This is a genomic window from Oerskovia sp. PE-21s, from assembly GCF_056158145.1.
In genome coordinates this window covers 56,219-273,984 of the sequence record NZ_JBUXJM010000007.1, presented here as the reverse complement: position 1 = coordinate 273,984, position 217,766 = coordinate 56,219, and the positions used below count along the sequence as shown (strand labels likewise).

Genomic DNA, 217,766 nt, shown 5'->3' with positions numbered 1-217,766 from the left:
GGGTTGCCTCCCCTGATCCACGTGGATCAGGGGCCTCAACTCACTTCTCGGCGTAGGGAGGCTCTTGCGCGCAGGCCGTACTCCTGGCAGGCTACAAAGTAGTTTGCAGCACAAACCACGATCCTCGTGGAGGAGGAGCCCCTGTGCCGGACCAGATGCCCGACCAGACGTCCGACCGGCCCGCCGGACCCGCCCAGGGGCCCGACGACGACCAGCCGCTCGACCCCGCCGCGAGCCTGCGCCTCATCGCGGCCCAGCAGGAGAAGGCCAAGGACGTCGAACCCGACGGCCGGGTCCTCTACGGCGTCTGGGGGCTGGCCTGGCTCCTGGGCTACACGACGCTCTACGTCAGCTCGCTGCGCTCGGCCGCCCCTCCCGCCACGGCGACCCTGGAGATCGGGGCGAGCGACGTCGTCGGGCAGCCCGAGCCCTGGGCCCTCCTCGCCTTCACCTTCCTCATCGTGGGCGCCGTGGCGATCACGATCGTGCACATCATGACCCGCGTGAGCGGCGTGCGCGGCGCGAGCGCCCGCTCGGGCGCGCTCTACGGCTGGGCCTGGTTCATCTCGTTCGCAGCCATGAGCATGGTCCTGGGCGGGCTCGCCCGCGCCGGGGCGAACCCCGAGGTCATGTCCCTCACGAGCAACTCCCTGTCGTGCCTGGTCGTCGGGATCATGTACCTCGCAGGCGGGGCCATGTGGCAGGAGACGCGCCTGTACGTCCTGGGCGTCTGGATCCTGCTCGTCGCCGGGGCCGCGACGATCGTGGGCCTGCCCGGCCTCTACCTCGTCATGGCCGCCGCGGGCGGCGGCGGGTTCCTGCTCATCGCGCTCGTCGAACAGGTCCTGCGCCTACGGACCCGGCGCCGGATCGCGGGAGGGGCTCGTGCCTGACGTCGAGCTCGACCCGGTCATCCACGCCCAGGCGCGGCTTCGCGTCGTCGCGACGCTCTCGGCGCTGGGCGCGGGCGACCAGATCGCGTTCCCCAAGCTCCGCAAGCTCCTCGACATGACCGCAGGCAACCTCTCGACGCACCTGCGCAAACTCGAGGACGCCGAGTACGTGACCGTCACCAAGACCCACGAGGGCCGCACCCCGGCCACCTACATCAGCCTCACCCCCCGCGGGCGCCGCGCCTTCGAGGTCTACACCGAGTCCCTGAGCATGCTCCTGAGAGGAGCCGGATCGTGACCAGCCAGCACTCAGCCGTCAGTCCGGGGCGGGCTGCCGCCGCGACACGAGGAGGCCCGGCCGTGCCGCACGGGTCCCTCGTGTCCGCGCAGCACGTGACCCGCCGCTTCGGCGAGGTCGTCGCGCTCGACGACGTGACCCTCGAGGTCGGGGCCGGGGAGCTCGTCGGGCTCCTGGGCCCCAACGGCGCCGGGAAGTCGACGCTGCTCTCGCTCGTGAGCGGGCAGCGCAAGCCGGACTCGGGCGTCGTGCGCCTCTTCGGCGGCGACCCGCGCGACGCCTCGTCCCGCCAAGGCCTGGGCCTCACGCCGCAGGAGACAGGCCTGCCCGCGACGCTCAAGGTGCGCGAGGTCGTCGACTTCGTCGGCAAGCACTACGCGAACCCCGTGCCCACGGGCGAGCTGCTCGAGCAGTTCGGGCTGTGGGACCTCGCCGGGCGCCAGACCGGGGCCATGTCCGGCGGGCAGAAGCGACGCCTCGCGGTCGCGCTCTCGCTCGTCGGGCGCCCGCGGGTCGTGCTGCTCGACGAGCCCACCACGGGCCTCGACGTCGGCGCACGCCAGGCGCTGTGGGCCGCGATCCGCGAGTACCACGCGGGCGGCGGGACCGTGCTCCTCACGAGCCACTACCTCGAGGAGGTGCAGGCGCTCGCGCAGCGCGTCGTCGTGATCGACCAGGGCGTGGTCAAGGCCGACGACACGCTCGACGCGATCCTGCGCCGCGTCGGGCTGCGGCGCGTGGTCGTGCGCAGCACCGCCGACCTGGGGACCGACCTGCCGGGCGTGGTGCGATCCGAGCGCGCCGCAGACAAGGACGCGGGGGAGTCCGGCGCCTGGCGCTACGAGCTGTACACGGCCGACGCCGACGAGCTGGTCCGCACGCTCGTGACGTCGGGCCTGCCGTTCCACGGGCTCGAGATCCGGGGCGCGAGCCTCGAGGAGGCGTTCGAGCAGATGGTCTCGCGCGCAGCACCCACCGACCACGGCGAGGCCGGGAGCCCTGCGGGCGCGACGCCGTCGGGCGCCCCGGACCAGCAGACCTCCGAGGAGGAGAGCGCGCGATGAGCACCCACGCAGCCACCACGACCCCGGGCGTGAGCGGGCGCCCGCCCAGCGCCGCGACCCTCACCTGGATCCACCTCAAGTACCAGTTCCTCGAGACCGTGCGCGTGCCCATCGCGGTCCTCGGGAACCTGCTGTTCCCTGCGCTCGCGATGTTCTTCTTCGTCGTGCCGCAGAAGGAGGTCGCGGGCGACCCCGTCGCGGCGACCACGGCCGTCGCGTCGCTCGGGCTGTTCGCGATCTGCTCCGCGAGCCTGTTCACCTACGGGCTGGGCGTCGCGGAGGACCGGGCGCTGCCGTTCGACCCGTTCCTGCGCTCGCTGCCCGCGGGCCCCGCGCCGCGCATGGTCGCGCGCATCCTCAACGGCGGGGTCTTCTCGCTGTTCGGGCTCGTGCCGCTCATCCTCATCGGGTGGCTCCTGACCGCTGCGAGCGTCACGTGGCCCCAGCTGCTCGCGGGCGTGGGGACGGTGCTGCTCGTGTCGGTGCCGTTCGTGCTGCTGGGCATCGCGATCGGGTACTCGCTCTCGGCCAAGGCCGCGCTGCCCGTGGTGCAGGTCATCCTGTTCCCGCTCGCGTTCGCGGGCGGGCTGTTCCTGCCGCCGTTCCTGTTCCCGCCGTGGCTCGACGCGATCTCGATGGCCACCCCGACGCGCGCCGGCCGCGACCTGCTGGTCCAGGCGCTCACGGGCGAGCCGGCGTACGCGCTCGCGTGGGTCGTGCTGCTGGGGTGGACCGTGGTGTTCGCGGTCCTGGCGGTGTGGGCTTACCGCCGTGACGAGGGCCGCCGCTTCAAGTAGGCCCCGCGTCCGCCCCCTCCGGGCGCCGAGCATGCGGTGGGCGTCGTGAATCCCGTGATTCGCGACGCCCACCGCATGCTCGCGCAGCGGTAACCGCATGTTCGGCGCCGACGGCGATGCGCACCTCGATTCCGTCCGCCGCGTTAATGTGATATCACTTTGATAGACGCGGGGCGCCCGGCACCCGTCAGCGACGAGAGGAACACGTCATGACCGACACCACCGTCCCCCCGCAGGAGTCCCTGGGCGGAGAGCCGAGCGGACGCCCCGTCGGGCACGACGGCACCCGCGTGGACGTCACCGAGCAACCCGCGTGGTCGCTCGGCGCCGGCGGAGGTGGCCTCGCGATCCTCCTCGTCCTCGCCCTTCTCGGCGGGTCGGTCCCCCTGTTCATGAGCAGCACCCCGGTCGGCACCCTGCTCGGCGTGGTCGCGATCGTGCTCGGCCTCCTCGCGCTCACCGCCGTCAAGGTCATCAACCCGGGCCAGACGCTCGTCGTCCAGTTCTTCGGCCGGTACCTCGGGACGATCCGCCGTACCGGGCTCGTCGCCACCGTGCCGCTCTCGACACGCAAGCGCGTGTCCGTCCGCGTCCGCAACTTCGAGACGAGCGAGCTCAAGGTCAACGACGCCGACGGCAACCCGATCAACATCGCAGCGATCGTCGTGTGGCAGGTGGCCGACACCGCGAAGGCGAGCTTCGCCGTCGAGGACTACACCGACTTCGTCCGCGTCCAGGCCGAGTCGGCGCTGCGTCACGTGGCCATGTCCCACCCGTACGACGACGCCGAGGCCGGCGAGCAGTCGCTGCGCGGCGCGACGGAGGTCGTGTCGGCGGAGATCGCCGCGGAGGTCGCCGCACGTGTCGTGGTGGCGGGCGTCGAGGTCATCGAGGCCCGCATCTCCAACCTCGCGTACGCCCCCGAGATCGCGCAGGCCATGCTGCAGCGCCAGCAGGCCGGGGCGATCATCGCGGCCCGGTCGAGGATCGTCGAGGGTGCCGTGTCCATGGTCGAGGACGCGCTCCAGCGCCTCGAGGCCGAGTCGATCGTCACGCTCGACGACGAGCGCCGCGCCGCCATGGTGTCGAACCTCCTCGTCGTGCTGTGCAGCGACAGCCGCGCGACCCCCGTCGTCAACGCCGGGTCGCTCTACTCGTGACCCCCGAGGTCCCGGCACCCGCCCCCGGCGGGTCGCCGGGGGGCGGCGCGCAGGAGCCCGACGGCGGAGCGGACGTCGGGCGTGAGGGTGCGCCGCGCGTGGGTGGGCCCGACGCCGGAGCGGACGCCGGGCGTGAGGGTGCGCCGCGACGCCCCCGGACCGACCGGAAGCAGGTCCTGCTGCGCCTCGACCCGGCGGTTCACGACGCGCTCGCGCGCTGGGCGTCGGACGAGCTGCGGAGCGTCAACGCGCAGATCGACATGGTGCTGCGCCGGGCACTCGACGCCGAGGGGCGGCTCCCACGAGACGTGCGTCCGCCGCGCCGCCCGGGCCGCCCGTCGGCGGACTGACCGGCACTCGCTGCCGAGCATGCTCGGGACCGGGAGCCGGGCCGGATGGGGAGTCCTCCCCGTTGAGCCGTCGGGGGCACGACTACTAGGGTTCCCAGGCGGTGGTCGTCGGACTGCCACGACGAGAGGTGGTTCCCGTGGCGTGGTGGGAGGACGAGAAGCCGAGCCTGGCCGACCAGCTCGCTGACACGAGCCGGCCGACGAGCCCGGCCTCGCGGTACACGACAGATCACTCGCGCAGCTGGGCGACGCTGCCCCTGTGGCTGCTGCTCGGGTCGGCCGTCACGGTCGTGGGCGCTGCCGTGCTCTGGTCCGCACGGTCGGGGGTGACGGTCTGCCTCGGCGTGACGGTCCTGGCCCTCGGCCTGTTCTACCTGAGCCAGTACGGGGTCCTGGCCTTCTACACCCTGCAGGTCGGTCGGCTGCGGGAACGGCGGACGGCTGCGGCCCTGGCGCACGAGCCCCCTCCGGCCCTGACCGACCACGACGTCCGCCAGTTCCACGTCCCCGTCCGTCCGTCCTACGCCGGTCCTGCCCGTCTGGGACTCCTGGACCCGGGGGAGGGGCCGACACCTCCGGCGATGCGCGTAGCCCGGATCGTCGGCGGGTCCTGCACGGCGGTCTTCATGGTGGGGGCGGTCGTGACGATCGTGGTCGGTTGGGCGTCGCGGTCCTGACACCCGAACCCTCCGCCTTCCCTCTCCGGTGCCGAGAACGAGGTTGAGGTCGCCATCCTCACGATGACGACCTCAACCTCGTTCTCGGCAGCCGGGGGCAGCCGGGGGCAGCCGGGGGCAGCCGGGGGCAGCCGGGTTCAGCCCGCTCGGCGCAGGCGCAGCGAGTTGCCGACGACCAGGACCGAGCTCATCGCCATCGCGGCCCCCGCGATCATCGGGTTGAGCAGCCCGGCGGCGGCGAGCGGGATCGCGGCCACGTTGTAGGCGAAGGCCCAGAACAGGTTCTGCTTGATGACGCGCAGCGTCTGGCGAGAGAGCCGGATCGCCGTCGCGGTCGCGCGCAGGTCGCCGCGGACCAGCGTGATGTCGCTCGCCTCGATCGCGACGTCGGTGCCCGTGCCCATGGCCAGGCCGAGGTCGGCCCCGGCGAGCGCGGCGGCGTCGTTCACGCCGTCCCCGACCATCGCGACGACCCGACCTTCGGCGCGCAGGCGTGCGACGACGTCGACCTTGTCCTGCGGCAGGACCTGCGCGATCACGTCCTCCTCCGCGATGCCGACCTGCCGGGCGGCGACCCGCGCCGCGCCCGCGTTGTCGCCCGTGAGGAGGATCGGACGCAGGCCCAGCTCGCGGAGCTCGGCCACGGCCTGGGCCGAGGTCTCCTTGACGGGGTCGCGCAGGACGAGGACGCCCTGGGCCGTGCCGTTCCAGGCGACGACGACGGCGGTCGCGCCCGTGGCCTCGGCCTCGTCGAACGCGCGGCGCAGGTCGGTCCCCGCGTCGTCAGTGCGGGTGTGGCCCTGAGGCCTCGCTGGTTCTGGCACGTCGAACGCGACGCCCTGCTCGGCGAGCCACGCCGGGCGCCCGACCAGGACCCGCTGCGCGTTGAGCGCGCCTGCGGGGGACAGGCCCGAGTGCGCGGTGCGGACCAGGCCGCTCACGCCGCCGCCAGGGGAGCTCACGAAGTCGAAGACCTGCGCGGAACCGATGACGACGCCGTCGGCCCCGGTCTCGACGGGCGCACCGGACGGGGTGTCGTCGACGCTCCCTGAGACTCGCGTCGCAGCAGAGGCGATCGCCTGCGCGATCGGGTGCTCGCTCAACCCCTCCACCGCGCCGGCGAGGCGCAGGGCGTGGTGAGCGGCGCCGTCGGGCCGTTCGCTCGGCGAACCGGCGCCAGCCCTCGCCGCGTCCGAGGACAGGTCGAGCGTGCCCTCGCGCGTGACCACGCGCTCGAGGGCCATGCGCCCCTGCGTCACGGTGCCGGTCTTGTCGAGCACGATCACCTCGACGCGGCGCGTGGACTCGAGGACCTCGGGGCCCTTGATGAGGATCCCGAGCTGGGCGCCACGTCCCGTGCCGACGAGCAGGGCGGTCGGCGTCGCGAGGCCCAGGGCGCACGGGCACGCGATGATCAGCACGGCCACAGCGGCCGTGAACGCGAACTGCGTGCTCGCCCCCGCGAGCAGCCAACCGCCCAGGGTGAGCACGGCCAGGACCAGGACGATCGGCACGAACACCGCCGAGATCCGGTCCGCGAGGCGCTGCACGGGAGCCTTGCCCGTCTGCGCCTGGCTCACGAGGCGCCCGATCTGCGCGAGCGTCGTCTCCTCGCCCACGCGCGTCGCCCTGACGAGCAGGTGGCCCGAGGTGTTGACGGTCGCGCCCGTGACGTCGTCGCCGGGCGTCACGTCGACGGGCACGGGCTCGCCCGTCAGGAGCGAGGTGTCGACGGCAGAGCTGCCCTCGACCACGACGCCGTCGGTCGCGACCTTCTCGCCCGGACGGACCGTGAACAGGTCGCCCTCGCGCAGGGCTGCGACGGGCACACGCTCGGTCACGCGCTGGCCGTCGGGGCCGGTCCTGACGCGCTCGGCGTCCTTGGCGCCCATCGCGAGCAGGGAGCGCAGCGCGTCGCCGGCCTTGCGGCGCGAGCGGTGCTCGGACCAGCGGCCCGCGAGGAGGAACGTCGTGACGACGGCCGCGACCTCGAAGTAGAGCTCGGGCATGGCGCCGAGGGCACTGTGTGAGCGCTCCGGTACGAGCGACACCGACATGCGCATGCCGATCTCGCCCGCGCCGCCCAGCAGCAGGGCCCACAGGGACCACAGGGTCGCGGCGACCACGCCGATCGACACGAGCGTGTCCATGGTCGAGGCGCCGTGGCGGGCCGCGCGGAAGGCGGCGGTGTGGAAGGGCCACGCACCCCACGTGACGACGGGCAGCGCGAGGGCCGTGACGACCCACTGCCAGCCCGGGAACTGCAGGGCAGGGACCATCGACAGCAGCACGACCGGCAGCGTGAGGACCGCGGCGACCTTGAGGCGGCGCCCGAGGTCGGCGCCGCGGTCGCGCGTGGGGGCCGAGGTGTCGGTCGCGGTGGGCGCGGTCCCGGCCGCCGCCGGGTCGTCGGAAGCCGGGTCGTCCGAAGCCGGGTCGTCAGAACCAGCGTGAGCCGGGGGACTCGCTGGTTCTGACACGACGGCGACAGGTTCGGGCGCAAGCGCCGCCCCGACCGCGGGTACCGCCCCGACCGCAGGCGCAGCCGCGCGACGCCCCGTGACCCGCGCCTGGTAGCCGGCCTTCTCGACGGCAGCGACGAGCTCGGCGTCCGTCACGCCCTCGGGGAGCACGACGTGCGCGCTCTCGAGCGGCAGGTTCACGGTGGCCTCGACGCCGTCGACGCGGTTGAGCCGCTTCTCGACGCGCGCGACGCACGACGCGCACGTCATGCCCTCGATCGCGAGGTCGACCTCGACGAGCGTCGGGCCGGCGGTCAGGCCGGTGGGGGTGGTCATCGGTGCTCCTCGACAGTGTGGTGCGACCGGCGGTTCTCGCCGGGTGGGGTGCTCCGTCGCGCCCGCGGCCCGCGGCCCGCGGTCGGCGGGCGGTGGGTGCGGTCCGAGCGGTGCCCGACGACGGAGCGGCGGCCGGGAGTCCGGCCGGTGCTCCGTCGTCGGGCGGGTCGAGCGGTCAGGCCTGGGGGACCTGGAGGTCGTACGTCTTCTGGGCGGGCGCGGCGTCCGCGGCGGAGTCCGTGCCGCAGCCGCAGCCGCAGTTGTGGGCCTTGCGGTCGGCGGCCTGCTCGGCCGACTGCGCGGCCTGGGCGTCGAGCTGGACGTCGTAGCTCACGACCTCGTAGCCGGCCTCGTCGACGGCCTCGCGCAGCGCGGCCTCGTCGAGCGGGTCGTCCGAGAAGACGGTGACCTCGGAGGCGCCGCCGACGTTCAGGTCGACGCTGATGTTCTCCACGCCGGGGACGGCGCCCACGTCCTTGGTGACGTGCGAGACGCAGTTGCCACAGGTCATGCCGGTGACGCCGAGGGTGGTGACGGTGCTCATGGTGCTCCTTGGGGAGGGGTGGGGTGTCAGCTGCGGACGAGACGGGCGATGGCGTCGGACGCCTCGCGGACCTTGGCGGCGCCCTCGGCCTCGGAGGACCGGGCGGCGTCGACGACGCAGTGGCCGAGGTGGTCCTCGACGAGTCCGATGGACACCGCCTGGAGAGCCTTGGTCACCGCGGAGACCTGGGTGAGGATGTCGATGCAGTAGACGTCCTCGTCGATCATGCGGGCGATGCCGCGGACCTGGCCCTCGATGCGGCGCATGCGCTTGAGGTAGGCCTCCTTGTCGGAGGCGTACCCGTGGGGGCCGGTGTGGGCGGGGGCAGGGCCCGGCTCGACCGGGCGCTGGGTGGTCGTGTCGCTCATGCTGGGCCTCCGTGTCACTCGCTCGGATACCCCTACTGGGTACCAACCCTCCAAGGTACCCCGGCGGGGTATCGCCTTGTCAAGGGGGCGAAGGTCCCTCCGCGACGAATGCGCGGTTCGCCACGACATGCGGCCGTTTCGGGTGTTCGATGAGAGTCGAACAGCCCGCACGGACGGTGCTCCAGCGTTCCTGGCGGGACACGACACGACGTCAGGAGCCCGCCATGACCACGCAGGACCCGATCCTCACCGCCTTCTCCACCACCGCCAAGCAGGTCTGGTACTGGCCAGTGATCCGCGGCGTCGTCGCGATCCTCTTCGGCATCGTCGCGCTCGTGTGGCCCGAGATCACGGCCGTCGTCTTCATCTGGATCGTCGCGATCTTCACGCTCGTCGACGGCCTGTTCGAGATCGTCGAGGGCATCCGCCGTCGAGGGACCGGCGGCACGGCGGCCCTGGTCACGATCGGCCTCGTGAGCGTCGCGGTCGGCATCGTGCTGCTCGTGTGGCCCGGCAAGACCGCCGAGGTCCTCGTGTGGATCATCGGTCTGTGGGCCGTCGTCCTGGGCATCTTCCAGACGATCGCGAGCGTCGAGCTCCGCAAGGTCCCCGGCAGCGGCTGGGGCTGGGGAGTCTTCGCGGGTCTGCTGTCCCTCGTCTTCGGTGTCCTGGTCCTGTTCAACGTGGGCGCAGGCGTCGTGTCGATCGTGTGGATCCTCGCGATCGTCGCCCTGGTCTGGGGCGTCGCGCTCATCGCGTTCGGCTTCCAGATCCGCAGCCTGGGCAAGAAGGTCGGCCAGATCGGCTACTGACCGAGCCGGAGCCGCCTGCCGAGCCGTTCACGACGGCGCGGTCGGGCGTGAGGTGAGCGGCGCCGTCGGGCACGGAGGAAGGTGCCCGACGGCGCAGCTCACCCCGCCGGGCACCTCGCCCCGTGCGAGGTCTAGCGCTGGGCGCGTGCCGCAGCCCTCGCCCCGGCCGGGAGCGCGGCGAGGATGCGCTCGACCGCGTCGTCGTCGTGCGCGGACGACACGAACCACGCCTCGAAGACCGACGGCGGCAGGTTGACCCCCGCCTCCAGCATCGCGTGGAAGAACGCCTTGTAGCGGAACACGTCCTGCGCCTGGGCCTGCGCGTAGGTGCGCACCCCGGCCGCGGCGGCGAAGTCGCCGAACATGATCGAGAACAGGTTCCCCGAGCGCTGCAGGGCGTGCGGCACCCCCTCGGCGGCGAGGGCCGCGCTCGCGGCGTCCCCCACGACCTGGGCGACGTGGTCGACGCGGGCGTACACGGCGTCGTCGGCCAGGCGCAGCGTCGCGAGGCCCGCCGCGACCGCGACCGGGTTACCGGACAGGGTGCCTGCCTGGTAGACCGGGCCGAGCGGCGCGAGCTGGTCCATGATCGCGGCCGGACCACCCAGGGCCGCGACGGGCATGCCACCGCCGACGACCTTGCCGAACGTGAACAGGTCCGGCGTGTACGAGGGCTGCTCGCCCGCGGTCACGCCCGCCGCTGCACCCGACTCCAGGCCCCACCAGCCGCTCGGCCCCACGCGGAAGCCCGTGAGGACCTCGTCGAGGATCAGCAGGGCGCCGTGCTCGGCCGTGATGCGGCGCAGGCCCTCGTTGAAGCCCGGGCCGGGCGGCACGATGCCCATGTTCGCCGGTGCCGCCTCGGTGATGACCGCGGCGATCTCCGAGCCGCGCTCGGTGAACGCACGCTCGACGGCCTCGAGGTCGTTGTACGGCAGGACCAGGGTCTCGGCCGCGCTGGCCTCGGTCACGCCGGCCGAGCCGGGCAGGGCGAGCGTCGCGACGCCCGAGCCCGCCTCGGCGAGCAGCGCGTCGACGTGCCCGTGGTAGCAGCCGGCGAACTTCACCAGCAGGTTGCGACCCGTGACGCCGCGCGCGAGGCGCACCGCGGTCATGGTCGCCTCGGTGCCCGTCGAGACCAGGCGGACGCGCTCGGCCGCGGGGACCCGGCGGCGGACCTCCTCGGCGAGGTCGACCTCGCCGAGCGTCGGTGCGCCGAACGACAGGCCGCGCGCCGCGGCGTCCTGCACCGCCGCGACGACCGCGGGGTGAGCGTGCCCCAGCAGCGCTGGGCCCCACGAGCACACGAGGTCGACGTACTCGCGGCCCGTCACGTCGGTGACGTACGCGCCGCGCGCGCTCGCGATGAAGCGCGGGTCGCCCCCGACCGAGCCGTAGGCCCGCACGGGCGAGTTCACGCCGCCCGGGATCGCGCCCTGGGCGCGCACGAACGCCTCGTGGTTGTCGTGGAGGGTGGTCGCGCGCAGCGGCGAACCGGTCGGGTGGATGGTCATCGGTGTCACCGAATCCATTCTGCGATCTCGAGGGCCCAGTAGGTCAGGACGATGTCGGCGCCCGCGCGCTTGATGCCGAGCACGGACTCCAGGACGGCGCCGCGCCGGTCGATCCAGCCGTTCGCGGCGGCCGCCTCGATCATCGCGTACTCGCCCGACACCTGGTACGCCGCCACGGGGACGTCGCTGCGCTCGGCGACGGCCGCGAGCACGTCGAGGTACGAGCCCGCGGGCTTGACCATGACCATGTCGGCGCCCTCGGCCAGGTCCAGGTCCGCTTCGCGCAGGCCCTCGCGGAAGTTCGCCGAGTCCATCTGGTAGGTGCGGCGGTCCCCCTGGAGCGTCGAGTCGACGGCCTCGCGGAACGGCCCGTAGAACGCGCTCGCGTACTTGGCGCTGTACGCCAGGATGCTCACGCCCGTGTGCCCGGCGTCGTCGAGCGCCTCGCGGATCACGGCGACCTGGCCGTCCATCATGCCCGACGGCGCCACGACCTCCGCGCCCGCCTCGGCCTGGGTGAGTGCCATCGACGCGTAGCGGACGAGGGTCGCGTCGTTGTCGACGATCACGTCGCCGTCCGGGCCCGGCGAGAGGACGCCGCAGTGCCCGTGGTCGGTGAACTCGTCGAGGCACAGGTCGGCCATGACGACGGGGGCGGGACGGCCCGTGCCCGCGGCGGCGTCCCGGGCGGCGTCGCGTGCGATGCGGATCGCACGGTTGAGGATGCCGTCGGGGGCGTCCGCCTGCGAGCCGGTCGCGTCGCGGTGCGCGGGGATGCCGAACAGCATGACGCCGCCCAGCCCGGCCGCGGTCGCCTGCGCGACGGCGCCTGCGAGGCTCTCCTCGGTGTGCTGCACGATGCCGGGCATGGACCCGAGCGGCTTGGGCTCGGTCAGGCCCTCCTTGACGAACAGGGGGAGGACCAGGTCGGCGGCGTGCAGCCGGGTCTCGGCGACGAGCCGGCGCATCTGCGGGGTCGAGCGCAGGCGGCGGGGACGGATCACGGGTGGTTCCTGCCTTCTGTCGGGGATGAGTCGTCAGGACGAGGTTCTGACGGGTGGGCGGCGACGCGCAGCACGGCCTCCGCCAGGGAGTCGTCGGTCGCCTGGGCGGCGACGGCGTCGATCCGCAGCCCGACGGCGTGCGCGGCCTCCGCCGTCGGCTCGCCGATCGCGACGCCCGCGACGTGCGGGTCCGCACCGAGCTGGGTCGCGACCTCGCGCGCGACGCTGCCCGACGTCAGCACGACCACGTCGACCTCGCCCGCGCGCCACGCGTCCGCGACCTCCGGGGAGAGCGGGTGCGCGACCGTCCGGTACGCGGTCACGACGTGCGGGACCCAGCCGCGCTCCCGCAGGCCGTCGGCCATGGTGGGCTTCGCGAGGTCGCCCTGCGGGAGCAGGACGTGCCGCGTCGCGTCGGCGGCCGGGTGGTCGAGCGTGGTCCGGGCCTCGGGCCCGTGGTCGGGGGCCTCGGTGAGCGCGTCGAACGCCGCGAGCAGCCCGCGCGCCGAGTTCACGCCCGCCTCGAGATCCACCTGGACCCCCGCGGCCTCGAGCGCTCGCCGAGTCGCGGGCCCGACCGCGGCCCACCTCGTGCCAGAACCAGCGCGCGCTCCGGTCCTCGCTCGCTCTGACAGCTCGGCGAGCGTGCTGCCCCGGCGTGCGGCGCTCGCGATCAGCTCGTCGATCGCGTTGACGCTCGTGACCACGACCCACGCGAAGCCCGCGAGGTCTGCCACGGCGGTGTCCATCGCCGCGGTGTCCTCGATGGGGGCGCGCTCGATCGCGGGGCTCACGAGGACGGTCGCGCCTTGGGCGCGCAGCCGCGCCGCGAGGGGAGCGGCACGCTCGGGGGAGCGCGGCAGGAGGACGGTGGTCCCGGTCAGCGGCCCGGAGGTCGCGGTGTTCGCGGCGGCCGGGGCCGGGCCTGCTGGCGGCAGGGCGCGACCGCGCTGCGGGTCGCGCAGTCGGCCTGGCATCAGCGCCGCTCCGAGCGCACGGGGGCGTCGGTGCCGCCGACCGTGGGCTCGTCGTCCGAGCCGTGGGCGTCGTCCGAGGGCGCGGTGCCAGGGGCCCAGAGCGCAGGCGCCTCGGCCTGGGGGAGCGAGCCACCTCCTGGCCCGGTCGCGCGCAGCGGCGCGAGCTCGGCGGCTCCGGCGGCCAGCAGCGCGTCGGCGACCTGGACCCCGAGCCCCCTCGCGAGCGCGTCGGTGACGTCGCGCCCCTCGGCGGACGGACCCCCAGCCCCAGCGGCCCTGCCTGCGACGCCCGCAGGTGACGGCAGCGCGACCCGCGCCGAGTGCGTGAGGACCTGCCCGCCGTCGAGCCGGGCGACGACGGCCGAGAGCCGGATCTCGTCGTCCTCGACCACGGCGTGCGCTCCGACGGGGGCCGCGCAGCCCGCTTCGAGGCGTGCGAGGAGAGCGCGTTCGGCGAGCACCGCGAGGCGGGTCGGGAGGTGGTCGAGGCCCGCGACGACGTCGGCGAGGTCGAGCGGACGGTCCGTGGCGCCGTCGGGCCGGAGGTCGAACGAGGACAGCGGCGAGAGGTCCGCGGTCCGGACCTCGACGCCCAGCGCCCCCTGGCCGGGGGCCGGCGCCATGACCCGCACGTCGATGACCTCGGAGACCGCGTCGAGGCGGCCGAGGCGCGAGAGCCCGGCGTAGGCGAGGACGACCGCGTCGAGGTCGGCGTCAGGGCCGAGCGCCCGTGCGAGACGCGTGTCGACGTTGCCGCGGATGTCGAGCACGTCGAGGTCGGGGCGCACCGCGAGGAGCTGGGCCGCGCGGCGGGGCGAGCCTGTGCCGACCTTGGCACCGCGGGGAAGGGTCTCCAGCGTCCAGCCGTTGCGTGCGCACAGCACGTCGCGCGGGTTCTCCCGCTCGGGCGTCACGAGGGTCAGGCCCTCGGCCGCGCCGGTCGGGAGGTCCTTGAGGGAGTGCACGGCGACGTCGCAGCGGCCGTCGAGCAGAGCCTCGCGCAGCGCGGTCACGAACACCCCGGTGCCGCCCATCTGGGCGAGCGAGCCGGTGCGGACGTCACCCTCGGTGCGGACGCGCACGATCTCGACCGGCCGTCCGGTCAGGGTCTCGATGCGCCTGGCGACCAGACCCGTCTGGGTCGTCGCGAGGGCGCTGCCACGGGTTCCGACACGAATGCTCACGCTTCCAGTGTCCTCTGCCGGGCGGTGATGTCGAAATGCGCACCAACCCGTCCGGTGCGGATTTCCGGGGAATTGTCCACCGAGTGACATCGACCTGACATGAAGTCATGACAAAGCGACGAATTGTCAGCACGTCGGGAAATGTCGCCGACGCGACAAATGCTCAGAGCTGCTCGGCGGACTCCTGCGCGTGGCCCACGATCGCCGCGAGCCCCGTGCCCGCGATCCAGCCTCCCGTGACCCCCAGGCCGTCGACGTGCGACACCCGCTCCACGAACGCCGCGACCTCGCGCCGGTACACGGGCGTGGGCGGCGGGAGCGACCCGTTCCACCGCGTCGACAGGTGCTCGCGCACCTTGCCCTCCAGGTCCACGCCCAGCAGCACCGACGCGTCGCGGACCACCTGGTCGACGGTCGGCTCGACCGTCTCCCCGATGCGCCCGTAGCTCAGGCGCACCACGTGGTTCCCCGGCCCGACGGCGTCCGCCACCCGGGCGGCCAGCCACGGCCACTTCGCGGTCGAGTGGGTCAGGGCCTTGGCCTGGACCGGGTCGTGCGCGCCCGCCCGGTGGTTCTCGTCGCGCGTCGACCACGTGCGCGGCTTCGGGGCGACCAGGAGGCCGCTCCCGCGCGGGGCCGCGTCGAGCGCGGGGGCCTCGAGCAGCAGCGTCACGAGCCGGATGTCGGCGCCCGGCTCGGGGTCCGGGACCGGGTCGGCAGTGCGGCCCGCGAGCGGGGACACGAGGTCCACGACCGCGGGGGTCGTCACGAGCAGACGCGGGGCACGGAACGTCACCGGGCCGCTGGGGGTCTCTGCCTGGACGTTCCAGCCCCCGCCCACGGCGCGGCTCAGGTCCACCACCTCGTGGCGCGTGAGCAGCACCCCGGCAGGGCCGGTGCTCCCGGCCGGTGCGGCGCCGTCGGGGCCCTCGCTCGTCACGGCGAGCACGAGCTCCTCGACCAGGCGGTGCATGCCGCCCTCGATGCCGCGCACCGCCGAGCCGGCCGGCGCCTGCGCGCGCATCGCCGCGACCGCGCGCGTCAGCGAACCCTCCCGGGCGTACGCCTCGCGCAGGCCCGGGGCGACCGCGTCGACGTCGAGCCGCTCGAGCGGAGCCGAGTGCACCCCCGCGGCGACCGGGGCCACCAGGCGCTCCGCGACACGGCGCCCCAGGCGCGAGCGCGCGAACGTCTCGAGGTTCTCCTCGTCGACCCAGCGGCGCGGCTTGACCCGGTCCAGCCCGGCCCGCAGAGCACCGGGCCAACCCACCGCGCGCCGCACGTCCGCCGCGAACGGGTGGGCCGGGATGCCCATGATCCCGGCCTTCGGCAGCGGGAACGCGCGACTCGCGGCGTAACCCCACGCGCTGAGCGGAGCGGGCTCGACGACCGTCAGACCCAGGCCGGTGACCAGGTCGCCCACCGCGGAGCCGCGCGCCGCGAACGACTCGGCTCCCACGTCGACGGACAGGCCGGTCGAGCCGAGCTTGTCGCCGTGCACGGGCCCGCCCGGCCGGTCGGCCGCCTCCAGGACGAGGACCCGCAGGCCGCGACGGCGCAGGGTGCGCGCAGCGGTCAGACCGGCGATGCCGGCGCCGACGACCACGGCGTCGAACGAGCCGTGGGACGAGGCGTCAGACGTGGCGTCGGACGACGGGGAAGGGCCGGACGATCCATCAGCAACGGGGTGCACACGTCAAGTGTGCCCCCGCTGCGAGGGTGTGTCAGACCGTGCGTGACCCTGAGGTCACGCAGGTTCTGACACGTTCCGGACGGAATGGACCAGCTCGACCACGCGGGTCAGGACCGTCGGGTCCGTCTCGGGCGGCACGCCGTGACCGAGGTTCACGACGTGCCCCGGAGCCGCGCTGCCACGACGCAGCACGTCGCGCACGTGCGCCTCGAGCACGGGCCACGGCGCCGCGAGCAGCGCCGGGTCGATGTTGCCCTGGACCGGCACGTACCCGCCGAGCGTGGCCGCGGCCTCGTCGAGCGGCGTGCGGTAGTCGACGCCCACGGTCGGGTGCGTCACGCCCGCCTCCGTGAGCGAGTCACGCATGGCGCCCAACAGGTGCCCCGTGCCCGTCCCGAAGTGGATCGCGGGCACGCCCAGGTCGCTGACCTGCGACAACGCGACCGTGCTCCCCGGCTTGGCGCCCGCGAGGTAGTCCTCCAGGGACAGGCTCCCGGCCCACGAGTCGAACAGCTGGGCCGCGCTGGCCCCCGCGAGGACCTGAGCGCGCAGGAACGCGCCCGTGATCTGCGCCGTCCACGCCGTGAGCCGCGCCCACGACTCGGGGTCCGCGTGCATGAGGGTGCGCGCCGCGAGGTGGTCGCGCGACGGCCGCCCCTCGACCAGGTACGCCGCGAGCGTGAACGGCGCCCCCGCGAAACCGATGAGAGGAGTCGACCCGAGCGCCGCGACCGTGAGCGCGACCGCCTCCGTCACCGGGGCGAGCGACTCCGGGGTGAGCTCGTGCTCCACGAGGCGCGCGACGTCGTCGGGCGTCCGGTACGCCTGGCCCATGACCGGGCCCACGCCCGGGACGATGTCCACCTCGACCCCCGCGAGCTTGAGCGGGATCACGATGTCCGAGAAGAAGATCCCCGCGTCCACGCCGTGCCGGCGCACCGGCTGGAGCGTGATCTCGCTCGCCATGTCGGGGCGCAGGCACGAGTCCAGCATCCCGATGCCCTGGCGCAGCTCGCGGTACTCGGGCAGCGACCTCCCGGCCTGTCGCATGAACCACACGGGAGTGGTCTCCGGGCGCTCGCCGCGCAATGCGCGCACGAGCGGAGAATTCGTCGTCCGACCGTCGACGAGAGGGTGGTTGTCGGAAAGCGCGGTGAACGTCACAAGAACCGATTCTGCCTTGTGCCCGACGCGGTGATTGAATCGGAGCACTGTGGTTCTCCTGTCGATGACTGCAAGTCACCACGAGCTGGACATGTCCACCCTCGAGCTCCTGTCCACCGGAGCCGGGTCGGTCGGACGGGCAGCCGTCGCGACCTGCGAAGCGATCACCGGTGCCGTCGTCGTCTCGACGTGCAACCGGTTCGAGGTGTACCTGGACGTCGAGTCGCCCGTCGACGGCTGGGGCGTGCAGCACGCGTCGCACGAGGTCGCGCGCCTGGTCGCCGCGGCGTCGGGCGTCAGCGAGGACGTCGCGGTCCGCGCGTTCTCGACCCGCACCGGGCCCGACGTCGCCGCCCACCTCTTCGAGGTCGCCGCGGGCCTCGACTCGATGGTCGTGGGCGAGCGGGAGATCGCCGGGCAGGTCAAGCGCGCCCTGGAGGAAGCACGCGAGGGCGGCGTGACCTCGTCCACGCTCGAGCTCCTCTTCCAGACCGCGTCGCGGACCTCCAAGAAGATCAGCAACGAGACGACGCTCGGGGGCAACGGCCGGTCCGTCGTGTCCCTCGGGCTCGACCTCGCGAGCGCCGAGCTGCCGCCGTGGCGCCAGGTCCGCGCCGTGCTCATCGGCACCGGGTCCTACGCCGGGGCGTCGCTCGCGGCGCTGCGGGCCCGCGGCTGCGACGACGTGCGCGTGTACTCGGGTTCGGGGCGCGCCGAGCAGTTCGCGGCCGACCGCGGCGTCGCCGCCGTGACCGACCTCGTGGCGGCCCTCGAGGACGCCGACCTCGTCGTGTCGTGCAGCGGTGCGCGGGGACGGGCGCTGGCTGGTGCTGGTGGTGTTGCTGGTGCGCCGACGGTGACCGGGGTGGGTGCCGAGGGTGACGCGCTGGGCCACGTGCTCGACGCCGCCGCGGTCGTCCGCGCCCGGTCCCGCGCCGCGGAGGCCGCCGGCGACGAGGCGCCGCACCGGCCCATGGTCGTCCTCGACCTGGCCCTTCACCGCGACGTGGACCCGCGGGTCGCGGACCTCGACGGCGTCCTGCTCTACGACCTGGCCTCCCTCAAGGCGCACTCACCCGCCCTGGGGTCGCTCGTCGTCGGGCAGGCGCGGACGATCGTGGACCGTGCGACGCAGGACTTCGAGGAGACCCGCCTGGGGCGCGCGGCCGACACGGCCGTGGTCGCGCTGCTCGACGACGCCGACCGGCGCATCGCGGCCGAGGTCGCCGAACGTGTGGCCGAGCGTCGGGCCGCGGGCGGCGAGGTCGACGATGCAGACACCGAGGCGCTCGCCCGCTCCGTCCGGCGACGCGTGCACGCCGAGTTGCACGACGCGATCGTCGCGGCACGGGCGTCGGCGCTGGCCGCGGCCCGCGAGGAGGCCTCGGCCGTGGTGGCCGACGCCGAGGCGGCGATCCTGGGTGCGGACGTGTCGGGCCGCGACGAGGTGCGCGCCGGCCGCTGAGCCGACCTCTCGGTGCCGAACATGCGGTCGGCGTCGCGATCGGGCCGGATCCGGACGCTGACCGCATGCTCGGCGAACGGCAACCGCATGTTCGCCGCAGGCCCGCTCGGCTGGCCCGCTCGGCTGGCCGCTCGACTGGCCGGCTCGGCTGGCCCGCTCGGCTGGCCGGCTCGGCTGGCCCGCAGGGTCAGGCCGCGAGCTCGCCGGTCGCCGCCAGGCGCTCCAGGACGATCCGGCCCGCGGGCGGCACCCGGTGCGCGTCCTGCGCACCGACCCAGGTGAGCTCGCCGACCTCGGCACGGGGTGCCGGCTCGGGGGACCCGGGCAGCGGCTCGGCGTAGAGGCAGTGCATGTGCACGAGCCGTCCGCCCAGGCCGTGACCGGGCGCCTCGGCGACGAACCCGGACCGCACCGTGGCCGGGTCGAGCAGCACGCCGAGCTCCTCCTCGATCTCCCGGACCAGTGCCTGCTCGTCGCTCTCGCCGGGATCGATCTTTCCGCCCGGCATGAAGAACAGGTCGTTGTCCCGGCTGCGGACGACGAGCAGCCGACCGTCCACGACGTGGATCCAGCCGACGGTCTTCAGGGGTTCTGCGAGGGGGGAGGGGGAGGTCACGGGGAACATCCTGTCATCCGGCGCGTCACCGTCGGCGGGCTGGTCGGTCACCATCGGCGGTCGGGCGCGTCACCGTCGGCGGTCCCGTGCGTCACCCTTCGACCGCAGCACGGGACGAGTGGTCCCGTATCCACGCGATCGTTCCGTTCCGGGGCAGAACTCCGATACTGTGCGGGTCGCGGGCGGGCCCCCACGGCCCGACGCGACGAACACAGGTCACGCGCGGCGCCGTCCGCCCGATCGGACGGAGAGCTCGATGGGATTCATCAAGGCCTTTGCTGGTGCCCTCGGAGGCACGCTCGCGGACCAGTGGAAGGACTTCCTGACGCCGCCGACGAACCTCGCGCCGACCGCCGCGCTCTTCCCGGCCGTCGCGCAGGGGCGCAACGCCGGGCGCGGGGCGAACACCAAGGGCTCGGCGAACATCATCACCAACGGGAGCCGCTTCGTCGTCCCCGAGGGGTACGGGCTCCTGACCTTCCAGGACGGTGCCCTCACGGGCTTCGTGGCCGAGCCGGGCGGGTACCTGTACACGTCCGACGACCAGAACTCCCAGTCGATCTTCGCCGACAACGGCTTCCTGAGCCCCCTGATCAAGACCACGTGGGAGCGGTTCAAGTTCGGCGGGCAGCCCGGGTCGCAGCAGCTCGGCTTCTACGTGAACCTCAAGGAGCTGCCGAACAACAGGTTCGGCACGCAGTCCGAGATCTACTGGGACGACGCCTACCTCGGCGCCCAGGTCGGCGCGATCACGCGCGGCACGTACTCCCTGCGCATCGTCGACCCGATCCTCTTCGTCAAGCAGTTCGTGCCGCTCACGTACCTCGGGGCGAGCGCGAAGGTCTTCGACTTCTCCGACCTCGACAACGACGCCGCGAGCCAGCTCTTCACCGAGGTCGTCGGCTCGCTCGCGGCGGCCTTCTCGAGCTACACCAACGACCCCGACAAAGGGAACCGGATCACCCGGATCCAGAGCGACTCGGTCGGCTTTGCGCTCTCCTTGGCGGGGGCCGTCGAGGAGGGCTACCAGTGGACGTCCTACCGCGGACTGTCGATCGTCAAGGTCGCCCTCGCCGCGATCGAGTACGACGACGACACGCGCGCGCTGCTGAGTGACGTCAAGAAGGCCGACGCGCTCGCAGGGGCCCGTGGGAACTCGTTCCTGCAGCAGGCCGCCGCGCGCGGCATCCAAGCCGCGGGGGAGAACCCGGGCGGCGCCGCGAACATGGCGATCCTCGGCATGGGGATGAACGCCGCCGGCGGCGCCCTGTCCGGTCTGCAGCAGCCCGTCGTGCCGGTCCAGCAGGTCCCGGTCCAGCAGGCGGCGGCGCCGGCCGCGCCCGCCCCGGCCGCGCCCGCCGAGGACCCGGTCGCGAAGCTCACCCAGTTCAAGTCGTTGCTCGACCAGGGCCTCATCACCCAGGCCGACTACGACGCCGCCAAGGCCAAGATCCTCGGGTTCTGAGGCCATGACCGTTCACGAGCCGCAGTCGGCTCCCGTCCCCGACGGCCCGCCCCCGCCGGGAGCCGGCCCGACGGCGACCGCCGGGCCTCCGTCGGCTGGCGGCCCGGCGGGTGGCCCGACCGTCGTGCGGACCGACACCGGCGCGACCGACGGCCTCGTCAAGTGCATCCGGTGCGGCGCGACCGAGATCGCGTACGACGTCGCCAAGGCGACGCTGCGGTGCGGGTTCTGCCGCTACGAGTGGGTGAGCACGGTGACGCTCGCCGACCTCGGGCTCGACGGGAACATCGGCGGGCTCGAGGGCGTCGTCCTGGGCTCGGGCAGCGCCGACATCGTGCCGTCCGCCGAGGAGATCCTGACGTTCCGCTGCGCGGGCTGCGGGGCCGACGTCGTCGTCGACACCGCGCACGGCACCCAGGCCCGCTGCCACTGGTGCCGCAACGTCCTGTCGGTGAACCAGCAGGTCCCCAACGGGGCCGTGCCCGACGTCCTGCTGCCGTTCCGCCTCCCCAAGGAGGACGCGGTCGCGGGCATCCGGCAGTTCGTCGGCCGACGCCAGTTCTACGCGCACCCCCGGTTCCGGGCGGAGTTCAGCCCGGAGAACGTCGTCGGCGTCTACCTTCCGTACCTCGTCGCGGACCTCAATGCGAAGGCGCGCCTCGAGGGGCAGGGTGAGCACCTCGTGCGCAGGTACACCGTCACCGTCCGGGGCTCCGACGGCAAGGACACGACGGAGACCCGCTACGACTACGACCTGTACGACGTCGTGCGCGAGTTCGACCTGCACGTCGACGACCTCACGATCGAGTCCTCGGCCGACCGGCGAGACCACGGCGGCAAGGCCCGGACGAACAACGTCATCAACACGATCCTGCCGTTCGACGTCGAGAACGCGGTGCGCTACGACTCGAACTACCTGTCGGGGTTCACGGCCGAGCGCCGCGACAGCGACGTCGACGACCTGCGCGATCCCGCGTTCGCGCAGGCGAAGGAGATTGCCCGGTTCCGGGCGCGCGACATGATCGACTTCTACGACCGCGGGGTGCGGTGGGACCGCGAACGGCTCGACGTCGTCGGGCAGCGGTGGGTCGCCGCCTACCTGCCCGTGTGGTTGTACTCGTACCACGAGGTCCGCAAGAACGGGTCGTCGCTGCTGCACTACGTCGCGGTCAACGGCCGCACGGGCGAGACCATGGGGTCTGTCCCGGTCAACCACCGCCGCCTGCTGGCGGTGTCCGTCGTCGTCGAGGCCGTGGCGGCCGTCGCGGCCCTCTTCGTCATGATCGGGTTCTGATGCACGCGCTCGCCCTGGACGCGCTCACCGTCGCCTCCTCCTCCGGGGAGGAGGAGGCCGTGAAGGCCGTCGTCGTGGTGGTGCTGCTGCTCGCAGGGCCGCTGTTCTACTGGTTCACGTGGGCGCGGTACCGCAACACGGGCAAGCGGCACGACCACCGCCGGGACACCAAGTCCGTCACGCTCGACGAGCGCGGGTCGGATGCGCACGTCAGGCGCGTCACCGGCCGGTCGAACAGCTCGATGAACGACGCCAACCACCTGACGTAGACGCCGCCACCAGCCGCTCCGGCGGCACTGGCGGCACTGGTGGCTCGTGCGACGGGGAGGACCAGGCCCGGCGACGCCGGCGCGCGGCTGGTGTCATTCCCAGGAGCTGACGCGCACGATCTGGTCGAAGAGCCCCGTGAGCGGTTCCTCGAGCTCGCCGGCCGGAGTGCTGAAGGCCACGAGGACGAACCGCTTGGTGCCGGGGACCGTCATCCAGTACTCGACGGCGACCGTCGGGAGGGTCTCGTCGCTGTCCGGGTCGACGAGGACGTGCCTGCGCGTCCGCCGGGCGACCTCGGAGGGACCCGCCGTGAAGCGGTGAAGCGCCCCGGCCCCGCCCGGGGTGAGGTCCGCGAGGCCGCGTTCGAGGATCGCCATGGTCGCGGTCGCGCTCGTGCCGACCGCGGGTGTGAGCTGCTGCGCGGGGAGCGAGACCATCGCGGTCACGGGGATCGGCGCCCCCGGGACGATCGACAGGGCCACGTGGAACGCCTGTCCGTCCCCGTCGATGGCGTCGTCGAGCGCTCCCAGGACGCGCCGTTCGAGCTCGATCCTCAGGGCGGCACGGTCGTCGGCGGGGCCCACCGTGGCGGCGACCAGGCGTCGCACCGAGGCGCGCGCCTCGGTGCGGTCGTGCAACGGGACCTGCCACCAGTTCCCCGGCAGGCGCAGGCGAAGCCGCGGGAGGGGAGCGGGCACAAGAGGCTCGTGCGGGGCGGACGGGCCGGTCGTCGCGGCGCTCATCGTGGGTCTGCCTCGTCTCGGGTCGTGGTGCGGACGCTCAGCGCGTGGTGGGTCACGGGGCCACCTGCGGTCCGTAGCGTTGCGCGAGTTCGTGTGTGGGAACGGACAGGGTGAACCTGTAGGCGTCGTTCTCGAGTCCGAGGGACGTGTCGAGTGCTCTGCCTTCGAGCCGGATGCGGAGGTTGTTGACGAAAACGTCGGCGCTGTATCGCACCATGGCGTCCTCGACGCCGGGGGCGTCGTCGATGAGGGCTTCCCGGATCGTCTCGGCGTCCTTCTCGGAGGAGCCTGAACACCCGGTCAGGAGCAGGAGCGCGGCGAGGACGACACCGGTCGTGGTGCGACGCTGCTGGTCACGACGGACGTCGCTGCGACCGGTGCCATGGATGAGATGTGCGTGACCTGGACGAACACTGCGAGGCAGGCTTGGGCGGCTTGACTGGTTGACGCTCACGAGCCGTCCCGTGGCCCGAAGCGCTCGGTCAGCTCTTCCGTTGAGACGGTCAGGACGTCCCAGGACACGTCGGAGTAGAGGCCTAGCGCCTCGTCGACTCCTCGGCCGTTCAAGGTGACGGCAGTTGGATCTCCGATGCGGTCGCCTTCGGCGAAGGGGACGACGCTGACACGGACGCGGATGTTCGAGGGTTCCGAGGGTGAGGTGTTCCAGGCCTGTTCAAGGGTTTCGACGATGGCGGTGGTCAGGGCTTCGTCGTCTGTGCTGCTTGTCGTGGGCATGGAGAGCTGGATGCTGAGGTTGTTGGTGAAGATGTCGGTGTTGTAGCGCACGATGGCGTCCTCGACGCCGGGGGCGTTGTCGAGGACGGCTTCGCGGATCTTCTCGGCGTCCTTCTCGGAGGAGCCCGAGCAGCCGGTCAGGAGCAGGAGTGCGGCAAGGGCGACACCGGTCGCGGTGCGACGCCGAGGTGAGAAAGTCACTGTTCGCGTCCTTCGTAGGTGTAGTAGGTCTCGGTGTCGGCGAAGAACATCGCCTGGTCCGCCCTGATGGCCTCGAAGGTCGACTGGGTGGCGGACGAGACGTAGCCGCCATCGTGAAGCGACCCGTTGGAGAGATGCTCGGCAGTGGTGGAGTACTTCGCGGCGTCGTGGCGACCTGCGTCGAAGAACGGGCTGGATGCAGGTGCGGTGGGTCCCGCCCACGTGTCCGTCTCTACTGTGGCCCAGTTGTCGTGCGGTGGGGGCGGTGCCATCCCGTCCAGTCGGTGAACCGGGTCGCCCCGGTGCTGGAGCGAGACGACAGAGACGTCCGAGGGGATGCCCATGGCGTCGATCGGCGCTCCCGCCACGACGATGGCCTCGATGTTGTACGGGAGGTCCGGATCAGCGGCGAACTTGCCGGCCAGGATGCCGCCCTGGCTGAAGCCGACCATCATGACGTGGTCCTCCGGCCCGATACCGGCCTTCTCCATGGCCTGCAGCACCATGCGCTCGTACGCAGCCTTCTGGTCAGGAGCCAGCATGAGGGTCAGGTTGGACCCCAGGTCGTTCGCGGCCCCCGTGTCGCTGCCCAACTCCCAGTCCTGCGTGCTGGGCGGGATCACCCGCCAGATGGGCAGGCCGTCTGGCCCAGTCCCGACTCTGACGATCTGAACGACCGTCGTGTCGGCTTCGCCGAGTTCGTCCACGGTCGCGGCGTCCTCGAAGGCGCGGTAGTACGGGTCGTTCGTGGGCGACTTCGCCGTCGCCCCCGTGAGCCGCATCTCCGGCGTCGGCTTGCCCACCTCGGTCTGCAGCACGGGCACGAGGATCGGCGCGAGCCCCTTGAGGAAGAGCATCGTGGCGCCGATCCCGGCGTCGAGGACCTGGTCCCAGGTCATCACCCCGAACAGGACCGAGAGCGAGTACAGGACGAACGCGGTCACCAGGACGGTGAGGGCGAGGACGACGATCACCAGGTCGGACAGCCACTGCAGCACCTGCTCCAGGACGCTGTCTATCCACGTGTCGATCATCGCGAGGAAGTCCCCGACGGGGGCGAAGAACGCCCCGACCTTGTCCGCGAAGCTGTCGTTGAGCTGGTCGAGGACGGGCCGGATCGCGTCGGCGGCGCGGCGGGCCGCGAGGTCCTTCGTCTCCTCGGCCTCCGCGAAGGCGTGGAGCGCGACGTCGAGCGACGCCTCGTGCTCCTGGATCTGGAGGGTGAGCCCGCGAAGGGCGTCGTACAGGGCGTCCACGACGTGCGCGGGGGCGCCGGAGGCCGTTGCGTCGCGAAGGTCCGACTCGGCCTCGTCGCGCTTCGTGTACAGGGGCCACAGCTGGGTGCGGGCGTCCTCGACGACGACGAGCGAGGCGTCGGCCTGGGCCTGGGAGTCGCGGAGCACGACCGCGTACTCCTTCATCGCGTGCGCGGTGGTCTCGTAGCGGGGGACGGTCGCGTCGATGTCGTCGGCGAGATCGAGGGCCCGGTCGTCGAGGGCGTCCGCCGCCCGACCGAAGGACTCGCTGCGGTCGGCGAGGTCGGCGAGCCCGCGGCTCACCGCCCGGATCTGTTCCGCGACCGACAGGTAGCGGTCCGCTGCCAGGGCAAGCGTGTCGGGCTCTCCTGTGAGCGGCGGCATGAGGTGGACGGCTGAGGCGTGGACCATGTCAGAGCTCCACGGTGCGCAGCTGGGCGGCCATGGCGGCGTCGACCTCGTGGAACGTGTCGCACACCGCTTGCGTCAGGTCGGCGACGGCCTGGATCTCCTCGCCGAGCTGCTCGCGTCGCACGTTCCACGCGCTCGCGAAGTCGCCGATCGCGCCGCTCAGGTGCCAGTGTCCTGCGGCGTCGGCGAGGCCGCGGTTGAACTCCTCGGCGGCGAGGAACTCCTCGCGCAGCCTGCGCAGGAGGGTCGCGGTGTCCGCCATGGCGGCGAGGTCGAGCTGGATGTCGGGCATGCCTACTTCGTCTCTCGGTGCTGGATGGCGGGCCACACCCTAGCGGACGGGGCGTAGGCGTCGACAGGGAGAGAACTCCCCATGTGGGGCGGCAGCCGCGGTGCGGGCTCCCGCGTGCCCCAGGCGGGGGGCGGCTACCGTGGGCGGATGCGACTGGGAGTGCTCGACATCGGTTCCAACACGGTCCACATGCTCGTCGTGGACGCCGAGCGGGGTGCGCGTCCGGACCCGGCGGCGTCTGGCAGGTCCGTGGTCCGCCTCATGCGGTACCTCCAGCCCGACGGCTCGATCTCGGCCGAGGGGGTCGACGCCCTCCTGGAGGCGGCCGACAAGGCTGCGGCCCTGGCCCGCGAGTACGAGGTCGAGGAGTCGTTGGCGCTCGCCACGTCGGCGCTGCGCGAGGCGAGCAACGGCGCCGAGGTGCTGGCCGCGATCGAGGAGCGCGTGGGCGTGCCGATCGAGGTCCTCTCAGGGCCCGAGGAAGCGCGCCTGACGTTCCTCGCCGCGCGCCGCTGGCACGGCTGGGCGTCGGGTCGGCTCATGGTCCTGGACATCGGTGGGGGCTCGCTCGAGATCGCGTCGGGCCTCGACGAGGAGCCGGACGTCGCGGTCTCGGTGCCGCTCGGCGCCGGCCGGATGACGATCGAGTTCCTGCCGGACGACCCGCCCTCGGCCAAGCAGGTCGCCGCGCTCCGGGCTCATGTCCGGGAGGTGCTGGCCGGGGCGCTCGGCGAGGTCAAGCGGCTGCCGCGCCCGGACCACGTGGTCGCGACGTCCAAGACGTTCCGGTCGCTCGCGCGGCTCGCGGGCATGAAGGTCGCGGTCGTCGGGCCGGAGGAGCGCTGGCGCATGGAGCGCTCGCAGCTCTCCGACTGGGTTCCGCGCCTCGCGCGCATCCCCGCCACGGGCCGCACCGAGCTGCCGGGCATCACGGCCGAGAGGACCTACCAGATCGTGGCCGGAGGCGTCGTCGCGGAGGAGACCATGAAGGCGCTCAAGGTCGCCGAGGTCGAGATCTGCCCGTGGGCCCTGCGCGAGGGCGCGATCCTGCGCCGCCTCGACCAGATCTGACCCCACCGCGGCGAGTCGCCCCCGCGTCCTGGCGACGGTGCCGCCCGGGGCGAGCGGCGCCGTCGGGCCTGGAAGAGAGCCCTGGCGTCAGACGCCCAGGACCGCCTCCACGTCGCCCGCGGCGATCGCGTCCACGAGCGCCCGGTGGTCCAGGGCGTTCTGGTCCGCGTAGCGCTTCGCGAACTCGGCGAACGAGCGGTCCGCGACGTCGCCCTTGCCGAGGTACGCGCTGATCGCGAGGGCGTCGCCCGAGCGGGCGTGCCCGCGCGCGAGGACCCACGCGCACATCTGCGCGTACGCGGCCATGGCGACCGGGAGCATGGTCTCGAGGTCGGCCGAGACCTTCCAGTCCCAGAGCTGGCGGAAGTAGTAGTCGTGGCGACGGTCGTCGGCGCCGTGCACGGTGTTCCAGCCCAGCAGGGCGTCGCTCGTCGCCTGCAGGAGGCGCTGCCCCTCGACCACGCGCCGCCCGTTCTCGGGGTAGGGGCTCGCCAAGGTGTACGGCTCGAGCACCGACGGCTCGGCCTCCTTGACCTGCAGGAACAGCGGGTCGTCGTTGTCCCGGCCCACGAGCAGCGCGACCCAGCAGCGCGTCCCGACGCTCCCCACCCCGACCACGCGCCGCGCCAGGTCGACCAGGCGGTAGCGCTCGAGCAGGATGCGGCGGGCTCCCGTGAGCGAATCGCCGTACGTCGCGAGGGCCGTGGTCACGACGCCGAGGAGACGGGCCTGCTCGTCGGCGTCGAAGAGCTCGCGCACGGGCACGAGCAGGGGCGGGTTGCTCTGGAAGCGCAGCTCGCCGTCGTCGTGGAGGACCGTGAGCCGACGGCGGGCCTTCTGCCGGTCCTTCGTGCGCGCCTTCCGCAGGGCCTTGCGGAGGTTCTCCATGACGGCCGGCGGGACCGAGCCGCGCCACCTGTCGACGATCTCGTCGCCACGCAACTGCACGTGCCACAGGTCGAGGTGGCCCAGGTCCGCGAAGGACCGCAGGGTCTCGCGGTAGGCGCGCCCCGCGCCCAGCACGATCCGCTCGCGCTCGTGGTGCGACATGCCGCGGTGACGGCCCGCGATCTCGAGGCTCGCGACGAGCCGTTGCACGTCCCACTCGAAGGGGCCGCGGTGCGTCTCGTCGAAGTCGTTGATGTCGAACACGAGCGAACGCTCGGGCGACGCGAAGCCGCCGAAGTTCGCGAGGTGCGCGTCGCCGCACAGCTGGACGGTCAGTCCCGTCCTGGGCCCGACCCCGAGGTCGGCCGCCATGACCGCCGCGGCCCCGCGGTAGAACGAGAACGGCGTCGCGGCCATGCGACCCATGCGCAGCGGGACGAGCTCGGGGACGCGGCTGGCGTTCTGGGCCTGGAGGATCGCGACGGGGTCGCGACGGTCGGCGGCAGGCTCCCAGGAAGCGGTCCCGCGGCGGTGCAGGAGCGCGCGAGCGGCGCGGCCCTCTTCCTTGCGCTGCTCGGGGGACGGCGTGCCCCGCAGGGGCGGGCGGCCGTCGGGCCGGGTGGGGGGCTGGGGGGTGGGCTGGGTGGGGGGCTGGTCCGTCGCGGGGTGGGGCATCGTCGCTCCTCGGGTCCGGGGCGTGCGGTGCGCCCTCGCTCATCATGGCGCGCGGGGTCACCGTGCGCGCGGTCACCCTGGGCGCGGGGGAGCGTCACCGTCGGCGGACGTTTCGGGCACCCTGGGCGCAGGCGGGCGTCACCTCGGCGGACATTTCCGTCACCCTCGGCGGACATTTCCGTCACCCTCGGCGGACATGTCACCGGGAGCGCTCCCAACCCTCTCTCTGGGGTAGCGCTGCTCCGCGCTCCCATCGTCCGAGAGGGACTTCCATGACTGCCCACGAGACCACGCAGGACGTCGTGCTCGCCGCGCTCGCACAGGGCGTGACCGGCCGGGTCCTCGCCGGCACCGACCCCGACGCGCGGCTCTCCGGGATGAACGTCGCGGTCGAGCACCGCCCCGACTACGTCGTCCACGCCACGTCCGCCGACGACGTCCAGGCGACCGTCCGCACCGCCCAGCGCTTCGGCCTGCCGGTGACCGTCTTCAGCACGGGTCACGGCTTCGCGCGCGGGATCGACGGCGGCATCGCCCTGAGTACCGCAGGCCTGACCGGCGTCGAGGTCGACGAACCGGCTCGCACGGCCCGCATCGCCGCAGGATCGAGATGGAGGGACGTGCTCGACGCCGTCACGCCGCTCGGTCTCGCGGCCGTCACGGGGTCGTCCCCCGACGTGGGAGCCGTCGGGTTCCTCCTCGGCGGCGGGATCGGGCCGCTCGCGCGCGAGGTCGGTTTCGGGTCGAACTACCTCGTCGCGGCCGACCTCGTCACGGGCGACGGCTCCCTGCTCCACGTCGACGACGAGCACCACCCCGAGATCCTGCGGGCGCTGCGTGGCGGCAAGTGGGGGCTGGGCGTCGTGACCTCGGTGACGGTGCGCCTGCTGAACCTCGAGACCGTCACCGGCGGGAGCTTCTTCGCCCTCGGGGACGACGCCGCGACGCTCTTCCGGACCTACGCCGACTGGGTCCAGAGCGCGCCGTCGGACATCACGACGTCTATCGCGCTGCTGCGCCTGCCTCCGCTCGACTTCCTGCCCGAGCCGCTGCGCGGCCAGTACGCGGCGAACCTCCGCGTCGCCTCGACCCGGCCTCTGGCCGAGGTCGAGCGGGCCATCGCGCCCTTGCGCACCGCGGTGCCGATCCTCCTGGACTCGATCGCCGAGATCCCCTACGCGGCGATCGGGGGAGTGCACGCCGACCCGACCGACCCCATGCCGATCCTCGACGGGTCCACCCTGCTGCACACGTTCGGTCCGCAGACCGCCGAGGCCGTGCTCACGGTCGCGGGGCCGCAGTCGCAGGCCCCGCTCATGATGACCGAGATCCGCCAGCTCGGCGGGGCGCTCGCCGACGGGTCGCACGGCGCCGACTCGGTCACGGGGCGCGACGCCGCGTTCGCGCTCTTCACGATCGGGCTCCCCGTCCCCGAGCTCTTCGAGACGGCCGTCCCGGCAGCGATCAACGGCCTGCTCGAGGCGGCGCAGCCCTGGTCGCTGGGGCGCACCCAGGCGAACTTCGCCGGCGCGATCAGCGAGGCCGCGCCGATCGACCTGTGGTCCCCGGCGGACCAGGCGCACCTGGCGACCGTGCGCCGCGAGCTCGACCCCGACGGGAGGTTCGCGCTGCCCGCCTGAGGCGGCGTGACCCGCCCCGATGCCGAGGGAGCACCGTGCTCCCTCGGCATCGTGGAGCGGGACGCCAGGGTCAGACCGACCAGCGGACCTCGCTCGGCCGCGACTCGTTCCACAGCCGGTCGAGCGCCGTGACCACGTAGGTGTACTTCTTGCCGCGCAGCGCGGTCTCGTCGAGGTAGTCCTGCAGGATCCGCCCCTCGGCGCGCTGCGTCGCGACCAGGTGCGCGGGGTTCTCGACGTCGACCTTCTTGACCCATCCGTCGACGCGGTAGATCGCGAACGAGGTCGCGGGGAAGCGGCGGCCCCCGGCGTCGGTCCAGTGGACGCGGACGCCGTCGTCGCGCCACCCGGCCCATGCGAGCACGGGGGTGCGCAGCGGCTGCGCGGGCAGCCTGGGGGAGGCGGGCACGAGCGCGGGGTGGCGGTAGTGGTCCTCGAGCACGCGGCTCATGGAGCCCTGCGGGTCGGCGGGCACGTGCTTGGCCGAGAAGTAGACGTTCCCGAGCACGGGGCCGACCTCGGCGTCGACCTGCTGGCTGAACGTCAGGTGGTTCGACATCTCGGCGGGGTCGGTGAAGACGCCCGACGTGACCTTGTAGAGCGCCTCGCCGACGAAGAGCTGCGTGCCGGACTGCGCCGCGACCTCGGCCCACCACGGCACGAGCTTCGCGTAGTCCGCGACCGCGAGACCGATCTGCCAGTAGATCTGCGGGTTGATGTAGTCGAGCCACCCCTCGGTGACCCACTTGCGCGTGTCGGCGAACTGCATGTCGTACGACTGCGAGCCGCTGGTCGCCGAGCCCCGCGGGTCGGTCGAGGCGTTGCGCCAGATCCCGAACGGGCTGATCCCGAACTTGACCCACGGCTTGACCTGCTTGATGCGCTGCGAGATGGACTGCACGAACGTGTCGACGTTGTGGCGGCGCCACTCCTCGACCGTCGCGAAACCCGTGCCGTGCGTCGCATAGGTGTGCGCGTCGGGGATGGTCTGCCCCGCGACCGCGTAGGGGTAGAAGTAGTCGTCGAAGTGCACGCCGTCGAGGTCGTAGTTCTCGACCGAGTGCAGGATCGCGCGCTGGATGTGCTCCTGGGCCTCGGGCAGGCCCGGGTCGAAGTAGAGCTTGCCGCCGTAGGCCCACACCCACTCGGGGTGCTGGCGGGCGGGGTGCTCGGGGACGAGCTGGGCAGGGTCTGCCTGCATCGAGACGCGGTACGGGTTGTACCAGGCGTGGATCTCGATGTTGCGCTTGTGCGACTCCTCGACGACGAACGCGAGCGGGTCGTAGCCGGGGTCCTTGCCCTGGGTGCCCGTGAGGTACTGCGACCACGGTTCGTAGGGGCTGGGCCAGAACGCGTCGGCCGTCGGCCTGACCTGCACGAACACGGCGTTGAGCCGGTACTGCTCGGCGACGTCGAGCCAGTGCAGGTACTCGGCCTTCTGCTGCTCGGCGCTCAGCCCGGGGGCCGAGGGCCAGTCGATGTTGACGACGCTCGATATCCACATGGCGCGCAGCTCGCGCTTGCGCGGCACGGGGCCCGACGGCGTCGCTCCCGTCGCAGGGACGGGTGCGGCCGCGGCGGGGGAGAAGGAGCCGATCGTCACGCTCAGCGTGCTGGCCGCGACGCCGGCGGTCGCGAGCGTGAGGAAACCGCGGCGGCCGAGGCCCGGGGTCTCGGGCGAGGGGGTGGTGGGAGCGGGGGCGACCGCGGTGGGGTCGCTCGGGTGGTGCGTCATGTCCATGCCTCCGTTGGTACGGGTCCGATGCATGGAAGAGAATTTCACAGTTCCGCTTGATTGTGAAGGAATCTACCGCGTGAGGCTGTGTCGAGAAGTGAGCAGACGCCCCTGATCCGACGGGATCGGGGGCGTCTGCTCACTTCTCGGCGCTCGGCGCCATCGGAGTGTCGGCGTTCATAGGTTCGTGACGAGAGTATGTTCCTCGGCATGGCATCCAAACCTCTCCAGGAACCGGCGTTCCTCATCCTGTCGGCGCTCGCTGCCGGCCCGCTGCACGGCTACGGCATCGCCAAGGACGTCGAGGCCAGCTCGGACGGTCGCATCACGCTGCGCGTCGGCACCCTCTACGGCGCGATCGACCGGCTCGTCGCGGCGGGTCTCGTCGAGGTCGACCACGAACAGGTCGTCGACTCCCGACTGCGCCGGTACTACCGGCTCACGGCCGAGGGCGGCGTGCGGCTCGAGGCCGAGGCGCACCGGGCCGAGGCGCAGGCACGACGCGCCCTCGCACGACTGGCCGCCCGGGAGCCGCGCGCGAGCGCGCCCGGTCGCTCGACCGGAGCGGCGCCGTCAGGCCTGGGTGCCGGTCCGGTGCCCGCATGACCGCCGACGGCCCGCAGCAGGCGGGATCCGCCGACGAGGCTCTGCCCGTCGTGCCCGTGCTCGTCCGCGACTACCGCCGCCTCGTGCGACTCTTCCCGTTCGCCTACCGCCGCGAGCACGAGGCCGAGATGCTCGGGCACCTGCTCGACGGTGCGCGCCCCGGGCAGTCGCGTCCGTCGTCGGCCGAGCGCCGCGACCTGGTGCTGGCCGCTGTGCGCGAGTGGGCGGTCGTCCCGCTCGGACCGACCCCGGGACGCCGACGATCGGCCGCGACGTTCCTCGTGCTCGTGCTGCCGCTCCTGCTGATGGTTCCGGCCGCCAAGACCTTCGTGGCGGCCGCCGTCACGTTCGAATACCGCGGCCCGTGGCTCGCCGTGTCCAGCCACCCGTTCGCGCCGGGGTGGGTCCTGTGGGGGGCGGGCCTCGTCCTGGTGCTGTGCGGTCTCGTCCGTACCGGCCGGACCCTCGTCGTCGCGGGAACCGTCGTCTCGACGGTCGCGCTGGGTGTGATGATCTGGCAGGACGCGTTGCAGGCGGCCTATGTCGAGGCCGTCTGGGTCGTGGGCATGGCGGCGTTCGCGCTCGCCCTGGTCGAACGGACCCGGACGGGCGAACGGCCGTACGGGTGGCGCTGGTGCATCGCTCCAGCCTGTATCGCCGCGCTGCTCGCCGCGCTGACCTGGGGCGAGTTCACGGGGGCCGGGCCGTCGTGGCGATACGTCTCACCGTTCTGGCACCTCACGACGGGCACGATCGTCGTGCCGGTGGTCGTGGGGCTGGTCGTGCTCGTGGTGATCCCGGCGACGCGCGACGCGGTGCCGTTGCTCGGTGGGATCTTCGCGGCGTTCATGATCGGGCGCGTGGGGATCTTCGGGTCGCGCACCTACCCCTTCTACGGGTACGAGCGCGTGGACGTCGTCGTCCTGCTGCTGGTCGCGGCCGCGACGTTCCTGGCACTGCGCTGGACGGTCGACCGGCCCCACCCCGGCCTGACGCTGCGGGTCAGCACCAGCCCCGTCGAGAAGTGAGTAGATGCCCCTGATCCGGCGGGATCAGGGGCATCTACTCACTTCTCGGCGAACGAGCCGAGGCTCAGTCCAGGTAGTCGCCCACGAGCTGCTCCGCGATGCCCGTGTACGTGCCCGGGGTGAGGTCGGTGAGGCGGCGCGTGACGTCGTCGGGCAGGCCGAGGCCCTGGACGAACTCCCGCATCTCCTCGCCCGTCAGGCGGTGCCCGCGCGTGAGGTCCTTGAGGCGCTCGTACGGGTTCTCCATGCCGGGGACGCCCGCGACCGACGCCGCACGCATGGCCGACTGGATGGGCTCGCCGAGCACCTCCCAGTTGGCGTCGAGGTCCGCGGCGAGCAGGTCCGCGTTGACCGCGAGGGCGCGCAGGCCGCGCGAGACGTTGTCCACCGCGAGCAGCGAGTGGCCGAACGCCGGGCCGATGTTGCGCTGCGTCGTCGAGTCCGTGAGGTCGCGCTGCAGGCGCGAGGTCACGAGCGTCGAGGCGAGCGTGTCGAGCAGCGCGCAGGAGATCTCGAGGTTCGCCTCGGCGTTCTCGAAGCGGATCGGGTTGACCTTGTGCGGCATGGTCGAGGACCCCGTCGCGCCCGGCACCGGGATCTGCTTGAAGAAGCCCAGCGAGATGTACGTCCACACGTCGGTGCTGAGGTTGTGGAGGATGCGGTTGAAGCGGGCCATGTCGCTGTAGAGCTCGGCCTGCCAGTCGTGCGACTCGATCTGCGTCGTCAGCGGGTTCCACGTGAGGCCGAGGCTCTCGACGAAGGACCTCGAGACCGCGGGCCAGTCGACGCCGGGGACCGCGACCGTGTGCGCCCCGTAGGTGCCCGTCGCGCCGTTGAGCTTGCCGAGGTACTCGGCGCCCTCGATGCGGCGCAGCTGGCGGCGCAGGCGGTGCGCGAGCACGGCAAGCTCCTTGCCGAGCGTCGACGGCGTCGCGGGCTGGCCGTGGGTGCGGCTCAGCAGCGGGACGGCCGCGTGCTCGCGAGCCATCTCGGCGAGCTGGTCCGCGAGGGCCGTCGCGGCGGGCAGCCACACGTCACGCACCGCACCCTGCACCATGAGCGCGTACGACAGGTTGTTGATGTCCTCGCTCGTGCACGCGAAGTGCACCAGCTCGCCCGCCGACGGCAGGACCGTGCCCTCGCCCAGGACGCTCGGGGCGGCCTCGAGGCGACGCTTGATGTAGTACTCGATCGCCTTGACGTCGTGCACCGTGACGCGCTCGATCTCGCCCAGCTCGGCGATGCCCGCGGCGTCGAAGTCCGTGACGATCGCGCGCAGGTACGCCTTCTCGGCGTCGCTCAGCGAGGGCGCGCCCGGGACCACGGGGCCCTCGGTGAGACGGATGAGCCACTCGACCTCGACGTGGAGACGCTCGCGGTTGAGCGCGGCCTCGCTCAGGTGGTCGACGAGGGGCGCGACGGCGCCGCGGTAGCGCCCGTCGAGCGGCCCCAGGGCGATGGGCGGGGTGATGTCGGCGAGCGTGGCGCGCTGGGTGGTGGTCACAGGCGCGGCGGAGTCGGCGGAGTCCGTAGGCATGGCGCCATTCTCCCACGGGCGCCCGACGGCGGAGCGGGCGTCTCGCGGTCGTCGCGTCGCTCGGAGGGGTCGGGGGTGGGGCGGCCCGGCTCGTCTCCGGCACCTGCGCGGCGCAGGAGTCCTGGCCGTGCACAGGCACGGCCCGCGGACGGCTGCCCACAGCCGCGCGCGCGGGCCGGGCGGGACCTCGCGGACCTTCCCTACGGTCGTGCGCATGTCGACCTCCTTCGCCCTCGCCGGCGCCGCGTCGGGCGGGTCACCCGCCCTCGACGTGGTCGATCCACGACCCGAGCTGCGCCGCGCCGCCGACCTCGCCGCGGAGGCGATCGCGATCGTCCGCCGGACCGCGGGCATCGCGTGGGAAGGGCGGGCTTCGGACGGGTACCGAGACCTCGTCGTCGACGCGGTCCACGAGCTGTACCGGACGGACCTCGCCGCCGACCGGGCCGTGGGGGCCGCGGCGCGCTACGTCAGGACGGTCGAGGCAGCCAACGCCGAGGCGAGCCTGCGATGAGCAGGCCGCCGGACCCGACCGCGGGCATCGTCGTCTCCGGAGGAGTGACCCGGGTCGAGACAGCCCACCTGGTCGAGGCCGCCGCCACCGTCCTCGAGGCGGCGCTGCACGTCGAGGCCGCCGCCGACGAGAGCCGGCGCGCGTACGGGCTCGTCAGCGGTCTCGTGGACGGGCCGTCGTCGTCGGTGCGGTGGGTCGGTGGGATCGCGGCGTGCTACAGCACGCTCGGTACGGGGACCTCGTCGGCGTGGGTGCCCGTCCCGCCCGAGGTCGTCGCCGCCCGCTCCGCGCTGCTCGACGAGACCGTGGCCTACACCGACGCGCTGCTCCGGGCGCAGGAGGTGCTCCTGGGGCTGTGCGACCGGCTCCGGAAGGCCGCCGGGATCTACGAGGAGGGCGAGTCGGGCACGGAGGGCTTCCTCTCGTGGCTCGCGGGCATCCCCGGGACCGGGGTCGGGCTGACGGTGGGAGCAGGGCTCGCGGACGTCGCGGTGTGGGCGGCCGCGGGGCGCGGCGTCCGCTGGGACCGGTTCGTCAGCGGATCCGGGGCGTATCACGACGAGGCCGTCCGTGACCTGGGCACCGTCCTCACGGTCCTGAGTCCTGTGCCGGACCTCGCGGGGCGCTCGGACGTGGGAGAGGCCGCGGGCATGCTGCGCGGTGTGTCCGACGCCTACCGGCGGAACTTCGCCGCGGAGGTCGTCACGACCGAGCTGACGGAGGACACCCTGCCCGACGGCTTCAGCAAGCCCGCCGCGCGCAGCGCGGAGGATCTCCTGTCCGGGATCGACGTGGTCTACGGCAAGGGCAACGACCTCCCGGACTCGGTCGTCTCGGTCGAGAAGTACGTCGGTGACGACCAGCGGGCGACGTGGGTGGTGACGGTTCCCGGGACGCAGCTCGGCAGGCTGACGACCCCGTTCAGCATGACGTCGAACTTCGACCTGGTGCAGGGGGAGCCCGCCGACAGCACCGCGCACGTCCTCGACGCGATGCGCCAGGCCGAGATCCCCGAGGGGGAGGAGGTCGTCCTGGTGGGCCACTCGCAGGGTGGCATGGTCGCGATGGCCGTCGCGGCGGCGGCGACCGGTGCGAGGGGGGCTGCGGGCTCGGCAGGGGCCGTGCCCCGCTACGACGTCCGTCAGGTCCTGACCGCCGGGGCGCCGGTCGGGCTGGCGGCCTTGCCCTCAGGCGTCCGCGCCACGCACGTCGAGAACGAGCAGGAGGTGGTCTCGCAGCTCGACGGCACCGACAACCCGGTCGGTCCGCACCAGGTCACAGTCCGCGCGGACCTCGACGCCCCGGGCGCGCCCAGGAGGCAGGACGGCATCCCGCACGGCGTGCCGCACCACGTCGACGTCCTGAGCCGCGCCCGGGAGATCGGCCACCCAGGCCTCATGGACAACCTCGACGCGCTCGAGAAGGCCGTCTCGGGTGACCGCGTCGAGGCGCGCTACTTCCGTGGGGCGCTCGACCCGCTGCCGGTCGCGCCGCGATGACCTGCCGGCCGGGGCCAGCGAGGGCAGGGAGCGTCGGCACGTGTCCTCCCTTCGGAGGACCCCGCGTCGCCCCGGATCTCGTCCCTGTGGACGTCCCTGAGGTGACGTCTCCGCTCCTACGTTGAGGACGTCACGAAGGAGGACACACATGATCCAGGCAGCAGGCCTGACGAAGAGGTACGGGGACACGACGGCCGTCGACGGCGTCTCGTTCACCGTCCACCCCGGGGTGGTCACGGGGTTCTTGGGACCCAACGGTGCGGGGAAGTCGACGACCATGCGGATGATCGTCGGGCTGGACCGGCCGACCGCAGGCACGGTCACGGTGAACGGTGCACCGTACGTGCGGCACCGCGCCCCGCTGGGCGAGGTGGGCAGCCTCCTCGACGCGCGGGCCGTCCACCCGGGCCGGTCGGCCCGTGACCACCTGCTGGCGCAGGCGAGGACGCACGGCCTCGGCCGCCGCCGGGTCGACGAGGTCATCGAGGCCACCGGGCTCGGAACGGCCGCCCGTCGGCGTGCGGGAACGTTCTCGCTCGGCATGGGGCAACGACTCGGCATCGCGTCGGCCCTGCTCGGTGACCCCCGCACGCTGATCCTCGACGAACCGGTCAACGGGCTCGACCCCGAGGGTGTCGTGTGGGTGCGGACCATGCTCCGGGGCCTGGCAGCGGAAGGGCGGACCGTGCTCCTCTCCTCCCATCTCATGAGCGAGATGGCGCTCACGGCCGACCACCTCATCGTCCTCGGTCGGGGCCGCGTGATCGCGGATGCACCTCTGACGGAGATCGTGGCCCGCGCCCAGACGTCCTCCGTCAGGGTCAGGACGCCCATGAGCGCGGAGCTCACGCAGGAGCTGCGTCGCCGAGCCGGGGTGAGCGTCACGACCGTGGAGCACGACGTGCTCGACGTGTCCGGCTGCACGGCGCCGGAGATCGCCACCGCCGCGAGCGTGGCCGGGGTCGTCATCCACGAGCTGGCCCCCGTGCGGACCTCGCTCGAGGACGCCTACATGCGATTGACCTCGGATGCGGTCGAGTACCGCTCGACCCCGGTCCCGGGCGCGTCCACGTCCGACCACTTCACTGTCGGAGGCCCCCGATGACCACACCAGCCACCTCTTCCGTCGTGCCCGCGGTCGGTACGAGCTCGCCCGCCGTCGCGGCGCACCGACGGGTGGACGTCCGGCCCGTGACCTTCGGCCGGCTCGTCGCGGCCGAGTGGACCAAGTTCCGCTCGCTCCGGTCGAGCTGGTGGGTCCTCGGGATCGGCCTGCTGTTCCTGCCCGCGCTCGCGGTGTCGAGGATGATGAGCATCGCCCAGGTCCCGGAGGCCGTCGGGAGCCCGGGGATGGTGGCCGCCGTCTACGTCACGTCGGGCGTCGCGCTGACACAGCTGGCCTTCTGCACCCTCGGCGTCCTGGCCGTCACGGGAGAGTACGGGACAGGCCAGATCCGGTCGACGCTCGCGGCCGCCCCCGCACGCACGTCGGCACTGGGGGCGAAGCTCCTGGTGACCGTGGGGTCCGTGGTGCTGGCCTCGTTCGTCGGGCTGGCGATGGCGTGGGCCGGGAGTGCGGCGTGGTTCGAGCGCACGGGGATGTCGATCGATCTCGCACGGGCCGAGGACGCCCGCATCGTCCTGGGGGCCCCGCTCTACCTGGCGGCCGTCACGGCTCTCGCGTTCGGCATCGGCACGATCGTGCGCAGCTCGGCCGCAGGCATCGCGATCGTGCTCGGCCTCCTGCTGGTCGTGGAGAACGGCCTCGGTGCCATCCCCTGGGAGCCTGTCCAGACGTTCGTCACGTACCTGCCGTCGAGCGCCGGCAGCCGGTTGCTGCAGTCCGACGCGGTCGGTTCCGTGATCACGACGTCGAGCGGCACGGGCCTCTCGCCCTGGGGCGGCTACGGTGTACTGCTCGCATGGGTGGTCGCGGTGCTCGTGGTCGGGGCGGTGCTGCTGCGTCGCCGGGACGCGTGAGGACGGCCCTGACGCGTCCAGCCGGGAGCGCCGACGAGGAGGAAGCATGAGCAGCGAGCCACCGAGCCCCGCCCCGGTCTTCACCGAGCTGTCCGCGCGCCGGGTCGGACCTGTCCGGCGATACCTCGCCCGGCGCCCGGTGATCATGGACGCGTTGCTCGTCGCCGGCTTCACGGGATGGGCGGTGCTCATGGGGGCGGGGGCCGACTCCATGTACGCGCTCCACGCCTACCTGGGCGGGGAGCAGGTCCTGCAGATGCAGTACGCGTCTCTTGCGTTGACGGTCGGCGGGGCGGTGGCCCTCTTCTGGCGTCGGCGACGTCCGGTCCTGGTCGCGCTGGTCATGGGTCTCCTGGGGGTCGTCGCGCTCGCGACCACGGGGGCGACGTCAGGTTTCGACGTCGGGCTCGCGATCGCGCTGTACGCGGTCGCCCGGACCGAGCGACCGGCCGTGACGTGGGCGGTGTGCGCCGGGACGGTCGCTGTCCTGCTGGTCGGCGCGCGGGTCTTCCCGCTGGTGGCGACCGTGGGCAGCATCAGCCTGGGGCTCGGTCCGGCGGACGCGGACGACCTCGCGGCTGTCGCGGGCGCCGGGGGCTTCCTCCAGAGCGCGGTCTGGTACCAGACCGCGGTGCCGGTCCTCGTGCTGTCTCTCGTCGCGGTGGCGCTGGGTACGAACGTGCGCAACCGCAGGCTGCACGTCGCGGCGTTCGTCGACGCGGCCAACGCGCTCGCACGGGACCTGGAGCAGCGCGAGCGCCTGGCGCAGGCGGCCGAGCGAGCGCGCATCGCCCGGGAGATGCACGACGTCGTCGCCCACTCCATCTCCGTCATGGTCGCCCTGGGCGGCGGCGCGGCGGCCGCGATCGACTGGGCACCGGACCGGTCCCGCGCGGCGCTCGGCGAGCTGGTCTCGACGGGGCGCTCGGCGCTCGGCGACATGCGGCGCGTCCTCGGGGTGCTCGACGACGGCGGCGGCGAGGACCTGGGCGACGGACCGCGTACGGCGGGGGCGGAGGAGGTCACCGGAGCAGCGCCCCTCGGGCCCCAGCCCGGCACCCTCGACCTGGCTGCGCTCGTCGACCGCTTCCGCGCCGCAGGGTTGCCGGTGACGACCACGGGGCAGTCGGACGACGGGCTCGGCGACCTCTCTGCGAGCATGCAACTCACGGTCTACCGGATCGTCCAGGAGGCGCTGACCAACGTGCTGCGCCACGCACCGGGCACGCCGTCGGTCGAGGTGTCCGTGCTTCGCCGCACTCGTCAGGTCGAGGTCGTGGTGACCGACGGTGGTCCCACGGTCCCGGTCGAGGCGACCTACGGGTCGGGACGGGGGCTCGTCGGCATGCGCGAGCGTGCGGCGGTCTTCGGGGGGACGGTCGAGACGGGGCAGCAGGGGGCAGGGTGGCAGGTCCGGGCGGTCCTGCCGCTGAACGAGGGAGACGTATGACGAAGGTCCTGCTGGTCGACGACCAGGCGCTGGTCCGCATGGGGTTTCGGCTCTTGCTCGAGAGCGCGGACGGCATCGAGGTCGTCGGGGAGGCTGCGGACGGGGGCACCGCGATCGACCAGGTGCGTGCCCTGCGTCCGGACGTCGTCGTCATGGACGTGCGCATGCCTGGTGTCAACGGTATCGACGCGACGCGCGACATCGTCGCCGAGCACCCGGCCGTCCGGGTCCTCGTCCTGACGACCTTCGACCTCGACGAGTACGCTTTCGCGGCACTGCGCGCGGGGGCGAGCGGCTTTCTCCTCAAGGACGCGGGTCCCGCCGAGCTCGTGGCGGCGGTCCGCACCGTGGCGTCGGGCGACGCCGTGGTCTCGCCGCGCGTGACGCGGCGCATGCTCGACCTGTTCGCGGGGAGGTTCCCGGAGTCCGGCGCCGCCCCCGAGATCGACGCACCGCACCCGTTGCTGGGGGATCTCACGCCGCGTGAGACGGACGTGCTGCACAGCATCGCGGAGGGCCGGTCGAACGCCGAGATCGCCGAGCTGCTCTTCCTGTCGGAGACGACGGTCAAGACGCACGTCGGGCGGATACTGGCCAAGCTGGGCGTCCGGGACCGCCTGCAGGCAGTCGTGCTGGCCTACGAGTCAGGGCTCGTGCGGACGCGCACCGACTGACCGCGGCCTGCCTGCGGTCGACGACGGCGCGCAGGACCGCTCCGGGTCAGACCCGCGACTTGGGTGCGACCACCGCGGAGATCGCGAAGTTCAGGACGCCGATGATGAGCGCGGCCAGCAGCGCCCACCAGAACCCACCCTCGATCCGGATGCCCCAGTCCGTCTGCTCGGTGATCCACGCCGTGAGCATCAGCATGAGGGCGTTCACGACGAGCGTGAACAGTCCCAGGGTGAGGATGTAGAGCGGGATCGAGATGATCGCCACGATCGGCTTGATGATCGCGTTGACCAGCGAGTAGATGAGGGCCACGGCCAGGACGATCACGATCTGGCCGCCGACGGTGTCGGAGCCGACGATCGAGAAGTGGTCGTCGATGAACAGGCTCGTGAGCCAGATCGCGATGCCGGTGACGATGACGCGGATGACGAAGCTCATGCGTGTCATCCTGCCACCGGCTGGCGTGGGTCGGCATCCACACACGCGGTCTCCGTGCGAAGCGCGCACCCGGCCCACGACGTGAGCGACGCCGTCGGGCGGCGAGGGACGGTGGCATCCTGGTGGGCGTGACCAGCCCCGCGCCCTCCGTGCCCACGCCCCCCGCCGCAGGCGTCCCCCTCCGTCCCGCCGTCGCCGCGCTGCCCGCCTACGTGCCGGGCGCGCGCCTCGCTCCCGGGTCGAGCGCGTTCAAGCTGTCGTCCAACGAGAACCCGTACCCGCCGCCCGCCGCGGTCGTCGCGGCCATCGTCGACGCTGCCGCGGACACCAACCGCTACCCGGACATGTATGCGACGGACCTGACCGAGGCGCTCGCGACCGACCTGGGCGTGGACGCGGCGCAGGTCGTCGTGGGCAACGGGTCGGTGGCCGTGCTCGCGCACATCCTGTCGGCCGTCGTGGACGCGGGGGACGAGGTCGTCTACCCGTGGCGCTCGTTCGAGGCGTACCCGATCGCGGTCGCGGTCGCGGGCGGCACGTCGGTGCGCGTCCCGGTGACCCGGGACGGTCGCCTCGACCTGCCCGCGATGGCCGCGGCGATCAGCGACCGCACGCGCGTCGTCCTGGTCTGCACGCCCAACAACCCGACGGGCCCCGTGGTGCACGCGGGCGAGCTCGACGCGTTCCTCGCGGCGGTCCCGACCGACGTCCTGGTGGTCCTCGACGAGGCCTACCTCGAGTTCGTGCGCGACCCGCAGGCGCCCGACGGCCTCGCGGTCCTCGCGGCGCACCCCAACGTGGTCCTGCTGCGCACGCTGTCCAAGGCGTACGGGCTGGCCGGGCTGCGGGTCGGATACGCGGTCGCCGAGCCCGCGCTCGCGGCGGGCGTCCGCGCGGTCTCGACGCCGTTCGGCGTCTCGCACGTCGCGCAGCGCGCGGCGCTCGCGGCCTTGTCAGTCAAGGGCGAGCTGCTGGAGCGCGTCGAGCACCTGGTCGCGCGGCGCGAGCGCCTGGTCGAGGGGCTGCGGGACCAGGGCTGGGACCTGCCGGAGACGCAGGCGAACTTCGTGTGGTTCCCGCTCGGCGGCCCGACGGCGGAGCTCGCCGCGGGCGCTTCAGCGGCAGGTCTCCTGGTGCGCCCGTTCGCGGGCGAGGGCATCCGGGTGAGCGTGGGTGAGGAGGAGGCGACCGAGGCGTTCCTGAGGGTCGCGGCCGGCTGGAGGTAGCGGCACCGGTACCTGTTGCCGGAGCGGGCCCCTGGGAGAAGACTCCCGGTATGGACACTCCCTCGTACGACCAGCTCCAGGACGACTACGGCTGGCTCTTCGGCACGGCGGCGCTGATCGTCTGGGCGGCCGTCGCGATCATCTTCCTGATCGCCTACATCCAGATCATCCGAAAGGCCGGCTACTCGGGCTGGTGGGTCCTGGTGGGGATCGTGCCGCTGCTGAACGTCGTGATGTTCCTGGTGTTCGCGTTCTCGACGTGGCCGGTCGTCCGGGAGCGGGACGCCCTCCGCGCGAGGGCGGGGTACACCGGACCGTATCCGCAGGGCTGACCCCCGAGTCCCGTCGTGCGGACGCGCGGTGCGGGCGGCGCTTGCGGTGGCCGTCGTGCTGCGGGGCTCGCCTGTTCTGAGGGGTTGCGCCAACGGATCCGTCCGCGACGCCCTGGTTCCTGGCGAGACGTGGACGTGCAGTTGGAGGGAACCTCCAAAGACGACCGGGGAAGGTTTGTCCTCCAATGGCGCAGGAGGCCACCCGCTCGTAGCCTACGCTTGCGTAAGCTACGGTGTCGTAGGTTCGGTCGGGAACGGCCGAGGACCGCCCCCGAGCGACCCGGGCTCACGCCTCGGGCCGCACCGAAGGAGAACGCGTGAACCAGCAGCACACGGCCCCTGCGGCCGACCTCGCAGCCGAGCCTGCCGGCGGTCCCCTGGCGGCCTCGACGGACCCCGGTACGACGGACACCGGGGCGACCCTCCCCGTCGACGCGGACCTGCTCCAGCTCCTGACCCCGACCGGTGTGCGGGTCGAGACCCCGGAGAACGCGGCCTACCGCGAGCGCGTCGCCCACCTGGACGCCGACGCCCTGCGCGGCCTGTACCGCGACATGGTCCTGACCCGCCGCTTCGACGACGAGTCGACGTCGCTCCAGCGGCAGGGCGAGCTCGGGCTCTTTCCCCAGGCGCTCGGCCAGGAGGCCGCGCAGATCGGCTCGGGTCGGGCGCTCGCCCCGCAGGACTACGTCTTCCCGTCTTACCGCGAGCACGGGGTCGCGTACACGCGCGGCGTGGACGTCGCCGACATCCTGCGCCAGTTCCGCGGCATCGACCACGGCGGCTGGGACCCGGAGGAGCACAACTTCCACCTCTACACGCTCGTGATCGGCTCGCACACGCTGCACGCGACGGGCTATGCGATGGGCGTCCAGCGCGACGGGCTCGTCGGCACGGGCGACCCGGCCAAGGACACCGCGGTCGTGACGTACTTCGGCGACGGCGCGACGTCCCAGGGCGACGTGAGCGAGGCCCTCGTCTTCGCCGCGGTCAACGAGTCCCCGGTCGTGTTCTTCTGCCAGAACAACCAGTGGGCCATCTCCGAGCCCACGACCAAGCAGTCGCGCGTGCCGATCCACCAGCGGGCCCACGGCTTCGGCATCCCGAGCCTGCGGGTCGACGGCAACGACGTCCTCGCGTGCTACGCCGCGACGGCCGAGGCGCTCGAGCGCGCGCACTCGGGCGGCGGCCCCACGTTCATCGAGGCCTACACGTACCGCATGGGCGCGCACACGACCTCGGACGACCCCACCCGTTACCGCACCTCCGAGCAGGAGGAGCTGTGGCGCCGTCGGGACCCGATCGACCGCCTGCGCCTCCTCCTGGAGGCCGAGGGTGCGTGGGACGAGCAGTGGGCCGCAGACCTCGAGGCCGAGGGCGACGCGCTCGGCGAGCGCCTGCGGACGTTCGTGCGCGGCCTGGGCCGCCCGTCGACCGAGTCGATGTTCGAGCACGTGTACGCGACCGAGCACGCGGTCGTCACGACCGAGCGCCGGTGGTTCGAGGAGTACGAGGCGTCCTTCGCGGACGAGGGAGCCTCGAGGACGCACGACCAGCACGGAGGAGCACGATGAGCGCGCCGACCACCCCCGCACCGGCCACGGCGACCGGCACGGCCCGCCTCACGCTGGGCAAGGCCATCAACGAGGGCATGCGCGCCTCGCTCGCGAGCGACCCCAAGGTCCTGCTCATGGGCGAGGACATCGGCAAGCTCGGCGGCGTCTTCCGCGTGACCGACGGGCTCCAGGCGAGCTTCGGCGAGGACCGCGTGGTCGACACGCCGCTCGCCGAGTCGGGCATCGTCGGGACCGCGATCGGTCTGGCCCTGCGCGGCTACCGGCCCGTGTGCGAGATCCAGTTCGACGGCTTCATCTTCCCGGCCTACGACCAGATCACGACGCAGCTCGCCAAGATGCACTACCGCTCGCGCGGTCGCCTGAACCTGCCCGTGGTCATCCGGGTGCCCTTCGGCGGCGGGATCGGCGCGGTCGAGCACCACAGCGAGAGCCCCGAGGCGCTGTTCGCGCACACCCCCGGGCTGCGCGTCGTCTCGCCGTCGACGCCGCAGGACGCGTACACGATGATCCGCGAGGCCATCGCGTCCCCGGACCCCGTGCTGTTCTTCGAGCCCAAGGGTCGCTACTGGGACAAGGGCGACGTCGTGCTCGACGCTCCCGTCGGCGACTCGACCCTCAACTCCGCGGTCGTGGTGCGCGAGGGCACGGACCTCACGCTCGTGGCGTACGGCCCCACGGTGCCGACCGCGCTCAAGGTCGCCGCCGCGGCAGCGGCCGAGGGCCGGTCGATCGAGGTCGTGGACCTGCGCGCCATCTCCCCGCTCGACACCGCGGCGGTCGTCGCGTCGGTGCGCAAGACCGGGCGCTGCGTCGTCGTGCACGAGGCCGCGACGTTCCTCGGCTCGGGCGCCGAGATCGCGGCCCGCGTGACCGAGGAGTGCTTCTACGAGCTCGAGTCGCCCGTGCTGCGCGTCGGCGGCTTCCACACGCCGTACCCCGTCGCGAAGCTCGAGCACGAGTACCTGCCGAGCCTCGACCGGGTGCTCGACGCGGTCGACCGCGCCATGGCGTTCTGACGGCCCCGCGCCGCACCCGACCTTCCGACCCGCAGACCAGTTCACACGAGGAGCAGGCAGTGCCCACCTTCGAGCAGTTCAAGCTCCCCGACGCCGGCGAGGGACTCACCGAGGCGGAGATCGTGCAGTGGCACGTCGCCGTCGGCGACGAGGTCACGGTCAACCAGACGATCGTGGAGATCGAGACCGCCAAGTCGCTCGTCGAGCTCCCTTCGCCCTACACGGGCGTCGTGACCGAGCTCCTCGCGGCCGAGGGCGACACGGTCGAGGTCGGCGTGCCGATCATCGTGGTCGACACCGACCCGACGGGCGGGCCGTCGGCTCCCGCCGCCCCCGCGGAGCAAGCCCCCGCTGCCGAGGGCAGCGGTGCGGTCCTGGTCGGCTACGGAGTCGCCGAGCAGGCGAGCGCGCGTCGCCCGCGCCGCGGCGCCGCGACGGCCTCCGCCGCAGGCCCGACGGCGCAGCGCCCCGCTCCCGCCGCCGCGCCCTCCGCTCCGGCGACCCCGGCGCCCGGCGCACCCGCGCAGGCGACGCGACCGGCGCCGTCGGGCCCCATCCGTGCCCTGGTCTCCGCCGCGACCGCCGGACGGACCGTCCTCGCCAAGCCCCCCGTGCGCAAGCTCGCGCGCGACCTGGGCGTCGAGCTCGCGTCCGTGCCCGCGACCGGGCCCGGCGGGATCATCACGCGCGAGGACGTGCTCGCCTACAACGCGCGCTCCGAGCCGCGCACGCTCGCGACCTACGCGGGCGACGACTCGCCCTGGCTCAACGACGCGGGCACCGGGTCGTCCGTGACCCCCGACGGACGCCAGACCCGCGTGCCCGTGAAGTCCGTCCGCAAGCGCACGGCCGAAGCGATGGTCCAGAGCGCGTTCACGGCACCGCACGTGACCGAGTTCCACACGGTCGACGTCACCAAGACCATGAAGCTCGTCGCGAGGCTCCGCGAGGACCGCGAGTTCAAGGACGTGCGCGTCACACCCCTGCTCATCACGGCCCGCGCGCTGCTGCTCGCGGTGCGCCGCCACCCCGACATCAACGCGAGCTGGGACGAGGCCGCGCAGGAGATCGTCTACAAGCACTACGTGAACCTGGGGATCGCGGCCGCGACGCCCCGCGGGCTCGTCGTGCCGAACATCAAGGACGCGCACCGCCTCGACCTCAAGGGTCTCGCCCAAGGGCTCTCCGACCTCACGGCCACGGCCCGCGCGGGTCGCACGTCGCCCGCCGACATGTCCGACGGGACCATCACGATCACCAACGTGGGCGTGTTCGGGATCGACACGGGCACCCCGATCCTCAACCCGGGCGAGGCCGCGATCCTCGCGTTCGGCGCGATCCGCGAGCAGCCCTGGGTCCACAAGGGCAAGATCAAGAAGCGCTGGGTCACGCAGCTCGCGCTGAGCTTCGACCACCGCCTGGTCGACGGCGCGCTCGGAGCGTACGTGCTGAGCGACGTCGCGAAGATCCTCGAGGACCCGGCGCAGGCGCTCGTCTGGGGCTGACGGCCCCGCCGGGCGTTGCGGAGAGACCGCCGACGCCTCAGCGGATGCACGACGATCGGTGTGCCGTCGGGCCGCCCCCCGCCGCTAGGGTGTGCGCATGCTAAGTCGCTCAGGCCTGGTGATCGGTGCGTTGTTCGTGGCCCTCACGATGACCGGCTGTGCCGCCCCCGCCCCCGCCCCTGCCCCCGCCGCCGGTGACGACGGCGACGGCGGGCCGGCGACCCCGGGCCCCGTCGCCGTCACGTCGAGCGGTGAAGCGACCTCCGCACCGGGGGTCGACGGTGCAGCAGCACGCGAGCGGGCCCAGGCCTGGCTGGACGCGGCGGTCGTGCCGCCCGGAGCGATCCGGTCCGACTCCAGCGTCGCCACCTTCACCTCCTTCACCGGCTGGTCGTGCGGCCCGGTCGAAGAGCTCGAGGCGTTCTGGAAGATCCCTGGTGCGACCGTCAGCGAGACGGCCAACTGGCTGAGGGAGAACCCGACCGCTGACCTGGTCACGACAGCCTGGGCGCCCGTGCCCGACGATCCGCCGGTCGACTCCGCGATGGTCGGCAACGCGCCTGCGTCGAGCTCGCACGAAGGAGTCGTCTACACCGTCATGAGGACAGGCGACGGCGTGGCGGTGCGGGCCGAGATCGCGGCGCTCGTCGCCTCCGGCCCCTGTGCCCCGCCCCCTGGCGGAGGGACGTGGGGAGCACCCGGCCAGGGGTAGGACCTCACGGTGGCCGGGAGCGGCCGGGTGTGGCAGGTGGTGCGGGGAGGCGTCAGTGACGCGCGGCGCTCCAGCGGTCCTGCGTGTCCGACGGCAGGCCGTCGTCGTAGGTCCAGCCGGCGGGTCGTCGCGTGGGGTCGAACCAGACGTGGCCCCCACGGGTCCAGCGGCGGCGGTAGTCGATGATGCGCTCGGGGGTCGTGTCGTCGATCCCGCTCTCGGACCCGCAGCAGTCGCAGATCGTGTGGGTGGGGCCGTCGAGCGTCCAGCCCGGCTCGTCGAGGTACCAGGCGCACACGCGGCACAGGGCCGCGCTGTGATCGACGTCCTTCGGTGCGGACGCACTCGTCAGGCGGACGAGCGCGGCGAGCGCGCGCAGCGGGTTGACCGCTCCGGATGCAGCGGTGCTCTGTCGCGGCATGCGTGGATCCTTTTCTCGAATCTCAACCCCTGGACGTGGGTCCAGCGGTTCGCCCCGTCGTGCAGCGGTCGGAGCGCGCCCAGCCCGGCCGCCGTCGAAGGGACTGGCGCGAGTCTAAACCGGGTCGGTCGGGCTCGGGCAGGATGAAACGCCGGACGGCCCGGATATCACCTGACGGTTTGGTCACGGTGCGCGCCGACCGTCCCGCGGTGCGTGAGCGGGATGCCCGCGAGCGCCGGCAGGTCGTCAACGGTCATGAGCCCCTGGGCGTGGTCGCGCTGGCCGCGGTGCGCGACCGCACGGCTACCCTGGTGATCCTCATGGGAGTGTCGATGCTGAGCGAGATCACGGACCAGGCGGTCACCGCCGGGGCCGACGTCGCCACGCCCGTCGCCGTGGTCGAGTCCGGTTCCACGCAGCACCAGCGGGTCACGCGCGCCACCCTCGGGACGCTCGTCCGCCGCGCGGCCGACGCCGGGATCCGCGCGCCGGCGGTCGTCGTCGTGGGCGACGTCGCGGCCGAGGGGCTGCTCGTCCCGGACGCGACGACGCCCCTGCCCGGCCTGTCCGTGCTCGTGCCGGAGCCCGCCCTGTGACGGGGCAGGTCACGGATGTCGCCGATGCCACGGACGAGCCCACCGGCGAGCACCGGCCCGCGCTGGGCCAGGTCATGGCCGGCTGCACGGTCCTCGTCACGGCCGACCGCCGTTCGGCCGAGCTCGCCGCGGCCCTGTCCCGCCGGGGCGCCGAGGTGCGGCACGCGCCGGCCCTGAGCATGGTGCCCAACGAGGACGACGAGGCGTTGCTCGCGGGTACGCGCGACCTGATCGCACGCCCGCCCGACGTCGTGGTCGTGACCACGGGCATCGGTTTCCGCGGCTGGATCGAGGCCGCCGACGCGCACGGCCTGGCCGACGAGCTGCTCGACGTCATGAGCCGCGCCCGACTGGTCGCGCGCGGTCCCAAGGCGCGCGGCGCGATCCAGGCCGCAGGACTCCAGGCCGACTGGGTCGCCGAGTCGGAGACGTCGGGCGAGATCGCCGACGTGCTGCTCGGGGAAGGGGTCGACGGGCTGCGGATCGCGGTCCAGCACCACGGGGCGGGGGCCGACGGCCTCGACGTGGTCTTCGCACAGGCGGGGGCCGACGTCGCGAGCCTCATCGTGTACCGCTGGGGGCCGCCGCCGGACGAGACCGCGCTCCGGTCGTCGGTCCACGCGGCAGCGGGCGGCGAGATCGACGCGGTCGTCTTCACGTCGGCCCCGGGCGCCGAGGCATGGCTCGCGGCGGCCGAGTCCGCGGGCGTCGGCGACGCGGTCGTGGCGCGGTTCACGCGCGGCGCCATGATCGCGGCCGCGGTCGGCCCCATCACGGCCCGACCCCTCGCGCACCGCGGCATCCCGACGCTCCAGCCGGACCGCGGCCGCCTCGGGGCGCTGGTCCGCACGCTCGTCGGGCACTACGAGCACGCCGAGACCCTGGCGCTCGTGACCGTCGCGGGCAACCTGCAGATCCGCTCGCGCGTCGCGGTGCTCGACGGCCGCGTCCTGCCGCTCTCGCCCACGGGCCTCGACGTACTGCGCCTGCTGGCCGCCCGTGCCGGGGACATCGTGACGCGGGACCAGGTCCTCGCGGCCCTGCCCGGCGACTCGCGCGACCCGCACGCCGCCGAGGTCGCGGTCGCCCGGCTGCGCGAGGCGGTCGGTGACCGCACCCTCGTCAAGACCGTCGTCAAACGTGGCTATCGACTGGAGCTGGCATGAGCACGGAGATCCTGGGTTTCCCCTCCGACGCGACCGAGGGGAGCGCGCCGTCCGCAGCCGCGGGCAGCGGTGCGAGCGGCGTGGGCGCAGCCGTGCTCGTCGGCTGCTCGCACGGCACCAACAACCCGGACGGTCAGGCCGCGATCCGCGCGATCCTCGCGGACGTCCGCGCGACCCGCCCCGACCTCGACGTCCGCGAGGCGTTCGTCGACGTCCAGCAGCCCGAGGTCGCCGACGTCGTCACGCAGGCCGTCGCGCCGCCCGCCACGGGCGCGGGCCCCGGCGGGGCGGCCGTGGTCGTGCCGCTGCTGCTGTCCACGGGCTTCCACGTGGACGTCGACATCACCGAGGCCGTCTCGCCCGCGCACTCCGGTCGCGGCCCCCAGCACGGACCCGCGACCGCGGCCCGTGCGCTCGGCCCCGACCCGCGCCTCGCCGAGATCCTCGCCGACCGCCTGGCCGAGGCCGGGGTCCGCCCGCACGACGCCGTGGTCCTGGCAGCGGCCGGGTCGAGCAAGGCGGGCGCCGCGCGCGACGTCGAGGACGTCGCCGAGCTCCTGCGCGCGCACCACGACGGCCCCGTCACGGTCGGGTTCGGCGCCATGGCCACCCCGTCCGTGCGCGAGGCCGTCGCGTCCGCCCGCGAGACGCTCGCCGCGACGCCTCCCCGGGGTCGGACGACCACCGCCCCGGGCGAGCCCGTCGACGACGACCTCGCGGCGTCGTCGGGCAGCGAGCCGACCGACGTCCCGCGCGTGGTCGTCGCCGCCTACCTGCTCGCCCCCGGCTTCTTCCACGACCGCCTCCTCGAGACCGGTGCCGACCTCGTCACGGCCCCGCTCGCGCCCGACGCGCGCCTGGCGGCGATCGTGCTCGACCGCTACGCCGAGGGCGCCGCGGCGCTCGCGGGCGGTGTCGACGACCCGCGCTGACCCGGCAGGGCGTCGAGAAGCCGGTCGGCTCAGGCCGGGACCCGGGTCCGCGGTGACACGAACGCCGCGAGCAGCGCGATCACGACCATGACCCCGAAGCACACGACGTACGCCCCGAGCCCCAGGGGCTCGCGCAGCACGACGAGCATCGACCCGGCCACGGCGAGGGCGATGGCCGCGGACAGTGCGTCGGACACCTGGAGCGCCGAGCTGTTCGCGCCCTGCTGGTCCTCGGGGGACAGTGCGAGCGTGAGCACCGAGAGCGTCGGATGGACCAGGCCCATGCCCAGGCCCGCGAACGTCCAGGCGAGCATGCCGACGATCGGCGGCACCGCGGCCCAGGCGAGCAGCACCGTGCCGGAGATGCCGCCCGCGACGAACAATGACCCGACGAGGACGAACCGCGCGTGCGACCAGCCCCAGTGCGCCTTGCCGCGCAGCCACGCGCCGACCGACCAGCCGATCGCCCCGAAGGTGAGGATCCCGCCGGCCTGGGTCGGGGACAGGGCTCTCTCGGACTGGAGGAGCAGGGGCAGCAGGACCTCGGTCCCGGTGAACGCCGCGGCGACCAGGCCGCGGATCGCGATGACCGACGGGAGGCCTCGGGCGGCACGGGCCGTGCCGCGCGGGAGCAGGCGCGGGACGGCGACGACGACGAGCGCGAGCGCCACGACGAGCGGGACGTACAGTCGCGCCCCCTCCTGCTGACCGGCGAAGTGCAGCAGCCCGATGCCCACGGCAGCGGCGACCGCCCACCACAGGGCGGCGTTCCCGGACGTGTCGGGGGCGACCTCGCGGCGGTCCTGGTCGACGGCGCGTAGTCCCGGGCGCATCATGAGCACTGCCGGGACGGCGAGCACGGGGACGGCGAGGAAGACCCAGCGCCACCCGAGGTGCTGGACCATGAGCCCCGAGATCACCGGGCCGACGAGCGAGGGCACGACCCACGCCGCGGCGAAGGCAGCGAACACCGCGGGCCGACGGGCCTCGGGGAAGACGCGGGCGACGAGCACGTACAGCGCCACGATGTACATGCCGGTGCCGAGCCCCTGCACCACGCGACCCGCGACGAAGACCTCCATGGTCGGGGCGAGCCCCGAGACGACCAGGCCCGCGAGGAACATGCCCACGCCGCCCCACAGCGACGGGCTCGGTCCGAACCGGTCGCTCCAGCGGCCTGCTGCGACCATGCCGACGACGCTCGCCGCGATCGAGCCCGCGAACGCGACGGCGTAGAGCGCCATGCCGTCGAGGGCCGTGGCGACCGTGTGCATCGCGGTCGCCACCGCGAGGGCCTCGAACGCCCCGAGCAGCACCAGGGCCACCATCCCGACGAGGACGGTGCGCTGGGTCGCGGGCGACAGGCCCGCGCCGGCGGGGGCCTGTGCCGCAGAGGTGGCGGTGGACGGTTCGGTCGGTGCGGACGTCCCTGCGGTCGACGGGGGAGCGGTCGGCGTGCGGGCGTCGCCGATCGCGGCGGCGACCTCGGCCTCGGGGGCCTCGGGGCGTGGCGGTTCCATGTTTCCTCGCAGGGGTGGGCGCGGCCCCGTGGGGGCTGCGCGGTGGGGTGTGCTCGAACGAGCGCTTCGACTAGTCTCGAACCTCAACCATTGTCGAGGTCAAGTGCTGTTCGTCTCGTCGATGGACGGATTGACGAATGCCTGGAGCAATCATGCCTGACGACGGGCCGCACCCCGACGACGAGCTCACGGTCGGCGAGCTCGCACGCCGCAGCGGCGTCTCGGTGTCCGCCCTGCACTTCTACGAGCGCGAAGGCCTGCTCACGTCCCGCCGCACGCCCGGCAACCAGCGTCGCTACCCCCGGGAGACCTTGCGCCGCGTCTCGTTCATCCGCGTCTCGCAGCGCGTCGGGATCCCGCTCGCCCTGGTCCGCGAGGCCCTCGGCACGCTCCCGCAGAACCGCACGCCGACCGCCAAGGACTGGCGACGCCTGTCGCGGATGTGGCACGCCGACCTCGACGCCCGGATCGAACAGCTCGTGCGCCTGCGTGACCACCTCACGGACTGCATCGGGTGCGGGTGCCTGTCGCTGCGCAAGTGCGTCCTGGCCAACCCGCACGACGTGCTCGCGGAGGAGGGCCCCGGTCCACGGACCCTGCTCGTCGAGGCGCTCGACGACTGACCACCCGACGACCTACGCCGCGAGACCCTCACCAGTTCTTGGTGGACCCTCCGGAGTCGCCCGGCCCGCCGGCCGGGTCGTCGCCGAAGAACTCCTGGTACTCCTGCCGGCTCTGGTCCTCGTCGTCGCGGGCCTCGGAGTTCTGCTGCTGGAGCATCTCCTGCCGCTCGGCCTCGGCCCGCTCCTGCTCGCTCTGGTCGGTCTCGGGCGGCGGCTCCGCACCCTCGGTGCCGCCCTGCGGGTCCTGGGGCTGCTGCGGCTGTGCGTCCTTCGCCTGCTGCTGCTTGTCCTGCAGGCGCTGGACCGACGCCTCGTTCTGCTCCTTCTCCGGGGGCGGCTGCTCCTCGCAGCCCGGCCACCCGCGGACCTGCTCGGCCGTCGCGTAGGAACGCTCGGCGTACGAGAACCACTGGGCGGCCTGGTCCTGGAGGTCCTGGGGGACGAGCTCCTCGCCCGTGCCGTACGGGTCGATGAGGTAGGAGTTGTAGTCCTGGCCCGCCGCCCGCGCGGCGAGCGCCTCCTCGAGCGCGGCCTTCTGCGACAGGTAGTCCTCGCCCGTGGTCGACTCGTAGTCGCCCGCGGTCTCGTAGGAGATCGACAGGTTGACCTGGATCTCGCAGCGGACCATGGGCGCCTCGCGCTCGGCGAGGTCGTAGGCGCGGTGGAGCTCGGAGATGGCGGCGGTGTCGTCGCCCGCCCGGTGGTTCGAGGTCCCCGTGTTGAACCACGCCTTCCACGGGTCGACGACGTTCATCGTCTTCTGGAGGCCGAAGTTCGTGGCGGCCTCCGAGAAGTCGCTCGCCTCGTACCGGCCGGACGCGTAGGACGCGATCACGGGGAGGAAGGCCAGCTTGGTGCCGAGCACGAGCGCGGCGACCAGCAGGGGCAGGGGCAGCAGGAGCATCAGTGCCCGACGGCGCAGCCGCCGTCCGCGCAACGCCGCGGCCTGGGCAGAGCGTTCGCCGGGCCGCGGGGGCAGGCTCTTGTCGGTCATGCGCGCACCCCCACCCGGCGCGACGCCGACCGGCCCGCGGCCCACGCCTCGAACCCGAGCAGGGCGGCGCCCACGAGCGCGAGAGGCCACACGACCGGACGGTACGCCGTGACCAGGCGCCTGCCGTCCGCCGCGACCTGCTGCGGGTCCACGCCCGCGACGAGCTCCGCCGTCGGGCCCGTGGTCTCGCGGTGCACGTACGGCACGCCGAGCTGGGTGGCGACCGCGCGCAGGTTGTCCTCGTCGATCACCGAGAGCGCGTCGGGCGACTCGGGGTCGTCGAGGGTCGCCCGGGACGGGTCCTTGAGGTAGGCGGCGTCGGCCGGGTCCTCGTCGGGCGCGTACTCCTTCATGCGTCCACCCTCCGGGGTGCCGTAGCCGAGGACGGCGCCACCGTCGACGAAGGGCGCGAGGTCCTCGTACGAGCGGGGCTCGCCGTCTGCGGTCTGCTCGCCGTCCGACAGGAAGAAGACGAGCCGGACGTTCGACGGGTGGTCGGTCGCTGCGCCCTCGAGCGCGGAGCGGAGCGCATCGAGGGGCCGGTCGGTGAGCGACCCCTTCGAGTAGAGCGTGATCTCGCGCTTGAAGGTGTCGGCCCAGGACGTGACGGCCCGGGCGTCGGTCGTGAGCGGGACCTGGCGACTGGCCTGGGAGTCGAACGAGATGATCGAGTAGCGTGCGCCCGGGATGTCGGCCGTGAGGCTCGCGACGTCGTGCCGGACGCCCACGAGGCGCTCGTCCGTGCCGTCGAAGTCCTCGGCCGCCATGGAGCCCGTGCGGTCGACCACGAAGAACATGTCCACGTTCGCGACCGACGTGTCGCGGTCCGTCACAGGGACCGAGGGGCCGAGCCCGATCACGGCGAGGACCGCGACGAGGGCCGTGCGCCGGACCCACGCACCGCGCGGCCCGACGGGCACGCCCTGACCGGCTGCGCCGCGCGACGGACCACGGAGCGCGACGACGAGCTGCCACCCGGCGAGGCCGAGCAGCGGGACGAACACGACGGCCCACGCCCACAGCGGGATCAACGGCTGGAAGGTCATTCGCGCAGCCTCCAGGCGACGACGACGAGCAGGGCGGCACCGGCGGTCGCCACGAGGAACCAGATCGTGGGCAGGTCCGTCACGACGACCTCCGGGCTCGCGTCGAGCTCGACGGCCTGCTGCGCGACCACGTCCTCGACCATGCCCTCGACGGCCCGCGGGTCGCCCGCGAGGAAGTACAGCCCGCCGCCGGCCTCGACGACCTCGCGGTACTGCGTCTCCTCGGGGGTGCCCTCGTAGAGCTCCGAGCCGCCGTAGATGCCGTGCAGCGTGATGTCGCGCGAGGCGACGAGCGCCGAGGCCTCCTCGAGCGAGTAGATGGGCTCGCCCGCGACGTAGTTGTCCGTCGCGAGGATGATCGAGCGCGACCGGTCGGTGGTCTCCTCGTCGAACTGCAGCGCGCAGTTCGCGAGCCCGTCGCCGATGAGGCTCGCCGCGGACTCGTTCGCGAGGGTCCCCGCGGTGTACGTGAGGAACTCCAGGACGTCCTTCTGGTCGCGCTCGCTGCTGAAGTCGAGCGTGCTGGGGTCCTTGTCGAACGCCGCGATACCCGCCGCGAGCTCCTCCTGGACCAACGTGTAGTCGTCCGTCAGGGGGAACACGGTCCTCGACGTCGAGTTGAAGATCGACAGCGCGATGCGCTCGCCCTCGAAGCTGTCGACGAGCTCCGAGTACACCTTGAGGATCTCGCCGTCGTACGCCGTCATGGACCCGGACACGTCGAGGCACAGGACGATGTCCCGCGTCCCCAGGCGGTCCACGACCAGGTCCGTCTCGACCGGCCGGGCGGCGACCGCGCCGACGCCGACGAGCGCGACGAGCAGCCCCGCGAGCCCCGCGACCTGGAGCCTGCGGTAGCGGCGCACCCACGCCGCGAAGGCCGGGACCTGCGCGAGGTAGGAAGAGTTCGCGACCCACGTGACGTCGTCGGGCTGCGCCTTGAGCGCCCGTGCCCGACGACGGCGCGCGAGCCACCACGCCGCCGCACCCGCGGCCAGGACCAGGACCACGACCGCGGCGAGCAGCCACGGCCACAGGATCGAGGCGCCCTGCGGCCCCGGCGTCACCACGTCCTCACCACCGAGCGGGCGCGGTCGATCGACTCCCGGCCGTCGGGCGAGCCGCCCTGCTCCGGCCGGGACGACGCGTCGAGGGCCTCGTCCTCCGCGAACGACGGGTGGTAGTACCGCGCGATCAGGCGCGTCAGGTGCGCCGTGCCCGTCATGCGCTCGATCTCGGACAGGGTCAGCACCGAGGCGTCCACGCCCAGACGGCCCGACGCGAACCCGCGGACCTCCTTCGACAGCGCCAGGTGCAGCCCGCGCTCGTCGAGCCCACCCGCGAGGTAGGCCGCCTCGACCGCGTCGAGGTGCGCCTCGAACTCGGTCCGCAGCCCCGCGTACGGGTCGAGGGCACCCGTCGCCCACGACGGCCTGAACCGCAGGGCCTTCTCCTCGGCCGACGCCCGGGTCGAGCGGAACGCGAGCACGACCCACGCCACGACCAGCAGCACGATCACCACCCCGAGGGCAGCCCACCAGCCGCTGTAGAGGGCCGGCGCGTAGAGCTCATCGTCGGGCACGCTTCGCCCTCCCCAGCAGCTCGACGAAACGAGGCACGACGTCGTCGGTCCCGGTGACGCTCACGGCCTCCACCTGGAGGGCGCGCAGCAGGTCCACGACCGACGCCCGCCGGGACACGGCGGCCTGCGCCGCGCCCGCCACGATGTCCGCGCGCCCCCGCAGGAACGGCGGCAGGTCGAGCGTGCCGTCGACGTCCGCGACCTGCCCGGGGGCGCGGTGCGCCGCCGCGGCGCCGCCCGGGGCCGAGGCCGGGGTAGGGACCCCGACGGGCGACAGGTCCGCGACCGCGACGACCATGACCTCGTGGCGCACGCGCAGGCGCCGCAGCAGGGCCTCGTGCTCGGGCCCCGGTCGTGCCTCGTCCGTCACGACGACCATGATCGAGCGGCGTCGGAACGCGTTGAGCGCCCGGTCGAGCGCCCGGTTCAGGTCGCTCGGCGGGGCCTCGACCCGCAGCTGCCGCTCGACCGTGCGGAGCAGGAGCTCGAGGTCCTGCGTGCTGGCCCGAGGCGGGAGCTGCACGAGGCGCTGCGCGTCCCCCGCGACGAGCGCGACCCGGTCCCCGCGGTCGCGCGCCAGGTAGGCCACGAGCGCGCAGCAGAAGCTCACGACGTCGGCCTTGGGCTCGCCGCTCGCGGCCGTCGCCCCCATGTTGCGGCCCGTGTCCACGACGAGGACCAGGTTGACGTTGGACTCGCGCACGAACCGGCGCACCACGGGGATGCCCGCGCGGGCGCTCGACTTCCAGTCGATGTCGCCCACGTCCTCACCCGGCGCGTACAGGTGGAGGTCGTCGAAGTCCTGCCCGTGCCCCTTGAGGATCGAGCGGTGCCGCCCCTCGAGCAGCCCCGAGGCCCGCCGGGCCAGCGGGAGCTCGAGCCTGGCCCGGACCTGGGCCAGTCGCGACACGTCGGTCATGGGCCGGGCCTACGGGGTCGGGACCGCGTCGAACACGGCGTCGATGAGCTGCTCGGGCTGCACGTTCGTGGCGAGCGCGTCGAACGTGCGCACCAGGCGGTGGCGCAGGACCGAGTAGCGGACGGCCTTGATGTCGTCCGGGACGACGTACGCGCGCCCGGCCTGGATCGCGAGCGCCTGGCCCACGCGCATGAGCGCGATACCGCCGCGCGGGCTCGCGCCGACGCGCACGTGCTGGTCGAGACCAGGGACGGGCCGCGGGCCCGACAGGCGCGTCGTGTTGATCAGGTCGACGATGTACCGCTTGATCGACTCGTCCACGTACACGTCGTCGACCAGTTGCTGGAGGAAGACCACGTCGTCGATGCTGATCGGCTCGGCCGTGATGGGTGCCGTCATGCGGCCCGTCGAGATGCGGTCGAGGATCTCCAGCTCCTGCGCCGGGGCCGGGTACGTGAGCACCTCCTTCATGAGGAAGCGGTCCATCTGGGCCTCGGGCAGCACGTACGTGCCCTCCTCCTCGATGGGGTTCTGCGTCGCGAGGACCATGAACGGCGAGGGCAGCGGGAAGTTCTCGCCGCCGATCGACGTCTGCTTCTCCTGCATGGCCTCGAGCATCGCCGACTGCGTCTTGGCGCTCGACCGGTTGATCTCGTCGAGCAGCACGAGGTTCGCGTGCACGGGCCCGAGCTGCGTCGTGAACGACCCGGTCGCGTAGTTGTAGATCTGCGTGCCCACGATGTCGTTCGGCATGAGGTCCGGCGTGCACTGGATGCGACGGAACGAGCCGTTGATCGCGGACGCGAGGGTCTGTGCGGCGGTGGTCTTGGCGAGCCCCGGCACGGACTCCAGCAGGATGTGGCCACCCGCGAGGAGCGAGCTGACCAGGGCCGTGCGCAGCGCCTCCTGCCCGACGACCCGCTGGTCGAACACCTGCTCGACACGCTTGAGCAGGTGACCCGCGCGGTCCAGGTCGGTCGTGGAGATGCTGCCGTGACCTGTGGCCATGGTGAGGTCCTTCGCGTGTGCTCGGGTTCTGCCGGAGATGTCGTCACGGCCGTCCCTCACGAGGAGGACGCCGTGCGAACCCGGCCCAGTATGCCAGCGGCACCTCTCGGCACGCCGCTCTCTCCACAGCCGAGCCATGGGGAGAGGTGCCCACCGCGCGGCCCGACGCCGCTCCGACGGCTCCGCGAGGGACCCCGCTCCCCGAGGGGAATACCGCGATGACCCGCATGCCGCCTACCCTGGTCGGGTGACCGCCACCGCCCCCCGCAGCACCTCAGGAACCGCGCCCGACCGGGCCGCGCAGCCCCCCGGTCGGGGCGCTGCCGACGCTCCCCGCAACCCCTGGTGGCTCGTGCTCGCCGGACCTGCGGCCGTGGTCGTCGCGATCCTCTCGGTCGTCGCCGCGGGAGCCTTCTCCGGGGCGTTCCAGCCCCTCGCAGGTTTCGCCGACCCGGGGGCGCTCGCTCGCTGGGGGCTGCCGGTCTCGACCACCTTGACCGAGCTCGCGATCGCCCTGACGATCGGCTCGCTCGTGCTCGCGGCCTGCGTGCTGCCCGCCGGACCGCCGCTCCGCAAGGCCCTCGGGGTCGCCGGGGCCGCGTCGGCCGTGTGGGCCGTGCTCACCGTGGTCCAGACGGTCCTGCGCTACTCGGTCCTGTCGAGCATGCCCGTCACGAGCATCGGCTTCGGTGAGCAGCTCGCGGCGTTCGTCACGCAGATCTCGCTGGGCCGCAGCCTCCTCGGCGTCATCGTCGTCGCGGCCCTGACGTCGGCGTGCGCGTTCGCGGTCCGCACCGCGACCGGAGCCCTGTGGACGGCCCTGCTCGCGATCTCGGCCCTCGCGTTCCAGGCCAACACCGGTCACACGGCAGGCGCCGCGAGCCACGAGCTCGCGATCTCCTCGATGTTCCTCCACCTCGGCGGGGCGGCCCTGTGGATCGGTGGGCTCGGGGTGCTCGCGATCGTGCGGCTGCGCGGCGGCCTCGACCGCACGGCCTTCGCGTCCTCGGTCGCCCGCTACTCCTCGATCGCCGGCTGGTCCTTCGTCGCGGTCGCCGTCTCCGGCGTCGCCAACGCCTGGATCCGGCTCGGCGGCGTCGCCGGGCTCAGCACCGACTACGGCGTGCTCATCCTCACGAAGGTCGGGCTCATCGTCGTGCTCGGAGCGATCGGGTTCGCGCACCGCGAGCTCGTCGTCCGACGGCTCCAGGGCGTGGGCGGTCCCGCCCGCGGCCCGCGCACGACCACCACGTCCGCCGGGACGGCCACCGCGGCGGGCGAGGCCAGGACGGGGGGAGGCTCCGGCGTCGGGCACGAGGACGCCGGGAAGCGTCCGGCCGCCGCGGGGAAGGGCGGTGCGGCGGCCGCCACCGAGAAGGCCGCGACGTGGCTGTTCTGGCGGCTCGTCGCGGTCGAGCTGCTCGTCATGGGCGCGGTGTCGGGCGTGGCCGTCGCGCTCGGTTCGACGGCGCCCCCCGTGCCCGACGAGCCGATCGCGCTGCCGACGCCCGCCGAGCTCGTGACCGGGCACCCCCTGCCCCCCGAGCCCGACCTCGGGCGCTGGTTCTCCGAGTGGCGCTGGGACCTGCTGCCCGCGTTCGCGTGCGTCGCGGCCCTCGTCGTGTACCTGCGCTGGGTCCGGCGGCTCGCGAAGCGCGGCGACAGGTGGCCCGTCGGGCGGACGATCTCGTGGACGCTCGGCATCGTCGTCCTGTTCTGGGTGACCAACGGTGGGCCCGCGGTGTACGGGCACGTGCTGTTCAGCGCGCACATGGTCCAGCACATGGTGCTCGCGATGGTCGTGCCCATCTTCCTCGTGCTGGCCGCGCCCGTGACCCTGCTGCTGCGGGCCGTGCCCGTGCGCAAGGACGGCTCGCGCGGACCGCGCGAGTGGGTGCTCGCGCTCGTGACCTCGAAGTGGGGGCAGTTCTTCGCCAACCCGATCGTCGCCGCGATCAACTTCGCAGGGTCGATGATCGTCTTCTACTACACGCCCGCGTTCGAGCTCGCGATGACGACGTACATCGGGCACCTCGCGATGCTCCTGCACTTCACGCTCGCCGGGTACCTGTTCGCGAACGCGCTCGTCGGGATCGACCCCGGGCCGCACCGGCCCGGCTGGCCCCAGCGGCTCCTGCTCCTGCTCGTCACCATGGCGTTCCACGCCTTCTTCGGCGTGTCCCTCACGACCGGGACGCAGCTCCTCGTGCCCGAGTGGTTCGGGCTCATGGGGCACGACTGGGGGATCACCGCGATCGCCGACCAGCAGCGCGGCGGCGGCGTCGCGTGGGGCATCGGGGAGCTGCCGACGCTGTCGCTCGCGATCGTCGTCGCGGTCATGTGGGCGCGGTCCGACGAGAAGGACGCCAAGCGCCGCGACCGCCGGGTGGACAAGGACGGCGACGTCGAGATGGACGAGTACAACCAGATGCTCGCGAAGATGGCGGAGCAGGACAAGGCCTGAGCGGCGCTCTCCCGGTGCCCTCGAGGTGCCCGGTGCCCGGGTGCCGAGCACGGGGTTGAGGTCGTCATTCGCTCGATGACGACCTCAACCCCGTCCTGGACCGCGCGGTTTCCCGTGTTGGCGGTCGTCCACAGGGGGCCAGCCAAGAGGGCCGTCCACAGTGCACCACCGGGCGGCGGCGCATGGTCGGCGTCACCTGCTGGGATGCCTCGATGCGCCACCTGTCGCCGGTACCTGAGGAGCTGCTCGTCGTCGCGCGCCGTCAGGAGGGGCTCGTGTCGGCGGCGCAGTGCGAAGAGCACGGACTCCGTTCGCACCGACGCTCTCGGCTCGTCGAGCAACGGCGATGGACGCAGGTGACACGTGGTGTCTACGACATCGACCCGGTGCCACCGGCCCGCCGGGAAGGGCCGGGGGTCCCGGACCATCGCCGTCGACGCGCCGCCTGGGCAGGTCTCCTCGCCTTCGGGCCGGAGGCGATCGCGGTCGGCCCGTGCGCAGTGGCTCTGCTCGGCATCCAGGGACTCCCGCTGCAGATCACTGCGCAGGCGGCGCTCCCGGGCGGGCGGGCGACAGGTTCACGGGACGGCATCCTGCTGAGGCAGTTCGACGACGGGATGACCGTCACGCGCGTCGCCGGGCGGTACGTCGCCACCCCGGACTGGGCGCTCGCCCAGACCGTCCCGGAGGTCGGGCGTCGCACCGCGGTCGCCCTGATGGACAGTGCGCAGCACCGCGGCCTGCTCGACGTCCGTGGACTCGACCGCGCGCACGACATGGCCCGAGGTCGACGAGGGGTCGCCAGGACGCATTCGTGGTGGGAGATCAGCGACCGGCGCGCCGAGTCCCCGCTCGAGACCCTTGCCCGGCTCGACTGCCTCGACGCCGGTGTCCCGCCCGACGAGCTCCAGGTGGTGATCTCGGGCGACGAGGGTCAGTTCCTGGCCCGGGGCGACCTGGGCTGGCGCCTCCCGGACGAGCGGTGGTTGATCGCCGAGGTCGACGGGGCCGAGGTGCACGGAGCTCCCGAAGCCCTGTTCGTCGACCGTCGACGGCAGAACCTGCTCGTCGCGTCACGAGGCGTCGCGTTGCTCCGCTTCACGGCCCGGGACCTTGCGGTCGTGGGGCGGGTGGGGCTGGAGATCCGCGCCTTCCTGGACCGAGCACGACGTTCCGTGCGATCCAGAACGGGGTTGAGGCCGCCATCCGACGGATAACGACCTCAACCCCGTGCTCGGCACCGACGGCTGGCCTCAGACCGCGATCCGCGCCCTCGCCCACGACGAGAAGCGGTCCACGACCCACACGAGCACGAGCACCATGAGGATGTAGGTCAGCATCTCGTCGAACCGGAACAGCTTGATCGACTTGTTGATGAGGAACCCGATCCCGCCCGCGCCCACGAGCCCCAGCACGAGCGAGGACCGCACGTTGACGTCGAACCGGTAGAGCAGCAGCCCCAGGAACTGCGGCACGACCGCGGGCAGCACCGCGTGCGTGACGACCTGGGTGCGGCCCGCACCGTTGGTGCGCAGCGCGTCGGCGGGCCCGGGGTCGATCTCCTCCATGGCCTCGGCCCACAGCTTGCCCATGACGCCCGTGTTGTGGACGACGAGCGCGAGCACCCCCGCGAACGGCCCGAGCCCCACGGCGGTCACGAAGATCAGGGCGAACACGACGTCGGGCACGGCGCGGAAGAACGACAGGATCGCTCGCGACCCCTGGTACCAGACCGACCCCGGCGTGCTGCCGCGCGCGGCGAGCACCGCGAGCAGGAGCGACAGCGGGACGGACAGCGTGGTCCCGAGCAGCCCGATCCACAGGGTCACGAGCGTGGCCTGGAGGCCGGGGGCCACGACGGTCGACCAGTCGAGGTCGGGCGGGAACGCCTCGCCGACGAACCGGGCCATGCCCTCCCCACCGCCCACGAGCGCGCTGATCGAGAAGCCCGTGCCCTGCCAGGCGAGGACGTGCAGCCCGAGCAGCACCGCGCCCGCGGTGACCCAGGTCGTGACCTGTCGGCCCGAGCGGTGGGCCGTGGGCACGACGACGTGCGCGAGCGTCTCGGGCGACGGCCCCTCGGTCCGGGCGGGGGAGCCGCCGCGCGGGGAGCGGGGCGAGCGGGTGGGGGCGGTGGCGGTCATGCGGGGACCCTCGTTCCGACGGTCGTCCGGGTGACGGTCACGGTCGCCGTCTCGGCCGAGTACAGGTGCTCGACGGCGTCGCGCGTCACCGCGTCCGGCGCACCGTTGAGGCGCTCGCGTCCGGCGACCATCCCGACGAGACGGTCGGCGTGCTCGCGTGCGAGCTCGGGGTCGTGGAGGACGGCGACGACCGCGAGCCCCTCGTCGTGCGCGAGGGTCGCGAGCAGCTCCATGACCTGGGTCGAGGCGGCAGGGTCGAGGGCCGAGGTGGGCTCGTCGGCCAGCAGGACGCTCGCTCGCTGGCACAGGGCGCGCGCGACGGCCACGCGCTGCTGCTGGCCGCCCGAGAGCTGGCCGACCCGGTCGAGCGCGCGGTCGGCGAGGCCGACGCGGTCGAGGCAGAGCACGGCCTCGGCGCGCAGCTCGCGGGGGAACAGCGACGCGACGAGCGACCGTCGCAGCGGAAGCCGCCCGAGCGCCCCGGCGCACACGTTGTCGAGCACGGTGCGTCGCCGCACGAGGTTGACCTGCTGGAAGATCATCGCGACCCGGCGCCTGGCCTCGTGCTGCTCCGCCGCCGAGGTCCGGTGGTGGGGGAGGACTTGCTCGCCGTCGACCCACACCTCGCCCGACGTCACGGGCGCGAGCCCGATCACGGACTTGAGCGTGGTCGACTTGCCGCAGCCGTTGGCGCCCAGGATCGCGACGAGCTCGCCCGCCGCGACGTCGAGGTCCATGCCGTCGACCGCGCTGCGCAGCACGGCGTCGCCGGTCTCGGAGCGCGTGCTGAACTGGACCCGCAGGTCACGGACGTGCAGACCGGGTGAGCGGACGCCGTCGGGCAGGTGCAGCACGCCCTCGGCTGCGCCGTGGTGTGAAGCCATCTGGAACAACTCCTTGCTGGAGCGGGACGCGAGCCCGCGAGGGAGAGAGGGCGGTCGACCGGGATCGCGGCCGACCGGACGGGACGAGCGGGGTGGGCCGCCGGGCCCGGTGGACCCGGCGTCCACCCGCACCGTCCGCGAGGGGTCAGACGTCGTCGGCGGTCAGCTTCAGCGTCTTCGCGAGGTCGAACAGCGGCTGGTACGTGTCGACGTCGACCTCGACGAGCGGGCCCGCCGGATCGACGTCGAGGAACGCGCCGATGGCCTCGACGTCGGCGGTGTCGAGCGTGAGGAGGGCCTCGTGCACGGCGTCCTTGAACTCCTGGCTCTGCGACCCGGCGACCGTGATGGGGTCGTTCGGGATGGCGTCGGACTCCCACACCTGGCGGAACGTCGAGGAGTCGAACGTGCCCTCGCGCTCGGCGGTCGCGAGCGTCTGGGAGTTGATCTGCGCGGCGTCGACCTGGCCGTTGGTCAGGGCGAGCAGCGCCTCGGGGTGGCCGCCCGCATAGGTGATCTCGACGTCGGTCTCGGCGAGACCCGCGTCGAGGATCGCGAAGCGCGGCAGCGCGTCGCCCGAGGTCGAGCCGGTCGAGCCGAGCGCGAGCGAGTGGCCCGGCAGGTCCTCGATGCTCTGGATCGGGGAGTCGACGGGGACCCAGATGCCCGCGGTGTAGCTCGAGAGCGAGCCGTCGGCGAGGCCGAACGAGGCGAGGGGCTCGGCGTCGGCGCGCTCGCTCGCGAACACGAACCCGAGCGGGCCGAACTGCGCGAGCTCGAGCTTGCCGTTCTCCATGGCGAGGACCTCGGCCGAGTAGTCCTCGACGATCGTCAGCTCGACGGGGCAGTCGAGCTTCTCCGACAGGGCGTCGGCGAGGTGCTGGTAGGCGGGCTCGAGCTTGGCGGGGTCCTCGTAGGGCTCGATGCCGAACCGGATCGCGCCGTTCGGGCACGTCGCGGACGCGGCACCGTCGGTGCTGGTCCCTGCGTCGGCCGTGCCGGTCGAGCAGGCGCTGAGGGCGCCGAGGAGCAGTGCGGCGGCGAGGACCGAGGTGGCCTGGCCGGTGCGGCTGCGGTGCATGTCTTCTCCTGGGGTGGGGGTTTCGCGAGAGAGGCTGGACTGGTCGGAGGGGCGAGAGAGAGGGGCGTCTGTCAGAGGAAGCCGTCGAGCACGCGCGGGGCGAGCCCGAGCGCGGTGGTCATGCCGATGCCGGACGTGACCGACACCGCGCGCACGCCCGGCATGGGCGTGACGTCGAGGAACGGCGCGGGCGCGGAGGCGTAGACGCCCTGCCAGCGCTCGCGGACCGTGAGGGGACCGCTGCCGAGGAGCCGCGCGGCCTCGGTGAGCAGGAGCTCGTCGAGGGCCTCGGGGTGGAACGGCCCGGGAGTGGTCGCGTAGGCGTGCGTGTCGCCGAGCGTGAGCGTCCCGTCGGGGCGCTGGGTGATCATGAGGTTCACCGCGGCGTCGATCAGGGCGGGGTGCTGGGCCCTCAGGCGCTCGCGGACGGCGGCGGTCGCGGGGGAGTGGCGGAAGCCGTCGTAGCGCAGCAGCGAGGTGCCGGTGAAGATCGCGGGGTCGATCTCCCGGGGGCCGCCGTCTGCGCCCGCGGGGGCGTCGACGCGCAGCATCTGCAGCGTGCACCGCTGGATGCCCGCGGCGGCGGCGGTGTCGGGGAAGAACCGGTCCACGTCGTGTCCGACGGCGAGGATCACCTTGGTCGCGACGACGTCGCCCCGGGAGGTGCGCACGAGGGTCACGCCGCTGCCTGCCTCGAAGCCCTGGACGGTCGTGGACCAGGCGAGGTGCGCGCCGCGCTGCTCGGCGTACCAGCGGGCGATCGCGGGGACCGCCTCGCGGGGGTCGACGCGGATGTCCTGGGACAGGAACGCGCCGCCGACGACCTCGGCGGGGTCGCCCGGGACGCGGTCGAGGACCTGGTCGCGGTCGAGCAGCCGGACGTGGCCGTCGCGGCCGTGGGCGAAGTCCTCGAGGACCTGCCGCTCGTCGTCCGCGCGGGCCACGACGACGGTCCCGGACTCGCGCAGCCAGAAGTCGGCCTCCTGGGCGAGCTGGAGCCAGCGCTCGCGGGCCGCGAAGGCGTACGTGAGGGCCGTGCCGTCCTGCGCGGTGAAGCAGCCGTGCCCGAAGTTGCGGACCGAGGCGCCGACGGCGCGGTCGTCGCGCTCGACCACGAGGACGGAGAGGCCGCGGCCGACGGCCTCGACGGCGTGCGCGAGGCCGACGATCCCGGCGCCGACGACCACGAGGTCGACGCGGGCGGGGAGGTCGTTCCCGGTGGACGGGCTGCGCGTGCCGGGGTGGCCGGCGGGGAGGGCGTGGGTGCGGCCGGACGGGGCCGGGCGTCGAGGTGCTGTGCTGCTCACGACACGGACACTGCCGTGCAGAACGAGCACGGAGCAAGCGATTCCAGGACTTGTCCAGACAAGTTTCCGGAGTGTTCACCTGGCGTTGACGCTCCGTGCGCGGGGTTCACGCGGCCGTCATCGGTACACCGTTCTCGGTGCGGGAGCGGCCTGTATGGTCAAGTCATGGCTCCGTCCTCGTCGTCCCCGCGTACCGCTCCGTCCCCGCCGAACCAGCAGGCCCGGCCGTCGTCGTCAGCCCGTCCGCCCCACCCGCCCCAGCCGTCGAACGGCCCGCTGCACCAGCACGTCCTGGGCGAGCTGCGCCGTCGGATCGTGTCCGGCACCTACGCGATCGGCGACTCCCTGCCGTCCGAGTCCGCGCTGTGCGCCGAGTTCTCGATCTCGCGCGGCACGGTCCGCCAGGCGCTCGGGACGCTGCGCAGCGAGGGGCTCATCGGCGGGGGACAGGGACGCCCGCCGGTCGTGCGCTCGCGCGCGGTCCCGCAGCCGTTCGAGACGTTCCTGTCGTTCAGCCGCTGGGCCGCGGGGGTGGGGCGCGTGCCCGGGCAGCGGACGGTCGAGGTCGCACGACGCGGTGTGCACGGCGTCGCGGCCGACGCCCTGGGGCTCGAGGAGGGCACGCCCGTGGTCGAGGTGCTGCGCCTGCGCCTGCTCGACGGGGTCCCGGCGATGGTCGAGCGCGACACCTTCATCGAGCCCGTGGGGCGCCTCATCTTCGAGTTCGACCCGGACACCGGTTCGATCTACGACCACCTCATCTCGCGCGGCGCGGACCTGCACGCGGCGCGCCACGTGATCGACGCCGTCGCGGCCGACGAGACCGACGCCGACCTGCTCGAGGTGCCCGCGGGCGCCCCGCTGCTGCGCGAGCGCCGCACCACGCGCAACGCCGCGGGCGTCCCCGTCGAGTACGCCGACGACCGCTACCTGCCCGAGCTCGCGGCCTTCACGATCGACAACACCCAGGACACGTCGCTCTCGATGGTCCGCTTCCCGACGGCGTCGGTCGCCGCGGCGTCCCTCGTGTCGCCCACCACCGGCACCACCGAAATCGAACCGACCCAGGAGCCCTCCGCATGACCAGCAGCAGCACCAGCACTCCCGGCACAGTGCCCGCCCCGCGCCCGCCCCTCGCGATCGAGCTCGTCGCGCTCGACGTCGCGGGCACGACCGTCGAAGAGGGTGGCGCGGTCTACGACGCGCTGCACACGGCGGTCCTCGAGCACGGGAGCCGTGCGACGTCGTCGGACATCCAGCACTGGATGGGGGCCGAGAAGCGCGCGGCGATCACCGCCCTGCTCGCGATCGGTGCCAGCACCTCCGGCGCGGCGGGGGACGCTCCCGACGACGCGACGGTCGACGCCGCGTTCGCGCGCTTCACCGCGCTGCTCCACGAGGCCTACCGGTTGAACCCGCCGACCCCGGTCCCCGGCGCGCCCGAGGCCTTCGCGGCCCTGCGCGCCGCAGGCGTCAAGGTCGCGCTGACCACGGGCTTCACGCGCGACGTGACCCGAGGGATCCTCGACGTGCTCGGTTGGACCGTCGCGTCCGGCCCCGAGCAGTGGCTCTCGCCCGAGGTCACGCTCGACGCCGTGACGTGTGCCGACGAGGTGCCGCTGGGCCGCCCGGCGCCCTACATGGTCCACCGCGACATGGAGCGCACGGGCGTCCTCGACGTCGCGCGCGTCCTCGTCGCGGGCGACACCGTGCTCGACCTGCGGTCGGGGGTCAACGCTCGCGCAGGGGCGGTCGTCGGGGTGCTCACGGGCAAGCTCGGCGCGGCGGACCTGGGGCGCGAGCGCCACGACTTCCTGCTCGACTCGGTCGCCGACCTGCCGGAGCTCGTGGCGCGCCTCAACGCCTGACCCCCACCCGGCACCCCGGAGCGCGGGGGTCTCAGCCCCGGGTGACGACCCAGCCGTCGCCCGTGCCGCGGGCGACGTGCAGGCTCGCGCCCGGGCTCAGGACGCGGTTCGCGATCGAGAGGTCCTCGGAGCACACGTCGGCCTGGGCGAGCCGCAGGTCCGCGACCTGCGCGACCTCGTCGTCGTTGACGAACACGAGGTAGCCCGTGCCGACGTCGACCGTGCTCGGGAGCTCGCCCTGCACGGGGCCGTCGGCCCCGGCTGCCTCCGCGACCTCGGTCGGATCGTCACCGGGGCACACGATCACGGCCTTCTGCCAGTCGAAGTGGGTCGTGGAGATGAGGTCGAGGTCGCCGTCCGCGCGGCCGGCGGCGGCGATCCCGGCGAGCACGGTGTCGTCGAGGTCCTGCGCGGGCTCGGACCCGCATCCGGTCAGGAGCAGCCCGACGACGGCGCTCACGGTCAGGGGGAGGAAGGGAGCCTTGGGCACGGGTCCAGTATGCGCTGCTCGGCACCGAGGGCGGGGCGTCGTGATAGGACGGTGCAGTGACCACTGACGACGCAGACTCCGTCCCGACCCCCTTCCACGACCTCGACCGGTACGTCGCGATCCCCCGCACGGGCGGCCTCGTGATGTCGCCCGACGGGCGGCGCCTCGTGACGAGCGTGTCGACGCTCGACGCCAAGCGCACGGCCTACGTCTCGGCGCTGTGGGAGGTCGACCCGACGGGTCAGTCGCCCGCCCGCCGCCTGACGCGCAGCACCAAGGGAGAGTCGGGCGCCGCCTTCACGGCCGAGGGGGACCTGCTCTTCACCTCCGCCCGGCCCGACAGCGACGCCTCGGCATCGACCGAGGGCGACCCCACGTCGGCCCTGTGGCTCCTGCCCGCGACGGGTGGCGAGGCGCGCGTCGTCGCCTCGGCCCCCGCCGGGGTGTCGGCCCCGCTCGTCGCGCGCAGCGCGCCCGTCCTCTCGCTCGCGGCCGACGTCCTGCCGAGCGCGCGCGACCTCGCGCACGACGCCGAGCTGCGCACGGCCCGCAAGGACAAGAAGGTCGCCGCGATCCTCCACACGGGCTACCCCGTGCGGTACTGGGACCACGACCTGGGCCCGTCCGAGCCGCACCGCTTCGTCGCCGGCCTCTCGCACCTGACCGACGAGCCGGCCCGTCCGCTCCCGGCGGACGACAGCACCGCCGAGGACACCGCCCCCGACCTCCCCGCAGGACGCGTCGAGCTGCGCGACGTGACCTCCGCCGTCGGGCCCGCGCTGCGCGAGCACTCCGCGGACCTGTCCGCGGACGGGACCACGCTCGTGACGACCTGGACCGTCGCCGGACCGGGCGCGTCCCAGCGCTCGATCCTCGTCGCGATCGACACCTCGACCGGGGAGCGCCGCACGCTCGTCGACGAGCCCGGCGCCGAGGCGTCCTCGCCCGTGATCTCGCCCGACGGTGCGTGGGTCGTGTTCGTGCGCGAGACCCTCTCGACCCCGCAGGACGCGCCCGAGCAGGGCCTCGCCGTCGTGCCGCTGCGCCCGGGCGACGGCTCGGACGGCGACCCCGACGACGGTGGCGCGAACCACGGCCTGCGCTCCCTCGCGGCGAGCTGGGACCGCTGGCCCACGTCGGCCGCGTGGCTGCCGGACGGCTCGGGCCTCCTCGTGACGGCCGACGACGACGGGCGCGGCCCGGTCTTCCACGTCGCGTTCACGCCCGACGGGTCGGGGGCCGACGGCACCGTGTCACGCCTCACCTCGGACGACGCGACGTTCACCGACGTCCGCGTCGCCCCCGACGCCTCGGCCGCGTACGCCCAGCGCACGAGCTACCTCGAGCCCTCGCACCCCGTGCGGATCGAGCTCGCGGACTTCCTCGCGGCCCCCGCCGGCGAGCGCACGCCCGTCGCGGCGACCGCGCTGCGCGGGCCCGTGGAGAGCCCGGACCTGCCCGGCACGCTCACCGAGATCGAGACCGCGGCGTCGGACGACGTGCGCGTCCGGGGCTGGCTGGCCCTGCCGCACGGCGCGAGCGCCGAGAACCCCGCGCCGCTGCTGCTGTGGATCCACGGCGGGCCGCTCGGCTCGTGGAACGCGTGGAGCTGGCGCTGGAACCCGTGGATCCTCGTGGCCCAGGGCTACGCGGTCCTGCTGCCGGACCCCGCGCTGTCGACGGGGTACGGGCAGGACTTCGTGCAGCGCGGCTGGGGGTCGTGGGGTGCGGCGCCCTACACGGACCTGCTCGCGATCACCGACGCGGCCGAGGAGCTGCCCGAGGTCGACGAGACCCGCACCGCCGCGATGGGCGGCTCGTTCGGCGGGTACATGGCGAACTGGGTCGCGGGACACACGGACCGGTTCAAGGCCATCGTGACGCACGCGAGCCTGTGGGCCCTGGACCAGTTCGGTCCCACGACCGACGCGTCGTACTACTGGCAGCGGGAGATGACGCCCGAGATGGCGGCCGAGCACTCCCCGCACCGCTACGTCGGGGACATCGTGACGCCCATGCTCGTGATCCACGGCGACAAGGACTACCGCGTCCCGATCGGCGAGGGCCTGCGCCTCTGGTACGAGCTGCTGTCGGCGTCGGGGCTCCCCGCGGCCGCGGACGGGAGCACCGACCACCGGTTCCTGTACTTCCCCGACGAGAACCACTGGGTGCTCCAGCCGCAGCACTCGATCGTCTGGTACCAGGTGGTGCAGGCGTTCCTGGCCGAGCGCGTGCTCGGCCAGGCCCCGGGCGAGGGTACGGCCCGGCTCCCGTCGACGCTGGGCTGACCGGGTACCCGCGGCCGCGCGAGGTAGGACGTGCTGGGGCGAGGCAGGGCGCGTCGCGCCCTGCCTCGCGCGGCACGTCCTCCCTCGGCGGGGCGCCGGCCGTCTGCGACCCGACCTCGCGGTCAGTGCGACAGGCGCCGGTGCGGCGGGAGGCGCCGGTCGTGCGCGGCACGGACCAGCTCGACGACCATGAACACGATGATGGACGCGACGAGCACGATGCCGAAGAGCAGGAACCAGTTCGCGGGGCCCGACCCCGTGGGCACGTAGACCGCGGCGTCGACGCTGGCGGCGAGCGTGAGACCGGACATGACGTTCCTCCCTGAGCGGGGAGCTCCGGGGCGGAACCCCTCCCTTCCAGGATGCACCCGTTCGGCGGTGCTGCACCCGGTGAGACGGCTCGGCCCCGGAACGGCTCGGGACTACGCCCTCGCCGCCCGGACGATCTCGGACGCGAGGTCGGCGGGCCGCGAGAACATGGGCCAGTGCCCGGTCGGGAGGTCGACGTACGTGACGTCGAGCTCGCCGAGCTCGGTGTGCAGGGGCGGCCCGGGGTGCGCCATCTGCTTCAGCACCTCCGAGGGCAGGCTCGTGCAGATCGCGGTCGCCGGGACGTCGAGCCGCCCCGGGTCGCTCACGTGCACCCGGCCGCCGGCGACGCCGCCCGGGTGGGGGACGGCCCGTGCGCGGAACCGGGCGAGCCCGGCCTCGTCGATCCCGTCGAGGCTCGACCCCGCGGCCGCGAGCTCGTCCCACGAGGGCAGGGGGACCTCGACCGTCCCCGCGGGCAGGTCCGGGGAGAGCGACGCGCCGTCGACCAGCGGCCCCGTGTCGACGTGGACCGTGCGACGGATGCGCGCGGGGTCGCGGTCGACGACCTCGTGGATCACGGGCCCCCCGCCGCTGTGCCCCACGAGCACGACGTCCCCGTCGAGGGGCGCGATCACGTCGCGCACGGCCTGGACGTGGTCCTCGCGGGTGAGGTGGCTGCGGTCGGTCGCGACGTCGTCGAGCCCGGGGAGCGTCACGGCGTGCGGTACGAGGCCCGCGGCCTCGAGGTGGGGGACGACGTCGTCCCACGCCCACGCCCCGAGCCAGAAGCCCGGGACGAGGACGACGTGGACCTGCTGGTCTTCGCTGTGCTGTGTGGTGGTCATGCCCCCAGCCTGCCGGGGCGCTGGTGACACCTGTCTGTCACCATTGTTCGAGGGGTTCCGGGCGAGATGCGTCCGCGGCCCGGACCCGACGGAGGCGGCACGTGAACAAGACCGAGCGGCTCTACGCCGTGGCAGAGGAGCTGCGCCGCGCAGGGCTCGGCGGGACCACGGGACCCCGGCTCGCACGCCTGCTCGAGGTGAGCGAGCGCACGATCAAGCGCGACGTCTCGGCGCTCCAGCAGGCCGGACTGCCGATCTGGGCGCAGGCCGGGCCGGGCGGGGGCTACGTGCTCGACCCGTCCGCGTCCCTGCCACCCGTCAACTTCACGCCGCAGCAGGCGGTCGCGGTCGCGGTCGCGCTCGCCGCCCTCCCGCCCGGCAGCCCGTTCGCGGTGGACGCCGCGGCCGCACAGGGCAAGGTCTGGGACGCGCTCGGTCCGCAGGCGCGCGAGCGGGCAGCGGCCCTCGCGGCGAGGGTGTGGATCGACCGGGGTGCCGGGGCGCGGCCTGCCCCGGACAGGACGATCCCCCCGCCCGGCGGCGCGACGACCGACGGCGACGGCACGACGGGCGGACCCGTGCCGCGCGCCCGGGTGCACCTGCAGGTCCTGCGTGCGGTCGAGCAGGCCCTCGCGCGGTCGCTCGTGCTCGCGATCCGGTACCGCGACGCGCGCGGCCACGAGTCGGCCCGCCGGGTCGAGCCCGTGATCCTGGCGCACAGGGAGGACGCGTGGTACCTCGTCGCCTGGTGCCGGTCCCGGGACGCCGTCCGCTGGTTCCGCCTGGACCGTGTCGAGCGCGCGGACCTCACGGGCGAGACGTACGTGCCGCGGCCGGTCGCGGAGGTGGGGACCCCGCCGTCGGGCGCGGCGCCCGTCGCCTGAACGGTCGAGGGTTTCGCGTTCCGGGAGTCCGCGCGATGATGGCCACCTGCCGACCCCGAGGAGACCTGCCGTGAGCACCGACCGCACCCGCGCCTTCTTCGACGCCCAGGCGCCCGACCTCACGGTCCTCGACACGGGCGAGGACACCGCGACGGTCCAGATGGCCGCGGCGACGCTCGGGGTCGAGCCGGGGCAGATCGCGAAGACGCTCGCGCTGCGCGACGGCGAGCGCAGCTTCCTGCTCGTGACGCGGGGCGACGCACGGGTCGACAACGCGAAGTTCAAGGCGACGTTCGGGACCAAGCCGCGCATGCTCGACGCCGAGAGTGCGACCGCTCTGACGGGGCAGCCGATCGGCGGGGTGGGGCCGTTCGGGCACAGCGGGCCCGTGACGGTGTACTGCGACGTGTCGTTGCAGGGCTTCGAGACGGTCTACCCGGCGGCGGGCAGCCCGACGAGCGCGTTCGCGATCACGCCCGGACGGCTCGCGGAGCTCGCCGGGGCGCAGTGGGTCGACGTCAGCCGGTAGACGGCGGAGGTCAGAGGACCTTGTCGCCCAGGAGCCGGTTCACGGTGTAGATGTCGACGCCGCGCCCGAACTCGAGCGTGACCCTGCCCAGCCCCGAAAACCACAGGACGAGCTCGGAGTCGAGGTCGATCGTCCCGGCGGTCTCGACGGAGTACGCCTGGATCTTGCTGTACGGCAGCGTCGTGAAGTCCTTCTTCCTGCCCGTCATGCCCTGGACGTTGAGCGCGAGGATGCGCTTGCTCGTGAACGTCACGGAGTCACGGATGCCCTTGAAGGCCAGGTAGACCTGCTCGTCGGCGTGCAGGATCTGCTGGAGGTCCTTCTGGGCGCTCGTCAGGTCCCAGGGGCTGAGCTTGACGAACGAGGCGTTGTCGAAGTCGATCACGCGGTCATGCTGCCATGGCCAGGGAGCTGGTCATGACGGACGACACGGCCGAGGCCTCGAGCCAGCGGCGCACGAGGCGGGCGTCCGCGGCCCGGCGCACCGGGCTGCGCAGGTTGAGGTGCGCGTAGGCCCGGTGCTCGACGAGGGCGGCACGGTCGTGGTCGAGGGCCCAGAGGATGGCGCAACGGAGCTCGTCGGTCGAGGGCCGGAACGCGTGGTCGAGGTGCATGATCACTCTCAAGGTGAGGGCCGCGGGTCTCGCGGCGGAGAAACTGTGTACACCTCTCAAGAGGGGCGAACCCGGACTTCATGACGCGACTTCACGGAAGAAGTTTTCCTGACAGTCTGTTTTGTGAAGCGAACGGCCTCAGCGACACGGTGACGCTCGTCACGTGCGTGTCGGTGGACCGTGCCACTCTCGACGCATGGACAGGGACGAGGCACGGGAGATCAAGAGCCAGCTCGCGGACTTCGCGCGCGATCTCGCCGCGGGCACGGACGCGACGGCGAGCGCGGCGCAGCCGGCCGGTGACGGAGAGCAGGAAGCACCCGACGGCCGGGACGCGCGGGTTCCCACGCTCGCGCTCGGGCTGGCGCCGCGCGAGGGCGGCGGGTACGGCATCGCGGTCCGCTACCGCCTGGGGGTCCCGGCCGTGCGCAGCATCGCCCGACGCGTCGCGTCCGAGGCGGGCCCGGTCGTGGACGTCCGTCGGACGGGGCGGATCCGCGCGCTCTCCCGGTCGACGGGCACCGGCCCGCGTCCGCCGGTCGTGACCGCCTTGGCGGCGGGGGAGACCGGCCGGGTGCGGCCGTTGCGCCCCGGGGTCTCGATCGCGCACGTCGACGTCACGGCGGGCACGCTCGGCGCGTTCGTCCTCGTCGGGGACACGTTGCACGCCCTGTCCAACTACCACGTGCTCGCGGGCTCGCCGCGCGCGCAGGTCGGGGACGCCGTCGTGCAGCCCGGGCCCGCCGACGGCGGACGCGCCCCCGCCGACCAGGTCGGCACGCTCGCCGCGACCGTGCCCCTCGCGCGCGGGCGGACCGCGACGGTCGACGCCGCGATCGCCCTGCTGGACGACCCCGACGTCGACCTCGACTACCCCGTGGGCCTCATCACGACCACGGCCGTCGCGCTCGGCGGCGAGACGGTCGGCAAGATCGGCCGGACGACCGCCGTCACCGCGGGGCGTGTCACCGCGATCGAGCTCGACGACGTCGTGGTCGGCTACGGCGAGGACCTCGGCGCCTTGCGCTTCGACGACCAGATCGAGGTCGAGTCGACCGGTACCGGACCGTTCTCGCGCGGCGGCGACTCGGGGTCGCTCGTGTACCGCGCGGACGGCGTCGCGCTCGGGCTGCTCTTTGCCGGGTCGGAGACCGGGGGAGAGAATGGGACCGGGCTGACGTACGTCAACCCGATCGACACCGTCCTCGCCGCGCTCGACGCCCGGCTCGCGCGCTGAGCCCGCCTCGCCCCGCGGCGGACGGTCGGAGGGTGGTACCGGTGGCGAGCATCGAGCAGGCCCGGGTGGCCAAGGCCGCGCTCAAGCAGGCCCTCGCGGGCCAGGACGGCGTGACGGGGATCGGCCTGAGGCACGAGGGGGCGGGCGCGGCCGGTCGCACGGGTGACGCGGGCCCACAGGCCGAGGCCGCCGACACCTGGTGCCTCCAGGTCAACGTCGTCGACGCCGCCGCGACGGGCGACGTACCGCAGGAGGTCGACGGCGTCGCGGTCGTCGTGCGCGTCACGGGGCGGATCGACCGATCGGGCTAGGGCTCGTACTGCTCGCACGGGGGTAGCAGCTGCCGACAGGGCGAGGTCGAGTGCTGCCCGGTGTGCGAGCAGAATGGTCCGGTGACCTCCACGACCCCCCACGCCCGCCTGCCCCGCGTCCGCGCCTCCGAGCTCGTCGGCCGGGGGTGGCTCAACACCGGCGGCCGCGACGTCTCGCTCGCGGACCTGCGCGGGGGGGTCGTCGTGCTCGACTTCTGGACGTTCTGCTGCGTCAACTGCCTGCACGTCCTCGACGAGCTGCGCGAGCTCGAGGAGGCGCGCCGCGACGACCTCGTCATCATCGGCGTCCACTCGCCGAAGTTCGAGCACGAGGCAGACCCGGTCGCGCTCGCCGCCGCGGTCGAGCGCTACGAGGTGCGCCATCCCGTCCTCGACGACCCCGAGCTCGTCACCTGGTCCGCGTACACCGCGCGGGCCTGGCCGACGCTCGTCGTGATCGACCCCGAGGGCTACGTCGTCGCGCAGATGGCGGGCGAGGGGCACGCGTCGGCGCTCGCCGCGCTCGTCGACGAGCTCGTGACCGAGCACCGCGCCAAGGGCACGCTGCGGTCCCTCGCCGCCGGGAGCGACGACGTGTACGTGCCTCCCGCCCCGACGTCGGGCACGCTGCGCTTCCCCGCCAAGGCGATCGCGCTCCCGGGAGGCAACCTTCTGGTCGCGGACGCCGGGCACCACTCGCTCGCCGAGCTCGGGCCCGACGGCGAGACGCTCGTCCGGCGCATCGGCTCGGGCGAGCGCGGGCTCGTCGACGGCGGGCCGGACGTCGCGCGGTTCAGCGAGCCCAACGGGCTGTGCCTGGTCCCGACCGAGCTGCGTGCGCACCTCGGCTACGACGTCCTGGTCGCGGACACGGTCAACCACGCGCTGCGCGGGGTCCGCCTCGCGGACGGCCGGGTGACGACGGTCGCGGGGAACGGCCAGCAGTACATGGTGGGGGCGGTTGACAACGTGCTCGCGGCCGCTGACGGTGGTGCGCCGGTCGGTGGGACGCTCGCCGAGGTCGACGGTCCGTTCGGGTCGCGACTCACGGTCCTCGTCGGCGCGAACACGCCGGAGCAGCCCAGGCCCGCGGGCCTGCCCGCGACGATCGAGAACGCGGGCGGCGCGGTGCTGCAGAAGCTGTCCTCGCCCTGGGACGTGGCCTGGGTCGAGCAGATGGGGGCCTTCCTCGTCGCGATGGCGGGCAACCACTCGCTGTGGGCCTTCGACGGCGAGCAGGGATCGATCGACCTCGTCGGCGGCACCATGAACGAAGGTCTGCTCGACGGGCCGCTCGTCGACGCCTGGTTCGCGCAGCCGTCCGGGCTGGCCGTCGGCCCGGACCGGCGCGTGTGGGTCGCGGACTCGGAGACGTCGGCGCTGCGCGTGGTGACCCCGGTCGCCGGGACGACGCAGGGAGAGGTGAGCACCGCCGTCGGGCAGGGGCTGTTCGACTTCGGGCACCGCGACGGGGCCGCCGACCAGGCGCTGCTCCAGCACCCCCTCGGGGTCGCGACGCTGCCCGACGGCAGCGTGGTCGTCGCCGACACCTACAACGGGGCGATCCGTCGCTACGTCCCGCCCGCCTCGCCGGACGTGTCAGAACGAGCGAGCACCCCGGGCCTCGTTGGTTCTGACGCGAGCGTCGGCCAGGTGACGACCCTGGCGACGGGCCTCGCGGAGCCGAGCGACGTCGTCGTGCTCGTGGACGGGGAGCCGTGGGCCCCCGGTGAGGCCACCGAGGCGGGGGCGCGCGTCGACCTGCTCGTCGTGGAGTCCGCCGCGCACCGCGTCACGCGCGTCGCGCTCCCGGCGACGCTCGCGGGAGAGGTGCTCGACGGCGGCGCGCACCGCACGCAGCGACCCGTCACCGACGTCGTGGCCGGGGAGCTGCGGCTCGACGTGCCGTTCTCGCCCGCACCCGGGCAGAAGCTCGACGACCGGTACGGGCCCTCGACGCGCCTGACCGTGAGCGCGACGCCGCCCGAGCTGCTGCTCGACGGCGCCGGGACGGGGACCGACCTCGTCCGAGCCCTCGTCGTGAACCCTGCGGTGGGCGAGGGCGTGCTGCACGTGACCGCCCAGGCCGCGTCGTGCGACGTCGTGCCGCTGCTCGACGACGGGACGCCCGACCCCGACGTGTTCCCTGCCTGCCACCTCGCGCAGCAGGACTGGGGCGTGCCGGTGCGGGTCGTGGACGGTTCCCCGGACGATCGGGTGCTGACGCTCCCGCTCCGGGGGTGAGCCCGCGCCGTCGGACAGGCTGAGATCGGACGGGGACACGCCCGGGGCCGGGCTTCGGCGACGAAGCCCGGCCCCGGGGATGAGTACGTCAGAAGCAGCCCGGCGTCCACTTGTGGCTCAGGATGTGACCCGCGGTGCTGAAGGTCTTGGACTGGCCGCTGTTGACGGCATAGGTCGAGTTGAACGGGCCGCCACCCCCGGCGTTGACCCAGGTGACCACGAGAAGACGGCAGCTCGAGGCCGTGTTCGTGTACGTCTTGGTCTCGGCGGCGTTGGCGGCGGTGGGTGCTGCCAGCATGAGTGCGGCGGTCGTGGCGATGACGGCGATGGCCTTCTTGAACTTCATCGTTCTCCTTGAAGGGTCGTGATGCACGAGGCATCGTGACACCATGCTCGCCCCCTGTGGACGTGGCGTCGATCACAGAGCCTGGCATATGGAAGGACCGCGCACCATTTATAGGCGCGCGACCGCACGACCGCCGGTCCAGCGCCACGGGCGCGGACATGCCAGAACGAGCGTGACCTCGAGGTCACGCTCGTTCTGACGCCAGCATCACTCCCAGATCAGGAGCTCTTCGCCGCGCGCGACCCAGGTCCCGACCGGGGCCAGCGGGGTCACGGCGTCGGGCTTGCCCTCGAGCGCGACGACGGGGCAGACGGCCGAGCGGCCACCCTCCTCGATCGCGGCAGGGTCCCAGGTGACCAGCGTCGTGCCCTGGTGGACCACGTCACCCTGGGCGACGTGCAGCGTGAAGCCCTCGCCCGCGAGCTGGACCGTGTTGATGCCCAGGTGCACGAGCACGGCCTGGCCGCTGTCGTGCTTGATGACGAACGCGTGCGGGTGGACCTTGACGACCGTCCCGCTGACCGGGGCCGACACGAGGCCGCCCTCGGCGGGGTCGGGGGCGATCGCGGTACCCGGACCGACGAGTCCCGCGGAGAACACCGGGTCGTCGACGTCCGACAGGGCGACGACGGTCCCGGTGACCGGGGAGAGGACGGTCAGGGGCGCTGCGGTCAACGGAGGTCCTCGATGTCCGAGGCGAGGTTGTCGGCCTCGGGGCCGACGATCACCTGGATCGCGTTGCCCGTCCGGACGACCGCGATGGCCCCGGCGCCCGTGAGGGTCTTCTCGTCGACCAGGCTCGGGTCCTCGACCTCCACGCGCAGACGCGTGATGCAGGGTTCGAGGTCGAGGATGTTCGCATCCCCGCCGAGGCCCTTGAGGATCTGCTCTGCCTTGCTCATGTCGTGCTCCTTCGTGTGCTGGTGCGGACGTACGTCGAGGTGCCCGCGGACAGCGGGCACGGGGTCACATGAGGTCTGCGAGGTCCGAGGCGATCGTGTCGACCTGGGGGCCGACGACGACCTGGACCACTCGTCCCGTCGTCATGACCCCGAAGGCGCCGGCGGCGCGCAGGGCGGCCACGTCGACGAGGCTGGGGTCCTTGACGAGCGACCGCAGTCGGGTGGTGCAGGGGTCGATCTCCTCGATGTTGCTCACCCCGCCGAGGCCGGCGAGTATCGCGGCGGCCCGTGCTGCATCGGCTGCAGTCATCGTTGCATCCTCTCTGGTGCGTGGGTCGTGGGTACGGCGTCGGTCGCGCCGGTCGTGGGGGTCATGCGGTCTCGGCCGTGCCGGACCCGGAGGTGGGCTCGGCCTCGAGCTCCGGTGCGGGGGCGGGCCGGGGGACGATCGTGGGCCGCGCCTCGCGGAGCGGGACGACGACCGAGTACCGGTCGCCCCGGTAGCACATCTGGGAGTACATGCAGGCGCCGTCGTCCGAGTAGGTCTTGCGGTGCGCGCGCAGGACGGCCCGGACGCTCGTCATGGCGAGGATCGTCTGCTCGGCCGCGCTGGCCTCGGCCGCCATGATCGTGTCCTCGCCCCACGTCGGGGAGTGGCCGCGCTCGCGCAGCGCGCCGTACAGGCTGTCGGGGACACCGTTGTCGAGCAGGTCGGGGGCGAGCGTCACAGGCACCCACGCGCGCTCGACGGCCATGGGCGTGCCGTCCGCGAAGCGCAGGCGCTCGACGTAGTGCACGCGGTCCTCGGGAGCGATGCCGAGGGCCTCGGCGACGACCCGGCCCGCGGCGAGGGTGTCGCTGTCGATGACCTGGGTGCTGGGCACCAGACCGAGACGTCGTGCTTCCTCGCCGAACGTCGTCAGGCGCATCTCGAAGTCGGTGTGCTGCGGGGCGACGAACGTGCCGCGGCCCTGCTCGCGCTGGAGGACGCCGTCGGCCACGAGGGACTCGAGGGCCTGGCGGACCGTCATGCGGGAGACGCCGAACTTCTCGGTGAGCACGCGCTCGGAGGGGACGGCGTCGCCGATGGTCAGCTCGTTCGCGATCAGGTCGCTCAGGTAGGCGCGCACGATCTGGTGCTTGTGCCCGCCTTTAGGTGCTCTGGCCTGCGTCGTCGCTGCCACGTGTTCCTCGCTCTCGGTCGCTCCGGGTTTGCCGGGGCTTGACACATCATGATGTCTAGACCACTCTGTCCGCAAGTGGTCCAGACAACTATCCCACCACAGACGGTGGCGATGGCTCGGGTTACAGCAACGACGCGCTCCACAGTCCGGGCCGGCGTCGTGATCAAGGCAGTTCCCAGTTCAAGCGGTGCGGTCCGACGGCCTCGGATGCACCCGATCAACGAGGAGTGAACATGACGTCCGTGGCCGAAACACCCAAGGTGAAGAAGGGGATTCCCGGCTTCGCCCAGCTGCAGAGGGTCGGTCGATCCCTCATGCTGCCCATCGCCTCCCTGCCCGCCGCAGCACTGCTGCTGCGTCTCGGGCAGGCCGACATGCTCGGCGCCGACGGTGCCGCGGGCACCTTCCCCTGGCTGCAGCCCGTGGCCGACGTGTTCGCGTCCGCCGGTAACGCGCTGTTCGCGAACCTCGCACTGCTCTTCGCGGTCGGTGTCGCGGTCGGTTACGCCAAGAAGGCCGACGGCTCGACCGGCCTGGCCGCCGTCATCGGCTACCTGGTGTTCAAGGGTGTGAGCGACGCGCTCTCGCCGTACGTGCTGGGCAAGCCGGACACCCCGGCCGAGTGGCTGGCGGGCGCCAACCCCGACGCCATCACCGCGGCGCAGGACGGGAACTTCCTCGACCTGGTCACGGCCGCCATCACGGGCGGTCCCGAGCAGAAGCTCATCAACTACGGCGTCCTCGGCGGCATCGTCATCGGTCTGACCGCCGCGATCATGTTCCAGAAGTACAGCCGCATCAAGCTGCCGCCCTACCTGGCCTTCTTCGGCGGTCGCCGCTTCGTGCCGATCGTCACCGCGGGTGCCGCAGTCATCATCGCCGTGATCGGCGCGCTCATCTACCCCTGGTTCGACGCGGGCTTCACGGCCGTCGGCGACTGGGTCACGGGCTCCACGGTCCTCGGTGCGTTCGTCTACGGCACGGCCAACCGCCTGCTCGTCCCGATCGGCCTGCACCACCTGCTCAACTCGCTGCCCTGGTTCCAGTTCGGCAGCTACACCGACGCGAGCGGCGCGGTCTGGCACGGCGACATCGCGCGCTTCCTGCACGGCGACCCGACGGCCGGCACCTTCATGACCGGCTTCTTCCCGATCTTCATGTTCGCCCTCCCGGCGGCCGCGCTCGCGATCATCCACACGTCGAAGCCCAAGAACCGCAAGCTCATCGGCGGCATCATGGGCTCGGCCGCGCTCGTCGCGTTCGTCACCGGCGTGACCGAGCCCCTCGAGTTCGCGTTCGTCTACGTCGCCTACCCGCTGTACGCGATCCACGCCGTCCTCACGGGCACCTCGCTCGCCCTCGTCAACGCCCTGGGGATCAAGTCCGGCTTCGGGTTCTCGGCCGGTGCGATCGACTACATCCTGAACTTCCGCATCGCGACGATGCCCCTGTGGATCATCGTGATCGGCCTCGGGTACGCGGTGATCTACTACTTCCTGTTCCGGTGGGTCATCACCAAGTGGAACCTGCGCACGCCGGGCCGCGAGGACGACGACTCGGCCGTGGGCGCCGACCCGACCGCCGACCCGGTCCTGGTCGCCGAGGAGAAGAAGGCGGCCGAGGCCGACCTGTCTCCCGCGGAGCTCGATGCCCGAGGCTCCGGGGCGAAGGCCGACGGCGGAGGCGGCAGGTGACCTCCGTCCTCGACGGTGTGGGCGTCAGCCCCGGGCGGGGGGCCGGTGTCGTCGTGACGATGCCGGCCCCCGTGCCCGAGCCCGCCGCGGCGACTCTCGGGCCGGACGCGGACGTCGAGGCGGCGGTCGCCGCGATCGACGACGCGGTCCGCAGCGTCCAGGCGGACCTCGCGGCACGCGCCGCGAGGGCGACCGGCACCGCCGTCGAGGTCCTCACGGTCACTGCCGCCATGGCCGCCGACACCACGCTGTCCAAGGAGTCCGCCCGCAAGGTCCGCGACGAGCGGACCGTCCCCGAGAGGGCCGTGTGGGAGGCGGCCGGTGACCTCGCGGCCCGCCTCGAGTCGCTCGGCGGCATGATGGCCGAGCGCGCGCACGACGTCCGTGACGTGCGCGAGCGCATCGTCGCGGCCCTCACGGGCCGCCGGGCGCCGGGTGTCCCGGACCTCGACCACCCGTTCGTGCTCGTCGCGACCGACCTCGCGCCCGCCGACACCGCGACCCTCGACCCCGCGCGGGTCCTCGCGATCGTCACGAACGGAGGAGGCCCCACGTCGCACACCGCGATCCTGGCCCGCTCGCTCGGGATCCCGGCGGTCGTCGCGGCGCCTCGAGCCACCGAGCTCGCGGACGGCGAGACCGTGCTGGTCGACGGCTCGCAGGGCACGGTCGAGCGCGACCCGTCGCCCGAGGACGTCGCCCGTGTGCTCGACCGCCCGCGCGGTCCGCGTGCGTTCGACGGCCAGGGCAGGACGGCCGACGGCGTGCGGGTCCAGCTCCTCGCCAACGTCGCGGACCCGGCCGGGGCCGAGGCCGCGGTGGCCGCAGGGGCGGAAGGGGTCGGTCTGTTCCGGACCGAGTTCTGCTTCCTGGGACGCACCGAGGAGCCCGGTGTCGACGAGCAGGTCGCGGCGTACCGGGCCGTGCTGAGCGCGTTCGGGGGCCGCAAGGTCGTCGTCCGCACGCTCGACGCGGGCGCCGACAAGCCCCTGCCGTTCGTCACGGCCGACGACGAGCCCAACCCCGCGCTCGGCGTCCGTGGGCTGCGCACCGCGGTGCGCCACCCCGAGGTCCTGGCGCGCCAGCTCGACGCGATCGCCCAGGCCGCTGCCGCCGAGGAGGCCGACGTGTGGGTCATGGCCCCCATGGTCGCGACCCCGGACGAGGCCCAGGAGTTCGCGGCAGCCTGCCGTGAGCGGGGTCTGGCGACCGCGGGCGTCATGATCGAGGTCCCCGCCGCGGCCATCCAGTCGCGCTGGGTCCTGGAGCGGGTCGACTTCGCGAGCATCGGCACGAACGACCTGACCCAGTACACGATGGCCGCGGACCGGGAGACGGCGGACCTCGCTGCGCTCTCGACGCCGTGGCAGCCCGCGGTGCTCTCTCTCGTCGGTGCCGCGTGCGCGGGCGGGGCCGAGCACGGCCGCCCGGTCGGGGTCTGCGGGGAGGCCGCGGCAGACCCGGCGCTGGCGCCGGTCCTCGTGGGCCTCGGGGTCACGTCGTTGTCGATGACGCCGCGCGCGCTCGGCGACGTCGCGGCCGTCCTCGCGGCGACGACCTCCGAGCAGTGCGCGGCGCTCGCGAAGATCGCGGTGGCCTCGCCGACCGCGTCGGCCGCTCGCGACGCGGTCCGTGCGCAGCTGCCCGTGCTGGAGGAGCTGGGGCTGTAGCCCTGCGGCGGTGCTGCCTCACCGTCCGCCACGCAGCACTCAGCCCGTGCCACCTCGGACGAGGGGCCACGGGCTGAGTGCTGTCGTGCGTGGGCCCGGCGACGGCGCCGGGACGAGAAGGTCAGACCGTCTCGCGCCCGAGGAACTCGGCGAGGGCGTCGAGGGCCGCCTCGGCCTCCGCGCCGTCGGTCTCGGTCGCGAGCACGACCTGGTCGCCTGCTGCCGCGCCGAGCGTCATGACGCCGAGGATGCTCGCGGCGTCGACGGTCTCGGCGCCTTCCTTGGTGAGGGTCACGGCGACGGGCTGCTTGCCCGCCTCGGCCACGAAGAGCGCCGCGGGGCGTGCGTGGAGTCCCTCGGCGATGGCGACGGTGACGGTTCGTTCCATGACGTGCTCCTCCTGGAAGTGGTATAGACCAGTCCACTGTAGCGGAGGTGGACGACGGCGGCGGCCGGAGCCCGGCCCGACCCGCCCGCTCAGGCCGAGTCCTGCTCCAGGTACGCCACGAGCGACTCGAGGGCGGCGAGCGCGCGCGCGTCGTCGGTCTCGGTCGAGAGGACGACGTCGTCGCCCGGGCCGAAGCCTGGACGCGTCGTACCGACGGTCGAGGACGAGACGGCGTCGGGACGGTCCATGCGCACTCCAGTGCTCCGGGAGGTTCGGTCGAGCAGCATCCTGCCAGAGTTCGAGCGGCGCCCAGGACGCCCTGTGAACACCGCTCACCCGCTGGGTCTAGGGTGTCGGACATGCGTGAAGCGACGACGCCCGACGCCCAGCCGCCCGCCCAGGGCGAGGCCAGAGGGGGTGAAGCAGGCAGGGGAGAGGAGCCCCGGATCAAGGTCACGCTGTCCAGCGCCAGCGTCTACCCGCGCAAGGCGCCGTTCGCCTTCGAGGCCGCAGCCCACCTGGGCTACGACGGCATGGAGGTCATGGTCTGGTCGGACACGACCACGCAGGACGCGAAGGCGCTCGGCAAGCTCTCGGCCGACGTCGGCATCCCCATCCGCAGCGTCCACGCCCCGACGCTCCTCGTGAGCCAGCGCGTGTGGGGACGGTTGCCCGGACCCAAGCTCGAGCAGACCGTGGACCTGGCGCTCGAGCTCGGGGCGCAGACCGTCGTCGTGCACCCGCCGTTCCGCTGGCAGGGCCTGTACGCGCGCGGCTTCGCCGACCACGTGCGCGAGCTCAACGCCGCCACGGGTGTCACGGTCGCGGTCGAGAACATGTACCCGTGGCGTGGGCGCAAGCGAGAGGTCCAGGCCTACCTGCCCGGCTGGGACCCGACCGACCACCCCTACGACGCCGTGACGCTCGACCTCTCGCACGCCGCCGTCGCGCGCCAGAACAGCCTCGACCTGCTCGACGTGTTCGGTGATCGGCTGGCCCACGTCCACCTCGCCGACGGCACCGACTCCATGAAGGACGAGCACATGGTCCCCGGGCGTGGCACCCAGCCGTGCGACAAGGTGCTCGGCGAGCTCGTGCGCCGCGGCTGGGAGGGGGACGTCGTCGTCGAGATCGCGACACGGCGCGCCCGCACTGCCGCAGAACGCTACGAGGACCTCGCGGCGTCGCTCGCGTTCGCGCGCACCTACCTCCAGCCCGAGCCGCACGCCGACTACCAGCCGCCGCCCGGCCACGAGCACCGGCACCTCGACGCCTGGTAGGACCGACGTGCCGAGCACGGGGTCGAGGTCGTCCTGTCGCCGATCCCGACCTCAACCCCGTGCTCGACCGCTCACCCGCCAACGGGCTCGACCGCTAGCCCGCAGGGGTCGGCCCGGCGAGGGCCGCCTTGGCGTCCTTCGCAGCCGTGCTCTGCGCGAACGCGGCCACCAGGATCACGACGCCCGTGACGACCAGGTACAGGCCCAGCAGCACCGTGATGGTCTGCAGCCCGGTCACGGGGCTCACGAGCACCAGGACGCCGAACACGACCCACAGCGCGGCCGTCGCGAGCTCCCAGTCCCAGCCGGGCTCGCGCGTGCGGCGAGCGCGCAGCGCCCCGACCAGGCCGATCACCCCCGCGACGAGCGCCCAGACGCCGACGAGCCGCAGCACGAGCGTCACGCTCGCCGACGGCCAGAACGCGAGGACGAGACCCACGACGATGCTCAGGCCGCCCACGACCCAGCGCCACACCGCGCCCTCGCCGTCCTTGCGCTGCCGCCTGGCCTCGACCAGGAAGAGGATCCCCTGGAGGACGGCCATCGCCGCGACGAGCCACGTGAGCCACTGGATGCCGCGGTCCGGCGCGACGAACAGCACGACGCCGATCACGAGGAACAGGGCTCCGCGCAGGTAGGCCAGGCCCCACAGGCGTCGGGCGATCTTGGTGGTGCGTCCGGTGAGCGTCTCGTCCTGCTCGGTCATGGGATCCACCGTCCTCGCGCGGCCGGCCCCGCAGCGGGTCCGTGGGGCGTCGCAGACCTCGTCCTCGGAACGTAGCGCGCGGGTGCGGCGGGCGCGCGGCGGACCCGTCGAAAGCTTGCCTCGCCGAGCCTGAGGTTCCCTGCGGTCGAGAACGGGGTAGAGGTCGCTACGGACGCCAGGACGACCTCAACCTCGTTCTCGGCACCCGGGTCAGGCCCGGTCGATCGTCATCTCGACGCCGTCGAGCAGCCGGTCGAGCGACGCGTCGAACGGGTCGCTCGGCGCGTGGAACCCGCCCGCCTCCCAGATGCGCGTCATGACGGGGTAGCGCTCGACGTCGAACCAGTCGGCCCAGAAGCTGCTCATCGACGTCCAGTATTCGTCGCTGCTCATGCCGCTCGCGTCGTTCTCGACGGACTCGGCCACGGCGGCGCGCGCGAGCCCGCGCACGAACGCGTCGACCAGGCCCAGGATCTCGACGACGCGCTCCGCGGACAGGCCGGTGTCGACGAGCGTCCGCAGCCCGGCCTCCTGGGCGTCGAGCACGTGCGGCGCGAGGGGCAGGCGCCACATGTTGGTCTGGAGGATCCAGGGGTGGCGCTGGTACAGGTGCCAGACCTCGCGCGCGTACCGCGACAGCCCCTCGCGCCAGGGAGCGTCGGCCGCGGGGAGGTCGAGCTCGGCGAACGCCCGGTCGATCATGAGGTCGACGAGCTCGGTGCGCCCGGGGACGTACGTGTAGAGGGACATCGCGCCCATGCCCAGGCGGGCGGCGACGCGGCGCATCGAGAGGGCGTCGAGGCCGACCTCCTGCGCGACGGCGATCCCGGCGGTCACGACCTCGTCGAGCGTCAGGCGCGCCTTGCGGCCGCGGGTCGGCGGAGCGGGCGGGTCCCACAGGAGTGCGAGGCGCCGGGTCACGTCGGCGGGTCGGGGGACCTGGTCGGTGGGGTCCGGGGCGGTGTCGTCCTCGGGCGCGTCGCCCTCGGGGGTGCCGAGCGAGACGTCGAGCGGCGCGTCCGCCGATGAGTCCTGGGTCCGCGCGGAGTCCACCCCGTCGGAGGGGACCGGGGCGACGGTGTTGCTGGCCATGGTGCCTGATCCTCCCACTTTCGCGTTGTGCCGGGGGCCCTTCAATTCCCGTACACCGTATGCTAGCGTGAAAACCTATTCCAGTACACCGTACGCGAGAGGCGTGAGCCATGATCCACACCGAAGGGCTGACCAAGACCTTCCATCGCAAGAAGGAGGTGGTCGAGGCGGTCAAGGGCATCGACGTCGACGTCCGTGAGGGCGAGCTCGTCGCGTTCCTCGGCCCCAACGGCGCCGGCAAGTCCACGACGCTGCGCATGCTCACGAGCCTCCTCGAACCCACGTCGGGCCGGGCCGAGGTCGCGGGCTTCGACATCCGCACCCAGCCCGCCGAGGTCAGGTCGCGCATCGGGTACATCGGCCAGGGCAACGGGGGAGGGTTCTCCTACCGCGTCGCCGACGAGCTCCACAACCAGGGCCGCTTCTACGGCCTGGCGGCCTCGGAGTACCAGCGCCGGGCCGCGGACCTCCTCGAGGCGCTCGAGCTCGACGGCCTCGGCAAGCGCACGGTCCAGAGCCTGTCGGGCGGTCAGCGCCGCCGCCTCGACGTCGCGCTCGGCCTCATGAACCACCCGCCGCTGCTGTTCCTCGACGAGCCCACCACGGGCCTCGACCCGCACAGCCGCGCGAACCTGTGGGATCACATCGGCGTCCTGCGCGAGCGGTACGGCATGACGATCGTCCTCACCACGCACTACCTCGACGAGGCCGACTCCATGGCCGAGCGCGTCGTCGTCATCGACCACGGCACGATCGTCGCCGACGCCCCGCCCGCCGCGCTCAAGCGCGACCACGCCGACGACGTCGTGACGCTCGTCGTCGCCGGCACGCCCGGCTCCCAGGGCGAGGTGCCCGACGACGTCACGCGCGTCCGCGCAGCCCTCGCCCCGGTCGTGGGCGGGGCGGGCGACGGTGCCGAACGTACCGAGGACGGGAAGCTGCACGCGACCGTCGGTGCCGGGGGAGACGTCACGGTGACCCTGTCCACGACCCACGGCGCGGACCGCCTGCCCGAGGCGATCGAGTCCCTGCGGGTCGCAGGGCTCTCGGTCCGCTCGGCGGGGCTCAAGCAGGCGAGCCTCGACGACGTGTTCCTCAACCTGACCGGTCGGAGCCTGCGCGAGGAGGCGGCGTGATGGACGAGCAGACGAACCCCGGGCAGAGCAGCCTGACGCACCCCGGGCTCGACACCCGGACCGCACCACAGGCCACGGCGAGGCAGGGTACCGACCGGCGCTCCGACGTCGGGCGCTCGGGGGCCGCGAAGTTCCTCGGCGACACCTGGGCAGTCTTCACGCGCGAGATCCTCCTGGTCCTGCGCGACCCCTTCACCCTGATCTTCTCGCTGCTCCAGCCGCTGATCTTCCTGGGGCTGTTCGGGCCGCTTCTGACCGGCGCCGTGGGCGGCGGCATGGGCGGACCCGGCGGGTCCACGGCCGCGACCCTCCAGTGGTTCGTGCCCGGCGTGATCGTCATGATCTCCCTGTTCGGGACCTCCATGACGGGCTCCAACCTGCTCTACGAGATGATGACCGGCTCCTACGAGCGCGTCCTCGCGACCCCGCTCGACCGGTCCGCGATCCTCGTGGGCCGCGCGCTCAAGGAGTTCGCGCCGCTCGTGGTCCAGGGCCTGCTCATCGCGCTCGTGTGCATCCCGTTCGGGTTCACGTTCTACCCGCTGCACGCGCTCGCGGGGCTCGCCCTCCTGGGGCTGTTCGGGGTCGGCGTCGGGGCCCTGTCCTGCGCGCTCGCGCTCGCCGCGAAGAACCGCGAGTGGCTGTTCTGGGGCGTCCAGCAGTCGCTCCTGTTCCCGCTGCTCATCCTGTCCGGCATGATGCTCCCGCTCGAGGCCGGACCGTCGTGGATGCAGACCGCCGCGAAGTTCAACCCGCTGACCTACATGGTCGACGCCGAGCGTGAGCTGTTCGGCGGGACGTTCGCGAGCACCACGGTCCTGTGGGGCGTCGTCGCCGCCGCGGTCACCTGCGCCGTCGGCCTGTGGGTCGGCATCCGTCGGACCAGGAAGTCGGTGTGAGCGCCGTGGGCAGGGTCACGTTCGACGTCGGGCTGTCCCTCGACGGGTTCGTCGCGGGACCGCACCAGTCCCTCGAGAACCCGCTCGGCGAGGGCGGTGAGCAGCTCCACCGGTGGATGTTCGAGGAACCCGAGGCCAACACCGCCGCGCTCGAGTCCATCGCGGCCCCCACCGCGTTCGTCATGGGACGCAACATGTTCGCCCCCGGGCGGGGCCCGTGGGACGAGTCGTGGCGGGGCTGGTGGGGCGACGAGCCGCCGTACCACGCACCCGTGTTCGTGCTCACGCACCACCCGCGCGACCCCCTCGTCATGGAGGGCGGGACCACGTTCTTCTTCGTGACCGACGGGATCGAGTCCGCGCTGTCGCAGGCGATCGCCGCGTCGCGCGACGGGCACGTCGGGATCGCGGGCGGCGCCTCAACCATGCGGGCGTACCTCGCCGCGGGGCTCGTCGACGAGTTCGGGCTGCACGTCGCCCCTGTGCTCCTGGGGGCGGGCGAGCGGTTGCTCGAGGGCCTGGGCGGCCTGCGCGTCGAGCCCGGGCCGGTGAGCAGCAACCACCTCGTCACGCACCTGTCGTACCGCGTGGTGCGGGGGCTCGTCGGGGAGTGACGCGTGCTTGACTGACGCGATGACCACCGCGACGCCGCGCACCCCGCCCGAGCCCGCGCCGTCGGGCCTGACGCTGCCCGCGCTCACCGAGCGCGTCGAGGGCGTGTCCGCGCTCTACGCCCACAAGTTCGGGATCGAGCGCGACCCCGACTGGTTCGTGCTCAAGCTCGCCGAGGAGATGGGCGAGCTCACGCAGGCGTACCTCACGGCCACGGGTCGCACGCGTCCGCGCGTCGCGTCGCAGGGCGAGGTGCCCGACGACGGACGGGCAGCGCTCGCGGCCGAGGTCGCCGACGTCCTCGCGCACCTGCTGCTGCTCGCGCGGGCCCAGGGGGTCGACGTCGAGCGGGCCGTGCGGGAGAAGTGGCTCGTGTGGGAGCCGGAGGTCGGTACGGTCGAGGAGCCGAGATAGAGCTCGGCGCGGGGCGTTGCGACCGCGCGGTGGCCACGCCAGGATGTGCGGCATGACGTCGCCCGCACCCGCCCCCCGTCCTCGTCCCGGCAGCCGTGGCGCAGTGCTCGGGCTCGCGGGCGGGGTGCTCCTCGTGGGCGTGGGGGCGTGGCTCGCGTCGCGGTCCTACTGGTGGACCTCGTTCGGGTGGTTCGCCTACGCGCCGCTGTCGGGCGAGACGTTCGCGCCGCCGAGGCCGTGGGCGCAGACCCTCGGGATGGTCGCGGTCGGCATCGGGCTGCTGGTGCTCGGCTTTGTCGCCGGGTGGGTGGTCGCGGGGCGTCGGGGCGGACAGGCTGAGCCGAGCGACCCGTCGAGGTAGAGGGCCGCGGGAGAATCGTCCCGTGACCACCGTGGAGCCTCCCTACCGACTGGCCCTCCTCGACCTCGACGGCACCCTGACCGACTCGGCCCCCGGCATCCTGTCCTCGGTCCGCCACGCCTACGCGACCCTAGGGATCGAGCTGCCGACCGACGCTGCCCTGCAGCGCTTCGTCGGCCCCCCGCTCGCCGAGTCGTTCGCGCGGCACGGCGTCCCGGCCGACCGGGTCCCCGAGGCGGTCGCGGCCTACCGCGACGTCTACGCCGCCGGACGCATGATGGAGAACTCGCTCTACCCCGGCATCCTCGAGTGTCTGACGGCGGCACTCGACGCAGGCGTCCGGCTCGCGGTCGCCACGTCCAAGCCCGAGGTCTACGCGCGCCGCATCACCGCTCACTTCGGGATCGACACGCACGTCGAGGGCGTCTACGGCGCGACCCTCGACGGGACGCGCGGCTCGAAGGCCGACGTGATCGAGCACGCGCTCACCTCCCTCGCGGCATCGCCGGGCGGGCTCCCCTCGTGGGAGGAGATCGTCATGGTCGGCGACCGGGAGCACGACGTGCTCGGGGCCGCCGCGCACGGCATCGGCTGCCTCGGCGTCTCGTGGGGCTATGCGGTGCCGGGCGAGCTCGAGGAGGCGGGTGCCGTGCGGGTCGTGACGACCACCGACGAGCTGGCACGGGTCCTGCGAGGGGAGTGACGCCGTCGGGAACGAGGTTGACCTTGACGTAGCGTCAACTTCTAGGGTCGATCGTGCCGCCTCACCCGAGGCATCCAGCACCCAGGAAAGGAGGAGAGCGCATGACCGCACGCACACCGGGGACCGCGACCGACTGGTCCATCCAGGAGATCGCCCGCCTCGCCGGGACCACGAGCCGCACGCTGCGCCACTACGACGACGTCGGGCTGCTCCCGCCCAGCAGGGTCGGGCACAACGGCTACCGGTACTACGACGGGCCCGCGCTCGTCCGCCTCCAGCGGATCCTCCTCCTGCGGGACCTCGGCGTGAGCCTCCCGGCCGTCGCCGAGATCCTGGGGCGGGACGACGAGGAGAGCCCCGCCGTGCAGGCGCGGGCTCTGCGGACCCACCTGGACGCCCTCCGGGCCGAGCAGCAGCGGCTGGCGCGACAGATCGCGTCGGTCGAGCGCACGATCACGACCATGGAAGGAGGTGGGCGACTCATGGCGGACGACATGTTCGACGGGTTCGACCACACGAAGCACGAGGCAGAGGTCACCGAGCGGTGGGGGGCCGAGGCCTACCGGACGGGCGACACCTGGTGGCGCGGGCTCTCCGCGCAGGACAAGACGGCCTACCAGGAACGGACCCGGCAGCTCGCGGCGGACTGGACGGCCGCCGCGCAGGCGGGCGTCACCCCGGACAGCGACGAGGCGCAGGCGCTCGCGCAGCGCCACGTCGAGTGGCTGAGCAGCATCCCGGGCACCCCGGGCCACGGTGGGGCGCCGGTCAAGGAGTACGTCGTCGGGCTGGGTGAGATGTACGTGGCCGACGAGCGGTTCGCGGCGAACTACGGCGGCGAGGAGGGTGCGCGCCTGGTTCGCGACGCCCTGGCGGTGTACGCGGAGCGGAACCTGTAGGCACCGAGGTAGAACGTGCTGCGCGAGGTAGAACCCGGCGAGTTCTATCTCGCGCGGCACGTTCTACCTCGGCCTCAGGACGTCAGAGACCGCGTCGGCAGGATGATCGGCGCACCGCCGTCGGGGTGCTCGACCACCTCGACCGGGTAGTCGTACACCTCGCTCAGCAGCTCGGCCGTCAGGACCTCGTCGGGCGCGCCGTCGGCCACGACGCGCCCGCCGGACAGCAGGGTGACCTGGTCCGCGTAGGCCGACGCGAGGCCCAGGTCGTGCACGACGACGACCACGGCGCCCCCGGCCGCCGCGTGCCGGCGCGCGATCTGGAGCACCAGCTCCTGGTGCTTGAGGTCGAGCGCGGCGGTCGGCTCGTCGAGCATGAGCAGCCCGGTCCGCTGTGCCAGGACGCGGGCGAGCGCGACGCGCGCCTTCTCGCCCCCGGACAGCGACGGGAAGTGCCGGCCCGCGAGGTGCGACACGTCGGTCGCGGCGAGAGACTCGGCCACGACCTCGTCGTCGAGCTCCTCCAGGGGCGTCCCGCGCCAGGGCGCGCGACCCATCTGGACCACGTCGAGCGACGTGAACGGGAAGCTGAGGTGGATCTGCTGCATGAGCACGGCCCGGCGCATCGCGAGCTCGGTCGGTGTCCAGGACCGCAGGGGAGCGCCGTCGACCAGCACCGCCCCGCCGTCGAGCGGCAGGTCGCCCGTGAGCGCCCCGAGCAGCGAGGACTTGCCCGCGCCGTTGGGGCCGAGCAGCGCGCGGACCTCGCCCGCGCGCACCTGGACGGACACGTCGCGCAGCACGGGCGTCCCGTCGAGCGAGAGCGTCGCGTCGCGCGCCTCGGTCACGACGTCGCCGGCCGCCGCGACAGAGGGCAGCCGTGAGGAGCGTCGCCGCCCCGTGACCGCGGTCCGCAGCGACGACAGGAAGCTGCTGCCCTCGTGCCGCGAGTCGAGCTCGACCAGCGTGCGGCTCATGCCCAGCCTCCTTGCCGCGAGCGCGTGCGGCGCAGCAGGTAGAAGAAGAACGGCCCGCCCACGAGCGAGGTGATCATGCCGAGCGGCAGCTCGACGTTCGCGACGAGCGAGCGGGAGACCAGGTCCGCGAGGAGCAGCACCACGGCGCCGCCGAGCGTCGAGGCCGGGATGAGCCAGCGGTGGCTCGGCCCGCAGACCATGCGGACCAGGTGCGGCACGACGAGCCCGACGAACGCGATGATCCCGGTGAACGCCACGCCCGCGGAGACGAGCAGCGCGACGAGGACGATGACGATCTGGCGCAGCCGCTCGACGTCCACGCCCAGGTGGTGCGCGGCGCGCTCGCCGAGGGACAGGAGGTCCATCTGGCGGCGCAGCAGCATCGCGCCGGTCACGCCGACGACCGCGATGGGTGCGACGACCGCGACCGACCCCCACGTGGCCCCACCGAGGGAGCCGAGCTGCCAGAACACGATCTGCTCGCGTGCGGCCGGGTCGGCGACGAACGTGAAGAACGCGAGCAGCCCGCCCGCGAACGCGTTGACCGCGATGCCCGTGAGCACGAGCGTCACGACCTCGGTCCGGCCTCCCGAGCGCGAGAGCGCGTACACGACGAACGTCGTGATCAGTCCGCCGAGGAAGGCCGCGGCGGCGACCCAGGTGCCGGACACGAGCGAGCCCGCCGTGACGATGACGGCGCACGCGCCCACGGCCGCGCCCGCCGAGACCCCGATCACGCCGGGCTCGGCGAGCGGGTTGCCGAACACGCCCTGCATGAGCGCGCCCGAGCACGCGAGTGCGGCCCCGACCAGGATCGCGAGGACCACGCGTGGGAAGCGCACGACCCACAGCGTGTTCTCGCCCTGCGGGTGCGAGGGCATGGGGCCGATGTTCAGGCCCAGGTGGTGCATGAGCGAGCCGAGGACTTCCGACGGCGACACGGGCACCTGCCCGGTCATGCCGGACAGCACCGTGAGCACGACCAGCGCGACGCCCAGCCCGATCATGAGCCAGGTCGCGGCACGTCGCCGCGACCTCCCTGCGCCGGGGAGCGCGTCCTGCGCACCGGCGGCACCCGCGGCACCCGGCCCGACGGCGCCGCTCACCGGTCCGTCCGGCGCGCCGCCGGTGGTGCTCGTCGCGGGTGGGGTGCGCTGCTCGGTGGTGAGGGAGCCCGCGGTGGTGCGTGACGTCGTCGGGCCGGCGGGGCCTGAGGCGGGCGTCACGGGGTGGTCGACCCTGCGTCCGCCGCGGCGGCGGCCGAGCCGACCGTGCTCAGGTCCGGTGCGGGCACGCCGTAGAACGCCTCGACGAGCGAGGCGATGGTCTCGCCCGTGCGGGGGCCGAACGTCAGGAGGCGGCTGCCGTCCATGTCGATCACGCGCCGGTTCTGGCCCGCAGGTGTCTGGGCGAGGCCCGGGATCGCCAGCATGGCGTCGAGGCCGCCGCTCGACTCGAGGCCGTCGGTCATGACGAGGTACGCGGCCGGGGCCGCGGAGATGATGGCCTCGCTCGTCACGGGGGCGTACTGCTGGGTGAGGCCGATCGCGGTGCCGGCGTCCTGGCCGCCGATCTCGCGGACCAGGTCGTCGGCGCCCGAGCCCGGGCCGAACAGCATCTTGATGTTGGAACCACGCAGGTACAGGAACGCGACGAGCGGGTTGCCCGTGTCCGCCGGGACGCCCGCGAGGGCCGCGCAGACCTGCTGGTCGGTGCGTGCGACGAGCGCCGCGCCGGCCTCGGGGACGCCGAGCGTGGTCGCGACCGCGGTGATGCGGTCGTCGATGCCGTCGAGCGTGCGGGCCTCGTCGAAGTAGACAACGGGGATGCCCGAGGACTCGAGCTGGGTGCGGGCGGTGTCCGTGAGGAGCGTGGCGTCCGTGAGGATGACGCTCGGGTTCAGGCCGAGGATGGTCTCGATGTTGAGGGCGTGCCCGGCGCCCGTGACCACGGGGACGTCGGCGGCCTCGGGGAAGCCGGTCGGCAGGTCGCGACCGACGACGTTGTCGCCGAGCCCCAGGCTGTAGACGATCTCGCCGAGCGTGCCGTACAGGTCCACGGCGATGATCCGGGAGGCGTCGGTGACGGTGACCTGGCGGCCGTCGTGCGACGGGACCGTCACGGGCAGCGTCGGGGCGGGCGCCGTGGTGATCGGGTCGATCACGTCGTCGGCGAACGTCGCGGTGGTGGGGCCGGTCGGGAACGTCGCGGGATCCACGGTGGGGCGCTCGCCCGTCTCGAGGGCTGCGCACGCGTCGAGGGTGACAGCCTCGGCCTCGGCGGGCGCGGAGTCCGTGCTGGGTGCGGACGTCGGTGTCGGCGCCTCGTACGGGAGCGGCGCGCAGCCTGCGGCGAGCAGCACCGCGGCGAGCGTCGCGACACCGGCGACGGACGAGCGGCGCAGGCCACGCGTCAGCGGACGGCGTCGCTGCTCGGGGGACGGGACGCGGGCAGGGTGCGACATCACAGGGCTCCAGCAGAGGTCGGCCACCCACGCGAGAGGGCGGCTTGGTAAGTTGAGGCTAACCTACGCAGCCCGTCGGAAGGCGTGCCGGTCCCCAGGATCTTCTGTGATCTTGGAGACGTCGGGCGCGGTGGCCCCCGGTGCCGAACATGCGGTTGTGGTCGAGAATCCTGCGAATCTCGACCACAACCGCATGCTCGGCCGACGCCAACCGCATGCTCGGCAACCGCGAGGGCCGAGGGGCCGGGGCCGAAGCGGCAGCAGCGCTCGGTGGTGCCCGGTGCTGCTCAGTGCGCAGTCAGCAGTGGACCGCGCCGAGCTCCGCGAACAGGGCGCTGTTGAGGCGGAACGCCAGCTTGGCCTCCTCGACCGTCTCGGCGATCTGCTCGTCCGTGAGGTCGAGGGCGTCGAGGCGCTCGCGGTAGACGTCCTTGAAGGGCTTGGCCTTGGGGATCTCGTCGAACGTGTAGAACGCCAGGCCGTCGGGGCCGAGCCCGTAGTGGCGCTCCATCATGCGCTTGATGATCTGGCCGCCCGACAGGTCGCCGAGGTAGCGCGTGTAGGCGTGCGCCGCGTAGGCGGACAGCGACGTGCCGACCTGGAGGAGGCGGGCCACGTAGGCCTCGGTCGCGGGCAGGATGCGGATCTCGGTGGCCCAGTCGGGGCCGACGAGGAACGCGAGGTCCTTCTCGATCGAGGGTGTGCGGGTCAGCTCGTCGAACACGAGGGTCGCGCCTTGGGCGTCGTCGCGGATCTGGACGCTGGCCTGCTCGAGCGCGCCGTAGATCGCGTACTGCTGCGCGGCGAGGTCCGTGTAGGCGGCGACGTCGAGCTCGCCGCCCATGAGCTTCTCGACGAAGCCCGTGGTCTCGGCCTGCTCGTGCTCGGGGCGCGTGCCCTCGCGCAGGCGCAGCGACAGGGACGCGGGTGCGGCATCCACGGGGGGAAGGGTCTCGGCGGTCATCTCAGCGGGCTCCTGCGGTTCGTCGTGTCACGTGCACGACGTCGGCACGTGCGCCAGGGGGTCGGCGCCGGTCCGCGGTGTGTCGTGACACATCGTCATGACGTCGCGTCAGGAACGATACAACAGTGAGGTGAGGTTTACCTATGCTCTGTGGGGGAGGTCTCACGGAGTGGGCAGGCGGCGACGGAGCCTCACCGCGTGGGCAGCGCGTGCTCTGCGACGTCCTCCGGGTTGGGCAGACCGTGCAGGAACCGGTAGCCGACGGCCGCGACGACGACAGTGAGCCCGCCCGCGACGAGCAGCGGCGTCGTGAGGTCGACGCGTGCGAGCAGCCCGCCCAGCAGCGAGCCGAGCGGCATGGTCCCCCACAGCAGCGTGCGCCACGTCCCGTGGACCCGGCCCAGCAGGTGCCCCGGGATCGCTGCCTGCCGCAGCGACATGACCAGGACGTTCCACACCGAGGTCGAGCCGAACGACACCGCGAAGCACACGACCGCGACCGGGACCGTCGGGAAAAACCCCATGACCACGAGGGCGACCGGCCCGACGAAGTTCGCCGCCGCCATGACCGGGCCCGCCCCGAACCGGACCTTGAGCGGGCTCACGATCACGGCGCCGACGATCCCGCCCACGGCCCCCGAGAGCATGAACACGCCGAACCACTGCTCGGGCACGTCGAGCCGTTCGAGCACGAACAGCACGTCGGTCGCGATGGCCGCCGCGAAGAACAGCGCGATCAGGATGCTGAGGAACCACAGCGGGCGCAGCATGGGGTGGCTCATGATGAAGCGGAAGCCGTCGGTGAGCTGGCGGGCGAAGGTCGTGCGGACGGGCGCGAGCACCGCGGGCTCGCCGGGCCCGTCGGGTCTGTCGGCGCGGCGCAGCCGGTTCCGGTGCGCCCGGTGGGCACCGGCCGCCGCGGCGGGCAGGAAGAACGCGAGCACCCCCGCGACCGCGTAGGACAGGGCACCGATCCCGAGCGGGATCACGACGGCCACCGCGAACAGCGCCGACGTCAGGGGCACGGCGAGGAAGTTCTGCACCACGAGCTCGCCCACCTCGATGCGGGAGTTGGCGCGCGGCAGGTCGGGGCGGCGCACGATCGCGGGGACGACGGCCCGGATCGCGCCGTCGTACAGCGTCTCGAGCGCGCCGTACGCGAAGATCACGACGTACAGCCACCAGATGGTCAGCGTGCCGGTCGCGAACAGCGTGAGGAGCAGGGTTGCGAGCAGGGTGCGGGCGCCATTGGCGATCACCATGGCGTGGCGGCGGTCGATGCGGTCGAGCAGCACCCCGGACGGGATCGCGAAGAACAGCCAGGGGAGCATCGCGACGGCCGCGATGCCGGCGATGAGCAGCGGGTCGTCGGTGAGGCGGGTGGCGAGGAGCGGCGCGGCGACGCGCGCGATCCCGTCGGCCAGGCTCGAGCTGATGTTCGCCGTGAAGACGTTGGTGAAGGACCGGCCGAGCCCCCGGCGGGTGGGTTCCTCGGGGCACCCGGGGGGCGTCGGGGTGTCGTCAGGGGGGAGCGGGGGGAGGGCTGGGGGCACCGGAAGACTCTAGGCGCCCGTCGGCGCGAGCCCGCGACGGCCCGACGGCGGAGCGCCGGCCGGTCTGTCGGGTGCGGTCCTGCCGCGCCACGGCAGCGGATCCTGGCGGCTCCGGGAGGATTCGTCTACTGCGGAGCCGCAACAATAGTTGCGGCTTCGCAGAACCACACCCCTGGGGGAGGGCCGTGTGGCGAGAGACGACGGTGAGCGCCGGTGAGCCGACGGCGGGAGGCGTGCTCCGTCGTCGGGCCGGGACACCACGGCCCGCTCGCGCCGGGCGTGCGCCCTATGCCGCGACGTCCTGCGTCCGGCGTGCCACGAGCGCGCTCCTGCCGCGCTTGCGCTGCGCCGCGGCGAACATCGCCATGAAGACGGCCGTGGTCACGAGCGCGGCGACCGCGTTGGCGACGGCGCCGTCGGGCGTCCCGTGCCGGTCGCCGAGCGTGACGAGCAGCGCGAGGTTCACGAGCCAGTGCATGAGGGTCGCGAGCGCGACGCGCTGCCGCACGGTTCCGCGGCCGAAGTGGCCGAGGAGCACCGACAGGGCGACGGTCGCGAGGAGGAAGCCCACGATCACGACGGGGCCGGCCGTGAAGATCTGCACGTGCCACACGCCCCACACGAGGCCCGTCACGATGCTCGCGACCAGGAGCGAGAACCGGTTCTCGAGCAGCGGCTGGAGCATGCCGCGCCACCCGATCTCCTCGCCGGCCGCACCCACGAGGTACGTGAGCATCAGCACGACGAACGGCACGCCCGCGACGCCGTGCGCGCCTTCGAGGGGCTCGCCCTGCACCAGGAGCACGGCCACGAGCACGCCCCAGTAGAGCAGGCACGCGGCGAACGCCAGGACCAGGTGAGCGACGACCTGACGGCGCGGGACGGCGTCGGGCAGGAGCGGTGCGAGGCGGCTGCGGAAGATCGCGAACGTGACCCCGGCCCCGACCGCGGGGGCGAGCTGGACGAGCGCGAACACCGACGGGTCGATCCCCGAGGCCGGCTGGAGGAGGAGCAGCGCGCCCGACGCGACGAACGTCGCCAGGACGAACGTGAGGGTCGGGGCGAGGAAGGCGCGGGGCGCTGGAGTCGGGGCGGTCGAGGTCACGCCGCAGGCTCGCAGCCTGTCGCGCGGGGTGTCAACCCTCAGCCGGCGACGAGCTCCTGGGTGCCCACGGCCCGCAGGACGAACGCCTCGGTCGCCTCGATCGCGCGCTCGCGCTGGGCGGGGTCCTCGGGGATGAGGCGGCCCGAGAGGCACGCGTTGACGAGCTGGACCGTGGTGCCGAGGTCCTGCTCGGGGAACTCGCCGCACGCGATGCCCGCGGTGAGGATGCGGCGCAGCGTGTCCTCGACGATCACGGCGTGCTCGCGCAGGCGCTGCTGCGTGCCGCGCGAGAGCACGGTGCGCAGGTCGGGTCCGGGGGCCAGGTGGAAGACGCGCTTGAGCTGCGCCTGCTGGCGGATGTAGGTGCGCAGCTGCTCGACCGGGTCGTCGACGCCTTCCAGCGCGCGCTCCAGCGTCCCGACGTACTGCTCGGTCTCGTGCGTGATGAACCCCAGGAGCAGCGACTCCTTGTCGGGGAAGTGGTTGTACACCGCGGTGCGTCCCACGCCCGCCGCGGCGGCGATGTCCGCGAGGGAGATCGCGTCGAAGCCGCGGTCCATCATGAGGTTCGAGAGCGCCGCGAAGAGCTTCTGACGGGTCTGTGCGCGGTGCTCGTGGAGCGAACCGCCGATGATCTTCGGCATGCTGACATCATAGGCACTACGTGTCAGATTGCTAATTCGCGTCGTTCCGCGGCCCAGGACGCCGCGCGCCGAGCCACCTACACTGGGCCCCAGGACCGGCAGGACTCGACGAAGGCGTCGAAGGAGGCGATCATGACCGACCCCACGGCCGTGAGCGCCGCGCACGCCGCCTTCCTGAGCACGGGAGCGCTCCCGCCCGGCGTCCGTCCCCTCGTCGCCGCGTCGTGGCGGCGCAGCGCCCGCAGCGGCGTCGACCCCGACGTCCCGCACCCCGACGTCTCCATGTCGGACGCCGACCTCGGCCCCTACCGCGCCCGGCACCCGCTCGCGCGCGCCATGCCGATCGTGCGCGACCTCCTGGTCGCCGGGCTCGCGGGGGAGAGCGCGGTCGTCGCGATGACCGACGACGCCGGCCGCCTCCTGTGGGTTGAGGGCAGTGCGAGCATGCGCGACGACGTCGGGCGCATCGGCTTCGTCGAGGGCGCGGTGTGGCGCGAGGAGCGCGTCGGGACCAACGCCCCCGGCACGGCCCTCGCGACGGGGCGCCCGGTCCAGGTCCTGGGGGCCGAGCACTTCACGCGCCCCGTCCAGTCGTTCAACTGCGCGGCGGCCCCGGTCCGCGACCTGCGCACGGGGCGCATCCTCGGGGTCCTCGACGTCACGGGCGGCCAGGTCGCGGCGTCAGGCCTCGTGCTGTCCCTCGTGCGCGCCTCGGTCGCCGCGGTCGAGCGCGAGCTCGCCGAGCGGTCCGAGCAGTTCGAGCAGAGTGCCGCCGGCTCGCTGATCGACCCCTTCGCGCCGCGCCTCGACGTGCTCGGCGTGTCCAACGGGGTGCTCCGCGCCGCGCCGGGCGCAGCAGCGGGCTGGCCCGCCCCGGGCACCTACGCGTCCGCGCCCGACGGCGGCACGCACGCTGCGCCGTCGGGCCGGCTGAGCCTTCGCCACAGCGAGATCCTGCTGCTGCTCGCCGCGTCTCCGCGGGGGCTCGGCGCCGACGAGCTGGCCGTCCTGCTGCACCCCGGCGAGCTGTCCGACGTGACGGTGCGCGCGGAGGTGTCGCGGCTGCGGCGGGCCGTCGGGCCGCTGCTGGGCGGGTCGCGGCCCTACCGGCTCGGGGCGCCGCTGCGCACCGACCTCGACACCGTGCGCGACCTCCTCGCCGCGGGCGACGTCCACGCCGCGCTGACCGCGTACCCGGGCCCGGTGCTGCCGCGGTCGGTCGCGCCGGGCGTCGAGCGGCTGCGCGAGGAGCTGTCGGCCGAGGTGCGCGGGGCGGTCGTCGCGTCGGGCGACGTCGGGGTGCTGGGGCGCTGGCTCGCGAGCGACGAGGGCGCCGACGACCACGCGGCGTGGCGCCGGCTCGCGGCGCTCGCGGCCCCCGGGACCCCGGCGGCTGCCCGGGCCCGCGCGCGCCTCGCGCTGCTGGACCGCTCGCTGCGCTGACGCCGGGATCGTTCTGACACCGTGACTGCAACCCTCCTGCAACCCTGCGCTGCGTAACGTCCGGTGCACCCGGGCGCAACGGTGCGCCTCGGGATGTGGACCGCGCCGGACGGCGGGCAGACGGCAGGCGGCGGGCCACGCACGGCACAGAGCACTGCAAGGAGGCAGACGCACATGACCGTCTACGCTGCCCCGGGCACCCCCGGAGCCATCGCCGAGTACAAGTCTCGCTACGACCACTGGATCGGCGGCGAGTACGTCGCCCCGGCGAGCGGCCGCTACTTCGAGAACCCGAGCCCCGTCACGGGCCGCACCTTCACCGAGGTCGCGCGCGGCACGGCCGAGGACATCGACCGCGCCCTGGACGCCGCGCACGGCGCCGCCCGGACCTGGGGGAAGACGACCGCGACCGAGCGCGCCGTGATCCTCAACAAGATCGCCGACCGCATGGAGGCCAACCTCGAGAAGATCGCGGTCGCCGAGACGTGGGAGAACGGCAAGCCCGTGCGCGAGACCCTCGCCGCGGACATCCCCCTCGCGATCGACCACTTCCGCTACTTCGCGGGCGCGATCCGGGCCCAGGAGGGGTCGATCTCCGAGATCGACGAGGACACCATCGCCTACCACTTCCACGAGCCGCTGGGCGTGGTCGGGCAGATCATCCCGTGGAACTTTCCCATCCTCATGGCGGTGTGGAAGCTGGCCCCGGCGCTCGCTGCGGGCAACTGCGTGGTCCTCAAGCCCGCCGAGCAGACGCCCGCGTCGATCCTGTTCCTGATCGACATCATCGGGGACCTGCTGCCGCCGGGCGTCCTCAACGTGGTCAACGGGTTCGGGGTCGAGGCGGGCAAGCCGCTCGCGTCGAGCCCGCGCATCCGCAAGATCGCGTTCACGGGCGAGACCACCACGGGCCGGCTCATCATGCAGTACGCGAGCCAGAACATCATCCCGGTCACGCTCGAGCTGGGCGGCAAGTCGCCCAACCTGTTCTTCGAGGACGTCGCGCGCGAGAAGGACGACTTCTACGACAAGGCCCTCGAGGGCTTCACGATGTTCGCCCTCAACCAGGGCGAGGTGTGCACGTGCCCGTCGCGTGCGCTCATCCAGTCGTCGATCTACGACCAGTTCCTGGGCGACGCGATCGAGCGGACCCGGGCCGTCAAGCAGGGCAACCCGCTCGACACCGAGACCATGATCGGAGCGCAGGCGTCGAACGACCAGCTCGAGAAGATCCTCAGCTACATCGACATCGGCAAGGCCGAGGGGGCCAAGGTCCTCACGGGCGGCACCCGGGCCGAGATGAGCGGTGACCTCGCGGGCGGCTACTACGTGACGCCGACGATCTTCGAGGGCAAGAACTCGATGCGCATCTTCCAGGAGGAGATCTTCGGGCCCGTCGTCGCGGTCACGGACTTCGCGGACTTCGACGACGCGATCACGGTCGCGAACGACACCCTGTACGGCCTGGGCGCGGGCGTGTGGTCGCGCGAGGCCAACATCGCCTACCGCGCGGGCCGCGAGATCCAGGCGGGCCGCGTGTGGACGAACTGCTACCACGCGTACCCCGCGGCGGCCGCGTTCGGCGGGTACAAGGGCTCGGGCGTGGGCCGCGAGAACCACAAGATGATGCTCGACCACTACCAGCAGACCAAGAACCTCCTGGTCAGCTACTCGGCCACGAGGCTCGGCTTCTTCTAGGCCGTGCCCGCCGTCGTGGGCGGGGCCGAAAGCACGGCCCCGCCCGCTCGTCCAGCCAGCGGCTCCGCCGTCCAGTCCGCCACGAGGGGAGAAGGATCATGCCCGACGACGTCACGTCCGGCCCGCAGGTCACCGCACCCGGGGCGGTGGGGCCCTCGCCCGGCCAGGTGCTGCCCGAACGGGTGGCGCTGACCCCCGCCGCGGCCGAGCTGCTCGCCCGCCTGCGGGTCCAGTACGGCGAGCTCATGTTCCACCAGTCCGGGGGGTGCTGCGACGGGTCGTCACCCATGTGCTACCCGCAGGGCGAGTTCCTCACGTCGGAGGCCGACGTGCACCTGGGCGACCTGGTCGTCGTCGACTCGTTCTCGGAGCTCGCGGAGCCCGAGCTGGCAGACGTCGCGCTGAGCGGCCCCGCGGGTCCGCTGGGCGCCGGGATCGTGCTCGACGGGGACGGGGGCGCGGACGCCGTCGACCTCGCGGGGGCGACGTTCACCGTGCCGTTCTGGATGAGCCGCAGCCAGTTCGAGTACTGGAGCCACACGCACCTGACGGTCGACGTGGTGCCGGGGCGCGGCTCGGGGTTCAGCGTCGAGGCGCCCGAGGGCGTGCGGTTCATCATCCGGTCCCGGCTCTTCTCGGACGAGGAGTCTGCGACGCTCGCGGGCCAGGTGCTCTGAGGTCCTGTCAGGACGCGCGCGGTCCCGGGGGCTCATCGGTTCTGGCACGTGCGATCGCGGCGAGGATCACCCGCCGTGCGCTGCGCCCGGCCCGCCACCCCGTGGCAGTGTTCGGACCATGAGCAGCGAACGGTTCCGACCATGACCACCGACGCGCAGCCGCGACCCCGGGGCCCCGGCAAGGTCGTCCTCGCGTGCCTCGCCGCGGCGCTCGGCGGGCTGCTGTTCGGGTTCGACACCTCGGTCGTGAACTCGGCGGTCGGTGCCCTCAGCGAGCACTTCGAGCTGAGCGCGAGCCTGCGCGGCATGGTGGCCTCGCTCTCGCTGCTCGGGTGCGCGGTGGGTGCGTGGTTCGCCGGGTCGGTGTCCGAGCGTCTGGGGCGCGTGCGCGTCATGCTGCTCTCCGCGCTGCTGTTCGGTCTCTGCGCGGTGGCTGCTGCGTTCGCTCCGTCGGTGGGCGTGCTCCTGCCCGTGCGCTTCCTCGCGGGCGTGGGGATCGGCGCGGCGTCGGTCATGGCCCCCGCGTACATCGCCGAGATCGCGCCGCCGCGCTCGCGCGGTCGCCTCGGCGGGCTGCAGCAGCTCTTCATCACGATCGGGATCTTCGTGGCCCTCGCGGTCGGGCTGGCGATGTCGCGCGCAGCCGGGGGAGCGGTGCACGACCTCTGGGCGGGCATTCCCGCGTGGCGCTGGATGTTCCTGGCCGAGCTCGTCCCCGCAGCGCTGTACGGGCTTGCGGCCCTGCGACTGCCCGAGTCGCCTCGCTACCTCGTGGGCCGTGGTCGCGAGATCGAGGCCCAGCGCGTCCTGCAGGGGTTCACCGGCCTCGGCGACGACGAGGTGGACGAGGAGGTCAACCGCCTTCGCGCCTCGATCGGGGCGCACGCCACGTCCTCGCTCCGGGACCTCCGCGGCCCGGCCCTGGGGCTTCGGCCCATCGTGTGGATCGGCCTGGGCGTCGCTGCCCTCATCCAGCTCAGCGGCATCAACGCCGTGTTCGTCTACTCGACGTCGCTGTGGGAGTCGGTCGGCTTCACCGAGTCCGAGGCCCTGACGATGTCGCTCGTGACGGCCGGCGTCAACATCGCGGTCACGGTCGTGGCGATCGGGCTCGCGGACCGGTTCGGGCGCCGTCCCATGCTCGCGGCCGGGTCCGTGGGCATGGCGGTCGCGCTCGCGGTGACCGCGTTCGCGTTCGGGCAGGCGACGACGTCGGCCTCGGGCGAGCTGGTCTTCCCGATGGCGTGGGCGATGACGGCGCTCGTCGCGGTCAACCTCATGGTCGTCTCGTTCGGGCTCACGTGGGGCCCCCTCGGCTGGGTGCTCCTCGGGGAGATGTTCCCGCCCGCGATCCGGGCGACGGCGCTCGCGGTCGCGACGGCCGTGCAGTGGTTCGTGAACTACGCCGTGACGCGCTCGTTCCCCGTGGTCAGCGAGGCGTGGGGGCTGCCCGCGACCTACGGGACCTTCGCCGCCGTCTCGGCGTTCGCGGTGTTCTTCGTGCTGCGGTTCCTCCCGGAGACCAAGGGACGGTCCCTCGACCAGATGGGCGACGGGGCCCGGGCAGCATGACGTTCAGGACATCACCCTGTCGTACTCTTCCCAGGGGTCGCCAGCGGCTCGTAGCGTTGAGAGGCCGAGACCGGGGAGGACCGATGTTCACGCAGGTCGTCGTGCACCGTCCGCGCCCCGAGTTCCGCGACGTGACGCTCGCCTACCTCCAGCAGGCCGCCCTCGTCACGCGGTCGATCACCGGGCTCGTGCAGGCAGCGGTGTGGTCCGAGGGCGACGAGGAGCGGCTGGTCCTCACGACGACCTGGGAGTCGTCGGCGGCCTTCACGGCGGGCGAGGACGCGTTGTTCGACCTGTTCCGGAGCGTGCCGTTCGAGGAGTGGATGCTCGAGCCGCTCGACGTCCTCCTCCTCGACGAGATCCCGCCGCCCGCCCCGCAGGAGTGAGGCCCACGGGATGGACCGGGGGTTCCGCACCGCGCGACGGGGCCCTAGCATCCCGGCATGACGACGCCTCAGCTGCCCGGCCCGGCCGACCCCTCCGGCATCACCCCTGACACCAAGGACTGGACCTGGGTCCTGGACCGTCCGTGCCCCGAGTGCGGGTTCGAGTCGGGGACGGTCGAACCGGACCAGGTGGGGCCCGCGGTCCGTGCGACGATCCCGCGCTGGCTGGACGTGCTGGCTCGCCCCGACGTCGCGGTGCGCCCCGACGAGCACACGTGGTCCCCGCTCGAGTACGCGGCGCACGTGCGGGACGTGTTCGGCATCTTCGACGTGCGTCTCGCGTCGATGGTCGAGGGCGACGACCCGCTGTTCGCGAACTGGGACCAGGACGCGGCGGCGCTCGCGGGCGACTACGAGCACCAGGACCCGCAGCTCCTCGCCCGGGAGATCGAGATCGCGGGCGACCGGGTCGCGGGGCGGTTCGACGCCGTCGGGCCCGACGACTGGGAGCGGCCCGGCCGCCGGTCGAACGGCTCGGTCTTCACGGTGCGCACCCTGGGCCAGTACTTCCTGCACGACGTCGTCCACCACCTGCACGACGTCGGCGCCCCCACCTCCTGACCCGAGCCCGGCGCCCGCACCCGACCCACGCCCGTAACCTCCCGGCATTCTGCGCGGTCCTCGGGGCGCCTAGCGTCACGTCATGACGCTTCCTCCGACGGGGTGGGTCCCCGACCTGTACCGCAGTGACCACCTGCTCGCGCTGCCGCGTTCGCGCGGCGTCGCGCGCCCGGGGATCGAGGCGCTCGCGCGGGCCTGGTTCCCGGAGGCGGGCTGGGTCAGCGAGCCGACCAGCGGTCCGGCGGAGCGCCCCATGGCGGGCGCTCGTTTCCGCGGCGTGGTGCCCGACGACGTCCGTCGCCCCGGGGTGCTCCGGCTCACCGAGGGCGTCGAGGTCGTCGGGCCGTTCGTGGTGCTGTCGCCCGGCGCGCAGGACCTGGGCCTGGCCTCCTCGTCTGCCGAGGTGTGGGCGGTCCGGGTCGCGCGCTCCTCGCGGGGGCGGGTGCCGCTCGACACCGAGGACCGCGACGGCCTCGGTCGGGTCTTCGCGGCGGGTCTGCCCGACGACCTGGAGCTGCGGGTCGTGCGGTGGGCGGTCGCGGCGGCACGCAAGGTCGGCGGCAGCGTCGCGGTGGACGGGACGCAGGTGCTCACGCCGGACCCGGCCCGGGGCGTGGACCTGACGGTGTTCAGCGCGCACGCGCTCACGCCCGACTCGGCCCTGGGGGTGCTGCGGACCTTCGTCCCGGGCGCGCGCGTGGCGGCGGTCGAGGAGCGGGAGGACCACCTGGTCGACTTCGTGCTGCTCGGGGAGACGGCGTACGACGGCGCGGTGAAGCTCGTGGTGCAGAAGGTGGACAGGGTGCCGGCGGCGTTGGCGCCGCTCGACTGGCGCGAGTACGGCCCGTTCGCGTACCGGCTGCTGTGGCTCCCGACGGACGTCTACGAGCTGGAGGTCGAGGAGCCGTCAGGGCTGCACCTCATCGCTCGGGCACGCATGCGGGCGTCGCTCGCCCGCCTCGCGGCCGTGCTGCAGGGCCGGGTCCAGGGCGTCCTGGTCGACGACGGCGGCTTCGAGGTGTCCGCGGCGGAGGTCGAGGAACGCATCGCAGCGGAGAGCACGGCGAGGTTCTGGGTGTGAACAGCCCCCAGAGTTATCCACAGATTCTGTGCACAAGCCTGTGGGTGGTGACGTGAGGACGGTGTTCTCGTTGTGGACGAACCTGTGGTGAACGAGCCCGCCGAAAAAGGGTCCGTCGACCTCTTGCACGGTCGGCCCGAGCAGGACTAGAAACGTCACTATCGGCTTCGAAGGGTAAGGCAGCAGCCCCCAACGACGCCCTCCCGTACGGGAGGACGGACCGGCAAGGACGCTGGAACCACATCCCCCGAGAGCCCCAGGCTGACCGGAGAACGGTGAGACGTCCCGCGGGTCCCAACAACCCCGGGCTGCGGGTGACGACGCAGGTCCCGACCGGAACCGGAAGGCCGATCGTGAGAGGCGCCTTCCAGGAGAACAGGACGAGCACCCGCTCGTCCTGGGGAGGGCGCCGAGCCGCGACGTCGACGCGGAGCCCGGCCGGACCGTCAGGTCCGGCCGTCTCAGGGCACACGGTCATCAGCGAGGCTCCCGGCCCCCGCCGGGAGCCTCGCTGAGTACCCGGGTGACGCCAGGCCTAGGCTCGTCCCATGAGCAACCTCGAGACCCGGCCCCGCGAAGAGGTGTGTGCCGCGGGAAGCCACGCTGCGCCGTCGGGCACCCCCGTGGACGGAGCGCGCGCCGACCGCACGCCCGTCGAGATCCTCGACCACCGCCAGGTCCCGCTCGGCGGGACCCGCGCCATGGACGTGCGCCGCACGCTGCCGCAGCGCGTGCGCTCGCTCGTGGGGGCGTGGTGCTTCCTGGACCACTACGGGCCCGACGACGTCCGTGCCTCCGACGGCATGCAGGTCCCGCCGCACCCGCACACGGGCCTCCAGACCGTCAGCTGGCTGTTCGACGGCGAGATCCTGCACCGAGACTCGGTCGGCTCGTTGCAGACCGTGCGGCCGGGCGAGCTCAACCTCATGACGGCCGGACGCGGCATCTCGCACTCGGAGGAGTCGCCCGCGGGCGTGCGCCCGCCCCTGCTGCACGGCGTGCAGCTCTGGGTCGCGCTGCCGAGGGACCGGCTCGGGGACGAGCCCTTCTTCGAGCACCACGGCGACCTGCCCGCGTGGAGCGGGGCCGGAGGCGAGCGGGTCCAGGTGCTCGTGGGTTCGCTGAGCGTGGGCGGTGTCGCGCTGCGGTCGGCCGCGACGGTCTTCACGCCGCTCGTCGGGGCGCAGGTCGACCTGCCCGCGGGCGCGTCGGTCGAGATCCAGGTGGACCCGGGGTTCGAGCACGCGCTGCTCGTCGACACGGGAGACGCGTCGTTCGAGGGCGTGACCGTGCCGGTCGCGTCGCTCGGCTACGTCGAGCCCGGCCGCTCGGTCGTGACCGTCTCGGCGGGAACCTCGCCCGTGCGGGCCGTGCTGATCGGCGGCGAGCCGTTCGCCGAGGAGATCGTCATGTGGTGGAACTTCGTGGGCCGCTCGCACGACGACGTGGCGGCGGCGCGTGCGGACTGGATGGCGCAGGTCGAGGTCGCCCAGGGCGACGGGGCGGACGCGCCTGGAGCGGGCGGTCCCGAGGTCCCCGTGCCCGGGGACGGCGGCACGCGCTACGCCGCAGGGGCGTCGGGCCGAAGGTTCGGTGAGGTCGCCGGCTACGACGGCGGGCCGCTGCCCGCTCCGGTGCTGCCGGACGTGCGGCTCAAGCCGCGCAGACGGCCGACCTGAGGGCGTAAACGACCTACCGCTTCGACCCTGGCCTCTCCGACGGGTCCCACCCCGGCCGCGGCTCGCGGGACGCCACGGACGCGTCGCGCGAGCGGTACACGATGTAGGGCCGGAAGATGTACGGCACGGGCGCCGAGAACGCGTGCACGAGCCGCGTGAAGGGCCACAGGATGAACAGCAGGTTCGCGGCGACGATGTGGAGCTGGAACGCCGCGGGCACGCCTTCCATGAGCGCGGGCTGGGGCTGGAAGTACCAGAGGGACCTGAACCACGGCGAGATGGTCTCGCGGTAGTTGTACCCGTGGTTCTCGGCGAGGAGCTGGGTCTGGACGGTCGCCCACGCGCCGAGCAGGATCGACGCGGCAAGGAACACGTACATGACCTTGTCCATGCGGGTGGTCGCGAGGAACACGGGCCCGGTCGTCCGCCGCCGGTAGACGAGGATGAGCAGCCCGGCGACGAGCGCGAGGGCCGCGAGCGAGCCCATGTAGGTGGCCACGAAGTGGTACGCGCCCTCGTCGATCCCCACGGCCTCGGTCCAGGTCTCGGGGATCACGAGCCCCAGGACGTGGCCGAGGATGACGAACAGCAGGCCGAAGTGGAACAGCGGCGACCCGAGCCGCAGGAGCTTCTTCTCGTAGAGCTCGCTCGACCGCGTGGTCCACCCGAACTTGTCGTAGCGGTACCGCCACACGGACCCGACGACGAACACCGCGAAGGTCACGTAGGGGAAGACGACCCACAGCAGGATGTCGCCCGTGCTCGCTCCGGTCATCGTCGTACCTCCTCGGGCGGCGCCCCTGCGGGGGCGAACGGTTCGAGCGGCCCCATGGCCGACAGCCCGACCATCTCGGTCGGCGGGCCCGACGTCACGAGTTCGAGGTACCGGCGCTCGGTCTCGGCGTCGAGCGGGGGCAGGGTCAGGCACACGGCCTCGACCACGAGCGCGTACGGGCTCGCCATCGCGGCGAGGGCAGAGCGCAGCACCTCGATGCCCTGGCGGTGCGAGCCGAGCAGCCCCGCGGCGATGCGCTCTTCGTCGCGCGTGGTCGCGCGCGCGGAGAACTCGAGGGCCATGGGGAGGTAGTCGGGCAGCTCCTCGCCGTCGACCTCCCACCCGGCGGCCCGGTAGGCCTGCACGAACCGCACGAGCGCCATGCCGCGCTTCCGGGTGTCCCCGGCGGCGTAGTACGACAGGTACATCGAGCACTTGCGCTTGAGGTCGAACGTCGCGACGTAGCGCGCCTCGAGGGCGGCGGGCTCGCCGGTCTCCAGGTCGTCGAGGAACGTGTCGAGCCGCGCCTGCACGGCATCGGGAAGCTGCCCGACGACGTCCCGCACCTCGCGCGCGGCGGCGAGCGTCCCGGCGTCGGGGTAGTCGAGCAGGAGCGAGGCGGCCATGTGGGTGGTGCGCCGTTGCGCGGGCGTGGCCCGGACCGGCGCGAGGGGCTCCAGGAGGGGCGTGCGCGCCGTCGGGCGGGGCAGGAAGGTCGTCGCCGGGGACTTCGTGAACAGGCCCATCATCGGGCCGCCGTGCCGTCGCCGGACGTGTCCGGCCCGGGGCCGTCCGAGCCACCGGGAGACCCCGGTGGGAACAGGCCCGGGGGCCGGCCGTTGCCGTCCCAGTTGAGCAGGTTGACGCGCCCGGACGTCGAGGGGCCGTTGGGGGAGTCGGCCGTCTGACGGGCCTGGAGCACGTGGAAGTTCTCGACCGCGACGGGCACCGGGGTCCCGCTCGACGAGCCGAACGGCCCGGCGCCGCCCATGCCGCCCATCCCGGGGCCGCCGTCGAAGTCGAGCGAGCAGCTGATCTCCTCGAGCTCGCGCGCGATCTCCTGGTGGGCGGTCGGGATGACGTAGCGGTCCTCGTACTTGGCGATCGCGAGCAGGCGGTACATCTCCTGGATCTCGGTGCCCGTCATGCCGACCGCGCGGGCGATCGCCTCGTTGGGCTCGTCGCCCAGGTTGATGTCGCGCATGTAGGTGCGCATCGCGGCCAGACGGCGCAGCGTGCGCTCGACCGGCACGGTGTCGCCCGCGGTGAACAGCCCCGCGAGGTACTCGAGCGGGATGCGGAGCTTGGAGATCGCGGCGAACAGGGTCCGCGGGTCCTCGCCGTCGTTACCCGACGAGCCGACCACGTCGACCACGGGCGACAGCGGCGGGATGTACCAGACCATGGGCATGGTCCGGTACTCGGGGTGCAGGGGCAGGGCCACGCGGTACTTCTGGATGAGCGCCCAGATCGGGGACGCCTGGGCGGCCGCGATCCAGTCCTCGGGGATGCCCTCGGCGCGCGCGGCCTCGACGACCGCGGGGTCGTGCGGGTCGAGGAACACCGAGCGCTGGGACTCCAGGAGCTCGTGCTCGTCCTCGACCGACGCGGCCTCGGTCACGCGGTCGGCGTCGTACAGGACCAGGCCCAGGTAGCGCAGGCGCCCCACGCACGTCTCGGAGCAGACCGTGGGCAGCCCGACCTCGAGGCGGGGGTAGCACAGCGTGCACTTCTCGGCCTTGCCGGTCTTGTGGTTGAAGTAGACCTTCTTGTACGGGCAGCCCGTGACGCACATGCGCCACCCGCGGCACTGGTCCTGGTCCACCAGGACGATCCCGTCCTCGGCCCGCTTGTACATGGCCCCCGACGGGCACGAGGCGACGCACGCGGGGTTGAGGCAGTGCTCGCAGATGCGCGGCAGGTAGAACATGAACGTCTGCTCGAACTCCGAGGCCACGTGCTCGCTCATGTGCTGCAGGATCGGGTCGTCCTGCATGGTCTCCTTGGACCCGCCCAGGTCGTCGTCCCAGTTGGCCGACCACTCGATCTTCATGTCCTCGCCCGTGAGCAGGGACTTGGGCTTGGCGACGGGGGTGTGCGGGCCCTGCGGGGCCGAGAGCAGCATGTCGTACTCGTACGTCCACGGCTCGTAGTACTCGTGGATCGAGGGGAGCTTGGGGTTGGAGAAGATCGTCGCGAGCTTCTTGGCCCGCCCGCCCGCGCGGAGCTTGAGCTTCCCGCGCCTGGTGCGGACCCAGCCGCCCTGCCACTTCTCCTGGTCCTGGTAGGTCCGGGGGTAGCCGAGACCGGGCCGCGTCTCGACGTTGTTGAACCACACGTACTCGACGCCCGTACGGTTCGTCCACGCCTGCTTGCACGTGACCGAGCACGTGTGGCACCCGATGCACTTGTCGAGGTTCATGACCATCGACATCTGAGCCATCACCCGCATCAGTACGTCACCTCCTGCGAACGACGACGGATCGTCGTGACCTCGTCGCGCTGGTTGCCCGTGGGGCCCAGGTAGTTGAACGCGAAGGCGAGCTGCGCGTAGCCGCCCACGAGGTGGCTCGGTTTGAGCAGCACCCGCGTCAACGAGTTGTGGATGCCGCCACGCAGCCCCGACGTCTCGGCGAGCGGGACGTCGATCGTGCGGTCGGTCGCGTGGTGCATGTACACCGTGCCCTCGGGCATGCGGTGCGAGACCACGGCCCGCGCCACGACCACGCCGTTGCGGTTGTACGCCTCGATCCACTCGTTGTCGCGCACCCCGATCTTGTCGGCGTCGCGCGGCGACATCCAGATGTTCGGCCCGCCGCGCGACAGCGAGAGCATGAAGAGGTTGTCCTGGTACTCCGAGTGGATGGACCACTTCGAGTGCGGCGTCAGGTACCGCACCGCGACCTCGGCCTGGCCCTCCGAGCCCGGGTAGCCGCTCGGTGAGCGGTCGCCCAGCGGCGGCGAGTCGGGGAACAGGCGGTGCATGTCGAGCGGCGGCCGGAAGACCGGCAGCTGCTCCCCGAGCTCGGTCATCCAGTCGTGGTCGAGGAAGAAGTGCTGGCGTCCCGTGAGGGTGTGCCACGGCTTGAGGCGTTCGACGTTGATCGCGAACGCGGTGTACCGGCGGCCCCCGTGCTCCGAGCCGGACCACTCCGGGGAGGTGATGACCGTCGTCGGGCGGGACTGGACGTCCGGGAATGTCACCCGCTTGCCCTGCTCGTCGCGCGCGAGGTCCGCGAGCTCGACGCCCGTGCGTTTCTCGACGTGCTCGAAGCCCTGGACCGCGAGGCGACCGTTCGTCGTGCCCGACAGCGCGAGGATCATCTCGCACGCGTGCGTGTCCTTGTCGAGCCGCGGGCGCCCCGCCGCGGGGCCCGAGGGGACGAGGCCGTTCTTCTGCCCCAGGACCCGCACCTCCTCGCCGGGCGAGAACTGCACGCCCTTGGTGACCATGCCGAGCTTCTCGGTGAGCGGTCCGAGCGAGGCCATGCGGTCCGCGAAGGCGGGGTAGTCGCGCTCGACCACGACCAGCTTGGGCATGGTCACGCCCGGGACCAGGGGACGGGACGCGGACCCCGCGCCCGAGTCGACGATCGTGCCGTGCGGCACCGACATGGCGTCCGGGGTGTCGTGCAGCAGGGGAGCGGCCACGAGGTCCTTGCGCACGCCCAGGTGCTCGACCGAGTACTCGCTGATCTTCCGCGCGATCGTGTGGAAGATGTCGAAGTCCGTGCGGGTCTGCCACGGCGGGCTGATCGCCGGGTTGAACGAGTGCACGAACGGGTGCATGTCCGTCGTGGACAGGTCGTGCTTCTCGTACCAGGTGGCCGCGGGCAGCACGACGTCGGAGAACAGCGTCGTGCTCGTCATGCGGAAGTCGAGCGTCGTGAGCAGGTCGAGCTTGCCGCGCGCGCCCTCCTCGGCCCACTCGATCGACTGCGGTCGCCGCGCGGGCGCCGACTCGTCCGCGAGCACCGCCGAGTCCGTCCCCAGCAGGTGCTTGAGGAAGTACTCGTTGCCCTTGCCCGAGGACCCCAGGATGTTGGCCCGCCACACCGTGACGCAGCGCGGGAAGTTCTCGGGGGCGTCGGGCGCCTCGACCGCGAACCGGAGCGCGCCGCTGCGCAGCTCGGAGACCACGTAGTCCGCGGGGGCGACCCCGGCGGCCTCGGCCTGGTCCACGAGGTCGAGCGGGTTGCGGTCGAACGTGGGGTAGCTGGGCATCCAGCCGCGCTGCGCCGACTCGACCAGGCAGTCGGCCGTGGTCCGGCCCGCGAAGAGACCTGAGCCCAGCGGTGTCGCGAGCGCGTCCGCCGGCAGCCCGTCGTAGCGCCACTGGTCCGTGGCGACGTACCAGAACGCCGTGCCGATCATCTGGCGCGGGGGCCGCGACCAGTCCAGGCCGCCCGCGTACTGCGCCCATCCGGTGACGGGCCGACACTTCTCCTGCCCGACGTAGTGCGCCCAGCCGCCGCCGTTGACGCCCTGGCAACCCGTCATGGTCGTCAGCGCGAGCATGGCCCGGTAGATCGTGTCGGCGTGGAACCAGTGGTTCGCCCCGGCGCCCATGATGATCATCGAGCGCCCGCCCGACCGCTCGGCGTTGTCCGCGAACTCGCGCCCGATCCGTGCGGCCGCCGCCGCCGGGACCCCCGTGAACTGCTCCTGCCACGCCGGGGTGCCGGGCGAGTCCGCGTCGTCGTAGCCCGAGGGCCACTCGCCGGGCAGGTCCAGGTCCTCGCGGTTCACGCCGTAGCGGGCGAGCAGCAGGTCGAACACCGTGGTCACCAGGTGCCCGCCCACGCGCCGGACCGGCACGCCGCGCGTGACCGAGCCCGCGCCGCCGGTGTGCATCCCGGTCTCGCCCTGGTCGGGGTCGGGGGACAGGTCGAAGCGCGGCAGGTCCACACGGACGGCGGTGTGGTGGGACGCGCCGTGCGTCTCGTGCGCGGCCCCCGGGATCCCCGGAGCGCCCGCCACGCCGTCCGCGACGGACAGCAGCGGGACCACGCCCTCCAGGTCGAGGTTCCACCTGCCCTCGTCGGCCTCGCCGAACCGGTGCCCGAGCGTGCCGTTGGGGATGACGACGCCCCCGTCGGCGTCGAGCAGGACGGGCTTGAAGGCCGCGTTGGCGGCGCTCGCGGCTCCTGGCAGCACGTCGTCGCCCAGGTCGGCCGCGGTGAGGAACTTGTCCGGGACGTAGGTGATGCGTCCCGCGGTGTGAGCTCCGCCGTCGGGCCCCGAGGAGGTCGACGCCGGGCTCGGCGTGAGCGTGACCAGGAACGGCGAGTCCGTGTATCTCCTCAGGTAGTCCACGAACGGCGCCGTGCGACGTTCCACGTGGAACTCCCGCAGGATGACGTGGCCCATCGCGAGGGCGAGCGCGCCGTCGGTGCCGGGGTGCACCGCGAGCCACTCGTCCGCGAACTTGGTGTTGTCCGCGTAGTCGGGCGAGACCACGATCACCTTCTGGCCGCGGTAGCGGGCCTCGGCCATGAAGTGCGCGTCCGGGGTACGGGTCACGGGGATGTTCGAGCCCCACATGATGCAGTACGACGAGTTCCACCAGTCGGCGGACTCGGGCACGTCGGTCTGGTCGCCGAACACCTGCGGGGAGGCGACCGGCAGGTCCGCGTACCAGTCGTAGAACGACAGCATCGCGCCGCCCAGCATCGAGATGAACCGTGCGCCCACGCCGTGCGAGACCATCGACATCGCCGGGATGGGCGAGAAGCCCGCGATGCGGTCCGGGCCGTAGGTCTTGATCGTGTGGACGTGGGCCGCCGCGACGATCTCCGCGGCCTCCTCCCACGACGCTCGGACCAGGCCGCCCTTGCCGCGCGCCTGCTTGTACGCGCGCGCCGTCTCGGGGTTCCCCGTGACCTCGGCCCACGCGCGCACGGGGTCGCCCGTGCGCGCCTTCGCGTCGCGGAACGCGCGCAGCAGCACGCCCCGCACGTACGGGTAGCGGACCCGCGTCGGGGAGTACGTGTACCAGCTGAAGGCCGCGCCGCGCGGACAGCCGCGCGGCTCGTACTCGGGCGAGTCCGGGCCGACCGACGGGTAGTCCGTCTGCTGCGTCTCCCACGTGATGATGCCGTCCTTGACGTACACCTTCCACGAGCACGACCCGGTGCAGTTCACGCCGTGCGTCGAGCGCACCACCTTGTCGTGCGACCACCGGTCCCGGTAGAAGACGTCGCCCTCGCGACCCCCCTGGAGGAACAGCTGGCGCAGGTCCGGCGAGACCTCGCCGCGGCGCAGGTGCTTGCCGAGCCGGAGCAGGGCGTCCTCACCGCTGCCCCCCGGGGACTCAGGGCGTGGGGCGTCCGCGGCGCGGGCGTCGGTGCCCGGGCCGGGGACGGTGGACTGCGACATGCGACCTCCTGGGGCGAGCAGGACCGTGCGTGTACGTTCGTCTGCCTCGCAGTATGCCCACGTCCCGCAGGGTTCTGCCTGGGGAGCAGGGTCACGTCGCCCGGTGCGCCGCGATTGTCTACGGTGCTCCCATGACCACGTTCGACGGGCCCCACGCCACCTTCCCCCTCGCCCACCTGCCCGTCACGGTCGTCACGGTCTCCGACCGCGGCTCGCGCGGCGAGTACGTCGACCGCTCGGGGCCGCTCCTGGTCTCGCTCCTGGAGACGGGTGGCTTCGAGCGCATCACGGCGCGTCTGGTGCCCGACGGCGTCGACTCCGTCCGCGACGCCCTCACCTCCGCGCTGGCCGAGGGGGCGCGGCTCGTGATCACCACGGGCGGGACGGGCATCGGCCCGCGCGACTTCACGCCCGAGGGGACCGCCGAGGTCGTCGACCAGGAGCTGCCGGGCGTCGCCGAGGCGATCCGGCGGCGCGGGGCGACCGTCGTCCCGAGCGCCGTGCTGTCCCGGGGGATCGTGGGGACGGCGCCGGGGGCGCGCGGGCTGCGGGCCCTCGTGGTCAACCTGCCGGGCTCGCCGGGCGGTGTGCGCGACGGCTGGTCGGTGCTCGAACCGCTCCTCCCGCACGTGTTCTCGCAGCTCGCGGGCGGGGACCACTGAGGCTCTTCGAGCGTCGTCGCTGAGTGCGGAGCAGTTGTCGTCGATCGGCCCTCTGGACGACAGCTGCTCCGCACTCAGCGGAAGGTGGGGGCTGTCAGCCGCCCGCGAAAGGGGGCAGGACGTCGACCTGCTGGTCGGTCGTCAGCGCCACGCCGTGGTCCGCGGTCCGGACGCCGCCGACGAGCACCGAGCAGCGCGGCAGCACGTCGGCGAGGGCGGGGTGGCGCGCGGTCATGACCGCGAAGAGCTCCCCGACCGAGGCGCCGGGGAGGGACTCGGCCTCGAGCCCGGCGGCCTCGGCCGCACCAGCGAAGTAGCGGACCTGCGGCACGTCACGCCCTCTCGTGGGCTGCGGGCTCCACAGGGCTGTCGGCGTCCGCAGCACCGTCGACGACGACCTCGTCGAGCGTCGGCTCGACCTCCCATGCGAGCGCGAGTTCGGTGGCGCGCTCCATGGCGTCCAGGCCGGGGTGGTCGGCTCCCTCCCCGGCGGACAGCCCGGCGACGTACCCGGCGATGAACGTGGTCAGCGGGGCTGCGGGTCGTTCGACCCGGTGCGCGGCGTCCCGCGCGAGGTCGAGGATCGCCCCGATGTCGACCGCCTCACGGTCGAGGTCGAACTCGTCGACGAGGGCGTCCACCCAGCGCTCGAGGTTGCTCATGCCATGCCTCCCGAAGGTCCGTGCGGGTCGTGACTCTCCAGTGCCTTACCGTGCGCGTCGTGCGTACGTCTCCGCATCCTGCCACGTGTCCACGTCGGTGCTCAGGCCGTCCACGTCCTCGACGCGGGTGAGTTCCATCCCTTGGACGAGCCGGCGCACGGGGGCGCCCGCCAGGCCGCCCTGTGCCTGGTCGTCCGCGAGCCGGGCCACGGCCGCGTCGAGGGCCTCGCGGCGGTACAGCCCGACGAGCCACTGGTCCCGCCCGTCGTGCGCCAGGTGCACGCCGTCGATCTCCCCGTGACCGGCGGCGGTGCCGGTGGCGGCCGTCACGAGCAGCGGCACGGCCTCCGCGGCCCGCGGCACGTCGCAGGCGAGGAGCAGGACCCAGGGCGCTGCGCCGTCGGGCAGTGCGGCGAGGCCCGCCGCGGTCCCCGCGACCGGACCGCCGAACGGCGGGTCCTCGCGCGTGAGGACGTACGCCTCGGACGCCAGGTCGTCGGGCCCGACGACGACCGTCGCCCGGGCGTCGCGGGTCGCGGTGAGCACGTGGTCGAGCAGGCGCGCGCCCGCGACGACGAGCTGCGGCTTGGACGTGCCGAGCCGCCGCGCCCGCCCGCCCGCGAGCACGACCGCGTCGAACAGGGGCCCGCTCACACCGGGCGCACCCACTCGCCCGACTTGCCGCCCGTCTTGGACTGGAGGCGGACGTCGGTGAGCTCGACCGACTTGTCGAGCCCCTTGACCATGTCGACGACCGCGAGCCCCGCGACCGCGACCGCGGTGAGCGCCTCCATCTCGACCCCCGTACGGTCCGCGGTGCGCACGGTCGCGCGGATCTCGACGCCGTGGTCCTGGACGTCGAGGTCCACGGCCGCGCCGTGCACCCCGATGATGTGCGCGAGCGGCAGCAGCTCGGCCGTCTTCTTGGCCCCCTGGATGCCCGCGATGCGCGCGACCGCGAGCACGTCGCCCTTGGGGACCTCGCCGGACCGCAGCGCCGCGACGATGTGCGGACCGCACCGGACGACGCCCGTCGCGGTCGCGGAACGGACGGTCGGCTGCTTGAGGGTGACGTCGACCATGCGGGCGTGGCCGCGCTCGTCGAGGTGGGTGAACTCGCTCATGCGATCACCATGACACGCACGACCTCGCCCGTCCCAACCGCCTCGACCTCGGGCGGTACGACCGCGATCGCGTCGGCCCGGGTCAGGGCCGAGACATGGTGCGCGCCGGGCCCGACCGGTGCCACGCCGTCGGCCCCGACGAAACGCACCGGGAGGAACTGCTGCCGCCCCGCGGGGGAGCGCCAGCCCTCGGCGGCGACGCGTTCGACGAGCGGCTCGACGGGCTCCGGGTGGCCCGCGAGGCGGCGCACCGCCGGGCGCACGAAGGCCCGGAACGACACGTACGCGCTCACCGGGTTGCCGGGCACGCCGAGCAGGGGAGTGCCGCGCCAGCGTGCGGCGGCCTGCGGCTTGCCGGGCTGCATCCCGACCGCGACGAGCCGCACCTCCGAAGCCCCGTGATCCTCGCCGTGCGGGCCGGACAGGACCTCCTTGACGACGTCGAACGCGCCCGCGCTGACTCCGCCCGAGGTGACGATCAGGTCGACGTGGGGGGCGACGTCGTCGAGCACCGCGCGCAGCGCCTCGGCCGTGTCCGGGACCGCGCCCACGCGCACCGGCTCGCCGCCCGCGTCGCGCACGCACGCCGCGAGCAGGAGCGAGTTGGAGTCGGGGATCTGGCCCGGACCGGGGGCGGTGCCGAACGGCACGAGCTCGCTGCCCGTCGAGAGGACGGCGACGCGAGCGACGCGGTGCACCGGAAGGGTCGCGTGCCCTGCCGAGGCTGCGGCCGAGACGAGCCGCGGGGTCGTCGTGGCGCCCGCCGCGGCGACGAGGTCGCCGACCGCGACGTCCTCGGCGCGGCGGCGGACGTTGGGCCTGGACGGCTCGTAGACCTCGATCTGCTCGTCCAGGGGAGCGCCGGGCACGAAGCGTCGCGTCGAGGTCCGCTCCACGGGCACGACGACGTCGCACCCGTCCGGCACGGGGGCGCCGGTCATGATGCGGACGGCTTCGCCGGGGGCGCCCGCCACGGCGGAGGGGGCGGCCGCGGGGGCCGCCGCGATGTCGCCCACGACGCGCAGCGTGACGGGGGAGTCCTGGGTCGCGGCCGCGAGGTCCGCGCCGCGCAGCGCGTACCCGTCCATGGCCGAGGCGTCGAAGCGCGGGACGTCGAGGAGCGAGCGGACGTCGTGGGCCAGGACGCGTCGCGTCGGGGTACCGGTCGCGAGCGTGTCCAGCGGGACGCGCTCGGCGGGCAGCGGTGCGACGAGCGCGAGGACGTGGTCGCGGTACTCGTCGACCGTGCTTGCGCTCGGTGCGCTGCGGGGGCACGCACGGGTGGTGCTGCCGGCAGAACCCGGCCGGTGAACGGCCTGTGGCGCTTCCGACGACGTGTCCAGGGCGTGGGGGTCCATGGGGACACCGTAGGACCTCATCCCTCGGCGCTCACCACGCGCTGACCGGATTGGTGCCCTCGGCGCGGACCGACCGCGTCCCTTGACGGCACCGCGGCGCTCTGCCATCATCCACTGAAACGTTCTAGTAGAACGTTCTAGAAAATGCTTGTCCACCCCGTCCTCACGCGCCGCCGCGACTCTCGCACGGCCCGTCCTGTGCAAGAGAAGGGCCCCATGCTTCCCACGACCGACCGCCTCCGCGTCGAGCTGATCGTCGCGAGCGTCCGCCCGGACCGGTTCGGCGGCACGGTCGCCGACTGGGTCAGGGCTCGTCTCGACGAGCACTCCGGCTTCGACGTGAACGTCCTGGACCTCGCCGACCTCGATCTCCCGCCGGGTCTCGACGGCACCGGCGACACGGAGCGACTGCGGGAGCGGGTCGCCACGGCCGACGCGTTCGTGCTCGTCACCCCCGAGTACAACCACGGCTACCCCGGCTACCTCAAGATCGCGATCGACACGCTGCTGGAGGAGTGGCACGTCAAGCCGCTGGGCTTCGTGTCGTACGGCGGGAGCGGCGGCGGTGCCCGCTCTGTCGAGCAGCTCCGCCCGGTCTTCGACGAGCTCCAGGTCGTGGCGATCCGCGAGCAGGTGGTCCTGACGCGGGTCTGGGACCTCTTCGACGGGCCGGTCCTGACGGATCCCGACGGCCCGCAGAGAGCACTCAAGTCGATGCTCGACCAGCTGCACTGGTGGGGCCGGGCTCTCCAGGCGGCCCGGGCCACGATCACCGCCTGAACCGTCGTGCCCCGCCACCTGGAACGTCCCCGCCGTGAGAAGGAGCTGTGATGTCTGTTCGTCGTGTACCGAACGCGCGCCGGGGGCGAGGACCGAGTCCCGTGGAGCCCGAGGTGCCCGGAGCGCGGGGCCGACGGTCGATGACGCAGCGAACGGCTCCGTGGCTCCGCGGTGGGGCGTTGCTGCAGCACGCCGGTGCGGGGCTCGTCGCGGGGACGTTCCTTCTCTGCCTGGCCATGTCCTTGCTGCCCCTGGCCGCGATCGTCCTCATGGGACGAGTGCTGTACCTCGTCCCGCAGTCGTTCGGGCAGGAGGCCGTCGACGGTGCGTGGGAGCGGCTGCTGCTCATGCTGTCCCTGGCGATCGGTGCGCTCGTGGCGCAACAGGTCGTCGCCCCGCTCCAGGCCGGCCTGCTCGAGACGATCGGACGTCGGGTGGACCGGCAGTGCGTCGGCCGGGTCCTGCGCGCCACGACGTCGGACGCCCCGCTCGCGCTGCTGGAGGACCCGGACGTCCTGGGCATCCTCGCCGACGCACGTGCTGCTTTCGACCGGCAGTCGCGCAGCCCCGGAGAGGCTGCCGCCGCGATGCTCCCGCTCGTCGGACGGTACGCCCAGGTCGTCGGCGCGTCGATCCTGGTCGCCGTCGTGGTGAGTCCGGTCGCAGGTGCTTTGCTCCTCGGGACCGCCCTGGCACTCCGGGCAGGGGTGCGCGGCGGGATGAGCCGGTTCGGAGCGATCTGGGACGGGCTCACGGCGCAGCGCCGACGCACGGGCTACGTCCGGCAGCTCGCGATCACGCCGGACATCACGAAGGAGGTCCGGATCCTCGGCCTCCTCCCGTGGTTGCGCGAGCGGCTGCGGATCGAGAGCCTCGCGCAGCTGCGACCGGAGTGGGCGGGGCGGCGGCGAGTCTTCCTCCTCCCCTTCGTGGGGTACGGCCTCGTCGGGCTGGCCGGCGGGACCGCTGTGCTCGCCGTCGTGGTGCTCGACGCGCAGGACCTGGACCTCTTCGCGCTCGGCGTCGCGCTGCAGGCGATGATGGTGCCGATGCGCTTCGGCGTGCACTTCCCGGAGTCCGATCTCCAGACCCAGTACGGGCTCCAGTCCCTCGAGGCGCTGCGCCGCCTGGAGGCACGTCTCACGCCCGAGCACGTCGGGCTCGATGGCCCGGGCGCGACGCCGGCGGTCACACGCACGGCGACGGGCACCGTCCGCTTCGAGGACGTCTGGTTCCGTTACTCGGCGACGTCGCCCTGGGTCCTTCGGGGGCTCGACCTCACGCTCGAGCTGGGCACGTCGACCGCGGTCGTCGGGTTGAACGGTGCAGGCAAGACGACCATGATCAAGCTCCTGGCCAGGCTGTACACGCCGACGCGCGGCCGCATCACGGTCGGCGGGGTCGACGTCCGGGAGCTCTCTGGGGATCGGTGGCGACGTCGCCTGAGCCTCGTCTTCCAGGACTACGCCCGGTTCGAGCTCTCGGTGACGGACAACGTCACCCTGGCACCGGCGGAACACGACCAGGGGGCGCTCGACGCGGCGCTCCGGGCGGCAGGGGCGTACCTCGTCGTGGACGGCCTCGACGACGGCGTGTCGACCGTGCTTTCGGGCGGCTACGCGAGAGGTCGTGATCTCTCCGGTGGCCAGTGGCAGCGCGTAGCGCTCGCTCGGGCGCTCTTCCAGGTCGCTCGTGGTGCCGAGATCCTCGTCCTCGACGAACCGACCGCGCAGCTCGACGTCGCGGCGGAGGCCGAGTTCTTCGAACGGTTCCTCGCCCGAGGGGCCGTCGACGCCGTCGCGGGTGGTCGGCCGATCACCTCCGTCGTCATCTCCCACCGCTTCTCCACGGTGCGTCCGGCGGACAACATCGTCGTCATCGAGCACGGGCGGGTCGTGGAGGAAGGTGACCACGACGAGCTGATGGCGGTGGACGGCCGGTACGCCGAGCTGTTCGTCCTCCAGGCTCGCCGCTTCCGCGCGGACGACGACGGGTGTCCCGACGACTCGGTCGCCGACGTCTCCGAGGTCGTCGATGCAGGGGGGTTCTCATGAGAGCGGTCGTCGCAGCACTCCGATTCATGCTCGCGCACGCCTGGGCGACGGACAGGCGTCGACTGCTCGTGGCCTCGGCCCTCATGACGGTCGGGTACCTGTCGGCACCCCTCGTCGGGGTCGCGCTCGGTGCCCTCACGGACGCGGTGATCTCGACGGACACCTCGGTCGCGCTGGCCCTCGCGGCCGTGCTCGCGCTGCTGCTCGTGTCCGAGATGCTGATGGGGCACTTCGGCCACCTCTCGGTCGTGGAGCTGAGCGACATGCAACAGCTTCACCTCACCGACGAGGTCACCGGGCTCACGCACGGCTCGACCAGCCTCGCGGACCTGGAGAACCCCGCCCGCGTGCGTCTGCTGACGTCCGTGACGGAGGGACTCCAGAGAGTGCGGGTCGCGCTCGAGGCGAGCCTCCAGCTCGGAGGGACGCTGCTCCAGATCCTCGCCACCACGGTGGTCATGGGCATGGTCGATCCGTGGCTCCTGCTGCTCCCGGTCGCCGCGCTACCCCCCGTGTGGTTCGCGGACCGGGCCCAGCGTGTCCTCGACCGGGCTCGTGATGCCTCCGCGGACGACATCCGGCTGGCGCGTCACCTGCTGAGCATGGGTACGAGCGCCGCCACCGCCAAGGAGGTCCGGTTGTTCGCGGCGCAGGACCTCCTCACCGACCGGCACGCGGGAGCGTGGGACCGGACGACGGCGGCGCTGTGGTCCGCTCACCGGCGTTCCGCGCTGCTGCGAGCGGGTGGCCAGGTGTGGTTCGCGCTCGCCTACGGCGCCGCGCTCCTCGTGGTGGTGCGCGGTGCCGCCGCCGGCGACGTGGCGATCGGGCAGGTCGTCCTGGTGGTGACCCTCGCGATCCAGATCAGCTCGCAGGTCGCCGGGGCGCTGGGGCTGTTCGGCGCGCTCCAGGGAGCCGGTCGTACGGTCGAGCAGGTCGACGAGCTGCGCGCGACCGTGGCGCACGAGCGCCGGGCCGAGGGGGACGCGCCGGCGCCCGCCGCGCTCGTGGGAGGTCTGCAGGTCCGGGACCTCACCTTCACGTACGCGGGTTCGACGCGCCCTGTCCTGGACGGCGTGAACCTCGACCTGCCGGCGGGGACGACCGTCGCCCTCGTGGGGGGGAACGGAGCAGGGAAGTCCACCCTGGTGAAGCTGTTGTGCGGTCTGTACCTGCCGAGCTCCGGGGAGGTCCAGGTCGACGGCGTCGAGCTGTCGACGATCTCGCGCGACGCCTGGCAGGCGAGGGTCGCCACGCTCTTCCAGGACTTCGCTCGCCTGGAGCTGACGCTCCGGGAGAACATCGGGATCGGGCACCTGCCCGTGATGGACGACGACGCGGAGCTCGGGCGTGCGCTCGACGAGGCGAGGGCGCGGCATCTCGCCGAGCGCTCGCCGCAGGGTCTGGACCAGGTCCTCGGTACGTCGTACGACGACGGCCGTCAGCTCTCCGGCGGGCAGTGGCAGTCGCTGGGCCTTGCGCGAACGGTCCTGCGGCCGGAGCCCCTGCTCGTGGTGCTGGACGAGCCTGCGTCCGCGTTGGACGCCGCGGCGGAGCATGCCCTGTTCGAGCGTTTCTCCGCGACGGCGCGGCGCACGGCCTCGCTCACCGGAGCCGTCACCGTGTACGTCTCGCACCGCTTCTCGACGGTCCGCGACGCCGACCTCATCGTCGTCCTCGACGGGGGCAGGGTCGTGGAGACTGGTACCCATGACGAACTCGTGGCGATCGACGGTGTGTACGCCGCGATGTACGGACTCCAGGCGCGTGCGTACCGGTGAGGGGCTGTAGCCGATGTCCAAGAAGCCGAGCCTGAAGTCGGTGGCGCTGGCAGCGGGGGTCTCGCCGTCCACGGTCTCGAACGCGTACAACCGACCGGAGCAGATGTCGGCACAGGTGCGTGAGCACGTGCTCGACGTGGCGGCCCGGCTCGGATATCCCGGACCGGACGCCAGCGCCAGCTCGCTCCGCAGCGGGCACGCCGGGGCCGTCGGCGTGCTCTTCGCTCAGGACCTGACGTACGCCTTCTCCGACCCCTACCTCCTCGAGCTCCTCACGGGCGTCGCGGAAGTTGCCACGCGGACGTCGACGAACGTGCTCCTCATGCCCGTCGGTCCCCACACGGCGTCGGACGCGTACTCCCGGCAGGAGGAGCTGGACCTGGTCCAGAACGTGCGCCGTGCCGTGCTCGACGGGGCGATCGCGGACGGCGTCGACCCGACGCACCCCGTCCTGCACGTGCTGACGGCTCGGGGAGTGCCGGTCGTGAGCACCGTGGCGGACGTCGGGGACCGGCACGTGCTGGTCGACGACCACGCTGCTGCCGTCGAGATCGGAGCGCACCTGGCAGCGCTCGGACATCGCCGCGTGGCGGTCGTGGCGGACAGCATGGACGACGGCGAGCCCCTGCTCGTCCCCGACGACGCGCCCCACCTGTTCCCTTATGCGCGCACGCGTGTCGCGGGGTTCCGCGAGGGCCTCGGTCCCGAGCACGAGCTCGTCACCGTCTCCGCAGGTCAGAACACGCGCGAGTCCGGGAGCCGTGCGGCCGAGACGGTGCTCGCGTCCGGGCGGCGACCGACCGCGATCCTCGCGACGTCCGACGCCCTTGCGCTCGGCGTGATCGACACGCTGCACGGCGTGGGCCTGACCGTCGGTCGAGAGATGTCCGTCACGGGCTTCGACGACGTCCCGCAAGCACGGGACGCCGGGCTCACGACGGTACGGCAGCCCGTCCGGGACAAGGGGCGCCTCATGGTCGAGATGCTCCGCGACCCTGCGCGCGCAGGAAGCACCGTGACCCTGAGCACCGAGCTCGTCGTGCGCGCGAGCACGGGCCCTGCTGCGGACGATCGGTAGTGCTCAGGACCGACGAGCGACCGGACCAGCCTCACCTGAGACCTGTCCTCGTCAGCCCCGCGTCCCGCGCCGCACCGGCCCCAGCGTGAACAGCAGCGTCAGCAGCGCCGTCACCGACAGGGCCGCGAAGCCCAGACCGTAGTCCCCGTTGAGCTGGTACACCGCGCCCATGATGAGCGGTGGGATGAACCCTCCCAGCCCGCCCGCGGCCCCCACGAGGCCTGTGACAGCGCCGACCTTGTCCTGCGGGGCGACCTTGGCCACGAGCTCGAACGTCGCGCCCGACGACGCGCCGAGCCCGACCGCGAGGCCCAGGAACGCGATGGTCCCCAGGGGCACGAGGTCCGGCTGGAACGCGACGACCGCGGCCAGGACCGTGACGAGCGCGAAGCACGCGACCGACACCGGGATCCCGCCGAACCGGTCCGAGAGCGTCCCGCCGATCGGGCGGCACGCGACCGCGAGCACCACGAACCCGGCCGTCCGCGCGGCGGCGTCGGCGGCCGTCAGGTCGTAGGCGTTCACCAGGAACGTCGGCAGGTACACGCTGAACGCCACGAACCCGCCGAACCCCACGGCGTACAGCCACGAGAGCTGGAGCGTCGCCGGGAGCCTGAACGTGGCCCACGTGCGCGCCAGGAAGTGCCCGTGCGCAGCTGCCGCCCGGCCCGGGGCGTCGCGCACGAGGAGCCACGACATGACCGCGTACACCGCCAGGACGCACGCCACGAGCACGAACGGTGCGCTCTTGCCGTACGCGTCGGTGATCCGCACCGTCGTGAACGCCGAGATCGCGGTGCCGCCCATCCCTATCCCGAAGATCCCCAGCGCCGTGCCGCGCCGAGCCGGGGGGTACCAGGCGTTGACGAAGGGCACGCCGACCGCGAACGCCGTCCCGCCCAGCCCCAGGAAGAACCCGCCCAGGATGAGCAGGGGATAGCTGTCGGCGACGAAGCCGATGAACAGCACCGGAACGATCGTCGCGGCGCTGACCAGCGGGAACATGATGCGCGCCCCGAAGCGGTCCGTGAGCGCGCCGACCGGGATGCGCCCCAGCGAACCCACGATGACGGGCACCGCGACGAGCACCGACTGCTGGACCGCTGTCAGGCCGAGCGCCGCGCTGTACGCACCACCGAGCGGGCTGATGAGCGCCCACGCCCAGAAGTTCACCGCGAACCCGATCGTCGCGAGGACCAGCATGAGCGTCGCGGACCCGCCGGACGGCGCGCCGCCGGTCGAGGCGGCGGCGCCCTGCCCGGCACCGGGAGCCGTCACCCGCGCGGCTGATTCGTCAGGATGCGTCACTGTGACTCCCGGGGGTCGGTCGCCCGTCCTCGGGCGAATCGGTGGAGCTCGAGATTCCCGCCCGACCCACGCTATCCGCGCACGTGACGTGTCGCGCGGGCTGGCGAAGACGCCGTCGGGCCCTAGCGTGGTCCCCACGCCCCCGCCCACGCCGCACCACGAAGGCCCCACCCATGACCCTGCTGTTCCTCGGCGTGATCCTCGTCAACGTCTTCGCGTTCGCGCTGATCCTCCTGCGCGCGCCCCTGTTCCGTACCGAGGTCTACCGGCCGATGCTGCTCAACGTCGGGCTGTCGGTGCTGCCCGTGTTCGTGCTGACGGCCCTGATCGTCGTGGACCTCGTGCTCGCTGCGGCCGGGGCGGCGCCCTGGCTCGTCGCGATCCTCGCGGTCGCGGGCCTCGCGATCTGGCTCCTGCTGCTGCCCAACGCCGGATACCTCGTGACCGAGCTCAACTTCAGCCATCGCAAGGACGGCGAGGACGTGCCGCTCTGGTACGACATCGTCGCGGTCCTGACCCTCGCGATGTCCGGCGTCCTCAACACCGTCGTCAACATCTTCCTCGTCCAGATGTTCTACGCCGTCCTGCGCTACCCCGAGGACCTGCGTCCTTTCGAGCGCCCGGCGTCCTGGCTCGTGGTCCTCGTGATCCTCGTGCTCGTCTCGTTCGGGATCTACCTGGGGCGGTACATCCGCTTCAACAGCTGGGACCTGGTGCACCCCGTCGGGTTCCTGCGCAAGCTCCTCGGGTACTTCCGCACGCCCGGGAAGGTGCGTGACGCACTGCTGTTCAGCGGCCTCTACACGGTGTTCTTCGCGCTCATCTACCTGGTCGTGATCGGGTCGCTCCTCGAGACCATCACCGCTGTCGCGGGCTGACGAGACGGGCCTCTTCCCGCGGTCGACGTTCTGCCCTACGCTCACCGCTGTGAACGCACCCATCGCCGTGACCGCGGCCGAGTACCTCGACGCCACCCGCCGACGCATGACCGACGACGGCTGCGAGGTGGGACGGGACCAGGTCGGCCCGGTGCAGGCGCTGGTCGGCTACCGTGCGAAGTTCGTCCCCGCCGCGATGTCCCGTGTCCACGTCGTCACCGCGGTCGCGCACTTCACGCCCACCGACCTGCAGGTGGACCTCTACACCCGCGACGTCTCGGCCTTCGCCAAGCGGCGCAGCAACGCGCTGCGCGGTGTCCAGTCGGGGATCGGTGCGTTCGCGGTGATCGTCGCCGACGGCGTCACGCCCGAGCTCGTCGCCGCCGCCACCGTGAAGCCGCGCCTCGAGTTCGCGGTGATCGTCCAGCCCGTCCTCGTGGACCTCGCGGCCCGCGAGATCCACACGTTCCGCGGGCGCCGGTTCATCGGTGCCGCGCTCAACGGCTTCCTGCGGCGCACGCTCGACGCCCAGATCCAGGTGCCCGCCTGACGGGTCGCGGTCCGGGTGCGAGCCGCCGTGCGATCAGCGCGGCGGCTCGTCGCTCCGCTCGGCCGGTGCGCGGGGCGCCTGAGGCGGAAGGTCAGGGGACCGACGGCGGCGCGACCGAGCCGCGGATGACCAGGTGGAGCGGCAGGACCGTGCGAGCAGGCTCCGCGGCGTCGTCGGGGGCGTCGGCCCCGCGGCGGGCCATGGCCCGCTCGAGCGCGTCGACCGCCGCGAGGGCGAGCGCCGCGACGGGCTGCTCGAGCGTCGTGAGCTGGGGGCGCAGCCACTGGCCGATGCGAATGCCGTCGCAGCCCACGACCGACAGGTCCTCGGGGATGCGGATGCCGTGGAGCTCGGCAGCGCCGAGCATCCCGACGGCCACGATGTCGCTGCCCACGAACACCGCGGTGGGGGAGTTCCCGGGCCGCGTCAGGTAGGGGAACGTCGAGGCGCCGAACTGCTCGGTGTACGGGCCGTGGCGGACCAGCTCGGGGTCGACGGGCAGTCCCGCGTCGGTGAGGGCGTCGACGTAGCCGCGCTTGCGCTCCTGGGTCGTGGAGAGCTCGGGCGGGCCGGCGACGTGCGCGATCCGGCGGTGCCCCTGCTGGATCAGGTACCTCGTGGCCTGGTAGGCGCCGCCGTAGTTGTCGACCGTGACGGTGTCGACCGCGAGGTCGAGGTCGATCTCCTCGTCGATCACGACGACGGGCAGCCCGCCCTCGACCGCGCGGGCGAGGCGCTCGTCGGTCCGGCTCATGCCGAGGTAGATCAGGCCGCCCAGCACGTCGCTGCCCCCGATCAGGGGGCTCAGCCCGCCGTCGCGCTCACCGTGCTTGCCGGAGACGGCGACGACCAGGGGGATCTGGCGGGACGCGGCGAGGTCGGCGCACTCCTCGGCCAGCGTCGTGAAGAACGGGTTGGTGAAGTCGGGGACGACGAGCGCCACGACGCCCTGCCCGGCGTCGGAGCGGGCATGCGGTCCCGCACTCGGGCGGGCGGCGCGGACCCCGCGGCTCGTGGTGGCGCCGCGGTAGTCGAGCGCGGCCACGGCGGCGTCGATCCGGGCCGCGGTCTCGGGCTGGACGTTGAGCTGGCCGCGCAGGTAGCGGGAGGCCGTCGACGTCGAGACGCCTGCGTGTTGCGCAACTTGCGTCAGTGTCATCGTCGCCACCTCTCTGCTCGTGCCCCGGCCGTCGGGGTGCTGCCCGAGCCTATCGCTGCGCCGGTGATGGGCGGGCCGGGAGTCCGTCGGGGCCGCGGCTTCCCGGCGCCTTCGGTTCGGCGGCGGCCCGTCGGTAGGCGCCTCGTCGCGACTCGGTTGACACCAGGATGCCGCGCGCCTAGGTTGTTGCGCAACAGCAACACAACATTGCGCAACGTCGCCGATGTGCGGCGGAGCCCGAACCGTCTTGAGGAGAACCGCATGAGCCGCGTGCTGCTAGCCGGAGAGTCGTGGATCAATGCCGCGACGGACTACAAGGGCTACGACGCCTTCCCGCACGCCCAGCTGGAGATCGGCTGCGCCAAGCTGCTCGAGGCGCTCGCCGCCGAGGGCCACGACGTCACGCACCTCCCGTCCCACCTCGTCGCGACCGACTTCCCGTCGACCCTCGAGGAGCTCGACGCCTACGACGTCGTCCTCCTGTCGGACATCGGCGCGAACACCCTGCTGCTCCCGCCCGTCGTGTTCTCCGAGGGACGCCCCTTCCCGAACCGCATCAAGCTCCTCGCCGAGTGGGTGCGTCGCGGCGGCGGCCTCATGATGGCCGGCGGCTACCTCAGCTTCCAGGGCTTCCAGGCCAAGGCCAACTACCACGGCACCGCGGTCGAGGCCGTCCTGCCGGTCGAGATCCTCCCGTACGACGACCGCGAGGAGACCCCCGAGGGCATCAGCGGCGTCCTGACCGACGTCGAGCACCCCGTGACCGCGGGCCTCGACGCCGAGTGGCCCATCCTGCTCGGCTACCAGAAGCTCACGGCCAAGGCCGACGCGACCGTCCTCGCGACGATCGAGGGTCGCCCGCTGGTCGCCGTCCGCACCGAGGGCGAGGGCCGCACGCTGGCCTTCGCGTCCGACATCTCCCCGCACTGGGCACCCCGCGAGTTCATGGAGTGGTCCGGCTACGGCAAGCTCTTCGGCCAGGCGATCACCTGGCTCGCAGGCTGATGAGCGCCCACCCCGAGGGCGGGGTCACCCCCGCCCTCGCCCCGCAGGTCACGGCCTCCCCGGAGGTGACCGTCGTCGGCAGCCTGAACATGGACATCCGGCTGACCGTCGACCGGATCCCGCGCTCGGGCGAGACCATCAGCGCGGCCGGGCTCAAGCGTTCGCCCGGCGGCAAGGGGGCCAACCAGGCCGTCGCCGCCGCGCGCCTGGGCCGTCGCGTCGCGATGGTCGGGGCCGTCGGGGACGACGACGCGGGCCGCGCGATCACGACCCGACTCGTGGCCGAGGGGCTCGACGTCGCGTCGGTCGCGATCTCCGAGCAGCCCACCGGCACCGCCGTGATCCTCTGGGAGCAGCCCGAGTCCACGATCGTCATCGAGGCGGGCGCCAACGGCGACGTCGACGAGCAGTTCGTCGACTCGCGCGACGCCGCGGTCCGGGCGGTCGCCGACGCACAGGTCGTCCTGTGCCAGTGCGAGACCCCGCTCGGTGCGCTCGCCGCCGTCACGCGCCTCGCGACCGGGACGACGATCCTCAACCCGGCCCCCGCGGTCCCGGTCCCGACCGAGATCCGCGACCGGTTCCACGTCCTGGTCCCCAACCGGTTCGAGCTCGCGACCCTCGCGGGCGCGAACGAGGCCCCCGGGTCGCTCGCCGACGTCGTGGCCATGGTCCGAGGTCTCGCCTTCCCGGGCGACGTCGTCGTGACCCTCGGGGCCGACGGCTCGGTCGTGGTGCCCCGCGACGGGCTGCCGACCCCCGTCCCCGCCGTGCGCGTCGACGCGATCGACACGACCGCCGCGGGCGACAGCTTCTGCGCAGCGCTCGCCGACGGGCTGCTGCGCGGGGAGGACCTCGTCGGGGCCGCCCGCTGGGCAGCCCGCGTCGCGGCCGTCACGACCACTCGCGACGGGGCCATCGAGTCCCTGCCGCTCGCCGACGAGGTGCCCGCCGCACCGCAGGACCCCACGCCGGAGCACTGACCCTCACGACCCGTCCGACCGCACGACCCCCACCCCGCACGACCCCCACCCAGCCCGACCACTCAGCGTCGACCCAGGGCTGGCCGTTCGATCGGTCCACCGATCCGACGTACCGTCGAAAGATGAAAGGCACGGCCAAGCAATGAAGCACACCACGCCGGAGACCGCCTCCCGCTCGGGAGGCGCCCAGACGGTCGCTGCGTCGCAGCGCAACAAGGTCAAGAGCACCGCGACCGCGCTCCTCGTCCTCGCGACCGTCCTCGCCGGAGCCCTCGGCCCCATGCAGGCCGCGGTCAACGGTCAGCTCGGCAAGACGATCGGCGACGGCCACGCAGCCGCCCTCATCTCGTTCGGCACGGGCCTGGTCCTGATGTTCGTCATCGTGTTCGCGCGCCCCGTGACGCGGCGCGAGGCGCTCTCGATCCCGAGCCTCATCAAGGGCCGCACGATCCCGTGGTGGAACTTCCTCGCGGGCCTCTGCGGCGCCGTCATCGTGCTCTCGGAGGGCGTGACGGTCGGCGTCCTGGGCGTCGCGACGTTCCAGATCTCGCTCATCTCGGGTCTGGTCATCTCGGGCGTGATCTGCGACCGCCTGGGCGTCACGGCCTCGGTCAAGCAGCCGCTCACGTTCTTCCGCCTCGCGGGCGCCGTCCTCGCGATCGTCGCGACCGTCATCGTCATCTCGCCGAACTTCTCGACCCCGCACACGATCGCCCTCGCGATCATGCCGTTCGTCGGCGGTCTCCTCGCCGGCTGGCAGCCCGCAGGCAACGCCGCGGTCGCCGACGCCACGGGCTCGATGCTCGTCTCGATCGGCTGGAACTTCCTGGTCGGCTTCACGGCCCTGGGCATCGCCTACGGGATCCGCGCCATGACCTCGGGCGTCGACTTCCAGCTGCCGCCCACGTGGTGGATGTACCTCGGCGGCCCGCTCGGCCTCCTCTCGATCGCTCTCATGGCGCTGCTCGTCCGGGGCCTCGGGCTGCTGCTCCTGGGCCTCGCGTCCACGGCGGGCCAGCTCGTCGGCTCGCTCCTGATCGACTGGGCCGTCCCGTCGCTCGGCCACACGATCTACGCGGCCACGATCATCGGCACCGTGATCGCGCTCGTCGCGGCGGTGATCGGCATGATCCCGTCCGGTAAGTCGACCGAGACCTCGTCCGGCGTGAGCGGTGACGCAGCAGTGGCCGCCGCCGTCGGCGGTGGTGAGGCAGGAGAGGTGAGCCCGCGATGAACGTCACGCCGGCCGGATTCGTCCAGACGGTCACCGGACCCGTCGCGGTGCACGACCTGGGGCTGACCCTGCCCCACGAGCACCTGTTCAACGACCTGTCGGGAGTGCTCGACGCGCCCAGCTACGAGTTCTCCCGGGCCGTGGTCCGCGAGCCCGTGTCGGCGTCGGTCGCCTGGGCCCTGCGCCAGGACCCGTACTGCTGCGCCGACAACATCGCCGACAAGCCCGTCGCCGCGGTCGAGGCGGAGATCCGCAGCTTCGCGGCCCTCGGTGGACGGACCGTCGTGGACGCGACGTCGAGCGAGGCGATCGGGCGCAACCCTGAGCGCCTCGCGGACGTCGCGAGCCGCACCGGCCTCAACGTCGTCATGGGCGCGGGCGCCTACCTCGAGAAGTTCGAGGGCGAGCGCATCACGGCCCAGGCCGTGGAGGCCCAGGCCGCGGCGATCTCGCGCGAGCTGTCGGACGGCGTGCGGGACACGGGCATCCGGCCCGGCGTGATCGGGGAGATCGGCGTCTCGCCGGACTTCACCGCGGGGGAGCGGGCGTCGCTGCGCGCCTCGGCACTGGCGCAGCTCGAGCACCCGCACGTCGCCATGCAGATCCACCTGCCGGGCTGGCAGCGTCGCGCGCACGAGATCCTCGACCTCGTGCTCGACGAGGTGGGCGTGCGGCCGGAGAAGGTCGTGCTGTGCCACATGGACCCCTCGGCCGAGGACCCCGAGTACCAGCGGGCCGTCGCGGAGCGGGGCGTGTGGCTCGAGTTCGACATGGTCGGCATGGACATCACCTACCCCAAGGAGGGTGTCTCGCCCGACCCGCACACCACGGCGGGCGCGGTGCACCGGCTCATCGACGCGGGGTTCGCGGGCCAGGTGCTCATGAGCCACGACGTGTTCCTCAAGCAGATGTGGGTGCAGAACGGCGGGAACGGGTTCGCCTACGTGCCCACGGTCTTCACCGAGATGCTCGCGCAGCGCGGGGTCGAGCGTGAGGTGCTGCGCCGCCTGACGCACGAGAACCCGGCGACGATGCTGACGGCGTGACCGCGTGACCGCGAGGTAGGACGTGCTGCGCGAGGTAGTGCGCGGTGCGTTCTACCTCGCGCAGCACGTCCTACCTCGGCCCCGTGCTCCGGCCCGACGGCGGGGCGACCGTCGAGCGGTCGGCGCGCCACGTCGTCGGGCCGGTGGAAGACTCGGCCCATGCGATTTCGGACCACGATCCTCCAGAGCGGCAAGACGGCCACCGGCATCCCCGTGCCGGACGACGTGGTCGCCGCGCTCGACGCGGGCAAGCGTGTCCCGGTGCGCGTCACGGTCGGCGGGCACACCTACCGCAGCTCGGTCGCGCCGTACCAGGGCCGGTTCATGATCGCGCTCAGCGCCGAGAACCGGGAGGCCGCCGGGGTGTCGGGCGGCGACGAGGTGGACGTCGAGATCGAGGTCGACGACGCTCCGCGCGAGGTCGCCGTGCCCGACGACCTCGCGGCCGTGCTCACGCCCGCGGCGCGCGCCGCGTTCGACGCCCTGTCGTTCAGCCGCCGCCGCGCGCTGGTCGAGCCGATCGAGGCCGCGAAGACCCCCGAGACCCGGCAGCGGCGCATCGACAAGGCCGTCGAGGCCATCGCGGGACCGGCTCCCGGCACGTAGGGCCGTCGAGGTGGAAGGCGCCACGCGAGACCCCCTCTACGTCGAGCCCGGACCCGCCACGCCACCGAGCAGCGCGAAGGCGCTCTCCGCGGTGTCGACCAGCACGGTCGGGTTCGCGAGCACGGCCGGGTCCGTGGCGGCGAGCTGCACGGTCACGACGTAGCTGTCGCCCTCCGCGTCCTCCGCGAGCCACGATCCGGCCAGGACGCCCGGCGCGCTGCCACCCTTGAACGCGACGTAGGGCCACGCCTCGGCGTCGACCTCGATGCCGGGGTTGACCGAGAGCACCTCGCGCACGACGGGGTCCTGCTCGCCGCGCTCGTGCAACCAGACGTGTGCGGCGCACAGGTCCGACGACGTCGCGAACCAGTCGACGTCGTCCTGCCAGACGGGCGTGGTCACTCCCGCAGGGTCGACGTCGAGGGGCCCACCGGGCAGCGCGTCGAGCATCGCGCGCCGTCCCGCGGTGCCGGCCGCCCCCCACGCGGAGGCCTGCGACGGCGCTCCCCAGGCGATCGCGAACGCGTCGCGGGTCGTGAGGAACGGGGAGTTGAGCGACGGGTCCGCGTGCCCCAGCGCGGCCTGCGCGCGTTCGACCGCGTCGCGTCCCACGGCCTGGACGAGCAGGTCGGTCGCGGTGTTGTCGCTGATCGAGATCATGAGTCCGGCCGCCTCGCGCATCGTGACCACGGTGCCCGTGGGCGCGTCCTGGAGCTGGCCCGCGGGCAGCGACCGCACGTCGTCGGTCACGGTGAGCGCGTCGTCCCAGGTCAGCGTCCCGGCCTCGACGGCCTGCGACACGGCGCCCAGCACGTAGAGCTTGAAGATCGAGCCGAGCGGCAGCACCTCGTCCGCGTCCGAGCCGCCGGGGGCCTCCTCGACCGGCCGGCACGTCCCGTCGTCCAGGACCTGGGCCACGAGCAGCGAGCTCCGTGCGTCCACGGCGTCGAGACGTTCGCCCAGCTCGTCCCAGCTCTCGGCGGGCTCACGGTGCGGGTCGTCGCCCGGGCCGAAGAAGAGGGTCTCGATGCGGCTGTCCGCGTCGGCCCCGATCTGCATCGTGAAGAACTGACCGCTCGCGCCGACGATCGTCAGCGCGGCCTGCTGCTCGCCCGGGCCGACCGCGTCGACCGAGACCGGCACCCACTCCTGGTCCGCGCGGAGCTGCTCCAGCACGGGCACGAGCTGTGCGGCGGGCACCTGGTCCAGGAACGATCGCGCGAACCGCCGCTCGAGCGTCGCGGCGTCGGGGGACGCGTCCGCGTTGAGCACCTCGAGGACCCACCCTGCCGCCTTGCCGACGGTCCCGCCCGGCAGCGCGACCGCGGTCGGGGCCACGCTCGGCGTGGGGGACACCTCGGAGCCGGGACCGGGCGACGAGCACCCGGTCAGTGCGAGCCCCACGACGAGGAGGCCTCCTACGAGGGACGAGCGGCGGCGTCGGGCAGCAGGAGGGGAGGGCATCGGGACACCCTACGGAACACCCCTCGCACGGCGGGCGCGGACCCGCCGGGGCCGCCCGACCTCGACCTCAGGACGCGCGCGCGACGAAGCGCTTCACGACCCGCTTGGCCTCGCGTCCCGCGAACCGGCGCGCGAACACGCTCGCGGCAGCCGCCGCAGCGGCGAACGTCACGGCGCTGATGATGCCGACCTCCGGGTCGTCCAGGTCCTTGGGCGCGTCGTGCCCCGTCGCCTTGGCCCACGCGTAGCTCACGGCCTTCTGGGCGATCCAGCCTGCGGCCAGCGTCAGCGCGACGGTCGTGACCTTCTCGGCGAGGGTCTGCTCGTTCTCGGCCATGTGTGTTCCTCCGGTGAGGGTGAGGCGGGCGGGGCGGTGCCGCCGTCGTACCCGCAGGCCCGACGGCGAAGCTCACTCCCACCGTAGTCGTCCCCCGGGGCGCCGCGCTCCCCGGGGGACGTCACCCGCGAGAGCCCCGCCCGCGCCGTCGGGCCGAGGTGTAAAGTCGCAGGTGAACGACAGGGGAGCGCCGACCGCCCGGGACACCGGGCAACGGGCGCTGAGAGTGCGGACCACCGCAGACCCTCGAACCTGATCCGGTTAGCACCGGTGGAGGAAGTCGGGCTTCTCTAGCCTCGCTCACGGGACCTCCCGTGCGCGAGGTCCCCCTCCTGTGACGTCCAAGGAGGACACGTGAACACCATCAGTATCCGCCGCAGCACCCCCCGCAGGCTAGGCCTGGGGCTCGTCGGCGGGATCGGCGCGCTGGCCCTCGCGGCCTGCGCTGGCAGCACGGGCGCGGGATCGGGCGAGAGCGGGTCGAGCGCCGCGAGCAGCACCGTCACCCTCGTCACGCACGACTCGTTCAACGTCAGCGAGGACGTCCTCGCCGCGTTCGAGAAGGAGTCCGGGCTGACCGTCGAGCAGGTCGCCCCCGGCGACGGCGGGGCGCTCGTCAACCAGCTCGTGCTCACCAAGGGCTCGCCGCTGGGCGACGTCGTGTTCGGCATCGACAACTCGTTCGCGACGCGCGCGATCGACGAGGGCGTGCTCGAGCCCTACACGCCCGCGGGCCTGGCCGGCTCGGCCGCGCAGTACGCGGTCGGCGACGGCGCGCTCACACCCGTGGACCTGGGCGACGTGTGCGTCAACGTCGACCACACCTGGTTCGCCGACAAGGGCCTCGCGGAGCCCGTGACCCTCGACGACCTCACCAAGCCCGAGTACAAGGACCTGCTCGTCGTCACCAACCCCGCGACGTCGTCGCCCGGGCTGTCGTTCCTGCTCGCGACGGTCGGCGCGTACGGAGAGGACGGCTGGGAAGGTTACTGGGCCGAGCTCAAGGACAACGGCGTCAAGGTCGTCGACGGCTGGTCCGACGCCTATTCGGTCGACTTCTCGGGCTCCGAGGGCAAGGGCCCGCGCCCCCTCGCGCTGTCCTATTCCACGTCGCCCGCGTTCACCGTGTCCGAGGACGGCACCTCGACCAGCACGGGCGCGCTGCTCGACACGTGCTTCCGCCAGGTCGAGTACGCGGGCGTGCTCGCCGGCGCCGAGAACCCCGAGGGCGCCAAGAAGCTCGTCGACTTCCTCGTGAGCGACGCGTTCCAGGCCGACATCGCGGACAACATGTACATGTACCCCGCGAACGCGGACGTCGCTCTGCCCGAGGGGTGGGCCGAGTTCGCGCCGCTGTCCCCGGCGCCGTTCGAGGTCGCTCCCGCCGACATCACGGCGCACCGCGACGAGTGGATCAAGGCGTGGACGTCGACGGTGATCGGCTGAGCATGATGCCCGTGAGCCGCGGCGTGCCCGCGGTCGTGCAGCGCGGCGGGCGGGTCCTCCTGTGGGGGCTCGCCGCCGGGCTGCCGCTGCTGTTCCTCGGGGTGTTCTTCGCGTGGCCCGTCGTGACGCTGGTCGCGCGCGGGTTCGTGACCCAGGACGCCTCGGGTGCCTCGCTGGACCTTTCCGGCTTCGCCGAGGTGTTCTCCGAGCCGCGGACCTGGCGCATCATCGGGCTCACGCTGTGGCAGGGCATCCTCGGGACCGTGATCTCGCTGCTGCTCGGCGTGCCCGGCGCCTACGTGCTGTACCGGTGCAGGTTCCGGGGGCGCACGTTCCTGCGGGCCTTCGTGACCGTGCCGTTCGTGCTGCCGACCGTCGTGGTCGGCGTCGCGTTCCGCTCGCTGCTCGTCGAGGGCGGGCTGCTCGGGTTCCTGCGGCTCGACGGCACGTTCGGGGCGATCGTCCTGGCGCTCGTGTTCTTCAACTACTCGGTCGTGGTCCGCACGGTCGGCGGGCTGTGGGAGCACCTCGACCCGCGCGCCGAGGAGGCGGCCCGCGCCCTCGGCGCCTCGCCCTGGCGTGCGTTCCGGTCCGTGACGCTGCCGTCCCTGGCGCCGGCCATCGCGTCCGCGGCGTCGATCGTGTTCCTGTTCTGCGCGACGGCGTTCGGCGTCGTGCTCGTCCTGGGCGGCGTCCAGTACGGGACCATCGAGACCGAGATCTGGATCCAGACCACCCAGTTCCTCGACCTGCGCACCGCGGCCGTGCTGTCCGTGGTGCAGCTCGTGGTCGTCGTGGTCGCGCTGAGCGTCGCGAACCGGACCCGCTCCCGGCGCGAGCGCGCCCTCAACCTGTCCGCCGCGACGTCCGCTGCCCGGCCGCTGCGCCTGCGGGCCGACGCCGCCCCGCTCGCGGTGACCGCCGTCGTCGTGCTGGGCCTGATCGCGCTGCCGCTCGTCAACCTCCTCGTCCGGTCGTTCCAGACTCCTGCCGGGTGGAGCCTCGCGAACTACGCGAACCTCGGCACGACCGGCGGTCGCAACGCCCTGACCGTGACCGTGTGGGAGGCGACCGCGAACTCGCTGCGCACCGCGGCGCTCGCGACGCTCATCGCGGTCGTGGTCGGGGGGCTCGTGGCTCTCGTCGTCTCCCGGCGCCCCCGCTCGCGAACGGGGCGGCGGGCGATCAGCGCGCTCGACTCGGTCTTCATGCTCCCGCTCGGGGTCTCGGCCGTGACGGTCGGGTTCGGCTTCCTCATCACGCTCGACAAGCCGCTCGGCCTCGACGTGGACCTGCGGACCTCCGGGCTGCTCGTCCCGATCGCCCAGGCGGTCGTCGCGATCCCGCTCGTCGTGCGGACCGTGCTGCCCGTGCTGCGTGCGATCGACCCGCGCCTGCGCGAGGCCGCCGCGACCCTCGGGGCGTCGCCCGCCCGCGTGTTCGCCGCGGTCGACGGTCCCATCGCCGCCCGGTCGCTGGGCCTCGCGATCGGGTTCGCGTTCGCGGTGTCGCTCGGGGAGTTCGGCGCGACGTCGTTCCTCGCCCGGCCCGACACCGCGACGCTCCCCGTGGTCATCTTCCGGCTCATCGGCAGGCCCGGCGCGGAGAACTACGGCATGGCACTGGCCGCGAGCGTCGTGCTCGCGGTCCTCACGGCAACAGTGATGATGGTGGCGGAGCGCCTGCGCGGCGACCGCTCGGCAGGAGAGTTCTGATGGACGGAGCCCAGGTGGTGGAGCGAACGACCGGTGGTCCCACGGCGTCGCATGACCCTCACGAGGTCTCGGCGGGCCGGGGGCTCGCGGTGCGCGACGTCGTCGTGCACTACCCGGACCCCGCGTCCGGCAAGGGGCCCGGGACGACGGCCGTGCGCGGCGTGAGCCTCGACCTCGCCCCGGGCGAGGTGCTCGCGCTGCTCGGCCCGAGCGGGTGCGGCAAGTCGAGCCTGCTACGCGCCGTCGCGGGGCTCGAACCCGTGGCCGCCGGGTCCGTGTCCTGGGACGGGCGCGACCTCGTGGGCGTGCCCGTGCACCGGCGCGGGTTCGGGCTCATGTTCCAGGAGGGGCAGCTCTTCCCGCACCGCGACGTCGCGGGGAACGTGGCGTTCGGCCTGCGGATGGCAGGCGTGAAGCGCCCCGCCGCGGCGGGACGGGTGGCCGAGCTGCTCGACCTCGTGGGCCTCGCGGGGTACGCGCAGCGACCCGTCGCGACGCTCAGCGGCGGCGAGCGCCAGCGCGTCGCGCTCGCCCGCGCGCTCGCCCCGGAGCCGCAGCTCCTGCTGCTCGACGAGCCGCTGTCCGCGCTCGACCGCGGGCTGCGCGACCGGCTCGCGGGCGACCTGCGCGCCGCGCTCGTCGCGACCGGGACCACCGCGCTGTTCGTCACGCACGACCACGACGAGGCCTTCACCGTGGCCGACCGCGTCGCCGTCATGGACGCCGGACGGCTGCTCCAGGTCGCCGCACCCGAGGACCTGTGGCGCGCGCCCGCGTCGCGGCGGGTCGCGGAGTTCCTGGGGTACCAGGCCTTCGTGCGGGCGACGGCGGGTGGCCCGGCGGGCGGCGGCGCGCTGCTGGCGATCGGGCCGACGGGGCTCGTGCTCGCGACTCCTTCTCCCGCCGGTGCGCCAGAACGGGCGAGGGGTGGTTCTGACAGCTCGGAGGGGTGGGCCGGGACGGTCGTGCGCAGCACCTTCCGTCGCGGGCGCACGGAGGTCACGGTCGACGTGGACCTCGGTGCGGGGACCCAGCGCGTCGTCGCGCTCGGCTCGCCGCCCGGCGGTGCCACGACGACCACGCCCGACGCCGCCGCGCACCCCCCGTTCGCGCCTGCACCGGGGGAGCGGGTCCGGGTCCAGCTCGACCGTGCGGGCTGCGCGGTGGTCCCGGGGTAGAGGCGGCACCCGCCCTGCGACCGACCGGCTCCCGCGTTAGCGTCGAACGATGACGAAGACCACGAGCGACCACGTGTCCGACCGCACCGAGGAGCACGGCGGCAAGGCCGCGAAGATCCTGTACCGGCCGTTCGGGCTGGCGAGCTCGATCATCGGCGGGCTGATCGCCGGCCAGGTGTTCAAGCAGGTCTACAAGCGCGTCTCCCCGGGCCACCGCAAGGACGCCCCCACGCCGCTGCAGTCCGAGTACCCGCTGCGCGAGATCCTCGTCGCGTCCCTCATCCAGGGAGCGGTGTTCTCCGGGGTCAAGGCGCTCATCGACCGCGGCGGGGCGCGGGTCTTCCAGAAGTGGACGGGGGAGTGGCCGGGCGACTGAGCGGCTTCACACGGGTCCCGCGTCCCTGACCAGCACCGCGAGCTGCGTCCTGTTCTCCAGGCCCAGCTTGTCCAGGACGCTCGACACGTGGGCCTTGACGGTCGGGAGGCTGAGGTAGAGCTCGCGCCCGATGTCCGCGTTGCTCGCGCCGCGCCCGACGGCGAGCGCGACCTCGCGCTCGCGTCCCGTCAGGCGGTCGAGCGACTCCGCAGCTCGCGCCCGCGCCTCGCCGACCGAGGCGGCCGACGCCATGAGGCGTCGCGCGACGTCGGGCGAGAGCACCGGTTCCCCGGCAGCGGCCGCCAGGACGGCTGCGGCGATCCGGGCCGGGGGCATGTCCTTCAGGAGATAGCCGACGGCCCCCGCGCGGAGCGCGCCGAGCACCTCGTCCTCGGTGTCGAACGTCGTGAGCACGACGACGGCGGGCGGGTCGGTCCGTGCGCGCACCCGGGCCGTCGCGGTGATCCCGTCGACCCGTGGCATCCGCAGGTCCATGAGGACCACGTCGAGCGGGTGGGCGTCGAGGAGGCCGGGGACCTCCGCACCGTCGGCGGCCTCCCCGACGACCTCGATGCCGTGGGTGCCGTGCAGCATCATGCGCAGGCCGGACCGCACCAGGGCGTCGTCGTCGACGATGGCGATCCTCACGGGGTCGGTCATGCGTCCCACGGTAGCGACACCGTGAGCCGGAACCCGGCACCGCCGGTGGCCGGACCGGCGAGGACCTCGCCGCGCAGCAACCCTGCCCGTTCACGGAGGCCCACGAGCCCCGTCCCCGTTCCCTGACGCGAGGGGACGTTCCCGGGGGAGGGACCGTCGTCGGACACGTCGACCCGGACCTCGCCCGGGACCACCACGACCGCGACGCGGACCGGGCTGCCGGGCGCGTGGCGGCGGGCGTTGGTCAGTCCTTCCTGCACGGCGCGGAAGGCCGCGGCCTGCACGGTGGCCGGGACCCCGGCGGGGTCGCCGTGCTGCTCCCAGTCGACGTCGACGCCCGCGACGCGGGACTCCTCCACGAGCCGCGGGACGTCGGCCAGGCCGGAGGCAGGGCGCAGGGCGTCGGGCTCGGCGCGCAGCACGCCCACGACCTCCCGGAGCTCCTCGAGCGCCGCGCTCACGCCCTCACGGACCAGGCCTGCGGCGCGAGCGACCTCTGCGGGCGGCGTGTCCGGCCGGAACTCGAGCGCGCCCGCGACGGTCGCGAGCAGGGAGAGCCGGTGGGCGAGGGTGTCGTGCATCTCGCGGGCGATGCGCGCACGCTCGGCGGCCCGGGCCTCCCGCACACGGAGCTCCTGCTCGCGCTCGGCCCGCCGTGCCCGCTCCCGGAGGTCGGCGACGACCTGGGCGCGGGCCTGGGCGAAAGCACCCCAGCCGACGAGCGCGGCGTGCACGGCCGCGTCGCACAGCAACCACCAGCCGAGCGGGAGGCCCACCGGGCGCCACAGGGCCTGGACCGCGTGCCCCGCGAACCCTGCTGCGGCGACGAGCACCGCGACCCGCAGCGGTCGGCGGCGGGCGACCTCGAGCGTCGCCACGGTCGACGCCGGGGTCGCTGCGGGAGACAGGGCGGCGAGCGCGGCCAGCACGAGGGCGGGTCCGACCGGCCCGGCGAGCACCGCCGTGACGCGCGGCGTCCGCGCTCCCCGCGGCGACCACCACAGGAGCGGGGCGAGGGCCACGGCGACCAGGGCGACCCCGAGGTCGAGCACCACGCGCGAGCCGGACTCCTGCGGCAGGACCCCCCACAGCATCAGTGCGGTGAGCGCGCCCACGGCGAGCACGACCCATGCCAGCACGGCCCGTGAGGGGGCGGGCGGAGGCGAGCATTCCTCGGTCGGAGAGCTGTTCATGCGGCCAGCGTAGGGACGCCCGTCGCCGGGCCACCACCGACTTTCGGAGGGGGGAGGGGGCCGTCGGTCGGGCCGCTGACAGCCGTCGGGAGGGTCCGGCGGGACCGGTGCGCGGGGCACGGTGGGGAACGCCGGCCACCCGGTCGGCGCAGGCTCCGCAGGGAGCTCTGGCGGCAGAAGGAGGAGTCATGGACGCGAACGGCACACGGACGACGCGCACAGGCACGAGAAGCACGGGGACGACCAGCGCGGGCACGAGCACCGTGGGCAGGCCGACGCGGCGGCTGCCCGCGTGGTGCGTGCCGCTGCTCGCGGCGGTCGCCGCGGTGCTCGTCTGGGCGGTGGGGACGGCGGCGGGCGTCGAGGCCGTCGTGGGAGACGCTGGCGGCGGCATGGAGGTCGGGCCGGCCGCGGTGGTCGTGACCTCTCTGGTCGTCGGCTTCGCCGGGTGGGGTGTCCGGTCGCTGCTGCGCAGGACCGGTCGGGCGCCGAGGGCGGGGCGCACGCCGGGCGAGCGGGCCTGGACGGTGACCTGCGCCGTCGTGCTCCTGGTGTCCCTGCTCGGCCCCCTGGGCGCGACGAGCACGTCCGCGACGCTGCTCCTCCTCGCGCTCCACGTCACGGTCGGGGCCGTGGTCGCGCTGGGGCTGAGACGCTGAGCGCGCGGGGACGGCGGCCCTGAGCCGCCCGCCGGAGGGCCCGACGGCGCCCGCGCACCTGCGCGCGCCGCGAGCCCTCGCGCGTGCCACGGTGGGACCAGGGACCGATGAGTTCGCGGCCCGGTCCTGGTCCAACCGTCGTACCGGCAGACTCCCGAAGGGACCCATCATGGCCAAGCTCGTCTCGACCCTGTTCATCTCGCTCGACGGCGTGGCCGAGATCGACCCGGCCTGGCACTTCCCCTACTTCGACGAGCACATGGGAGCGGCAGTCGACGAGGACTACACGGGTGTCGACACCCTGCTCCTGGGGCGCGTCACCTACGACAGCTTCGCGGGCGCGTGGCCAGGACGCGAGGAGGCCGGCGAGGAGGACGCCGTGTTCGCGAAGCGGCTCGGGGACGTGCGCAAGATCGTCGCGACCCGGGGCGACGCGGACCTCGGCTGGCGCAACGTCGAGCGGATCGACGGGGACCTGGTCGAGTCCGTGACGACGCTCAAGGAGACCCCCGGCATCGCGAAGGTCCTCGTCGCGGGGTCGCTCTCGGTGGTCCGCCAGCTCCTCGCCGCCGGGCTCGTCGACGAGCTGAGCCTGCTGGTCCACCCCGTCGCCGCGCGCAAGGGCGAGCGTCTCTTCGACGAGGGGGAGCCGATCTACCCCCTGCACCTGCTGCGCTCCGAGGTCTTCCCCACGGGGGTCGTGCACCTGGTCTACGGCCCGAGCGCCCTGCCGGGCAGCGAGGACTACGAGGACGTGAAGGACAAGGTGCCGGGCGGTGCGGAGGGCTGACCGCCCGCCCGCCCGGTTCGTGGCGCCGCTGACGCGTGGGCCGCGTCGGCCGCGTCTCGGCCGGACACCTACCGACCATATGGTTGGATTTGACCGGTGAACTCGTTGCGGAGGCATGTCCTCACTGTTGTCCTGCCCGGTGTGCTCGGTGCGACCCTTCTGACAGGGTGCGCGTCACCCACGGACGCCGGTGGAGACGGCCCAGCGACCGACGCTCCCGCCCCCGCAGCTGCCTCGGAGACCCCGTCGGCGTCGGGGGCGTGCGACCTGATCGGTGCCGACCAGGTGACCGCGCTGGCCGGTCAGTCCCTCGACGGCCCGTTCGAGACGACGGTCGCCGGCAGCGTCGAGTTCCCCGCCTGCGTCTGGGGCGACCCGGCGGGCGCCACGGTCCAGGTCTCGCGCATCCCGGCCGCGGACTGGGCACAGCAGCTGCCAGAGATGCTCCAGCAGCTCGAGGCCACCGGTCTCGTCGACGACGCGGAGAACACCCGCAAGATCCGCGAGGCGTCCGCGCTCGTCGGGACGGGCGAGAAGCTCGACGCGGTGCAGGCGTGCGAGATCTTCTCGACGACGATCGAGATCGCGGGCGGCGAGCCGGGCCGGACCGAGACGGTCAACATCGTGCCCTCGCTCGAGGACCCGCAGGCGCTCACGGGCCAGTCGTGCCGTGACGGGGTCTTCTCGTCCGTTCTCGTCATGAAGGACGGGATCACGGGCGCCCCCGAGGAGGTCGCGACGGTCGAGCAGGCCCTCGCGGCGGTAGCGGCCCACTAGCCCCTGCCCCATGCCCCCCGGCGAGAACGGGGTTGAGGTCGTCCGGGACAGCAGGACGACCTCAACCCCGTTCTCGACAGCCAGGAGACGAGCCAGTCGTCAGCTCCGCTGTTCCAGGTACCAGCCGATGAGCGCCTGCGTCGACGGGTCCTGCTCGGCGAGCGCCGCCGCGTCGCCGGCGACGGCCGGGGCGATCTCGTTCGCGAGCTTCTTGCCGAGCTCGACGCCCCACTGGTCGAACGAGTCGATGCCCCACACGACGCCCTGGACGAACGTGATGTGCTCGTAGAGCGCGATGAGCTGGCCCAGGACCGAGGGCGTGAGCGCGGGTGCGAGGATCGACGTCGTCGGGCGGTTGCCCGAGAACACGCGGGCGCTCACGAGGTCCTCGGCCGTGCCCTCGGCGCGGACCTCGTCGGCCGTCTTGCCGAACGCGAGGGCCTTGGTCTGCGCGAAGAAGTTCGCGAGGAACAGCGAGTGCACGTCGACCCCGCCCGCCGAGGAGTCCACCAGCGGGTGCGCCGGGTTCGCCACGGCGATGAAGTCCGCGGGGATCAGGCGCGTGCCCTGGTGGATGAGCTGGTAGAACGCGTGCTGCCCGTTGGTGCCGGGCTCGCCCCAGAAGACCTCGCCGGTGTCGGTCGTGACGGGCGAGCCGTCCCAGTGCACGGACTTGCCGTTGGACTCCATGGTGAGCTGCTGCAGGTACGCGGGGAAGCGGTGCAGGTACTGCGCGTAGGGCAGCACGGCGTGGGTGTGCGCGCCGAGGAAGTTGACGTTCCACACGTTGAGCAGTCCCATGAGCGCGGGCACGTTCTGCGCGAGGGGCGCGGTGCGGAAGTGCTCGTCGATCGCGTGGAAGCCGGCGAGGAACTCCTCGAAGCGGGCCGGGCCGATCGCGATCGCGAGCGACGTGCCGATCGCGGAGTCGACCGAGTAGCGCCCGCCGACCCAGTCCCAGAAGCCGAACGCGTTGGCGGGGTCGATCCCGAACGCCGCGACCTTGTCGAGGGCCGTGGAGACCGCGACGAAGTGCTTGCCGACGGCCTCGGCGCGGGCTGCGTCGTCCGCGTCCGCGGTGAGGGCCCCGACGGCCGTGAGCTCGGTCCAGAGCCAGTCGCGTGCGAGGCGCGCGTTGGTCAGGGTCTCGAGCGTCCCGAACGTCTTGGACGCGACGATGAACAGCGTGGTGCGCGGGTCGAGGCCCGCGGTCTTCTCGGCGACGTCGGTCGGGTCGATGTTGGACACGAACCGGACGTCGAGGTCCTCGGCCTTGTAGGGCAGCAGGGCCTCGTAGGCCATGACAGGGCCCAGGTCGGACCCGCCGATGCCGATGTTCACGACCGTGCGCACGCGCTCGCCCGTGACGCCCGTCCACTCGCCCGAGCGCACCTTGTCGGCGAACGCGTAGACCTTGGCGAGCTCGGCGTGCACGTCGTGGTCCACGTCCTGGCCGTCGACGACCAGCTCCGGGGTCGCCCCGGACGGGCGGCGCAGCGCGGTGTGCAGCACGGCGCGGTCCTCGGTCACGTTGATGTGGTCGCCGCGGAACATGGCGTCGCGGCGCCCGACCAGGTCGACGTCGTCCGCGAGGCGCACGAGCAGCTCGAGCGTCTCGTCGGTCACGAGGTTCTTCGACAGGTCGACGTGGAGGTCGGCGGCGTCGAACGTGAGGCGGTCGGCGCGGCCCGGGTCCTGGGCGAACCAGGTGCGCAGGTCGGGGGACAGCGCGGCCTGGTGGGCCGTGAGGTCGGCCCAGGCGGGAGTGGTGGTGGCGTCGATCGGCGGTGTGCTCGCAGTGCTCACGATGGTCTCGCTGCTCCCTGGTCGGTGGGGGTCGTGGGGTGTCGCGGGGTCTTGGCCGGACCCGACCACCGTAGGCCGCGACCTGCAGGGTTGTCCTGGTGGCTCACGGTGCGAGCGGTTGTGAGGTGCGCTGCCGGACAACCGTGCACGCCCGACGCCGGAGCGTCCGTCGGGCGTGCACGTCCCGGCGCGGCGTGGCCGCCGAGGAGCGGGTCAGGCGAGCTTCTTCTGCCACACGGCCGCGACCCCGACGGGCTCGAAGCCGAGCGCGACGTTGATTGCGAGCATGTGCTCGTTCTCCTGGGCGTTCCAGGTGTTGATGCGGCGCTCGCCGGGACGTCGCTCGGCATAGGCGCGCAGGTTGGCGACCTTGACGAGCGTCCCGAGGCGGTGGCCGCGGTGCTCGCGCAGCACGAGCGTGTCCTCCTGGAAGGCGAACGGGACGTCCGACACGGGGATCTGGAGCACCGAGAACGCGGTGAGCGTCCCGGTGGGCACGTGCTCGGCGACCGTGACGAGCACGTGCTGGTGGCGCCCGGCCATGTCGGCGAGGTAGGAGCGGACACGGGCCGCGTCCCACGGGCTCTCCTCGACGTCCAGGTCTGCGGAGGGCACGTCGGTGCTCATGCGGGTCCACAAGATCGCGACCTGGTCCTGCCATGCGGCCGGCACCTCGTCCCACCAGGTGTGCAGGCGGTAGTCGTCGCCCGCGAGCCGCGTCGCCTCACGCTCCAGGGTGTCGAGTCGCTCGGGGGCGACCGGCAGTCTCAGCACGGAGGCGCGCTCGACCTGTTCGAGCACGTAGCCGTGCCCCAGGGCGAAGCGCGCTCCCCGGGAGTCCTCGGGCACACGGCCTGCACCCGTGGGGGCGTCGAGCGCGCCGGGGCCGGGCGGGGGCTCGGGGGAGTGGTTGCTCGGCACGATGACCGTGGTGCGCCCGTCGGCGCGCGCGATCTCCTCGGCGCGGGCCAGCAGCGTCTCGCCGATGCCGCGGCCTTCGAGCGCGGGGCGGACCATGAGCGTGACGTACGCGAGGTGGGTGTTGGCGTCGGTCGCGAGCCACACGATCGCAGCGCCGCCGACGTCCTGCGGGCCGTGCGCGGCCTCGCGGTCGGCGGTGGCCGCCGCCTCGCCGTCGCCCGTCCCCGGGGCCGCAGCCTCGGGCAGCGCGAGGACCAGGACCTTGCGCTGGTACTCCTGGTGCTGGAGGACGCCGAGCATCACGGGCAGCGGCGCCCACCAGTCGGTCCAGCCCCAGGTCGCGAGCTGCACGTCGTGCTCGATGTCGGTGTAGGCCCGCACGGCCCAGACGTCGGGGTGGTCCAGTGCAGGCGGGACGGGCGGTGCGTCGACCGCGCGCCACGTCGTGGTCGGTGGGGCGGGTGGCGGGGTCGGGCTCGCCGTCCAGGGGTTCTCGTGGCCAACAGCGGTGTCGGTGCTCGTCATGCGTCCACCCTGGCGGGGCGTCGCCAGGGTACGCCACGCATTTTGCGTGCCTCCCCGGCGGGCACCGTCACACCAGCCGCAGCTGCCACTCCGCGGTGACGCTCGCGACCTCGAACCCGAGGGCCTCGTTGATCGCGAGCATGTGCCGGTTCTCCTGCGCGTTCCAGGTGTGGATGCGTCGCGACGAGGGGCGTACGCGGGCCAGCTCGTCGAGCACGGAGATCTTGACGAGCATCCCGAGCCGGTGGCCGCGGTGCTCGCGCAGGACCAGGGTGTCCTCCTGGATGACGACCTCGGGGCGGTCGTGCGGGTAGGACACCATCGAGAACGCGGCGAGCCGCCCCGACGGGACGTGCTCGGCCACCGCGACGAGGTATCCCTGCCCGCGGTCGGCGAACGACTGCGAGGCGACGCGTACCCGGTCGGCGTCCCACGGGTCCTCCTCGAGGTCGAGCCCGCCGCTGGGGGCGTCGGTGCTCATGCGGGTCTCGAGGACCGCGAAGTCGTCGATCCACTCCTCGGGGACGGTGTCCTGCCAGAGGTGCACGCGGTAGTCGTCGCCCGCGGACGCCAGGGCTGTGTCGCGCAACGGGTCCACGACGTCGGCTCGGGGAGGCAGCCTGATCGTCGACTGCCGCATGACCTGTTCGAGCGCGAAGCCGCGCGAGAGCGCGAAGCGCGTGCCCGGGTCGTCGAGAGGCACGCGCCCGCTGCCGGTCGGCGAGTCGAGCGCACCGGGGCCGGGAGGGGGCTCGGGGGCGTGCGCGGAGTCGGCCAGGAGCACGGTGCGCCCGGCGTCGCGCGCGATGCGCAGGCACTCGTCCCAGAGCGCCGCCCCGACCCCCTGGCCGCGGTGCGCGGGGTCGACTCCGACGTACACGATCGCGACGTGCGTGTTCCCCTTCTGGGGAAGGCCGACGAGCCCGCGCCCGACGACGTCGCCCGCCACCGGGGCCGGCCCGCCTGTGGACGAGGCCTCGTCGGCCACCGCGACGAGCCGGACGGTGCGCTTGTACTCCTGCTGGGCCGTCATCGTGACGAGGACGGTCGCCGCGTCGAGACCGAGGTCGGCGTGCCCGTGGATCTCCCGGTCGATCACGTCGCCCACGCGCACGGTGCCGTGCACGGCCCACGCCTCGGGCGCGTCGAGCGAGTCCGGGACGGGCGCACGCAGGACGCGCCACGCCGTCGGGCCGGAGAAGGATGCCGGAGCCGCGGCCTGCGACGAGCCGCTCACGCGCGCACCCGCTTCTGCCAGCCGGCGTACGCGCCCGCGGGCGCGAAGCCCAGGGCGACGTTGATCGCGAGCATGTGGTCGTTCTCCTCGGCGTTCCAGGTGTGGATGCGCTCGGTCGTGGGGCGTCGGGCGGTGAGCTCGTCGAGGTTCCGGACCTTGACGAGCATCCCGAGCCGGTGGCCGCGGTGCTCGCGCAGGACCAGCGTGTCCTCCTGGAACGCGAAGGACGGGTGGTCCTTGGGGTAGGCGAACACGGAGAACGCGGCGAGCGTGCCCGACGGGACGTGCTCGGCGACCGCCATGAGCAGGCCGTCGCCCTTGCCCAGGAGCTCGTCGGCCCAGACGCCCACGCGTCGCGCGTCCCACGGGTCCTCACGGAAGTCGATGTCCCCGTTCGGGGCGTCGGTGCTCATGCGCGTGAACAGCGTCCCGACCTGCTCGCGCCACTCCTGCGGCACGTCGTCCTCCCAGACGAGGGTGCGGTAGTCCGGTCCCGAGGCGGCCTCGGCCTGCGCGCGCAGCCGGTCCAGCAGCGCGGGGTCGACGGGCAGCGGCAGGATCGAGTGCCGCTCGACCTGCTCCAGGGCGTACCCCTTGCTCCGTACGAAGCGCGGTCCGGGGTCGTTCGCCGGGACGCGGCCCGCGCCGGTCCGGGCCACGAGGGCGTCGGGGCCGGGCTGCGGCTCGGTGCCGTGCTGGGTGTCGGTGAACAGGACGGTACGCCCGGCGTCGAGCAGGAGGCGTTCGCCCAGGTCCCACAGGACCGTGCCCAGTCCCTGGCGGCGGGCCGCCGGGCGCACCTGCACGTACAGCTCGCCCAGGTGTTCGTTGCTGCTCGTCATCATGAGGACGAACAGGTGGCCCAGCACGTCCTGCGGCCGGGGTGTCTCGGGTGCGTCCGCACGGATCGCGACGAAGCGCTGCATGGTGGCGTACTGCTGGTTGTCCATCCCGGCCAGGACGTCGCGGGCCTCGTTCGCGAGGTCGTCGTAGCCGTGGGCCTCGATCATGACCTCGGCCTCGATCTCGGCCACGCCGTGGTACGCCCACGCGTCGGGGGAGTCGAGGTCCGCGGGGTGCGGGGCCCGGGCGATGCGCCAGGTCGTCGTCGACTCGGTGGGATGGCTCATGCCCTCAGCGTCTCGCGCGAGGCGCGAGCGGTCCACGGGTTTTCCGAGGTCGTCGGGGGAGGCGCGGCCCGGTCACCCGGGCCGCGCCTCCTCAGGACGCCCGACGGCGCAGCCCGTGTCAGGCCTTCGACCTGCGACCCGCGATGAGGCCCCAGATCAGCAGGACGACGAGCGAGCCGATGAACGCCCAGAACCAGGTCGAGAACGACCAGAACTCCTGGTTGGGGTCCGAGCCGAACGCCCGGCCGATGAATCCGCCGACGAACGCGCCGACGACACCGACGATCAGGGTCACGACCCACCCGCCCGCTGCCCTGCCCGGCATGATGGCGCGGGCGATGGCGCCCATGATGAGTCCGATCACGATCCACGACAGAATCCACATGGTCCACTCCGTTCGTCGAACGAGCTCGCCGGCCGACGAGGTGGTCGGGCCGGACCGGCGACGTCGCCAGTCGGTTCCACCGTGGCACGGACAGGCCGGGCACGCACCCCGATAGGGGACGATCCGCGCAAGCGTGGCGGCGCCCCGTGCGGGGCTCGGGCCCACCGGACCGTCGCGCGACGTGCGCCGCCTACGCTGGGGTGGTCCGACGTCGGGAAGGGAAGTGAGCATGCGGGTCGACAGCTGGCTCTGGGCGGTCCGTCTGACCAAGAGCCGTTCGGTCGCGACGGCCGCGTGCCGTGCCGGTCACGTGAAGGTCGACGGGGTGCGCGTCAAGCCGTCCGGGACCGTGCGGGTCGGGAGCACCGTGACCTACCGCGGGGGCGAGCGCGAACGTGTCGTCGAGGTCGTCGAACTGCTCGCCAAGCGGGTCGGGGCGCCCGAGGCCGCGAAGGCGTACGTCGACCACAGCCCGCCCGTGCTGCCGCGCGAGGCCGTGCCGTTCGTCCCCGTGCGCGACCGCGGCGCAGGGCGACCGACCAAGCGGGAGCGGCGCGAGATCGACAAGCTGCGGGGCCGCGAGCTGCCACCCGTCTGACCCGTTGCGGTGAGACGGGTGCCTCGGTCCGACACGGGTCTCCCGGACGCCGGCGCGGGCACCCGTCTCGGGCCGGACCACCCGTCTCGCCCGGAGGCGTGCGACCGGGGCGGGCAGCACGACGCCCGGGCCTCCTGGTGGTCCAGGGGGCCCGGGCGCGGTTCTGGTGCGGTGCCGGTCAGCCCCTTCTCCCGCGGGCCGCCGGTTCGGTGCTCACGTCAGCAGGCGCCGAGGTCCTTCCAGACGCCCCACTGGCCGCTCGTGCCGGGGTTCTCCCCGGTGTTCCACCACTTGGCCTCGTAGGTCTTGTTGTTGTACGAGACGCGGGCACCGCCCGTGTAGACCGAGCCGGCCGCCCAGGCGGGAGCCGTGCAGACGCCCGTCCCGGTCGTCCCGCCGGTCGTGCCACCCGTGGTGCCACCTGTGGTGCCGCCGGTCGTCCCGCCGGTCGTGCCGCCCGTGGTGCCGCCTCCGTTGACCGTGAGGTCGACGCAGTTGTAGAACGCGTTGACGGTGTTGGACACGTTCCACCGGGCGAGGATCGTGTGGTTGCCCGAGGGCAGGTTGGTGAGCGTGTGCGAGATGTTGCTCGGGGGCTGGGCGCCGCCCTGGCTGAACGTCTGGTGCAGCTTGCCGTCGACGAAGTACTCCCACGTGCTCGTGTTGTGCGCGGCCGTGAGCTTCCACTGGAACGTCACCGAGCTGCCCACGCTCTTGCGCGGCCACGGCTTGCTGTTGTCGTCGAGGATCGAGAACCCGCTGCCGCCCGAACACTGCATCGAGCCCTTGGGTGCCTCGACGGACTGCGGCTCGTACTTCACGCCGCCGCAGTCGAAGGACGTGGCGCCGGTCGCACAGTTGTCCTGCCGGCTTGGTGGTGACGTGATCCAGCCGTGGGCCGAAGCGGCCGGGGCCATCACGACAGGGGCCGCGATCGCGGCCACGCCGAGGACGGCGGCAATCATTGCCGCGCGTAGTCGTCTCATCTTTTCTTCTCGCTCTCCATGGCAGTCGGTAGGGCCCCATTGCCGGGCGACCTACACATGTCGAATCGGACAACTTCGACGCTATGCAATGAAAACGCACCGCACAATCCGGTGAAGCACGTAGGGGGTCCTACGTAGCCGCGGAAATTTCCATCGGGCCGGAAAAGCAAAAAGTGACGCCGGGTCAGGAATTCCTGACCCGGCGTCACCGGCGACGCATCATGCGTCACGCATCACGCATCACGCATCATGCGTCGTGCAGTCCTCAGCAGGCGCCGAGGCTCTTCCAGGGGCCCCACTGCGCGGCGACGTCGGGCTTTTCGCCCTTGGTCCACCACTTGGCCTCGAAGAGCTGGCCGTTGAGCGAGACCTTGGCGCCACCCGTGTAGGCGACGGCCGCGTCCCAGGGGCCGGCGGCGCACTGGGGCGTGCCCGTCGTGCCACCGGTCGTGCCGCCCGTCGTGCCGCCCGTCGTGCCACCGGTGGTGCCACCGGTGGTGCCGCCGGTCGTGCCGCCCGTGGTGCCGCCGGTCGTGCCGCCACCGGTCACGGTGAGGTCGACGCAGTTGTAGAAGGCCATCGGGGTGTCGGCGACGTTCCAGCGCGCGAGGACCGTGTGGTCACCGGCAGGCAGGTTGGTCAGCGTGTGGGAGATGTCCTTCGCGGGCTGGGCGCCGCCCGAGCTGAAGGTCTGGTGGAGCTTGCCGTCGACGAAGTACTCCCACGTCGTCGTGGCGTGGTTGGCCGTGAGCTTCCACTGGAACTTCACGGAGGAGGCCACCGTGGTGCGCGGCCAGGGCTTGCTGTTGTCGTCGAGGATGGCGTAGCCGCTGCCACCCGAACACTGCATCGAGCCCTTCGCGGCCTCGACGCTCTGCGGCTCGAACTTGATGCTGCCGCAGTCGAAGGACGTCGCGCCGGTGGCGCAGTTGTCCTGACGGCTCGGCGGGGAGGTGACCCAGCCGTGCGCGGAGGCGGCGGGGGCCAGCACCACGGGGGCAACAATGGCGGTGGCGCCGAGCACGGCGGCGATCATTGCCGCACGTAGTCGTCTCATCTGCATCTCGCTTTCGTTGTGGTGGACGGCGAGACACAAGGCCCCGGGTCCACCTCGACCAGAACGCTGCGACGCTAAGCCAGAGGTCGTTGAGTCTTCAAACAGCGACGCGGCGTAAGGGTAAACACGTAGACACCCGGGTGGTGCCCGGGAACTGGCGTCCTGGCGCGCCTGGTGAGCGCCGCCGTCGGGCAGATGAGAAGCGCGTGAGAGGAGGGTCGCCTTGAATCGTGTGGAGAACCCCTATGTGGACAGATCGCCCCATAACACGCGAGGCAGCCTTCGTGCTCGTCGAACGTTCGTCCGAGCGCAGACGACTGTCCGTCCGGAGCGCCGGGGAGGTCGGGACCCGCGTCGGGGGACGAAAGTCCCACCGCGCAGGGACCGTCGCCCGTGGTCCGCGAGAGCCCGTCCCGGGGAGCCTGGGAGCATGTCGAACCACGAAACGAACCTGACTGCTGCCGTCGTCTTCGAGTCGATGTTCGGGAACTGTGAGAAGGTCGCCCGGCAGATCGCCGCCGGCATGGCGACGGGCGTCCCGGTGAAGGTCGTGGACGTCGCCGACGCGGTCGCCGACCCGTCGATCCTGGACGACGTCGCGCTCGTCGTCGCCGGTGGACCCACGCACTCCATGTCGATGAGCCGCCCCGGCACGCGCGCCGAGGCCGTCCAGCGCTCGGGCGGGACGGTGCCCGCCCGCAACGTCGGACTGCGCGAGTGGTGCGTCGCCCTCCGGGACCGCTCGGACGAGCACGGGCCCCGCTGGGTCACGACGTTCGACACGCGCACCTCCCTCGGTCGTGCCATCCCCTCGTCCGCGTCCCGCGCGGCCGCGCGCATCGTCACGCGCAAGGGCTACGAGATGCTCGTGCCGCTCCGCTCGTTCCTGGTCGAGGACGCGGCCGGGCCCCTGGTCGACGGCCACCTCGAGGAGGCGTACGTCTGGGGCGAGAAGATCGCCGCGGCGTTGCGCGCGCAGGTTCCGGTCGCCGTCTGAGACGGTGTGCGGACGATCGTCCGCGGCTGAGCACGGACGGGGAAGACGGGCTCAGCCGCGGTGGTCCCCTCCGCCGTCCGACGATGCCGCGCTCCCACCACGGGAGCGCGGCATCGTCGTGCCCGGGGCCCCCACGTCGGCGAGGATGGTCTCCTGGAACCCGGCAGAAGGAGACGGCGCGATGACGAAGTACCTGATCTCGTTCCCGAGCGGCGCCATGGACGTCCCCGCGGAGGGCCTGCACGTGGTCGCGGACGCGTCCCACGCGGTCGTGGAGGAGGCGAAGAAGGCGGGCGTCTGGGTGTTCGGCGGAGGGATCGACGAGAGCGTCCCGCCCGTCCTGGTCGACGGGGACGGCACGGTGACCGAGGGCACCTACCCGCAGACGAGGCAGATCGAGGGCGGCTACACGGTCCTCGAGGTGCCGACGCGCGACGAGGCGTTGGAGTGGGCCGCGAAGATCGCGGTCGCCTGCCGGTGCCCGCAGGAGGTGCGTGCGTTCCAGTACGACCCCGCCAGCTGACGGGGTCGCCCGACGTGCGTCCGGGCGAGCCGGGGGCGGCGTCGGCCGTCCGGTCAGCGCTGCACGGGTGTCGCCGGCGCGCCGACCGGTTGCTGCAGGAGGCCCGCGACGACGTCGAGGATCGCGGAGTCGTCCAGCCCGAGCTCGCGGCCGCGGCCGACCATCCGCGTGGCGAGGTCGGCGAACGACTGCTGGTCCGCGACCGACGACCGTCGGTGGGCGGGGGCCGCGACGACGGTCCCGGTGCGTGGCCGTGACGAGACCGCGCCCGACGCCTCGAGCTCACGGTAGGCGCGCTGGACCGTGCCCACCGCGACGCCCAGGTCACGTGCGAGGGCGCGCGACGAAGGCAGCCTGTCGCCGGGGTTGAGCGAGCCCAGCGAGACGAGTGCCGCGACCTGGGTCCTGATCTGCTCGTAGACGGGGACGGGCGAGTCCAGGTCCACCGTGAGCGTCTTCATGCCTGGGGCTCAGGCGTCACGGGCGTCACGGGCGTCACGGGCTGCGCGGGCCATGTCGACGAGGTGGAGGCGCCGGGCGGGGCGGGGAGGGCCTGTCGGGCGAGCACCGAGAGCCCCACGACGACCGACGTGATGCCGATCGCGGACCCGACGGCGAACGCGAGGACGGAGGCTCCGGTCCGGTCGGCCCCGAACAGGGCGAGGGCAGCGGTGAGCATGACGGCGGCCGATCCCAGGCCGACGAGGAGCTGGGTGCCGGCCAGGACGTGGGCGGCGCTGAGCCGGCGCAGCGAGTCGTCCTCGTGCGCCGTGGCGCCGCCGACGGCGCCGCGGCGCGCGATGAGGTGCAGCACTCCGAGCAGCCCGAGGGTGACGACTGCCAGGAGGACGAGGAGGGGCCCGGCGTACGGCCAGCCCGGGTACGGGCCGGACGTGCCGGTGATCCATCCGTCGACCGTCACGAGGAGCGGTGCGTCCACCGTGCCCCCGCCCTCGCCCGCGGTGACCCCGAAGACGACGAGGGCGACGGCCGTGAGCGCCGCCGTCGCGAGGAAGAGGGGTAGCCGCCACTCGCCGAGGCCGCGTACGGTCCGCCGGGTGAGCGGGGCTGTGCGGACCGTCCCCTGGGGGCGGGGCCAGGCGAGCTCGCCGATCGCGCGGACGACGAGGACCATGACGACCGCGATGAACGGCGAGAGGGCCACGAGCAGGCCAGGGGTGGTCGTGACGCTCGTGAGGTTCGGGAGCCCGGCGGGGGAGATCACGTACGCGATCAGGGACAGGGCGACGACGCCCGCGACGACGGACGTGGTCCGCTCGTGCCGGAGCGCGGCGTCGAGCACGGTGCGCCGGGGATGGCGCCGGGACCGGACCGCGTTGGCCGTCGTCAGGGCCGCGGCGGCAAGGGCGCCGAGCACGGCGAGGGCGACGAGCGACAGACCGGTCATGTGGGCTCCTCCGAATGGATCAATGAATCAGAGTATTGACTCATTGGGCCGGCGTTGTCCACCCGGGCGTCCACCCGGGGCGCCCGGGCGCCGCGCCGAGGACTCCGCCGAGCGCAGCCCGACCCCCCCGCCCGGGACTACCCGCGACGGGTGATGCGACGCCCGCGACCCGTCGAGGATCGTGGGAGGACGACCTCGACGACCACGGGAGAGACCACCATGAGCGACACCGCCCCGCCGACCGCCCCCGACACCGTGGTCCTCGTCCACGGGTTGTGGATGACGCCGCGCTCCTGGGAGCACTGGGTCCCGTACTACGAGGCGAAGGGCTTGAAGGTGCTCACGCCCGGCTATCCGGGCTTCGAGATCGAGGTCGAGGCGCTGCGTGAGAACCCCGAGGTGATCGCGGGCCTCACGGTCCCGGAGACGGTCGACCACCTCGCGGGCATCATCGAGGGTCTCGACCGGCCGCCGATCATCATGGGCCACTCGTTCGGCGGCACCCTGACCCAGCTACTGCTCGCCCGCGGCCTGGGGGCGTCGGCGGTCGCGATCGACGCGGCCCCGACCGAGGGCGTGCGGGTCAACCCGCCCTCGCAGATCAAGTCGCTCTTCCCCATCCTCAACAACCCCGCCAAGGCGCACCGCGCCGCGGGCTTCACACCGGAACAGTTCCACTACGCGTTCACCAACACGCTCACGGCGGAGGAGTCCCGCGAGGTCTACGACCGGTACCACATCCCGGCGCCCGGGAGCTGGGTGTGGGCCTACGGGCTCATCGCCAACTTCAAGCCGGGCAAGCAGGAGACCTGGGTCGACTACGACGCGGACCGGGCGCCGCTCCTGTTCGTCACAGGCGGGGAGGACCACATCATGCCGCCCTCGGTGAACCGCTCGAACGCGCACAAGTACCACCGGTCGCCCGCGGTGACGGAGGTCCTCGATCTCGAGGGACGGTCGCACTGGACGTGCGCCGAGCCGGGCTGGGAGGCCGTGGCCGACGCCGCGCTCGACTGGGCGCTCGCCCACGCCCGGGCGCCCCAGGGAGCGGGGGAGCCTGCCTGAGCCCGGTCGCCCGGTCGCCCGGTCGCCCGGTCCCCCGGTCGCCGCCCGCCCGCCCGGTCGCCCGGTCGCCCGGTCGCCGCCCGCCCGCCCGCCCGCCCGAGCGGGCGACGACGCCCGCCTATCGCGGGACGGACGCGCCGTCGTCGGGCGTGCGCAGTGCGTGCGCGAGCTGACGACGGGACGTGACGCCGAGCTTCCGGAACGCCTTGCGCAGGTGGTAGTGCACCGTGTGGGTGCTGATGAACAGGCTCGCGGCGATTTCCGCGTTCGTCGCGCCCGTGACCGCGAGCTCGACCACGGTCTGCTCCTGCGCGGTCAGCCCCGTCGTGGGGCGGTCACGCGGGGCGGGCGCACGACCGGTGACGGCGCTCAGCTCGCGCCGGGCGCGCGCCGCGAAGGGGGCGGCGCCCATGCGCTCGAACAGGTCGAGCGCGGTCGCGAGCGCGGCGGCGGCCTCGCGCCGCCGTCGCCTGCGGCGCAGCCACTCGCCGTGCAGGAGGTGGGCCCGGGCGAGGTCGGCGACGGCCCGGGTCCGCGACAGGTGCCCGACGGCGTCGCGGAAGTGGGCGTCCGCCTCACCCTCGGGCGCGAGCAGGGCCCGCGAGCGGGACAGCACGCCCAGGCCCCACGGCGCCCCGCTCGCGAGCGTGACGTCCGCGAGCCGGTCGAGCGCGGAACGGGCGACGTCGTCGTGCCCGGCGCGGACGGCCGACTCCACGAGGTCCGGCAGGACGCGCGTCCCGACCTGCATGAACCCCTCGCGCGCGACGACGGACATCCCCTCGAAGGCGGCGGCGTGGTCGCCCGCCGCGAGATCGAGCAGCGCCCGCGCGGTCCGGGCCAGGCTCACGGCCCCGCCGATGCCGAGGTGGGCCGCGGCACGCTCCGCGCCGTCGATCCGGTCGCGCAGCGCCGGAGAGTCGGGGCCGTGCCACGCGAGCAGCTCGACGTTGGCGAAGACCCGCGCCTGCTCGGGGCTCAGGCCCACGGCCTCGCGGAGCTCGTGGACCTCGGCCAGCAGGCGGTCCGCCGAGTCGAGCTGCCCCATGACGGTCTCGCACAGCGACAAGACCCACAGCACCGAGTCGAGGGTCGGGAGGGCGCCCGCGGCGCGCGCCTGCGCGGCGGCCCGCCGTAGGAGCTCGTCCCTGGCCGCGTCGTCCCACAGCGCGGTCGTCGCGGCGACGGCCAGGAGGCCGTGCCGCCGGAAGGTCTCCGACGACGTCGCACCGGGCACGCGCATCGCGTCGACCGCGGCCCGGAGCGCGGGGACGCAGCGGGCGTCGGGCGTGGTCGCGAGCGCTGCCAACCCGATCAGGAGGGTCGGGCCGAGCTCGTCGGGCCGGTCGCCGGTCGAGGGACTGACGGCGCCCTCGTCGACCGTGCCGACGCCCTCGCCGACCGTGCCGACGCCGACGCCGAACCCGGTGCCGGTCCGGCCGCCGGCGGGCCCAGGTGTGCCCAGGGTGGCCGCCTCGCGGGCGAGGGCCGCCAGGACTCCGTCGCCCGCGGCCGACTCCGCGGCCAGGATCTCGCCGAACGCCGAGAGCAGCGCGTCCTGCGCTGCCGCCGGGTCGGTCGGCCGCAGGGCGTGCGCGGCGCGCAGGAAGAGGCCGGGGCTCTCGGCCGCAGCGCGTGGCGCGCCCGAGTACTTGCGGGCCACCGCTCGCGCCATGAGGCCCCGCGCGAGGACGTCGGGCGCGAGCGACGCGCCGTCGACCCCCTCCAGCAGAGCCAGTGCCCGGACGGGCGAGCCTGCGAGGGACGCGGCCTCCGCCGCCGAGACCGCCCGCTCGTCCCGACGGGGCCCGGGGGCGGTGAGCTCGACGGTCCGCGCCAGGAAGGCTGCTCGGGCGGCGTAGCCACCCCGTGCGTGCGCGCGCACGGCACCGGCCTCGAGCGCTACGGCGGCGGCCTCGTCCGGACCGGGTGTGGCCGCCGACAGGTGCCAGGCGCGCAGGTCGACGTCCGCCGCACGGTCGGTCACGTCCGCGAGCGCCGCGTGGGCCGCCCGGCGCTCGCTGCCGGTCGCCCCGCGGTAGACGGCCGACCGGACGAGGGGGTGGCGGAACGTGACCTCGCGGTCGACCGAGACGAGGCGGTCCCGTTCGGGCGGGGCGGACGCGTCGTCGGGCAGGCCCATGCTCGCCGCAGCGGCCGCGACGTAGGCGACGTCGCCCGCGGGCTCGGCCGCGGCCAGCAGGAGCCAGCGGCGGGTCGCGGGCCCGTACGCCCTGGTGAGGCGCTGGTAGTGCTCCTCGAGGTGGCTGCCGACGGGCAGCGGCGCGCCGAGCACCGCGCGACCTGCGAGCTGGGCGGCGCTCAGCTCGTCGCTCAGGTCGAGGAGCGCGAGGGGGTTGCCGCCGGTCGCCCGGACGATCGAGTCCGCCACCTGCGGGTCGAGAGCCGTGCCGACGCGTCGGCGCAGCAGCGCGAGCGCCTCGTCGCGCGCGAGCCCGACGAGGTCCACGGTGGGCAGGTCGGTGAGGGCTGACTCGCCCGGGGTCCCGGTCCGCACGGCCAGGACCAGGGCGACCGGCTCGGCGTGCAGGCGGCGACCGACGAACGCGAGGACGTCGAGCGACTCGCGGTCGAGCCACTGGGCGTCGTCCGCGAGGACCAGGGTGGGGGCGTCGTCGGACAGGTCGGCGAGGAGCGAGAGCACGGCGAGGCTCACGAGGAAGCGGTCCGGCGCCGGGCCCGACGACGTCCCGAGCGCCACGCGCAGCGCGTCCGCCTGGGGAGCGGGCAGGGTCTCGATCCGTGCGGCCAGGGGGAGCAGGGCGCGTTGGATCGCGGCGAACGGGAGGTCCGCCTCGGTCTCGGTGCCGACCAGGCGCAGGACCGTGAAGTCGTGGGCCGCTCCGCCTGCGCGTCCCAGCAGCGTGCTCTTGCCCGTCCCGGGCTCGCCCCGCAGGACCAGGACCCGGCTCGCCCCGCGGCGAGCGTCCGCCAGGGTGGCGGCGAGGAGGCGCTGCTCGCGCTCGCGACCGACCAGCACGTCAGGAGAGGCGGACATGGCACCACGCATCCCTCGAACCCCACCGGAGGGCTCGGTCCACGGCACGGCGGGGTCGGGGCGACCCTCAGCGGGACACTATCGGCTCGAGCGGGCCGCGTCACCGGGAACGCCGTCCGGGGCCGTCCTGCGGTCTGCACACCGGGCCAGCGGATGAAAAAGAGGGGCCGTGGACCCGTTGCCGTCACACGCGCGGTCCCAGCGTGTCTTTCCCGGGTGACCTGCCCACAGGGGCGGGCGCGGCCGTCGAGGAGAGGAGGCCGTCGAGTGGGACGCTACGAGGAGCGATGGTGGCAGGGCCATGCCCACCTCGTGCAGTTCGTCGCCGCGAACGGTCACTCACGGGTGCCCGTGAGCCACCGCACCGATCCGGACGGCTTCACCCTGGGGGCCTGGGTCAAGGTCCAGCGCCGCGAGCACGCCGTGGGGACGCTGAAGGACGAGCGCCTGCAGGCCCTGCGTGAGGCCGGGTTCGCCTTCGAGGTCCGGCAGCCTCTCAAGCAGTGGCAGCGCAACGTGGACAGGCTGGCCGCGTTCAAGGACGAGCACGGGCACACCCGCGTGCCGTACTACTTCGAGGCGGCCGACGGATTCGGGCTCGGGACGTGGGTCGGGCGCATGCGTCGTCGTCGTGCGGCGGGTGCCCTCACCGACCTGCAGGTCGAGAGCCTCGACGCGGTCGGGATGGACTGGACCTTGCCGGCCGAGACGTCGCGACGACGCAGCCACCGGGCGTTCGCGGCGTTCGTCGCCGACCACGGGCACGGCCGGGTGCCGGACCCGTACCGCACGGGAGACGGCTTCGACCTGTCGGGCTGGGTGGCGCGGGTGCGCCGCGACCGGCGTGCCGGGAGGTTGTCCGCCACGCAGGAGCGGGAGCTGCGCGACCTCGGGTTCGAGTTCCCGAGCGTTCTCGACGCCGACGACTGGGACGCCCACCTGGCGTGCCTGTCGAGGTACATCGTGCGCAACGGCCCCGACATCTCCACGACCTTCGAGTGCGAGGACGGGACCCGCCTGGGCCGCTGGGTGTCGAGCCAGCGCGCGTCCAGGCAGGCGGGCACGCTCTCGGACGAGCAGGTCGCGCGGCTCGACGAGGTGGGGTTCGTCTGGCAGGCGCGCGACGAGGACGACGACGGGTGGCTCCAGGGCATCGGGCTGCTCGCGCGGTACGTCGAGGAGCACGGGCACAGCCGGGTCCCCGGGGACCACCGGACCCCCGACGGCACGGCCCTGGGCGCCTGGGTCGCCCGACGCCGGTGGGAGCACCGCCACGGGCTGCTGCGCGCAGAACGGGTCGGTGAGCTCACGGGCCTGGGGTTCGAGTGGACCGTGACGCCCCAGCCGGGGGTGGCGCGCGCGACGGACGACCGGGCGTTCCGCACCTGGGTCGCCGCGCTCGAGACCTACCGGGCCGACCACGGGCACTGCCGTGTCCTCGCGAGCTTCGTGACCGCGGACGGCAAGCGCCTGGGCGACTGGGTCGCGTACGTGCGAGCCCGGTACGCCAAGGGCCTGCTCGCCGCCGACCGCGTCGAGGCCCTCGACCGGCTCGGCTTCGCGTGGCGCGTCCGCGACAACGACGCCCTGTGGCAGCAGGGCGTCGACGCCCTCGCCGCGTACGTCGCCGACCACGGGCATGCGCGCGTGCCGATCAGGCACCGGCGCGACGACGGGTTCCGGCTGGGACAGTGGGTGCGCAGCCGGCGCAGCGAGGGGACGGGCGGGAGGCTGAGCCCCGAGCGGACCGCGGCTCTCGATGCGCTGGGCTTCGTCTGGGACCCGACGGCGCCCGCGACGTAGGCCCCGACCGGCCCTGAGCGGCCCCGAGCGGTTCGTGACGGGCGCCGGGCCGGCGCGACACGACCGTACTGTTGACGCTCGTGAAGGTCCTCACCACGACGCTCCAGATGCTCCAGGCACCCGACCGGCCGCCGCGCGCGGTCCCCGACGGTGTCCGGCTCGAACGGACCGTGGGGGTCCGCCCCGAGTACGCACGGTTCCTCTACGGTCTGGTCGGCGGCCCCTGGACCTGGACCGACCGCCTCGGGTGGACGCGCGAGCAGTGGGTCGCGGAGCTCCAGGTGCCGGGCACGGAGTTCTGGATCCTCTACGGCGACGACGGGCCGTGGGGCTACGTCCAGCTCCAGCCCGTCGTTGCCGAGGACGGCACGCACGTCGAGGTCCGGTACTTCGGGCTCGCGGAGCAGGCGATCGGTCGCGGGCTGGGCGGGGTGCTGCTCGAGCACGGGGTCGCGGCCGCGTGGTCGCTGCCGCGGCGGTTCGACCTCCCGCGGGTCGCCCGGGTCTGGGTGCACACGTGCTCGCTCGACGGACCCGCGGCCCTGGCGAACTACGAGGCCCGGGGCTTCGTGGTCTGCGGGACCAAGGAGACGGACGAGGACGTACCGTCGCAGCCGCTCGGTTCCTGGACGTCGACGGGCGGACCTGCCGCCGGCGCGCAGCCCGCAGTCGGTGGGGAGCCCGGGGTCGGCGCGGAGCCTGCGGCCTGAGGCCGGGCCGGGCGGCGCGTCAGTCGTCGAAGGCGTCCCAGCAGATCGCGCTCCGGCGCCGCTGGTCGTCGAGGACCAGCTCCCGGACGGCGTGGGGGAGCTGGTCGCGCTGCCAGTCCCTCTCGGCGAGCCGGGCCGCCTCGCCGTCCTCGCCGCGCGCCGCCGCGTCGGCGGCAACGGACCGGATCGCGTACGCAGCGGCGCCCAGGTCGTGCGCGGCGACGTGGGCCACGGCGACGGCCTGGCCGGCCGCGAGCGCGGCGTACCTCGCCGGGGCGGGCAGGTCCCGTCCGGCGGCGTTCGCCGGGAACGCGGCCCGGTGCGCGTCCTTCATGGCCGCCTCGCCGCGGATCCAGGCGCGTCCGACGTCGAGGGCCTCGCGCGGACGCGGGTCGTCGGGTGCGGCCTGCTCGAACAGGGGCAGGACGTGCTCGGCGCAGACCGCGGCCCACTCCGCGAGGAGGTGGTGGTCGTCGTCGGTGAGGGTGCCGCCTCGGCGCACGGTGATCAGCCGTGGGTCTCGGTCGGTGGGCAGGATCGGCATGGGCCGATCCTGCGGCACGCACGGCCCCTGTGCCAACGGGTGCCGACGGGTGCCGGGCGCCCCTCCAGGGCGACCGGCACCCGTCAGCCGTCAGTCGACCGTGACGGCGTCGAGCACCGGGAGCCGGGCCGCGCGCAGCGCGGGCCACCCGGCGGCCAGGACGCCGACGAGCACCGCGATGCCGACCATGGTCCCCAGCGCGGGCCACGGGATCACGAGGTCGGTGAAGCCCGTGCTCGCGAACACGGTCGGCATCCCGGCGGCGAGGCCGACGCCGACCGCGAGGCCCAGCACCGTCCCGAACACGGCCGTGAGGACCGACTCGATGACGATCGTCCCGGCGAGCTGCGAACGGCCGAGCCCGACGGCCCGCAGGAGACCGATCTCGCGGGTCCGCTCGATCACGGACAGCGCGAGGGTGTTGACGATGCCGAGGATCGCGATGACGATCGACAGCCCCAGCAGCGCGTAGAGGATCGTGAGCATCTGGTTGACCTGGCTCGCGAGGGACGAGATGAACTCCTCGTTGTCCATGACGGACACGATCATGTAGGGCTTGGCCGCGGCGGTGACCGCGCTGTCCAGCTCTGCCTGGGTCACGCCGTCGGCGGCCTGGAGGAGCAGCATGGTCGACATCTCCGCGGGTGCTGCGGAGAGCTCCGCGAACACGGTGTCCGGCACGACGACGGGCACGCCCAGGGCGGGCGAGTCGAAGACCGAGCCGATCGTCACGTCGGCGCTGCCGAGCTGTGAGCGCAGCGTGAGCTCGTCGCCGAGCTTCCAGCCCTCGTCGTCGGCGGTCGCCCGCAGGACCGAGACCTGCCCGTCGGCGAGCGTGTCGAGGTCGCCCTCGACGGCCTCGGTGCGCCACGTCTGGCCGAAGAGGCTCGGGTCGACGCCGAGCACGAACAGTGCCGCCGCGTCGTCCGCGGGCTCGCCCGCTGCTCCGACGAAGTACCGGTCGGCGGTCATGGAGTCGGCCCGTCCGACCTCGGGCAGGTCGGAGATGTCGCTCACCGCGCCCGAGGGGACCGTGCCGGTCGCGGACTGCACCACGAGGTCGGCGAGGGACTCCTCGGTCACGATGTTCTTCATCGACGCCTGCATGGACGCGGCGAGGACCGACGCGGCGCCGACGAGCGACATCCCGATCATGAGGGCGCCCGCGGTGCTCGCGGTGCGTCGGGGGTTGCGGGTCACGTTGCCCCGCGCGAGCGTCCCCAGCGGCTTGGCCCACGCGACGAACGGCGCGGACATGACGTGCAGGACGCCTCGGGCCACGACGGGCGCGAGCAGCAGCGTCCCGACGACGACGCCCACGGCACCGAGGCCGAGCAGGCCGCCGGTGCTCGCGGCGTCGTCGGCCGCAGCCTGGACGAGGGCCAGCACGACGGCCCCGGCGCCGGCCCCGGCGACGACCGCGCCGACGATCCCGCGGACCCTGAGCGACCCGGCCTGGGCCGGGGAGTCGTCACGCATGGCCTCGACCGGGGCGACGAGCGCCGCGCGCCGGGCGGGCAGCGCGGCGGACGCGACCGAGACGACGATGCCCAGCACGAGCGAGACCACGATCATCGACGAGTCGACGGGGATCTCGCCCGCGAGGTCCATCCCCATGGACTCGAACACGGACTTGAGGGCGGTCACGAGCCCGAGGCCGCCGAGGATGCCGAGCGCACCGCCCAGCGTGCCGATGATCGCGGCCTGGACCAGGATCGAGGAGAACACCTGGAGCGGCGAGGCCCCGACCGCGCGGAGCAGGGCGAACTCGCGCTGACGCTGGCGGACCGTCATGGCGAACGTGTTCGCGATGATGAACCCGCCGACGAACAGCGAGATCCCGGCGAAGACCAGCAGGAACGTCTCGATGAATCCCAGCATCGACGCGATGTCCTCGCGGGCCTCGTCGCGTGCGACCTCTCCGGTGACGACCTCGACGGCTGCGGTCGGCGACGAGGCCTCCAGGGCGCCCGCGACGTCGTCGCGCAGCTCCTGCTCGCTCACCCCGTCCTCGGCGAGGACCGTGATGGCGGAGACCGCGCCGTCGGGCGCGAACGCCTCCGCCGCGGTGGCCTCGTCGAAGAACACGATGCTCGCCCCGGCCATCGAGGCGCCCATGTCGACGACCCCGGTCAGGGTCGCCTCGGTGATCTGCCCGGCGACGACGAGCGTCGTCGTGTCGCCGACCGCGAGGCCGCTGGCCTGCGCCGTGGCGGCCTCGAGCGCGAACTCTTCCGGGCCCGACGGCGCCGCACCCTCCGTGAGCGGGGTCGCGGGGTCCTCGGCCCGGTAGGCGAGGCCGAACGTCGGGGCGCCCGTGGTGGGCGGCGGGGTACCGTCCGCCCCGACGAGCACGAGCGGACCGGTGTAGTCGGCGAAGGCGTGCGCGACGCCGTCGACCTCCTCGATCGTGTCCGTGAGGTCGGCCGGGATCGGGTTGCGGACCGCGCCGGCGCTCGCGTTCTCCTGGGTGATGGCGGACGACTCCTCCTCGCCGCGCACCAGGACGTCGGCGGACGAGCTGTCGACGATGCCGTCGAACGTCGCGGCGAGCATCTCGCGCAGCGAGAACGTGCCCGCGACGAACGAGACGCCGAGCACGACCGCGAGGATGGACATCCCGAGGCGCACGAGGTGCGCCCGGACGTTGCGCAGGGCGACGCGCAGCATCAGGCGGCCGCCTTCTTGCGCGTGAGGGAGCCCAGGACCGCGAGGACGGAGTCGGGCGTCGGGTCGGTGACCTCGTCGACGATGCGGCCGTCCGCGAGGAACAGGACGCGGTGCGCGTAGCTCGCGGCGACCGGGTCGTGCGTGACCATGACGACCGACTGCCCCAGGTCGTCGACCGACTCGCGCAGGAACGTCAGGACCTCGCGCGAGGACGTCGAGTCCAGGTTCCCCGTGGGCTCGTCGGCGAACACGACGGACGGCTTGGAGACCAGGGCGCGCGCGCATGCGACGCGCTGCTGCTGCCCGCCGGACAGCTCGCTCGGACGGTGCTTGAGCCTGTCCGTCAGCCCGACGGCGTCGACCACCTTCGCGAGGTACGCCCGGTCGACGGGCTTGCGCGCGATGTCGAGGGGCAAGGTGATGTTCTCCTCGGCCGTGAGCGTCGGGACGAGGTTGAACGACTGGAAGACGAACCCGAGCTGGGTGCGGCGCAGCTTCGTGAGCTGGCGCTGGTTCATCGTGGAGACGACGAGGTCGTCCACGACGACCGTGCCGGCCGTGGGGGTGTCGAGGCCCGCCATGCAGTGCATGAGCGTCGACTTGCCGGAGCCGGACGGGCCCATGATCGCGGTGAACCGACCACGCCCGAAGTCGACGTCGACGCCCGCGAGCGCGTGGACCGCCGTCGGGCCCTTGCCGTAGGTCTTGACGAGCCCCCGGGCCGTCGCGATCGCGTCGGAGCCTGAAGGGGGAGTGCCGCCGGCGGCTGCAGCCGCCGCGACGGGGGCCGGGGCAGGGGACGGGGAGGGCATGTCGGGACTCTCTCTCGAGGGGTGCACATACGGGACGGCGACCCGGTCGAGGGGAGTGGTGCGGTGGGGACCGCCCACGGTCGTCCCTCCGAGCCGCTGTGCTCATCCTGGCGGCGGCCCGGTGGGCGGAGCATCGGGGATCCCCCTGAAAGAACCCTGAACGTGACCCGAGAGCGTGGGGCGTCCGAGGTACGTCGTCCGACGGACGGTCGGCGGCGGGGAGCCGCCGGCTGCGGCGGACGGCTGCGGCGGACGAGCTATGGCGGCTCGGCTACGGCGTCGGGGGCACACCCGGGTCGGCGGGCGGGGCGGGGTCGGTCGGGGGCGCGGGGTCGGTGGGCGGTGCGGGGTCTGTCGGTGCTGGGTCCGTAGGTGCGGCCGGTGCGTCGTCCTCGGGCCTCTCGGCGGGCCTGGGTGCGGGCGCCTGGCCCAGCATCGCCGGGTCCGGTCCGGGGAAGCCCACGACGGGGAGGCCCTCGAGCACGGTCTCCATGTAGGACCGCCACGTCGGCGCGGCCAGCGTCGAGCCGTACCAGCGCTTCTCGTAGTGCCCGTTGATCTTCATGTAGCTCATGGACACGTCGTTCTCGGCGTTGCCGATCCACACGGCGGTGACGAGCTGCGGCGTGTACCCGATGAACCAGGTGTGGTTGTTGTTGTTGGCCGTGCCGGACTTGCCGGCGCTCGGCCGGGAGAGCTGGGACTTCTTGGCGGTGCCCTGCGTCATGACGTTCTCCAGGGCGAACGTGACGGTGTTCGCGATCCGGGGGTCCACGGCCTCGGGGCGGCAGTTCGCGGACGGCACGGGCAGGTCGGCTCCGTCGGCCCCGACGACGCGGGTGATCGCGATGGGGTCGCAGTACGTGCCGCCGCTCGCGAACGTCGCGTAGGCGGCGGCCATCTGCAGGGGGGAGGAGTTCTGGGTGCCGATCGTCATGGTCGGCATGACGTGGATCGACGACGCGTCGCCCGTGATCTCGGCGGTGCGGGAGGGGCGCAGCCCAGCGGTCCACGCCATGTCGCGGACCGCGCACAGGTCGAGCTGGGACTCCATCGACGCGTAGGCGGTGTTGACGGAGTTGAACGTGGCGCGCAGGACCGGGATCGACCCCTGGTCGGTCGAGCCGTCCGAGTTGCCCGGAGACCACGGGATGCGGTCGAGCCGGGCGCACGAGGCGTGGAAGTCGCGGGTCGGGACGAACGACCGCTTGTTCGCGTTCACGGTGTCGTTGAGCGTGCGGCCCGAGCGGAGCCACTCGGCGAGCGTGAACACCTTCCACGTGGATCCGGGGGAGAACCCGCTCGAGGAGCCGTGGAGCTGGTCGGAGCTGTAGTTGACGGCGGTGGTGCCGGGCGCAGGTTCCCTGGAGACGTCGTAGGGCCGGTTCTGAGCCATCGCGAGGATCTTCCCGCTGCCCGGCTCGACCGTCACGAGAGCGTCCTCGAGGCCGCTGGGGTCCGAGGGCGGGACCGCGGCCGAGATGTTCGCCTCGGCGGCCTGCTGCATGCGGGGGTCGAGCGTCGTGGTGATGTCGAGGCCGCCGCGGTAGAGAAGAGCCCGCCGGTCGGCCTTGGTCTCCCCGAACGCGGGGTCGGACGTGATGACCTTGGTGACGTAGTCGCAGAAGAACGCCGCCCCGCCCGCGGTCTGGCACCCGCCCGAGATGGGCTGCACGTGGAGAGTCGCGGGCAGCGGGGTCGCGACGGCTTCGTCGTGCTGCTGCTGCGTGATGTAGCCCTGCTCCAACATCTTGAGCAGCACCCGGTTGCGGCGCTTCTCGGAGTCGACGGGGTTGTTCACCGGGTCGTACTTGGTGGGGGCGTTGGTGACACCTGCGATGGTCGCCGCCTCGACGACGCTGAGCTCGGACGCGTGCTTGCCGAAGTAGTGCAGGGACGCGGTCTCGACGCCGTAGACCCGGATGCCGAACTGGGCGATGTTCAGGTAGCCCTGGAGGATCTCCTCCTTGGTCATGACGGTCTCGAGCGAGATCGCGAGCTTGGCCTCGCGAGCCTTGCGGCCCAGCGTGTCGTCGCGGGCCGCGCGCATCGCCACCGGGTCGTCGTCGCGCACGGCCTGCTCGATCAGGACGTTCTTGACGTACTGCTGGGTGAGGCTGGACCCGCCCTGGGTGTCGCCGCCCGTGAAGTTGTTGACCGCGGCGCGGGTCACCCCTTCGGGGTCGATCCCGCCGTGCTCGTAGAAGCGGTGGTCCTCGATCGCGACGACCGCGTCCTTCATCGGCTGGGAGACCTGGTCCAGGGGGACCACGATGCGGTTCTCGGTGTAGAACGTCGCGAGGAGGGTGGTCCCGTCGCTGGCGAAGACGCTGGACTTCTCGGCCAGGGGGCCGGGTTCGAGCTCGTCGGGCAGCTCGTCGAACATCTGGGTGACGTCCTCGGCCGCGGCGTTCGCCCCTGCGGCGAGGGGCAGCAGGAGGCCGGCCGCGAGGACGCCCCCCACGGCCGACACGAGCAGGAAGGCCATCAGGAGCGCGAGCGCCTTGACGGCGGAGGTCTGCTGACGGGGTCGTGTGGACTGGCCCATCTGCCGACTGTACGTCCCGCGTTCCCCGGCGGCTCGGCGAGCGGATCTTCGTTGTCGGGGCGTGACCTGGCGCTGTCGCGGGCGCGGGCGTCCCGGCGAGCTGACCGCAACCGAAGGGTTGCGCACGCCCGCGTTCAGTGCAACCCTGAAGTTGCACATGTAGCCCTGCCAAGACCCGAGAGAGGAACGACCATGACGACCACCGACCAGCAGGCCTCGATCGACACCGAGGCGTTCTCGGTGACCCGCACGCTGCTCGTCCACGCCGCACCGTCGACGGTGTGGGCCGCGCTCACGCGCGACGACCTGATCGCCCGATGGTTCGGCCAGGAGGCCCACCTGCCCGACCTGCGGGTGGGCGGCGAGGGCACGTTCGGCTTCGACGGGTACGGGCAGTTCGCCGTCCGCATCGAGGAGTACGACGAGCCCTCGGTCTTCGCCTTCACCTGGACCAACCAGGCCGGCGCCGAGCTGCGCCCCGACAACGCGACCCTCGTCCGGTTCACGCTGACCCCCGAGGGCGAGGGCACCGTGCTCGCCGTCGTCGAGTCCGGTTTCGAGCGTCTCGGGGACGGTGCCCAGGACGCGATGGCCGACAACCGCTCGGGATGGACCAGCGAGCTCGACGAGCTCGTCGCGTTCGTCGAGGGGCCGGGCTTCCCGGCGGGGCGCGCGCCCGTCGAGGACGCCGTGCGCCCCGCAGACGGCCCCGCGGCGTGAGCACCGAGACGCTGGCCCCCGTGTTCGCGGCGCTCGCCGACGACACGAGGTGGCAGATCCTCCAGGAGCTGGGGCGCGCGGACCTGTCGGCGTCCGCGCTCGCGGCCGTGCTGCCCGTGACGCGGCAGGCGATCGCCAAGCACCTGACCGTGCTCGCCGAGGCCGGGCTGGTCGAGCCCGTGCGCGTCGGGCGCGAGGTCCGCTACCGCGCGATCGGGTCCCGCCTGGGCGAGACCGCCCGTGCGCTCGACGCGATCGGCGCCGAGTGGGATCGTCGCCTCGCCGCGATCAAGCGGATCGCGGAGGGGTAGTTCTCCGGTGCCCTCCCGGTGCCGAGCATGCGGTTGGCGTCGTGATTGCCGTCCTTCGCGACGCCGACCGCATGCTCGAGGAGCGCCAGACGCATGCTCGGCACCGGTAGCGTGGGCGCGTGCCACTCACGCTCTGCGTCCTGCTCTGGGCCGTCGACGGCCAGGTCGAACCCCTCGCGCGCTACGAGGACGAGGTCCTCGCGCTCGTCCCCGTCCACGGCGGCCGGGTCACCTCACGGGTGAGGAGCGTGCCCGGTGAGGACTCGGCTCTCCCCGCCGAGGTGCAGGTCATCGAGATGCCCGACGACGGCGCGCTCGCCGCGTACATGGCCGACCCCGCCCGCGAGGCGCTTGCGGACGTCCGGGACCAGGTGGTCGCCCGTACGCAGATCGTGCGCGTGGCACCGGTCGCGGGCTGACGGTGACGGCCGGACCCGCCGAGGGCGACCGGCGGACGCCGAGGGTGATCGGCACCCGCTGACGCTCGGCCCGCCGTGACTGCCGCCGTCAGGCGCGGACCCGCGACGTGTCGCGGCGCAGGTAGCCCCATGCGAGGACTGCGCACACGACGCCGTTGACGAGCCCTGCGAGGACGTCGGTCAGCGAGTGCATGCCGCGGTAGAGCCGCGCGAAGCCGACCGCGAACGGGACGAGCACCGCGAGGACCGTGAGCGCGACCCGGAGCGCGGGGGTCTGCACGCGCTGCGCGAGGAGTGCGAGCGTCAGGTAGAACGCCGTGGACGCGCCGGTGTGCCCGCTCGGGAAGCTGGACGTGGGCGGGGCGTGGTCGAGCATGTCGACCTCGGGCCGCGTGCGACCCACGACGATCGACGACGTGAGGAAGATCAGGGCCTGGAGCGACACCGCGAGCGCGGGGACCAGGGCGAACCACCACTGCCTGGTCCGCCACCAGATGAGCGCGACCGCGAGCACGCACGCCCCGATGATGAACTCGGTCATCCCGATCGCGGACAGCATCTCGGTGACGGTGTCGAGGAACGGGGTCCGCAGGTCGACGAGGGCCTGGTTGACCCCGGCCTCGCCCGGCAGGTTCTCGAGCGGTCCCTTGATGAGGAATCCCAGCCCCACGATCGCCACCCACAGGGCGGCACCGGGCAGGAATGCCCGCAGCGCGATATCGCGGGCGACCTCTCGGCCGGTCGGTCGCGAGGTGTCGAGCTCGTAGCGGTGGACGAACGGGTACACAGGGCCTCCAGGCGGGGGTCGGCGCGGGGCGGCCGGGCTGGACGCCACGCGAGTTCCCGGACATTACGTGCACACGGGACGACTCGCACGGCGAGGCGTTCGCGGCCGCTGGGTAGGCTCGGCCGGTGCACCCACCCAGACGTGTCCTCGAAGAGTTCGGCGCCGTCGGGCCGGTGACGAGGCTCGACGGCGGACGCGGCAGGGCCTGGCGCGTCGGGGACACGGTGCTCAAGCCGCTCGACGTGCTCCCGGCCGAGCTCGGCTGGCTGCGGGACCACGCGCCGTCCGGCGGGGGCGACCTCCGGCTGAGCCTGCCGCTCGCGGGCCGGTCGGGTGACCTCGTCGTCGACGGCTGGACGGCCTTCCCGGTCCTCCCGGGCGAGCACGTCGCGGGCAGGTGGGCCCGGATCGCCGACGTGGCGCACCGCTTCGCCCAGGTGTTCGACCGCGCCGCTCGCCCCGGGTTCCTCGACGAGCGGACGCACGCCTGGGCACGGGCGGACCGGCTCGCCTGGGGCGAGGGTGCGGTGCAGGTGCCCGACGACGTCCCGCACCTCCCTGCGCTGCTCGCCGCCCGGCGGGTGGTCACGGACGCGTCGACGCTCGTCCACGGCGACCTCACGGGCAACGTGCTGTTCGACGACGACCTGCCGCCAGCGGTGATCGACCTGACGCCGTACTGGCGGCCGGTGCGGTACTCGGTGGCGATCGTCGCGGTCGACGCGGTCTGCTTCGAGGGGGCCCCGCAGTCGCTGCTGGAGACCATCGACCCGGGGGAGGGCTTCGCGCAGCACCTCGTGCGCGCGCTGGTGTTCCGGATCGCGACGGACTGGTTCAACGAGCTCCCGCTCGCCGTCGACGACGTCTACGCGGCCGCTGTTGAGCGCACGCTCGACCTGGCAGCGCGCGGGCGCTGACGCGCGGTGGCGAGATCCGCCGTCGGGCATGCCTGGAGCGGGACCCGCGCGGCTGCGAGGATGCCTGGATGGCTGACACGGAGACCTGGGACCTGCTCGACGACCAGGGCAGCCCGACCGGGGAGGTCCACCGTCGAGGCGAACCGGGATGGCCGCCGGGCCGCTTCCACCTCATGGTGGCGACGTGCGTCGTGCGGTCCGACGGGCTGGTCCTGCTGACCCGCCGCGCCGCGACCAAGACCTTCCCGTTCCTGTGGGAGATCCCCGGCGGCAGCGTGCTCGCGGGCGAGACCGGCACACAGGCAGCCGTGCGCGAGGTGCGCGAGGAGACGGGGCTCGTGGTCGACGAGGGCGCGCTCGAGCGGGTGGGACGGGGCGTCGCAGGCGTGTCGTTCCTCGACGTCCACGTCGCGGCCGTGCCCGGGCGCCCACGGCTGGACCTCGACCCGGCCGAGGTCGACGACGCCACCTGGGTCACGTGGGCCGAGGTGGAGGCGCACCGCGCGGCAGGGCGGATGCCCGCTCCCTGGGTCGGGTGCTTCGCCCCGCTCTGGCCGGACCTCGCCCGGAAGGTCGGAGAGGCGGCGGGCCGGGAGTGACGCCCGGTGCCGGACGTGCGCGAAGCGGGCCGGGAGCGGCCGGACCGACCTGTCTGCGGTCCTGCCGGGGGACAATGGGAGACAGCACTGTCTGCCGAGTTGAAGGAGTCTTCGTGGTCCAGGGAACTGTCCGATGGTTCGACGCCGACCGAGGGTTCGGTTTCATCGACCTCGGGAACGAGGCCGAGGACCTGTTCGTCCACGCGTCCGAGATCCTCGGTGACGACGGACCCAAGCTGCTCCGCGAGGGGCAGACCGTCGAGTTCGAGGTGGGCGAGGGAGACCGTGGCCCGCAGGCGCGCCGCGTCCGTGTCACGGGCGACCGCCCCGCCGACGCGCCCATGGGCGTGCTCGGCACGGTCAACTGGTACGAGCCGACCAAGGGGTACGGGTTCGTCACGCCCGACGACGACCGCACCGAGATCTTCGTGCACAGCTCCGCGATCGTCGGGGGCGGTGTGATCTCCGAGGGGCAGCGGGTTGCGTTCCTCGTCGTCGACGGTGAGAAGGGGCCGCAGGCCGACCACCTGCTGCCGCTCCGGGCCGAGGCCGCGCGGCCGGCCTCGGACGGCGCGGACGGCACGGTGTCCTGGTACGACGACGTCAAGGGCTTCGGGTTCGTCGCCCCCGACTCGGGCGGCGGCGACGTGTTCGTCCACGTGAGTGCTCTCGGCTCGGGGATGACCGAGCTCTCCGAGGGCGACCGCGTGACGTACGACGTCGTCGACGGTGACAAGGGGCCGAACGCCCGCAACGTGCAGCTCGCCCGCGGCTCCGGGGGCGGGCGTGGCGCCGTGGACCGTGGTCGGCCGGGCCGTCCCGCAGCATCCGGCGGGCCCGTGCGCGGAGGCGAGGGCACCGTTGCGCGCTACGACGAGGAGCGCGGCTTCGGCTTCATCACCCCCGACGACGGGGGCCTGGACCTGTTCGTGCACGTGTCGGTCGTGCGCGGCGACGAGGTCCTGGAAGAGGGCGACCGCGTCCGCTACAAGGTGCGCCAGAGCGACCGGGGACCTCAGGCGGACGCTGTCGAGCTGGTGTGATCGAGCAGCGAGCGGCGTGACCGCTCTGCGTGGCTCCCGACGCGCCAACCGTCCCTGGCCGGGAATACTCCCCTCCACCCCATAGTTGAGCCTAGTGGACTCAAGTTCTGGGCCCCACCGCTTGCGCAGCGGGACGGACCGGCATAACTTGAGTGAAGACGACTCAACCGGCAGTCGGGTGGCGACACCCAGCAGGGGAAGGTCCGGACGTGCGCCCCACCACGCGCCGCCGGGCAGGGAACCACCGCGGGCTGCCGCACGGACATCGCACACGTCGCAGCACCAGCAACACAACGGAGGCACGAACATGGCACGAGCGGTCGGAATCGACCTGGGCACCACCAACTCGGTGGTCGCCGTCCTCGAGGGTGGGGAGCCCACCGTCATCGCGAACGCCGAGGGCGCTCGCACGACCCCGTCGGTCGTCGCGTTCTCGAAGACCGGCGAGGTCCTCGTCGGCGAGATCGCCAAGCGTCAGGCGGTCACCAACGTCGACCGCACCATCACGTCGGTCAAGCGCCACATGGGCACCGACTGGTCGGTCGAGATCGACGACAAGAAGTACAGCGCGCAGGAGATCTCCGCACGCGTGCTCGGCAAGCTCAAGCGCGACGCCGAGGAGTACCTGGGCGAGCCCGTCACCGACGCGGTCATCACCGTCCCGGCGTACTTCAACGACGCCGAGCGCCAGGCGACCAAGGACGCCGGGCAGATCGCGGGCCTCAACGTCCTGCGTATCGTCAACGAGCCCACCGCTGCCGCTCTGGCCTACGGCCTGGAGAAGGGCAAGGAGGACGAGCTCATCCTCGTCTTCGACCTCGGTGGTGGAACGTTCGACGTCTCCCTCCTCGAGGTGGGCAAGGACGAGGACGACTTCTCGACCATCCAGGTCCGCGCGACCTCTGGCGACAACCGCCTCGGTGGTGACGACTGGGACAACCGCATCGTCGAGCACCTCATCCAGCAGGTGAAGAACAGCTCGGGCGTCGACCTGTCCAAGGACAAGATCGCGCTGCAGCGTCTGCGTGAGGCCGCCGAGCAGGCGAAGAAGGAGCTCTCGTCCGCGACGAGCACCAACATCTCCATGCAGTACCTCTCGATGAGCGAGAACGGCCCCATCCACCTGGACGAGAAGCTCACGCGCGCTCAGTTCCAGCAGATGACGCAGGACCTCATCGACCGGACCAAGGCGCCCTTCCACGCGGTCATCCGTGACGCCGGCATCTCCGTCAACGACATCGACCACGTCGTGCTCGTGGGTGGTTCCACCCGCATGCCCGCCGTGACCGAGGTCGTCAAGGAGCTCACGGGCGGCAAGGAGCCCAACAAGAGCGTCAACCCGGACGAGGTCGTCGCCGTCGGCGCCGCGCTGCAGGCCGGTGTCATCAAGGGCGAGCGCAAGGACGTCCTCCTGATCGACGTCACCCCGCTGTCCCTGGGCATCGAGACCAAGGGTGGCGTGATGACCAAGCTCATCGAGCGCAACACGGCCATCCCGACCAAGCGCAGCGAGGTGTTCTCGACCGCCGAGGACAACCAGCCGTCCGTGCTGATCCAGGTCTTCCAGGGTGAGCGCGAGTTCGCCCGCGACAACAAGCCGCTGGGCACGTTCGAGCTCACGGGCATCGCCCCGGCGCCGCGCGGCCTGCCGCAGATCGAGGTCACCTTCGACATCGACGCGAACGGCATCGTGCACGTCGGCGCGAAGGACCGCGGCACCGGCAAGGAGCAGAAGATGACCATCACCGGTGGCTCCGCGCTGCCGAAGGAGGACATCGACCGCATGGTCAAGGAGGCCGAGGAGCACGCGGCCGAGGACAAGAAGCGTCGCGAGGAGGCGGAGACCCGCAACCAGGCCGAGGCGTTCGTGTACTCGACCGAGAAGCTCGTCGCGGAGAACAAGGAGAAGATCCCCGCCGACGTCGTGACCGAGGTCGAGGCCGACATCGCGTCGGTCAAGTCCGCGCTCGAGGGCGAGGACGCCGAGGCCGTGAAGTCCGCCCACCAGAAGCTCCTGGCCTCGAGCCAGAAGATCGGCGAGGCGCTCTACGCGTCGGCCGAGCAGGAGCAGGCCGCGGGCGACCAGGGTGCCGCTGACGCGGACGCCGCTGCGGCCGCCGGTGCGACCTCTGCGCCCGACGAGGACATCGTCGACGCGGAGATCGTGGACGAGGACGACAAGAAGTGATGAGCGACGCGCAGGGCCCCGAGGAGCTCGGCTCCGAGGACCAGCCCTTCCACTTCACGGACAAGCGCAAGGTGACCCCGGAGGGGCAGCCCAAGGAGGCTGCCCCCGAGGGGGCCGGCTCCGTGCCCGGTTCGGCCGGGAACGACGCGGAGAGCGACCCGCTGGCCGGGCTCGACTTCGAGCCCACCGGCGAGGCCGGGGACGACGCAGCGCTTCTCGCTGCGCAGTCCGAGGCGGCTGCCCACCTCGACGCCCTCCAGCGCGAGCGGGCCAGCTTCACCAACTACCGCAACCGGTCGCTGCGTGACCAGGAGGCCGCGCGCGTCAAGGGCGTCGAGGACGTCCTGGCCGCGCTCCTGCCGGTCCTCGACGACATCGACCGGGCGCGCCAGCACGGCGAGCTCGACGGCCCGTTCGTCGCGATCTCCGACAAGCTCGACGCGAGCCTGGCGAAGTTCGGCATCGAGCGGTACGGCGTCGTGGGCGAGGAGTTCGACCCGACCGTCCACGAGGCGCTCATGCACCAGGTGGACCCGGCCGCGACGTCGGCCACGGTCAACATGGTCATCGAGCCGGGCTACCGGATCGGCGAGAAGATCGTGCGCGCCGCGCGCGTCTCGGTCGTCGGACCGGAGTAGAGACACAGGTGGGTGCCAGGTCCCGCGGGACCGGGCACCCACCACCCGGGCGCCCGACGGCGGAGCGCACCTTCCGCGTGAAGGTGACCTCCGCCGTCGGGCCCCGGGAGCACGACCACTATGGACGTAAGCACCACCACCGGCCCCGGGGCCGGTGAGACCTATGAGAGGAGGCGCCTTGACCGGTCAGGACTGGATCGAGAAGGACTTCTACGCCGCGCTGGGCGTCCCCAAGGATGCCGACGACGCCGCGATCAAGAAGGCGTACCGCAAGCTGGCCCGCACGTATCACCCCGACCAGAACCAGGGTGACGCGAAGGCCGAGGCGAAGTTCAAGGAGATCGGCGAGGCCTACGCGGTCCTGTCCGACGCCGAGCAGCGCCAGCAGTACGACGCGATCCGTGCCATGGCCGGCGGGGGCGCCCGCTTCTCCGCAGGAGCCGGCGGACCCGCCAGCGGTTCCGGCGGGTTCGAGGACATCTTCGGCGGCATGTTCGGAGGCGGCGGCGGGGGAGGCCGTGTCCGGTACTCCACGCAGAGCGGCGGTGGCGGCGGCTTCGAGGACATCCTCGGGTCGATGTTCGGCGGCGGGGGAGGCCAGACCGGCTTCCGCCCCAACGCCGGGTACCAGCGCCCGCAGGCGGGCGCCGACGTGCACTCGTCGGCCACGCTCGGGTTCCGGCCCGCGGTCGAGGGCTCGACCGTCAACGTCACGACCGAGGGCCGCACCATCACGGCCCGTATCCCGGCAGGCGTCCGCGACGGCCAGAAGATCCGGCTGCGCGGCAAGGGACGCCCCGGCGTCGCGGGCGGCGCCCCCGGCGACCTGGTCATCACGGTGCACGTCACGCCGCACCCCGTGTTCTCGGTCGACGAGAAGCACAACCTGCGCCTGACCGTCCCCGTGACGTTCGCGGAGGCCGCGCTCGGCGCGACCATCGAAGTCCCGACGCTCGACGGCAAGCCCGTCAAGGTCAAGGTCCCCGCGGGCACGCCGTCGGGACGCACGCTGCGCGTCAAGGGCAAGGGCGTCAAGACGGCCAAGGCGACGGGCGACCTGCTCGTCACGATCCAGGTCGTCGTGCCGCAGAAGCTCTCGAAGGCCGCCAAGGAGGCCGTCGAGGCGCTCGCCGCCGCGACCGACGGCGAGAGCACCGACGTGCGCGCCGACCTGTTCGGGCGCGCGGCAGAGTAGAGCCGACAGGCACCCGGCAGGACGGTTCCGCAGCACCAGCGAGAGGAGGCACGGTATGGCCAGGAACGAGGCTCCCACGGGGAGCGAGATCCCGTTCAACGCGTACGACGACGCCCCCGTGCTCGCCATCTCGCAGGCCGCGACGCTCGCCGGGATGCACCCGCAGACCCTGCGCCAGTACGACCGCCTGGGACTCGTGACCCCGCGCCGCACCATGGGGCGCGGACGCCGCTACTCCCAGCGGGACGTCGCCAAGCTCCTCGAGGTCCAGCGGCTCTCCCAGGAGGAGGGCATCAACCTCGCGGGCATCCGTCGCATCCTCACGCTCGAGGAGCAGGTGAGCCGGCTCGAGTCCCGGCTCGACGCCCTCTCCGCCCAGCTCGAAGGAGGGCGCGTGTTCGCCGCCGGGGTGAGCGGCGACGTCGTCATGGTGCCGCGCGGGCGGCGGGTGCGCCGCTCGGCGGGGGAGCGGACGGTGGACGCCGGTCGCGGCGGCCAGGTCGTCGAGACCGGCGAGGCACGGGCGCTCGTCCTGTGGCGACCCGGCCGGGGCTCCTGACCTGCGCAGTGGCGTTCGCGCGTCCCGGCAGGAATTCCCGCAGCGCAATTACGTGCGGTCTGCATGACGTAAAAATGGCGGAATTCCGCCGAAGTGAGTGAGGCCTTGCTTGCTATACACAGGCTGCGCGAAGGAATACCGTGAGGGAAAAGCACGGTAGAACGCCCCGCCCTTCGAGCAAGGAGAAGTCCATGAGCAGCCTGATGGAGATGCCCCAGGTCGTCGAGTGTTCGATCGACGGCTGCGGATACAACCACGAGCACGGCTGCCACGCCGGCGCCGTGACGATCGCCGCGCACGGCAGCGAGGCCGAGTGCGCCACGTTCATCCCCCTCACCGCCAAGGGCGGCCTCGAGAAGGTCATCGCACACGTCGGTGCCTGCCAGCGCGGCGAGTGCTCGCACAACGAGTCGCTCGAGTGCAACGCCTCCTCGATCCGCGTCGGGGCCGGCCCGCAGGGCGCCGACCACGCGGACTGCCTGACCTACAGCCCCCGCTGACCCTCGCGTCCTCCCCCCCCCGACGCGATTCCTCCACGACGCCCCGCTCGTCCCTCGCCGGACGACGGGGCGTCGTGGCGTGCGGTGGGACTTGCCGGGCGGTCTGAGCGCCCGACGACCGGGGGGCGAGAGAAGGCCGGGGAGCGCCCTAGCGGGAGAGGTCGTGGAGCATCTTCGCCGCGTCGGCATGCTGCGCGGGAAGGGGCTCGACCCAGATGCGGGGCGGGCGCCGGAGGATCGCGGTCACGCCGAACGTGAGCGCGATGCGTTCGATCCTGTGCCGGAGCTCCGCGCGGACCGGGCCGACGTCGGCCGTGCGAGCGCAGAGCGCCGCGTAGATCCCGCCGCCGAGCGTCGCGACCGGGTGCCCGAGGCCGAACGTCTCGGTCAGCACCTTGCCCATGGCTGCCGCGCGGGCGACCTTCTGCCAGCCGTCGATGCGTTCGACCGCGACGTCCACCAGGACGAGGCAGTGCGTCGCGGAGGCCGGGGTCCCCAGGCGGTCGGCCTGGCCGTACGTCTCCTGGAGGCGCTGGACGAGGTAGGGGACCGTGACGAGCCCCGATCGAGGATCGGTCGTGGGCGGCGCGCCGGGGATCACCTCGTTGCCCACGGCCCACCCGGTGCTGACTGCCCGCAGCACGCGAAGGTCGGGAGCGGTGCCCCAGAGGTCGAACAAGCAGGTCAGGTCGTCGATCGTCTCGCCGATGCTGATCCCGTCACGGCCGCGGGCCTCACCGAGCCGCTCGGCCGCAGCGGCCGGGCAGCGGGAGTCCGTGAGCGCCTCGACGAGCGCCTCGACGGCAGGGTGGTACCAGTCGCCTGGCCGCAGCCAGACGCTGTTCGTGCTGGCCGCCTGCCACTCGTCGAGCAGCGAGGCGACGGCTGGCTCGGGGTAGCCAGGTCGTAGGTCCATACCTATGAGACGTGTGAGGCCCGTGCTCATGACGCGACAGCGGCGTCCTGATTCTCTTTCATCCACTCGACACACCGACGGACATGCAGCACATTCCGTCGGTTCTGTCATCCTGACAGACGGACAAGACGGGCGAAACCGCGTTGAGACGTAGATAACACCACCAGTTTTCCCGTCTAGGATGATCGGGAGAGCCTTACCTGACGAGGTGAGGCGGAGTCAGAGGCGGTAGGGCATGACGCAGGTCGACACGTCGAGGGACGACGCCCCGACGAGCGATGCCGAGCTGATCACCGCTGTACGCGCGGGAGACTACGCGGCATTCGGTGCGCTGTACGAGCGGCATGCCGCCGCGGCACGCACGGTGGCTCGCCAGTACGTGCGCTCGGGCTCGGACGCCGACGACATGGTGTCGGAAGCCTTCGCGAAGGTCCTCGGCATCCTGCAGTCCGGTGGCGGACCCGACGTGACGTTCCGCGCCTACCTCTTCACCGTCGTCCGGCGCCTGTCCTACGACCTGTCGAGCGCGGGCCGACGCACGCAGCCCACCGACGACATCGAGACGTTCGAGAGCGCGTTCGGACCCATGGCGTCGACCGAGGACCCCACGCTCCTGGGATTCGAACGATCCGTCGTGACCAAGGCCTACCAAGGTCTGCCCGAGCGGTGGCAGGCCGTGCTCTGGTACACCGAGGTCGAGGAGATGAACCCGGCCCAGATCGCACCGCTGCTCGGCCTCACGGCCAACGGTGTCTCGGCGCTCGCCTACCGGGCCCGCGAAGGGCTGCGCCAGGCATACCTCCAGCAGCACCTCACGGGCGCGAGCAGCGCCGGGTGCGAGAACGTCAACCCGCTGCTCGGGTCCTACGTCCGCGGCGGTCTGGCCAAGCGGGAGACCGCCAAGGTCGACGCCCACCTCGAGGAGTGCGGTGAGTGCCGCGCGCTCGTGCTCGAGCTCGGCGACGTCTCGCACGGCATGCGCGCCGTCATCGCCCCCCTGGTCTTCGGGGCGGCAGGGCTGGGCCTGGTCGGGACGGCTCTCCCGCTCACCGGAGGTGCCGCGGTCGGCGCAGGCGCCGCAGGAGCCACGGGCGCGGCCGGTGGTGGCGCGAGCGGCGGTGCCGGCAGCGGCGCAGCGGGGGCCTCCGGTTCTGGCGCCGCTGGTTCCGGGGCCGCAGCGGGCAGCAGCGGTGCGGCTGCCGGGACCGGCGCCGTGGGTGGCGGAGCCGCAGGAACCGGCGCCATGGGTGGCGCGGCGGCGGCCGGTGCGGCTGCCACGAGCGGCGGGCTGGGCGCAGCCGCAGCCGTCGGCGCGAGCGCCGCGGTCGGCACGGGTGCTGCGGCCGCGGCCGGTGCGACCGGCGTGGCGGCCTTCATCGCCGCGTCCCCCTTGATCGCCGCAGCCGTCGGCGTCGTCGCCGTCGCGGCCGTGGGAGCCGGCGTCGTCGCGGTGTCCGGGGGCTTCTCGTCCGACCCGCCCCCGAGCGCCGGGGCCAGCCCCGACCCGTCGCAGAGCCCGTCCGGCTCGCCCTCGGACTCTCCCACGGGCACCCCGAAGAGCGAGGCCCTGCCCGCCCCGGGGACCGATCCCACGTCACCGGCGAACACGACGCCGCTCGACGCCGCGCCCGCCGAGGCCTCGAACCCCGCTGAGCCTGCCTCGAACGGGAGCGGCTCGGGGGCTGCGGGCTCCGGGCAGACCGGTACGACGCCCCTCACGCCGCCGAGCGTCCCGTTGACGCCGGCCGACCCGTTCCCGGGCGCTCCGGACCCCGTCCTGCCCGTGACCCCCGCCGCGCCGGCCTCCCTCGACCTGGCCTTCTCCCCGCTCACCCTCGCTGCCCGTGCCCCGCAGGACCTGTCCCTCACGGCGTCGAACTCGGGTGGCACGTCGGCCGAGGAGGTCGTGGTCGACGTCCTGCTCCCGCCGAACGTCTCGGTCGTGACGTCCGCGGTCACCGCGGGCAGGGGCGTCGTCCCGGCGATCCGGCTCGCCGCGCTGCCGTGCGGCCCGGCGACTGCGCAGGACGGCGGGTCGTCGCTCGTCACGTGCTCGGTCGGGGTGCTCGCTCCCGGGGAGAAGAAGGACCTCGTCATCACCGTCCAGGCCTCGCGCGGCGGGAGCTACACGTTCGGAGGTGCCGTGCACGGCAAGGGCCTGAGCCCGGTGAAGACGACGTACGCCCCGGCCCCCGTGCCGTCGTACGGCGCCGAGATCGACCTGACGACGCCCGTCGTGGGAGACCTCCTCAACCCGGGAGCGACCGCGGTCCGCCTCACGGCCCACAACTCCGGCGACGTCGACGCCCAGGGGGTGAGGTTCTCCCTGGGCAACCTGCCCGACGGCGTGGCCGCCAAGCCGCTGACCGGTGGCTGGGCCTGCACGCCGACCGGCGGATCGCTGACGTGCGCGAACGACGCCGCAGCGCTCCAGGCTCCTGACGCGAACCAGAACGGCGGCCCTCCCGTGTCGCTCGACGTCCAGCTGCTCGCGGGCGACGGCGTGAAGCAGTCCACGACGGGCCTGACGTTCTCCGCGACCACGTCCTCGGCAGGCCGGACCCTGAAGGACTCCGCGAGCGCGGACCTGACGGTCGGCGAGCCGTGGGCCGGGGCCGCCGGAACGGCCCCGGGCGGGGGGACGATCGTCCCGTCGTGCACCGACGGCACGGCGAGGATCGCCGTGGACGCCACGAACACGACCGCCTACGACGACCTGCGCGTGACCCTCGGCGCCGGCGCGGTGTCCTCCGAGGCCGTGCCGCTGCGTCGCGGTGCCAGCACCGTGCTCACGGTGTCCCACGACCTGCGCGTTCCCGCGCAGGGCGCACCGGCGACCCTGAACCTCGAGACCACCGTCGACGGACAGACGTTCAGGACGACGGTCGACGCGGGTTCGGTCGGTGCCAAGGACTGCTTCGTCCCGCAGTGGCTCGCGAGCGGCGACGTCACGACCCGTACGGTCAACGAGGCAGGGACGATCGGCCTGGAGGCCGACGTCACGAACCGGACCGGTCGGCCCCTCACCGTGCAGGTCGACGGCATGACGCCGGTCGGTCAGGAAGCCTCTCGCGGAGCCGTGACGATCGCTCCGCAGACCACGGTGGCGTTCGCGAGGGCGACCGGTGTGAAGGACCTCCCTGCGGGTGTCCTGACCGTTCGCCAGCACCTCTCGGCCCCCGACGAGCAGGGCGACCCCGGCGAGTACGACTCGCAGCTCACGGTCGGCTACGCCGCAGCACGGATCGCCCCCGCGAGCCCGAAGCCGACGGTCGGGCAGTGCACGTACGACCCGGCCGCTCTCACGTCCTCGGCTCCGGTGACCCTGGTGTTCGACAACACGGCGTCGACGCTTGCGGTGTCGTTCACCGTCGCGGGCAGGGACGACCTCGCTCGCGAGGTCGCGGCGGGTGCGAGCGCCAAGGTCACTGCGTCCGTCGGGTACCAGGGCGCAACGTTCGCCGTCTCGGCCGACGGCCGCCAGGTCGCGACGCACGCGCTCCCCGCCACGAGCTGCTACGTGCCGAACTGGTCCGCGCAGCAGTCCGCGAGGTCGGAGGTCGTCGACCAGGCGATCCGCATCGTCGGCACCTACACCAACACGTCGCCCGGTCCCGTACAGGTCGGCATGAAGACGAGCTACGGCGAGGCCAAGAAGGTCGAGGTGCCCGCAGGGGCGACGAAGGAGTTCGTCGTCCCGGTCGCGGGGACGCGGCTCCCGCCAGGGGCGGTGGAGTTCCAGCAGTCGCTCACGGCCGACGGCGTGGTCCGCAGCAGCACGGTCACCGCCCGGTACGAGGCCGCGCGCTACGAGATCTACGCCCCGACCGTGGGTGCCCCGATCCTGGGCGTCTGCTTCTTCGAGGGCAACGAGCAGCAGTCGTACCGACCGGTGACGTTCGTCTACGACAACATGGCCTCGACCGCCGCCGTCACGTTCCACGTCGAGGTGAACGGTGTGCTCGCACCCGAGACGAAGCGTGTGGTGCAGGACCAGAAGAGGGTCCAGCTCAAGGTGCCGAACGTGCCCGAGGCCGGCGCGACCTACCGCGTGGTGGCGGACTCCGGGCAGTCGTGGACGTTCGAGGTCGCCGGGCAGACCTGCCTGCCGACCTGGCACTGGACCGAGGCCTACCGGGTGGGCGACCGCGTCGCGTACGAGGGGCGGAACTACACCGCGACCCAGCGGAGCGTCTCGGTCGCGCCGAGTTCGCTGCTCGGTCCCTTCTTCTGGCGTGACGAGAGCCGCGGCTGAGTCACGGGTGCACGACGAAGGGCCCGCGGCGCAGCGCCGGGGGCCCTTCGCGGTCGCGGACCGGTGGCGGCCGCCCTCCTCAGTCTCTGGGGCGTGCCGCCCGGGGCTCGCCCTCGACGGGCACCGCGAGCGGCGCGAGGTGGTAGGACGCGAGGTCGGTGGCGGCGGTGGGCGCGCTGCCGTCACCGAAGGGTGAACCGCCGAGCGCCTCGCGTCCGTGCGGCGTGAGCCACCCGGACAGGTCGGGGCCGTCGGGGACGATCCCGCTCGGGTTGAGCTGGGAGTGCACCCGGTAGTAGTGGTGCTTGATGTGCTCGAAGTTCACGGTGTCGCCGAACCCGGGCGTCTGGAACAGGTCGCGGACGTATCCCCACAGGACCCTGTCCTCGGTGATCTTGTTGCGGTTGGTCTTGAAGTGCCCGTGGTAGACGGTGTCGAAGCGCACCAGGGTCGTGAACAGGCGCACGTCGGCCTCGGTGATGTGGTCCCCGACGAGGTAGCGGCGCTCGGACAACCGGTCCGACAACCAGTCGAGCCGTTCGAAGAGGATCCCGAACGCCCTGTCGTACTTCTCCTGCGAGTCCGCGAACCCGGCGCGGTACACACCGTTGTTGACGTCGAGGTAGACCTTCTCGGCGACGTCGTCGATCTCGTCGCGCCACGCCTCGGGGTAGAGGTCGGGGGCGCCGGGCCGGTGGTACGCGGTCCACTCGGTCGACAGGTCGAGCGTGATCTGCGGGTAGTCGTTGGTGACGAGCAGGCGCGACGGGACGTCGACGATCGCGGGCACGCTCACGCCGCCGTCGTCCTCGGGGTCGCGTGCGAGGTAGTGCTCGGCGAGGAAGTGCGAGCCGAGCTCGGGGTCGACGCCGTCACGGTCGAGCGTGAAGCGCCACGACCTGGAGTCCTGGATCGGGTCGACGACGCCCAACGAGATCGCGTTCTCGAGCCCGAGCAGCCGGCGCACGATGATCGACCGGTGCGCCCACGGGCACGCGAGGCTCGCGACGAGCCGGTAGCGGCCGGGCTCGACGGGCCACCGGCCCTGGTCGTCGCCCTGCCCGCCGGGGGCCGACGCGCTGTCCGCGGCGATGCGGTCGGTGAAGTGCGGGCCGCGGCGCTTCCAGCCGCGGGGGACGGGATTCGTTCCGGTGGTGTCGCTCATGGACCGAACCTACGCCGCGCCCCGGGGGACCGCAGCGACCCGGGTCATGGGGCGGGTGTGACGTCCGTCCGGACCGGTCGCAGACGCGACCCGACCACCCGGGACGTGCCGTCGTCGTGCACCTCGACGAGGACCGTCACGGTCTGCGTGACGGTCCACGCGGACAGGCGCGAGCCGGGCGGGACCGTCCCGAGCGTGCTGGTCGTCGGGGTGGGTGCGGTCCAGCCGCCCGTGAGGGTCACGGACTGCGTGCACTCGACGGACGCGAGGGCGAAGATCCCGTCGGTGGACGCGAGCCAGGCCGCGGCAGGGGCCTCGTAGGCGCACGAGCGGTCCTCGGTCCCGCTCTCGGCGGACAGGTCGGCGACGGGGAATCCCTGGGTGTGCGCGGTCGCGAGCTGGTCGGCGTGGGTCACGTCGAGGGTCGCCGCGGCCGTGCCGGAACGCGCGTAGGCGAGCACGTCGTCGAGCGCGGCGTCCCCGCGGGCGCGCGTGCCGTCGTCGGGCTCGACGGCGGACCCTCCCACCAGCACGGGCTGCGGGAGGGCGACGGCCGGGTCGGTCGCGAGCTGGTAGGCCAGCAGCCACGGGGCGTCCGCGGACGCGCGGGTGAAGAGCGTGGTCTCGACGAACTCGCCGTCGGAGGCCGCCGGGTCGCCCTGCGCGCGCAGGGAGTAGAACCAGTCCGCGGTCCCGGCCTCCGGGGCAGCGAGCGTCCCGGGCACGGACGTGTGGGGCGCGACGGGGGCCGCTGCCTGCGCGGTCTGCGCGGCGAGGGCGAACGCCGACGACCGCAGGACGGGGCCCGTCTCGATGCTCGCGAGGGCGCCGGCGTCACGGGCCGCGTTCGCGGCGTTGCGCGTCGCGGTGAGCGAGGCGAAGACGGTCGTGGCCGCCGCGCGGTCGATCACGGGTCGGCGCACCGGGGCGGGGGCCGCGGCGACCTCGGTGCCCACGCACCCCGACAGGAGGCCGAGCGTGGCGAGCGCCCCGATCATGCCCGCGAGGGGACGGTGGGCGGGTCGGAGCACGGGCACGACGACGGGGACCTCACAGGACGGGGCGGGCGGGACGCCCTCATCCAACCGTGCGCGAGGCGCTCGGCCAAACTCGTCGCGCGTCGGTCCGGTGGGGGTTCGTGCTGCCGGGCCGGACGGGATCCCCCCACGAGACCACGAACGTGCGACCCGGCAGCACTGGTCCTCAGGCGGCGTCCCCCGAGCCCCTGAGGACGACGTGGGTCTGCGGGTCGAACCGGTAGCCGAGCCCGCGGACGGTCGAGATGACGTGCTGGAGGCCGAGCTTCTCGCGCAGCCGGCGCACGTGGACGTCGATGGTCCGGCTGCCGTCGCGCACCGCGTCGGCCCCCCAGACGGTCGACAGGAGCTCGCCCCGCGTCACGACGCGGTGCGCCGAGCGGTACAGGTGCGTGAGGAGCTCGAACTCCTTGTGGGTGAGCCGCTGCTCGGAGCCGTCGACGGTCACGCGCCGGCTCGCCGGGTCGATCACGACCCGCGGGAACGGCGACAGGGCCGCGAGGCGGTCGCGGAACGCCTCGACGTCGCCGAGCGGCGCGAGGTCGGGCGCGGGGACGGGGACCTCGGCGCGGCGCGCGGCACTGCGGCCCCGCGCCTTGCGGCGCCCCTCGTCGACGAGGTGCTCGTGCCGGTCGGTCGCGGGCTCCGACAGGGTCAGGGCCGTGTACGTCTCGGCGTCGGGCAACCACTCGCGGGCGAGCTCGCCGAGAGCCTCCGCGAGCTCGACGAGCTCGGCCTGCGGGTGCTCCCCGGTCGCGGCGTCGACCCCGACGTACAGGACGAACCCGGGGTGGGTGCGGCGGTGGGGTGCGTGCGGACGAGGGGTCTTCTGGGTCAGGGTGGACATGCGGCGCTCCGGGGGTCTTTCCGCTCGACGGCCGAGGCCGGAGCGGCGCCGACGACGGTCGGCAGGGTTGTCAGGGGGCTGAGCGAGTCAGGCCGGACAACAGACGCCGGAGGGCATGCTGATGCTCGGGCGCCGGTCGGCGCCTCGGGAGCTCAGCGAGGGGGTCATGTGGCGAGCATGGCAGCGACGCGCAGGGTCGCCAAGGGCAGGAGCCAAGAATCTCACGGGATGAGACGCAAAAATGAGACGGACGTGGCGCCGTCGGGCATCGTGGTTGCGGGGCGATGCGGCAGGCCGGCCGCCCCGCGCCCACGGGGGACAGGTCTCAGACCACGCCGTAGAGGCGGTCGCCCGCGTCACCCAGGCCGGGCACGATGTACGCGTTCTCGTCGAGGCGCTCGTCCACGGCGGCCACGACGAGCTGGACGTCGACCCGGTCGCCGACCGCCTTCTCGAGGACCTCGATGCCCTCGGGGGCGGCGAGCAGGCACACGGCCGTGACGTCCCGCGCACCGCGCTCGAACACGTAGTCGATCGCCGCGACGAGCGTCCCGCCGGTCGCGAGCATCGGGTCGAGCAGGAACACGTGGCGACCCGTCAGGTCGTCCGGGAGGCGGTTCGCGTACGTGACGGCCTCGAGGGTCTTCTCGTCGCGCTGCATCCCCAGGAAGCCGACCTCGGCCGTGGGCAGCAGGCGGGTCATGCCCTCGAGCATCCCCAGGCCCGCACGCAGGATGGGGACGACGAGCGGGCGCGGCTCGGCGATACGGACCCCGACCGTCGTGGTGACCGGGGTCTCGACCTCGTGAGGCTCGACCCGGACGTCCCGCGTCGCCTCGTAGGCCAGCAGGGTCACGAGCTCGTCCACCAGGAGGCGGAAGGTCGAGGAGGCGGTGTCCTTGTTGCGAAGGACGGTGAGCTTGTGGGCGACCAGCGGGTGGTCGGCGACGTGCAGGCGCATGGTTCGAGGGTACCGCCCGGTAGCCTCGGGAGCATGGTCCCCGACGACGTCGCCCCCGCCGCAGAACCCGGTCCCGTCGGGCTCGACCTGCCCTGGGCGGCCGGCACGTTCCCGCCCGACACGGTCGCGGCCCGCCGTGCCGTGTGGGACGAGCTCATGGGGCTCGCGCTGCACGAGGCGACCCACGCCCTGGCCACGGGAGACGTGCCCGTCGGGGCGCTCGTCGTCGGGCCCGACGGGCGGCTGCTCGGCCTCGGCCGCAACCGGCGCGAGGAGATCGGCGACCCCACCGCGCACGCCGAGGTGCTCGCGCTGCGCCAGGCCGCCGCGACGCTCGGCTCGTGGCGCCTCGAGGGGTGCACGCTCGTCGTGACGCTCGAGCCGTGCGCGATGTGCGCGGGTGCGACCACGCTCGCCCGCGTCGAGCGGCTCGTGCTCGGCGCGTGGGACCCCAAGGCCGGGGCGTGCGGGTCCGTGTGGGACATCGTGCGCGACCGTCGCAACCCGCACCGCGTCGAGGTGGTCGGCGGCATCCGTGACGTCGAGTGCGGCGACCTCCTCCGGGAGTTCTTCGAGACGCAGCGCTGAGGGCGGGCGCACACAGCAGCCAGGCTGATGTTCACGTTGCCATCCTGGCGGATGTTTACGTTGACATCGCCAGTTCGTCAACCTAGCCTGACCGGATCAGCCGCGGCGCCGCGGCCTTCCACGGTCGAGCGCCGCGGACACGCACGAGACGAACAGAGAGGTTCGCAGCATGCAACGTCGCATCATGCGGCTCGCGGTAGCACTGGTCACGATCGGGCTCACGACGTCGGTCGTCAGCCCGACGTCCGCCGCCCCCGGAGCGCCCCCGTCCACCACGTCCACCACGGCCACGCCAGGAACGGTCCCGGTACTGACCGGTCCACAGCTGTCGGCGTCGTGGGACGCGCCGCTCAGCACGCGCGGTCGGTACGTCGTCGACGCCGACGGGGACCGGTTCAAGCTCAAGTCCGCCAACTGGGACGGCGCGCAGGGGCACTGGAACGGCAGCGGTGACCGGAACGACCCCGCCAACCACAACAGCGGCATCAGCTACGACATCCCCATGGGCCTCGACCGCGTGCCGATGGCGACCCTCATGAGCGACTTCCACGGGCTCGGGCTCAACAGCATCCGACTGTCCTACTCGAACGAGATGCTCGGCATGACCGCGCCCGTGCCCGACGTCGCGGTGACGGCGAACCCGCAGCTGCGAGGCAAGACACCGCTGCAGGTCTTCGACGAGGTCGTCGAAGCGCTCACGGCCGACGGGTTCGCGGTCATCCTCAACAACCACACCACGACGTCGCGCTGGTGCTGCGGCGCCGACGACGGCAACTCGAAGCCGTACAGCAGCCAGACCATCGAGAAGTGGATCAGCGACTGGGTCATGCTCACCGAGCGCTACGAGGACAACCCCCGCGTCGTCGGGATGGACCTGCGCAACGAGGTGCGCCGAGACATCCTGGACGACCCCAACTGGGGCATGGGCGACAAGAACGACCTGTACAAGTCCTACCAGCAGGCCGGTGTCGCGATCCAGCGGGCCAACCCGGACGTGCTCGTGATCATGGAGGGCATCAACTGGCAGGGGATCCCGCTCGACGGCCTGTTCCACGACCGGCCGCACCTCAAGCCCGTCGCGAACCTCTCGAACACCCTCCCGTACCCGGACAAGCTCGTGTACGCGGCGCACATCTACGCCTACACCGGACCGCAGCACACCGGCGCCACCGGGCTCGGCGAGACCCACGACGCGCGCTACCGAGACCTCAGCGCGAGCGAGCTCGCGGCCGAGGTGAAGAGGGCAGTCGCGTTCGTCAACACGGCGAACCAGCACTACACCGCCCCGGTGTGGTTCAGCGAGTTCGGCATCGGTTCCTCCGACGAGACGAGCGCCCTCGACAAGGCGTGGTGGGCGAACTTCACCGACATCCTCGTCGCCAACGACAGCGACTTCGCGGCCTGGCCCCTCGTGGCCCACGCCACCGACGACGGCACCTTCGTCGACAGCTACTCGCTCCTCGCCTACAAGACCGACGGCACCCGGCTCAGCATCGCCGACGACTGGCGCTACCCGCAGTGGACGAAGCTCGTGACCTCGGACGGCAAGACCGGGCAGGTCGCGCGCGCGGCGCGCTGGAACATGCTCGGCAGCGGCAGCCACTCGCCCGACACGAACGCCTCGGCTCTCATGAACACCCGGCCTGACTGGGACTCCGGCAGGTGGAAGGGGAGCTGCCCCGACTCCCAGCGGCTCGTCGGAGTCGCACGGAGCACGAACCGAGCGCTCTGCACCGACAACCTGCAGCCCGCGCTGACCGACGTCCGCACGATCGTCAAGGACGAGTCGACCGTGCAGACCGACTGGGCGAGCGGGTACGACAAGCTGCAGTGCCCGGCCGGGCAGATGGCCGTGGGCTACAGCCTGACGATCGGGACGACCAACAAGTGGTCCACCTCGAAGCTCCTGTGCGGCCAGAGCGCGACGGCGCTCCCCGCGAGCCAGGGGCGTCTCGTGTGGTTCGACCAGGGGGACAACCGGCCGGTCGAGGGCGGCTCGACCGCGAGCGACTGGGCGCCCGGCAGGTACAAGGGCCAGTGCGCCGACGGCGAGTACATCTCCGGCGTCGCCTTCACGTGGCGCTGGAACCACGGGGGCGTGCCTGACGCGCTCCTCTGCAAGCCGCTGAGGTGAGGGGACGACGAGGGGGCCGGGTCGCACGAGCGACCCGGCCCCCTCGTCGTCCCGTCGTCAGGTGAGCGGCGGCAGACGGACCTCGTGCAGCACCGTGCCGGCGAGGTCGCGCATGGTGAGCACGAGCTCGTCGGCCGACGCCGAGCCGTCGATCCACGCGGCGGCCTCGTCGGAGGTCGTCTCGGCATCGGGTCCGCCGCTGATGAGCTGCGCGTACGGGAACTCCTCGGTCGCGGGGAGCGAGGCGTGGTAGTGCGTGTGCCCCGACACGACGACCTGGGCCCCCCACTCGACGAGCGACTCGTGCCACGCGTCGCGGCTCCTGCGGCTGAACCAGTCGTAGCCGTCGGCGTCGTAGTCGACGACGGACTCGTCGATCCACCGCAGCGGGATGTGGCAGAAGACCACACGGTAGGGGGCGTCCGCGATCTCGGGACGCGCCGTGACCTCGCGCAGCCACCGTGCCTGCTCGGCGCGCAGCGGCTCGAACGCGACGCGGCCCTCGAACGTCGGGTGGTCGTCGGGCTTGTCCTCGCCCGTGTGCAGCACGACGCACGCGACCGGCCCGACGCGGTACGCCGTGAACGGCCGACCCTCCGGCGTGGCGACGAAGTCCTCGAGCTGGTACGCCCACGTGCCGCGCACGTCGTGGTTGCCCACGACGATCGCGAGAGGCCGGCCGTCGCTCACGTCCAGGCCCGCAGGGTTCAGGACGGTCGTGGCGAACTCCGCCGGGTCCGTCCAGTCGTTGCAGAGGTCGCCGTTCCAGACGAGCACGTCGACCTCGGGGGTCGCCTCGTGCAGCGCCCTCAGGGTGTCGTCGCGCTGGTGGGTGTCGTTCCACACCGCGAAGCGCGCGTCGTCGGACGCAGCGTCCAGCGTGCGCACCGACTTCCAGGCGCTCTCGTGCCGAGGGGACGAGGCGTCGACGGCCTCGGTGACGGTCCTGACGCGCAGGGTCGAGCCGTGCGGCAGGCCGTCGACCCGCACGCGCAGCACCCGGGCCCCCTGGGGCACCATGCCGAACGCGTCGCCCGAGACGGTGCCGCGCGAGCCGTCGGCAGCCTCCCACTCGACCCAGCCACGGGACAGCCTGCTCACCCCCCAGACGACCTCGAACCCGTCGGGGCGTGGAGCCATCACGACGGGAGGGCTCGTCACGAGCGCGCCGGTCATCTGGGTCTCCTGGGTCATCGGGGTCATCGGGGCCGTGGTGGTCATCGCGCACCCCCGAGGGCGAGGACGAACCGGAAGCGCAGGTCGTCGTCGAACCACATCGTGAAGTTCGTTCCCCAGACGTTGTTGTGCAGGTTCACATGGAGGCCTTTCTCCGGATCGGGGACGGTGTTGTCGAAGCGTAGGAGCGCGGGGCGACCGACCGCGACGAGCGCCGCGTCGAGCGGGCGCAGCGAGAACGTCCGCGCCGCGGTGTGCACGACCGCGTCGACCGCGTGCATGCTGCGGTTGCCGTTGCGCACGACCGACCGCGGGTCGACGGGCGTGCCGATCTTGGTCAGACGCCAGTCACCGGGCTCGGTGCGCGGACGGAAGCCCAGCCAGCTCGCCTCGGGGAGTCGGGAGGCGTCCTTGCCGCGGAGGTCGAGGGTGACCGCGATCGGTCCCGGGGCGTCCGGGAAGCGGTAGCTCAGCCGGATGTCCCGTGGCCCTCCCCAGGTCTCGCACGCGACGTCGGGCAGTGCGAGCCGCAGGGACAGGACCGTGTCGGTCCCGTCGGTCCGGCGCTCTGCGGACACGAGGCGGGGCGCGAAGGTCGTGGCCGGGAGACGATCGGCGATCGCGAGACCGGGCTTCGACTGGTCCGGCACCGCCCAGCAGGCGTTCTCGTCGAGGTCACGGCAGTACTCGCTCATCCAGCGGGCCTCGTCGCGCTCGTCGAACGTCTCGTAGCGGTAGGCACCGAGAGGATGCTCGGGCCCTGCCCACTGCGTGCCGTCGGCGTCGATCAGCGAGACGAGCGCGCCGTCGTCGCCGACGCGCACGCGGTACGCACCGACCTGCAGCTCGCCGTCGAGGACGACGGCAGTCCCCGTCGTCCCTGCGCCGCTGGCAGGACGGGTCTCGGCGATCGCCGCCTCGGCCTCGGCGCGGAGACCGGGGGAGAGTGCCGCGAGCGCGCGGTCGACGTGGGAACGCTGCTCGGCCCAGGAGTGCTCGAACGCCGCGTACCCGAGGCCCTGGGGGCTCGGGTGCTCGGTGTGCGCCCAGGCGTACTCGTCGAACGCTGCGGGGTTCGCCTCAGGGTCGACGACGTCGGCCGCGCGGGCGCGCTCGAAGTCGGTCTTCTCGTAGTTCACGTAGTCGGGGAGGTAGGTCTTGAGGTCCTCGCCCCAGGTGTGCTCGGGCACGAGCAGCAGACCGTCGCTGAAGGCGTCGCACTCGACCGTGCCGGGCACGAGCGCGCCGGAGGCGACCCACTCGGTGCGCAGGCGCAGCAGCGCCCGCAGTCGTGCGGTCTGGACCGGGTCGCTCGCGACGCCGTGGATCCAGGAGTCGCCGATCTCCTGCTCGAGCACGGGCAGGCTGGCTCGTGCGGCGACCGCCTCCCGGCTGAACGCGTCGAGCGTCGAGGCGACCACCCGAGCACCTGGGTGCGCGGCCTGGAGGTCGGCGAACAGCGCCTCGACCTCGTCGACGGGCGGGGGGCCGAAGTTGTCTCCGGTGTGCGCGAGGTGCAGGGCGTGCGTGCCCCCGGGCACCACGGCCACGCCGAGCTCGGTCGCCCCGTAGCTCTGCGCGTAGTTGACGACCACCTCGCTGCCGTCGGGGGCGCGCCAGACGAAGAACTCGGGAACCTCGGGCACGGCCGAGGCGCCGTTGACGCCGAGGTGCAGGAAGTCGAGCCCCGCCCGGGCCAGGAAGGGCACGAGCCCGATCGTGTGACCCGGGACGTCCGTCATCTTCGCCGCCCGCGTCCGGTGGCCGAAGCGCGCGTCGAGCGAGCGGCCGATACCGATGCCGTGCTCGACGAGGCCGGCGTCCATGAGCTCGGTGTGGGTGGTCATCGGCAGCCCGTGCCAAGTCACCTGACCGGCTCGGATCGCTCGTTCCAGGGCCGCGCGTTCCGTGGGGTCGCCGAGGCGGAGCGCCTCGTGGATCAGCCAGGAACCCGTGGTCCACACGAACCGAGCCGGGCCACCCCGGCGTTCGAGCTCCTCGGCCAGCGCGATGGCGCGCGGCAGGTACTCGTGGACGTACCGGTCGGTGACGTTCGCGGCGGTGTCGGTGAACCCCAGGTCGAGGTGTGTCTTGAAGACGACATGGACGGTGGTGATCATGAGTGCTTCCAGACGGCGGTGTCGGGTGGGAGGGTGCGGCCGAGGGCGCGGCGCCCACGCGCTCGCTGGGCGAGGCGTGCCGGGCGCGCGGGGTGGGCCGCAGCCTGCCCCACGTCGTCGGCCTGCGGACGCGCTCTCGGGTGCGCCCGCCGAGGCCTCGTGACCGGGTCCTCAGGGTCTGTCGCCGGCATTCGTTACTCCTTCGTGCTCCAGGCTGTTTGCGTAAACATCATCGTTGCTTATATCGTGCTGGGAACGCAAACACCCACGAAGGAGTGCGGTCGCGAATGTCGAAGAAGTCATCAGTTCACGAGGCGGGCAGCAGGCCGCGCATCGCTGTCGAGCACCCATCGGTCGAGCCGTCGGCCGGCGGGGCGCCCGCGGTCTTCGCGCGAGTCCCCGCGACGGGAACCGCGTCACCCCCTCGGCGCCGCATCCGCCGCGACTGGGCGGGCTGGTGGTTCGTCGGGCCGTTCATGCTCGTCTTCGCGCTCGTCTTCCTCGCGCCGCTGTTCTACGCGATCTACCTCAGCCTCTTCCGCGAGACGCTCATGGGCGGCAACTCCTTCGTCGGCGTGGCGAACTACGCGCAGGCCTTGGCCGACCCGAAGTTCTGGGGGGCCATGGCCAGGGTCGCGACCTTCCTCCTCGTGCAGGTCCCGATCATGCTCCTGCTGGCTCTGTTCGCGGCTCTCGCGCTCGACAGCGCGCGCCTTCGATGGGTGCCGTTCTACCGGCTGTCGATCTTCCTGCCCTACGCCGTCCCCGGGGTCGTCGCGGTCATGATCTGGGGGTACATGTACGGCTCGCAGTTCGGCCTGGTCGCCGACCTGAACCACTTCTTCGGGGTGGAGCTGCCGTCACCGCTGGCCTCGAACCTGATCCTGGTCTCGATCGGCAACATCGTGACGTGGGAGTTCGTGGGCTACAACATGCTCATCTTCTTCTCCGCGCTGAAGTCGGTGCCCCAGGAGCTCTACGAGGCCGCCGAGATCGACGGCGCCGGGACGTTCCGCACGATCTTCTCGATCAAGCTCCCGTCGATCCGGGGGGCGCTGGTCATCGCCACGGTCTTCTCGGTGATCGGCAGCTTCCAGCTCTTCAACGAGCCGTCGATCCTGCAGACCCTCGCGCCGAACTCGATCCCGTCGTACTACACGCCGAACCTCTATGCCTTCAACCTGTCGTTCGCCGGCTCGCAGTTCAACTACGCGGCAGCGATCGCCATCATCTCGGGAGTCATCACCATGGTAGTGGCCTACCTCGTCCAGCTCGGCGGCGAGAAGAAGGGGGCCGGGGCGTGAGCGCCGTCGGCACCGGACGCCGGACGGTCCGCACGCCGAGCCGTCTCGCGAGCGGTCGCCTGCCAGGGGGCGCGGCGCGCGGCGCGAGGGCGAAGCCGCGACACAAGCGACCCTCCCTCCTGCTCGGCCTCCTCATGACGCTGATGATGCTCTACTGCCTCGTACCGCTGTGGTGGCTCGTGGTGAACTCGACGAAGACGATGGACTCGCTCTACAGCTCGTTCGCGTTCTGGTTCAGCGGCGAGTTCTCGCTCTTCCAGAACGTCGCCGACACGTTCACGTACCAGGACGGCATCTTCCTGCGCTGGCTCACGAACACGCTGTTCTACGTCGTCGTCGGCGCTGGGGGAGCTACCCTGCTCGCCACCCTCGCGGGGTACGGGCTGGCGAAGTACAAGTTCCCCGGCCGCAAGTGGGTCTTCGCGATCATCCTGGGCGCGATGGCCATCCCTGGCACAGCGCTCGCGGTCCCGCAGTTCCTGCTCTTCAGCGGACTCGGCCTGACGAACACGCCCTGGTCGGTGATCATCCCGGCGATGGTGAGCGCTTTCGGCCTCTACCTCGTCTGGGTGTACGCCCGCGACGCGATCCCCGACGAGCTGCTCGAGGCGGCGCGCCTCGACGGCGCCGGAGAGATCCGCATCTTCTTCGTGATCGCGCTGCGGCAGCTGGCGCCGGCACTGATCACGGTGCTCATGTTCGCGGTCGTCGCGACGTGGAACAACTACTTCCTGCCGCTCATCATGCTGAGCGACGCGCAGTGGTACCCGCTCCCGGTCGGACTGGCGCAGTGGTCGGCGCAGTCGAGCTCGATCGGAGGCCAGGCCATCCCTCATCTCGTCATCACGGGATCGCTGCTGACCGTCATCCCCATCTCGGCGGCCTTCCTCTACCTGCAGCGCTACTGGCAGTCAGGGCTGACCGCCGGGAGCGTCAAGTAGTCCGGTTCATCCGGTACCAGAGATCGAACACCAACCGCAAAGGAACTACCTCGATGAAGAGAATCTCCACTCGCCGGTGGGGGCGCCTCGGTGCCGTCGTCGGCACCGGTGCCCTGCTCGCCGGAGTGCTCGCGGGCTGCGGCAGCGGGACCGCCGGGACCGACAGCGGCTCGACCGACACGGACGCGGCGCTCAAGGAAGACGTCACGCTCACGTGGTGGACCTGGTCGGACGACACGCAGGTGATCGCGGACGGCATCTCGAAGGAGTACCCGAACGTCACGTTCGACGTCGTCAAGCTCGAGAACCCGGACGCCGTGGTCACCAAGCTGCAGAACGCGATCAAGGCGGGCAAGGGCGCGCCCGACCTCGTGCCGGTCGAGTACCAGACCCTGCCGCAGCTGACCCTCGGCAAGGCGCTCGCCGACCTGAACGGCTACGGCCTCGAGACCTACCAGGACGCGTTCACGGCCTCGACGTGGAACGCCGTGAACGTGCAGGACAAGCTCGTCGCGCTGCCCATGGACTCCGGCCCGATGGTCATGATCTACAACAAGGACATGTACGACAAGGCGGGCGTGACCGAGGCCCCGGCGACCTGGGACGAGTTCGCGGCGGCGTCGCAGGCGATCCACGCAGCGGACCCCGAGGCCTACATCGCGAACAGCGGTGACGCGGGCTTCTTCACCAGCATGATCTGGGCGTCGGGCGGGCAGCCCTTCCGGACCGAGGGCGAGAACGTCACGATCGACCTGCAGGACGACGGCACGAAGAAGTTCGCCGACTTCTGGGGCGAGCGGCTCACCGCCGGCGAGCTCTCCGGCCTCTCGACCTGGTCGGACGAGTGGTCCAAGGCCCTGACCCAGGACAAGCTGGGCACGCTCCTCATGGGTTCCTGGATGATCAGCGGGATGGACGACTACGGCCCCGCGGGCAAGTGGCGCGTTGCCCCGATGCCGACGTGGGACGGCGAGCCGGCCTCCGCGGAGAACGGTGGCAGCGGCCTCGCGGTCACCGAGCAGAGCGCGAACAAGGCGGCCGCCGCGGGCGTCCTCAAGTACCTCGCCGAAGGCGATGGGCGTGCGCTGCTGAACTCGACGGGCTTCCCGTCGACCGTCGCGGACCTCGCCGACCCCGAGTTCCTCGACCACCCGTTCGAGCCGTACGCGGGCCAGCCCGCCAACCAGGTCGGTGCGGCATCTGCGGCCTCGGTCGTCGCCGACTGGCAGTACCTGCCGTACCAGGGGTACGCCAACAACGTCTTCGGCGACTCGGTCGGCAAGGCGCTCGGATCGAACGGTGACCTGAACGCAGCGCTCCTCGAGTGGCAGGACACGCTCGTCGCGTTCGGCAACGAGCAGGGCTTCAGCGTCAACAAGTAGCAGCCTCGCACCAACCCGCGGGGCAGCCGCCGTCACGGTGGCCGCCCCGCGGACCATCCCACGACCTACAGGACGATGCATGCCCAGCTTCGCCGTCGGCGAGACCGACTTCCTTCTCGACGCCGCGCCCTTCCGGATCCTCTCGGGCGCCCTGCACTACTTCCGCGTGCACCAGGACCAGTGGAGCGACCGGATCCGCAAGGCGCGTCTCATGGGACTCAACACGATCGAGACGTACGTGCCGTGGAACGAGCACGCGCCGGCACGGGGCGAGTTCCGGACCGACGGCCTGCTGGACCTGGGCCGCTTCCTCGACCTCGTGCACGCCGAGGGCATGCGCGCCATCGTGCGTCCGGGTCCGTACATCTGCGCCGAGTGGCACGACGGCGGGCTCCCCGGGTGGCTCGTCGCCGACCCGACGATCACGCTGCGTTCGAGCGACCCGGCGTACCTCGAGGCCATCGCCGAGTACCTCGAAGCGGTCTACGCGATCGTCCGGCCGCGCCAGATCCAGCACGGCGGACCTGTCGTCCTCGTGCAGATCGAGAACGAGTACGGCGCGTACGGCGCCGACCGGGAGTACCTGCGGCGTCTGACGTCGATGACCCGCGACCTCGGGATCGACGTGCCGCTGACCACGGTCGACCAGCCGAGCGACGAGATGCTCGCCAACGGCAGCCTCGACGAGCTGCACCGGACCGCCTCGTTCGGTTCGCGGGCGACCGAGCGGCTCGCCACCCTGCGCCGGCACCAGCCCACGGGGCCGTTGATGTGCTCGGAGTTCTGGTGCGGTTGGTTCGACAGCTGGGGCGAGATCCACCACACGTCGTCCGCCGAGGAGTCGGCGCGCGAGCTCGACGAGATGCTCGCGGCGGGGGCCTCCGTGAACGTCTACATGTTCCACGGCGGGACGAACTTCGGGTTCACGAACGGCGCCAACGACAAGGGCACCTACCGGCCCATCGTGACCTCGTACGACTACGACGCACCGCTCGCCGAGGACGGCACCCCGACCGAGAAGTACTGGCGTCTTCGCGAGGTGATCGCGAGGTACGCGCCCGTGCCCGAGGAGCGTCCCGAGGTCCGGCGCGATGCTCCGGTGCTCGGTGTCCGCTTCGACCAGAGCGTCCCGCTGCGGTCGGTCCCGGTGATCGACGCGCAGCCGTTCGACCACCTTCCCGACGCGACCGAGCTCGGCTCGACCCGGGGCTTCACCTGCTACTCGACGACGGTCGAGCACGGGGGGCTCCTCACGTTCTCCGAGGTGCGGGACCGCGCCCAGGTCTTCCTCGACGGCGCGCTCGTCGGGACGCTCGACCGTGAGCTCCACGAGCGGATGCTGCCTCTGCCGAGCCGTGCCAGCGGCGAGCTCACGGTCCTCGTCGAGAATCTCGGCGGCGTGAACTACGGGCCACGGCTCGGCGAGGCGAAGGGCCTGATCGGTCCCGTCACCCTCGACGGCGTGGAGATCACCACCTGGGTCGCAGGGGGCGTGCGTCTCGAGGATCTCGAGCCGATCCGGGACGCGCTGTCCCGCGCCGACGACGGAGGGGACGTCGTCGTCGGGGCACCGAGCCCGGCGGTCTGCGGACCCGCGTTCGCCCGCGGTTCGTTCGTGCTGGACGAGGCCGCCGACCTCCACCTCGACCTGCGAGGTTGGGGAAAGGGCGTCCTCTGGGTGAACGGCGTCAACCTGGGCCGCTACTGGAGCCGGGGTCCGCAGCGCACCTCGTACGTGCCTGCGCCCGTGACCAGGGCCGGGGAGAACGAGGTGCTGGTCTTCGAGACGATCGGTGCCGCGTCGGCCACCGCGCAGTTCGTCGCGCGTCCCGAGCTGGGACCGACCGAGGCATGACCGTCTCGGTGCTAGGCGCGGCGCACGGGGCCGGTGCTCTCGCGGACGACGAGCCGGGTCGGGATCAGGATCTTCTGCGTCTCGCTCGGTTCGCCGTCGATGATCGAGAGCAGGAGCCTCGTCGCGTGCCGGCCCACGGCGTCGAAGTTCTGGTGCACGGTGGTGAGCGCCGGCCAGTACGACGCCGCGTCGTCGGTGTCGTCGAAGCCGACCACGCTGACGTCGGCAGGAACGCTCCAGCCGTGCTCGTGGATCGCGTGCATCGCGCCGAGCGCCATCTGGTCGTTGGCGGCGAACACCGCGGTCGGTGGCTGCGCGGAGGCGAGGAGCTCGCGCGTGAGCGCGAGCCCCGAGCTCGCCGTCCAGTCACCGACGAGGACCGGGCGGGCGGGGAGCCCGGCGTCGAACATGATCTGGCGGTAGGCCGCGGCTCGGCGCTTGGCCGAGAAGGAGGTCGAGGGGCCGGAGATGTGCACGATGTCGCGGTGCCCGAGGTCGAGCAGGTGCTGCAGCGCGATCTGGGCGCCCTGCTCCTGGTCGGTGTCGACGATCGTGTAGGGAAGGTTGGCGTCGGAGTCGACGATCACCAGGGGCAGGCCGGCCGTGAGCTTGAGCTCGTCGAGCGAGTCGATCTTGGCCGACATCACGAGGATGATGCCGTCGACGGCCTGCTCCTCGAGCCGGCTGAAGGCGCCCGCGACGTCGATCTGCGTCGGATCCTTGACCGGCAGCAGCGTGGTCGTGTACCCGGCGGCCTCGGAGGCCTCGGCGATGGCGTTGAGCGTGCGCTCGGTGCCGAGCGTGGCGAGGTTGAAGGTGACGAACCCGATGCTGCGGAACCGGCCCGACTTCAGGTTGCGTGCCGCGCTGTTGGGCCGGTATCCGAGGGCCCGCATCGACGCCTGCACCCGTTCACGGGTCGCCGGTCTGACGTTCGTCTGTCCGTTCGCGACGCGCGAGACGGTCTGCGCGGAGACACCGGCATGCTTCGCGACGTCGTTGATCGAGGCGCGGGGCCGGGCAGGAGAGTCGGCTCCGGACGGTGTGTTCGATGAGGGCCTCATGATGACGCAAACACTAGCGGATCCCGCTCGCTCCGTCCCGTGCGGTATCGAGCCGGGCGCCGACCGCACCACCCACCCACGGAAAGGTCCCCGATGACCACCCAGCAACCACTCCTCGGCCTGATCCTGCGCTCCGGTGGAGTCATTCTCGCGCTGGACCTCGCAGACGGCGCCCTGCCCTCGATCGTGCACTGGGGTGCAGACCCGGGGCCGCTCGACGAGGAAGCCTTCGACGCGCTGCGGCAGACCGCGGTCCTGCCCGTCGGTGCGAGCGAGGTCGACGTCCCGGTGCGGATCGCGATCCTGCCGGAGCACGCGCGCGGTTGGATGGGCACCCCAGGAGTCAGCGGGTCCCGGGCGGGCGCGGCCTGGTCGCCGCTCTGGCGCACGACGTCGGCGCTGCTCGACGGGCGCGAGCTGCTCGCACCGACGGCTCCTCGTCTCGTCGAGCAGGGGAGCGGCGCGCTCGTCGTGAACGCCGTCGACGACGCCGCCGAGCTGAGACTGACCCTCACCGTCGAGCTGTCGGCCGCGGGGGTCGCGCGCCTGCGCGCCGAGGTCGAGAACACGGGGGACAGCCCCTACCAGCTCGACCAGGTCCTGCTCAGCATGCCCACCCCGCCCGTGGCGAGCGAGATCCTCGACCTGGCCGGTCGGTGGGGCGGCGAACGTGCACCGCAACGCAGCACGGTGACGGTCGGGACCCATCGTCGAGAAGGTCGACGCGGTCGTACCGGGCTCGACGCGGCGACCGTGCTCTCGCTCGGCACGCCCGGGTTCGGCTTCGGTCACGGTGAGGTCTGGGGGGTGCACACCGGGTGGTCCGGCAACCACGTCCACCAGGTCGAGCGGGTCCTGAGCGGCGAACAGCTGATCGGTGGCGGCGAGCTGCTGCTGCCCGGAGAGGTGCGCCTCGCCCGGGGGGAGCGGTACACGAGCCCGTGGGTCTACGGCATCTACGGAGCCGGCCTGGACGACGCCGCGCGGCGCATGCACCGGCACCTGCGCGCGCGTCCGCAGCACCCTCGCACGCCCCGCCCCGTCACGCTCAACGTGTGGGAGGCCGTCTACTTCGACCACGACGTCGACACCCTGCGAGACCTCGCCGATCGTGCGGCAGAGCTCGGCGTCGAGCGATTCGTGCTCGACGACGGCTGGTTCGGAGGCCGGCGCAACGACCGTGCCGGTCTGGGCGACTGGTTCGTCTCGCCGGACGTCTGGCCCGAGGGGCTGCACCCGCTCGTCGATCACGTGCGAGGGCTGGGCCTGCAGTTCGGGCTGTGGTTCGAGCCCGAGATGATCAACGTCGACTCCGAGCTCGCACGCGCACACCCGGAGTGGATCATGGCGACGGGCGGACGCCTGCCCGTCGAGTCACGCCACCAGCAGGTCCTCGACCTCGGGATCCCCGAGTGCTACGCCCATGTCCGCGACGCCCTGTGCGCGATCCTCGACGAGTACGACATCGCGTACATCAAGTGGGACCACAACCGCGACCTGGTCGACGCGGGATCGGGGCCCGACGGCCGCCCTGGCGTGCACGAGCAGACGCTCGCCTTCTACCGGCTCGTCGACGAGCTGAGGTCGCGCTACCCGGGTCTCGAGATCGAGTCGTGCTCCTCGGGGGGCGGCCGGGTCGACCTCGGTGTCCTCGAACGCACCGACCGCATCTGGGCGTCCGACGACAACGACCCCCTCGAGCGCCAGCAGATCAACCGGTGGACGGGTCAGCTCGTGCCGCCCGAGATGATCGGGGCGCACGTCGCGTCGGGCGCCTCGCACACGACCGGGCGGGTCCAGTCCCTGTCGTTCCGCGCGATCACCGCCCTGTTCGGGCATCTCGGCGTGGAGTGGGACCTGCGAGCGGCGAGCGCCGCGGAGAGTGCCGAGCTCGCCGGGTGGATCGCCTTTTACAAGGACCACCGTGCGCTGCTGCACGGTGGTGAGGTCGTGCGCCTCGACCACCCGGACACCTCGCTCACCCTCCACGGCGTCGTGGCCCCGGACGGGTCGGAGGCGGTGTACTCGTACGTGTCCCTCACGCGTGCCGCGGTGGCGAGCCCAGGACGTGTCCGGCTCCCCGGGCTCGAGCGTGGCGGGACCTACCGCGTCGAGCCCGTTCTCGTCGGCGGCCTCCCCGACGGTGCCGACCCGGCACCGTGGTGGGCGGGCGGTGCGGTCACGCTGAGCGGGGCGGTCCTCGCCACGGCCGGCGTGGTCATGCCCGCGCTCCGGCCCGAGCAGGCCGTCCTGATCCGCGCGCGGCGCGTCGCCGACGCTGCCGGTGACGTCGCCGACGCTGCCGGTGACGCAGGCACGCCGGGGTCGGCAGGGTGACAGGGTCCGTCGTCCTCGTGGTCCTCGGGGCGGCGCTGCTGCACGGCACCTGGAACGCGATCGCCAAGGCCATCCCTGCGCGGCTGGTCTCCTCGACGCTCATCGCGCTGGTGTACCTCGTCGTCGGGGGGATCGGCTGCCTGGTCCTGCCGCTCCCCGAGTCGTCCGCGTGGCCCTACCTGCTGGTGTCGGCCGCCGTCCAGACGCTCTACCTGCTGCTGCTCACGGCGGCGTACGCGACGTCCGACTTCGGCAGCGCGTACCCCCTCACCCGCGGAATCGCCGTGCTCGGCGTCACCCTCGTCTCGACGCTGTTCCTCGGGGAGCGGATGACGGCGGCGCAGCTCGGCGGGGTCGCGGTGGTCGCGCTGGCGCTGCTCACGCTGGCATGGGCACCGAAGGGGCGCGCGAGCACGACGGGCACGCTCATCTCGGTCGTGGTCGGCGTCACCATCACGGCGTACTCGGTGCTCGACGGCGTCGGGGTACGCCTCTCGGGGGAGCCGCTCAGCTATGCGGCGTGGCTGTTCCTGCTCCAGGGGGTCTCGATCCCCGTCGTCTGCCTGGTGCTGGCCAGGGACAAGCGCGAGTTCGCCCGGGGACTGCGCGCGCACGCCCCGATGGGTGCGCTCGGTGGCGTCCTCTCGCTCGCGGCCTACACGATCGTCGTCTGGGCGCAGTCGATCGCGCCGCTCGCGGTCGTCTCTGCGCTGCGTGAGACAGGCGTCCTCGCGGCAGGTGCGATCGGCTATCTCGTGTTCCGCGAACCGTTGAGCGTGCGGCGCGTCACGGCGACGATCTGCGCCGTCGCGGGGATCGTGGCGATCCGCCTCGGGGCGTGAGTGCGGCGCAGCCAGGGCGTGCGAACGGACCACTCCGTGACACGGTCCTTCGTCGCCCGCCGCCCGCTCTTATGCTCGCGGTCGCGGTGATCACCGAGACCGTACGAGCTCCCTGCCCGGGTGGTGCCACGGTGGCCCCCGGGGTCTTCGAGCAGCAGGTGATCCCCGTGCAGCTGGAGAGAGCACGAGGCTCGACGAGCCAGGGGAGGCGCCGCCATGAGAGCTGTTCGTCACGAGATGCTGGTCACGGTGGTGGCCGTCTCGTTGATCGCCGGAGGGCAGGTCTCGGCGGCCGCCTCGACGGACGCGGCCGACGCCGCGGGCGGGGAGCTCGACCTCACGCAGGGTGCGGTGCTCGTCGACGGCGTCGAGGTCCCGATGTACGGGACCTTCGCGTACCCGTCCTTCGGCCTGGGCGGCGACCCGGTGGTCCGGGGGATCGTGCACGGCGCCTACCGGGTGGACGGCGCGACGGCGCTGTACTACTCGCTCACCGAGAAGACCCAGGGCATCGGGTTCGGCGAGACGGACGCGTTCGCGTCAGACCTCCAGGAGCCGTCGGTCTACGACTACAACATGGCCTCGGCCGTCGAGCTGCTCGACGTCGCCGACCTGCAGGGATACCGGCCGCTGGTCGTCGACGGGCGTGCGCTGACCTCCTCGACGGGGGACTTCGCAGCGGAGCCGGGGGAGCTCGCCGTGGCGTTCGCGCTGTTTCCCGAGCTCCCGGAGGGGACGGCGACCGTGGACGTGCGGATCGGCAGGGATGTCGTCGCCGACGTCGCCGTGGGGGAAGGGGCCCTGACCCCGGTCGCCGAGGAGCCGGCGGTGCTGCTGGGCCAGGGCTGGCCCCGGCTCCCGAGTCCCGACCAGGTCGCGGCGGCCCCCGTCGAGGCGAGCACCTTCAGGCTGTCCCAGCGAACCGCCGACGTCGAGGAGGTCGCGCAGACCGAGGAGACGGTCGAGCAGGTCGCCGTGACGCTCGACGCCAACGTGGTCTTCGACAAGGCGTCGGCGGTGCTGTCACCCGGAGCGCGGTCGAGGCTCGCCGAGGTCGCTGCGGACGTCGCGGCCCGCGGGACCGGGAACGTGGTCGTCACCGGGCACACCGACTCCGACGGCAGCGATGCCGACAACCGGGTGCTCTCCGAGGAGCGGGCCGCGTCCGTGCTGGCGGTGCTCGAGCCGGCGGTCGGGGACGACGTCACGCTCGAGTCGGTGGGCAAGGGCGAGTCCGACCCCGTCGCGAGCAACGACTCGGCCGAGGGGCAGCAGGCGAACCGGCGCGTCACGATCGTCTACTCGGTGCAGGAGGCGAAGCGATGAGCGCCCGGGCCCGCGGGACCGTGCCGGCCGGTCTGCTGGTTGCTGTGCTGCTGCTGCTGGGCGGGTGCTCGGGCGGCCCCGAGACGTCCGAACCGTCGGGGAGGCCCGCGCAGACGCCCGATGCCGCGCCGGAGGTCTCCGCCCAGGAGATCGCCCGCGCACTGACGGCGGCCGAGGTGGCTGCCGTGGTGGGGACGACGAGCGGGGACGTCCCCGTGGAGGGCGACCGGACCCGCCCCGTCGTCGCCGAGGTGTACTCCGTCGTGGCGTACCCAGACAGGACGGTCGTGCACTTTGCGCTCGCCTCGGGTGACGGCGAGGAGGTCGGTCTGCTCCCGTCCTCGCTGTCGGTCGAGCCGGGAAGCTGGCAGTATCTCGAAGGGCTCGCGATCATCGACCCCGAGTCCCGGCAGAGACTCCTGAGCTACCGCGACGCGGACGGGCAAGGATCGATCGGCGAGAGCGTCTTTCAGACGTGCTCCCTGAGGCCCAAGACGCTCACGGTCGAGAAGGTCCCGCAGACCTGCGTCCTCTCGCCGCTCGATCCGGAGACCGAGTCGGTCACCTTCGAGATCCCCCACCTCCCCGCGATCGAGGACGTGCCCGTCACCCGGCACGGGAAGTGAGAGAACGAACATGACGGTGCGGTCGAGGGACAGCGACACGGCAGGGGCGGGCTGATGCCCTCGGCGCGCGTCCGGCCGAGGCTCGTCGGCTATCTCGTGGTGGCCGCGCTGGGAGTCGTGGGCGTCTGCCTGGTGCTGGACCGGGGGCCCGGTACCGCGCCGGCTCCGGTGTCGACCGAGGCGCCGCTCCCGGTCGTGTCGGTCGAGGAGGGGCAGACGGTGGGCGACGACGTCGTGGTGCTCGGGCCCGACGGCGCCACGTACGGCCCACCGTCGGTCAGGTGGGACTCCTCTGCGGTGGTCCGCGTGGGGCTGGCCGTCACCGTGCCGGCGAGCGAGGGCATCGTCGAGGTCCAGGCGCCGGAGGTCGTGCTGGTGCGTGCCGGCCGGGAGATCACCCCGGGCCCCGCTGTCGAGCCCGGCACGGAGGACCGGGGGACGGGACTGCGTGGCGGCGGTGCCGCAGGCTTCACGTGGCACTTCGACGCGGAGGACGGTGGTGCGGCGATCGAGCCCGGGGACCTCGTGACCGTGCGCGTTCGCACCCCGGACGGCCTCGCGTACGACGTCGAGGGCATCGAGGTGGGACGGCCGTCAGGACGAGGCTTGTCCCGGTAGACCCGGACCTGGGTTCGCTCGTCGGCACACCGCAGCCGCACCTCACCCGCACGGCGGCCGTGCGGCACCGCTCAGAGCCTGTCCGCGAGCTCCTCGAGCGTCTCGGAGACACCGGCCTCGAGCTTGATCGTGGCCAGCGGGTCGCCCCGGGTCGCGCCGCGGTTGACGATGACGACGGGCTTGTCGGTCTTCACGGCGTGCTTGACGAACCGGAGCCCGCTCAGGACGGTCAGCGACGAGCCGGCGACGAGCAGCGCGTCGGCGGCGTCGACCATGGCGTAGGCCCGCTCGACCCGCTCTCGTGGCACGTTCTCGCCGAAGTACACGATCTCCGGCTTGAGCATGCCGCCGCAGAACTCGCACGCGGCGGGCACGAAGTGGGCGGTCGACTCGATCACGGCGTCGGCGTCGGGCGCGGTCTCGACGTCGTCGAGGTCGCCGATGCTGTCGAGGAAGTGCGGGTTGAGCTCGGTGAGCCGGTCGGCCAGGTGCTCGCGCGAGATGACGCGTGCGCAGGACAGGCAGATCACGCGGTCGTAGCGGCCGTGGAGGTCGATGACGTTGCGCGAGCCCGCGTCCTCGTGGAGCAGGTCGACGTTCTGCGTGATGATCCCGTCGAGGACGCCGCGCTCCTCGAGCCGGACCAGTGCCTTGTGCCCGGCGTTGGGGTGCGTGCGGTGCACGCGCTGCCAGCCCACGTGGTTGCGCGCCCAGTAGTGGCGGCGGAAAGCCTCGTCCCCGACGAACTGCTGGTAGGTCATGGGGTTGCGGGGCGGCGAGTCGGGCCCGCGGTAGTCGGGGATGCCGGAGTCGGTCGAGATGCCCGCGCCGGTCAGCGCGGTGAGCCGCTTGCCGCGCAGCAGGTGGACGACGTCGTCGATCGTGGGGCTGGTCGCTGGGGTCGCGGGGGTCTGCGGGGGCACGATCCGAGCGTACGACGGCCGCAGGAGGGGTTCCACAAGGAACGGTGTGAGGTGCGGGGTCCTGGGCCACGAGGTGGCGCGGGAGGCGTCGCGGGAGCTCGCGACGAGCAGGAGCGGACGCCGGACAAACCGAGGAAAAGCACCGAGTAGGACGCCCGTCCAGGGGGCAAATCGGGGCGTTCGGCCCAACACGCCCTCGTATTGGTTAAGACCCTTGGCAAAGGGTTCTTTCGGGTCTACTGTGCGAGGCGTCCGAACAAAGTTCCGGGCGTGCCCGGAGGAGAGCAACGAGGCCCTCACATGCAAGACACACCCAGACGCCGGCTCGCGCCGGTGGCGATCGCCGCAGCCGCGGTGCTCGCCGCTTCCGTCGTGGTGGCACCGGCAACCCAGGCCGCCGCCCCTACCACCAAGCCCGCCACCACCTCGTCGTCCGCAGGCCCGGACGACATCAACGGCTACCGCAGCGTCGGCTACTTCATGGCCGACGGCCCGATTACGCGTGACTTCCACGTCGCGAACCTCGTGTCGACCGGGGCGATCAAGGACCTGACCCACCTCAACTACGCGTTCGGCAACGTCACGACCGACCTCGTGTGCGACATCAACCAGGTGCCCGGAGAGGGCGACGCGCAGAACGACTTCCTGCGCCTCGTCCCGGCCAAGCAGTCCGTGGACGGCAAGGCCGACAAGGCGGGCCAGGCGCTCGCGGGCAACTTCAACCAGCTCCGCAAGCTCAAGGCCGTCAGCCCCGACACCAAGATCCTCGTGTCGCTCGGCGGCTGGACCTGGTCGGACAACTTCTCCGAGGCCGCGTCCACGGCCGAGGGGCGGACGAAGCTCGTGAGCTCGTGCCTCGACATCTACATCCGGGGCAACCTGCCGCAGATCGGCGACAAGGGGGGCCCGGGAGCTGCGGCCGGCATCTTCGACGGCATCGACATCGACTGGGAGTGGCCGGTCACCGGGGGCGAGACGGCGAACGCCCGCCCCGAGGACAAGGAGAACTTCCTGCTCCTCATGGAGGAGTTCCGCACATCGCTCGACGCGCTGGGCGCCCAGAACGGTCAGGACTACCTGCTGACGGGCTTCGCCCCCGCGGGTGGTTGGAACGCCGGCCAGGGCGGATGGCTCGACCCGCGGCTCTTCGCGGTCGTCGACTTCCTCAACGTCCAGGGCTACGACTTCCACGGCGGCTGGGTCCCGAACAAGACGGGCCACCAGGGCAACCTGCACCCGGACGGCTCCGAGAACTGGGGCCTGGGCCTCGACGGCGCCATGGGCATGTACGTCAACGCGGGCGCGGACCCGCAGCAGCTCAACGCGGGCCTCGCGGCCTACGGCCACGGCTGGTACGGCGTCGCGGACGGCAGCGCGGGCTGGAAGCCTGCCGCGGGCTACATCGGCACCAAGACGTACGCCGAGCTGCGCACGGTCGGCAAGGCGTACTTCGACCCGAAGGTCGGCGCCTCGTGGCGCTACGACGGCGACCAGTGGTGGAGCTACGACGACAAGGCGTCCGTGAACGCGAAGGCCGAGTGGCTCGCGGTCCAGGGCTACGGCGGTGCCATGTGGTGGGACCTCACGGGCGACTACAAGAACGAGCTCGGTTCGACCCTCGGTGCGACGCTGCGCGCGTCGACCCCCGGCCCACAGGTCGGCGCGCAGTGCGCCGCCCCGTGGTACGGCTCGGGCGTGTACACGTCGGGTGACGTCGTCTCGCACGACGGCGCCGAGTACAAGGCCAAGTGGTGGACGCGTGGCACGGCCCCGGCCGCGACCTCGGGCAGCCCGTGGCAGAAGATCGGTCCGTGCGGCACGGCCCCCGTGGTCGAGGTCGTCAAGTGCGCCCCGGCCTTCTCGCTCGAGGCCACGTACTCGGGCGGCGCGGTCGTCTCGCGTGCGGGCGTGAACCACACGGCCCAGTGGTGGACCCGTGGCGAGGTGCCCGGGAGCGACGTCTGGGGTGCGTGGGACGCCGGTCGGCCCTGCTCGGCCTGATCTGCGTGAAGGTCCCGGGTCGGTCCGGGACGGCCAGGGGCGCCGCACCTTCGGGTGCGGCGCCCCTGGCGCGTAAGGCCTCGGCTGCCCGACGGCGTCACGCGCCGCTCGTGGTCGTCGCACCCGAGGTGTCGGTCGAGCCGGTCGAGCCACCGGTGCCGGGCCTGCGGCCGCCGCCCGTGCCGCCCATGCCGCCGCCAGCGAACTCGCCCGCGACGGCCGTCGCCGCCGGCGTCGCGCCGTCGGTGGTGCCGTCGGACGAGAGCCCGGCGTCGTCCGGGGTGCCGAGCGTCCCGCCGGTTCGGAAGACGTAGGTGGCGCCCGTCTCGATCGCGGAGGACGAGTAGACGACGTTCTGCGTGTCCTTGGTGACCTCGTAGGACACGAGGGTCGTGCCGTCCTCGGCGAGGACGTGGACCACGGTCCCGGCTGCGGCGCTCTGGTCGAGGTTCGCGGCGAGCCAGCCCTGCGACGAGTCGGCGTCGGGGGCCACGGCCATGCCCGAGCTGCCCGCCGCGAGCAGCGTCCCACCCGAGATCGTGAACGTGCCGTTGACGTCGAGCGCGCCGTTCCCGGCGTTCGTCGGCCCCTGGACCACGGTGGTACCGCCCGTGATCTCAAGGGTGCCGTTGCTGTCCAGGCCGTCGCCGCCCGCGTCGACCACGAGCGTCCCACCCGAGATCGTGAGCGAGTAGTCGCCCGCCGCCTCGCCGCCCGGTGCGCCCCCACCCGGGCCACCCGACTGCCCGCCGGGAGCTGCGCCGTCGGGCCTCTCGCCCGCGGGCATGGTGGGCATCTCGCCGGACGGCATCTCGCCGTCGGGCCTGGTCGGGGGAGCGCCGGCCGTGCCGTCGCCGGGGACCGTGCCGTCGGGCAGGGTGGGGCGCTCGCCGTCTGCCGGGGGAGTGACGTAGTCCGGCGCCTGGCCGTCCTGCTGGGGGCCCTCCTGCGCCGTGCCGGTGCCCGTGGTGTCGGAGCTGCTCCCGCCCGCGGCGTTCACGCCGTCGTCGGACGCGGTGACGCGGACGTCGCCGCCCGCGAGCGTGATCGTGGCCCCTTCGAGTCCCTCGACCGACTCCGAGACGGTGAGGGTGCCGCCCGTGATCGTGAGGTCGCCGTCGGCGTGGACGCCGTCGTCGCCCGAGGCGAGCGAGAGGTCGCCACCGGAGACCGACACGGCGCCGTTCGAGTGCAGGCCGTCGTCCGCGGCGGAGACGTCCACGGTCGCGCTGCCGCCGACCACGACCCCGACGTCGCCCTTGATGCCCTTGGCCGAGGCGTCCTCGGCGACCTCCGTGCCGGGCCCGCCCGCCGCGGTGATCGTCACGGTCGCGTCCGCGACGATCGCGTCGGTCTCGGCCTGGATGCCGTCGTCACCCGACGTGACGTCGACCGTCCCGCCGAGGACCGCGACGTAGCCCAGGGTCTCGTCGTCGGAGTTCGTGGACTTGAGGCCGTCGGCCGCCGCTGTCACGGTGACCGAGGCGTCGTCGGTCACGACGAGGTCGTCCTTGCCGCGGAGGCCGTCGTCGCCCGCGTCGACCGTGAGGTCGCCCCCGGCGATCACCAGGCCGTCCTTGCTCACGATCCCGTCGGTCGCGGCGCTGACCACGTCGAGGGAACCGGTACCGCCGATCGTGAGGTCGGCCGACGAGAACAGGGCTGCGTCGGGCTCGTCGGTGCTGCCGTCAGTCTCGGTGTCATCGTCTGCGTCCACAGCCGCCCCCATCGCCTCGAGGTGGTTTGTCGAGCCGTCGGCCAGGACCACGACCGCGGTCGCGGCGTCCTCGACGACGAGCGCCGAGGTCGTCGAGGAGGTGATGCTCGCGCCGTCGAGCACGAGCCGCACCACGCCGTCGCCCGACGAGGCCACGACGAGCCGCCCGTCGGTCAGGTCCCCCGTGACGCGGTAGGTGCCGGCCTGGGTGATCGTGACGGTCGAGCCGTCGACGGTCACGCCGTCGCCGTCGCCGTCGGCCTGGGCCGTGTCGCCGTCGAGCGAGAGCGTGACCTCCTCGGACTCGTCCCACGCGAGGTCCTCGTCGTCGGCCCCCGAGGAGTGCGGGTCGGCGTTCGCGGCCATGGCCTCCTCGGGGGTCAGGCCCGCGACCGCGGCCGAGGCCGTGGTGGCGGAGGCCGCCGCGTCGCTCGTGGTGGTGCTCGTGCCGGTGTCCGCCGAGCAGCCGACGAGCGCGGCGGCCGTGAGCGTGGCGGTCAGGACTGCGGTCGTGACGGTGGTGGGTCTGCGGAGTCGCATCAGGTGCTCCTGTCGGGAGTGGTGGTCAGGGAGGGTTCGACCCAGCGGCGGACGACACGTCGCCACGGGGTGCTCGGCAGGTCGGGGCGCAGGACCGCCAGACCCGTGCCGTACTTGGAGATGCGCTGCGGCCGGTGGCCGCTGCGCCAGAGCAGGTGGTCGAGGCACGACGGCGTCGACCCGGTCTTGGTCTCGACGACCACGAGGTCGGGGACCGCCGCGACCCGGCCCGCGGGCGTGCCCTCGTCGAGCAGCCACGTCAGGCCCGTGTCGAGCGTCGCGCGAGCCGCAGGCGCACCGGGCCGCGCGCCGGACAGGAGCAGCGTCGTCCGTCGGTACCTGGTCACGAGCCCCGCCGCGAGCGGCAGGTCGGCCGCCTCGGGGATCGCGGCGCCGTCGAGTGTCGCCGACACGAAGCCCCTGCCCTCGCCCAGCTCGCAGCGGCCCGCGAGGTCGTGCGCCACGCGGTCCTTGACGGTCGAGCCGCGCGCGGCCCGCGTCTTGACCTCGAGCCATGCCTCGCCCGAGTCCAGGTAGGTCCGGGTGCGGACCTTGAACCGCCGCCGACGGCGGTGCGCGGCCAGGTGGAAGCTCGTCAGGTCCGGGGTGTCGAAGTACACCGACTCGTACGAGAACTCCCGACGGCCGTCGACGTCGAGCACCCGCACGCCCGGCTCGCGCTCGGCCAGGTCGGCCAGGACCGCCCGTGCCTGCGCGCGCCGCAGGACGTACTTGCGGTCGATCCGGGTCTGGAGCGACGCCGAGGCGACGAGCTCGTCGAGCGACACGGGGGAGAACCCCGCGGCAGGTGCGACGAGAGTGTCGGGCGCGGCGCCGTCGGGCAGGAGCGTGGTCATGCCGACACCCGGGCGGCGGGCCTGGCCGGGGCGGTGAGGGCCGCGGCGCCGTCGGTCGCGCTGCTCGCCGCGACGCCGCCGCCCGGGGCGACCTCGAAACGGACGTCGACCAGGGTCGTGTCGTTCACAAGGTCGAGGCGCTGGACCGACGCCGAGTGCACGTGCGCCCCCAGGAGCTGCTCGAGGTAGGCCACGAGGCCGGCCTCGTCGGGGAAGGCGCGGTCGAGCAGGACGACCTGGCTGCGGTGGCGCCGGAGCAGCCGCGGGTGGTCCGCGACCGCCATGACCACGAGGATCAGGGCGCTGCCCGCGACGCCGAGCCAGCCCGCGGTCGCGCCGAGGCCACCCAGGAGGCCCAGGGCGAGGGCCGCGAAGTAGTACGCGACCTCGTGCTGGCTCAGCTCGGTCGACCGCAGCCGGATGATCGACAGGACGCCGAAGAGGCCCAGGCCCAGGCCCGCGCCGACCGTGCTGCTCGCGAGCGTCGCCGCGACTGCCAGGACTCCCACGTTCACGCCCAGGTAGGCCACGACCAGGTCGCGGCGCCGATGGCGCGGGAAGTAGAGGCCGAACGTCAGGACGAGCACGGCGACCAGGTCGACGAGGTACAGCGCGAGCTGTGGGGGCTGGGTCACGGGTGACCTCCAGGTGACGGGGAAGTGAACTCCTCCATGGAGCCGCCCGAACCTGTGAGATCGCTATGACACGGGGTAGGTGAGGATGTGAGTTCGGGGTGCGTCGGGTGCCCGACGGCGGGGCTCGCCCCGGGCGTCCGACGGCGGCGCCCTCGGGTGCCGGCAGGCGCGCGGGATGCCCGATTCGGTCCAGGCGCCGCGAGCGGGTATCCTTCTGCAGCCGGGACTTCCCGGCTGGGTAGCGTGTCCGAGTGGCCTAAGGAGCACGCCTCGAAAGCGTGTGTGGGTGAAAGTCCACCGTGAGTTCGAATCTCACCGCTACCGCAAGCACGAAGGGTCCCGACCAGTGGTCGGGGCCCTTCGTCGTTCCCGGTCTACGACTAGCCCACGATTTTGGGGTTCGGCGCCGAGTCCGTCGGCGCGTGAGATCAGTTGGTCGATCACCACGCGCATGTCCAGCGCCAAGTGGAGCCGCCTCAAGTTTGCCGCTTCGTCGTCGTTTCGTCGGAGTGACCGAGCAGCATCGTCGCATTGGTCAGCGACATGCTGGTCGCTACCTGCGTCGGCGCCGTGCGACGGAAGTTGTTCGGGGCGACGCGCAGACCGATCTACGCCGAGCGCCGCCTTCGCAGCGTGACTCAATTCACCGTCAGTGTGAGGGGGCGACTCGCCTTGCGCGGGTGAAGTAGCCGACGCATCGGGGTGCTGCTCAAGGAAGGCGAGCGCCTCATCGGCGCTCTCGAATGTGGCCCGAACTGTGCGTTGAATGTGCGCGAACATGCTCTTCGACAGGCCGATGTCGGCGACAACGGAACCAAGTGACACGCCCGAGGTGGGCAAGCATGACAAGGACCTCGCAGTCCCGATCGGTACGGGGCCCAGCGGTCCACCTCAGGTGCTCTCCTCTGGCGCGCAATCGCCTTCCGAGCGCGGGTGCGGTGCGTGTCGTAGAGCGAGCGCTAATGGGCGCGGTCGCGGCTACGTGTTGTCCTGCATGTGGTGGTTCGGGTGCGATGACGTCGGTGTTAGGTTGATATCGGCGCGTGACGTGTCGTGGATCAAGCGGTTCGCTGGCGCGTGTGTCCGACTCGGCAGCTTCCCTTTTGCCAAGTGTTCGCGGAGCGGGTGCGGGAGCGGTGCAGATCGCACGACGAGGCGCTGCTGGCCTTGACCATGAGCGGACACTAGCGCCGTCCGTGCAACATGTTGCACGCGTGCCGCCAAAGTCAGGGTTGTGCTACTAGACTCCCCTGTGGGGCCCGTCGGATGCGGGTCCCGTCGGCGTCGACGCCTCGCGGCGGGCGTATCAAGCGGTGAGAACGCCGGCCGGCGGCGAGCGTCTGTGGGCACTGGCAAGATGGCGAGCCGAGCTCAAACTCTAACCTCGAATCACGGAGGATCTGCTGTGTCAGGCCACGCCGACATCTCGGCCACCTCGAAGGAGATCGTGCTGTCGTGGCTGCAGTCTGTCTCGCAGCCCGGTGTCGTAGACGCGGCATGGGTGCCGGGCGCCAGCCATGCCGAGCGCGAGCGCCTAGCCGCACTCGGTGGCCTAGTGTCTTCCCTCCTCGGGGAGGAAACCCAAGGATCCAGGCTGTCGCCGAGTCTCGAGTCGGCCGAGATCGGCCAATGGCTGGCAAGTGGACCGACTCCACCCGAAGACGTTATCCTCGCTGGCAAAACGCTCTTGTCCGACCATCCCGACAGCGGGCTCGCTGCCCTTTACAGCACAATCGTCTCCGGAAAGTCCCGGCGAACCCTTGGCACCTTCTTCACGCCACCGCACGAGGTCGAGTGGATGCTCAGGTCATGGGCGGAACATCATGATGCCCCAGACGCAATCGTCGACGTGGGTGCTGGAGTCGGGATTTTCACTACGGCGGCCGCGGCGCGTTGGCCACAAGCTCAGATCTGGGCGATCGACATAAACCCGATCACTCTTGGTCTGCTTGGTCTGCGAGTCAGCGGGGAGTACGACCTCCGAGCGGCGGACGACCCCGGCCCTGGAATCCGACCTCTGCACGCTGACTTTACTCTGTGGATGGAGTCCGGTTGGCGGTCAGTGCCTGGCAGACGGCTCATTCTCGGAAATCCCCCCTATACCCGCGTCCAGCTGATCCCTCGCCAGCAGCGGGAACGCCTCACCGCGGCCGCTGGAGGTCTTTGCGGCCGACGAGCGTCGCTGTCTGCCCTGATTACGGCCCAATCTCTCAATGCGCTCGAACCCGACGATGGGCTGTGCCTCCTTCTCCCAGCCCAATGGCTCGAATCTGACTACGCGCAACTGCTTCGACAGCGAATCTGGTCGCTGCGCGATCGGCGAGTGGATATGCGTCTCTTCACGGACGGTCTATTTGACGATGCGACAGTCGACGCGGTTGCGCTGACTGTTGGCCCACAAGATTCTCGACCCCAGCCGATTGTCTTCGCATCCTCAGACTCCGAATCCACCAAAACTATGGACCGCGACGAGTGTCCCAGAGAGTGGCGCAGCCTCTTCGCGCCCATGGGTGCCCCTGCCACGAAAACAACCAACGAACCGACTGTGCACCGACTCCGCGACTTCCTCGAAATCCACCGCGGCGTCGCAACGGGCGCCAACTCCTTCTTCGTCCTGACGGGCAGTGCGGTTGTCGATGCGCAATTGCCGAAGAGTGCCCTCGCACCTATCGTTCGACGGCTCAACTCTCTACCAGACGTGATCACAGCGAGTGTGCTGGCAGAGCTGCCTGTCGAAGATCAATACTACCTCCTGACGATCGCCCGAGAAGACCTGGAAAAGTCAGCGGCCCTACGCGCATACGTGAAGTCTGGCCAGGAGAGTGGTGTAGACGAGGGTCACCTTTGCCGAAAGCGATCCACCTGGTTCGACCTTTCGAGTGAAGTCCTCAAACCCGATCTCATGATTGGTCAGTCAACCAAGAGCAAATTCCGAATCGTCGAGAACAATGCATCTGCTGCACTCTTGAACAATCTGTATGCAATGACCTGGCGCTCGTCGGTCGAAACAAGGGTTCGGGTAGAGCTGCTTGCCTGGCTTCGCGGTGAAGACGGTCAGGCCGCGCTGAAGAATGCTGCGCGCATTCGAGGTACTGGGCTACTAAAAATCGAGCCGCGGGCGCTCATGGAGCTGAAAGTTCCAGAGCGATTTAAAGCGGCGCAGGGACTCCTGGCGTAAGCGCCTGCGCAGGCAGCGAAACTAGAGCCTCGGTCCACCTGCCCGCTTGATCCGATGGCAGGTACGGGCCGAGGTTCGTGGCCCTGCACCATCCAATATTCGACACCACGCCGCTGCGCGAGGAGCGGGCACAAACAACGAGCGCCCATTCGGCAGGATTCCTTCTTCCAGTATCATATT

General features: G+C 72.7%; 205 protein-coding genes, 1 tRNA gene and 1 riboswitch (1 of these 207 cut by a window edge). Of the genes, 111 read left to right on the top strand and 95 right to left on the bottom strand.

What is annotated here, in order from left to right:
• Positions 1–143 precede the first annotated feature (143 nt).
• The 7 genes from ACZDYF_RS15175 to ACZDYF_RS15145 all read left to right on the top strand — a co-directional run bounded on the left by ACZDYF_RS15175 (position 144) and on the right by ACZDYF_RS15145 (position 5,239).
• Entirely contained in the window at positions 144–893 is a 750-nt protein-coding gene (locus ACZDYF_RS15175) for a hypothetical protein (RefSeq protein ID WP_475058836.1), read from the top strand.
• The gene (locus ACZDYF_RS15170; RefSeq protein WP_191790149.1) at positions 886–1,191 is read left to right on the top strand and encodes a transcriptional regulator; all 306 of its coding nucleotides are present in this window, start codon (positions 886–888) and stop codon (positions 1,189–1,191) included. The genes ACZDYF_RS15175 and ACZDYF_RS15170 overlap by 8 nt, the downstream gene beginning before the upstream one ends.
• Positions 1,192–1,253: 62 nt before the next feature.
• Positions 1,254–2,255, top strand: a complete 1,002-nt coding sequence (locus ACZDYF_RS15165; RefSeq protein ID WP_475058832.1) for an ABC transporter ATP-binding protein — start codon at positions 1,254–1,256, stop codon at positions 2,253–2,255.
• A complete protein-coding gene (locus ACZDYF_RS15160) occupies positions 2,252–3,052 on the top strand; it encodes an ABC transporter permease (RefSeq protein WP_191790150.1) in 801 nt (266 codons plus the stop codon). The genes ACZDYF_RS15165 and ACZDYF_RS15160 overlap by 4 nt, the downstream gene beginning before the upstream one ends.
• A gap of 209 nt (positions 3,053–3,261) precedes the next feature.
• Positions 3,262–4,212, top strand: coding sequence for an SPFH domain-containing protein (locus ACZDYF_RS15155; protein ID WP_475058829.1), 951 nt, complete (start codon positions 3,262–3,264; stop codon positions 4,210–4,212).
• On the top strand, positions 4,209–4,562 hold the full coding sequence (locus tag ACZDYF_RS15150) for a type II toxin-antitoxin system antitoxin (RefSeq protein WP_475058826.1): 354 nt from the start codon (positions 4,209–4,211) through the stop codon (positions 4,560–4,562). Before ACZDYF_RS15155 ends, ACZDYF_RS15150 begins: the two co-directional genes overlap by 4 nt.
• Before the next feature lie 137 nt (positions 4,563–4,699).
• Entirely contained in the window at positions 4,700–5,239 is a 540-nt protein-coding gene (locus ACZDYF_RS15145) for a hypothetical protein (protein ID WP_475058823.1), read from the top strand.
• Between the two features lie 137 nt (positions 5,240–5,376).
• Here ACZDYF_RS15145 and ACZDYF_RS15140 read toward each other — a convergent pair whose 3' ends face one another.
• The 3 genes from ACZDYF_RS15140 to ACZDYF_RS15130 all read right to left on the bottom strand — a co-directional run bounded on the left by ACZDYF_RS15140 (position 5,377) and on the right by ACZDYF_RS15130 (position 8,949).
• On the bottom strand, positions 5,377–8,037 hold the full coding sequence (locus tag ACZDYF_RS15140; RefSeq protein WP_475058817.1) for a heavy metal translocating P-type ATPase: 2,661 nt from the start codon (positions 8,035–8,037) through the stop codon (positions 5,377–5,379).
• A gap of 175 nt (positions 8,038–8,212) precedes the next feature.
• Entirely contained in the window at positions 8,213–8,581 is a 369-nt protein-coding gene (locus ACZDYF_RS15135; RefSeq protein WP_191790153.1) for a heavy-metal-associated domain-containing protein, read from the bottom strand.
• 26 nt (positions 8,582–8,607) lie between these two features.
• Entirely contained in the window at positions 8,608–8,949 is a 342-nt protein-coding gene (locus ACZDYF_RS15130; protein WP_191790154.1) for a metal-sensitive transcriptional regulator, read from the bottom strand.
• Between the two features lie 224 nt (positions 8,950–9,173).
• Here ACZDYF_RS15130 and ACZDYF_RS15125 point away from each other — a divergent pair, with 224 nt between their 5' ends.
• Positions 9,174–9,761, top strand: a complete 588-nt coding sequence (locus tag ACZDYF_RS15125; RefSeq protein WP_400273985.1) for an HdeD family acid-resistance protein — start codon at positions 9,174–9,176, stop codon at positions 9,759–9,761.
• A gap of 131 nt (positions 9,762–9,892) precedes the next feature.
• Here ACZDYF_RS15125 and hemL read toward each other — a convergent pair whose 3' ends face one another.
• The 6 genes from hemL to hemE form a co-directional block, all read right to left on the bottom strand.
• The gene (hemL, locus tag ACZDYF_RS15120) at positions 9,893–11,275 is read right to left on the bottom strand and encodes a glutamate-1-semialdehyde 2,1-aminomutase (protein WP_475058858.1); all 1,383 of its coding nucleotides are present in this window, start codon (positions 11,273–11,275) and stop codon (positions 9,893–9,895) included.
• 5 nt (positions 11,276–11,280) lie between these two features.
• On the bottom strand, positions 11,281–12,243 hold the full coding sequence (gene hemB / locus ACZDYF_RS15115) for a porphobilinogen synthase (RefSeq protein WP_404821892.1): 963 nt from the start codon (positions 12,241–12,243) through the stop codon (positions 11,281–11,283).
• A 32-nt stretch (positions 12,244–12,275) separates the two neighbouring features.
• Complete coding sequence (locus tag ACZDYF_RS15110) at positions 12,276–13,256, bottom strand: uroporphyrinogen-III synthase (RefSeq protein WP_475058800.1); 981 nt, start codon at positions 13,254–13,256, stop codon at positions 12,276–12,278.
• Positions 13,256–14,440: a hydroxymethylbilane synthase gene (hemC, locus tag ACZDYF_RS15105; RefSeq protein ID WP_307824255.1), complete on the bottom strand. Its 1,185-nt coding sequence runs from the start codon at positions 14,438–14,440 to the stop codon at positions 13,256–13,258. Before hemC ends, ACZDYF_RS15110 begins: the two co-directional genes overlap by 1 nt.
• 163 nt (positions 14,441–14,603) lie before the next feature.
• The gene (locus ACZDYF_RS15100; RefSeq protein ID WP_475058795.1) at positions 14,604–16,133 is read right to left on the bottom strand and encodes a protoporphyrinogen/coproporphyrinogen oxidase; all 1,530 of its coding nucleotides are present in this window, start codon (positions 16,131–16,133) and stop codon (positions 14,604–14,606) included.
• Between the two features lie 54 nt (positions 16,134–16,187).
• Entirely contained in the window at positions 16,188–17,297 is a 1,110-nt protein-coding gene (hemE, locus tag ACZDYF_RS15095; protein ID WP_191790160.1) for a uroporphyrinogen decarboxylase, read from the bottom strand.
• A 49-nt stretch (positions 17,298–17,346) separates the two neighbouring features.
• On the opposite strand from hemE, the gene ACZDYF_RS15090 reads away from it, so the two are divergent.
• Positions 17,347–18,762: a glutamyl-tRNA reductase gene (locus tag ACZDYF_RS15090; RefSeq protein WP_475058790.1), complete on the top strand. Its 1,416-nt coding sequence runs from the start codon at positions 17,347–17,349 to the stop codon at positions 18,760–18,762.
• A 187-nt stretch (positions 18,763–18,949) separates the two neighbouring features.
• On the opposite strand, the gene ACZDYF_RS15085 is transcribed toward ACZDYF_RS15090, so the two are convergent.
• On the bottom strand, positions 18,950–19,378 hold the full coding sequence (locus ACZDYF_RS15085; protein ID WP_318243704.1) for an NUDIX hydrolase: 429 nt from the start codon (positions 19,376–19,378) through the stop codon (positions 18,950–18,952).
• Between the two features lie 256 nt (positions 19,379–19,634).
• On the opposite strand from ACZDYF_RS15085, the gene ACZDYF_RS15080 reads away from it, so the two are divergent.
• From ACZDYF_RS15080 to ACZDYF_RS15070, 3 genes are read left to right on the top strand one after another with little or no spacing between them, the layout of a single operon-like run.
• Positions 19,635–20,843, top strand: a complete 1,209-nt coding sequence (locus tag ACZDYF_RS15080; RefSeq protein WP_475058784.1) for an SHOCT domain-containing protein — start codon at positions 19,635–19,637, stop codon at positions 20,841–20,843.
• Between the two features lie 4 nt (positions 20,844–20,847).
• Positions 20,848–22,137, top strand: coding sequence for a TFIIB-type zinc ribbon-containing protein (locus tag ACZDYF_RS15075; RefSeq protein WP_475058780.1), 1,290 nt, complete (start codon positions 20,848–20,850; stop codon positions 22,135–22,137).
• Positions 22,137–22,406, top strand: a complete 270-nt coding sequence (locus ACZDYF_RS15070) for a hypothetical protein (protein WP_204810044.1) — start codon at positions 22,137–22,139, stop codon at positions 22,404–22,406. Before ACZDYF_RS15075 ends, ACZDYF_RS15070 begins: the two co-directional genes overlap by 1 nt.
• A 93-nt stretch (positions 22,407–22,499) precedes the next feature.
• Here the strand turns inward: ACZDYF_RS15070 and ACZDYF_RS15065 are convergent, their stop codons facing one another.
• The 5 genes from ACZDYF_RS15065 to ACZDYF_RS15045 are packed head-to-tail and all read right to left on the bottom strand — an operon-like array spanning position 22,500 to position 26,045.
• Complete coding sequence (locus ACZDYF_RS15065) at positions 22,500–23,150, bottom strand: hypothetical protein (protein ID WP_475058774.1); 651 nt, start codon at positions 23,148–23,150, stop codon at positions 22,500–22,502.
• Between the two features lie 52 nt (positions 23,151–23,202).
• Complete coding sequence (locus ACZDYF_RS15060) at positions 23,203–23,604, bottom strand: hypothetical protein (RefSeq protein WP_475058770.1); 402 nt, start codon at positions 23,602–23,604, stop codon at positions 23,203–23,205.
• The gene (locus ACZDYF_RS15055; protein ID WP_475058767.1) at positions 23,601–24,086 is read right to left on the bottom strand and encodes a hypothetical protein; all 486 of its coding nucleotides are present in this window, start codon (positions 24,084–24,086) and stop codon (positions 23,601–23,603) included. Before ACZDYF_RS15055 ends, ACZDYF_RS15060 begins: the two co-directional genes overlap by 4 nt.
• Positions 24,083–25,753 carry a hypothetical protein gene (locus tag ACZDYF_RS15050; RefSeq protein WP_475058764.1) on the bottom strand — a complete coding sequence of 557 codons (1,671 nt, stop codon included), beginning with the start codon at positions 25,751–25,753 and terminating at the stop codon, positions 24,083–24,085. Before ACZDYF_RS15050 ends, ACZDYF_RS15055 begins: the two co-directional genes overlap by 4 nt.
• 1 nt (position 25,754) lies before the next feature.
• Entirely contained in the window at positions 25,755–26,045 is a 291-nt protein-coding gene (locus ACZDYF_RS15045; protein ID WP_191790167.1) for a hypothetical protein, read from the bottom strand.
• A gap of 147 nt (positions 26,046–26,192) precedes the next feature.
• On the opposite strand from ACZDYF_RS15045, the gene ACZDYF_RS15040 reads away from it, so the two are divergent.
• Positions 26,193–27,116, top strand: a complete 924-nt coding sequence (locus ACZDYF_RS15040; protein ID WP_191790168.1) for a Ppx/GppA phosphatase family protein — start codon at positions 26,193–26,195, stop codon at positions 27,114–27,116.
• A gap of 87 nt (positions 27,117–27,203) precedes the next feature.
• Here the strand turns inward: ACZDYF_RS15040 and ACZDYF_RS15035 are convergent, their stop codons facing one another.
• Positions 27,204–28,679 (bottom strand): DUF2252 domain-containing protein, encoded by a 1,476-nt coding sequence (locus ACZDYF_RS15035; RefSeq protein WP_475058757.1) that lies wholly within the window; start codon positions 28,677–28,679, stop codon positions 27,204–27,206.
• Between the two features lie 272 nt (positions 28,680–28,951).
• Here ACZDYF_RS15035 and ACZDYF_RS15030 point away from each other — a divergent pair, with 272 nt between their 5' ends.
• Positions 28,952–30,319, top strand: coding sequence for an FAD-binding oxidoreductase (locus ACZDYF_RS15030; protein ID WP_475058750.1), 1,368 nt, complete (start codon positions 28,952–28,954; stop codon positions 30,317–30,319).
• A gap of 70 nt (positions 30,320–30,389) precedes the next feature.
• Here ACZDYF_RS15030 and ACZDYF_RS15025 read toward each other — a convergent pair whose 3' ends face one another.
• Positions 30,390–32,060: a glycoside hydrolase family 10-like protein gene (locus tag ACZDYF_RS15025; RefSeq protein ID WP_364078521.1), complete on the bottom strand. Its 1,671-nt coding sequence runs from the start codon at positions 32,058–32,060 to the stop codon at positions 30,390–30,392.
• Between the two features lie 204 nt (positions 32,061–32,264).
• Between ACZDYF_RS15025 and ACZDYF_RS15020 the strand changes: the two genes are divergently transcribed.
• Both ACZDYF_RS15020 and ACZDYF_RS15015 read left to right on the top strand, forming a co-directional pair.
• Positions 32,265–32,660 (top strand): PadR family transcriptional regulator, encoded by a 396-nt coding sequence (locus ACZDYF_RS15020; protein ID WP_475058742.1) that lies wholly within the window; start codon positions 32,265–32,267, stop codon positions 32,658–32,660.
• Positions 32,657–33,688 (top strand): hypothetical protein, encoded by a 1,032-nt coding sequence (locus ACZDYF_RS15015; RefSeq protein ID WP_475058736.1) that lies wholly within the window; start codon positions 32,657–32,659, stop codon positions 33,686–33,688. Before ACZDYF_RS15020 ends, ACZDYF_RS15015 begins: the two co-directional genes overlap by 4 nt.
• Positions 33,689–33,752: 64 nt before the next feature.
• Here the strand turns inward: ACZDYF_RS15015 and purB are convergent, their stop codons facing one another.
• Positions 33,753–35,225, bottom strand: a complete 1,473-nt coding sequence (purB, locus tag ACZDYF_RS15010; protein ID WP_475058733.1) for an adenylosuccinate lyase — start codon at positions 35,223–35,225, stop codon at positions 33,753–33,755.
• 214 nt (positions 35,226–35,439) lie between these two features.
• Here purB and ACZDYF_RS15005 point away from each other — a divergent pair, with 214 nt between their 5' ends.
• The 6 genes from ACZDYF_RS15005 to ACZDYF_RS14980 all read left to right on the top strand — a co-directional run bounded on the left by ACZDYF_RS15005 (position 35,440) and on the right by ACZDYF_RS14980 (position 41,342).
• Positions 35,440–35,739, top strand: a complete 300-nt coding sequence (locus ACZDYF_RS15005; RefSeq protein WP_475058730.1) for a hypothetical protein — start codon at positions 35,440–35,442, stop codon at positions 35,737–35,739.
• Positions 35,736–37,238 (top strand): hypothetical protein, encoded by a 1,503-nt coding sequence (locus tag ACZDYF_RS15000; RefSeq protein WP_475058727.1) that lies wholly within the window; start codon positions 35,736–35,738, stop codon positions 37,236–37,238. Before ACZDYF_RS15005 ends, ACZDYF_RS15000 begins: the two co-directional genes overlap by 4 nt.
• A gap of 148 nt (positions 37,239–37,386) precedes the next feature.
• Entirely contained in the window at positions 37,387–38,343 is a 957-nt protein-coding gene (locus ACZDYF_RS14995; protein WP_475058724.1) for an ABC transporter ATP-binding protein, read from the top strand.
• Positions 38,340–39,218 carry an ABC transporter permease gene (locus tag ACZDYF_RS14990; RefSeq protein WP_475058720.1) on the top strand — a complete coding sequence of 293 codons (879 nt, stop codon included), beginning with the start codon at positions 38,340–38,342 and terminating at the stop codon, positions 39,216–39,218. The genes ACZDYF_RS14995 and ACZDYF_RS14990 overlap by 4 nt, the downstream gene beginning before the upstream one ends.
• A gap of 46 nt (positions 39,219–39,264) precedes the next feature.
• Positions 39,265–40,668 carry a sensor histidine kinase gene (locus ACZDYF_RS14985; protein ID WP_475058717.1) on the top strand — a complete coding sequence of 468 codons (1,404 nt, stop codon included), beginning with the start codon at positions 39,265–39,267 and terminating at the stop codon, positions 40,666–40,668.
• Positions 40,665–41,342 carry a response regulator transcription factor gene (locus ACZDYF_RS14980; RefSeq protein ID WP_475058713.1) on the top strand — a complete coding sequence of 226 codons (678 nt, stop codon included), beginning with the start codon at positions 40,665–40,667 and terminating at the stop codon, positions 41,340–41,342. Before ACZDYF_RS14985 ends, ACZDYF_RS14980 begins: the two co-directional genes overlap by 4 nt.
• Positions 41,343–41,388: 46 nt before the next feature.
• Here ACZDYF_RS14980 and ACZDYF_RS14975 read toward each other — a convergent pair whose 3' ends face one another.
• Positions 41,389–41,778: a phage holin family protein gene (locus tag ACZDYF_RS14975; RefSeq protein WP_191790180.1), complete on the bottom strand. Its 390-nt coding sequence runs from the start codon at positions 41,776–41,778 to the stop codon at positions 41,389–41,391.
• A gap of 128 nt (positions 41,779–41,906) precedes the next feature.
• On the opposite strand from ACZDYF_RS14975, the gene hisC reads away from it, so the two are divergent.
• From hisC to ACZDYF_RS14945, 6 genes are all read left to right on the top strand, one after another.
• Positions 41,907–43,004 (top strand): histidinol-phosphate transaminase, encoded by a 1,098-nt coding sequence (gene hisC, locus ACZDYF_RS14970; RefSeq protein ID WP_475058706.1) that lies wholly within the window; start codon positions 41,907–41,909, stop codon positions 43,002–43,004.
• 50 nt (positions 43,005–43,054) lie between these two features.
• Positions 43,055–43,336 carry a DUF805 domain-containing protein gene (locus ACZDYF_RS14965; RefSeq protein WP_400274014.1) on the top strand — a complete coding sequence of 94 codons (282 nt, stop codon included), beginning with the start codon at positions 43,055–43,057 and terminating at the stop codon, positions 43,334–43,336.
• A 440-nt stretch (positions 43,337–43,776) separates the two neighbouring features.
• Positions 43,777–44,910, top strand: a complete 1,134-nt coding sequence (gene pdhA / locus ACZDYF_RS14960) for a pyruvate dehydrogenase (acetyl-transferring) E1 component subunit alpha (protein WP_239528238.1) — start codon at positions 43,777–43,779, stop codon at positions 44,908–44,910.
• Positions 44,907–45,929, top strand: coding sequence for an alpha-ketoacid dehydrogenase subunit beta (locus ACZDYF_RS14955; RefSeq protein ID WP_475058693.1), 1,023 nt, complete (start codon positions 44,907–44,909; stop codon positions 45,927–45,929). The genes pdhA and ACZDYF_RS14955 overlap by 4 nt, the downstream gene beginning before the upstream one ends.
• Positions 45,930–45,988: 59 nt before the next feature.
• Complete coding sequence (locus ACZDYF_RS14950) at positions 45,989–47,434, top strand: dihydrolipoamide acetyltransferase family protein (RefSeq protein WP_400274015.1); 1,446 nt, start codon at positions 45,989–45,991, stop codon at positions 47,432–47,434.
• A gap of 97 nt (positions 47,435–47,531) precedes the next feature.
• Positions 47,532–48,146 (top strand): hypothetical protein, encoded by a 615-nt coding sequence (locus ACZDYF_RS14945; protein ID WP_475058681.1) that lies wholly within the window; start codon positions 47,532–47,534, stop codon positions 48,144–48,146.
• A 52-nt stretch (positions 48,147–48,198) separates the two neighbouring features.
• Here the strand turns inward: ACZDYF_RS14945 and ACZDYF_RS14940 are convergent, their stop codons facing one another.
• On the bottom strand, positions 48,199–48,567 hold the full coding sequence (locus ACZDYF_RS14940; protein WP_475058677.1) for a hypothetical protein: 369 nt from the start codon (positions 48,565–48,567) through the stop codon (positions 48,199–48,201).
• 209 nt (positions 48,568–48,776) lie between these two features.
• Here ACZDYF_RS14940 and ACZDYF_RS14935 point away from each other — a divergent pair, with 209 nt between their 5' ends.
• From ACZDYF_RS14935 to ACZDYF_RS14925, 3 genes are all read left to right on the top strand, one after another.
• The gene (locus ACZDYF_RS14935; protein ID WP_475058672.1) at positions 48,777–49,163 is read left to right on the top strand and encodes an SAM-dependent methyltransferase; all 387 of its coding nucleotides are present in this window, start codon (positions 48,777–48,779) and stop codon (positions 49,161–49,163) included.
• A gap of 74 nt (positions 49,164–49,237) precedes the next feature.
• Positions 49,238–50,329, top strand: coding sequence for a uroporphyrinogen-III synthase (locus tag ACZDYF_RS14930; protein ID WP_191790295.1), 1,092 nt, complete (start codon positions 49,238–49,240; stop codon positions 50,327–50,329).
• Entirely contained in the window at positions 50,326–51,261 is a 936-nt protein-coding gene (locus ACZDYF_RS14925; RefSeq protein ID WP_475058664.1) for a sirohydrochlorin chelatase, read from the top strand. The genes ACZDYF_RS14930 and ACZDYF_RS14925 overlap by 4 nt, the downstream gene beginning before the upstream one ends.
• 29 nt (positions 51,262–51,290) lie before the next feature.
• Here ACZDYF_RS14925 and ACZDYF_RS14920 read toward each other — a convergent pair whose 3' ends face one another.
• Positions 51,291–52,781, bottom strand: coding sequence for an MFS transporter (locus ACZDYF_RS14920; protein WP_475058660.1), 1,491 nt, complete (start codon positions 52,779–52,781; stop codon positions 51,291–51,293).
• Positions 52,782–52,933: 152 nt separating this feature from the next.
• On the opposite strand from ACZDYF_RS14920, the gene soxR reads away from it, so the two are divergent.
• Positions 52,934–53,404: a redox-sensitive transcriptional activator SoxR gene (gene soxR, locus ACZDYF_RS14915; protein ID WP_191790193.1), complete on the top strand. Its 471-nt coding sequence runs from the start codon at positions 52,934–52,936 to the stop codon at positions 53,402–53,404.
• A 28-nt stretch (positions 53,405–53,432) separates the two neighbouring features.
• Here the strand turns inward: soxR and ACZDYF_RS14910 are convergent, their stop codons facing one another.
• The 6 genes from ACZDYF_RS14910 to ACZDYF_RS14885 are packed head-to-tail and all read right to left on the bottom strand — an operon-like array spanning position 53,433 to position 58,953.
• Positions 53,433–54,398 (bottom strand): hypothetical protein, encoded by a 966-nt coding sequence (locus tag ACZDYF_RS14910; protein ID WP_475058656.1) that lies wholly within the window; start codon positions 54,396–54,398, stop codon positions 53,433–53,435.
• Positions 54,395–55,444 carry a vWA domain-containing protein gene (locus ACZDYF_RS14905; RefSeq protein WP_475058653.1) on the bottom strand — a complete coding sequence of 350 codons (1,050 nt, stop codon included), beginning with the start codon at positions 55,442–55,444 and terminating at the stop codon, positions 54,395–54,397. Before ACZDYF_RS14905 ends, ACZDYF_RS14910 begins: the two co-directional genes overlap by 4 nt.
• Positions 55,441–56,511, bottom strand: coding sequence for a vWA domain-containing protein (locus ACZDYF_RS14900; RefSeq protein WP_191790196.1), 1,071 nt, complete (start codon positions 56,509–56,511; stop codon positions 55,441–55,443). Before ACZDYF_RS14900 ends, ACZDYF_RS14905 begins: the two co-directional genes overlap by 4 nt.
• Positions 56,508–57,026: a hypothetical protein gene (locus tag ACZDYF_RS14895; RefSeq protein ID WP_475058641.1), complete on the bottom strand. Its 519-nt coding sequence runs from the start codon at positions 57,024–57,026 to the stop codon at positions 56,508–56,510. The genes ACZDYF_RS14900 and ACZDYF_RS14895 overlap by 4 nt, the downstream gene beginning before the upstream one ends.
• Positions 57,013–57,945, bottom strand: coding sequence for a DUF58 domain-containing protein (locus ACZDYF_RS14890; RefSeq protein WP_475058636.1), 933 nt, complete (start codon positions 57,943–57,945; stop codon positions 57,013–57,015). The genes ACZDYF_RS14895 and ACZDYF_RS14890 overlap by 14 nt, the downstream gene beginning before the upstream one ends.
• 9 nt (positions 57,946–57,954) lie before the next feature.
• Positions 57,955–58,953 (bottom strand): AAA family ATPase, encoded by a 999-nt coding sequence (locus ACZDYF_RS14885; RefSeq protein ID WP_475058630.1) that lies wholly within the window; start codon positions 58,951–58,953, stop codon positions 57,955–57,957.
• 247 nt (positions 58,954–59,200) lie between these two features.
• Here ACZDYF_RS14885 and ACZDYF_RS14880 point away from each other — a divergent pair, with 247 nt between their 5' ends.
• Both ACZDYF_RS14880 and ACZDYF_RS14875 read left to right on the top strand, forming a co-directional pair.
• Entirely contained in the window at positions 59,201–61,417 is a 2,217-nt protein-coding gene (locus tag ACZDYF_RS14880; RefSeq protein WP_475058624.1) for a bifunctional copper resistance protein CopD/cytochrome c oxidase assembly protein, read from the top strand.
• Positions 61,418–61,629: 212 nt separating this feature from the next.
• Positions 61,630–62,634: a hypothetical protein gene (locus ACZDYF_RS14875; RefSeq protein ID WP_191790200.1), complete on the top strand. Its 1,005-nt coding sequence runs from the start codon at positions 61,630–61,632 to the stop codon at positions 62,632–62,634.
• A gap of 36 nt (positions 62,635–62,670) precedes the next feature.
• On the opposite strand, the gene phnE is transcribed toward ACZDYF_RS14875, so the two are convergent.
• The 4 genes from phnE to ACZDYF_RS14855 all read right to left on the bottom strand — a co-directional run bounded on the left by phnE (position 62,671) and on the right by ACZDYF_RS14855 (position 66,833).
• Positions 62,671–63,561 (bottom strand): phosphonate ABC transporter, permease protein PhnE, encoded by an 891-nt coding sequence (gene phnE, locus ACZDYF_RS14870; protein ID WP_475058616.1) that lies wholly within the window; start codon positions 63,559–63,561, stop codon positions 62,671–62,673.
• Positions 63,558–64,445 carry a phosphonate ABC transporter ATP-binding protein gene (locus ACZDYF_RS14865; protein ID WP_475058613.1) on the bottom strand — a complete coding sequence of 296 codons (888 nt, stop codon included), beginning with the start codon at positions 64,443–64,445 and terminating at the stop codon, positions 63,558–63,560. Before ACZDYF_RS14865 ends, phnE begins: the two co-directional genes overlap by 4 nt.
• Positions 64,446–64,590: 145 nt before the next feature.
• Entirely contained in the window at positions 64,591–65,526 is a 936-nt protein-coding gene (locus ACZDYF_RS14860) for a phosphate/phosphite/phosphonate ABC transporter substrate-binding protein (RefSeq protein WP_475058610.1), read from the bottom strand.
• Positions 65,527–65,597: 71 nt separating this feature from the next.
• The gene (locus tag ACZDYF_RS14855) at positions 65,598–66,833 is read right to left on the bottom strand and encodes a TIGR03364 family FAD-dependent oxidoreductase (protein WP_475058607.1); all 1,236 of its coding nucleotides are present in this window, start codon (positions 66,831–66,833) and stop codon (positions 65,598–65,600) included.
• Between the two features lie 165 nt (positions 66,834–66,998).
• Between ACZDYF_RS14855 and ACZDYF_RS14850 the strand changes: the two genes are divergently transcribed.
• Positions 66,999–67,916: a GntR family transcriptional regulator gene (locus ACZDYF_RS14850; protein ID WP_191790203.1), complete on the top strand. Its 918-nt coding sequence runs from the start codon at positions 66,999–67,001 to the stop codon at positions 67,914–67,916.
• Positions 67,913–68,701 (top strand): phosphonatase-like hydrolase, encoded by a 789-nt coding sequence (locus ACZDYF_RS14845; RefSeq protein ID WP_475058604.1) that lies wholly within the window; start codon positions 67,913–67,915, stop codon positions 68,699–68,701. Before ACZDYF_RS14850 ends, ACZDYF_RS14845 begins: the two co-directional genes overlap by 4 nt.
• Before the next feature lie 31 nt (positions 68,702–68,732).
• Here ACZDYF_RS14845 and ACZDYF_RS14840 read toward each other — a convergent pair whose 3' ends face one another.
• A complete protein-coding gene (locus tag ACZDYF_RS14840; RefSeq protein WP_191790205.1) occupies positions 68,733–69,191 on the bottom strand; it encodes a hypothetical protein in 459 nt (152 codons plus the stop codon).
• 56 nt (positions 69,192–69,247) lie between these two features.
• Between ACZDYF_RS14840 and ACZDYF_RS14835 the strand changes: the two genes are divergently transcribed.
• A complete protein-coding gene (locus tag ACZDYF_RS14835; protein ID WP_475058599.1) occupies positions 69,248–71,479 on the top strand; it encodes a S9 family peptidase in 2,232 nt (743 codons plus the stop codon).
• 122 nt (positions 71,480–71,601) lie between these two features.
• Here ACZDYF_RS14835 and ACZDYF_RS14830 read toward each other — a convergent pair whose 3' ends face one another.
• Together ACZDYF_RS14830 and ACZDYF_RS14825 are read right to left on the bottom strand one after the other, a co-directional pair.
• The gene (locus ACZDYF_RS14830; protein WP_191790206.1) at positions 71,602–71,790 is read right to left on the bottom strand and encodes a hypothetical protein; all 189 of its coding nucleotides are present in this window, start codon (positions 71,788–71,790) and stop codon (positions 71,602–71,604) included.
• A gap of 111 nt (positions 71,791–71,901) precedes the next feature.
• A complete protein-coding gene (locus ACZDYF_RS14825) occupies positions 71,902–72,636 on the bottom strand; it encodes an alpha/beta fold hydrolase (protein ID WP_475058596.1) in 735 nt (244 codons plus the stop codon).
• 101 nt (positions 72,637–72,737) lie between these two features.
• Here ACZDYF_RS14825 and ACZDYF_RS14820 point away from each other — a divergent pair, with 101 nt between their 5' ends.
• Positions 72,738–73,520: a helix-turn-helix transcriptional regulator gene (locus ACZDYF_RS14820; protein ID WP_475058588.1), complete on the top strand. Its 783-nt coding sequence runs from the start codon at positions 72,738–72,740 to the stop codon at positions 73,518–73,520.
• Positions 73,521–73,590: 70 nt separating this feature from the next.
• Entirely contained in the window at positions 73,591–74,049 is a 459-nt protein-coding gene (locus ACZDYF_RS14815) for a YbaK/EbsC family protein (protein ID WP_191790209.1), read from the top strand.
• A 10-nt stretch (positions 74,050–74,059) separates the two neighbouring features.
• On the opposite strand, the gene ACZDYF_RS14810 is transcribed toward ACZDYF_RS14815, so the two are convergent.
• Complete coding sequence (locus ACZDYF_RS14810; protein ID WP_191790210.1) at positions 74,060–74,434, bottom strand: PH domain-containing protein; 375 nt, start codon at positions 74,432–74,434, stop codon at positions 74,060–74,062.
• A gap of 4 nt (positions 74,435–74,438) precedes the next feature.
• A complete protein-coding gene (locus ACZDYF_RS14805) occupies positions 74,439–74,663 on the bottom strand; it encodes a hypothetical protein (protein WP_191790211.1) in 225 nt (74 codons plus the stop codon).
• 196 nt (positions 74,664–74,859) lie between these two features.
• Between ACZDYF_RS14805 and ACZDYF_RS14800 the strand changes: the two genes are divergently transcribed.
• From ACZDYF_RS14800 to ACZDYF_RS14790, 3 genes are all read left to right on the top strand, one after another.
• On the top strand, positions 74,860–75,900 hold the full coding sequence (locus tag ACZDYF_RS14800; RefSeq protein ID WP_475058582.1) for a chymotrypsin family serine protease: 1,041 nt from the start codon (positions 74,860–74,862) through the stop codon (positions 75,898–75,900).
• 41 nt (positions 75,901–75,941) lie between these two features.
• Positions 75,942–76,211 (top strand): hypothetical protein, encoded by a 270-nt coding sequence (locus ACZDYF_RS14795; RefSeq protein ID WP_475058575.1) that lies wholly within the window; start codon positions 75,942–75,944, stop codon positions 76,209–76,211.
• 81 nt (positions 76,212–76,292) lie between these two features.
• Complete coding sequence (locus ACZDYF_RS14790; RefSeq protein WP_475058567.1) at positions 76,293–78,455, top strand: NHL domain-containing thioredoxin family protein; 2,163 nt, start codon at positions 76,293–76,295, stop codon at positions 78,453–78,455.
• 88 nt (positions 78,456–78,543) lie between these two features.
• Here ACZDYF_RS14790 and ACZDYF_RS14785 read toward each other — a convergent pair whose 3' ends face one another.
• The 5 genes from ACZDYF_RS14785 to ACZDYF_RS14765 form a co-directional block, all read right to left on the bottom strand.
• A complete protein-coding gene (locus tag ACZDYF_RS14785) occupies positions 78,544–78,801 on the bottom strand; it encodes a hypothetical protein (RefSeq protein WP_191790215.1) in 258 nt (85 codons plus the stop codon).
• Positions 78,802–79,008: 207 nt separating this feature from the next.
• Entirely contained in the window at positions 79,009–79,476 is a 468-nt protein-coding gene (locus ACZDYF_RS14780) for a PTS sugar transporter subunit IIA (protein ID WP_191790216.1), read from the bottom strand.
• Positions 79,473–79,703 (bottom strand): PTS sugar transporter subunit IIB, encoded by a 231-nt coding sequence (locus tag ACZDYF_RS14775; protein WP_138822375.1) that lies wholly within the window; start codon positions 79,701–79,703, stop codon positions 79,473–79,475. Before ACZDYF_RS14775 ends, ACZDYF_RS14780 begins: the two co-directional genes overlap by 4 nt.
• A gap of 64 nt (positions 79,704–79,767) precedes the next feature.
• Entirely contained in the window at positions 79,768–80,013 is a 246-nt protein-coding gene (locus ACZDYF_RS14770) for a PTS sugar transporter subunit IIB (RefSeq protein WP_056644676.1), read from the bottom strand.
• Positions 80,014–80,074: 61 nt separating this feature from the next.
• Positions 80,075–80,887: a GntR family transcriptional regulator gene (locus tag ACZDYF_RS14765; protein WP_191790217.1), complete on the bottom strand. Its 813-nt coding sequence runs from the start codon at positions 80,885–80,887 to the stop codon at positions 80,075–80,077.
• A gap of 233 nt (positions 80,888–81,120) precedes the next feature.
• Here ACZDYF_RS14765 and ACZDYF_RS14760 point away from each other — a divergent pair, with 233 nt between their 5' ends.
• Positions 81,121–82,581 (top strand): PTS transporter subunit EIIC, encoded by a 1,461-nt coding sequence (locus tag ACZDYF_RS14760; RefSeq protein ID WP_475058548.1) that lies wholly within the window; start codon positions 81,121–81,123, stop codon positions 82,579–82,581.
• Entirely contained in the window at positions 82,578–84,251 is a 1,674-nt protein-coding gene (gene ptsP / locus ACZDYF_RS14755) for a phosphoenolpyruvate--protein phosphotransferase (protein ID WP_475058544.1), read from the top strand. The genes ACZDYF_RS14760 and ptsP overlap by 4 nt, the downstream gene beginning before the upstream one ends.
• A 121-nt stretch (positions 84,252–84,372) precedes the next feature.
• Here ptsP and ACZDYF_RS14750 read toward each other — a convergent pair whose 3' ends face one another.
• Both ACZDYF_RS14750 and ACZDYF_RS14745 read right to left on the bottom strand, forming a co-directional pair.
• Positions 84,373–84,639: an HPr family phosphocarrier protein gene (locus ACZDYF_RS14750; protein WP_030150259.1), complete on the bottom strand. Its 267-nt coding sequence runs from the start codon at positions 84,637–84,639 to the stop codon at positions 84,373–84,375.
• A gap of 89 nt (positions 84,640–84,728) precedes the next feature.
• Positions 84,729–84,887: a hypothetical protein gene (locus ACZDYF_RS14745; protein WP_191790220.1), complete on the bottom strand. Its 159-nt coding sequence runs from the start codon at positions 84,885–84,887 to the stop codon at positions 84,729–84,731.
• A 111-nt stretch (positions 84,888–84,998) separates the two neighbouring features.
• Here ACZDYF_RS14745 and ACZDYF_RS14740 point away from each other — a divergent pair, with 111 nt between their 5' ends.
• Positions 84,999–85,919: a sugar phosphate isomerase/epimerase family protein gene (locus ACZDYF_RS14740; protein WP_191790221.1), complete on the top strand. Its 921-nt coding sequence runs from the start codon at positions 84,999–85,001 to the stop codon at positions 85,917–85,919.
• 94 nt (positions 85,920–86,013) lie between these two features.
• Here the strand turns inward: ACZDYF_RS14740 and ACZDYF_RS14735 are convergent, their stop codons facing one another.
• Together ACZDYF_RS14735 and ACZDYF_RS14730 are read right to left on the bottom strand one after the other, a co-directional pair.
• Complete coding sequence (locus ACZDYF_RS14735; protein WP_475058532.1) at positions 86,014–86,625, bottom strand: HdeD family acid-resistance protein; 612 nt, start codon at positions 86,623–86,625, stop codon at positions 86,014–86,016.
• Positions 86,626–86,835: 210 nt separating this feature from the next.
• Positions 86,836–87,717, bottom strand: a complete 882-nt coding sequence (locus ACZDYF_RS14730) for a TetR/AcrR family transcriptional regulator (RefSeq protein ID WP_475058525.1) — start codon at positions 87,715–87,717, stop codon at positions 86,836–86,838.
• A gap of 110 nt (positions 87,718–87,827) precedes the next feature.
• On the opposite strand from ACZDYF_RS14730, the gene ACZDYF_RS14725 reads away from it, so the two are divergent.
• The 7 genes from ACZDYF_RS14725 (at position 87,828) to ACZDYF_RS14695 (ending at position 92,741) form a co-directional block, all read left to right on the top strand.
• On the top strand, positions 87,828–88,853 hold the full coding sequence (locus ACZDYF_RS14725; protein ID WP_475058520.1) for an ABC transporter ATP-binding protein: 1,026 nt from the start codon (positions 87,828–87,830) through the stop codon (positions 88,851–88,853).
• Positions 88,853–89,752, top strand: a complete 900-nt coding sequence (locus ACZDYF_RS14720) for an ABC transporter permease (protein WP_475058517.1) — start codon at positions 88,853–88,855, stop codon at positions 89,750–89,752. The genes ACZDYF_RS14725 and ACZDYF_RS14720 overlap by 1 nt, the downstream gene beginning before the upstream one ends.
• Positions 89,753–89,757: 5 nt before the next feature.
• Positions 89,758–90,366 (top strand): dihydrofolate reductase family protein, encoded by a 609-nt coding sequence (locus ACZDYF_RS14715; RefSeq protein WP_475058855.1) that lies wholly within the window; start codon positions 89,758–89,760, stop codon positions 90,364–90,366.
• A gap of 19 nt (positions 90,367–90,385) precedes the next feature.
• The gene (locus ACZDYF_RS14710) at positions 90,386–90,778 is read left to right on the top strand and encodes a pyrophosphohydrolase domain-containing protein (protein WP_475058514.1); all 393 of its coding nucleotides are present in this window, start codon (positions 90,386–90,388) and stop codon (positions 90,776–90,778) included.
• 52 nt (positions 90,779–90,830) lie between these two features.
• A complete protein-coding gene (locus ACZDYF_RS14705) occupies positions 90,831–91,139 on the top strand; it encodes a hypothetical protein (protein WP_475058511.1) in 309 nt (102 codons plus the stop codon).
• 22 nt (positions 91,140–91,161) lie between these two features.
• Complete coding sequence (locus ACZDYF_RS14700) at positions 91,162–91,842, top strand: HAD hydrolase-like protein (protein WP_475058505.1); 681 nt, start codon at positions 91,162–91,164, stop codon at positions 91,840–91,842.
• Positions 91,843–91,943: 101 nt separating this feature from the next.
• The gene (locus ACZDYF_RS14695) at positions 91,944–92,741 is read left to right on the top strand and encodes a MerR family transcriptional regulator (protein ID WP_475058501.1); all 798 of its coding nucleotides are present in this window, start codon (positions 91,944–91,946) and stop codon (positions 92,739–92,741) included.
• Positions 92,742–92,815: 74 nt separating this feature from the next.
• On the opposite strand, the gene ACZDYF_RS14690 is transcribed toward ACZDYF_RS14695, so the two are convergent.
• The 7 genes from ACZDYF_RS14690 to ACZDYF_RS14660 form a co-directional block, all read right to left on the bottom strand.
• On the bottom strand, positions 92,816–93,718 hold the full coding sequence (locus tag ACZDYF_RS14690; protein ID WP_475058498.1) for a heme ABC transporter ATP-binding protein: 903 nt from the start codon (positions 93,716–93,718) through the stop codon (positions 92,816–92,818).
• Positions 93,715–94,725 carry a FecCD family ABC transporter permease gene (locus tag ACZDYF_RS14685; RefSeq protein ID WP_475058851.1) on the bottom strand — a complete coding sequence of 337 codons (1,011 nt, stop codon included), beginning with the start codon at positions 94,723–94,725 and terminating at the stop codon, positions 93,715–93,717. Before ACZDYF_RS14685 ends, ACZDYF_RS14690 begins: the two co-directional genes overlap by 4 nt.
• A gap of 215 nt (positions 94,726–94,940) precedes the next feature.
• Positions 94,941–96,182, bottom strand: coding sequence for a heme/hemin ABC transporter substrate-binding protein (locus ACZDYF_RS14680; RefSeq protein ID WP_475058491.1), 1,242 nt, complete (start codon positions 96,180–96,182; stop codon positions 94,941–94,943).
• A 298-nt stretch (positions 96,183–96,480) separates the two neighbouring features.
• On the bottom strand, positions 96,481–97,146 hold the full coding sequence (locus ACZDYF_RS14675; RefSeq protein WP_475058488.1) for a biliverdin-producing heme oxygenase: 666 nt from the start codon (positions 97,144–97,146) through the stop codon (positions 96,481–96,483).
• Between the two features lie 191 nt (positions 97,147–97,337).
• Positions 97,338–98,699 carry an MFS transporter gene (locus ACZDYF_RS14670; RefSeq protein ID WP_475058484.1) on the bottom strand — a complete coding sequence of 454 codons (1,362 nt, stop codon included), beginning with the start codon at positions 98,697–98,699 and terminating at the stop codon, positions 97,338–97,340.
• A 286-nt stretch (positions 98,700–98,985) separates the two neighbouring features.
• The gene (locus ACZDYF_RS14665; protein ID WP_475058481.1) at positions 98,986–99,804 is read right to left on the bottom strand and encodes a CPBP family intramembrane glutamic endopeptidase; all 819 of its coding nucleotides are present in this window, start codon (positions 99,802–99,804) and stop codon (positions 98,986–98,988) included.
• A 38-nt stretch (positions 99,805–99,842) separates the two neighbouring features.
• The gene (locus tag ACZDYF_RS14660) at positions 99,843–100,448 is read right to left on the bottom strand and encodes a TetR/AcrR family transcriptional regulator (RefSeq protein ID WP_056644728.1); all 606 of its coding nucleotides are present in this window, start codon (positions 100,446–100,448) and stop codon (positions 99,843–99,845) included.
• Between the two features lie 132 nt (positions 100,449–100,580).
• Here ACZDYF_RS14660 and ACZDYF_RS14655 point away from each other — a divergent pair, with 132 nt between their 5' ends.
• From ACZDYF_RS14655 to ACZDYF_RS14620, 8 genes are all read left to right on the top strand, one after another.
• Positions 100,581–101,891, top strand: coding sequence for a transcriptional regulator (locus ACZDYF_RS14655; RefSeq protein ID WP_475058477.1), 1,311 nt, complete (start codon positions 100,581–100,583; stop codon positions 101,889–101,891).
• Between the two features lie 174 nt (positions 101,892–102,065).
• Positions 102,066–103,589: an aldehyde dehydrogenase gene (gene adh / locus ACZDYF_RS14650; protein ID WP_475058474.1), complete on the top strand. Its 1,524-nt coding sequence runs from the start codon at positions 102,066–102,068 to the stop codon at positions 103,587–103,589.
• Between the two features lie 98 nt (positions 103,590–103,687).
• A complete protein-coding gene (locus tag ACZDYF_RS14645) occupies positions 103,688–104,266 on the top strand; it encodes a DUF779 domain-containing protein (protein ID WP_475058471.1) in 579 nt (192 codons plus the stop codon).
• A gap of 141 nt (positions 104,267–104,407) precedes the next feature.
• On the top strand, positions 104,408–105,838 hold the full coding sequence (locus ACZDYF_RS14640) for a sugar porter family MFS transporter (protein ID WP_475058468.1): 1,431 nt from the start codon (positions 104,408–104,410) through the stop codon (positions 105,836–105,838).
• 83 nt (positions 105,839–105,921) lie between these two features.
• Complete coding sequence (locus tag ACZDYF_RS14635; protein ID WP_475058465.1) at positions 105,922–106,224, top strand: antibiotic biosynthesis monooxygenase; 303 nt, start codon at positions 105,922–105,924, stop codon at positions 106,222–106,224.
• A 57-nt stretch (positions 106,225–106,281) separates the two neighbouring features.
• Entirely contained in the window at positions 106,282–106,845 is a 564-nt protein-coding gene (locus ACZDYF_RS14630; RefSeq protein ID WP_475058462.1) for a DinB family protein, read from the top strand.
• 82 nt (positions 106,846–106,927) lie between these two features.
• A complete protein-coding gene (locus ACZDYF_RS14625) occupies positions 106,928–107,926 on the top strand; it encodes a hypothetical protein (RefSeq protein WP_475058459.1) in 999 nt (332 codons plus the stop codon).
• 548 nt (positions 107,927–108,474) lie between these two features.
• Complete coding sequence (locus ACZDYF_RS14620) at positions 108,475–109,605, top strand: pirin family protein (protein WP_475058456.1); 1,131 nt, start codon at positions 108,475–108,477, stop codon at positions 109,603–109,605.
• A gap of 13 nt (positions 109,606–109,618) precedes the next feature.
• Here ACZDYF_RS14620 and narI read toward each other — a convergent pair whose 3' ends face one another.
• From narI to ACZDYF_RS14600, 4 genes are read right to left on the bottom strand one after another with little or no spacing between them, the layout of a single operon-like run.
• A complete protein-coding gene (gene narI, locus ACZDYF_RS14615; RefSeq protein ID WP_475058453.1) occupies positions 109,619–110,380 on the bottom strand; it encodes a respiratory nitrate reductase subunit gamma in 762 nt (253 codons plus the stop codon).
• Complete coding sequence (narJ, locus tag ACZDYF_RS14610; RefSeq protein WP_475058450.1) at positions 110,377–111,129, bottom strand: nitrate reductase molybdenum cofactor assembly chaperone; 753 nt, start codon at positions 111,127–111,129, stop codon at positions 110,377–110,379. The genes narI and narJ overlap by 4 nt, the downstream gene beginning before the upstream one ends.
• Complete coding sequence (gene narH / locus ACZDYF_RS14605; protein WP_475058447.1) at positions 111,126–112,832, bottom strand: nitrate reductase subunit beta; 1,707 nt, start codon at positions 112,830–112,832, stop codon at positions 111,126–111,128. The genes narJ and narH overlap by 4 nt, the downstream gene beginning before the upstream one ends.
• On the bottom strand, positions 112,832–116,758 hold the full coding sequence (locus tag ACZDYF_RS14600) for a nitrate reductase subunit alpha (RefSeq protein WP_475058444.1): 3,927 nt from the start codon (positions 116,756–116,758) through the stop codon (positions 112,832–112,834). Before ACZDYF_RS14600 ends, narH begins: the two co-directional genes overlap by 1 nt.
• Positions 116,759–116,889: 131 nt before the next feature.
• Between ACZDYF_RS14600 and ACZDYF_RS14595 the strand changes: the two genes are divergently transcribed.
• Positions 116,890–117,420: a MogA/MoaB family molybdenum cofactor biosynthesis protein gene (locus ACZDYF_RS14595; protein ID WP_475058441.1), complete on the top strand. Its 531-nt coding sequence runs from the start codon at positions 116,890–116,892 to the stop codon at positions 117,418–117,420.
• Between the two features lie 94 nt (positions 117,421–117,514).
• Here ACZDYF_RS14595 and ACZDYF_RS14590 read toward each other — a convergent pair whose 3' ends face one another.
• The 5 genes from ACZDYF_RS14590 to ACZDYF_RS14570 are packed head-to-tail and all read right to left on the bottom strand — an operon-like array spanning position 117,515 to position 120,564.
• Positions 117,515–117,751 (bottom strand): MoaD/ThiS family protein, encoded by a 237-nt coding sequence (locus ACZDYF_RS14590; RefSeq protein ID WP_475058438.1) that lies wholly within the window; start codon positions 117,749–117,751, stop codon positions 117,515–117,517.
• A gap of 1 nt (position 117,752) precedes the next feature.
• Positions 117,753–118,082 (bottom strand): DUF6457 domain-containing protein, encoded by a 330-nt coding sequence (locus ACZDYF_RS14585; protein WP_191790250.1) that lies wholly within the window; start codon positions 118,080–118,082, stop codon positions 117,753–117,755.
• Positions 118,083–118,127: 45 nt separating this feature from the next.
• Positions 118,128–118,736, bottom strand: coding sequence for a molybdenum cofactor guanylyltransferase (mobA, locus tag ACZDYF_RS14580; protein WP_475058434.1), 609 nt, complete (start codon positions 118,734–118,736; stop codon positions 118,128–118,130).
• Positions 118,733–119,206, bottom strand: coding sequence for a cyclic pyranopterin monophosphate synthase MoaC (gene moaC / locus ACZDYF_RS14575; RefSeq protein WP_191796781.1), 474 nt, complete (start codon positions 119,204–119,206; stop codon positions 118,733–118,735). Before moaC ends, mobA begins: the two co-directional genes overlap by 4 nt.
• Positions 119,203–120,564 (bottom strand): molybdopterin molybdotransferase MoeA, encoded by a 1,362-nt coding sequence (locus ACZDYF_RS14570; protein WP_475058430.1) that lies wholly within the window; start codon positions 120,562–120,564, stop codon positions 119,203–119,205. The genes moaC and ACZDYF_RS14570 overlap by 4 nt, the downstream gene beginning before the upstream one ends.
• 216 nt (positions 120,565–120,780) lie before the next feature.
• On the opposite strand from ACZDYF_RS14570, the gene ACZDYF_RS14565 reads away from it, so the two are divergent.
• The 4 genes from ACZDYF_RS14565 (at position 120,781) to ACZDYF_RS14550 (ending at position 126,257) form a co-directional block, all read left to right on the top strand.
• Positions 120,781–121,344 (top strand): NADPH-dependent FMN reductase, encoded by a 564-nt coding sequence (locus tag ACZDYF_RS14565; protein ID WP_475058427.1) that lies wholly within the window; start codon positions 120,781–120,783, stop codon positions 121,342–121,344.
• Between the two features lie 140 nt (positions 121,345–121,484).
• On the top strand, positions 121,485–123,398 hold the full coding sequence (locus tag ACZDYF_RS14560) for an ABC transporter ATP-binding protein (protein ID WP_475058424.1): 1,914 nt from the start codon (positions 121,485–121,487) through the stop codon (positions 123,396–123,398).
• Positions 123,395–125,179 (top strand): ABC transporter ATP-binding protein, encoded by a 1,785-nt coding sequence (locus tag ACZDYF_RS14555; RefSeq protein ID WP_475058421.1) that lies wholly within the window; start codon positions 123,395–123,397, stop codon positions 125,177–125,179. The genes ACZDYF_RS14560 and ACZDYF_RS14555 overlap by 4 nt, the downstream gene beginning before the upstream one ends.
• A 13-nt stretch (positions 125,180–125,192) precedes the next feature.
• Positions 125,193–126,257: a LacI family DNA-binding transcriptional regulator gene (locus ACZDYF_RS14550; RefSeq protein ID WP_475058418.1), complete on the top strand. Its 1,065-nt coding sequence runs from the start codon at positions 125,193–125,195 to the stop codon at positions 126,255–126,257.
• Between the two features lie 51 nt (positions 126,258–126,308).
• Here ACZDYF_RS14550 and ACZDYF_RS14545 read toward each other — a convergent pair whose 3' ends face one another.
• Positions 126,309–127,535 (bottom strand): MFS transporter, encoded by a 1,227-nt coding sequence (locus ACZDYF_RS14545; RefSeq protein WP_475058415.1) that lies wholly within the window; start codon positions 127,533–127,535, stop codon positions 126,309–126,311.
• A gap of 203 nt (positions 127,536–127,738) precedes the next feature.
• On the opposite strand from ACZDYF_RS14545, the gene ACZDYF_RS14540 reads away from it, so the two are divergent.
• Both ACZDYF_RS14540 and ACZDYF_RS14535 read left to right on the top strand, forming a co-directional pair.
• Complete coding sequence (locus ACZDYF_RS14540) at positions 127,739–128,443, top strand: DUF1361 domain-containing protein (protein WP_475058412.1); 705 nt, start codon at positions 127,739–127,741, stop codon at positions 128,441–128,443.
• 49 nt (positions 128,444–128,492) lie between these two features.
• The gene (locus ACZDYF_RS14535; RefSeq protein WP_204809995.1) at positions 128,493–128,993 is read left to right on the top strand and encodes a hypothetical protein; all 501 of its coding nucleotides are present in this window, start codon (positions 128,493–128,495) and stop codon (positions 128,991–128,993) included.
• Positions 128,994–129,084: 91 nt separating this feature from the next.
• Here ACZDYF_RS14535 and ACZDYF_RS14530 read toward each other — a convergent pair whose 3' ends face one another.
• The gene (locus tag ACZDYF_RS14530) at positions 129,085–130,161 is read right to left on the bottom strand and encodes a LacI family DNA-binding transcriptional regulator (RefSeq protein ID WP_343903023.1); all 1,077 of its coding nucleotides are present in this window, start codon (positions 130,159–130,161) and stop codon (positions 129,085–129,087) included.
• Positions 130,162–130,413: 252 nt separating this feature from the next.
• Here ACZDYF_RS14530 and ACZDYF_RS14525 point away from each other — a divergent pair, with 252 nt between their 5' ends.
• From ACZDYF_RS14525 to ACZDYF_RS14505, 5 genes are all read left to right on the top strand, one after another.
• Positions 130,414–131,157 carry a glutamine amidotransferase gene (locus ACZDYF_RS14525; RefSeq protein ID WP_191790257.1) on the top strand — a complete coding sequence of 248 codons (744 nt, stop codon included), beginning with the start codon at positions 130,414–130,416 and terminating at the stop codon, positions 131,155–131,157.
• Entirely contained in the window at positions 131,157–132,140 is a 984-nt protein-coding gene (locus tag ACZDYF_RS14520) for a ribokinase (protein WP_475058407.1), read from the top strand. Before ACZDYF_RS14525 ends, ACZDYF_RS14520 begins: the two co-directional genes overlap by 1 nt.
• A gap of 142 nt (positions 132,141–132,282) precedes the next feature.
• Positions 132,283–133,374 carry a DMT family transporter gene (locus ACZDYF_RS14515; protein WP_475058404.1) on the top strand — a complete coding sequence of 364 codons (1,092 nt, stop codon included), beginning with the start codon at positions 132,283–132,285 and terminating at the stop codon, positions 133,372–133,374.
• Positions 133,371–134,420, top strand: coding sequence for a phosphotriesterase family protein (locus ACZDYF_RS14510; RefSeq protein WP_475058401.1), 1,050 nt, complete (start codon positions 133,371–133,373; stop codon positions 134,418–134,420). The genes ACZDYF_RS14515 and ACZDYF_RS14510 overlap by 4 nt, the downstream gene beginning before the upstream one ends.
• Before the next feature lie 159 nt (positions 134,421–134,579).
• A complete protein-coding gene (locus ACZDYF_RS14505) occupies positions 134,580–135,026 on the top strand; it encodes a DUF1905 domain-containing protein (protein WP_475058398.1) in 447 nt (148 codons plus the stop codon).
• Positions 135,027–135,062: 36 nt separating this feature from the next.
• Here ACZDYF_RS14505 and ACZDYF_RS14500 read toward each other — a convergent pair whose 3' ends face one another.
• Both ACZDYF_RS14500 and ACZDYF_RS14495 read right to left on the bottom strand, forming a co-directional pair.
• Complete coding sequence (locus ACZDYF_RS14500; RefSeq protein ID WP_475058395.1) at positions 135,063–136,490, bottom strand: serine hydrolase; 1,428 nt, start codon at positions 136,488–136,490, stop codon at positions 135,063–135,065.
• A gap of 67 nt (positions 136,491–136,557) precedes the next feature.
• The gene (locus ACZDYF_RS14495; RefSeq protein WP_138822447.1) at positions 136,558–136,827 is read right to left on the bottom strand and encodes a DUF4235 domain-containing protein; all 270 of its coding nucleotides are present in this window, start codon (positions 136,825–136,827) and stop codon (positions 136,558–136,560) included.
• Positions 136,828–136,998: 171 nt separating this feature from the next.
• Positions 136,999–137,123, top strand: a riboswitch (TPP riboswitch).
• Between the two features lie 58 nt (positions 137,124–137,181).
• Between ACZDYF_RS14495 and ACZDYF_RS14490 the strand changes: the two genes are divergently transcribed.
• From ACZDYF_RS14490 to ACZDYF_RS14475, 4 genes are read left to right on the top strand one after another with little or no spacing between them, the layout of a single operon-like run.
• On the top strand, positions 137,182–138,273 hold the full coding sequence (locus ACZDYF_RS14490) for a thiamine ABC transporter substrate-binding protein (protein WP_475058391.1): 1,092 nt from the start codon (positions 137,182–137,184) through the stop codon (positions 138,271–138,273).
• Between the two features lie 2 nt (positions 138,274–138,275).
• Entirely contained in the window at positions 138,276–139,988 is a 1,713-nt protein-coding gene (locus ACZDYF_RS14485) for an ABC transporter permease (RefSeq protein WP_475058848.1), read from the top strand.
• Positions 139,988–141,166, top strand: a complete 1,179-nt coding sequence (locus ACZDYF_RS14480; protein ID WP_475058388.1) for an ABC transporter ATP-binding protein — start codon at positions 139,988–139,990, stop codon at positions 141,164–141,166. Before ACZDYF_RS14485 ends, ACZDYF_RS14480 begins: the two co-directional genes overlap by 1 nt.
• Positions 141,167–141,215: 49 nt before the next feature.
• Complete coding sequence (locus tag ACZDYF_RS14475; protein WP_191790265.1) at positions 141,216–141,542, top strand: DUF4235 domain-containing protein; 327 nt, start codon at positions 141,216–141,218, stop codon at positions 141,540–141,542.
• Between the two features lie 6 nt (positions 141,543–141,548).
• Here ACZDYF_RS14475 and ACZDYF_RS14470 read toward each other — a convergent pair whose 3' ends face one another.
• On the bottom strand, positions 141,549–142,202 hold the full coding sequence (locus ACZDYF_RS14470) for a response regulator (protein WP_475058375.1): 654 nt from the start codon (positions 142,200–142,202) through the stop codon (positions 141,549–141,551).
• Entirely contained in the window at positions 142,199–143,395 is a 1,197-nt protein-coding gene (locus tag ACZDYF_RS14465) for a sensor histidine kinase (RefSeq protein ID WP_475058370.1), read from the bottom strand. Before ACZDYF_RS14465 ends, ACZDYF_RS14470 begins: the two co-directional genes overlap by 4 nt.
• Positions 143,396–143,583: 188 nt before the next feature.
• On the opposite strand from ACZDYF_RS14465, the gene ACZDYF_RS14460 reads away from it, so the two are divergent.
• The 3 genes from ACZDYF_RS14460 (at position 143,584) to ACZDYF_RS14450 (ending at position 145,621) form a co-directional block, all read left to right on the top strand.
• Positions 143,584–144,054 (top strand): DUF6069 family protein, encoded by a 471-nt coding sequence (locus ACZDYF_RS14460; protein ID WP_225226873.1) that lies wholly within the window; start codon positions 143,584–143,586, stop codon positions 144,052–144,054.
• A 169-nt stretch (positions 144,055–144,223) separates the two neighbouring features.
• Positions 144,224–144,844, top strand: a complete 621-nt coding sequence (locus ACZDYF_RS14455; RefSeq protein WP_191790268.1) for a dihydrofolate reductase family protein — start codon at positions 144,224–144,226, stop codon at positions 144,842–144,844.
• Positions 144,845–145,129: 285 nt separating this feature from the next.
• A complete protein-coding gene (locus ACZDYF_RS14450) occupies positions 145,130–145,621 on the top strand; it encodes a hypothetical protein (RefSeq protein ID WP_475058356.1) in 492 nt (163 codons plus the stop codon).
• 99 nt (positions 145,622–145,720) lie between these two features.
• Here ACZDYF_RS14450 and pgi read toward each other — a convergent pair whose 3' ends face one another.
• The 5 genes from pgi to ACZDYF_RS14425 form a co-directional block, all read right to left on the bottom strand.
• A complete protein-coding gene (pgi, locus tag ACZDYF_RS14445) occupies positions 145,721–147,427 on the bottom strand; it encodes a glucose-6-phosphate isomerase (RefSeq protein ID WP_475058351.1) in 1,707 nt (568 codons plus the stop codon).
• Between the two features lie 213 nt (positions 147,428–147,640).
• Entirely contained in the window at positions 147,641–148,873 is a 1,233-nt protein-coding gene (locus ACZDYF_RS14440) for a GNAT family N-acetyltransferase (protein ID WP_475058348.1), read from the bottom strand.
• 67 nt (positions 148,874–148,940) lie between these two features.
• The gene (locus ACZDYF_RS14435) at positions 148,941–150,110 is read right to left on the bottom strand and encodes a GNAT family N-acetyltransferase (RefSeq protein ID WP_475058341.1); all 1,170 of its coding nucleotides are present in this window, start codon (positions 150,108–150,110) and stop codon (positions 148,941–148,943) included.
• Positions 150,107–151,240: an N-acetyltransferase gene (locus ACZDYF_RS14430; RefSeq protein WP_475058338.1), complete on the bottom strand. Its 1,134-nt coding sequence runs from the start codon at positions 151,238–151,240 to the stop codon at positions 150,107–150,109. Before ACZDYF_RS14430 ends, ACZDYF_RS14435 begins: the two co-directional genes overlap by 4 nt.
• Positions 151,241–151,358: 118 nt before the next feature.
• The gene (locus tag ACZDYF_RS14425; RefSeq protein ID WP_475058333.1) at positions 151,359–151,625 is read right to left on the bottom strand and encodes a GlsB/YeaQ/YmgE family stress response membrane protein; all 267 of its coding nucleotides are present in this window, start codon (positions 151,623–151,625) and stop codon (positions 151,359–151,361) included.
• Positions 151,626–151,854: 229 nt separating this feature from the next.
• On the opposite strand from ACZDYF_RS14425, the gene ACZDYF_RS14420 reads away from it, so the two are divergent.
• Complete coding sequence (locus ACZDYF_RS14420) at positions 151,855–152,223, top strand: RNA-binding S4 domain-containing protein (protein WP_475058329.1); 369 nt, start codon at positions 151,855–151,857, stop codon at positions 152,221–152,223.
• 218 nt (positions 152,224–152,441) lie between these two features.
• Here the strand turns inward: ACZDYF_RS14420 and ACZDYF_RS14415 are convergent, their stop codons facing one another.
• Both ACZDYF_RS14415 and ACZDYF_RS14410 read right to left on the bottom strand, forming a co-directional pair.
• Complete coding sequence (locus ACZDYF_RS14415; protein ID WP_475058322.1) at positions 152,442–153,188, bottom strand: lytic polysaccharide monooxygenase; 747 nt, start codon at positions 153,186–153,188, stop codon at positions 152,442–152,444.
• 286 nt (positions 153,189–153,474) lie between these two features.
• The gene (locus ACZDYF_RS14410; RefSeq protein WP_475058317.1) at positions 153,475–154,233 is read right to left on the bottom strand and encodes a lytic polysaccharide monooxygenase; all 759 of its coding nucleotides are present in this window, start codon (positions 154,231–154,233) and stop codon (positions 153,475–153,477) included.
• 463 nt (positions 154,234–154,696) lie between these two features.
• Between ACZDYF_RS14410 and ACZDYF_RS14405 the strand changes: the two genes are divergently transcribed.
• Positions 154,697–155,263: a flavodoxin domain-containing protein gene (locus ACZDYF_RS14405; protein WP_204809979.1), complete on the top strand. Its 567-nt coding sequence runs from the start codon at positions 154,697–154,699 to the stop codon at positions 155,261–155,263.
• Between the two features lie 181 nt (positions 155,264–155,444).
• Positions 155,445–155,786 (top strand): YciI family protein, encoded by a 342-nt coding sequence (locus ACZDYF_RS14400; RefSeq protein WP_364078662.1) that lies wholly within the window; start codon positions 155,445–155,447, stop codon positions 155,784–155,786.
• A 53-nt stretch (positions 155,787–155,839) separates the two neighbouring features.
• On the opposite strand, the gene ACZDYF_RS14395 is transcribed toward ACZDYF_RS14400, so the two are convergent.
• Together ACZDYF_RS14395 and ACZDYF_RS14390 are read right to left on the bottom strand one after the other, a co-directional pair.
• Complete coding sequence (locus ACZDYF_RS14395) at positions 155,840–156,247, bottom strand: GntR family transcriptional regulator (RefSeq protein ID WP_475058306.1); 408 nt, start codon at positions 156,245–156,247, stop codon at positions 155,840–155,842.
• Positions 156,244–157,194: a hypothetical protein gene (locus ACZDYF_RS14390; RefSeq protein WP_475058301.1), complete on the bottom strand. Its 951-nt coding sequence runs from the start codon at positions 157,192–157,194 to the stop codon at positions 156,244–156,246. Before ACZDYF_RS14390 ends, ACZDYF_RS14395 begins: the two co-directional genes overlap by 4 nt.
• Before the next feature lie 219 nt (positions 157,195–157,413).
• Between ACZDYF_RS14390 and ACZDYF_RS14385 the strand changes: the two genes are divergently transcribed.
• Entirely contained in the window at positions 157,414–158,259 is an 846-nt protein-coding gene (locus ACZDYF_RS14385) for an alpha/beta hydrolase (protein WP_475058294.1), read from the top strand.
• Positions 158,260–158,377: 118 nt separating this feature from the next.
• Here the strand turns inward: ACZDYF_RS14385 and ACZDYF_RS14380 are convergent, their stop codons facing one another.
• A complete protein-coding gene (locus ACZDYF_RS14380; protein WP_475058287.1) occupies positions 158,378–161,278 on the bottom strand; it encodes a helix-turn-helix transcriptional regulator in 2,901 nt (966 codons plus the stop codon).
• A gap of 267 nt (positions 161,279–161,545) precedes the next feature.
• On the opposite strand from ACZDYF_RS14380, the gene ACZDYF_RS14375 reads away from it, so the two are divergent.
• Entirely contained in the window at positions 161,546–163,081 is a 1,536-nt protein-coding gene (locus ACZDYF_RS14375; protein ID WP_475058281.1) for a helicase associated domain-containing protein, read from the top strand.
• Positions 163,082–163,161: 80 nt separating this feature from the next.
• Entirely contained in the window at positions 163,162–163,791 is a 630-nt protein-coding gene (locus ACZDYF_RS14370) for a GNAT family N-acetyltransferase (protein WP_475058278.1), read from the top strand.
• Positions 163,792–163,810: 19 nt separating this feature from the next.
• Here the strand turns inward: ACZDYF_RS14370 and ACZDYF_RS14365 are convergent, their stop codons facing one another.
• From ACZDYF_RS14365 to ACZDYF_RS14350, 4 genes are all read right to left on the bottom strand, one after another.
• Positions 163,811–164,335: a putative immunity protein gene (locus tag ACZDYF_RS14365; RefSeq protein WP_475058274.1), complete on the bottom strand. Its 525-nt coding sequence runs from the start codon at positions 164,333–164,335 to the stop codon at positions 163,811–163,813.
• 90 nt (positions 164,336–164,425) lie between these two features.
• A complete protein-coding gene (locus ACZDYF_RS14360; RefSeq protein ID WP_475058271.1) occupies positions 164,426–167,005 on the bottom strand; it encodes an ABC transporter permease in 2,580 nt (859 codons plus the stop codon).
• On the bottom strand, positions 167,005–167,817 hold the full coding sequence (locus ACZDYF_RS14355; RefSeq protein ID WP_475058267.1) for an ABC transporter ATP-binding protein: 813 nt from the start codon (positions 167,815–167,817) through the stop codon (positions 167,005–167,007). The genes ACZDYF_RS14360 and ACZDYF_RS14355 overlap by 1 nt, the downstream gene beginning before the upstream one ends.
• A 271-nt stretch (positions 167,818–168,088) precedes the next feature.
• Positions 168,089–170,365, bottom strand: a complete 2,277-nt coding sequence (locus tag ACZDYF_RS14350) for a transglycosylase domain-containing protein (protein ID WP_475058264.1) — start codon at positions 170,363–170,365, stop codon at positions 168,089–168,091.
• A gap of 192 nt (positions 170,366–170,557) precedes the next feature.
• Between ACZDYF_RS14350 and ACZDYF_RS14345 the strand changes: the two genes are divergently transcribed.
• The 3 genes from ACZDYF_RS14345 (at position 170,558) to ACZDYF_RS14335 (ending at position 171,815) form a co-directional block, all read left to right on the top strand.
• On the top strand, positions 170,558–171,085 hold the full coding sequence (locus tag ACZDYF_RS14345; RefSeq protein ID WP_475058261.1) for an SRPBCC domain-containing protein: 528 nt from the start codon (positions 170,558–170,560) through the stop codon (positions 171,083–171,085).
• Positions 171,082–171,396, top strand: coding sequence for an ArsR/SmtB family transcription factor (locus ACZDYF_RS14340; protein WP_475058258.1), 315 nt, complete (start codon positions 171,082–171,084; stop codon positions 171,394–171,396). The genes ACZDYF_RS14345 and ACZDYF_RS14340 overlap by 4 nt, the downstream gene beginning before the upstream one ends.
• Positions 171,397–171,515: 119 nt before the next feature.
• The gene (locus ACZDYF_RS14335) at positions 171,516–171,815 is read left to right on the top strand and encodes a DUF1330 domain-containing protein (RefSeq protein WP_475058254.1); all 300 of its coding nucleotides are present in this window, start codon (positions 171,516–171,518) and stop codon (positions 171,813–171,815) included.
• 88 nt (positions 171,816–171,903) lie between these two features.
• Here ACZDYF_RS14335 and ACZDYF_RS14330 read toward each other — a convergent pair whose 3' ends face one another.
• A complete protein-coding gene (locus tag ACZDYF_RS14330) occupies positions 171,904–172,602 on the bottom strand; it encodes a phosphatase PAP2 family protein (protein WP_475058246.1) in 699 nt (232 codons plus the stop codon).
• Between the two features lie 125 nt (positions 172,603–172,727).
• On the opposite strand from ACZDYF_RS14330, the gene ACZDYF_RS14325 reads away from it, so the two are divergent.
• The 8 genes from ACZDYF_RS14325 (at position 172,728) to ACZDYF_RS14290 (ending at position 180,241) form a co-directional block, all read left to right on the top strand.
• Positions 172,728–173,519 carry a TIGR02569 family protein gene (locus tag ACZDYF_RS14325; RefSeq protein WP_475058241.1) on the top strand — a complete coding sequence of 264 codons (792 nt, stop codon included), beginning with the start codon at positions 172,728–172,730 and terminating at the stop codon, positions 173,517–173,519.
• Positions 173,520–173,587: 68 nt separating this feature from the next.
• Positions 173,588–174,118, top strand: a complete 531-nt coding sequence (locus ACZDYF_RS14320; protein ID WP_475058235.1) for an NUDIX domain-containing protein — start codon at positions 173,588–173,590, stop codon at positions 174,116–174,118.
• A 113-nt stretch (positions 174,119–174,231) separates the two neighbouring features.
• Positions 174,232–175,161 carry a cold-shock protein gene (locus tag ACZDYF_RS14315; protein ID WP_475058232.1) on the top strand — a complete coding sequence of 310 codons (930 nt, stop codon included), beginning with the start codon at positions 174,232–174,234 and terminating at the stop codon, positions 175,159–175,161.
• 307 nt (positions 175,162–175,468) lie between these two features.
• The gene (gene dnaK, locus ACZDYF_RS14310; RefSeq protein ID WP_475058229.1) at positions 175,469–177,349 is read left to right on the top strand and encodes a molecular chaperone DnaK; all 1,881 of its coding nucleotides are present in this window, start codon (positions 175,469–175,471) and stop codon (positions 177,347–177,349) included.
• On the top strand, positions 177,349–177,987 hold the full coding sequence (gene grpE, locus ACZDYF_RS14305; RefSeq protein WP_475058226.1) for a nucleotide exchange factor GrpE: 639 nt from the start codon (positions 177,349–177,351) through the stop codon (positions 177,985–177,987). Before dnaK ends, grpE begins: the two co-directional genes overlap by 1 nt.
• Before the next feature lie 178 nt (positions 177,988–178,165).
• Positions 178,166–179,182: a DnaJ C-terminal domain-containing protein gene (locus tag ACZDYF_RS14300; RefSeq protein ID WP_475058223.1), complete on the top strand. Its 1,017-nt coding sequence runs from the start codon at positions 178,166–178,168 to the stop codon at positions 179,180–179,182.
• A 55-nt stretch (positions 179,183–179,237) separates the two neighbouring features.
• The gene (locus ACZDYF_RS14295) at positions 179,238–179,741 is read left to right on the top strand and encodes a heat shock protein transcriptional repressor HspR (protein ID WP_191789706.1); all 504 of its coding nucleotides are present in this window, start codon (positions 179,238–179,240) and stop codon (positions 179,739–179,741) included.
• Positions 179,742–179,932: 191 nt separating this feature from the next.
• Positions 179,933–180,241 (top strand): DUF1540 domain-containing protein, encoded by a 309-nt coding sequence (locus ACZDYF_RS14290; RefSeq protein ID WP_204809959.1) that lies wholly within the window; start codon positions 179,933–179,935, stop codon positions 180,239–180,241.
• A 148-nt stretch (positions 180,242–180,389) separates the two neighbouring features.
• Here the strand turns inward: ACZDYF_RS14290 and ACZDYF_RS14285 are convergent, their stop codons facing one another.
• Complete coding sequence (locus tag ACZDYF_RS14285) at positions 180,390–181,157, bottom strand: hypothetical protein (RefSeq protein WP_191789704.1); 768 nt, start codon at positions 181,155–181,157, stop codon at positions 180,390–180,392.
• A gap of 235 nt (positions 181,158–181,392) precedes the next feature.
• On the opposite strand from ACZDYF_RS14285, the gene ACZDYF_RS14280 reads away from it, so the two are divergent.
• Positions 181,393–185,412, top strand: a complete 4,020-nt coding sequence (locus tag ACZDYF_RS14280) for a sigma-70 family RNA polymerase sigma factor (RefSeq protein WP_475058210.1) — start codon at positions 181,393–181,395, stop codon at positions 185,410–185,412.
• 79 nt (positions 185,413–185,491) lie between these two features.
• Here ACZDYF_RS14280 and ACZDYF_RS14275 read toward each other — a convergent pair whose 3' ends face one another.
• From ACZDYF_RS14275 to upp, 4 genes are all read right to left on the bottom strand, one after another.
• Entirely contained in the window at positions 185,492–186,577 is a 1,086-nt protein-coding gene (locus ACZDYF_RS14275) for a glutathione S-transferase family protein (RefSeq protein WP_475058205.1), read from the bottom strand.
• 44 nt (positions 186,578–186,621) lie between these two features.
• Complete coding sequence (locus ACZDYF_RS14270; RefSeq protein WP_475058202.1) at positions 186,622–187,614, bottom strand: DUF8094 domain-containing protein; 993 nt, start codon at positions 187,612–187,614, stop codon at positions 186,622–186,624.
• A gap of 166 nt (positions 187,615–187,780) precedes the next feature.
• Complete coding sequence (locus tag ACZDYF_RS14265) at positions 187,781–188,461, bottom strand: winged helix-turn-helix domain-containing protein (RefSeq protein ID WP_318243667.1); 681 nt, start codon at positions 188,459–188,461, stop codon at positions 187,781–187,783.
• 325 nt (positions 188,462–188,786) lie between these two features.
• Positions 188,787–189,422 carry a uracil phosphoribosyltransferase gene (gene upp / locus ACZDYF_RS14260; RefSeq protein WP_191789700.1) on the bottom strand — a complete coding sequence of 212 codons (636 nt, stop codon included), beginning with the start codon at positions 189,420–189,422 and terminating at the stop codon, positions 188,787–188,789.
• 156 nt (positions 189,423–189,578) lie between these two features.
• On the opposite strand from upp, the gene ACZDYF_RS14255 reads away from it, so the two are divergent.
• Positions 189,579–190,010: a nucleoside deaminase gene (locus ACZDYF_RS14255; RefSeq protein WP_191789777.1), complete on the top strand. Its 432-nt coding sequence runs from the start codon at positions 189,579–189,581 to the stop codon at positions 190,008–190,010.
• Between the two features lie 169 nt (positions 190,011–190,179).
• On the top strand, positions 190,180–192,144 hold the full coding sequence (locus ACZDYF_RS14250) for a glycoside hydrolase family 5 protein (protein ID WP_475058196.1): 1,965 nt from the start codon (positions 190,180–190,182) through the stop codon (positions 192,142–192,144).
• 57 nt (positions 192,145–192,201) lie between these two features.
• On the opposite strand, the gene ACZDYF_RS14245 is transcribed toward ACZDYF_RS14250, so the two are convergent.
• Complete coding sequence (locus ACZDYF_RS14245; protein WP_475058193.1) at positions 192,202–193,347, bottom strand: metallophosphoesterase family protein; 1,146 nt, start codon at positions 193,345–193,347, stop codon at positions 192,202–192,204.
• Positions 193,348–193,361: 14 nt separating this feature from the next.
• Complete coding sequence (locus ACZDYF_RS14240; protein ID WP_475058189.1) at positions 193,362–195,440, bottom strand: DUF5054 domain-containing protein; 2,079 nt, start codon at positions 195,438–195,440, stop codon at positions 193,362–193,364.
• Positions 195,441–195,727: 287 nt separating this feature from the next.
• On the opposite strand from ACZDYF_RS14240, the gene ACZDYF_RS14235 reads away from it, so the two are divergent.
• From ACZDYF_RS14235 to ACZDYF_RS14220, 4 genes are all read left to right on the top strand, one after another.
• Positions 195,728–196,744 carry a carbohydrate ABC transporter permease gene (locus ACZDYF_RS14235; protein WP_475058182.1) on the top strand — a complete coding sequence of 339 codons (1,017 nt, stop codon included), beginning with the start codon at positions 195,728–195,730 and terminating at the stop codon, positions 196,742–196,744.
• A gap of 134 nt (positions 196,745–196,878) precedes the next feature.
• The gene (locus ACZDYF_RS14230; RefSeq protein WP_191789776.1) at positions 196,879–197,685 is read left to right on the top strand and encodes a carbohydrate ABC transporter permease; all 807 of its coding nucleotides are present in this window, start codon (positions 196,879–196,881) and stop codon (positions 197,683–197,685) included.
• A gap of 53 nt (positions 197,686–197,738) precedes the next feature.
• Positions 197,739–199,067 carry an extracellular solute-binding protein gene (locus ACZDYF_RS14225; protein ID WP_475058176.1) on the top strand — a complete coding sequence of 443 codons (1,329 nt, stop codon included), beginning with the start codon at positions 197,739–197,741 and terminating at the stop codon, positions 199,065–199,067.
• Positions 199,068–199,146: 79 nt separating this feature from the next.
• On the top strand, positions 199,147–200,922 hold the full coding sequence (locus tag ACZDYF_RS14220; protein WP_475058168.1) for a glycoside hydrolase family 35 protein: 1,776 nt from the start codon (positions 199,147–199,149) through the stop codon (positions 200,920–200,922).
• A gap of 11 nt (positions 200,923–200,933) precedes the next feature.
• Here ACZDYF_RS14220 and ACZDYF_RS14215 read toward each other — a convergent pair whose 3' ends face one another.
• Positions 200,934–201,986, bottom strand: a complete 1,053-nt coding sequence (locus tag ACZDYF_RS14215; protein ID WP_475058161.1) for a LacI family DNA-binding transcriptional regulator — start codon at positions 201,984–201,986, stop codon at positions 200,934–200,936.
• A gap of 93 nt (positions 201,987–202,079) precedes the next feature.
• Here ACZDYF_RS14215 and ACZDYF_RS14210 point away from each other — a divergent pair, with 93 nt between their 5' ends.
• The 5 genes from ACZDYF_RS14210 to ACZDYF_RS14190 all read left to right on the top strand — a co-directional run bounded on the left by ACZDYF_RS14210 (position 202,080) and on the right by ACZDYF_RS14190 (position 207,735).
• Positions 202,080–204,323: an alpha-galactosidase gene (locus ACZDYF_RS14210; RefSeq protein WP_475058159.1), complete on the top strand. Its 2,244-nt coding sequence runs from the start codon at positions 202,080–202,082 to the stop codon at positions 204,321–204,323.
• Positions 204,320–205,165 carry an EamA family transporter gene (locus ACZDYF_RS14205; protein WP_307824244.1) on the top strand — a complete coding sequence of 282 codons (846 nt, stop codon included), beginning with the start codon at positions 204,320–204,322 and terminating at the stop codon, positions 205,163–205,165. Before ACZDYF_RS14210 ends, ACZDYF_RS14205 begins: the two co-directional genes overlap by 4 nt.
• 216 nt (positions 205,166–205,381) lie before the next feature.
• Positions 205,382–206,491: an OmpA family protein gene (locus ACZDYF_RS14200; protein ID WP_475058151.1), complete on the top strand. Its 1,110-nt coding sequence runs from the start codon at positions 205,382–205,384 to the stop codon at positions 206,489–206,491.
• Positions 206,488–207,117 (top strand): hypothetical protein, encoded by a 630-nt coding sequence (locus tag ACZDYF_RS14195; RefSeq protein WP_475058146.1) that lies wholly within the window; start codon positions 206,488–206,490, stop codon positions 207,115–207,117. Before ACZDYF_RS14200 ends, ACZDYF_RS14195 begins: the two co-directional genes overlap by 4 nt.
• Before the next feature lie 54 nt (positions 207,118–207,171).
• Positions 207,172–207,735: a hypothetical protein gene (locus tag ACZDYF_RS14190; RefSeq protein WP_475058143.1), complete on the top strand. Its 564-nt coding sequence runs from the start codon at positions 207,172–207,174 to the stop codon at positions 207,733–207,735.
• Positions 207,736–207,806: 71 nt separating this feature from the next.
• Here ACZDYF_RS14190 and ACZDYF_RS14185 read toward each other — a convergent pair whose 3' ends face one another.
• On the bottom strand, positions 207,807–208,658 hold the full coding sequence (locus tag ACZDYF_RS14185) for an NAD-dependent protein deacetylase (protein WP_475058139.1): 852 nt from the start codon (positions 208,656–208,658) through the stop codon (positions 207,807–207,809).
• 300 nt (positions 208,659–208,958) lie between these two features.
• Between ACZDYF_RS14185 and ACZDYF_RS14180 the strand changes: the two genes are divergently transcribed.
• Positions 208,959–210,659 carry a glycosyl hydrolase family 18 protein gene (locus ACZDYF_RS14180; RefSeq protein ID WP_475058134.1) on the top strand — a complete coding sequence of 567 codons (1,701 nt, stop codon included), beginning with the start codon at positions 208,959–208,961 and terminating at the stop codon, positions 210,657–210,659.
• 97 nt (positions 210,660–210,756) lie between these two features.
• On the opposite strand, the gene ACZDYF_RS14175 is transcribed toward ACZDYF_RS14180, so the two are convergent.
• From ACZDYF_RS14175 to ACZDYF_RS14165, 3 genes are read right to left on the bottom strand one after another with little or no spacing between them, the layout of a single operon-like run.
• Positions 210,757–212,916, bottom strand: a complete 2,160-nt coding sequence (locus ACZDYF_RS14175; RefSeq protein ID WP_475058129.1) for a carbohydrate-binding domain-containing protein — start codon at positions 212,914–212,916, stop codon at positions 210,757–210,759.
• On the bottom strand, positions 212,916–213,773 hold the full coding sequence (locus ACZDYF_RS14170; RefSeq protein WP_475058126.1) for a polyphosphate polymerase domain-containing protein: 858 nt from the start codon (positions 213,771–213,773) through the stop codon (positions 212,916–212,918). The genes ACZDYF_RS14175 and ACZDYF_RS14170 overlap by 1 nt, the downstream gene beginning before the upstream one ends.
• Positions 213,770–214,408 carry a DUF4956 domain-containing protein gene (locus ACZDYF_RS14165; RefSeq protein WP_475058121.1) on the bottom strand — a complete coding sequence of 213 codons (639 nt, stop codon included), beginning with the start codon at positions 214,406–214,408 and terminating at the stop codon, positions 213,770–213,772. Before ACZDYF_RS14165 ends, ACZDYF_RS14170 begins: the two co-directional genes overlap by 4 nt.
• A gap of 237 nt (positions 214,409–214,645) precedes the next feature.
• On the opposite strand from ACZDYF_RS14165, the gene ACZDYF_RS14160 reads away from it, so the two are divergent.
• Together ACZDYF_RS14160 and ACZDYF_RS14155 are read left to right on the top strand one after the other, a co-directional pair.
• Positions 214,646–214,732, top strand: a tRNA-Ser gene (locus ACZDYF_RS14160).
• Between the two features lie 1,081 nt (positions 214,733–215,813).
• Positions 215,814–217,586 carry a class I SAM-dependent methyltransferase gene (locus tag ACZDYF_RS14155; RefSeq protein WP_475058117.1) on the top strand — a complete coding sequence of 591 codons (1,773 nt, stop codon included), beginning with the start codon at positions 215,814–215,816 and terminating at the stop codon, positions 217,584–217,586.
• Here the strand turns inward: ACZDYF_RS14155 and ACZDYF_RS14150 are convergent.
• Positions 217,558–217,766 carry the final stretch of a protein NO VEIN domain-containing protein gene (locus ACZDYF_RS14150; protein WP_475058114.1) on the bottom strand. It continues 541 nt past the right edge of the window, so the window shows 209 of its 750 coding nt (coding positions 542–750); its start codon lies off the right edge, out of view — the gene reads right to left on this strand; the stop codon is at positions 217,558–217,560. The genes ACZDYF_RS14155 and ACZDYF_RS14150 overlap by 29 nt on opposite strands.

Coding starts and splice junctions, on each gene's coding strand:
- narI (WP_475058453.1), bottom strand. CDS start 110,380: ATGACCGGAGCGAGCACGGGCGACATCCTGCTGTGGGTCGTCTTCCCC.
- ACZDYF_RS15080 (WP_475058784.1), top strand. CDS start 19,635: ATGGGATTCATCAAGGCCTTTGCTGGTGCCCTCGGAGGCACGCTCGCG.
- ACZDYF_RS14775 (WP_138822375.1), bottom strand. CDS start 79,703: ATGAGCAAGGCAGAGCAGATCCTCAAGGGCCTCGGCGGGGATGCGAAC.
- ACZDYF_RS14745 (WP_191790220.1), bottom strand. CDS start 84,887: ATGGACCGTCCCGACGCCGTCTCGTCCTCGACCGTCGGTACGACGCGT.
- moaC (WP_191796781.1), bottom strand. CDS start 119,206: ATGAGCGAGTTCACCCACCTCGACGAGCGCGGCCACGCCCGCATGGTC.
- ACZDYF_RS14705 (WP_475058511.1), top strand. CDS start 90,831: ATGACGTCGCCCGCACCCGCCCCCCGTCCTCGTCCCGGCAGCCGTGGC.
- ACZDYF_RS14505 (WP_475058398.1), top strand. CDS start 134,580: ATGCGATTTCGGACCACGATCCTCCAGAGCGGCAAGACGGCCACCGGC.
- ACZDYF_RS14980 (WP_475058713.1), top strand. CDS start 40,665: ATGACGAAGGTCCTGCTGGTCGACGACCAGGCGCTGGTCCGCATGGGG.
- ACZDYF_RS14475 (WP_191790265.1), top strand. CDS start 141,216: ATGACGAAGACCACGAGCGACCACGTGTCCGACCGCACCGAGGAGCAC.
- ACZDYF_RS15035 (WP_475058757.1), bottom strand. CDS start 28,679: ATGCCCCACCCCGCGACGGACCAGCCCCCCACCCAGCCCACCCCCCAG.
- ACZDYF_RS14365 (WP_475058274.1), bottom strand. CDS start 164,335: ATGCCGATCCTGCCCACCGACCGAGACCCACGGCTGATCACCGTGCGC.
- ACZDYF_RS14225 (WP_475058176.1), top strand. CDS start 197,739: ATGAAGAGAATCTCCACTCGCCGGTGGGGGCGCCTCGGTGCCGTCGTC.
- ACZDYF_RS14430 (WP_475058338.1), bottom strand. CDS start 151,240: ATGAGCCATCCCACCGAGTCGACGACGACCTGGCGCATCGCCCGGGCC.
- ACZDYF_RS14245 (WP_475058193.1), bottom strand. CDS start 193,347: ATGACCCCGATGACCCAGGAGACCCAGATGACCGGCGCGCTCGTGACG.
- ACZDYF_RS14390 (WP_475058301.1), bottom strand. CDS start 157,194: ATGACCGGTCTGTCGCTCGTCGCCCTCGCCGTGCTCGGCGCCCTTGCC.
- ACZDYF_RS14860 (WP_475058610.1), bottom strand. CDS start 65,526: ATGCACCGCAGCCGCACCGGCCAGGCCACCTCGGTCCTCGCCGCCGCA.
- ACZDYF_RS14550 (WP_475058418.1), top strand. CDS start 125,193: ATGTCCAAGAAGCCGAGCCTGAAGTCGGTGGCGCTGGCAGCGGGGGTC.
- ACZDYF_RS14865 (WP_475058613.1), bottom strand. CDS start 64,445: ATGGCTTCACACCACGGCGCAGCCGAGGGCGTGCTGCACCTGCCCGAC.
- ACZDYF_RS14350 (WP_475058264.1), bottom strand. CDS start 170,365: ATGGGCCAGTCCACACGACCCCGTCAGCAGACCTCCGCCGTCAAGGCG.
- ACZDYF_RS14850 (WP_191790203.1), top strand. CDS start 66,999: ATGGCTCCGTCCTCGTCGTCCCCGCGTACCGCTCCGTCCCCGCCGAAC.
- ACZDYF_RS14910 (WP_475058656.1), bottom strand. CDS start 54,398: ATGACCGACAAGAGCCTGCCCCCGCGGCCCGGCGAACGCTCTGCCCAG.
- ACZDYF_RS14660 (WP_056644728.1), bottom strand. CDS start 100,448: ATGCCGAAGATCATCGGCGGTTCGCTCCACGAGCACCGCGCACAGACC.
- ACZDYF_RS14275 (WP_475058205.1), bottom strand. CDS start 186,577: ATGAGCGACACCACCGGAACGAATCCCGTCCCCCGCGGCTGGAAGCGC.
- ACZDYF_RS14785 (WP_191790215.1), bottom strand. CDS start 78,801: ATGAAGTTCAAGAAGGCCATCGCCGTCATCGCCACGACCGCCGCACTC.
- purB (WP_475058733.1), bottom strand. CDS start 35,225: ATGCCTACGGACTCCGCCGACTCCGCCGCGCCTGTGACCACCACCCAG.
- ACZDYF_RS15135 (WP_191790153.1), bottom strand. CDS start 8,581: ATGAGCACCGTCACCACCCTCGGCGTCACCGGCATGACCTGTGGCAAC.
- ACZDYF_RS14955 (WP_475058693.1), top strand. CDS start 44,907: ATGAGCGCGCCGACCACCCCCGCACCGGCCACGGCGACCGGCACGGCC.
- ACZDYF_RS14230 (WP_191789776.1), top strand. CDS start 196,879: ATGACGCTGATGATGCTCTACTGCCTCGTACCGCTGTGGTGGCTCGTG.
- ACZDYF_RS14465 (WP_475058370.1), bottom strand. CDS start 143,395: ATGAACAGCTCTCCGACCGAGGAATGCTCGCCTCCGCCCGCCCCCTCA.
- ACZDYF_RS14235 (WP_475058182.1), top strand. CDS start 195,728: ATGTCGAAGAAGTCATCAGTTCACGAGGCGGGCAGCAGGCCGCGCATC.
- ACZDYF_RS15015 (WP_475058736.1), top strand. CDS start 32,657: ATGACCGCCGACGGCCCGCAGCAGGCGGGATCCGCCGACGAGGCTCTG.
- ACZDYF_RS14425 (WP_475058333.1), bottom strand. CDS start 151,625: ATGTGGATTCTGTCGTGGATCGTGATCGGACTCATCATGGGCGCCATC.
- ACZDYF_RS14930 (WP_191790295.1), top strand. CDS start 49,238: ATGGCCGGCTGCACGGTCCTCGTCACGGCCGACCGCCGTTCGGCCGAG.
- ACZDYF_RS14760 (WP_475058548.1), top strand. CDS start 81,121: ATGACGTCCGTGGCCGAAACACCCAAGGTGAAGAAGGGGATTCCCGGC.
- ACZDYF_RS15160 (WP_191790150.1), top strand. CDS start 2,252: ATGAGCACCCACGCAGCCACCACGACCCCGGGCGTGAGCGGGCGCCCG.
- ACZDYF_RS14825 (WP_475058596.1), bottom strand. CDS start 72,636: ATGACCACCACACAGCACAGCGAAGACCAGCAGGTCCACGTCGTCCTC.
- ACZDYF_RS14740 (WP_191790221.1), top strand. CDS start 84,999: ATGCGTGAAGCGACGACGCCCGACGCCCAGCCGCCCGCCCAGGGCGAG.
- ACZDYF_RS14565 (WP_475058427.1), top strand. CDS start 120,781: ATGCTTCCCACGACCGACCGCCTCCGCGTCGAGCTGATCGTCGCGAGC.
- ACZDYF_RS14710 (WP_475058514.1), top strand. CDS start 90,386: ATGACCACCGCGACGCCGCGCACCCCGCCCGAGCCCGCGCCGTCGGGC.
- ACZDYF_RS14500 (WP_475058395.1), bottom strand. CDS start 136,490: ATGCCCTCCCCTCCTGCTGCCCGACGCCGCCGCTCGTCCCTCGTAGGA.
- ACZDYF_RS15040 (WP_191790168.1), top strand. CDS start 26,193: ATGCGACTGGGAGTGCTCGACATCGGTTCCAACACGGTCCACATGCTC.
- ACZDYF_RS14405 (WP_204809979.1), top strand. CDS start 154,697: ATGTCGAACCACGAAACGAACCTGACTGCTGCCGTCGTCTTCGAGTCG.
- ACZDYF_RS14220 (WP_475058168.1), top strand. CDS start 199,147: ATGCCCAGCTTCGCCGTCGGCGAGACCGACTTCCTTCTCGACGCCGCG.
- ACZDYF_RS15125 (WP_400273985.1), top strand. CDS start 9,174: ATGACCACGCAGGACCCGATCCTCACCGCCTTCTCCACCACCGCCAAG.
- ACZDYF_RS14735 (WP_475058532.1), bottom strand. CDS start 86,625: ATGACCGAGCAGGACGAGACGCTCACCGGACGCACCACCAAGATCGCC.
- ACZDYF_RS15050 (WP_475058764.1), bottom strand. CDS start 25,753: ATGGTCCACGCCTCAGCCGTCCACCTCATGCCGCCGCTCACAGGAGAG.
- ACZDYF_RS14630 (WP_475058462.1), top strand. CDS start 106,282: ATGACGACGCCTCAGCTGCCCGGCCCGGCCGACCCCTCCGGCATCACC.
- ACZDYF_RS14570 (WP_475058430.1), bottom strand. CDS start 120,564: ATGGACCCCCACGCCCTGGACACGTCGTCGGAAGCGCCACAGGCCGTT.
- ACZDYF_RS14355 (WP_475058267.1), bottom strand. CDS start 167,817: ATGCCCTCCCCGTCCCCTGCCCCGGCCCCCGTCGCGGCGGCTGCAGCC.
- phnE (WP_475058616.1), bottom strand. CDS start 63,561: ATGACCGCCACCGCCCCCACCCGCTCGCCCCGCTCCCCGCGCGGCGGC.
- ACZDYF_RS14830 (WP_191790206.1), bottom strand. CDS start 71,790: ATGTCCGGTCTCACGCTCGCCGCCAGCGTCGACGCCGCGGTCTACGTG.
- ACZDYF_RS14360 (WP_475058271.1), bottom strand. CDS start 167,005: ATGCTGCGCGTCGCCCTGCGCAACGTCCGGGCGCACCTCGTGCGCCTC.
- ACZDYF_RS15005 (WP_475058730.1), top strand. CDS start 35,440: ATGTCGACCTCCTTCGCCCTCGCCGGCGCCGCGTCGGGCGGGTCACCC.
- ACZDYF_RS14945 (WP_475058681.1), top strand. CDS start 47,532: ATGCTAAGTCGCTCAGGCCTGGTGATCGGTGCGTTGTTCGTGGCCCTC.
- ACZDYF_RS14555 (WP_475058421.1), top strand. CDS start 123,395: ATGAGAGCGGTCGTCGCAGCACTCCGATTCATGCTCGCGCACGCCTGG.
- ACZDYF_RS14395 (WP_475058306.1), bottom strand. CDS start 156,247: ATGAAGACGCTCACGGTGGACCTGGACTCGCCCGTCCCCGTCTACGAG.
- ACZDYF_RS14485 (WP_475058848.1), top strand. CDS start 138,276: ATGATGCCCGTGAGCCGCGGCGTGCCCGCGGTCGTGCAGCGCGGCGGG.
- ACZDYF_RS14455 (WP_191790268.1), top strand. CDS start 144,224: ATGGCCAAGCTCGTCTCGACCCTGTTCATCTCGCTCGACGGCGTGGCC.
- ACZDYF_RS15140 (WP_475058817.1), bottom strand. CDS start 8,037: ATGACCACCCCCACCGGCCTGACCGCCGGCCCGACGCTCGTCGAGGTC.
- ACZDYF_RS14250 (WP_475058196.1), top strand. CDS start 190,180: ATGCAACGTCGCATCATGCGGCTCGCGGTAGCACTGGTCACGATCGGG.
- ACZDYF_RS14675 (WP_475058488.1), bottom strand. CDS start 97,146: ATGACCGCCGAGACCCTTCCCCCCGTGGATGCCGCACCCGCGTCCCTG.
- ACZDYF_RS14885 (WP_475058630.1), bottom strand. CDS start 58,953: ATGGCCACAGGTCACGGCAGCATCTCCACGACCGACCTGGACCGCGCG.
- hemB (WP_404821892.1), bottom strand. CDS start 12,243: ATGCGCCGGCTCGTCGCCGAGACCCGGCTGCACGCCGCCGACCTGGTC.
- ACZDYF_RS14965 (WP_400274014.1), top strand. CDS start 43,055: ATGGACACTCCCTCGTACGACCAGCTCCAGGACGACTACGGCTGGCTC.
- ACZDYF_RS14240 (WP_475058189.1), bottom strand. CDS start 195,440: ATGATCACCACCGTCCATGTCGTCTTCAAGACACACCTCGACCTGGGG.
- ACZDYF_RS14540 (WP_475058412.1), top strand. CDS start 127,739: ATGACCCTGCTGTTCCTCGGCGTGATCCTCGTCAACGTCTTCGCGTTC.
- ACZDYF_RS14620 (WP_475058456.1), top strand. CDS start 108,475: ATGAGCAACCTCGAGACCCGGCCCCGCGAAGAGGTGTGTGCCGCGGGA.
- ACZDYF_RS14680 (WP_475058491.1), bottom strand. CDS start 96,182: ATGTCGCACCCTGCCCGCGTCCCGTCCCCCGAGCAGCGACGCCGTCCG.
- hemL (WP_475058858.1), bottom strand. CDS start 11,275: ATGACCATCCACCCGACCGGTTCGCCGCTGCGCGCGACCACCCTCCAC.
- ACZDYF_RS14625 (WP_475058459.1), top strand. CDS start 106,928: ATGACGCTTCCTCCGACGGGGTGGGTCCCCGACCTGTACCGCAGTGAC.
- ACZDYF_RS14725 (WP_475058520.1), top strand. CDS start 87,828: ATGATCCACACCGAAGGGCTGACCAAGACCTTCCATCGCAAGAAGGAG.
- upp (WP_191789700.1), bottom strand. CDS start 189,422: ATGCGCCTGCACGTCGCCGACCACCCGCTGGTCGCCCACAAGCTCACC.
- ACZDYF_RS14875 (WP_191790200.1), top strand. CDS start 61,630: ATGCGCCACCTGTCGCCGGTACCTGAGGAGCTGCTCGTCGTCGCGCGC.
- ACZDYF_RS14520 (WP_475058407.1), top strand. CDS start 131,157: ATGAGCGCCCACCCCGAGGGCGGGGTCACCCCCGCCCTCGCCCCGCAG.
- ACZDYF_RS14685 (WP_475058851.1), bottom strand. CDS start 94,725: ATGATCGGGCTGGGCGTCGCGCTGGTCGTGCTCACGGTGCTGTCCGGC.
- ACZDYF_RS14770 (WP_056644676.1), bottom strand. CDS start 80,013: ATGACTGCAGCCGATGCAGCACGGGCCGCCGCGATACTCGCCGGCCTC.
- ACZDYF_RS14990 (WP_475058720.1), top strand. CDS start 38,340: ATGACCACACCAGCCACCTCTTCCGTCGTGCCCGCGGTCGGTACGAGC.
- ACZDYF_RS14440 (WP_475058348.1), bottom strand. CDS start 148,873: ATGACGAGCACCGACACCGCTGTTGGCCACGAGAACCCCTGGACGGCG.
- ACZDYF_RS14975 (WP_191790180.1), bottom strand. CDS start 41,778: ATGAGCTTCGTCATCCGCGTCATCGTCACCGGCATCGCGATCTGGCTC.
- ACZDYF_RS14180 (WP_475058134.1), top strand. CDS start 208,959: ATGCAAGACACACCCAGACGCCGGCTCGCGCCGGTGGCGATCGCCGCA.
- ACZDYF_RS14420 (WP_475058329.1), top strand. CDS start 151,855: ATGCGGGTCGACAGCTGGCTCTGGGCGGTCCGTCTGACCAAGAGCCGT.
- ACZDYF_RS15075 (WP_475058780.1), top strand. CDS start 20,848: ATGACCGTTCACGAGCCGCAGTCGGCTCCCGTCCCCGACGGCCCGCCC.
- ACZDYF_RS14730 (WP_475058525.1), bottom strand. CDS start 87,717: ATGGCCAGCAACACCGTCGCCCCGGTCCCCTCCGACGGGGTGGACTCC.
- ACZDYF_RS14655 (WP_475058477.1), top strand. CDS start 100,581: ATGACCGACCCCACGGCCGTGAGCGCCGCGCACGCCGCCTTCCTGAGC.
- ACZDYF_RS14750 (WP_030150259.1), bottom strand. CDS start 84,639: ATGGAACGAACCGTCACCGTCGCCATCGCCGAGGGACTCCACGCACGC.
- ACZDYF_RS14295 (WP_191789706.1), top strand. CDS start 179,238: ATGGCCAGGAACGAGGCTCCCACGGGGAGCGAGATCCCGTTCAACGCG.
- ACZDYF_RS14800 (WP_475058582.1), top strand. CDS start 74,860: ATGGACAGGGACGAGGCACGGGAGATCAAGAGCCAGCTCGCGGACTTC.
- ACZDYF_RS15000 (WP_475058727.1), top strand. CDS start 35,736: ATGAGCAGGCCGCCGGACCCGACCGCGGGCATCGTCGTCTCCGGAGGA.
- soxR (WP_191790193.1), top strand. CDS start 52,934: ATGCCTGACGACGGGCCGCACCCCGACGACGAGCTCACGGTCGGCGAG.
- narJ (WP_475058450.1), bottom strand. CDS start 111,129: ATGATGGGCCTGTTCACGAAGTCCCCGGCGACGACCTTCCTGCCCCGC.
- adh (WP_475058474.1), top strand. CDS start 102,066: ATGACCGTCTACGCTGCCCCGGGCACCCCCGGAGCCATCGCCGAGTAC.
- ACZDYF_RS14690 (WP_475058498.1), bottom strand. CDS start 93,718: ATGAGCCGCACGCTGGTCGAGCTCGACTCGCGGCACGAGGGCAGCAGC.
- ACZDYF_RS14510 (WP_475058401.1), top strand. CDS start 133,371: ATGAACGTCACGCCGGCCGGATTCGTCCAGACGGTCACCGGACCCGTC.
- ACZDYF_RS14515 (WP_475058404.1), top strand. CDS start 132,283: ATGAAGCACACCACGCCGGAGACCGCCTCCCGCTCGGGAGGCGCCCAG.
- ACZDYF_RS14285 (WP_191789704.1), bottom strand. CDS start 181,157: ATGGACCTACGACCTGGCTACCCCGAGCCAGCCGTCGCCTCGCTGCTC.
- ACZDYF_RS15020 (WP_475058742.1), top strand. CDS start 32,265: ATGGCATCCAAACCTCTCCAGGAACCGGCGTTCCTCATCCTGTCGGCG.
- ACZDYF_RS14200 (WP_475058151.1), top strand. CDS start 205,382: ATGAGAGCTGTTCGTCACGAGATGCTGGTCACGGTGGTGGCCGTCTCG.
- ACZDYF_RS14190 (WP_475058143.1), top strand. CDS start 207,172: ATGCCCTCGGCGCGCGTCCGGCCGAGGCTCGTCGGCTATCTCGTGGTG.
- ACZDYF_RS14400 (WP_364078662.1), top strand. CDS start 155,445: ATGACGAAGTACCTGATCTCGTTCCCGAGCGGCGCCATGGACGTCCCC.
- ACZDYF_RS14345 (WP_475058261.1), top strand. CDS start 170,558: ATGACGACCACCGACCAGCAGGCCTCGATCGACACCGAGGCGTTCTCG.
- ACZDYF_RS14920 (WP_475058660.1), bottom strand. CDS start 52,781: ATGGAACCGCCACGCCCCGAGGCCCCCGAGGCCGAGGTCGCCGCCGCG.
- ACZDYF_RS15070 (WP_204810044.1), top strand. CDS start 22,137: ATGCACGCGCTCGCCCTGGACGCGCTCACCGTCGCCTCCTCCTCCGGG.
- ACZDYF_RS14805 (WP_191790211.1), bottom strand. CDS start 74,663: ATGCACCTCGACCACGCGTTCCGGCCCTCGACCGACGAGCTCCGTTGC.
- ACZDYF_RS15065 (WP_475058774.1), bottom strand. CDS start 23,150: ATGAGCGCCGCGACGACCGGCCCGTCCGCCCCGCACGAGCCTCTTGTG.
- ACZDYF_RS14290 (WP_204809959.1), top strand. CDS start 179,933: ATGAGCAGCCTGATGGAGATGCCCCAGGTCGTCGAGTGTTCGATCGAC.
- ACZDYF_RS14380 (WP_475058287.1), bottom strand. CDS start 161,278: ATGTCCGCCTCTCCTGACGTGCTGGTCGGTCGCGAGCGCGAGCAGCGC.
- ACZDYF_RS14175 (WP_475058129.1), bottom strand. CDS start 212,916: ATGCGACTCCGCAGACCCACCACCGTCACGACCGCAGTCCTGACCGCC.
- ACZDYF_RS14385 (WP_475058294.1), top strand. CDS start 157,414: ATGAGCGACACCGCCCCGCCGACCGCCCCCGACACCGTGGTCCTCGTC.
- ACZDYF_RS14585 (WP_191790250.1), bottom strand. CDS start 118,082: ATGAGCAACCTCGAGCGCTGGGTGGACGCCCTCGTCGACGAGTTCGAC.
- ACZDYF_RS14640 (WP_475058468.1), top strand. CDS start 104,408: ATGACCACCGACGCGCAGCCGCGACCCCGGGGCCCCGGCAAGGTCGTC.
- ACZDYF_RS14480 (WP_475058388.1), top strand. CDS start 139,988: ATGGACGGAGCCCAGGTGGTGGAGCGAACGACCGGTGGTCCCACGGCG.
- ACZDYF_RS14845 (WP_475058604.1), top strand. CDS start 67,913: ATGACCAGCAGCAGCACCAGCACTCCCGGCACAGTGCCCGCCCCGCGC.
- ACZDYF_RS14170 (WP_475058126.1), bottom strand. CDS start 213,773: ATGACCACGCTCCTGCCCGACGGCGCCGCGCCCGACACTCTCGTCGCA.
- ACZDYF_RS14695 (WP_475058501.1), top strand. CDS start 91,944: ATGACCGCACGCACACCGGGGACCGCGACCGACTGGTCCATCCAGGAG.
- ACZDYF_RS14280 (WP_475058210.1), top strand. CDS start 181,393: ATGACGCAGGTCGACACGTCGAGGGACGACGCCCCGACGAGCGATGCC.
- ACZDYF_RS14720 (WP_475058517.1), top strand. CDS start 88,853: ATGGACGAGCAGACGAACCCCGGGCAGAGCAGCCTGACGCACCCCGGG.
- ACZDYF_RS14470 (WP_475058375.1), bottom strand. CDS start 142,202: ATGACCGACCCCGTGAGGATCGCCATCGTCGACGACGACGCCCTGGTG.
- ACZDYF_RS14890 (WP_475058636.1), bottom strand. CDS start 57,945: ATGACCGACGTGTCGCGACTGGCCCAGGTCCGGGCCAGGCTCGAGCTC.
- ACZDYF_RS14210 (WP_475058159.1), top strand. CDS start 202,080: ATGACCACCCAGCAACCACTCCTCGGCCTGATCCTGCGCTCCGGTGGA.
- ACZDYF_RS15030 (WP_475058750.1), top strand. CDS start 28,952: ATGACTGCCCACGAGACCACGCAGGACGTCGTGCTCGCCGCGCTCGCA.
- ACZDYF_RS14560 (WP_475058424.1), top strand. CDS start 121,485: ATGACGCAGCGAACGGCTCCGTGGCTCCGCGGTGGGGCGTTGCTGCAG.
- ACZDYF_RS15130 (WP_191790154.1), bottom strand. CDS start 8,949: ATGAGCGACACGACCACCCAGCGCCCGGTCGAGCCGGGCCCTGCCCCC.
- ACZDYF_RS14925 (WP_475058664.1), top strand. CDS start 50,326: ATGAGCACGGAGATCCTGGGTTTCCCCTCCGACGCGACCGAGGGGAGC.
- ACZDYF_RS15025 (WP_364078521.1), bottom strand. CDS start 32,060: ATGGACATGACGCACCACCCGAGCGACCCCACCGCGGTCGCCCCCGCT.
- dnaK (WP_475058229.1), top strand. CDS start 175,469: ATGGCACGAGCGGTCGGAATCGACCTGGGCACCACCAACTCGGTGGTC.
- ACZDYF_RS14600 (WP_475058444.1), bottom strand. CDS start 116,758: ATGTCGCAGTCCACCGTCCCCGGCCCGGGCACCGACGCCCGCGCCGCG.
- ACZDYF_RS14255 (WP_191789777.1), top strand. CDS start 189,579: ATGGGGCTCGCGCTGCACGAGGCGACCCACGCCCTGGCCACGGGAGAC.
- ACZDYF_RS14495 (WP_138822447.1), bottom strand. CDS start 136,827: ATGGCCGAGAACGAGCAGACCCTCGCCGAGAAGGTCACGACCGTCGCG.
- ACZDYF_RS14320 (WP_475058235.1), top strand. CDS start 173,588: ATGGCTGACACGGAGACCTGGGACCTGCTCGACGACCAGGGCAGCCCG.
- ACZDYF_RS15110 (WP_475058800.1), bottom strand. CDS start 13,256: ATGCCAGGCCGACTGCGCGACCCGCAGCGCGGTCGCGCCCTGCCGCCA.
- ACZDYF_RS14995 (WP_475058724.1), top strand. CDS start 37,387: ATGATCCAGGCAGCAGGCCTGACGAAGAGGTACGGGGACACGACGGCC.
- ACZDYF_RS14905 (WP_475058653.1), bottom strand. CDS start 55,444: ATGACCTTCCAGCCGTTGATCCCGCTGTGGGCGTGGGCCGTCGTGTTC.
- ACZDYF_RS14265 (WP_318243667.1), bottom strand. CDS start 188,461: ATGTCCACCCTGACCCAGAAGACCCCTCGTCCGCACGCACCCCACCGC.
- ACZDYF_RS14635 (WP_475058465.1), top strand. CDS start 105,922: ATGTTCACGCAGGTCGTCGTGCACCGTCCGCGCCCCGAGTTCCGCGAC.
- ACZDYF_RS15045 (WP_191790167.1), bottom strand. CDS start 26,045: ATGCCCGACATCCAGCTCGACCTCGCCGCCATGGCGGACACCGCGACC.
- ACZDYF_RS14460 (WP_225226873.1), top strand. CDS start 143,584: ATGGACGCGAACGGCACACGGACGACGCGCACAGGCACGAGAAGCACG.
- ACZDYF_RS14985 (WP_475058717.1), top strand. CDS start 39,265: ATGAGCAGCGAGCCACCGAGCCCCGCCCCGGTCTTCACCGAGCTGTCC.
- ACZDYF_RS14415 (WP_475058322.1), bottom strand. CDS start 153,188: ATGATTGCCGCCGTCCTCGGCGTGGCCGCGATCGCGGCCCCTGTCGTG.
- narH (WP_475058447.1), bottom strand. CDS start 112,832: ATGCGGGTGATGGCTCAGATGTCGATGGTCATGAACCTCGACAAGTGC.
- ACZDYF_RS14595 (WP_475058441.1), top strand. CDS start 116,890: ATGACCACGTTCGACGGGCCCCACGCCACCTTCCCCCTCGCCCACCTG.
- ACZDYF_RS15155 (WP_475058829.1), top strand. CDS start 3,262: ATGACCGACACCACCGTCCCCCCGCAGGAGTCCCTGGGCGGAGAGCCG.
- ACZDYF_RS14195 (WP_475058146.1), top strand. CDS start 206,488: ATGAGCGCCCGGGCCCGCGGGACCGTGCCGGCCGGTCTGCTGGTTGCT.
- grpE (WP_475058226.1), top strand. CDS start 177,349: ATGAGCGACGCGCAGGGCCCCGAGGAGCTCGGCTCCGAGGACCAGCCC.
- ACZDYF_RS14215 (WP_475058161.1), bottom strand. CDS start 201,986: ATGAGGCCCTCATCGAACACACCGTCCGGAGCCGACTCTCCTGCCCGG.
- ACZDYF_RS14525 (WP_191790257.1), top strand. CDS start 130,414: ATGAGCCGCGTGCTGCTAGCCGGAGAGTCGTGGATCAATGCCGCGACG.
- ACZDYF_RS14645 (WP_475058471.1), top strand. CDS start 103,688: ATGCCCGACGACGTCACGTCCGGCCCGCAGGTCACCGCACCCGGGGCG.
- ACZDYF_RS14940 (WP_475058677.1), bottom strand. CDS start 48,567: ATGCCGCGACAGAGCACCGCTGCATCCGGAGCGGTCAACCCGCTGCGC.